General features: G+C 61.5%; 190 protein-coding genes, 4 pseudogenes and 1 riboswitch (2 of these 195 cut by a window edge). Of the genes and pseudogenes, 117 read left to right on the top strand and 77 right to left on the bottom strand.

Translation table 11 applies throughout. The features are described from left to right. Positions 1-732 carry the 5' portion of a type I glutamate--ammonia ligase gene (glnA, locus tag F8N66_RS20530; RefSeq protein WP_150771928.1) on the bottom strand. Its footprint begins 675 nt before the window's first position, so 732 of the gene's 1,407 nt are visible here — the first part of the coding sequence; the start codon lies at positions 730-732; the stop codon falls past the left edge of the window. Between the two features lie 328 nt (positions 733-1,060). Between glnA and thiI the strand changes: the two genes are divergently transcribed. Together thiI and typA are read left to right on the top strand one after the other, a co-directional pair. Further along, positions 1,061-2,515, top strand: coding sequence for a tRNA uracil 4-sulfurtransferase ThiI (gene thiI, locus F8N66_RS20520; protein ID WP_150771927.1), 1,455 nt, complete (start codon positions 1,061-1,063; stop codon positions 2,513-2,515). Between the two features lie 139 nt (positions 2,516-2,654). Beyond that, the gene (typA, locus tag F8N66_RS20515; RefSeq protein WP_150771926.1) at positions 2,655-4,475 is read left to right on the top strand and encodes a translational GTPase TypA; all 1,821 of its coding nucleotides are present in this window, start codon (positions 2,655-2,657) and stop codon (positions 4,473-4,475) included. A 101-nt stretch (positions 4,476-4,576) separates the two neighbouring features. On the opposite strand, the gene F8N66_RS20510 is transcribed toward typA, so the two are convergent. The 4 genes from F8N66_RS20510 to F8N66_RS20495 form a co-directional block, all read right to left on the bottom strand. Beyond that, on the bottom strand, positions 4,577-5,986 hold the full coding sequence (locus F8N66_RS20510) for an efflux transporter outer membrane subunit (RefSeq protein ID WP_150771925.1): 1,410 nt from the start codon (positions 5,984-5,986) through the stop codon (positions 4,577-4,579). Further along, positions 5,983-9,078, bottom strand: a complete 3,096-nt coding sequence (locus F8N66_RS20505) for an efflux RND transporter permease subunit (protein ID WP_150771924.1) — start codon at positions 9,076-9,078, stop codon at positions 5,983-5,985. The genes F8N66_RS20510 and F8N66_RS20505 overlap by 4 nt, the downstream gene beginning before the upstream one ends. Continuing rightward, positions 9,078-10,253, bottom strand: coding sequence for an efflux RND transporter periplasmic adaptor subunit (locus F8N66_RS20500; RefSeq protein WP_224790507.1), 1,176 nt, complete (start codon positions 10,251-10,253; stop codon positions 9,078-9,080). The genes F8N66_RS20505 and F8N66_RS20500 overlap by 1 nt, the downstream gene beginning before the upstream one ends. A 646-nt stretch (positions 10,254-10,899) precedes the next feature. Beyond that, entirely contained in the window at positions 10,900-11,340 is a 441-nt protein-coding gene (locus F8N66_RS20495) for a YkgJ family cysteine cluster protein (protein WP_150771923.1), read from the bottom strand. Between the two features lie 257 nt (positions 11,341-11,597). Here F8N66_RS20495 and F8N66_RS20490 point away from each other — a divergent pair, with 257 nt between their 5' ends. The 5 genes from F8N66_RS20490 to F8N66_RS20470 all read left to right on the top strand — a co-directional run bounded on the left by F8N66_RS20490 (position 11,598) and on the right by F8N66_RS20470 (position 20,688). Then, a complete protein-coding gene (locus F8N66_RS20490; protein ID WP_150771922.1) occupies positions 11,598-14,048 on the top strand; it encodes a glycogen/starch/alpha-glucan phosphorylase in 2,451 nt (816 codons plus the stop codon). Between the two features lie 159 nt (positions 14,049-14,207). Further along, positions 14,208-17,411: a DUF2339 domain-containing protein gene (locus tag F8N66_RS20485; protein ID WP_150771921.1), complete on the top strand. Its 3,204-nt coding sequence runs from the start codon at positions 14,208-14,210 to the stop codon at positions 17,409-17,411. After that, a complete protein-coding gene (locus F8N66_RS20480; RefSeq protein WP_150771920.1) occupies positions 17,408-18,778 on the top strand; it encodes a DUF3999 domain-containing protein in 1,371 nt (456 codons plus the stop codon). The genes F8N66_RS20485 and F8N66_RS20480 overlap by 4 nt, the downstream gene beginning before the upstream one ends. 293 nt (positions 18,779-19,071) lie before the next feature. Continuing rightward, entirely contained in the window at positions 19,072-20,082 is a 1,011-nt protein-coding gene (locus F8N66_RS20475) for a class 1 fructose-bisphosphatase (RefSeq protein ID WP_150771919.1), read from the top strand. Between the two features lie 3 nt (positions 20,083-20,085). Next, a complete protein-coding gene (locus F8N66_RS20470) occupies positions 20,086-20,688 on the top strand; it encodes a DUF924 family protein (protein WP_150771918.1) in 603 nt (200 codons plus the stop codon). A gap of 114 nt (positions 20,689-20,802) precedes the next feature. Here the strand turns inward: F8N66_RS20470 and F8N66_RS32210 are convergent, their stop codons facing one another. Both F8N66_RS32210 and F8N66_RS32205 read right to left on the bottom strand, forming a co-directional pair. Beyond that, complete coding sequence (locus F8N66_RS32210) at positions 20,803-21,567, bottom strand: methyl-accepting chemotaxis protein (RefSeq protein WP_412070749.1); 765 nt, start codon at positions 21,565-21,567, stop codon at positions 20,803-20,805. Positions 21,568-21,660: 93 nt separating this feature from the next. Continuing rightward, positions 21,661-22,683, bottom strand: a pseudogene (locus F8N66_RS32205) (cache domain-containing protein); the annotation flags it as partial. 294 nt (positions 22,684-22,977) lie between these two features. On the opposite strand from F8N66_RS32205, the gene F8N66_RS20460 reads away from it, so the two are divergent. Further along, positions 22,978-23,232: a hypothetical protein gene (locus F8N66_RS20460; RefSeq protein ID WP_095192283.1), complete on the top strand. Its 255-nt coding sequence runs from the start codon at positions 22,978-22,980 to the stop codon at positions 23,230-23,232. A gap of 31 nt (positions 23,233-23,263) precedes the next feature. Further along, positions 23,264-23,833 carry a lipocalin family protein gene (locus tag F8N66_RS20455; RefSeq protein ID WP_150771916.1) on the top strand — a complete coding sequence of 190 codons (570 nt, stop codon included), beginning with the start codon at positions 23,264-23,266 and terminating at the stop codon, positions 23,831-23,833. A gap of 107 nt (positions 23,834-23,940) precedes the next feature. On the opposite strand, the gene F8N66_RS20450 is transcribed toward F8N66_RS20455, so the two are convergent. Beyond that, positions 23,941-25,305 (bottom strand): formimidoylglutamate deiminase, encoded by a 1,365-nt coding sequence (locus F8N66_RS20450; protein WP_150771915.1) that lies wholly within the window; start codon positions 25,303-25,305, stop codon positions 23,941-23,943. 146 nt (positions 25,306-25,451) lie between these two features. Here F8N66_RS20450 and hutC point away from each other — a divergent pair, with 146 nt between their 5' ends. From hutC to F8N66_RS20360, 18 genes are all read left to right on the top strand, one after another. After that, entirely contained in the window at positions 25,452-26,162 is a 711-nt protein-coding gene (gene hutC / locus F8N66_RS20445) for a histidine utilization repressor (protein ID WP_170948611.1), read from the top strand. Then, positions 26,159-26,728, top strand: a complete 570-nt coding sequence (locus tag F8N66_RS20440) for a HutD family protein (protein ID WP_150771914.1) — start codon at positions 26,159-26,161, stop codon at positions 26,726-26,728. Before hutC ends, F8N66_RS20440 begins: the two co-directional genes overlap by 4 nt. 443 nt (positions 26,729-27,171) lie before the next feature. Then, positions 27,172-28,854, top strand: coding sequence for a urocanate hydratase (hutU, locus tag F8N66_RS20435; RefSeq protein ID WP_150771913.1), 1,683 nt, complete (start codon positions 27,172-27,174; stop codon positions 28,852-28,854). A gap of 142 nt (positions 28,855-28,996) precedes the next feature. Further along, the gene (locus F8N66_RS20430) at positions 28,997-30,466 is read left to right on the top strand and encodes a purine-cytosine permease family protein (protein ID WP_150771912.1); all 1,470 of its coding nucleotides are present in this window, start codon (positions 28,997-28,999) and stop codon (positions 30,464-30,466) included. Between the two features lie 69 nt (positions 30,467-30,535). Further along, a complete protein-coding gene (locus F8N66_RS20425) occupies positions 30,536-31,504 on the top strand; it encodes an ABC transporter substrate-binding protein (protein WP_150771911.1) in 969 nt (322 codons plus the stop codon). A gap of 215 nt (positions 31,505-31,719) precedes the next feature. Further along, positions 31,720-32,571, top strand: a complete 852-nt coding sequence (locus F8N66_RS20420) for an ABC transporter permease (protein ID WP_034148578.1) — start codon at positions 31,720-31,722, stop codon at positions 32,569-32,571. Then, entirely contained in the window at positions 32,568-33,398 is an 831-nt protein-coding gene (locus F8N66_RS20415; RefSeq protein WP_150771910.1) for a quaternary amine ABC transporter ATP-binding protein, read from the top strand. Before F8N66_RS20420 ends, F8N66_RS20415 begins: the two co-directional genes overlap by 4 nt. A 142-nt stretch (positions 33,399-33,540) precedes the next feature. After that, entirely contained in the window at positions 33,541-35,064 is a 1,524-nt protein-coding gene (gene hutH, locus F8N66_RS20410; RefSeq protein ID WP_150771909.1) for a histidine ammonia-lyase, read from the top strand. Between the two features lie 118 nt (positions 35,065-35,182). Continuing rightward, on the top strand, positions 35,183-36,715 hold the full coding sequence (gene hutH / locus F8N66_RS20405; protein WP_150771908.1) for a histidine ammonia-lyase: 1,533 nt from the start codon (positions 35,183-35,185) through the stop codon (positions 36,713-36,715). A 130-nt stretch (positions 36,716-36,845) separates the two neighbouring features. Further along, positions 36,846-38,051: an imidazolonepropionase gene (hutI, locus tag F8N66_RS20400; RefSeq protein ID WP_150771907.1), complete on the top strand. Its 1,206-nt coding sequence runs from the start codon at positions 36,846-36,848 to the stop codon at positions 38,049-38,051. A 10-nt stretch (positions 38,052-38,061) separates the two neighbouring features. Further along, entirely contained in the window at positions 38,062-38,865 is an 804-nt protein-coding gene (hutG, locus tag F8N66_RS20395; protein ID WP_150771906.1) for an N-formylglutamate deformylase, read from the top strand. A gap of 204 nt (positions 38,866-39,069) precedes the next feature. Then, positions 39,070-40,041 (top strand): prolyl aminopeptidase, encoded by a 972-nt coding sequence (pip, locus tag F8N66_RS20390; RefSeq protein ID WP_150771905.1) that lies wholly within the window; start codon positions 39,070-39,072, stop codon positions 40,039-40,041. Continuing rightward, positions 40,038-40,475, top strand: coding sequence for a D-aminoacyl-tRNA deacylase (dtd, locus tag F8N66_RS20385; RefSeq protein WP_150771904.1), 438 nt, complete (start codon positions 40,038-40,040; stop codon positions 40,473-40,475). The genes pip and dtd overlap by 4 nt, the downstream gene beginning before the upstream one ends. 321 nt (positions 40,476-40,796) lie before the next feature. Further along, entirely contained in the window at positions 40,797-42,614 is a 1,818-nt protein-coding gene (locus F8N66_RS20380) for a glucan biosynthesis protein G (protein WP_150771903.1), read from the top strand. Then, complete coding sequence (gene mdoH, locus F8N66_RS20375) at positions 42,607-45,177, top strand: glucans biosynthesis glucosyltransferase MdoH (protein ID WP_150771902.1); 2,571 nt, start codon at positions 42,607-42,609, stop codon at positions 45,175-45,177. The genes F8N66_RS20380 and mdoH overlap by 8 nt, the downstream gene beginning before the upstream one ends. Before the next feature lie 189 nt (positions 45,178-45,366). Then, complete coding sequence (locus F8N66_RS20370) at positions 45,367-46,164, top strand: transporter substrate-binding domain-containing protein (RefSeq protein ID WP_150771901.1); 798 nt, start codon at positions 45,367-45,369, stop codon at positions 46,162-46,164. Positions 46,165-46,297: 133 nt separating this feature from the next. Then, a complete protein-coding gene (locus tag F8N66_RS20365; protein ID WP_150771900.1) occupies positions 46,298-47,257 on the top strand; it encodes an amino acid ABC transporter permease in 960 nt (319 codons plus the stop codon). After that, on the top strand, positions 47,250-47,984 hold the full coding sequence (locus F8N66_RS20360) for an amino acid ABC transporter ATP-binding protein (RefSeq protein WP_150771899.1): 735 nt from the start codon (positions 47,250-47,252) through the stop codon (positions 47,982-47,984). The genes F8N66_RS20365 and F8N66_RS20360 overlap by 8 nt, the downstream gene beginning before the upstream one ends. A gap of 129 nt (positions 47,985-48,113) precedes the next feature. On the opposite strand, the gene F8N66_RS32200 is transcribed toward F8N66_RS20360, so the two are convergent. The 11 genes and pseudogenes from F8N66_RS32200 to ubiE all read right to left on the bottom strand — a co-directional run bounded on the left by F8N66_RS32200 (position 48,114) and on the right by ubiE (position 56,362). Continuing rightward, positions 48,114-48,827: a methyl-accepting chemotaxis protein gene (locus F8N66_RS32200; RefSeq protein ID WP_412070748.1), complete on the bottom strand. Its 714-nt coding sequence runs from the start codon at positions 48,825-48,827 to the stop codon at positions 48,114-48,116. A 141-nt stretch (positions 48,828-48,968) separates the two neighbouring features. After that, positions 48,969-50,030: pseudogene (locus F8N66_RS32195) on the bottom strand (methyl-accepting chemotaxis protein); the annotation flags it as partial. A 211-nt stretch (positions 50,031-50,241) separates the two neighbouring features. Continuing rightward, on the bottom strand, positions 50,242-50,949 hold the full coding sequence (locus F8N66_RS20350; RefSeq protein WP_150771897.1) for a 16S rRNA (uracil(1498)-N(3))-methyltransferase: 708 nt from the start codon (positions 50,947-50,949) through the stop codon (positions 50,242-50,244). After that, positions 50,946-51,740, bottom strand: coding sequence for a twin-arginine translocase subunit TatC (gene tatC, locus F8N66_RS20345; protein WP_150771896.1), 795 nt, complete (start codon positions 51,738-51,740; stop codon positions 50,946-50,948). Before tatC ends, F8N66_RS20350 begins: the two co-directional genes overlap by 4 nt. Continuing rightward, positions 51,737-52,165 carry a Sec-independent protein translocase protein TatB gene (tatB, locus tag F8N66_RS20340; protein WP_150771895.1) on the bottom strand — a complete coding sequence of 143 codons (429 nt, stop codon included), beginning with the start codon at positions 52,163-52,165 and terminating at the stop codon, positions 51,737-51,739. Before tatB ends, tatC begins: the two co-directional genes overlap by 4 nt. Positions 52,166-52,175: 10 nt before the next feature. Further along, on the bottom strand, positions 52,176-52,454 hold the full coding sequence (locus F8N66_RS20335; RefSeq protein WP_150771894.1) for a twin-arginine translocase TatA/TatE family subunit: 279 nt from the start codon (positions 52,452-52,454) through the stop codon (positions 52,176-52,178). A gap of 25 nt (positions 52,455-52,479) precedes the next feature. Next, the gene (locus F8N66_RS20330; protein ID WP_046816939.1) at positions 52,480-52,812 is read right to left on the bottom strand and encodes a phosphoribosyl-ATP diphosphatase; all 333 of its coding nucleotides are present in this window, start codon (positions 52,810-52,812) and stop codon (positions 52,480-52,482) included. Next, a complete protein-coding gene (hisI, locus tag F8N66_RS20325) occupies positions 52,805-53,206 on the bottom strand; it encodes a phosphoribosyl-AMP cyclohydrolase (protein ID WP_123470722.1) in 402 nt (133 codons plus the stop codon). Before hisI ends, F8N66_RS20330 begins: the two co-directional genes overlap by 8 nt. A gap of 161 nt (positions 53,207-53,367) precedes the next feature. Then, positions 53,368-54,972 (bottom strand): ubiquinone biosynthesis regulatory protein kinase UbiB, encoded by a 1,605-nt coding sequence (gene ubiB, locus F8N66_RS20320; RefSeq protein WP_150771893.1) that lies wholly within the window; start codon positions 54,970-54,972, stop codon positions 53,368-53,370. Beyond that, complete coding sequence (locus tag F8N66_RS20315) at positions 54,969-55,592, bottom strand: SCP2 domain-containing protein (protein ID WP_150771892.1); 624 nt, start codon at positions 55,590-55,592, stop codon at positions 54,969-54,971. The genes ubiB and F8N66_RS20315 overlap by 4 nt, the downstream gene beginning before the upstream one ends. Beyond that, the gene (gene ubiE, locus F8N66_RS20310; protein ID WP_007989286.1) at positions 55,592-56,362 is read right to left on the bottom strand and encodes a bifunctional demethylmenaquinone methyltransferase/2-methoxy-6-polyprenyl-1,4-benzoquinol methylase UbiE; all 771 of its coding nucleotides are present in this window, start codon (positions 56,360-56,362) and stop codon (positions 55,592-55,594) included. Before ubiE ends, F8N66_RS20315 begins: the two co-directional genes overlap by 1 nt. Before the next feature lie 155 nt (positions 56,363-56,517). On the opposite strand from ubiE, the gene F8N66_RS20305 reads away from it, so the two are divergent. The 3 genes from F8N66_RS20305 (at position 56,518) to F8N66_RS20290 (ending at position 58,341) form a co-directional block, all read left to right on the top strand. Further along, a complete protein-coding gene (locus F8N66_RS20305; protein ID WP_150771891.1) occupies positions 56,518-56,793 on the top strand; it encodes a polyhydroxyalkanoic acid system family protein in 276 nt (91 codons plus the stop codon). A 245-nt stretch (positions 56,794-57,038) separates the two neighbouring features. Beyond that, a complete protein-coding gene (locus tag F8N66_RS20295) occupies positions 57,039-57,461 on the top strand; it encodes a phasin family protein (protein ID WP_150771889.1) in 423 nt (140 codons plus the stop codon). A 10-nt stretch (positions 57,462-57,471) separates the two neighbouring features. Beyond that, complete coding sequence (locus F8N66_RS20290) at positions 57,472-58,341, top strand: phasin family protein (RefSeq protein ID WP_150771888.1); 870 nt, start codon at positions 57,472-57,474, stop codon at positions 58,339-58,341. Between the two features lie 181 nt (positions 58,342-58,522). Here the strand turns inward: F8N66_RS20290 and F8N66_RS20285 are convergent, their stop codons facing one another. The 10 genes from F8N66_RS20285 to F8N66_RS20240 form a co-directional block, all read right to left on the bottom strand. Beyond that, positions 58,523-59,143: a TetR/AcrR family transcriptional regulator gene (locus F8N66_RS20285; RefSeq protein WP_150771887.1), complete on the bottom strand. Its 621-nt coding sequence runs from the start codon at positions 59,141-59,143 to the stop codon at positions 58,523-58,525. 167 nt (positions 59,144-59,310) lie between these two features. Then, positions 59,311-60,993, bottom strand: coding sequence for a class II poly(R)-hydroxyalkanoic acid synthase (gene phaC / locus F8N66_RS20280; protein ID WP_150771886.1), 1,683 nt, complete (start codon positions 60,991-60,993; stop codon positions 59,311-59,313). 125 nt (positions 60,994-61,118) lie between these two features. Next, positions 61,119-61,973, bottom strand: coding sequence for a poly(3-hydroxyalkanoate) depolymerase (gene phaZ, locus F8N66_RS20275; RefSeq protein WP_077045023.1), 855 nt, complete (start codon positions 61,971-61,973; stop codon positions 61,119-61,121). 146 nt (positions 61,974-62,119) lie between these two features. Beyond that, positions 62,120-63,799, bottom strand: coding sequence for a class II poly(R)-hydroxyalkanoic acid synthase (gene phaC / locus F8N66_RS20270; RefSeq protein WP_150771885.1), 1,680 nt, complete (start codon positions 63,797-63,799; stop codon positions 62,120-62,122). Positions 63,800-64,055: 256 nt separating this feature from the next. Beyond that, positions 64,056-64,433: a gamma-butyrobetaine hydroxylase-like domain-containing protein gene (locus F8N66_RS20265; RefSeq protein WP_150771884.1), complete on the bottom strand. Its 378-nt coding sequence runs from the start codon at positions 64,431-64,433 to the stop codon at positions 64,056-64,058. A gap of 147 nt (positions 64,434-64,580) precedes the next feature. After that, positions 64,581-65,918, bottom strand: a complete 1,338-nt coding sequence (gene hslU / locus F8N66_RS20260; protein WP_150771883.1) for an HslU--HslV peptidase ATPase subunit — start codon at positions 65,916-65,918, stop codon at positions 64,581-64,583. A 53-nt stretch (positions 65,919-65,971) separates the two neighbouring features. Continuing rightward, positions 65,972-66,511 (bottom strand): ATP-dependent protease subunit HslV, encoded by a 540-nt coding sequence (gene hslV / locus F8N66_RS20255; RefSeq protein ID WP_150771882.1) that lies wholly within the window; start codon positions 66,509-66,511, stop codon positions 65,972-65,974. A 231-nt stretch (positions 66,512-66,742) separates the two neighbouring features. After that, the gene (locus F8N66_RS20250; protein ID WP_150771881.1) at positions 66,743-67,453 is read right to left on the bottom strand and encodes an SPOR domain-containing protein; all 711 of its coding nucleotides are present in this window, start codon (positions 67,451-67,453) and stop codon (positions 66,743-66,745) included. Position 67,454: 1 nt separating this feature from the next. Then, complete coding sequence (gene argS / locus F8N66_RS20245) at positions 67,455-69,191, bottom strand: arginine--tRNA ligase (protein WP_150771880.1); 1,737 nt, start codon at positions 69,189-69,191, stop codon at positions 67,455-67,457. A 210-nt stretch (positions 69,192-69,401) separates the two neighbouring features. Next, a complete protein-coding gene (locus F8N66_RS20240) occupies positions 69,402-71,621 on the bottom strand; it encodes a primosomal protein N' (protein ID WP_150771879.1) in 2,220 nt (739 codons plus the stop codon). A 289-nt stretch (positions 71,622-71,910) separates the two neighbouring features. Between F8N66_RS20240 and rpmE the strand changes: the two genes are divergently transcribed. The 3 genes from rpmE to F8N66_RS20225 all read left to right on the top strand — a co-directional run bounded on the left by rpmE (position 71,911) and on the right by F8N66_RS20225 (position 74,404). Next, positions 71,911-72,129, top strand: coding sequence for a 50S ribosomal protein L31 (rpmE, locus tag F8N66_RS20235; RefSeq protein ID WP_008047849.1), 219 nt, complete (start codon positions 71,911-71,913; stop codon positions 72,127-72,129). A 35-nt stretch (positions 72,130-72,164) separates the two neighbouring features. Next, the gene (locus F8N66_RS20230) at positions 72,165-72,953 is read left to right on the top strand and encodes a thermonuclease family protein (RefSeq protein WP_150771878.1); all 789 of its coding nucleotides are present in this window, start codon (positions 72,165-72,167) and stop codon (positions 72,951-72,953) included. A gap of 182 nt (positions 72,954-73,135) precedes the next feature. Further along, complete coding sequence (locus F8N66_RS20225; protein WP_150771877.1) at positions 73,136-74,404, top strand: malic enzyme-like NAD(P)-binding protein; 1,269 nt, start codon at positions 73,136-73,138, stop codon at positions 74,402-74,404. Between the two features lie 133 nt (positions 74,405-74,537). Here the strand turns inward: F8N66_RS20225 and F8N66_RS20220 are convergent, their stop codons facing one another. Beyond that, complete coding sequence (locus F8N66_RS20220) at positions 74,538-76,946, bottom strand: penicillin-binding protein 1A (protein WP_412070747.1); 2,409 nt, start codon at positions 76,944-76,946, stop codon at positions 74,538-74,540. Between the two features lie 247 nt (positions 76,947-77,193). Between F8N66_RS20220 and F8N66_RS20215 the strand changes: the two genes are divergently transcribed. The 23 genes from F8N66_RS20215 to gspM all read left to right on the top strand — a co-directional run bounded on the left by F8N66_RS20215 (position 77,194) and on the right by gspM (position 104,189). Continuing rightward, on the top strand, positions 77,194-78,255 hold the full coding sequence (locus tag F8N66_RS20215) for a pilus assembly protein PilM (RefSeq protein ID WP_150771875.1): 1,062 nt from the start codon (positions 77,194-77,196) through the stop codon (positions 78,253-78,255). Continuing rightward, complete coding sequence (locus F8N66_RS20210; protein WP_150771874.1) at positions 78,255-78,812, top strand: PilN domain-containing protein; 558 nt, start codon at positions 78,255-78,257, stop codon at positions 78,810-78,812. The genes F8N66_RS20215 and F8N66_RS20210 overlap by 1 nt, the downstream gene beginning before the upstream one ends. Beyond that, entirely contained in the window at positions 78,809-79,432 is a 624-nt protein-coding gene (gene pilO, locus F8N66_RS20205) for a type 4a pilus biogenesis protein PilO (protein ID WP_150771873.1), read from the top strand. The genes F8N66_RS20210 and pilO overlap by 4 nt, the downstream gene beginning before the upstream one ends. After that, on the top strand, positions 79,429-79,956 hold the full coding sequence (locus F8N66_RS20200; RefSeq protein ID WP_150771872.1) for a pilus assembly protein PilP: 528 nt from the start codon (positions 79,429-79,431) through the stop codon (positions 79,954-79,956). Before pilO ends, F8N66_RS20200 begins: the two co-directional genes overlap by 4 nt. Positions 79,957-79,969: 13 nt before the next feature. Next, on the top strand, positions 79,970-82,039 hold the full coding sequence (pilQ, locus tag F8N66_RS20195) for a type IV pilus secretin PilQ family protein (protein ID WP_150771871.1): 2,070 nt from the start codon (positions 79,970-79,972) through the stop codon (positions 82,037-82,039). Positions 82,040-82,043: 4 nt separating this feature from the next. After that, positions 82,044-82,562: a shikimate kinase AroK gene (gene aroK / locus F8N66_RS20190; RefSeq protein WP_015093141.1), complete on the top strand. Its 519-nt coding sequence runs from the start codon at positions 82,044-82,046 to the stop codon at positions 82,560-82,562. A gap of 151 nt (positions 82,563-82,713) precedes the next feature. Further along, positions 82,714-83,814, top strand: coding sequence for a 3-dehydroquinate synthase (gene aroB / locus F8N66_RS20185; protein ID WP_150771870.1), 1,101 nt, complete (start codon positions 82,714-82,716; stop codon positions 83,812-83,814). Positions 83,815-83,824: 10 nt separating this feature from the next. Then, positions 83,825-85,429: an AAA family ATPase gene (locus tag F8N66_RS20180; protein WP_150771869.1), complete on the top strand. Its 1,605-nt coding sequence runs from the start codon at positions 83,825-83,827 to the stop codon at positions 85,427-85,429. Between the two features lie 350 nt (positions 85,430-85,779). Further along, on the top strand, positions 85,780-90,225 hold the full coding sequence (gene gltB / locus F8N66_RS20170; RefSeq protein WP_150771868.1) for a glutamate synthase large subunit: 4,446 nt from the start codon (positions 85,780-85,782) through the stop codon (positions 90,223-90,225). A 33-nt stretch (positions 90,226-90,258) separates the two neighbouring features. Continuing rightward, positions 90,259-91,677, top strand: coding sequence for an FAD-dependent oxidoreductase (locus F8N66_RS20165; protein WP_150771867.1), 1,419 nt, complete (start codon positions 90,259-90,261; stop codon positions 91,675-91,677). Positions 91,678-91,917: 240 nt separating this feature from the next. After that, positions 91,918-92,985: a uroporphyrinogen decarboxylase gene (hemE, locus tag F8N66_RS20160; protein ID WP_150771866.1), complete on the top strand. Its 1,068-nt coding sequence runs from the start codon at positions 91,918-91,920 to the stop codon at positions 92,983-92,985. A gap of 292 nt (positions 92,986-93,277) precedes the next feature. After that, positions 93,278-94,744 (top strand): N-acetylglucosamine-binding protein GbpA, encoded by a 1,467-nt coding sequence (gbpA, locus tag F8N66_RS20155; protein WP_150771865.1) that lies wholly within the window; start codon positions 93,278-93,280, stop codon positions 94,742-94,744. Between the two features lie 70 nt (positions 94,745-94,814). Further along, complete coding sequence (locus F8N66_RS20150) at positions 94,815-95,354, top strand: type II secretion system protein N (protein WP_224790506.1); 540 nt, start codon at positions 94,815-94,817, stop codon at positions 95,352-95,354. A gap of 8 nt (positions 95,355-95,362) precedes the next feature. Continuing rightward, a complete protein-coding gene (gene gspD / locus F8N66_RS20145) occupies positions 95,363-97,291 on the top strand; it encodes a type II secretion system secretin GspD (RefSeq protein WP_150771864.1) in 1,929 nt (642 codons plus the stop codon). After that, complete coding sequence (gspE, locus tag F8N66_RS20140; protein ID WP_150771863.1) at positions 97,288-98,769, top strand: type II secretion system ATPase GspE; 1,482 nt, start codon at positions 97,288-97,290, stop codon at positions 98,767-98,769. The genes gspD and gspE overlap by 4 nt, the downstream gene beginning before the upstream one ends. A gap of 3 nt (positions 98,770-98,772) precedes the next feature. After that, positions 98,773-99,981 (top strand): type II secretion system inner membrane protein GspF, encoded by a 1,209-nt coding sequence (gene gspF, locus F8N66_RS20135; RefSeq protein ID WP_150771862.1) that lies wholly within the window; start codon positions 98,773-98,775, stop codon positions 99,979-99,981. Positions 99,982-99,984: 3 nt separating this feature from the next. After that, positions 99,985-100,434 carry a type II secretion system major pseudopilin GspG gene (gene gspG, locus F8N66_RS20130; RefSeq protein ID WP_150771861.1) on the top strand — a complete coding sequence of 150 codons (450 nt, stop codon included), beginning with the start codon at positions 99,985-99,987 and terminating at the stop codon, positions 100,432-100,434. 3 nt (positions 100,435-100,437) lie between these two features. Further along, entirely contained in the window at positions 100,438-100,905 is a 468-nt protein-coding gene (gene gspH / locus F8N66_RS20125; protein ID WP_150771860.1) for a type II secretion system minor pseudopilin GspH, read from the top strand. After that, positions 100,898-101,281 (top strand): type II secretion system minor pseudopilin GspI, encoded by a 384-nt coding sequence (gene gspI / locus F8N66_RS20120; protein ID WP_224790505.1) that lies wholly within the window; start codon positions 100,898-100,900, stop codon positions 101,279-101,281. The genes gspH and gspI overlap by 8 nt, the downstream gene beginning before the upstream one ends. Then, a complete protein-coding gene (locus tag F8N66_RS20115) occupies positions 101,274-101,804 on the top strand; it encodes a type II secretion system protein GspJ (protein ID WP_150771858.1) in 531 nt (176 codons plus the stop codon). The genes gspI and F8N66_RS20115 overlap by 8 nt, the downstream gene beginning before the upstream one ends. Beyond that, positions 101,801-102,631, top strand: coding sequence for a general secretion pathway protein GspK (locus F8N66_RS20110; protein WP_150771857.1), 831 nt, complete (start codon positions 101,801-101,803; stop codon positions 102,629-102,631). Before F8N66_RS20115 ends, F8N66_RS20110 begins: the two co-directional genes overlap by 4 nt. Then, positions 102,628-103,734 carry a type II secretion system protein GspL gene (gspL, locus tag F8N66_RS20105; protein WP_150771856.1) on the top strand — a complete coding sequence of 369 codons (1,107 nt, stop codon included), beginning with the start codon at positions 102,628-102,630 and terminating at the stop codon, positions 103,732-103,734. The genes F8N66_RS20110 and gspL overlap by 4 nt, the downstream gene beginning before the upstream one ends. Before the next feature lie 23 nt (positions 103,735-103,757). Beyond that, positions 103,758-104,189 carry a type II secretion system protein GspM gene (gene gspM / locus F8N66_RS20100; protein WP_150772077.1) on the top strand — a complete coding sequence of 144 codons (432 nt, stop codon included), beginning with the start codon at positions 103,758-103,760 and terminating at the stop codon, positions 104,187-104,189. 100 nt (positions 104,190-104,289) lie between these two features. Here gspM and F8N66_RS20090 read toward each other — a convergent pair whose 3' ends face one another. After that, positions 104,290-105,519, bottom strand: a complete 1,230-nt coding sequence (locus F8N66_RS20090) for an MFS transporter (protein ID WP_224790510.1) — start codon at positions 105,517-105,519, stop codon at positions 104,290-104,292. Positions 105,520-105,671: 152 nt separating this feature from the next. On the opposite strand from F8N66_RS20090, the gene F8N66_RS20085 reads away from it, so the two are divergent. Then, positions 105,672-106,574: a LysR family transcriptional regulator gene (locus tag F8N66_RS20085; protein ID WP_150771854.1), complete on the top strand. Its 903-nt coding sequence runs from the start codon at positions 105,672-105,674 to the stop codon at positions 106,572-106,574. 462 nt (positions 106,575-107,036) lie between these two features. Then, positions 107,037-107,300, top strand: coding sequence for a DUF6124 family protein (locus tag F8N66_RS20080; RefSeq protein WP_150771853.1), 264 nt, complete (start codon positions 107,037-107,039; stop codon positions 107,298-107,300). 138 nt (positions 107,301-107,438) lie between these two features. Here the strand turns inward: F8N66_RS20080 and F8N66_RS20075 are convergent, their stop codons facing one another. From F8N66_RS20075 to F8N66_RS19975, 20 genes are all read right to left on the bottom strand, one after another. Continuing rightward, positions 107,439-108,665 (bottom strand): beta-ketoacyl-ACP synthase, encoded by a 1,227-nt coding sequence (locus tag F8N66_RS20075; RefSeq protein WP_150771852.1) that lies wholly within the window; start codon positions 108,663-108,665, stop codon positions 107,439-107,441. After that, positions 108,665-109,393, bottom strand: a complete 729-nt coding sequence (gene fabG, locus F8N66_RS20070) for a 3-oxoacyl-ACP reductase FabG (protein WP_150771851.1) — start codon at positions 109,391-109,393, stop codon at positions 108,665-108,667. Before fabG ends, F8N66_RS20075 begins: the two co-directional genes overlap by 1 nt. Further along, complete coding sequence (locus tag F8N66_RS20065) at positions 109,390-109,851, bottom strand: hotdog family protein (protein ID WP_150771850.1); 462 nt, start codon at positions 109,849-109,851, stop codon at positions 109,390-109,392. Before F8N66_RS20065 ends, fabG begins: the two co-directional genes overlap by 4 nt. After that, positions 109,848-111,044 (bottom strand): beta-ketoacyl-[acyl-carrier-protein] synthase family protein, encoded by a 1,197-nt coding sequence (locus tag F8N66_RS20060; RefSeq protein WP_150771849.1) that lies wholly within the window; start codon positions 111,042-111,044, stop codon positions 109,848-109,850. Before F8N66_RS20060 ends, F8N66_RS20065 begins: the two co-directional genes overlap by 4 nt. Beyond that, the gene (locus tag F8N66_RS20055; RefSeq protein WP_150771848.1) at positions 111,041-111,523 is read right to left on the bottom strand and encodes a hypothetical protein; all 483 of its coding nucleotides are present in this window, start codon (positions 111,521-111,523) and stop codon (positions 111,041-111,043) included. The genes F8N66_RS20060 and F8N66_RS20055 overlap by 4 nt, the downstream gene beginning before the upstream one ends. A 134-nt stretch (positions 111,524-111,657) precedes the next feature. Continuing rightward, entirely contained in the window at positions 111,658-112,383 is a 726-nt protein-coding gene (locus tag F8N66_RS20045) for a class I SAM-dependent methyltransferase (RefSeq protein ID WP_150771847.1), read from the bottom strand. Beyond that, positions 112,380-113,627 (bottom strand): NAD(P)/FAD-dependent oxidoreductase, encoded by a 1,248-nt coding sequence (locus tag F8N66_RS20040; protein ID WP_150771846.1) that lies wholly within the window; start codon positions 113,625-113,627, stop codon positions 112,380-112,382. The genes F8N66_RS20045 and F8N66_RS20040 overlap by 4 nt, the downstream gene beginning before the upstream one ends. Beyond that, positions 113,614-114,774: a sodium:proton antiporter gene (locus F8N66_RS20035; protein WP_150771845.1), complete on the bottom strand. Its 1,161-nt coding sequence runs from the start codon at positions 114,772-114,774 to the stop codon at positions 113,614-113,616. The genes F8N66_RS20040 and F8N66_RS20035 overlap by 14 nt, the downstream gene beginning before the upstream one ends. Next, a complete protein-coding gene (locus F8N66_RS20030) occupies positions 114,771-117,110 on the bottom strand; it encodes an MMPL family transporter (protein ID WP_150771844.1) in 2,340 nt (779 codons plus the stop codon). Before F8N66_RS20030 ends, F8N66_RS20035 begins: the two co-directional genes overlap by 4 nt. Next, a complete protein-coding gene (locus tag F8N66_RS20025; protein WP_150771843.1) occupies positions 117,094-117,798 on the bottom strand; it encodes an outer membrane lipoprotein carrier protein LolA in 705 nt (234 codons plus the stop codon). The genes F8N66_RS20030 and F8N66_RS20025 overlap by 17 nt, the downstream gene beginning before the upstream one ends. Next, positions 117,795-118,220, bottom strand: coding sequence for an acyl-CoA thioesterase (locus F8N66_RS20020; protein ID WP_150771842.1), 426 nt, complete (start codon positions 118,218-118,220; stop codon positions 117,795-117,797). The genes F8N66_RS20025 and F8N66_RS20020 overlap by 4 nt, the downstream gene beginning before the upstream one ends. Beyond that, the gene (locus F8N66_RS20015) at positions 118,213-119,757 is read right to left on the bottom strand and encodes an HAL/PAL/TAL family ammonia-lyase (protein ID WP_150771841.1); all 1,545 of its coding nucleotides are present in this window, start codon (positions 119,755-119,757) and stop codon (positions 118,213-118,215) included. The genes F8N66_RS20020 and F8N66_RS20015 overlap by 8 nt, the downstream gene beginning before the upstream one ends. Continuing rightward, positions 119,738-120,679: a glycosyl transferase gene (locus F8N66_RS20010; RefSeq protein WP_150771840.1), complete on the bottom strand. Its 942-nt coding sequence runs from the start codon at positions 120,677-120,679 to the stop codon at positions 119,738-119,740. Before F8N66_RS20010 ends, F8N66_RS20015 begins: the two co-directional genes overlap by 20 nt. Continuing rightward, complete coding sequence (locus F8N66_RS20005; protein ID WP_150771839.1) at positions 120,676-121,410, bottom strand: glycosyltransferase family 2 protein; 735 nt, start codon at positions 121,408-121,410, stop codon at positions 120,676-120,678. Before F8N66_RS20005 ends, F8N66_RS20010 begins: the two co-directional genes overlap by 4 nt. Before the next feature lie 131 nt (positions 121,411-121,541). Then, on the bottom strand, positions 121,542-123,221 hold the full coding sequence (locus tag F8N66_RS20000) for an acyl-CoA synthetase family protein (RefSeq protein ID WP_150771838.1): 1,680 nt from the start codon (positions 123,219-123,221) through the stop codon (positions 121,542-121,544). Next, entirely contained in the window at positions 123,218-123,763 is a 546-nt protein-coding gene (locus F8N66_RS19995) for a hypothetical protein (protein ID WP_150771837.1), read from the bottom strand. The genes F8N66_RS20000 and F8N66_RS19995 overlap by 4 nt, the downstream gene beginning before the upstream one ends. Then, positions 123,760-124,014 (bottom strand): acyl carrier protein, encoded by a 255-nt coding sequence (locus tag F8N66_RS19990; RefSeq protein ID WP_007992314.1) that lies wholly within the window; start codon positions 124,012-124,014, stop codon positions 123,760-123,762. The genes F8N66_RS19995 and F8N66_RS19990 overlap by 4 nt, the downstream gene beginning before the upstream one ends. Before the next feature lie 9 nt (positions 124,015-124,023). Further along, positions 124,024-124,299 (bottom strand): phosphopantetheine-binding protein, encoded by a 276-nt coding sequence (locus F8N66_RS19985; RefSeq protein ID WP_150771836.1) that lies wholly within the window; start codon positions 124,297-124,299, stop codon positions 124,024-124,026. Further along, complete coding sequence (locus tag F8N66_RS19980) at positions 124,277-125,089, bottom strand: lysophospholipid acyltransferase family protein (protein WP_150771835.1); 813 nt, start codon at positions 125,087-125,089, stop codon at positions 124,277-124,279. The genes F8N66_RS19985 and F8N66_RS19980 overlap by 23 nt, the downstream gene beginning before the upstream one ends. Next, entirely contained in the window at positions 125,065-125,790 is a 726-nt protein-coding gene (locus tag F8N66_RS19975) for a beta-ketoacyl synthase chain length factor (RefSeq protein WP_150771834.1), read from the bottom strand. The genes F8N66_RS19980 and F8N66_RS19975 overlap by 25 nt, the downstream gene beginning before the upstream one ends. A gap of 355 nt (positions 125,791-126,145) precedes the next feature. Here F8N66_RS19975 and F8N66_RS19970 point away from each other — a divergent pair, with 355 nt between their 5' ends. Then, positions 126,146-126,916: a ParA family protein gene (locus tag F8N66_RS19970; RefSeq protein ID WP_150771833.1), complete on the top strand. Its 771-nt coding sequence runs from the start codon at positions 126,146-126,148 to the stop codon at positions 126,914-126,916. 87 nt (positions 126,917-127,003) lie between these two features. On the opposite strand, the gene trxC is transcribed toward F8N66_RS19970, so the two are convergent. Next, positions 127,004-127,438 carry a thioredoxin TrxC gene (gene trxC / locus F8N66_RS19965; RefSeq protein ID WP_150771832.1) on the bottom strand — a complete coding sequence of 145 codons (435 nt, stop codon included), beginning with the start codon at positions 127,436-127,438 and terminating at the stop codon, positions 127,004-127,006. A 189-nt stretch (positions 127,439-127,627) separates the two neighbouring features. Between trxC and F8N66_RS19960 the strand changes: the two genes are divergently transcribed. Together F8N66_RS19960 and F8N66_RS19955 are read left to right on the top strand one after the other, a co-directional pair. Further along, a complete protein-coding gene (locus F8N66_RS19960; protein ID WP_150771831.1) occupies positions 127,628-127,924 on the top strand; it encodes a type II toxin-antitoxin system HigB family toxin in 297 nt (98 codons plus the stop codon). Beyond that, positions 127,921-128,322, top strand: a complete 402-nt coding sequence (locus F8N66_RS19955) for a helix-turn-helix domain-containing protein (RefSeq protein WP_150771830.1) — start codon at positions 127,921-127,923, stop codon at positions 128,320-128,322. Before F8N66_RS19960 ends, F8N66_RS19955 begins: the two co-directional genes overlap by 4 nt. A 6-nt stretch (positions 128,323-128,328) precedes the next feature. Here the strand turns inward: F8N66_RS19955 and selO are convergent, their stop codons facing one another. From selO to F8N66_RS32185, 5 genes and pseudogenes are all read right to left on the bottom strand, one after another. Beyond that, entirely contained in the window at positions 128,329-129,792 is a 1,464-nt protein-coding gene (gene selO, locus F8N66_RS19950) for a protein adenylyltransferase SelO (protein ID WP_150771829.1), read from the bottom strand. A gap of 48 nt (positions 129,793-129,840) precedes the next feature. Then, positions 129,841-133,191, bottom strand: coding sequence for a mechanosensitive channel MscK (mscK, locus tag F8N66_RS19945; protein WP_150771828.1), 3,351 nt, complete (start codon positions 133,189-133,191; stop codon positions 129,841-129,843). 35 nt (positions 133,192-133,226) lie between these two features. After that, on the bottom strand, positions 133,227-134,969 hold the full coding sequence (locus F8N66_RS19940) for a potassium/proton antiporter (RefSeq protein ID WP_150771827.1): 1,743 nt from the start codon (positions 134,967-134,969) through the stop codon (positions 133,227-133,229). Between the two features lie 223 nt (positions 134,970-135,192). Then, complete coding sequence (locus F8N66_RS32190) at positions 135,193-136,056, bottom strand: methyl-accepting chemotaxis protein (protein ID WP_412070746.1); 864 nt, start codon at positions 136,054-136,056, stop codon at positions 135,193-135,195. Then, a pseudogene (locus F8N66_RS32185) lies at positions 136,048-136,803 on the bottom strand (MCP four helix bundle domain-containing protein); the annotation flags it as partial. The gene F8N66_RS32190 and the pseudogene F8N66_RS32185, both read right to left, overlap by 9 nt. A 290-nt stretch (positions 136,804-137,093) precedes the next feature. Between F8N66_RS32185 and F8N66_RS19930 the strand changes: the two are divergent. From F8N66_RS19930 to F8N66_RS32175, 4 genes and pseudogenes are all read left to right on the top strand, one after another. Beyond that, positions 137,094-137,324, top strand: coding sequence for a hypothetical protein (locus tag F8N66_RS19930; protein ID WP_056852308.1), 231 nt, complete (start codon positions 137,094-137,096; stop codon positions 137,322-137,324). Beyond that, complete coding sequence (locus tag F8N66_RS19925) at positions 137,321-137,620, top strand: cell division protein ZapA (protein WP_150771825.1); 300 nt, start codon at positions 137,321-137,323, stop codon at positions 137,618-137,620. Before F8N66_RS19930 ends, F8N66_RS19925 begins: the two co-directional genes overlap by 4 nt. 100 nt (positions 137,621-137,720) lie before the next feature. Further along, positions 137,721-138,794, top strand: a pseudogene (locus F8N66_RS32180) (cache domain-containing protein); the annotation flags it as partial. Positions 138,795-138,812: 18 nt separating this feature from the next. Further along, positions 138,813-139,658, top strand: coding sequence for a methyl-accepting chemotaxis protein (locus tag F8N66_RS32175; protein ID WP_412070745.1), 846 nt, complete (start codon positions 138,813-138,815; stop codon positions 139,656-139,658). A 90-nt stretch (positions 139,659-139,748) separates the two neighbouring features. Here the strand turns inward: F8N66_RS32175 and F8N66_RS19915 are convergent, their stop codons facing one another. Together F8N66_RS19915 and putA are read right to left on the bottom strand one after the other, a co-directional pair. After that, entirely contained in the window at positions 139,749-141,551 is a 1,803-nt protein-coding gene (locus tag F8N66_RS19915; protein ID WP_150771823.1) for an acyl-CoA dehydrogenase, read from the bottom strand. A gap of 216 nt (positions 141,552-141,767) precedes the next feature. Continuing rightward, positions 141,768-145,721: a trifunctional transcriptional regulator/proline dehydrogenase/L-glutamate gamma-semialdehyde dehydrogenase gene (putA, locus tag F8N66_RS19910; RefSeq protein WP_150771822.1), complete on the bottom strand. Its 3,954-nt coding sequence runs from the start codon at positions 145,719-145,721 to the stop codon at positions 141,768-141,770. 461 nt (positions 145,722-146,182) lie between these two features. Here putA and putP point away from each other — a divergent pair, with 461 nt between their 5' ends. Further along, a complete protein-coding gene (putP, locus tag F8N66_RS19905) occupies positions 146,183-147,667 on the top strand; it encodes a sodium/proline symporter PutP (RefSeq protein ID WP_150771821.1) in 1,485 nt (494 codons plus the stop codon). A gap of 190 nt (positions 147,668-147,857) precedes the next feature. After that, a complete protein-coding gene (locus F8N66_RS19900; protein ID WP_150771820.1) occupies positions 147,858-148,694 on the top strand; it encodes a 23S rRNA (adenine(2030)-N(6))-methyltransferase RlmJ in 837 nt (278 codons plus the stop codon). Positions 148,695-148,803: 109 nt separating this feature from the next. Here F8N66_RS19900 and msrA read toward each other — a convergent pair whose 3' ends face one another. The 5 genes from msrA to aceE all read right to left on the bottom strand — a co-directional run bounded on the left by msrA (position 148,804) and on the right by aceE (position 158,690). Beyond that, positions 148,804-149,454 carry a peptide-methionine (S)-S-oxide reductase MsrA gene (msrA, locus tag F8N66_RS19895; protein WP_150771819.1) on the bottom strand — a complete coding sequence of 217 codons (651 nt, stop codon included), beginning with the start codon at positions 149,452-149,454 and terminating at the stop codon, positions 148,804-148,806. 64 nt (positions 149,455-149,518) lie between these two features. Next, positions 149,519-152,212 (bottom strand): GGDEF and EAL domain-containing protein, encoded by a 2,694-nt coding sequence (locus tag F8N66_RS19890; RefSeq protein ID WP_150771818.1) that lies wholly within the window; start codon positions 152,210-152,212, stop codon positions 149,519-149,521. Between the two features lie 171 nt (positions 152,213-152,383). Then, entirely contained in the window at positions 152,384-153,802 is a 1,419-nt protein-coding gene (locus F8N66_RS19885; protein WP_150771817.1) for an alkaline phosphatase D family protein, read from the bottom strand. Between the two features lie 278 nt (positions 153,803-154,080). After that, positions 154,081-156,033 carry a dihydrolipoyllysine-residue acetyltransferase gene (gene aceF / locus F8N66_RS19880; protein ID WP_150771816.1) on the bottom strand — a complete coding sequence of 651 codons (1,953 nt, stop codon included), beginning with the start codon at positions 156,031-156,033 and terminating at the stop codon, positions 154,081-154,083. A gap of 11 nt (positions 156,034-156,044) precedes the next feature. Continuing rightward, the gene (gene aceE / locus F8N66_RS19875; protein WP_150771815.1) at positions 156,045-158,690 is read right to left on the bottom strand and encodes a pyruvate dehydrogenase (acetyl-transferring), homodimeric type; all 2,646 of its coding nucleotides are present in this window, start codon (positions 158,688-158,690) and stop codon (positions 156,045-156,047) included. A 383-nt stretch (positions 158,691-159,073) separates the two neighbouring features. Here aceE and glnE point away from each other — a divergent pair, with 383 nt between their 5' ends. From glnE to F8N66_RS19795, 16 genes are all read left to right on the top strand, one after another. Continuing rightward, positions 159,074-162,013: a bifunctional [glutamate--ammonia ligase]-adenylyl-L-tyrosine phosphorylase/[glutamate--ammonia-ligase] adenylyltransferase gene (glnE, locus tag F8N66_RS19870; protein ID WP_150771814.1), complete on the top strand. Its 2,940-nt coding sequence runs from the start codon at positions 159,074-159,076 to the stop codon at positions 162,011-162,013. A gap of 193 nt (positions 162,014-162,206) precedes the next feature. Then, positions 162,207-163,241 carry a lipopolysaccharide heptosyltransferase II gene (gene waaF / locus F8N66_RS19865; protein ID WP_150771813.1) on the top strand — a complete coding sequence of 345 codons (1,035 nt, stop codon included), beginning with the start codon at positions 162,207-162,209 and terminating at the stop codon, positions 163,239-163,241. A 1-nt stretch (position 163,242) separates the two neighbouring features. Beyond that, positions 163,243-164,304, top strand: a complete 1,062-nt coding sequence (gene waaC, locus F8N66_RS19860) for a lipopolysaccharide heptosyltransferase I (protein WP_150771812.1) — start codon at positions 163,243-163,245, stop codon at positions 164,302-164,304. Continuing rightward, entirely contained in the window at positions 164,304-165,425 is a 1,122-nt protein-coding gene (locus F8N66_RS19855; protein ID WP_150771811.1) for a glycosyltransferase family 4 protein, read from the top strand. Before waaC ends, F8N66_RS19855 begins: the two co-directional genes overlap by 1 nt. Beyond that, positions 165,426-166,232 carry a lipopolysaccharide core heptose(I) kinase RfaP gene (gene rfaP, locus F8N66_RS19850; protein WP_150771810.1) on the top strand — a complete coding sequence of 269 codons (807 nt, stop codon included), beginning with the start codon at positions 165,426-165,428 and terminating at the stop codon, positions 166,230-166,232. Next, on the top strand, positions 166,232-166,966 hold the full coding sequence (locus F8N66_RS19845) for a lipopolysaccharide kinase InaA family protein (protein ID WP_150771809.1): 735 nt from the start codon (positions 166,232-166,234) through the stop codon (positions 166,964-166,966). The genes rfaP and F8N66_RS19845 overlap by 1 nt, the downstream gene beginning before the upstream one ends. Beyond that, the gene (locus F8N66_RS19840) at positions 166,963-167,715 is read left to right on the top strand and encodes a lipopolysaccharide kinase InaA family protein (RefSeq protein WP_150771808.1); all 753 of its coding nucleotides are present in this window, start codon (positions 166,963-166,965) and stop codon (positions 167,713-167,715) included. Before F8N66_RS19845 ends, F8N66_RS19840 begins: the two co-directional genes overlap by 4 nt. Next, positions 167,715-169,166, top strand: coding sequence for a lipopolysaccharide kinase InaA family protein (locus tag F8N66_RS19835; protein WP_150771807.1), 1,452 nt, complete (start codon positions 167,715-167,717; stop codon positions 169,164-169,166). The genes F8N66_RS19840 and F8N66_RS19835 overlap by 1 nt, the downstream gene beginning before the upstream one ends. 197 nt (positions 169,167-169,363) lie before the next feature. Then, a complete protein-coding gene (locus tag F8N66_RS19830) occupies positions 169,364-169,699 on the top strand; it encodes a YceK/YidQ family lipoprotein (RefSeq protein WP_224790509.1) in 336 nt (111 codons plus the stop codon). A 166-nt stretch (positions 169,700-169,865) separates the two neighbouring features. Next, positions 169,866-171,623, top strand: a complete 1,758-nt coding sequence (locus F8N66_RS19825; RefSeq protein ID WP_150771806.1) for a carbamoyltransferase — start codon at positions 169,866-169,868, stop codon at positions 171,621-171,623. Further along, entirely contained in the window at positions 171,607-172,737 is a 1,131-nt protein-coding gene (locus F8N66_RS19820; RefSeq protein ID WP_150771805.1) for a glycosyltransferase, read from the top strand. Before F8N66_RS19825 ends, F8N66_RS19820 begins: the two co-directional genes overlap by 17 nt. Beyond that, entirely contained in the window at positions 172,737-173,633 is an 897-nt protein-coding gene (locus F8N66_RS19815) for an antimicrobial resistance protein Mig-14 (protein ID WP_150771804.1), read from the top strand. The genes F8N66_RS19820 and F8N66_RS19815 overlap by 1 nt, the downstream gene beginning before the upstream one ends. An 8-nt stretch (positions 173,634-173,641) precedes the next feature. Continuing rightward, positions 173,642-175,042 (top strand): PIG-L deacetylase family protein, encoded by a 1,401-nt coding sequence (locus F8N66_RS19810; RefSeq protein WP_150771803.1) that lies wholly within the window; start codon positions 173,642-173,644, stop codon positions 175,040-175,042. Positions 175,043-175,127: 85 nt separating this feature from the next. Continuing rightward, positions 175,128-176,084 carry a glycosyltransferase gene (locus F8N66_RS19805; RefSeq protein WP_150771802.1) on the top strand — a complete coding sequence of 319 codons (957 nt, stop codon included), beginning with the start codon at positions 175,128-175,130 and terminating at the stop codon, positions 176,082-176,084. A gap of 55 nt (positions 176,085-176,139) precedes the next feature. Next, entirely contained in the window at positions 176,140-176,901 is a 762-nt protein-coding gene (locus F8N66_RS19800; protein WP_150771801.1) for a glycosyltransferase family 2 protein, read from the top strand. 48 nt (positions 176,902-176,949) lie between these two features. Next, entirely contained in the window at positions 176,950-178,044 is a 1,095-nt protein-coding gene (locus F8N66_RS19795; RefSeq protein WP_150771800.1) for a glycosyltransferase, read from the top strand. Here the strand turns inward: F8N66_RS19795 and F8N66_RS19790 are convergent. Next, on the bottom strand, positions 178,039-178,644 hold the full coding sequence (locus F8N66_RS19790; protein ID WP_150772075.1) for a serine/threonine-protein kinase: 606 nt from the start codon (positions 178,642-178,644) through the stop codon (positions 178,039-178,041). The genes F8N66_RS19795 and F8N66_RS19790 overlap by 6 nt on opposite strands. Before the next feature lie 109 nt (positions 178,645-178,753). Between F8N66_RS19790 and F8N66_RS19785 the strand changes: the two genes are divergently transcribed. The 5 genes from F8N66_RS19785 to hldE all read left to right on the top strand — a co-directional run bounded on the left by F8N66_RS19785 (position 178,754) and on the right by hldE (position 184,764). Beyond that, a complete protein-coding gene (locus F8N66_RS19785) occupies positions 178,754-179,926 on the top strand; it encodes an O-antigen ligase family protein (protein WP_150771799.1) in 1,173 nt (390 codons plus the stop codon). A 15-nt stretch (positions 179,927-179,941) separates the two neighbouring features. Continuing rightward, positions 179,942-181,747: a lipid A export permease/ATP-binding protein MsbA gene (gene msbA, locus F8N66_RS19780; protein ID WP_150771798.1), complete on the top strand. Its 1,806-nt coding sequence runs from the start codon at positions 179,942-179,944 to the stop codon at positions 181,745-181,747. A 187-nt stretch (positions 181,748-181,934) separates the two neighbouring features. Beyond that, positions 181,935-182,639 carry a sulfotransferase family 2 domain-containing protein gene (locus F8N66_RS19775; protein WP_150771797.1) on the top strand — a complete coding sequence of 235 codons (705 nt, stop codon included), beginning with the start codon at positions 181,935-181,937 and terminating at the stop codon, positions 182,637-182,639. Further along, the gene (gene cysC, locus F8N66_RS19770) at positions 182,632-183,237 is read left to right on the top strand and encodes an adenylyl-sulfate kinase (RefSeq protein ID WP_150771796.1); all 606 of its coding nucleotides are present in this window, start codon (positions 182,632-182,634) and stop codon (positions 183,235-183,237) included. Before F8N66_RS19775 ends, cysC begins: the two co-directional genes overlap by 8 nt. Before the next feature lie 102 nt (positions 183,238-183,339). Further along, positions 183,340-184,764: a bifunctional D-glycero-beta-D-manno-heptose-7-phosphate kinase/D-glycero-beta-D-manno-heptose 1-phosphate adenylyltransferase HldE gene (gene hldE / locus F8N66_RS19765; protein WP_150771795.1), complete on the top strand. Its 1,425-nt coding sequence runs from the start codon at positions 183,340-183,342 to the stop codon at positions 184,762-184,764. Between the two features lie 79 nt (positions 184,765-184,843). Here the strand turns inward: hldE and F8N66_RS19760 are convergent, their stop codons facing one another. From F8N66_RS19760 to F8N66_RS19745, 4 genes are all read right to left on the bottom strand, one after another. Next, a complete protein-coding gene (locus tag F8N66_RS19760) occupies positions 184,844-185,809 on the bottom strand; it encodes a metal ABC transporter ATPase (RefSeq protein WP_150771794.1) in 966 nt (321 codons plus the stop codon). 32 nt (positions 185,810-185,841) lie between these two features. Next, the gene (locus tag F8N66_RS19755; protein ID WP_150771793.1) at positions 185,842-186,654 is read right to left on the bottom strand and encodes an aldo/keto reductase; all 813 of its coding nucleotides are present in this window, start codon (positions 186,652-186,654) and stop codon (positions 185,842-185,844) included. Continuing rightward, positions 186,651-187,826 (bottom strand): NAD(P)/FAD-dependent oxidoreductase, encoded by a 1,176-nt coding sequence (locus F8N66_RS19750; protein ID WP_150771792.1) that lies wholly within the window; start codon positions 187,824-187,826, stop codon positions 186,651-186,653. The genes F8N66_RS19755 and F8N66_RS19750 overlap by 4 nt, the downstream gene beginning before the upstream one ends. A 188-nt stretch (positions 187,827-188,014) precedes the next feature. Next, the gene (locus F8N66_RS19745; protein ID WP_008004867.1) at positions 188,015-188,347 is read right to left on the bottom strand and encodes a DMT family transporter; all 333 of its coding nucleotides are present in this window, start codon (positions 188,345-188,347) and stop codon (positions 188,015-188,017) included. A 103-nt stretch (positions 188,348-188,450) separates the two neighbouring features. Between F8N66_RS19745 and F8N66_RS19740 the strand changes: the two genes are divergently transcribed. Both F8N66_RS19740 and waaA read left to right on the top strand, forming a co-directional pair. Continuing rightward, entirely contained in the window at positions 188,451-189,371 is a 921-nt protein-coding gene (locus tag F8N66_RS19740; RefSeq protein WP_150771791.1) for a LysR family transcriptional regulator, read from the top strand. Next, complete coding sequence (gene waaA, locus F8N66_RS19735; RefSeq protein ID WP_150771790.1) at positions 189,364-190,641, top strand: lipid IV(A) 3-deoxy-D-manno-octulosonic acid transferase; 1,278 nt, start codon at positions 189,364-189,366, stop codon at positions 190,639-190,641. Before F8N66_RS19740 ends, waaA begins: the two co-directional genes overlap by 8 nt. Before the next feature lie 88 nt (positions 190,642-190,729). Here waaA and F8N66_RS19730 read toward each other — a convergent pair whose 3' ends face one another. Then, the gene (locus F8N66_RS19730; protein WP_150771789.1) at positions 190,730-192,163 is read right to left on the bottom strand and encodes a TolC family outer membrane protein; all 1,434 of its coding nucleotides are present in this window, start codon (positions 192,161-192,163) and stop codon (positions 190,730-190,732) included. 203 nt (positions 192,164-192,366) lie between these two features. Next, positions 192,367-192,472: riboswitch (TPP riboswitch) on the top strand. Between the two features lie 163 nt (positions 192,473-192,635). Between F8N66_RS19730 and thiC the strand changes: the two genes are divergently transcribed. Continuing rightward, positions 192,636-194,525, top strand: a complete 1,890-nt coding sequence (gene thiC, locus F8N66_RS19725; RefSeq protein WP_150771788.1) for a phosphomethylpyrimidine synthase ThiC — start codon at positions 192,636-192,638, stop codon at positions 194,523-194,525. Between the two features lie 186 nt (positions 194,526-194,711). Next, complete coding sequence (gene cytX / locus F8N66_RS19720; protein WP_150771787.1) at positions 194,712-196,004, top strand: putative hydroxymethylpyrimidine transporter CytX; 1,293 nt, start codon at positions 194,712-194,714, stop codon at positions 196,002-196,004. Here the strand turns inward: cytX and F8N66_RS19715 are convergent. Beyond that, a complete protein-coding gene (locus F8N66_RS19715; RefSeq protein ID WP_150771786.1) occupies positions 195,973-196,719 on the bottom strand; it encodes an RsiV family protein in 747 nt (248 codons plus the stop codon). The two genes, cytX and F8N66_RS19715, sit on opposite strands and share 32 nt — an antisense overlap. 206 nt (positions 196,720-196,925) lie before the next feature. Between F8N66_RS19715 and F8N66_RS19710 the strand changes: the two genes are divergently transcribed. The 9 genes from F8N66_RS19710 to F8N66_RS19670 all read left to right on the top strand — a co-directional run bounded on the left by F8N66_RS19710 (position 196,926) and on the right by F8N66_RS19670 (position 206,364). Continuing rightward, entirely contained in the window at positions 196,926-197,543 is a 618-nt protein-coding gene (locus tag F8N66_RS19710; protein WP_150771785.1) for an NUDIX domain-containing protein, read from the top strand. Then, positions 197,534-197,986, top strand: coding sequence for a DUF1249 domain-containing protein (locus tag F8N66_RS19705; protein WP_008063540.1), 453 nt, complete (start codon positions 197,534-197,536; stop codon positions 197,984-197,986). Before F8N66_RS19710 ends, F8N66_RS19705 begins: the two co-directional genes overlap by 10 nt. Positions 197,987-198,091: 105 nt before the next feature. Beyond that, positions 198,092-198,907 carry a 3',5'-cyclic-AMP phosphodiesterase gene (gene cpdA, locus F8N66_RS19700; RefSeq protein WP_150771784.1) on the top strand — a complete coding sequence of 272 codons (816 nt, stop codon included), beginning with the start codon at positions 198,092-198,094 and terminating at the stop codon, positions 198,905-198,907. Between the two features lie 187 nt (positions 198,908-199,094). Continuing rightward, positions 199,095-199,703 (top strand): YqiA/YcfP family alpha/beta fold hydrolase, encoded by a 609-nt coding sequence (locus F8N66_RS19695; RefSeq protein ID WP_150771783.1) that lies wholly within the window; start codon positions 199,095-199,097, stop codon positions 199,701-199,703. Between the two features lie 78 nt (positions 199,704-199,781). After that, on the top strand, positions 199,782-201,689 hold the full coding sequence (parE, locus tag F8N66_RS19690) for a DNA topoisomerase IV subunit B (RefSeq protein ID WP_150771782.1): 1,908 nt from the start codon (positions 199,782-199,784) through the stop codon (positions 201,687-201,689). Next, a complete protein-coding gene (locus F8N66_RS19685) occupies positions 201,689-202,678 on the top strand; it encodes an esterase-like activity of phytase family protein (RefSeq protein WP_150771781.1) in 990 nt (329 codons plus the stop codon). The genes parE and F8N66_RS19685 overlap by 1 nt, the downstream gene beginning before the upstream one ends. Then, complete coding sequence (locus F8N66_RS19680) at positions 202,675-203,199, top strand: TIGR02281 family clan AA aspartic protease (RefSeq protein ID WP_150771780.1); 525 nt, start codon at positions 202,675-202,677, stop codon at positions 203,197-203,199. Before F8N66_RS19685 ends, F8N66_RS19680 begins: the two co-directional genes overlap by 4 nt. Positions 203,200-203,206: 7 nt before the next feature. Then, a complete protein-coding gene (gene parC, locus F8N66_RS19675; RefSeq protein WP_150771779.1) occupies positions 203,207-205,474 on the top strand; it encodes a DNA topoisomerase IV subunit A in 2,268 nt (755 codons plus the stop codon). Positions 205,475-205,650: 176 nt separating this feature from the next. Then, entirely contained in the window at positions 205,651-206,364 is a 714-nt protein-coding gene (locus F8N66_RS19670) for a membrane integrity-associated transporter subunit PqiC (protein ID WP_150771778.1), read from the top strand. A 230-nt stretch (positions 206,365-206,594) separates the two neighbouring features. Here the strand turns inward: F8N66_RS19670 and F8N66_RS19665 are convergent, their stop codons facing one another. After that, complete coding sequence (locus F8N66_RS19665; protein ID WP_150771777.1) at positions 206,595-208,115, bottom strand: AhpA/YtjB family protein; 1,521 nt, start codon at positions 208,113-208,115, stop codon at positions 206,595-206,597. Positions 208,116-208,250: 135 nt separating this feature from the next. On the opposite strand from F8N66_RS19665, the gene serB reads away from it, so the two are divergent. Beyond that, positions 208,251-209,465 (top strand): phosphoserine phosphatase SerB, encoded by a 1,215-nt coding sequence (gene serB / locus F8N66_RS19660; protein ID WP_150771776.1) that lies wholly within the window; start codon positions 208,251-208,253, stop codon positions 209,463-209,465. A 122-nt stretch (positions 209,466-209,587) separates the two neighbouring features. On the opposite strand, the gene asd is transcribed toward serB, so the two are convergent. The 3 genes from asd to F8N66_RS19640 are packed head-to-tail and all read right to left on the bottom strand — an operon-like array spanning position 209,588 to position 212,863. Then, positions 209,588-210,448, bottom strand: coding sequence for an archaetidylserine decarboxylase (gene asd, locus F8N66_RS19650; protein ID WP_150771775.1), 861 nt, complete (start codon positions 210,446-210,448; stop codon positions 209,588-209,590). Between the two features lie 18 nt (positions 210,449-210,466). After that, the gene (gene rhdA, locus F8N66_RS19645; protein WP_150771774.1) at positions 210,467-211,282 is read right to left on the bottom strand and encodes a thiosulfate sulfurtransferase; all 816 of its coding nucleotides are present in this window, start codon (positions 211,280-211,282) and stop codon (positions 210,467-210,469) included. Positions 211,283-211,324: 42 nt separating this feature from the next. After that, positions 211,325-212,863, bottom strand: a complete 1,539-nt coding sequence (locus F8N66_RS19640; protein WP_150771773.1) for an HDOD domain-containing protein — start codon at positions 212,861-212,863, stop codon at positions 211,325-211,327. Between the two features lie 166 nt (positions 212,864-213,029). Here F8N66_RS19640 and motA point away from each other — a divergent pair, with 166 nt between their 5' ends. Beyond that, the gene (motA, locus tag F8N66_RS19635) at positions 213,030-213,881 is read left to right on the top strand and encodes a flagellar motor stator protein MotA (protein WP_150771772.1); all 852 of its coding nucleotides are present in this window, start codon (positions 213,030-213,032) and stop codon (positions 213,879-213,881) included. A 3-nt stretch (positions 213,882-213,884) separates the two neighbouring features. Further along, positions 213,885-214,907 (top strand): flagellar motor protein MotB, encoded by a 1,023-nt coding sequence (gene motB, locus F8N66_RS19630; protein WP_150771771.1) that lies wholly within the window; start codon positions 213,885-213,887, stop codon positions 214,905-214,907. A 185-nt stretch (positions 214,908-215,092) separates the two neighbouring features. On the opposite strand, the gene rsgA is transcribed toward motB, so the two are convergent. Further along, the gene (gene rsgA, locus F8N66_RS19625; RefSeq protein ID WP_150771770.1) at positions 215,093-216,124 is read right to left on the bottom strand and encodes a small ribosomal subunit biogenesis GTPase RsgA; all 1,032 of its coding nucleotides are present in this window, start codon (positions 216,122-216,124) and stop codon (positions 215,093-215,095) included. Between the two features lie 107 nt (positions 216,125-216,231). On the opposite strand from rsgA, the gene orn reads away from it, so the two are divergent. Both orn and F8N66_RS19615 read left to right on the top strand, forming a co-directional pair. Beyond that, the gene (gene orn, locus F8N66_RS19620; RefSeq protein ID WP_150771769.1) at positions 216,232-216,774 is read left to right on the top strand and encodes an oligoribonuclease; all 543 of its coding nucleotides are present in this window, start codon (positions 216,232-216,234) and stop codon (positions 216,772-216,774) included. A gap of 172 nt (positions 216,775-216,946) precedes the next feature. After that, positions 216,947-217,558 (top strand): trimeric intracellular cation channel family protein, encoded by a 612-nt coding sequence (locus F8N66_RS19615; RefSeq protein ID WP_150771768.1) that lies wholly within the window; start codon positions 216,947-216,949, stop codon positions 217,556-217,558. An 85-nt stretch (positions 217,559-217,643) separates the two neighbouring features. Here F8N66_RS19615 and queG read toward each other — a convergent pair whose 3' ends face one another. Next, positions 217,644-218,708, bottom strand: a complete 1,065-nt coding sequence (queG, locus tag F8N66_RS19610; protein ID WP_150771767.1) for a tRNA epoxyqueuosine(34) reductase QueG — start codon at positions 218,706-218,708, stop codon at positions 217,644-217,646. A 63-nt stretch (positions 218,709-218,771) separates the two neighbouring features. Here queG and F8N66_RS19605 point away from each other — a divergent pair, with 63 nt between their 5' ends. The 11 genes from F8N66_RS19605 to F8N66_RS19555 all read left to right on the top strand — a co-directional run. Next, complete coding sequence (locus F8N66_RS19605) at positions 218,772-220,271, top strand: NAD(P)H-hydrate dehydratase (protein WP_150771766.1); 1,500 nt, start codon at positions 218,772-218,774, stop codon at positions 220,269-220,271. Next, complete coding sequence (gene tsaE / locus F8N66_RS19600; RefSeq protein WP_150771765.1) at positions 220,259-220,729, top strand: tRNA (adenosine(37)-N6)-threonylcarbamoyltransferase complex ATPase subunit type 1 TsaE; 471 nt, start codon at positions 220,259-220,261, stop codon at positions 220,727-220,729. The genes F8N66_RS19605 and tsaE overlap by 13 nt, the downstream gene beginning before the upstream one ends. A 51-nt stretch (positions 220,730-220,780) precedes the next feature. Further along, positions 220,781-222,160 carry an N-acetylmuramoyl-L-alanine amidase gene (locus F8N66_RS19595; RefSeq protein ID WP_412070744.1) on the top strand — a complete coding sequence of 460 codons (1,380 nt, stop codon included), beginning with the start codon at positions 220,781-220,783 and terminating at the stop codon, positions 222,158-222,160. A gap of 8 nt (positions 222,161-222,168) precedes the next feature. After that, a complete protein-coding gene (gene mutL, locus F8N66_RS19590; protein WP_191623033.1) occupies positions 222,169-224,067 on the top strand; it encodes a DNA mismatch repair endonuclease MutL in 1,899 nt (632 codons plus the stop codon). Continuing rightward, entirely contained in the window at positions 224,067-225,038 is a 972-nt protein-coding gene (gene miaA, locus F8N66_RS19585) for a tRNA (adenosine(37)-N6)-dimethylallyltransferase MiaA (protein WP_150771762.1), read from the top strand. Before mutL ends, miaA begins: the two co-directional genes overlap by 1 nt. A gap of 94 nt (positions 225,039-225,132) precedes the next feature. Continuing rightward, complete coding sequence (gene hfq, locus F8N66_RS19580) at positions 225,133-225,393, top strand: RNA chaperone Hfq (RefSeq protein ID WP_007902656.1); 261 nt, start codon at positions 225,133-225,135, stop codon at positions 225,391-225,393. Positions 225,394-225,405: 12 nt separating this feature from the next. Then, on the top strand, positions 225,406-226,707 hold the full coding sequence (gene hflX, locus F8N66_RS19575; RefSeq protein ID WP_150771761.1) for a ribosome rescue GTPase HflX: 1,302 nt from the start codon (positions 225,406-225,408) through the stop codon (positions 226,705-226,707). A gap of 96 nt (positions 226,708-226,803) precedes the next feature. Further along, positions 226,804-227,979, top strand: coding sequence for an FtsH protease activity modulator HflK (hflK, locus tag F8N66_RS19570; RefSeq protein WP_150771760.1), 1,176 nt, complete (start codon positions 226,804-226,806; stop codon positions 227,977-227,979). Continuing rightward, entirely contained in the window at positions 227,979-228,848 is an 870-nt protein-coding gene (gene hflC, locus F8N66_RS19565; protein ID WP_053153692.1) for a protease modulator HflC, read from the top strand. Before hflK ends, hflC begins: the two co-directional genes overlap by 1 nt. Before the next feature lie 312 nt (positions 228,849-229,160). Then, positions 229,161-230,348 (top strand): ATP phosphoribosyltransferase regulatory subunit, encoded by a 1,188-nt coding sequence (locus F8N66_RS19560; RefSeq protein WP_150771759.1) that lies wholly within the window; start codon positions 229,161-229,163, stop codon positions 230,346-230,348. A 54-nt stretch (positions 230,349-230,402) separates the two neighbouring features. Continuing rightward, positions 230,403-230,686 carry the 5' end (the start) of an adenylosuccinate synthase gene (locus tag F8N66_RS19555; RefSeq protein WP_095192127.1) on the top strand. The gene runs 1,009 nt beyond the window's last position, so only the first 284 of its 1,293 coding nucleotides appear in the window; its start codon is at positions 230,403-230,405; the stop codon falls past the right edge of the window.

Genomic DNA, 230,686 nt, shown 5'->3' with positions numbered 1-230,686 from the left:
GTTGTGCACGACGTACTTCAGGGTTTGGGTTTCGTCGGCTTTCTTCACCAGGGTGTTGAACTTGACGCCGATTTCGTTCTGGCCGGCAGTTGCCACTTCGTGGTGGTGAACTTCGACGGTCAGGCCCATTTCTTCCAGTGCGTTGCACATGGAGGTACGGATTTCGTGGTCGTGGTCGAACGGTGGAACAGGGAAGTAACCGCCTTTGACGCCTGGACGGTGGCCCTTGTTGCCGCCTTCGATGTCCTGGTCGGACATCCACGAACCTTGTTCGGAGTAGATCTTGAACATGGAACCGGAAATGTCGGACTTGAACTTCACCTGGTCGAAGATGAAGAACTCTGGCTCTGGACCGGCGAACACGGTGTCGCCGATACCGGTGGATTTCAGGTGTTCTTCGGCGCGCTTGGCGATCGCACGTGGGTCGCGGTCGTAGCCTTGCATGCTGGAAGGCTCGATGATGTCGCAGACCAGGATCAGGGTCGGTTCTTCGGTGAACGGATCCAGAACCGCGGTGGAGTCGTCCGGCAGCAGGATCATGTCGGAGGCTTCGATGCCTTTCCAGCCGGCAATGGACGAACCGTCGAACATTTTGCCCACTTCGAAGAAGTCATCATCCAGCGCATCGCGAGCCGGCATGGTCACGTGGTGCTGGGTGCCTTTGGTGTCCGTGAAGCGCAGATCAATCCACTTGACGTCATGATCTTTAATGAGTTGAACCGACTTCGACATAGTGTCCTCCGGGTGGCTTAGGGCTAGTAGTGGATGCCCTTAAATGTTTGTGATGCCGGCGCGAATACTCTGCCAAGGCAACCTGCCTCACAAGGGAGCAAATTGCATGCCAGTGCCCCACCATGGGTTTTTTGCCCCAATTTCATGCTTATAGAGGTGCGAGGCCGATAAAAGCGGAAAAACGCGCCCCTTAATGTAGCGTTAATATGAAAAAATGAACCGCTTTGGTGCGTGCAAAACCTTCTGCACATTAACTGGTTAAACCTTGAGCAATTTCCGCTATAATCCGCGCCCCCCTTTTTCGGCAGGCCCTGCGCGCGCTGTTTCCATGAAATTAATCGTAAAAGTCTTCCCCGAGATCACCATCAAGAGCCGCCCGGTACGGATGCGTTTCATCCGCCAATTGGCCAAGAACATCCGTGCCGTGCTCCGCGATCTGGACCCGGCCGTGGTGGTGAACGGCGTATGGGACAACCTCGAGCTGGAAACCCGCATCAGCGACCCCAAGGCCCTGAAAGAGATGGGTGAGCGCCTGAGCTGCATGCCGGGCGTCGCACACTTCCTGCAAATCGACGAGTACCCGCTGGGTGATTTCGACGACATCGTGGAGAAGTGCAAGCAGCACTACGGTGATGCACTGGCCGGGAAAATCTTCTCGGTGCGTTGCAAACGCGCCGGCAAGCACCCATTCAGCTCGATAGATATTGAAAAATACGTCGGCAGCCAGTTGCGTCGCCAGTGCGGGGCCGCCGGGATCGACCTGAAAAAGCCCGAAATCGAAGTCCGCATCGAAGTTCGCGACCAACGGTTGTTCGTGATCCACAGCCAGCACACTGGCATCGGTGGTTATCCGCTGGGTGCGCTGGAGCAGACGCTGGTGCTGATGTCCGGTGGTTTTGACTCCACCGTCGCGGCCTACCAGATCATGCGACGCGGGCTGATGGCGCATTTCTGCTTCTTCAATCTGGGCGGACGAGCTCATGAACTGGGCGTCATGGAAGTCGCGCATTTCATCTGGAAGAAGTACGGCAGCTCCCAACGCGTGTTATTTGTCAGTGTGCCGTTCGAGGAAGTGCTGGGAGAAATTCTCGGTAAAGTCGATAACAGTCATATGGGCGTAGTATTGAAGCGTATGATGTTGCGCGCTTCCTCCCGAATTGCCGATCGACTGCAGATCGAGGCACTGGTGACCGGTGAGGCGATCTCCCAGGTGTCGAGCCAGACGTTGCCGAACCTGTCCGTGATCGACTGTGTGACCGACAAGCTGGTCTTGCGTCCACTGATCGCCAGTCACAAGCAGGACATCATCGACCTGGCGAACGAAATCGGTACCGCCGATTTCGCCCGGCACATGCCGGAGTACTGCGGGGTCATCTCGGTGAACCCCAAGACTGCTGCCAAGCGTCATCGCGTGGAGCACGAAGAGAAAGAATTCGACATGGCGGTGCTTGAGCGTGCGCTCGAGAACGCCAAGCTGGTGCCGATCGATCGGGTGATCGACGAGTTGGGCCAGGACGTTCAAATTGAAGAAGTCAGCGACGCGCTGGCCGGTCAGATCGTGATCGACATCCGCCACCCGGATGCGGCCGAGGATGACCCGCTGGAACTCGCTGGTATCGAGGTACAAACGATGCCGTTTTATGCACTGAACGCTCGTTTCAAGGAACTGGACCCTACTCGCCAGTACCTGCTTTATTGCGACAAAGGCGTGATGAGTCGCCTGCATGCCCACCATTTGCTCAGTGAGGGGCATGCCAATGTGCGCGTTTATCGACCGAGCTAAGTGCCCGGGGCTGTTTGCCTGTGGCTTGCGTCACCGGCCCCCCGACGCCGCCGTCAAGCTGTAACGGCAAGGCCTGACTCTACTGTAAATCGCTGCCAAGACTTGTCAGCGCACCGAATCCTCTGATCGAGATACACAAGTGATCGAAAATCTACGCAACATCGCCATCATTGCTCACGTTGACCATGGTAAAACCACCCTGGTAGACAAACTCCTGCGTCAATCCGGCACCCTGGAGCGCAACGAGCTCAACGACGAGCGCGTGATGGACTCCAACGACCAGGAAAAAGAGCGCGGTATTACCATTCTGGCGAAAAACACCGCCATCAACTGGAACGGCTACCACATCAACATCGTGGACACCCCGGGCCACGCCGACTTCGGCGGCGAAGTTGAACGCGTAATGTCGATGGTCGACTCCGTTCTGCTGCTGGTTGACGCTCAAGACGGCCCTATGCCGCAAACCCGTTTCGTGACCAAGAAGGCTTTCGAAGCCGGCCTGCGCCCAATCGTGTGCATCAACAAGGTTGACCGTCCAGGCGCGCGTCCGGACTGGGTTCTGGACCAGATCTTCGACCTGTTCGACAACCTGGGTGCCACTGAAGAACAGCTGGACTTCAAAGTCGTCTACGCCTCGGCCCTGAACGGTATTGCCGGTCTGGACCACACCGAAATGGCTGAAGACATGACCCCGCTGTACCAGTCGATCGTCGACAACGTACCGGCGCCGGCTGTTGACCGTGACGGTCCGTTCCAGATGCAAATCTCCGCACTGGACTACAACAGCTTCCTGGGTGTTATCGGCGTTGGCCGTATCGCTCGTGGTCGCATCAAGCCGAACTCCCCGGTTGTGGCTATCGGCGCCGACGGCAAGAAGCGTAACGGTCGTATCCTGAAGCTGATGGGTCACCACGGTCTGCACCGTGTAGACGTTGAAGAAGCTGCTGCAGGCGACATCGTGTGCATCAGCGGCATGGACTCGCTGTTCATCTCCGACACCCTGTGCCACCCGGACACGGTCGAAGCGATGAAGCCGCTGACCGTTGACGAGCCAACCGTTTCCATGACCTTCCAGGTAAACGACTCGCCATTCTGCGGTAAAGAAGGCAAGTTCGTGACTTCCCGTAACATCAAGGAACGTCTGGACAAAGAGCTGCTGTACAACGTTGCACTGCGCGTTGAAGAAGGCGACTCGGCTGACAAGTTCAAGGTTTCCGGCCGTGGTGAGCTGCACCTCTCGGTACTGATCGAAACCATGCGTCGCGAAGGCTTCGAAATGGCTGTAGGCCGTCCGGAAGTGATCATCCGTCTGGTTGACGGCGTGAAGCACGAACCGTACGAAAACGTCACCATCGACCTGCCGGAAGAATCCCAGGGCAAGGTGATGGAAGAGATGGGCCTGCGTAAGGGCGACCTGACCAACATGGTGCCGGATGGCAAGGGCCGTGTACGTCTGGAATACAACATCCCTGCTCGTGGTCTGATTGGTTTCCGTAACCAGTTCCTGACCCTGACCAACGGTGCTGGCATCCTGACCTCGATTTTCGACCGTTACGACGTGATGAAGTCCGGCGACATGTCCGGCCGTCAGAACGGCGTTCTGGTTTCGGTTGAAACCGGTAAGGCACTGACCTACTCTCTGGAAACCCTGCAGGCGCGTGGCAAGCTGTTCGTTGAACACGGTCAGGAAATCTACAACGGTCAGATCGTTGGTCTGAACAGCCGTGACAACGACCTGGGCGTTAACCCTACCAAGGGCAAGAAGCTCGACAACATGCGTGCTTCGGGTAAAGACGAAACCATCGCCCTGGTTCCACCTGTTCGCTTCACCCTGGAACAGGCTCTGGAATTCATCCAGGACGACGAGCTGTGCGAAGTAACGCCTAAGTCCATCCGTCTTCGCAAGAAGATCCTGGACGAAAGCGAGCGTACCCGCGCTGCCAAGAAAGCCAAGGCGTAATTAGCCCCGGCTGAATGAAAACGCCCCCGGTCGAAAGGCCGGGGGCGTTTTTGTTTGTGCGTGTTTTGCGAGGCGGGTAGCGCCTGTGTGTGATCAGAAGATCAGGTGTTCTGATCCGGATCGACCTCGCGGTTCTCATTCTCCATTTCAGGTGATGTCTGCATGGGTGCAATACCCAGCGTTCGATTGATGTCCACCCAACGCAGTGCGACGTCCACTTTTGCCTGAGCCTGGCTACGTTGCACGCTGAAAAGGCTGCGTTCGGCATCCAGGACTTCCAGCATGGAAACAGTGCCCGCCTGGTACTGCTGCCTGGCCAGGTCGACGGCGCGGGCGGCGGCAGCGGTGGCCTTGTCGAGCTCGTGTTGTCGATTGATTCCTTGACCATAAGCGTGAATTGACGTGTGCGCTTCGCGCAGCGCCTGCAGAAGGCTCTGTTGGTAGGCGAGCCTGGCCTGTTCGCGGCGGGCATCGCTCGCTTCGATCTGCGAGTCGAGCCGACCGAAGTTGAACAGCGGCTGGAACAGTTGGCTGGTCAATGCCCAGGGCGCTGCACCTCCCTGCTCGAACATTGCCAGCACCCCCAGCGTCAATTGAGGGTAGCGTGCGGCCTTTTCTGCGACGAGTGACTCACCAGCGGCGAGCAACCGTTGTTCAGCGGCCCGGACGTCCGGCCGCTCACGGAGAACCTCGGCAGGAATCGACAACAGTTGCGGTAGTGCCGACTCGGAAAATCGTATTGATGAGGGCGGTGTCTCGGCAAGCAGGCTGTCTATCCTTGGCTGCTCGCTGGCCAGCAGGTAAGCGAGGTTATAGCTGGCGGACTGTGCCTGTTGCCGCGCCGTCGGTATTTCGGCCTGGGTGATCGCGACCTGGGATTCGATGCGCTCCAGATCAAGGCGATTTGCCGATCCCTGCTCCAGTCGAGCGCGAGTGACGCGTGCGGTGTGCGCCTGGTTGATGCCGGTCTCGGTCGCGATGCCCATCAACTGCCGGGCAAGTCGATACTGAAGGTAGTTATTGGCCACCTCCGCCATCAAAGTGAGCCGCAGGCTCAGATAATCCTGCTGGGCTGCATTCAGTTCGGCGCCAGCTTCATTGCGCAGGGCTTTCAGGCGACCGAAAAGATCCAGCTCCCATGCCAGGTCCACTCCGTAGGAGTACTTGGTGCTCGCACCGTCCAGTGCCGTTCGAGATCGACCGTACCTGGCGACTGCGCCGATCTCGGGATACAGCTCGGTGGCTGCCAGATTGTGTTGGGCGCGCACTTCCCGGACCCGTTCGGCGGCAGCGGCCAGGTTGAGGTTATCGCGAAGAGCATCGGTCATGAGGCGATTCAACGCTGGGTCTTCGAAGCTTTCCCACCAGCGCTGTGCCAGGGAATCGAGGGCTGGACCGGACGCTGTTGTTGACGGGATCTCCTGCAGCGGCATCGCGGGATTCGATTGGCTGGCGCAACCTGCCAAGGCAGACAACAGCAACAGAGTGAGCAGAGGTGTTCTGTAGATCATTTCGCATGCTCCAGCTCGGGGATCTGGCGACGTTTGTCTCCATGGAACAGTCGGTCAAGTGCCAGGAACACCACAGGAGTGGTCAGCATGGTCAATACCTGGCTGAGCATCAGCCCGCCGACGATCACCACCCCAAGTGGTTCGCGCAGCTCCGCGCCCGTACCGAAAGCCAGCATCAAGGGCACGGCGCCGAACAGGGCCGCGAGGGTGGTCATCAGGATCGGGCGAAAACGCGCCAGGCAGGCTTGATGAATCGCCTCCCGTGGCGACAGGTTGTGTTCACGCTGGGCCTGCAAGGCGAAGTCGATCAGCAGGATGCCGTTTTTCTTGACCAGTCCGATCAGCAGGATCAGGCCGATCAGTGCCATTACCGAGAAATCCAGCTGCCACAACCACAGCAGAAGAATCGCGCCGATGCCCGCCGAGGGCAGGGTGGAAAGGATGGTGAGCGGGTGCACAAGGCTTTCATAGAGCACGCCAAGGATGATGTAAACGGCCACCAGTGCAGCGAGGATCAGGAAGGGTTGACTGGCCAGCGATGACTGGAACGCCTGGGCGGAACCCTGGAAGGTGCCGCTCACCGAAGCCGGCATGCCGATCTCCCGTTCGATGTTCTGGAGGGTGCTCACTGCCTGCCCAAGGGCGACGCCGGGGGCAAGATTGAACGACAGGTTGGCCGCCGGCAGCATGCCGTTGTGATTGATCACGACAGGACCGCTCGTGGGTGGTTCAACGCGAGCAAACGCAAGCAATGGGACCATCTGACCATTGAGTGGTGAGCGCAGATGGAAATAGCTCAGGCTTTCGGTATTGCCACGTTGCGCGGTGCTGAGTTCAAGCAAGACCTTGTACTGATTGGCTTCGGTTTGATACTCGCTGATTTGTCGCTGGCCGAAGGCGTCATAAAGCGCATTGTCAAGGTCGCGTGCCGTGAAGCCGTAGCGGGCCGCTTCATCCCGATCAAGTGTGATGCGGGTGATGTTGGCATCCAGTTGCAGGTCGTGAGACACGTCACGGAACAACGGACTTGCGCGCAGGCGATCGGCCAGGGCAGTGGCCCAGGTCGCGAGTTCGTCGCTGCTTTGCGCCAAAAGCACATATTGATATTGAGCTCGGGGCTGGCCGGCGCTGAGGTTGATGTCTTGAACGGCGCGCAGGGATATCTGGATACCGGTGACCTTCGCCAGCTGTGGGCGCAGCCGGTCGATGACTTCGCTGACGGTCTCGTCGCGATCCCCCGGGTCGTTCAACACCAGCCACACCCGACCGTTTCCGATCGAATCGGTCGTGCTGCCACCGACGGCATGGTTGAAACCGGTAACGGCCGGGTCCTTGCTGAATATCGCCTCCAGCTGCTTGTGCTTGGCGACCATCTCCTCATAGGAAATATCGGCGGACGCCCGGGTGAATCCCATGATGAAGGCCGTATCCTGCAAGGGGAAAAAACCTTTGGGAATCATCACGAAGCTGGCAACGCTGAGTGCCACGCTGGCAAAAAATACCCCGAGCATGAAGCGCTGATGCCCGAGCGCCCAAACCAGAACGCGGTCATAGGCGCCGATCAGTCGACTGAAGACGCCTTTGTCGGTGGGTGTGTGGTGCGTGGGCGCCTTCATGAACAGCGAGGCCAGTGTCGGCGCAAGGGTCAGGCAGACCACGACCGAAATCACCAGGGATGCGACCACTGTCAGGGCGAACTCGCTGAACAGACGTCCCACCACGCCCCCCATGAACAGCAAGGGGATCAAGGCGGCTATCAGTGACACGGTGATAGACACCACCGTGAAGCCAATTTCGCTGACACCCTTGAGTGCCGCGGTGCGTTTATCCTCGCCGAGCTCCAGATGGCGATGGATGTTTTCGATTACCACGATCGCGTCATCGACGATAAAACCCACGGCGATGACAATGGCCACGAGCGTCAGGTTGTTCAGGCTGAATCCCGCCAGGTACATCACGGCACAGGTCGATACGATGGAAACGCCGAGTACTGTGGTGACGATCAGGGTCGCCGACCATTGCCGCAGAAACAGCGCCATCACGCCAATCACCAGGATAATGGCAATGGCCAGCGTCAATTCGACTTCATGCAATGAAGAGCGGATGGTGCGCGTACGGTCATTCAGGACTTCAACCGTCAGGTCCGCGGGTAAAACCGCCTGGAGATTCGGCAGGGCTTGCTTGATGCGGTCGGCGGTTGCGACGATGTTGGCTCCTGGCTGACGCCGGATCAGCAGCGACACGCCCGAGTGGCCATCAGGCCAGCCTTGCACGTAGTCGTCCTCCGCCCCCAGGCTGACGCTGGCCAGGTCTCGAACCCGGACGGCCGAGCCATCGCGATAGGTGACGATGACGTTGCCGTACTCCATGGGTTCGAACAGCTGGTCATTCACTTCCAGGCTGGAAACCCGGTTCTCCCCATACAGTGCGCCCTTGGGCAGATTGACGCTGGCCTGCTGCACCGCCGTACGGATATCCGCCAGGGTCACGCCCGCTGCTGCGAGCACCTCCGGCCTTGCCTGGATCCGGATCGCCGGGCGGCGCTGGCCGATCACGTTGATCAGGCCGACCCCGTCAATCTGGCTCAGTCGTCTTGCCAGCACGGTTTCGGCGAGGTCGCTGACTTCAAGCAGCGACAAGGTGTCGGAATAAACGCTGAGGATCATGACCGCGCCATCCGCCGGATTCACCTTGCGCCACACCGGCAGGCTGGGCATATCGCTGGGCAGGCGGGCCGAGGCGGTATTGATCGCCACCTGTACTTCCTGAGCGGCGGTGTCGATGTTCTTATCCAGGCTGAATTGCAGCGTCAGCGTCAGCTTCCCCAAAGAGCTGGTGGAGGTCATTTCGGTGATGCCGGCAATCGAGCTGAGTTGTACCTCCAGGGGTGTGGCTACGGAGGAGGCCATGGTCTGGGCGCTGGCACCGGGCAAGTTGGCAGTGATCTGGATGGTGGGGAAATCCGCCTCGGGCAGCGGCGCGATGGACAGGCGCAGGTAGGCGATGACACCCAACAGAACCAACGCGAAACTCAGCAGGATGGTGCCGACCGGACGGTCCATGCACCAGGCGTAAACACTGCGGTTGGTCATCACGGCGTGCTCCGGCTGGCGACGGGCATGGCAGCATCTTTGGCCTGGAGAATGTTGACCGCCGTGCCGGGACGCAGCCGCGAGTAACCGTCTGTGACGATCCGGTCGCCTGCCTGGATTCCCTCTACCACGGCGATCTCGGCGTCGGTGTACGCGACGTCCACGGGCTGCGGGAAGGCTTTGCCGTCGCTGATACGCCAGACGAACGTGTCGTTCGCTCCCTGTCGTATCGCCCGCTGCGGCACGACCAGGACATCGCGCATCATGCCGGCCTGTAGGCTGACCACGATCGACTGATCCGGCCACAGGCGCCCTTGGGCATTGGCGACGGTTCCTTTGATCCGCACGGTCCCCGTAGCACCGGAGACCCGGTTGTCGATCAGGTCCAGATGACCCTCTCCCAGGAGTGATCCGCCGTCCCCGGAGTAGGCACGCAAGACCACCGATGATCTGTCGGCGCTGGCCATCAGCGCTTGCAGCTGCGGAAGGCGAGCCTGGGGCAAGGCGATGTCGATGCCTATGGGGTCCAGCTGGACGAGCGAAAACAGCGCCTGTGCGTCACTTGTCCTTACGTAATTGCCGGCGTGGAGGTTGCGGATGCCGATACGACCGTCGCTGGGCGCGTGAATCCGGGTATGGGACAGCTGCACCTGAGTGGCGGCCACCGTGGCTTGCTCGCTCTTCAGTGTCGCTTGTAGCTGGGCAACCAGGTGGGTTTGTTGATCAAGGGTTTGTGCCGAGACAGCTTGCGTACTGGCCAGCGCGCGATAGCGCCTGAGGTCGACGTGTGCCGAGGCCAGTTGAGCCTGGGCAACGGCCTGTTGGGCTTGGGCGCGCTCCAGCGCGGCCACGATGGCGCGATCGTCGATGCGCGCCAGCAGGTCGCCTTTTTTGACGAGCTGTCCCTCGCTGACCGGAAACTCCACTAACAGTCCGTCCACTTGAGGGCGGACATCCACGCTACGTTGCGAGCGCACGTTACCCATGGCATTGATAAGGATCGGCACATCCTGGCGCCCGATCTCGACTGCGGTCACCGGAACGGCGGGCGCGGTTGCCGGGGTGGCGGCTGTTGCCCCTGGCCAAAGCCAGTAGGTCATGCCGCCGACGATGGCGAGCGTGCAAAGGGACAAGGAAATACTGATCAATGTTCGACGTACTTTGTAGGGGGGCATGGTGGCAAGTTTCCTGTTGGTTAAAGTTCTCACCGAAAAAAACAGTCCTTGTGAGTAACCAGGGGTCTTTGAAGCAAGCGCATGACGAAGGAGTTGGCTGCTGACAGGTTATGCATATTCAGGTTGTGTGGCTCGATCCTGTTTGCCATGTATTAACGAAGTGTTATTGGGTCGTCATTGGTTATGTGTGATTAATTCTTATTGTTTCGGGAGCGCGAGCGTAATGGTATTCCAGCGCTGGGCTGTGACGGGTTATCAAGTTGTATCGAAAGATATGTGTTGAGCGAGGGGCGAGGCTGATGGCAAGGCCTCTACAGGCCACGCTTGGTTTGGACGGTTCCTATCAATCTTTAGGATTATTCCCACATCCAATTAAGATTTTATGCTGTAGGAAAAGTCTGTATTAGATGAGGGCGTGTATCAAACAAACAGATTGAATTGGGGGGCAGTTGTAAGTAACTGACTGTTGGTATGGCGGGAGATAATGAGGGTGATCAATATAGGAATTGGTTGTTGCGTCTCCACAACGGTCCAGACAGTATTTTTTGGGAACACTAAAAGCCCGTACAACTCATCGGGCTCTTTCAGGGTTCAATTAACGGTCTGTAGATGACAGTTCAAACGGAGGCTGGCGAAAAAGAGAAGATTAGAATTTTTCCAGCGTCCGACGACTGCTCGTCTCGCGCTCCACTTCCTTGGGCTTGTACGCGCAATACCCCGGCCGCGGGCCGATTTTCGGGTGGTTGCGGCACGTGTCGGGGCGCTTTTCATAAATAGTGCACAGACGGCTCTTACGATCCAGGTAGTAGCAATCGTTGTTGCTCATGCGCTGGAGGGTGAAGATTCCCGATTTCTGGTTGAAGCGCTCGACCAACCCTTCCTTTTGCAAACGCTTGGCGATGTTCTTCGGTGGATCGCCCAGCTCGAATTCATCGACCACGCCGATACGAACCAGATCCTTGATCTTGACCTCCACCGGCAATGTGCAGCAGCTGGAGATGCACGAGCCGCACATCGGGGCCGAATATTTGGCCCAGGTATCGAGACGGTCGATCTCGGCTGCGGCAATCAGGTTGGGCTTCATCATCGAGGGTATTACCAGGCGTATGCATCAGGGCGCGCGATCATACCGGGACTGGTGGATTTTTGAACAACCTTTCGCCAGATTTTTTCTTCGCCGTCCGATTTACCGCTAATCCGGCACGGCCCCTGCATTAATTCATGTACACGACAATGTAATGCCGACCGATTTGCACTCACAGGAAAAACTGCCGAACCAGAGCCTCTACCGCCTGTCAGACCGTCTAGGCTCAGACAACTCCAAGCTCGCTCGAGGTCTTATCGATGACTCAAGAACCACTTGTTCGCGAAGCAGAGGTGGCCGCATTCCGCGACGCCGTCTTGACCAAACTCACCTATGCGGTGGGTAAAGACCCTGATCACGCCTTCGACCATGACTGGTTCGAAGCCATTGCGCTGGCCGCGCGCGATCACATGGTCGAGCACTGGATGGACCACACGCGGCAGATCTACCGCAAAGGCCAGAAGCGGGTTTATTACCTGTCCCTCGAATTCCTCATCGGCCGCCTGCTCTACGACAGCTTGAGCAACCTGGGCCTGCTCGACGTGGCCCGCGAGGCCCTGACCGAGCTGGGCGTCGACCTCGAACGCATCCGGTTGCTGGAGCCCGACGCGGCGCTGGGTAACGGTGGCCTCGGTCGTCTGGCGGCGTGTTTCATGGAAAGCATGTCGACCCTGGGCATCGCCGGTCATGGTTATGGCATTCGCTACGAGCACGGTTTGTTCCGCCAGGCCATCGTCGATGGCTGGCAGCAGGAACAGACCGAGCACTGGCTGGATTTCGGCAACCCATGGGAGTTCGAGCGGCCGGAGGTGGTTTACACCATCGCCTTCGGCGGCGGCGTCGAGACGGTGACCGACGAAAGCGGCAAGTCCAGGCAAGTCTGGCATCCGGCGGAAACCGTTCGCGCCATTGCCTACGACACGCCGGTGGTCGGTTGGCGCGGCGCAAGCGTGAACACTTTGCGTTTGTGGCGCGCGCGGGCCATGGAGGACCTGCACCTGGAACGCTTCAACGCCGGTGACCACCTGGGCGCGGTCGCCGAAGTGGCCCGGGCCGAAAGCATCTCCCGCGTGCTCTACCCGGCGGACAGCACCGAAGCCGGCCAGGAACTGCGCCTGCGCCAGGAATACTTTTTCGTCGCCGCGTCCCTCCAGGATCTGCTGCGCCGTCATCGCAACATGCACACCTCGGTGCTGACCCTGGGCGACCACGCGGCGATCCAGCTCAACGACACCCACCCCTCCATCGCCGTCGCCGAGCTGATGCGTCAATTGGTCGACGTGTACGACGTGGCCTGGGATGCGGCGTGGCAGATCACCGTCGATACGCTGTCCTACACCAACCACACCCTGTTGCCCGAAGCCCTGGAAACCTGGCCGGTCGGTTTGATGGAGCGCATGTTGCCTCGGCACATGCAGATCATTTACCTGATCAACGCCCAGCACATCGATTCGCTGCGTGCCAAAGGCATCCATGATTTCGATGTGCTGCGTGCGGTGTCGCTGATCGAGGAAGACAACGGCCGCCGCGTGCGCATGGGCAACCTGGCGTTCCTCGGTTCCCACAGCGTCAACGGGGTGTCCGCGCTGCACACCCAGTTGATGCGCAAGACGGTGTTCTCGGAACTGCACAAACTCTACCCGGCGCGAATCAACAACAAGACCAACGGCATTACCTTCCGCCGCTGGCTGTACCAGGCCAACTCCGAGTTGACCTCGATGCTGGTCGATGCCCTGGGCCCCGAGCTGCTGGATAATCCGGAAGAAGGGTTGCTCGCCCTGGAGCCGTTCGCCGACAAGCCCGCGTTCCGCAAGGCCTTTGCCGAACAGCGCCTGCACAGCAAAAAGGCGCTGGCGTACATCATCCACGAACGCTTGGGCGTGGCGGTCAACCCGGCGGCGATGTTCGACGTGCAGGTCAAGCGGATCCACGAATACAAGCGTCAGTTGCTCAACCTGATGCACACCGTGGCGCTGTACCAGGCGATTCGCGCCGAACCGGAGATCGACTGGGTGCCGCGGGTGAAGATCTTTGCCGGCAAGGCGGCGGCCAGTTATCACCAGGCCAAATTGATCATCAAACTGACCAACGACATCGCCCGGGTGGTGAACAACGACCCGACCGTGCGCGGCCTGCTCAAGGTGGTGTTCCTGCCCAACTACAACGTCAGCCTCGCGGAAAGCATCATTCCGGCGGCGGATTTGTCCGAGCAGATATCCACTGCCGGCTTCGAGGCCTCGGGCACCAGTAACATGAAGTTCGGCCTCAACGGTGCGTTGACCATTGGTACGCTGGACGGCGCCAACGTGGAAATGTGCGAGCGCATCGGCGCCGAGCACATGTTCATCTTTGGCCTGAGCGCCCAGCAGGTCGAGGCGCGCAAGCAGAACCACGAGTTCAGCGCGGTGCCGGACATTGCCGCGTCCCATCGGCTCAATGACGTGCTGCAGGCGATTCGTGGCGGGGTGTTCTCGCCGGATGATCCATCGCGCTACACCGGACTGATCGATTCGCTGGTGGACTATGACCGCTTCCTGGTCTGCGCTGACTTTGACTCCTACTGGAACGCCCAGATGCGGGTCGAAGCTCATTGGCACGATTCGAACGAATGGTGGCGTTCGGCAGTGTTGAACACGTCACGGATGGGTTGGTTCTCGTCAGACCGGACGATTCGCGAATACGCCACGGACATCTGGAAGGCGTTGGAGTAACTCTCTGATCGGATCGATATACTAGGCGCGCAGATAAAGATCGCAGCCTTCGGCAGCTCCTACGGGTGAACGCATATCCCTGTAGGAGCTGCCGAAGGCTGCGATCCTTTTGGAGCTGGCTGCGCTAATCTTCCTGGATTGCGCTTAGGGATATCGACCATGCAATGGATCTTCATGCTGATGGGCCTGGTGCTGGGCTGGCTACTCGACGAGTCATTCAGCGATGCACTGCTGGGTGCGTTGCTCGGATTGGGTATCGGCCAGGCCATCCTGATTGGGCGTCTGGGCGCCGAGGCCCGCGAGCAGCGCCGTCTGCTGGAGCAGACGCAGGTCGCGTTGCATGGGGTCGAGCAGCGGCTGGTACTTCTGGAAAACTCTGGTGCCACAGCGTTGGACACTCCGGCACCGACCAGCGAAACCGTCCCGCTCCCCGACATCGCCATTGCGCAAGCCGCGGTCGAACCCCCTGAGCTGGTCTGGGAGCTCCCACCGGAATTCGAGCCCGCGAGCCCTGGTCCACATCACCCCGTCGATGCCTGGAAACCGCAGCCGGCCACGCAAGAACCGCGACAACCCGCTATCGCGCACGCCCCCAACGTCATCGAGCGCGCCATCAGCCGTGCCCGCGCGTGGTTGTTGGGCGGTAACACCGTATTGCGGGTCGGCGTGGTGCTGTTGTTTCTCGGCCTGGCCTTCCTGCTGCGCTACGCCACCGAAGGCATCGTGGTGCCGATCGAATTGCGTTATACCGGCGTTGCGGCGGCGGCGCTGGCGCTGCTCGGGCTGGGCTGGTGGCTGCGAGCGCGAAACCACCATTACGCTCTGATGCTGCAAGGCGCCGGGGTCGCCGTGTTGTACCTGACGGTATTTGCAGCGATGCGCCTGCATCCGTTGCTTGATCCGTCGGCGGCGTTTGGCTTTTTGGTCGCGATCACGGTGTTTTCCGCCATTCTCGCCCTGACCCAGAATGCCATGGGGCTGGCGGCCGCTGCCGCGCTGGGCGGCTTCGCCGCACCGATCCTGGCCTCCACCGGAACCGGTAGCCACGTTGCCCTGTTCAGCTATTTCGCCTTGCTCAACGCTGGCATTCTGGCCATCGCCTGGTTCAAGGCCTGGCGCATACTGAATGTCATCGGCTTCGCCGGCACCTTCGGCATCGGTTTTGCCTGGGGCTTGCGCTCTTATACCCCGGAGTTGCTGTGGAGCACCGAGCCGTTCCTGATCCTGTTCTTCCTGATGTACCTGGCCATCGGCTTGCTGTACGCCCGTCGCAAGCTGCTGGAGATGAGCGACAAGCCCGAGGATGGCAGTCGCGAGACGTTGTTGCGGTGGTCTGCACGCAAGGGTGACTACGTTGATGGCACGCTGCTGTTCGGTCCGCCGTTGGTGGGCTTCGGGTTGCAGTTCGCCCTGGTGCAGCATATGGCGTTCGCGGCGGCATTCAGCGCGCTGGCGCTGGGCATGCTCTACATGGGGCTGGCCCGGTTGCTGATGGGTGGCCGCGCAGTGTTGCTGGGGGAAACCTGCCTGGCCCTGGCTGTGATCTTTACCAGCCTGGCGATTCCGTTGGGGCTGGATGCGCGCTGGACGACCGCGGCTTGGGCGGTGGAGGGCGCGGGGATTTTCTGGCTCGGCCTGCGTCAGCAACGACCTCTGGCCCGAGCGTTTGCCTTATTGCTGCAACTGGGTTCGGCGCTGGCGTTTCTCGGCGAATTGCACAGCGGCGAGGGCAGCCTGCTCGATGGCACCCCGTTGGGTGCGCTGATGCTGGGTGTCGCGCTGTTGTTCAGCTTTTACCTGCTGCATAAAGCGTTACCGGAGCAAACAAAATCCTGGGAGCGCCAAGGCATGCCGGTGTTGGCCTGTCTTGGCCTGACGTTCCTCTATTTGCTGGCGCCCCTGTTTTTCCTGATCCACGGCACGGTGATCAGTTGGGCCTTGGCCGGGTGTGTCACCTTATGGGTGGGCGTGCGTATTGAGTCGCGGGCGGTGCTGTTCACCGCGCTGGCCGTGCAGTTGTTGGCTGGTCTGCTGTTTCTCGCATCGTGGCCGCTGTCCGGCGAAGCGTTACGGCCACTGGCCCATGGCGGGTTCTGGGCACCGCTGATGCTGGGGGTGATGGCGTTGGTCGGTGCCTGGCGCTTGCAAGCCGGTCACCCTGCCATGGCGTTTGATCGATTGAGATTGCCGCCTTTGTCCCGGATTGTGCTGGTGTGGGGCGCGGCCTGGTGGGCGCTGGCGTGGGGCAGTGAAGTGCTGCGCTTTGCACCGTCGCCGCTGCACGCGACGCTTCTGTTGGTTGTCGCGACCCTGAGCGTTGCGCTGTGGACGGCGTTGGCGCTGCGTCTGAAATGGCCAGCGCTGGGGCTGCTCTGCACCCTGTTGATACCCGCTGCCACGCTGGTGCTGCTGGGGGCCTGGTACTCGCGCTACCACCCGGCCGCTGATTTTGGCTGGCTGGTCTGGCCGGTACTGTTCGTGGTGCATTTCGTCTCGCTTCGGCGCCTGGCACCGATGTTGCCGGCGCAAGCGTCGAGTGCCGCTCATGTACTCGGCTGCTGGCTGTTGATCGGCGTGCTGGCCCTGGAACTGCGCTATGGCTTGTTGTTGCTTTCCGAGCAATACAACGCCTGGCGCTGGTTGGGCTGGGCGATTCTGCCGAGCCTGTATCTGGTGCTGATGGCTGCGCCCCGCGCCTGGCCGTGGCCGGTGTCACCCTACGCCCGCGAATACCGCGTGTACGCCGCTGCACCGCTGGCGTTGCTGATGCTCGTCTGGTTCTGGTTGGCGAATGCCTTCAGTGAGGGGGGCGCCGAGCCACTGCCCTACGTGCCGCTGATCAATCCGTTGGAGTTGGGCCTGATGCTGGCGTTGTTCGGTGTGTCTGTCTGGTCCCGCGGCGCCGTCACCCAGCTTGGGGTGAACAGGGAATTCGCAGCCAAGGCCACTCAGGTGATCACGGGGGTTTCGCTGTTCGTGTTCTTCACCGCGTCGGTCATGCGCACGGCGCACCAGTGGAGCGGCGTGCCGTTCGAGCTGGATCGGCTCCTTGAGTCCATGCGGGTGCAGGCCGGCCTGTCCATTGTCTGGACCCTGATCGCCCTGGGCCTGATGATCGGCGGTTATCTGCGTGGCCGCCGGGAAGTCTGGCTGATTGGCGCGGCGCTGATCGGTGTCGTGGTGGCCAAACTGTTCTTTGTCGAATTGAGCAACCGCGGTGGCCTCGCCCGGATCGTCTCGTTCATTGGTGTGGGTGTCTTGCTGCTGGTGGTGGGCTACTTCGCCCCGTTGCCGCCCAAGCGCGTCGAGGCGGCGTCGGACGATGAAAAGCCGGCCCCGCAAACCGAAGGAGTGTCGTCTTGAGTCTGAAGTTGAACCTGGTCTGGTGGGGTGCTGTTGCGATGGGGATGGCGCTGGCCGCCAGCGCTCAGGAAAAGCCGGCGGACTTTGCCACTCAGTTGCCCTTGTCGGTGAGCGGCGAAGGCCCGTGGTATCGCCTCGAACTGCCCTTGGCCGCGCAACTGAATGCGCGCCAGACCGATCTGGGCGATGTGCGCGTGTTCAATGCGGTCGGCGATGTGCAGGCCTACGCCCTGGCTCGGCAAGCCGCGCAGACCGACGACAATCGCACCCTGACCGACGTCAAATGGTTCCCGCTGTACACCTCGGCGGACGCCACCGAACGCGCGCCGAGCGTGCGCGTGCAATCCCGCGCCAACGGCACGCTGGTCGAAGTGCAACCCTCCAGCCAGCTGGAAGCGGGCGAAGAAGAGCTGCGGGGCTGGTTACTCGACGCCAGCGGTATCAAGGCGCCGTTGCAGCAATTGATCCTCGACTGGACCAGCGAGCGTGACGGTTTCCAGCGATTCACCATCGAGGCCAGCGACGACTTGCAGCATTGGCAGTCCTGGGGCGAAGGGCAGGTGGCGCGGCTGACGTTTGCCGACGAACGGGTCGAACAGCATGAAGTCGGCCTCCCGGGACAGTCGGCGCGCTATCTGCGGTTGTTGTGGAGTACGCCGAAGTCGGCGCCGATCCTGACGTCGGCGCAGCTGCAAAGCGCCAGTTCCCGCAGCCTGCCGCTGCCGTTGGTGTGGTCGCAAGCCTTGGCGGGCAGCAGCGTGAAGGCGGGCGAGTACATCTGGCAGTTGCCGATGGGGGTCAGCGTCGAACGCGTGCAGATCGACCTGGACCAGCCCAACAGCCTGGCGCCGGTCATGCTGGCCGGCCGCCGGGACAGCAGTCTGCCGTGGCAGCCCCTGAGCAGCGGCTTGCTGTATCGCCTGACCCAGAGCGGCCAGGATGTGGTGCAGAACGAATTGCAGGTGTCGGGGCAAACCGTGCAGCAGCTCAGGTTAACGGTGGACGAGCGCGGCGGTGGCCTGGGTGCGCAAGCGCCAGCGTTGAAGTTCGCCGTGCGCGCCACGCACCTGGTGTTTCTGGCGCGGGGGCCGGGGCCTTACACGCTGGCGTTGGGCAACGCGACGGTGAAGGCCGCGAATTTGCCCTTGTCGACACTGATACCGGATTACAGCCCGCAGAAGCTGGCGACGCTGGGCCGGGCTTCGCTTGATGGCGGGGTGGTCGTGGCGCCCGTTGCAACGCCAGTGCAGACGCCGGCGGGCACCGACTGGAAGACGTTCGGCCTGTGGGCGGTGTTGTTGCTCAGTGTGCTGTTTCTGGCGGCGATGGCGTTCAGTCTGTTGCGCAAACCAACCGCCAAATCCTGAGAATGGCTGGCGCTGTGCGCCATTCGGGAGCAAGCCCGCTCTCGCATTTGACCGAGTTCCTGCGACAGAAATGCGGCCAAATGTGGGAGCGGGCTTGCTCGCGAATACGGTCTGTCAGGCAAACAAAATCTGGAAATTGCCATCATTCCCCGACCCACATGCAGCCCAATTCGAACTACGCTAATCCCCGCGCATGAACTCTCTTCGGCCGATCACGTCTGATAGGAGGAAATGCGCCCCGACTCGCGTTAAACTGCGCGGGTTTTTAGCCCCCCATTCCTCCGGAGCCTTCCATGTCCCGCGTTACCCTGAGTCGCTATTTGATTGAGCAGACCCGTAGCAACAACACTCCTGCCGATCTGCGCTTCCTGATCGAAGTGGTGGCGCGTGCTTGCAAGGAGATCAGCCACGCCGTATCCAAAGGCGCCCTGGGCGGTGTTCTGGGCAGCATGGGCACTGAAAACGTGCAAGGCGAAGTGCAGAAGAAGCTCGACGTGATTTCCAACGAAATCCTGCTCGAAGCCAACGAATGGGGCGGTCACCTGGCCGGCATGGCGTCCGAAGAAATGGACAACGCCTACCAGATCCCGGGCAAATACCCGAAAGGCGCCTACCTGCTGGTATTCGACCCGCTGGACGGTTCGTCGAACATCGACATCAACGCACCGGTCGGCACCATCTTCTCGGTACTGCGCTGCCCGAGCGAATACCTGAGCCAGAACGAAGCCTTGAATGAAAAGGCCTTCCTGCAGCCAGGCACCCAGCAGGTCGCCGCCGGTTACGCCATCTACGGTCCTCAGACCATGCTGGTGCTGACCCTGGGCGACGGCGTCAAGGGCTTCACGCTGGACCGTGAAATGGGCAGCTTCGTCCTGACCCACGAAAACATCACCATTCCTGAATCCACCCAGGAATTCGCCATCAACATGTCCAACCAGCGTCACTGGGAAGCCCCGGTACAGCGCTACGTCGGCGAATTGCTGGCAGGTGAAGAAGGTCCGCTGAAAAAGAACTACAACATGCGTTGGGTCGCCGCGATGGTCGCGGACGTGCACCGCATCCTGACCCGTGGCGGCCTGTTCATGTACCCGCGCGACAGCCGCGAACCGTCCAAGCCAGGCAAACTGCGCCTGATGTACGAAGCCAACCCGATGTCGTTCCTCGTGGAGCAGGCGGGCGGCGCTTCCACCGACGGCCACCAGCGTATCCTCGACATCCAGCCTGATGGCCTGCACCAGCGTGTAGCCGTGTTCCTCGGCTCGAAAGAAGAAGTCGCTCGCGCCACGGCTTACCACAAGGAATAAACCATGAACGCGCCCTGGCAGCCGTTGCTCGACTGGTGGTTCGGAGAGGCCGAATCAGCGAAGGAAGTGGCGGCGCAGAAGGGCAAGTTGTGGTTCGGCAAGCGTGACAGCCAGGACCTCGAAGCGCGGACGCGTTTCGGGGACCTGGTCGAACAGGCACTGGCCGGCGGATTGACCGAGTGGGCGCAACGCCCCGAAGGTTGGCTGGCCCTGGTGCTGTTGCTCGATCAACTGCCGCGAATGATCTTTCGCGACTCTCCCAAGACCTATTCCGGCGATGCCCGGGCCCAGGCGCTCGTGGCGCAAGGGATCGCTGCGGATTTCGATCGGCAGTTACGACCCATTCAACGGGTGTTTATATATCTGGTGTTCGAGCACTGCGAAAATCTCGACGTGCAAAACGAATGCATCTCTCGCTACGTCGAGCTGTTGGCGCAACAGCCGGAAGACGACAGGGCGCTGTTTGCCGATTACCTGGACTATGCCGAGAAACATCAGAAAGTGATCGCGCAGTTTGGGCGGTTTCCGCATCGCAATGCGGTGTTGGGGCGCGAATCTACGGCTGAGGAATTGGAATTTCTCTCCAGGCCGGGTTCAAGGTTCTAGACCTTCATTGCGGTTGATGGCCCTTTCGCGGGCAAGCCCGCTCCCACAGGGGATTTGTGAACAACACAGATCACTGTGGGAGCGGGCTTGCCCGCGAAGAGGCCAGTGCAGACACTAAATCCGGAAACTGCCAACCAACTGTTTAAGCCGCGCCGCCTGCTGTTCCAGATCGGAACACGCGCGCAAGGTGGCCTGCAGGTTCTCCACGCCTTCCTGATTCAGCGTATTGATCTCGGTGATGTCGACGTTGATCGATTCCACCACGGCGGTCTGTTCTTCCGTCGCCGTCGCCACCGATTGGTTCATGCCGTCGATTTCACCGATACGCTGGGTCACGCTGCCCAGGCGTTCGCCGGCCTGGTTGGCGATGCCGACGCTGCTCTCGCTCTGGCGCTGGCTGTCAGTCATGGTGCTGACCGCTTCGCGGGCGCCGACTTGCAGCTCCTCGATCATCTTCTGCACCTGCTGCGCCGAATCCTGGGTGCGGTGGGCGAGGTTGCGCACTTCATCGGCAACCACCGCAAAACCCCGACCGGCTTCACCGGCACGCGCCGCTTCGATGGCGGCATTGAGCGCCAGCAGGTTGGTCTGCTGGGAGATGCTGGTGATCACTTCCAGAATCTGCCCGATGTTGACCGTGTTGCTGTTGAGCGTCTCGATGTTGCCGCACGAATCGCTGATCTTCGCTGACAGCTGATGCATCGCCGAGATGGTTTTATCCACAACCTGCTGGCCTTCCTCGGCCAGGGCGCGGGCATCGCTGGAATGCTGGGAGGCGAGGGCGGCGTTCTGGGCGATTTCCTGGGCGGCGGCGCCAAGCTGGTTGATCGCCGCGGCGACGCTGCTGGTGCGCGAGGCTTGCTGGTCGGAGTTGAACATCGACGAATTGGACGCCGCCACCACACGCAGCGCCACTTCGTTGACCTGGCCGGTGGCCGAGGACACTTCGCGGATCGAGGTGTGAATACGCTCCACGAAACGGTTGAACGACAACCCCAGGGCGCCGAATTCGTCGTGGCCGTGAATGCTCAGGCGTTTGGTCAGGTCGCCTTCGCCTTCGGCGATGTCATGCATGGCGCGACCCATGGTCAGCAACGGCTGCATCAGGAAATTGATCAGCATGCCCAGCAACGCAATGATGATCACCACGGCAATCACCATGGCGACGATCGCCGAGGTGCGGAACTCGCTGAGCATCGCGAAGGCGGTGTCCTGGTCGAGTACCAGCGCCACATACCAGTCCGCCGACGGCACGCCGTTGACGTGGGTGAAGGAGATGAACTGGCGCTTGCCGTCGATCTCGACTTCTTTCATGCCCGGGCTGACTTTCGGGGTGTCGCTGGGGTAGGCCTCGGCCAGGCTCTTGAGCACCAGTTTGCTGTCCGGGTGGATCAGGATTTTGCCGTCGGCGCCGACGATGAAGGCATGGCCATGACCGCCGAAGTTCAGCGAGTTGATGATCGCGCTGACGCTGGACAGGTCGATGTCGGCGCCGGATACACCGATCATTTGCCCTTGATGCTTCACCGGAGTGGCCACGGTGATCACCAGTTTTCCGGAAGACGCCGCGATGTACGGTTCTGTGACGATGGTCTGTTGAGCGCCGTTGGCCGCCTTGTACCAGCCACGGGCGCGCGGGTCGTAGTCCGCCGCGCGGTTGCCCGCCGGAACGGAGAACATCACGCCATTGGTGCCGCCGAAGTAACTCAGCTGGAAATTACCGGTGTAGGCGGGCAGGTCGATGGCACGCTTGAGGCTGGCCAGGTCGCTGCCGTCCACGGCGATTTGCTGGGACAGCGATTGCAGCAACTGGATGCGGCTTTCCAGCCAGGTCTGGATGTTGCTGGTGGTCAGGCTGCCGAGTTCCTGCATCGAGGCTTCGGTGCTGCTGCGCAGTGTCTGGCGCTGGCGATAGTCGTTGAACAGGATGAAACAGGCAAATGCAACGGCCACCACGAGGGCGGCAGCCAACAGGATTTTGTGGCTGAACTTCATGTTTCTGGTCATTAAATGAGCTACCGCGGTAAGACTTGTGGCAAAGAGGGGCAATGGCGACATCCATGAGCATTGCGCTGCCTTGTATGTCGACTGAGCGGCGCCAAAGATTAGGCGCTTTCTTGATAAAACCGACGAAATGCCCGATAGCCGCACAAAGTGGTTGATTCCTTGACGAAAGGCAGACGAGCGGCCCCATAAATAGGCGTTCGGCGAGGGAACCCAAGAGGGGTTTTCTCTTCTAAGGTTCTGCTTGGCAGCCATGCCAATCCCCTATGCCCCTGGAGTTACACCATGTCGCTGCGATCCATCGCCCTGCTTTCGTTCTGCGTGCTGTTGGCTGCGTGCAGCAAGGTCAATCAGGAAAACTACTCGAAACTCTCGTCCGGCATGGACAAGGCCGAGGTTGAGACCCTGCTGGGCAAACCCGCCGATTGTTCAGGTGCGCTCGGCATGTCCAGTTGCACCTGGGGCGACAAGAACAGCTTTATCAGCGTGCAGTACGCCGGTGACAAAGTGCTGATGTTTTCCGGCCAAGGCCTGAAGTAATCCGGGGCGACGTGCCCACGGGAGAAAAATAATGAAGCGGTTGTTGATCATGCTTTTTGCCGGCCTGGTATTGGCCGGCTGTGCCACTTCTGGCCAGGATCCGTTGGCGCCCAAGACCGCCAGCAGCGTCAACCTCAAGCGCTACCAGGGCACCTGGTACGAGTTGGCCCGTCTGCCGATGTATTTCCAGCGCGACTGCGCGCAATCCGAGGCCCACTACACGCTCAAGCCTGACGGCAACGTGGCGGTGCTGAATCGCTGCCTGACGGCCCAATGGCAATGGGAAGAGGTCAAGGGCACGGCTTATCCACAGGTGCCGGGCAAGACCGACAAATTGTGGGTCGAGTTCGATACCTGGTTTTCAAGGCTGATTCCGGGTGTGGCGAAGGGCGAGTACTGGGTGTTGTACGTCAGCGACGACTACAAGACCGCCATTGTCGGCGACCCGAGCCGGCGTTACCTGTGGCTGTTGTCGCGCACCCCGACGGTCAACGGTGTGGTGCGTGAAGAATTGCTGAGCAAGGCGCGCCAGCAGGGTTATGACACCACGCGGCTGATCTGGCGGGCGTCGGATACGCAGATGGCCAAGACCTCCAACTGATTGCATAAATCCCTGTAGGAGTGAGCCTGCTCGCGATGGAGTATCAGTGACAGCAATGTGTCTGACACACCATCGCGAGCAGGCTCGCTCCTACAGTGGTTTTTGGGTCAACCCAGGAGGTCGCGCAGGACTTGGGTGAAAGCCCGGCTACTTTCTTCCTCGCCAGCATGGCGGCCATCGCGCACAACCCACTGGCCATTGACCAGCACATCGCGCACCTGACGATCGCCACCGGCAAACAACCAACGATTCAGGATTCCGTCACCGCTGGCTGTCGCCAGGTACGGATCGTTGCCGTCCAGCACCAGCCAATCGGCACGTTTGCCCACTTCCAGGGCGCCAATCGGCTGCCCCAGCGCCTGGGCGCCGCCCTCCAGTGCCGCGTCGAACAGCGTGCGGCCGACCATTGGCTGATCCGCCCCGTACAAGCGGTTACGCCGCTGATCGCGCAGGCGTTGCCCGTATTCCAGCCAGCGCAATTCTTCCACCACGCTCAATGACACATGGCTGTCGGACCCGATGCCCATGCGCCCGCCCTGGGCGAGAAAATCCACCGCCGGGAAAATCCCGTCGCCAAGGTTGGCTTCGGTGGTCAGGCACAGGCCGGCGATGGCGCGACTCCTGGCCATCAGCGTGACTTCTTCCGGGTTGGCGTGGGTGGCGTGGACCAGGCACCAGCGCTGGTCGACTTCGGTGTTTTCGTACAGCCATTGCAGCGGACGACGGCCACTCCAGGTCAGGCAGTCGTCGACTTCCTTCTGCTGTTCGGCGATGTGGATGTGCACCGGAACCTGCTTGTCGCTCGCGGCCAGCACTTCGCTGATCTGCTGCGGGGTCACTGCACGCAACGAGTGGAAGCACAGGCCCAGCGACTGGGCCTTCTGCTGAGCCAGCAGCGGTTGCAGGCGTGATTGCAGTTTCAGATAGTTTTCAGTGCTGTTGATGAAGCGCCGCTGGCCGTCGTTCGGCGTCTGGCCACCGAAACCGGAGTGGCTGTAGAGCACCGGCAGCAGGGTCAGGCCGATGCCGGCGGAACTGGCCGCCTGGCTGATACGCAGCGCCAGTTCGGCTGGATCTGCATAGGGCTGGCCGCTGGTGTCATGGTGCACGTAGTGAAATTCCGCGACCGAGGTGTAACCGGCCTTGAGCATTTCGATGTACAGCTGGCGGGCGATGACGCCGAGTTGTTCCGGGCTGATTTTTCCGACGAGGCGGTACATCAGGTCGCGCCAGGTCCAGAAACTGTCATTCGGATTACCGGCCACTTCGGCCAGCCCGGCCATGGCCCGCTGGAACGCGTGGGAGTGCAGGTTCGGCATGCCCGGCAGCAGCGGACCGCTCAACCGTTCGGCGCCATCTGCATGGGAATCGGCCTGGATATGGGTCAGGACGCCATCGGCGCTGACCTCAAGACGTACATTGTTGGCCCATCCACTAGGCAGCAGCGCGCGTTCGGCAAAGAAGGCGGACATGGTTCAGCACCTCATCGTGTGTTATTTGTATATACATATACAGACGTTTGCCTGCCCGGTAAACTCCGGCAAGCTAGCAATCTCTCTTCAATGACCAAGGATTAACCGTGCCGACTCCGCCCCCAGTGTCACCGTTGGCCGCGAACATGGGCGACAGTCCGGCGCCCTTGTACGCCCGCGTCAAACAAATGATCACCCAGCAAATCGACAGCGGTAACTGGCCGCCGCACTACCGCGTTCCGTCGGAAAGCGAGTTGGTCAGCCAGTTGGGTTTCAGCCGCATGACCATCAACCGCGCCCTGCGCGAGATGACCGCCGACGGTCTGTTGGTGCGCATGCAAGGCGTCGGCACGTTCGTCGCCGAGCCGAAAAGCCAGTCCGCGCTGTTCGAAGTGCACAACATCGCCGACGAAATCGCCTCCCGTGGCCATCGCCACACCTGCAAGGTCATCACCCTTGAAGAAGAGGCCGCCGGTTCCGAGCGCGCCCTGGCGCTGGACATGCGTGAAGGCCAGAAAGTCTTCCATTCGTTGATCGTGCATTTCGAAAACGACATTCCGGTGCAAATCGAAGACCGCTTCGTCAACGCATTGGTGGCGCCGGAGTACCTCAAGCAGGACTTCACCCTGCAAACGCCTTACGCCTACCTGAACCAGGTCGCGCCGCTGACCGAAGGCGAACACGTGGTCGAGGCGATTCTGGCCGAGCCGTCTGAATGCAAGTTGTTGCAGATTGAAAAGGGCGAGCCGTGCCTGCTGATTCGTCGCCGCACCTGGTCGGGTCGTCAGCCAGTGACTGCTGCTCGCTTGATTCACCCGGGTTCCCGTCATCGTCTGGAAGGTCGGTTCCACAAATGAATGAGTTGAAGGTTTTACGCGCCAAAGATTACCCGCGCATGCCATGGAAAAACGGCGGCGGCAGCACCGAAGAAATCACCCGCGATGCCGGTGCCGGCCTGGATGGCTTTGGCTGGCGCCTGTCGATTGCCGACATCGGTGAGTCGGGCGGTTTTTCCACCTTCGCCGGTTACGAGCGAATCATCACTGTGTTGCAGGGCGACGGCATGACCTTGTCAGTCGATGGTCAGGTCACGCGGCCGTTGTTACCGATCGATCCGTTTGCCTTCAGCGGCGAGAGCCGGGTGTCCTGCACCCTGCTGGGTGGGGCGATCCGCGATTTCAACCTGATTTATGCGCCGCAGCGCTACAGCGCACGGCTGCAATGGCTGGATGGCGAGCAGCGGTTTTTCAGCGAGGCGGGGACTGTGCTGGTGTTCAGCGTCAGCGATGCGCTGGCGGTGAAGGTCGGTAACAGTGCTTGCCAGTTGGGTCGTCATGATTGCCTGCAACTGGTCGGTAACGGCGCACTGCTGGAAGTCTCCAGTAAGGGTGCCTGCTGTGTGATTGAGCTGACTGCGCGCTGATCCAGGATTTTTGAAAGATCGCAGCCTTCGGCAGCTCCTACAGGGTGTACACATTCCATGTAGGAGCTGCCGGAGGCTGCGATCTTTTGCTTTCAGCGTTCCCGAACGCGCACCACTTTGTTACCGAACGCCCCAGCGTGGCGCAATAAACCGCACAAGTAACAGCCCTTCTGCCTTCCAACACATCCCCTCGAAAAATTTCATCTACGCCAGAACCCTTGATTCAGGCGCTCTCCGGCTGTTTCAGAGTTTTTCTTGAATGCCCGTCCAACAAGTTGGCCGCTCGATTGCATATGCTTGTATGTACAAGTAAAGACGTATGCGTATGAGTCGATCGAGACTCCCCGCAACGTCCACTGATTCGCTTGTTGCGCTTTGACGCGCACAGGCTGGCATACCCACCGCCAGGGTTGGTTTGGATAGAACGCTGAGGAGTCTTTTTCGTGACTGACAATAAACCTACCAAGTTTCGTGACGTTGAAATCCGCGCTGCCCGCGGTAACAAGCTGACCGCCAAGAGCTGGCTGACTGAAGCGCCGCTGCGCATGCTGATGAACAACCTCGACCCGGAAGTCGCCGAGAACCCTAAGGAGCTGGTGGTTTACGGTGGTATCGGTCGTGCGGCACGTAACTGGGAATGCTACGACAAGATCGTCGAAAGCCTGACCCACCTGAACGACGACGAGACCCTGCTGGTGCAATCCGGCAAGCCGGTCGGCGTGTTCAAGACCCACGCCAACGCTCCGCGCGTACTGATCGCCAACTCCAACCTGGTGCCACACTGGGCCAGCTGGGAGCACTTCAACGAACTGGACGCCAAGGGCCTGGCCATGTACGGCCAGATGACCGCCGGCAGCTGGATCTACATCGGCAGCCAGGGCATCGTCCAGGGCACTTACGAAACCTTCGTCGAAGCCGGTCGCCAGCACTACAACGATGACCTGACCGGCAAGTGGGTCCTGACCGCTGGCCTGGGCGGCATGGGTGGCGCTCAGCCGCTGGCTGCAACCCTGGCCGGCGCTTGCTCGCTGAACATCGAATGCCAGCAGGTCAGCATCGATTTCCGTCTGAAAAGCCGTTATGTCGACGAGCAAGCCAAAGACCTCGACGACGCGCTGGCTCGCATCGCCAAATACACCCAGGAAGGCAAAGCGATTTCCATCGCGCTGTTGGGTAACGCCGCAGAAATCCTGCCGGAACTGGTCAAGCGCGGTGTGCGTCCGGACATGGTCACCGACCAGACCAGCGCCCACGACCCGCTCAACGGTTACCTGCCGGCTGGCTGGACCTGGGAAGAGTACCGCGCTCGCGCCAAGACCGAGCCGGCGGCTGTGATCAAGGCCGCCAAGCAATCGATGGCCGTGCACGTCAAAGCGATGCTCGACTTCCAGAAACAAGGCGTCCCGACCTTCGACTACGGCAACAACATCCGCCAGATGGCCCAGGAAGAAGGCGTGGAAAACGCATTCGACTTCCCGGGCTTCGTACCGGCCTACATCCGTCCGCTGTTCTGCCGTGGTATCGGCCCGTTCCGCTGGGCTGCGCTGTCGGGCAACGCTGAAGACATCTACAAGACCGACGCCAAGGTCAAGGAATTGATCCCGGACGACGCCCACCTGCATAACTGGCTGGACATGGCGCGCGAGCGCATCAGCTTCCAGGGTCTGCCGGCGCGTATCTGCTGGGTAGGCCTGGGCCTGCGCGCCAAGCTCGGCCTGGCGTTCAACGAAATGGTGCGCAGCGGCGAATTGTCCGCTCCGATCGTGATCGGCCGCGACCACCTGGACTCCGGTTCGGTATCGAGCCCGAACCGCGAAACCGAATCGATGCAGGACGGTTCCGATGCCGTATCCGACTGGCCACTGCTCAACGCCCTGCTCAACACCGCGAGCGGCGCCACCTGGGTCTCCCTGCACCACGGCGGCGGCGTCGGCATGGGCTTCTCCCAGCACTCGGGCATGGTGATTGTCTGCGACGGTACTGACGAAGCGGCCGAGCGTATCGCTCGCGTGCTGCACAACGACCCGGCGACCGGCGTCATGCGTCACGCCGATGCCGGTTACCAGATCGCCATTGACTGCGCCAAGGAACAAGGGCTGAACCTGCCGATGATTACCGGCAAGTAATGCTTGCCCCTGTAGGAGCGAGCCTGCTCGCGATAGCGATCTATCAGCCAACGCAGATGTTGAATCTGCCGGCCTCATCGCGAGCAGGCTCACTCCTACAGAAGATCACCAACCAAGAATAACAATCCACAGAGGTTGAACCATGGCTGTTAACAGCGAGCGTGCAGGCAACAAACCGTTGATCGAGAAACGCTCGATCGACTACATCCCGGAAGCGGAAAGACACGGTCGTCTGTTTAGCCAGTTCACCCTGTGGATGGGGGCCAACCTGCAAATCACCGCGATTGTCACCGGGGCCCTGGCCGTCGTGTTGGGCGGCGATGTGTTCTGGTCGTTGATCGGTCTGTTGATCGGTCAACTGCTCGGCGGTGGGGTCATGGCGCTGCATGCGGCGCAAGGGCCCAAGCTTGGCCTGCCGCAGATGATTTCCAGCCGGGTGCAGTTCGGCGTTTATGGCGCGGCGATCCCGATCGTGCTGGTCTGTCTGATGTACCTCGGTTTCACCGCCACGGGCACCGTGCTGTCAGGCCAGGCGCTGGGGCAGTTGTTCGGCGTCAGTGACACCGTTGGTATCCTGATCTTCGCCAGCGTCATTGTGCTGGTGACGGTGCTCGGTTATCGGGTGATCCACTGGATTGGCCGTGTCGCCAGCGTCATTGGTGTCATTGCCTTTGTTTACCTGTTCAGCCGCCTGATGAGCCAGACCGACGTGGGCGCACTGCTGGAAATCCGCCACTTCAGCTGGAGCAGCTTCCTGCTGGCGGTGTCGCTCGCGGCGTCCTGGCAGATCGCTTTCGGCCCATACGTGGCCGACTATTCACGCTACCTGCCGAGCAAGACGTCGTCGGTGAAAACCTTTTTCGCCGCCGGCGCAGGTTCGGTAATTGGCGCCCAGGTGGCGATGATCCTGGGCGTGTTCGCTGCGGCCTCCGCCAATGGCCAATACGCCGGTCATGAAGTGGCTTACATCGTTGGATTCGCCGGCAGTGGTGCCACCGCTGCGCTGTTGTACTTCAGCATCGCGTTCGGCAAGGTCACCATCTCCACCTTGAACTCCTACGGCAGCTTCATGTGCATCGCGACCATCATCAGCGGCTTCCGTGGTGACCTGAAGGTCACGCGCTTGCAGCGTCTGGTGTGGGTGCTGGTCATCGTCGGTGCCGCGACCCTGATGGCATTGCTCGGCCAGCACTCGTTCCTCGGTGCGTTCAAGTCGTTCATCCTGTTCCTGCTGGCGTTCTTCACGCCATGGAGCGCGATCAACCTGGTGGACTACTACTGCATCACCCGCGAGCGTTATGACGTACCGGCGCTGGCCGACCCGAACGGTCGCTACGGTCGCTGGAACCTGCTCGGTATCAGCGTCTACGTCTTCGGTGTGCTGGTACAACTGCCGTTCATCTCGACCAAGTTCTATACCGGTCCGCTGGTGGCAACCCTGGGTGACGTGGATATTTCCTGGATCATCGGCCTGGTGGTTCCCGCAGCGCTGTATTACGTGTGTGCAAAAAAATGGCACGGCACAGTGCCCGATCAACTGATCCTGCCGGTCGAGCAGGGCGTGGTCACCGAACAAAAGCTGAACGTCGGTCGCGCTGCGGCGCAGGCCTGATTGGACGTGGACAGGGCTGGATGCCTCTTGACTGCCGTAAGCCAATTCATGATTAGGAGCGTCAAAACAATGAAATCGAACAAGACCCTGCTGACCACATTGCTTTCCATGGGCCTGCTGGCCAGCGCCGGCGCCACTCAGGCGGCGGGTTGGTGCGAGTCGGGCAAACCGGTGAAATTCGCCGGCCTGAACTGGGAAAGCGCCATGCTGCTGACCGACGTGCTGCAAGTCGTGTTGGAAAAAGGCTACGACTGCAAGACTGACAGCTTGCCGGGCAACTCCATCACCATGGAAAACGCCCTGAGCAGCAACGACATCCAGGTGTTCGCCGAAGAGTGGGTCGGGCGCAGCGAGGTCTGGAACAAGGCCGAGAAAGCCGGCAAGGTGGTGGGTGTCGGTGCTCCGGTCGTGGGTGCCGTCGAAGGCTGGTACGTGCCGCGCTACGTGATCGAAGGCGACGCCAAGCGTAAGCTGGAAGCCAAGGCCCCGGACCTGAAAAACATCGCCGACCTGGCCAAGTACTCCGCGGTGTTCAAGGACGCCGAAGAGCCCTCAAAGGGCCGTTTCTACAACTGCCCGGCCGGCTGGACCTGTGAGCTGGACAACAGCGAAATGCTGAAAAGCTACGGCCTGGAAAGCTCCTACACCAACTTCCGCCCAGGCACCGGCCCGGCACTGGATGCCGCCGTGCTGTCGAGCTACAAGCGTGGCGAGCCGATCCTGTTCTACTACTGGTCGCCAACGCCGCTGATGGGCCTGGTCGACGCGGTGAAACTCGAAGAGAAGCCGGGCGTGAACAAAACCGTAACCATCAAGGTCGGCCTGTCCAAGACCTTCCACGATGAAGCGCCGGAGCTGGTGAGCGTGTTCGAAAAGGTCAACCTGCCCATCGACCTGCTGAACCAGAACCTGGGTCGCATGAGCAAGGAACGCATCGAGTCGCCGAAACTGGCGAAGATCTTCCTGAAGGAACATCCTGAAGTCTGGCACGCATGGGTGAGCGAAGACGCAGCCAAAAAGATCGACGCTGCGCTTTGAAAACTACTGCGTGCTGGGAGCCTACGGCTCTACGCGAGGCAATACTGCGTTGAAAGCAGACTCGAAATGCTCATTGACTAAAGTCAACTCCGCTTTCTCGCCTGCTTTCGCCTTGTCTTGCCTTCGCTCGCTACGTTTTCAAACAGCTTGTTTATAAGGGCAAGCTTTAGAGCACAGCTTTTCGGTGCTCTAAAGCCCTTGATTGAGAGTCTCTTATGTTTCCCGAAAGCTTTACCTTTTCCATCGCCGACTGGGTCAACGGTTGGGTCGATTCGCTGGTCACCAACTACGGCGACGTGTTCCGGCACATCTCCGACACCCTGTTGTGGGCCATCGTCAATCTTGAAGGGCTGCTGCGTGCGGCGCCCTGGTGGCTGATGCTGGCGATCGTGGCCGGCGTGGCCTGGCACGCCACCCGCAAGGTCGTGACCACCGCCGTGATCGTCGGCCTGCTGTTCCTGGTGGGCGCGGTCGGCCTCTGGGACAAGCTGATGCAGACCCTGGCGCTGATGATGGTCGCCACGATCATTTCGGTGCTGATCGGCATTCCGCTGGGCATTCTCTCGGCGCGCAGCAATCGCCTGCGCTCGGTGCTGATGCCGTTGCTGGACATCATGCAGACCATGCCGAGCTTCGTGTACCTGATCCCGGTGCTGATGCTGTTCGGCCTGGGCAAGGTCCCGGCGATTTTCGCCACCGTGATCTATGCCGCACCGCCGCTGATCCGCCTGACTGACCTGGGCATCCGCCAGGTTGACGGCGAGGTGATGGAAGCGATCAACGCCTTCGGCGCCAACCGCTGGCAGCAACTGTTCGGCGTGCAACTGCCGCTGGCCCTGCCGAGCATCATGGCCGGGATCAACCAGACCACCATGATGGCCCTGTCGATGGTTGTCATCGCCTCGATGATCGGTGCCCGTGGCCTGGGTGAAGACGTGCTGGTGGGGATTCAGACCCTCAACGTCGGACGTGGCCTGGAAGCCGGTCTGGCGATCGTGATTCTGGCAGTGGTGATCGACCGCATTACACAGGCGTACGGTCGTGCACGGCATGAGGTGAGCAAATGAACAACGCAACCGTGAGCAAGATCGAAGTCAAAAACGTCTTCAAGATTTTCGGCAACCGTTCCAAGGAAGCGCTGGCCATGGTCGGCCAGGGCAAGACCAAGGATCAGGTACTGGCCGACACTGGCTGCGTGGTCGGCGTGAACGACCTGTCGTTGAGCATCGGCAGCGGTGAGATTTTCGTGATCATGGGCCTGTCCGGTTCGGGCAAATCCACTTTGGTGCGCCACTTCAACCGCCTGATCGACCCGACCAGCGGCGCGATCCTGGTGGACGGCGTGGACATCCTGCAATACGACATGGAAGCCCTGCGCGAATTTCGCCGTCGCAAGATCAGCATGGTGTTCCAGAGCTTCGGCCTGCTGCCGCACAAGACCGTGGTGGACAACGTCGCCTACGGCCTGAAAATCCGTGGCGAGAGCAAGCAGATGTGCACCGAACGCGCGCTGCACTGGATCAACACCGTGGGCCTCAAGGGCTACGAAAACAAATACCCGCACCAGCTCTCCGGTGGCATGCGCCAGCGCGTGGGCCTGGCCCGTGCCCTGGCGGCGGACACCGACATCATCCTGATGGACGAAGCCTTCAGTGCCCTCGACCCGCTGATCCGCGCCGAGATGCAGGACCAGTTGCTGGAGCTGCAAAAGACCCTGCACAAGACCATCGTCTTCATCACCCACGACCTCGACGAGGCCGTGCGCATCGGCAACCGCATCGCGATCCTCAAGGACGGCCGCCTGATCCAGGTCGGCACGCCACGGGAGATCCTGCATTCGCCGGCGGATGAGTACGTCGACCGGTTCGTGCAGCGACGGGCGGCGGTGGTTTAAGAGGTTTGCGGCGTTTGTGCCGGCCCCTTCGCGAGCAAGCCCGCTCCCACAGGTGAACGCATTCCAATGTGGGAGCGGGCTTGCTCGCGAAGGCGGTGGTAATGCTGCACAAAATATTCAGGTCGTACGCACGAGGTTAATGATGTCCCAGGCTGAAAAAATCGTTATCGCCGATGCCCCGTTGCGTTGGCAGGATGTGGTCGCAGTCGCCCGCCATGGCGCACAGATCGAGCTGTCGGCGCAGGTCTGGGCACGCATCGATAATGCCCAGGCGATCGTCCAGCGCATTGTCATCAGCGGTGAACGCGCTTATGGCGTCAACACCGGCCTGGGCGCCTTGTCGAACGTATCGCTCAAGGGTGAACAACTCACTCAACTGTCACGCAATACCCTGCTCAGCCACGCCTGTGGCGTGGGTGCGCCACTGACCGACGAACAGACCCGGGCGATCATGTGCGCGGCGATTCGCAATTTCTCCCAGGGCAAGTCCGGCATTCACCGCCAGGTGGTCGAAGCGCTGCTGGCGCTGCTCAACCGTGGCATTACCCCGCAAGTGCCGTCCCAGGGTTCGGTCGGTTACCTGACTCACATGGCCCACATTGGCATCGCGCTGCTGGGTGTCGGCAACGTCAGCTATCGCGGGCGAATCGTCTCCGCACAGCAGGCGCTGGCGGAAGAGGGCCTGCAACCGGTTCAACTCGGCGCCAAGGACGGTTTGTGCCTGGTCAACGGCACGCCGTGCATGAGCGGCCTCAGCTGCCTGGCGATTGCCGATGCCGCGCGCCTGCTGCAATGGGCCGACGTGATCAGCGCCATGAGCTTCGAGGCCCAGCGTGGCCAGATCGCTGCGTTCGATGCCGAGATCATCGCGCTCAAGCCGCATCCGGGCATGCAACAGGTCGGGATCAACCTGCGGGCGTTGCTTGATGGCAGTGAAGTGATTGCCCAGAGCAAAGGCATTCGCACCCAGGATGCGTTGAGCATCCGTTCGATTCCGCAGGTTCACGGCGCGGCTCGCGACCAGCTTGAGCACGCGATCAAACAGATCGAAACAGAACTCAACGGCTGCACCGATAATCCGCTGTTGCTGGGGACGCCGGACAACTTCCGTGTGATGTCCCAGGCCAACCCGCACGGTCAGTCGGTGGCGCTGGCAGCGGACTTGCTGGCCATTGCCATGGCGGAAATCGGCTCCATCGCCGAGCGTCGCCTGGACCGGTTGATCAACCCGCACGTCAGCGGCCTGCCGGCGTTCCTGGTGGCCAATCCGGGGGTGAACTCCGGGATGATGATCGTGCAATACGTTGCCGCTTCGCTGTGCGCGGAAAACCGCCAATTGGCGCAACCGGCAGTGCTCGACAACTATGTCACCTCCGGGCTGCAGGAAGATCACTTGAGCATGGGCACCAATGCCGCGCTGAAGCTGCATCGCGCGCTGGAAAACTGCACGCAGATCCTCGCCATCGAGTACCTGCTGGCCGCCCAGGCGTTTGAATTCCTGAAAGAGCAACGCTTCGGCGCCGGCACCGATGCGGCGTGGCGTCTGTTGCGTGAGCGCGTTCCTGCCTACGACCAGGATCGCTGGCTGGCGCCGGATATCGCTGCGGCTGCCAGCGTTTTGAAAGATCCGAATTTGCTGCAAAAGGCGTTACCGAATCTGAACTGATTTTTCCCAACACCAGCGTGCCAAGGCGCCAGCCCGCCCAAAAGGCGGGAAGCGACGGACAACGGACATTTCCGGAGCGTCTGGTAGTTAATTAAAAAACTCTCAAAAGGAGCTAAAAATGACTGCGCTTAACCTGATTCCCGGTCAACTGAGCCTGGCCCAACTGCGTGATGTCTATCAGCAGCCGGTGAAACTGACCCTCGACAACAGCGCCTCGGCCCAGATCGAAGCCAGCGTCGCCTGCGTGGAACAGATCCTCGCCGAAAACCGCACCGCGTACGGCATCAACACCGGTTTCGGCCTGCTGGCCTCGACCCGCATCGCCAGCGAAGACCTGGAAAACCTGCAGCGCTCGCTGGTGTTGTCCCACGCTGCCGGTGTCGGCGAGCCGATCAGCGACGCCCTGGTGCGCCTGGTCATGGTGCTCAAGGTCAACAGCCTGAGCCGTGGCTTCTCCGGTATTCGCCGCGTGGTGATCGACGCACTGATCGCCCTGATTAACGCCGAGGTGTACCCGCACATTCCATTGAAAGGTTCGGTCGGTGCCTCCGGTGACCTGGCGCCTTTGGCACACATGTCGCTGGTGCTGCTGGGCGAAGGCAAGGCCCGCTATAAGGGTGAGTGGATGGAAGCCAAGGAGGCGCTGAAAGTCGCCGGCCTGACCCCGCTGACCCTGGCCGCGAAAGAAGGCCTGGCGCTGCTCAACGGCACGCAGGTGTCCACCGCGTTTGCCCTGCGTGGCCTGTTCGAAGGCGAAGACCTGTTCGCCGGTGCCCTGGCGCTGGGCGGCCTGACCGTTGAAGCCGTGCTGGGCTCGCGCTCGCCGTTCGACGCACGCATCCACGCGGCCCGTGGCCAGAAAGGCCAGATCGACGCCGCCGCGGCTTACCGCGATCTGCTGGGCGAGCGCAGTGAAGTGTCCGATTCCCACGAGAACTGCGAAAAGGTCCAGGACCCGTACTCCCTGCGCTGCCAGCCGCAAGTCATGGGCGCCTGCCTGACCCAGTTCCGCCAGGCCGCCGACGTGCTGGCGGTCGAAGCCAACGCCGTGTCCGACAACCCGCTGGTGTTTGCCGCTGAAGGTGACGTGATTTCCGGCGGCAACTTCCACGCCGAGCCGGTGGCCATGGCCGCCGACAACATGGCGCTGGCCATCGCGGAAATCGGCTCCCTGAGCGAGCGTCGCATCTCGCTGATGATGGACAAGCACATGTCGCAACTGCCGCCGTTCCTGGTGGCCAATGGCGGTGTGAACTCCGGTTTCATGATCGCCCAGGTGACGGCGGCGGCACTGGCCAGTGAAAACAAGGCGCTGTCCCATCCGCATTCGGTGGACAGCCTGCCGACGTCCGCCAACCAGGAAGACCACGTGTCCATGGCCCCGGCGGCCGGCAAGCGCCTGTGGGAAATGGCCGAAAATACCCGTGGGATTTTGGCTGTGGAGTGGCTGGCCGCCGCTCAGGGCCTGGACCTGCGCAATGGTCTGGAGACTTCGCCGAAACTGGAAAAAGTCCGGGCAATTCTGCGCAAGGAAGTGCCGTTCTATGAGAAGGACCGCTTCTTTGCGCCGGACATCAATGCGGCGAGCGAGTTGTTGGCAACCCGTTGCCTGAATGAACTGGTCACGGCGAAGTTGCTGCCTAGCCTGTAATGGCCCCCTGTAGGAGCTGCCGAGTGCAACGAGGCTGCGATCTTTTAAAAGCAAGATCAAAAGATCGCAGCCTCGTTGCACTCGGCAGCTCCTACAGCGAATCGATTTTGAATACTGTGGAGACTAAGGGATGAAAACCCTCTGGCAACACTGCCACGTCGCAACCATGGCCCAAGGCGTGTACTCGATCATCGAGGATGCCGCCATCGTGACGTCCGGTGCGCACATTGAGTGGGTCGGCCCGCGCAGTGAACTGCCGACGGGCGAATACCCGGCGGTCAATGATTTGAACGGGGCCTGGGTGACACCGGGCCTGATCGACTGCCACACCCACACGGTGTTCGGCGGTAATCGCAGCGGCGAATTCGAGCAGCGCCTGCAAGGCGTCAGCTACGCGGAAATCGCCGCCAGCGGTGGTGGTATCGCCAGCACGGTGCGCGCGACCCGTGCGGCGAGCGAAGACGAGTTGTTCGCCAGCGCCGCCAAGCGCCTGAAAAGCCTGATGCGCGACGGCGTCACCAGCATCGAAATCAAATCCGGCTACGGCCTCGACCTGGCCAACGAACGCAAAATGCTGCGGGTGGCCCGTCGCCTCGGTGCCGAACTGCCCGTCAGCGTGCGCAGCACCTGCCTGGCCGCTCACGCCTTGCCGCCGGAGTACAAGGATCGCGCCGACGATTACATCGATCACATCTGCGCTGAAATGCTCCCGGCCCTGGCCGCTGAAGGGCTGGTGGATGCGGTCGACGCCTTCTGCGAATACCTGGCGTTTTCCCCGGCGCAGGTCGAGCGGGTGTTCATCACCGCTCAAAAACTTGGCTTGCCGGTGAAGCTGCACGCCGAGCAGTTGTCGTCGTTGCACGGTTCCAGCCTGGCGGCGCGTTACCACGCGTTGTCCGCCGACCACCTGGAATTCATGACCGAAGAAGACGCCATTGCCATGGCCGCGTCCGGTACTGTCGCCGTACTGCTGCCGGGCGCGTTCTACTTCCTGCGTGAAACCCAGTTGCCGCCGATGGAAGCCCTGCGCAAGCACGGCGTGAACATCGCCATCGCCAGCGACCTCAATCCCGGCACCTCGCCGGCGCTGTCGTTGCGCCTGATGCTGAACATGGCCTGCACCTGTTTCCGCATGACCCCGGAAGAAGCCCTGGCGGGCGCGACGATCCATGCCGCCCGCGCACTGGGCATGGCCGACACCCACGGTTCGATCGAGGCGGGCAAGGTCGCGGATTTCGTCGCCTGGCAAATCGATCGTCCGGCCGACTTGTCGTACTGGCTGGGCGGTGATCTGGAAAAACGCGTCGTGCGTCACGGCGTCGAAACAAGCCTGTAGGAGAGCAGTTGTGGATAAGGTTCTGAACTTCAAACAAGGCCGCGTGCCGCTGCTGATCAGCATGCCCCACGCCGGTGTGCGCCTGACCCCTGCGGTCGAGGCCGGGCTGATCCCCGAGGCGCAAAGCCTGCCGGACACTGACTGGCACATCCCGCAGCTCTACGACTTCGCCGCCGAACTGGGCGCCAGCACCCTGGCGGCCGAGTATTCACGGTTCGTCATTGACCTGAACCGTCCGTCCGATGACAAGCCGTTGTACGTCGGCGCCACGACCGGCCTGTACCCGGCGACGTTGTTTGACGGCGTGCCGCTGTTCCGCGAAGGGCTGGAACCTTCGAAAGCCGAGCGCGCGACCTATCTGGAGCAGATCTGGACGCCGTACCACAGCACCCTGCAGCAGGAACTGGCGCGACTCAAAGCCGAGTTCGGCTATGCATTGCTGTTCGATGCGCACTCGATCCGCTCGCTGATCCCGCACCTGTTCGACGGCAAACTGCCGGACTTCAACCTCGGCACCTTCAACGGCGCCAGTTGCGATCCTCAGCTGGCGACTCAACTGGAAGCGATCTGCGCCGCGCACCCGGACTACAGCCATGTGCTGAACGGTCGTTTCAAGGGCGGTCACATCACCCGTCACTACGGCAACCCGGCGCAAAACATCCATGCCGTGCAACTGGAACTGGGCCAGTGCACTTATATGGAAGAGTTCGAACCGTTCCGCTATCGGGCGGATCTGGCGGAGCCAACGCGGGTGGTACTCAAGGAGTTGTTGCAAGGCTTGCTGGCTTGGGGGCAGCAACACTACAAAGGATAAAAATCAAAAGATCGCAGCCTGCGGCAGCTCCTACAGGTCGACACAAAACCCTGTAGGAGCTGCCGCAGGCTGCGATCTTTTCAGGGGCGAAAAACTCTGGCTCTGCAAGTGCATGCTCATTGACGTAATTCGGGTTTATGATGCCGGACGGCAGAATAATAGAAGTCCCCCCAGGGATGAACTCGACCCCTTACGGAGCGCGCAATGCAGACTTTGTACCCGCAGATCAAACCCTACGCCCGGCACGATCTGGCCGTCGATGAGACCCACACGCTGTATGTCGACGAAAGCGGTTCACCGGAAGGCTTGCCGGTGGTGTTCATTCACGGCGGCCCCGGCGCCGGGTGCGATGCCCAGAGCCGCTGCTACTTCGATCCCAATCTGTATCGCATCGTCACCTTCGACCAGCGCGGTTGCGGGCGCTCCACCCCCCACGCCAGCCTGGAAAACAACACCACCTGGGACCTGGTCGCCGACCTTGAGCGGATCCGCGAACACCTGGGCATCGACAAATGGGTGCTGTTCGGCGGCTCCTGGGGCTCGACCCTGGCGCTGGCCTACGCGCAAACCCACCCGGAGCGGGTGCACGGCCTGATCGTGCGCGGGATTTTCCTGTGCCGCCCGCAGGAAATCGAATGGTTCTATCAGGCCGGTGCCAGCCGGCTGTTCCCCGATTACTGGCAGGACTACATCGCGCCCATCCCGCAGGACGAGCGCGGCGATTTGCTCGGTGCGTTCCACAGGCGCCTGACCGGCAACGACCAGATTGCCCAGATGCACGCGGCCAAGGCGTGGTCCACCTGGGAGGGCCGGACCGCGACCCTGCGTCCGAACCCACTGGTGGTCGATCGTTTCTCCGAGCCTCAGCGCGCGCTGTCCATCGCTCGCATCGAATGCCACTACTTCACCAACAACGCCTTCCTTGAACCCAATCAGTTGATCCGCGACATGGGCAAGATCGCCCACCTGCCCGGTGTGATCATCCATGGTCGCTATGACGTGATTTGCCCGCTGGATAACGCCTGGGAATTGCACCAGGCCTGGCCCAACAGCGAACTGCAAATCATCCGGGATGCCGGCCATGCCGCCGCCGAACCGGGGATTACCGATGCCTTGGTGCGTGCTGCCGATCGGATGGCGCGGCGCCTGCTCGACCTGGCCCCCGACGAAGCATGAAGGGCCTGTTGCAGCGTGTGCGTGGCGCGCGCGTCGAGGTAGCGGGCGAGGTGGTGGGCGCGGTCGACCAGGGTTTGCTGGTACTGGTGGCCGTCGAGCCCCAGGACACTCGGGCCAGCGCCGACAAACTTCTCAATAAGCTGCTTAACTATCGGGTGTTCAGCGACGCCGAGGGCAAGATGAACCTGTCCCTGGCGGATGTGGGCGGCGGTTTGCTGCTGGTCTCGCAGTTCACCCTGGCCGCCGATACCAGGAGCGGGTTGCGCCCGGGTTTCTCGACCGCGGCCCCCCCCGCCTTGGGCGAGGAGCTGTTCGACTATCTATTAGGCAAAGCGAAACAGGTGCATGGCACTGTGGCATCAGGTAGATTCGGCGCGGATATGCAGGTGCACCTGGTCAATGATGGCCCGGTAACCTTCCTGTTACAGACCTGAAAGCGCTTGAAACATCTTTTTAAGCGCTTTTCGACTGAAAACAGGCGTTTTTCCCGATAAATACTTTGTTACCCCTGATGCGTTGTAACGCGGCCTACTAGATAATCGCGCGCTACGGGGATCAGCGTTCGTTGGTCCATTTTGACTTAGGTAGAGACTTGTCCTGAACCGTTTGGGGAACTCATTTTGTCCCATCGGAGTCGGAACAATGCTCGCCAACTTGGCAAGAGTGGTCGGCAAGGCCGGTTTTTCGTATCGGAAACCTTGCAGACCCTTCAACTGGCCGTTGGTTTTTTGATCTGTTTTCGGCGAGGGTTGCTCGTGATTGTTAGTCCCTGTAACGCACCAAAATTGTCTGCCAAACGCTTACGTAGCGCTCTGGTAGCGGGCTCGGCACTGTTCTGCCTGCTCAGCGCCGGCCAGCTTTGGGCATTCAATCTGGATGATGTATCGGTCAAGGCTAAAGAGCTGGCCGCCCAGAAGTACGAAGCGCCGCGCAGTAACCTGCCGAACGAATTCCGTGAAATGAAGTTCGCCGACTATCAGAAAATTCGTTTTCTGACGGAAAAAGCCGAATGGGCGGATCAGAAAACCCCGTTCAAGCTGTCGTTCTATCACCAGGGCATGCATTTCGACACGCCGGTGAAAATCAACGAAATCACGGCGAACACCGTCGAAGAGATCAAGTACGACCCGAGTCGTTTCGATTTCGGCGACCTCAAGTTCGATCCAAAAGCCACCGAACAACTGGGCTACGCCGGTTTCCGCGTGCTCTACCCGGTGAACAAGGCCGACAAGCAAGACGAAATCATGACCATGCTGGGCGCGAGTTATTTCCGCGTCGTCGGCAAGGGTCACGTCTACGGTCTGTCCGCTCGCGGCATGGCGATCGATACCGCGTTGCCATCCGGTGAAGAATTCCCGCGTTTTCGCGAGTTCTGGATTCAACAGCCAAAGCCGGGCGACAAGCACCTGGTGATCTTCGCGCTGCTGGATTCGCCACGGGCGACTGGTGCCTATCGCCTGACCCTGCGTCCGGGCAGCGACACCATTGTCGACGTCAAGGCGCAGATGTTCCTGCGCGACAAGGTCGGCAAACTGGGCATCGCGCCTCTGACCAGCATGTTCCTGTTCGGCGCCAACCAGCCGTCGAAAGTCCTCAACTACCGTCGTGAGCTGCACGATTCCAGCGGCCTGGCGATCCATGCCGGCAACGGCGAATGGATCTGGCGTCCGCTGAACAACCCGAAACACCTGGCGGTGAGCAACTTCTCGGTCGAGAACCCGCGTGGCTTCGGCTTGCTGCAACGTGGCCGCGACTTCAGCCACTACGAAGACCTCGACGACCGCTACGACAAGCGCCCAAGCGCCTGGATCGAACCAAAAGGCGATTGGGGCAAGGGCACCGTCGATCTGGTCGAGATTCCGACCGCCGACGAAACCAACGACAATATCGTGGCTTTCTGGAGCCCGGAAACGATGCCGGAGCCAGGCAAGCCGCTGGACTTCGCCTATCGCATGCACTGGACCATGGACGAAGCGGCACTGCACGCACCTGACAGCGCCTGGGTCAGCCAGACCCTGAAATCCACCGGTGATGTCAAACAGTCCAACCTGATCCGTCAACCGGACGGCAGCGTTGCTTATCTGGTGGACTTCGAAGGCCCGTCCCTGGCGGCATTGCCACCGGACGCGGACGTGCGCAGCCAGGTCAGCGTCGGCGACAACGCCGAACTGGTCGAGAACAGCGTGCGCTACAACCCTGAAACCAAGGGCTGGCGCCTGACCCTGCGCATGAAGATCAAGGATCCGGGCAAGTCCACCGAGATGCGTGCCGCACTGGTGCAGAACATCGTGCCTGCCGACCTGGCCAAAACTTCGATTCCAGCGTCCACTTCTTCCGTTGCCAAGGCCGACAAAGTCGCCGCCAAGCAAGCCGAGAAAGTGGAGAAGGACGCGAAGGCAGCCGAGGCCAAACAGGCCGAAGCCAAGCCGGTCGCAGATGCCAAGGACAAGGCGAACAACAATGACGCCAAGCAGCCTGCTGCTGCCGACGCGGCCCCAGCCACACCGGAATCGGCATCGACTGAAGAAGTCCTGACCGAGACCTGGAGCTATCAGTTGCCTGCCGATGAGTAATTCTCAAGTACAGCCAGAGACTCTGTCGGAGTATCTGGCCCATCTGCCGATGACCGACCAGCAGCGCGCGGAACTCGCGGGCTGCCAGTCTTTCAGCGAGCTGCACGAGCGTCTGTCGTCCCAGGCTTTCGACGCACCGACCGACGCCGCCCAGGCGTCGGTCGGCACGCGCCTGACCCTGAGCACCGCCGAAGAATTGCAGGACGCCGAAATGCTGGCGCTCGACGCCAGCGGTCGGGTTTGCCTCAAGGCCACGCCGCCGATTCGTCGGACCAAGGTCGTGCCGGAGCCGTGGCGCACCAATATCCTGGTGCGTGGCTGGCGCCGCCTGACCGGTCGCACCAACCCGCCGCAGCCGCCGAAAGACGCGAACGTGCTGCCGGCGGCGCGCTGGCGCACCGTCGGTTCGATCCGGCGTTACATTCTGCTGGTGCTGATGCTCGGTCAGACCATCGTCGCCGGTTGGTACATGAAAGGCATCATGCCGTACCAGGGCTGGTCGTTCGTCGATCTCGACGAAGTCCTGCACCAGCCGCTCCTGCAAACCGCCACGCAAGTGCTGCCGTATGCGCTGCAAACCAGCATCCTGATCCTGTTCGGGATTCTGTTCTGCTGGGTGTCGGCCGGTTTCTGGACCGCGCTGATGGGCTTCCTCGAATTGCTGACCGGTCACGATAAGTACCGCATTTCCGGTAAAAGTGCTGGCAATGAGCCGATTCCGAAGAGCGCGCGTACCGCCCTGGTGATGCCGATCTGCAACGAAGACGTGCCACGGGTATTCGCCGGTCTGCGTGCGACGTTCGAGTCGGTCGCGGCCACGGGTGACCTGGACCGTTTCGACTTCTTCGTCCTCAGCGACAGTAACGACGCCGATATCTGCGTTGCCGAGCAGCAGGCCTGGCTGGACGTCTGCCGCGAAGCCAAGGGCTTCGGCAAGATTTTCTATCGCCGCCGCCGTCGTCGCGTAAAACGTAAAAGCGGCAACCTCGACGACTTCTGCCGTCGTTGGGGCGGTGACTACAAATACATGGTCGTGCTCGACGCCGACTCCGTGATGAGCGGCGAGTGCCTGACCAGTCTGGTGCGCTTGATGGAAGCCACGCCGGACGCCGGGATCATCCAGACCGCGCCACGTGCGTCGGGCATGGACACCCTGTATGCGCGCATGCAGCAGTTTGCCACCCGTGTGTACGGTCCGCTGTTCACCGCCGGCCTGCACTTCTGGCAATTGGGCGAATCGCACTACTGGGGCCACAACGCGATCATCCGCATGAAGCCGTTCATCGAGCACTGTGCCCTGGCGCCGTTGCCGGGCAAGGGTGCCTTCGCCGGTGCGATCCTGTCCCACGACTTCGTCGAAGCCGCGCTGATGCGCCGTGCCGGTTGGGGCGTGTGGATTGCCTACGACTTGCCGGGCAGCTATGAAGAATTGCCGCCGAACCTGCTGGACGAGCTCAAGCGTGACCGTCGCTGGTGCCACGGTAACCTGATGAACTTCCGCCTGTTCCTGGTCAAGGGCATGCACCCGGTGCACCGCGCGGTGTTCCTGACCGGCGTGATGTCGTACCTGTCGGCGCCGCTGTGGTTCTTCTTCCTCGTGCTGTCGACGGCGCTGCTGGCGGTCAACACGTTGATGGAGCCGCAGTACTTCCTTGAACCGCGCCAGCTCTATCCGCTGTGGCCGCAATGGCACCCGGACAAGGCGATTGCGTTGTTCTCGACCACGATCGTGCTGCTGTTCCTGCCGAAATTGCTGAGCATCATCCTGATCTGGGCCAAGGGCGCGAAAGAGTTCGGTGGCAAGTTCAAGGTGACGTTGTCGATGCTGCTGGAGATGCTGTTCTCCATGCTGCTGGCGCCGGTACGGATGATTTTCCACACCCGTTTCGTCCTCGCCGCGTTCCTCGGCTGGGCCGCAACCTGGAATTCGCCGCAGCGTGACGACGACTCCACGCCATGGAGCGAGGCGGTCAAGCGCCACGGCCCGCAAACCCTGCTGGGCTTCTTCTGGGCCCTACTGGTGATCTGGCTGAACCCGAGCTTCCTGTGGTGGCTGGTGCCGATCGTCGGTTCGTTGATGCTGTCGATTCCGGTTTCCGTGATCTCCAGCCGTGTCGGCCTGGGTCTCAAGTCCCGTGACGAGAGCCTGTTCCTGATCCCTGAGGAATACAATCCGCCACAGGCGTTGCTGGCCACCGACCAGTACACCCACGAAAACCGTTATCACGCGCTGAACGACGGCTTTGTCCGTTCCGTGGTCGATCCACAGCAGAACGCCCTGGCGTGCTCGCTGGCGACCTCTCGTCACCGTGAGGCCGAGCCGATTGAGTGGCTGCGGGTCGAGCGGGTACGCCACGCCATGAAGGTCGGGCCTGAAGGCCTGAGCAACAACGAGCGTGTGCAACTGCTGAGCGACCCGGTGGCATTGGCTCGCTTGCATGATCAGGTCTGGAGCGAAGGCCACCCCGAGTGGCTGGGCGCATGGCGCAAGTCGGTCAAGGCCGACCCCCATGCACCGCTGTTGCCGCTCAAGCCGCTGAGCATCCAGCCTCAGTTGGCCTGATAAAAAACCCGCGAAAGCGGGTTTTTTATTGTCCTAAATCCTGCCTGAACCCTTGTGCAATCGAGCGAGTGCGTTAGCATCCGTCCCCGAATTCGTGCGCCCGGACCGTTTTGTGTCCGTATCTATCGGTTTTCGTTGGGAAACTGTCGATTTCGCGCCGCAACCACAATGGTTTTGGGGGACTTGAAGATGAAGAAGTATCTGTCGATGCTGCTGGTCGGCGTCACGGCATGGGTTGCAATCGGCACGGCGCAGGCCGGGGCCATTGATGACGCGGTCAAGCGCGGCACATTGAAAGTCGGCATGGACCCGACCTACATGCCGTTCGAGATGACCAACAAGCGTGGCGAGATCATCGGTTTCGAAGTCGACATCCTCAAAGCCATGACCAAGGCCATGGGCGTCAAGCTGGAGCTGGTGTCCACCGGTTACGACGGCATTATCCCGGCGCTGCTGACCGACAAGTTCGACATGATCGGCAGCGGCATGACCCTGACCCAGGAACGCAACCTGCGCCTTAACTTCAGCGAACCTTTCATCGTGGTCGGCCAGACGCTGCTGATCCGCAAGGAGCTGGAAGGCACCATCAAGTCCTATAAAGACCTGAACACCGCCGACTACCGCATCACCTCCAAGCTCGGCACCACCGGCGAGATGGTTGCCAAGAAGCTGATTTCCAAAGCCAAGTACCACGGCTACGACAACGAGCAGGAAGCGGTACTCGACGTGGTCAACGGCAAGGCTGACGCCTTTATCTACGACGCGCCTTACAACGTCGTGGCGCTGAGCAAGGTCGGCAACGGCAAGCTGGTGTTCCTCGACAAGCCGTTCACCTACGAGCCGCTGGCCTTCGGCCTGAAGAAGGGTGACTACGACAGCATCAACTTCATCAACAACTTCCTGCACCAGATCCACGAAGACGGCACCTACGATCGCATCCATGACAAGTGGTTCAAGAGCACCGAGTGGCTCAAGGACATGGAGTAACCCGGTCAGTTAGACCGAGTCGTCCCATTCGCGAGCAAGCCCGCTCCCACATTGGAATGCATTCGAATGTGGGAGCGGGCTTGCTCGCGAAGACGGCCTCAATGCAATAAAGATTTCGGAACCTTCAGACTCAATGAAACAAAGAAAAGCCCAATGGCCCTGGCACGTATTGACCGTGCTGGTGCTGGTCGGCCTGGCCGGCGCGCTGTATTACGCCACCTCGCTGATGTCCTACGAATGGCGCTGGAATCGCGTGCCGCAATACTTCGCCTACCACGCCGAAGAGACCCAGCGTGCCGCGGACATCTCCACCGTCAGCGAACTGGTGCGCAAGGGCGACAAGGTTGAGGTCACCCTGCGCAACGACGCAGGTGACGAGCAGCAGCTGGTCGTCGACGAAAACAGCCTGCAAGTCGCCCAGGGCGATGATGTGGCCGAAGGCGATGTCATCGGCGTAACCCGCCATTGGGCCGCAGGCCCGCTGATGTGGGGGCTTTGGACCACGTTGTGGCTGTCGGTCGTGTCGGGCGTGCTCGGGCTGCTGATCGGCCTCGCCACCGGTCTGTGCCGGCTGTCGAACAACCCGACCCTGCGTGATCTCTCGACGATCTACGTCGAACTGGTGCGCGGCACGCCGTTGTTGGTGCAGATCTTCATTTTCTACTTCTTCATCGGCACGGTGATGAACCTGTCCCGCGAATTCGCCGGTATCGCCGCGCTGTCGCTGTTCACCGGTGCCTATGTGGCGGAAATTATCCGCTCCGGCGTGCAGTCGATTGCCCGTGGCCAGAACGAAGCCGCGCGCTCCCTGGGCTTGAGCGCAGGCCAGTCGATGCGTCACGTGGTGCTGCCGCAAGCGTTCAAACGTGTGCTGCCACCCTTGGCCGGGCAATTCATCAGCCTGGTGAAGGACACCTCGCTGGTATCGGTGATCGCGATTACCGAACTGCTCAAAAGCGGTCGTGAAGTCATCACGACCTCATTTTCGCCGTTCGAAATTCTGTTCTGCGTTGCCGGTCTGTATTTGTTGATCAACCTGCCGCTGTCGAAAATCGCCGGCCGGCTTGAGCGGAGGCTCGCGCAAAGTGATTGAAGTCCGCGATCTGGTTAAAGTCTTCGACACCCGCGGCCAGGTGGTGCGCGCGGTGGATAACGTTTCCACGAGTGTGGCCAAGGGCGAAGTGCTGGTGGTGATCGGCCCGTCCGGTTCCGGCAAGTCGACCTTTCTGCGCTGCCTCAATGGCCTGGAAGAGTTCGATTCCGGTTCGGTGAGCATCGACGGCCTGCAACTGGCCGACCCGAAGACCGATGTGAACGCCTATCGCCGGGAAGTCGGCATGGTGTTCCAGCACTTCAACCTGTTCCCGCACATGACCGTGCTGGAAAACCTCTGCCTGGCCCAGAAAGTCGTGCGCAAGCGCGGCAAGAAAGAGCGTGAGGCCAAGGCTATGGCGCTGCTGGAAAAGGTCGGGATTGCGCAGAAGGCCCACGAGTTTCCATCGCGCCTGTCCGGCGGACAGCAACAGCGCGTGGCGATTGCCCGGGCGCTGGCGATGGAGCCCAAGGTCATGTTGTTCGACGAACCGACCTCGGCGCTGGACCCGGAAATGGTCGGTGAAGTGCTGGACGTGATGAAAACCCTGGCCGTGGAAGGCATGACCATGGTCTGCGTGACCCACGAAATGGGGTTTGCGCGGGAAGTGGCGGATCGGGTGCTGTTCTTCGATCACGGTAAGTTGCTGGAAGATGCTTCGCCGGCGGAGTTTTTTGATGCGCCGAAGGATCCGCGGGCTCAGGCGTTCTTGCGCCAGGTTCTCTAATTGCGGCGATCGTACGGCCGCCTTCGCGAGCAAGCCCGCTCCCACAGTTGACCGCATACTCCTGTGGGAGCGGGCTTGCTCGCGAAGGCATCAACCCGGTTTCACGCGAACCGAAGCAGGTGGATCAGCTCAAACCTTGAACCTGCCCACCAGCATCTGCAGATGCGTCCCCAACCGCGCCAGCTCAACGCTGGACGCCGCGGTCTCTTCACTCGCCGCCGACGTCTGATCCGACACATCACGCACATTCAGCACGCTGCGGTTGATCTCTTCGGCCACGGCGCTTTGCTGTTCGGCCGCGGCCGCGATCTGCTGGTTCATTGCCTGGATCGCCGACACCGTGCGGGTGATGCTTTCCAGCGAGCCCCCGGCGCGGCGGGTCAGTTCGACGCTGCTGTCGGTCAGGCTGCGGCTGTTGTCCATGATGGTCGCCACTTGCTGGGTGCCGTTTTGCAGGCCGACGATCAGCTCCTCGATCTCTTCGGTGGATTTCTGGGTGCGCTGGGCCAGGCTGCGGACTTCGTCGGCGACCACCGCAAAGCCGCGTCCGGCTTCACCGGCGCGGGCGGCTTCGATGGCGGCGTTGAGCGCCAGCAGGTTGGTTTGCTGGGCCACGGACTTGATCACGTCGAGCACGCTGCCGATCTTGTCGCTTTCACGCTTGAGTTCACCCATGGCCTCGGTGGAATGACCCACTTCCAGGGCCAGGCGCTCGATCTGGGCGATGGCTTCGCCGACCACCTTGTCACCCTCGCGGGCCTGCTGGTCGGCCGCGACGGCCGCTTCGGAGGCTTCTTCGGCGTTGCGCGCGACTTCCTGCACGGTGGCGGTCATTTCGTTCATGGCGGTGGCCACCTGATCGGTCTCGACCTTCTGGCTATTGACCCCGGCGCTGGTCTGCTCGGTGACGGCCGACAGCTCTTCGGCGGCGCTGGCGATCTGGGTCACGCCGTCGCTGATGCCACCGATCAGTTCGCGCAGGCCCTGGGTCATGCTCTGGATGGCGCGTTGCAACTGGCCCAGTTCGTCCTGGCGCTTGGAGACCAGGTTGTGGGTCAGGTCGCCGGCCGCGATGCGTTCCGCAACCTTGAGGGTCTGGTTCAGCGGAATCACGATCTGCCGGGTGATGGCCCAGGCGGCGAACAGGCCAAAGGCCAGGGCCAGGACGGTGGCCAGCAGCAGCATGTTCCTGGCGTGGGCCACATCGGTGTCGCGCACGGTGGTTTGCGAGAGGGTGAGTTTCTTGCTCACATCGAGCAGGATTTCACCTTGGGCCGCCATGCGTTTGAGCGCGTCGGCGCTGGCAACCTGGGAACCCCCGAATTGGCTGACGGCGGCCCGGTAGGCCTTGAGCGAGTCGGTCGCTTGTTGCAGGTTGGCGATGTGTTGTTCCGGCAGTTTCGAGGGCAGGCTTTCAAGGTATTTCAGGGCATTGTCGATGGCGTCCAGCGCAGGCTGCTCGGCCTCGGTCTTGCCGCTGTAGGTGTAGCCGCGAACCTGGAAGCGTGCTTGCTGGATCAGTTTGCTCAGGTCGATCACGCTGTTGAACTGGGCCACGCTGTCGCCCTGCAGCATGGATTTTTCGACTTCGGCGACCCTGGCCACGGCATTGTCGGCGGTGGCGCCGAGTTTACCCCGGGCGTCTTCGCGGTTGGCGCCGGCCTGGGTCATGGCGGCGAAGGCTTGTTTGTACTGGCTGACGGCGGCCAGTTGCTGGTCGATCATGGCCACGTCGGCGGGCTGCTCGATCATCTGGCGGGCCGCTTGCAGGCCGCTGTCGATCTTGCCCAGCATCTCGTTGACGGCCGCCGGGCCTTGTTCGCCACGGCGCATTTCGTAGTCCAGGCGGGCGATGCGCAGGTCTTTGGTCAGTCCGTTGATATCGGAAATGAAACCCAGCTTATCGCCGCGACTTGTCACGTCGCTGAGGCCGGTCCAGCCCGTGACGGTGATCAGCAATGTCAGCAGCAACACCAGGCCGAACCCGACGCCCAGTTTGCGATTGACGCTTACGTTCCCCAGCTTCTCCGCCAGCCATTGGTACATGCTGCAACTCCCTCGGACCATACATTGGTTTCATGGAGGTTATATCGGCAGGGGCATGGGGTTCTGTAGGCGGCACCCGATGGACGGGCGGTGCCTATGATGACCTGTGGGAGCGGGCTTGCTCGCGAAAGCGGAGTATCAGTCAACGATGAAGTGGCGCACGCACCGCTTTCGCGAGCAAGCCCGCTCCCACAAGGGATGGTGCGTGACGCTAGAAAAGGCGTGCCAGCAGCGCCGTCACGGCGGTTTCGACGCGCAGGATGCGTTCGCCGAGCTGAACCGGTTGCAGGCCGGATTGACCGAGCAAATCGATTTCGTAGGGAATCCAGCCGCCTTCGGGACCAATGGCCAGGGTCACCGGTTCATTCAGCGCGCGCGGGCAGGGCGGGTAGGGGCCCGGATGGCCCACCAGCCCTAGGGTGCCCTCGGTGATCGCCGGCAGGCGGTCCTCGACGAACGGCTTGAAGCGCTTCTCGATGATGACCTCGGGCAGCACGCTGTCCCGGGCCTGTTCGAGGCCGAGGATCAACTGCTCGCGAATCGCTGCCGGCTCCAGGAACGGGGTCTGCCAGAAGCTCTTCTCGACGCGATAGCTGTTCACCAGCACCACGCGTGGCACTCCCATGGCCGCAATGGTCTGAAACACCCTGCGGAGCATCTTGGGCCGTGGCAGGGCCAGCACCAGGGTCAACGGCAGCTTGGCCGGTGGCGGCTGGTCGAGGGTGACGCGCAATTCCGCTTCAGCGGCGTCCAGGCGCAATACCTCGGCCGAACCCATCAAGCCGCCGATCCGTCCGACGCGCATGCTGTCACCGACTTCACAGCGATGGACTTCCTGCATGTGCGTCAACCGGCGATCACGCAGCACTACACGGTCGGCCGCAATGAAATCGGCCTCTTCGAGGAGCAGCAGGTTCACGGTTGGGTCGCTGGCGGCTGGTCGTTGTGATCGTCAGCCGGCTGGTCATCCGGATGTTCGCCACGCTTGCTGATCAGGCCGCCAAACAGGATGCCGATCTCGAACAACAGCCACATCGGCACGGCCAGCAGCGTTTGCGAGAAGATGTCCGGCGGCGTCAGGATCATGCCGACCACGAAGCAGCCGATGATCACGTACGGGCGGATTTTCTTCAGGTACTTGACGTCGACCACGCCGATCCACACCAGCAGCACCACGGCCACCGGGATTTCGAACGCCACGCCGAAGGCGAAGAACAGGGTCATGACGAAGTCGAGGTAGCTGCTGATGTCGGTCATCATCTCCACGCCGGCCGGGGTGGCGGAGGCGAAAAATTTGAAGATCAGCGGGAATACCAGGTAGTAGGCGAACGCCATGCCGGCATAGAACAGCATGATGCTCGACACCAGCAAGGGCACGGCGATGCGTTTTTCGTGCTTGTACAGGCCCGGCGCGATGAAGCCCCAGATCTGGTGCAGGATCACCGGGATCGCCAGGAACAGCGAGACCATCATCGTCAGCTTCAGTGGCGTCAGGAACGGCGACGACACATCGGTGGCAATCATCGTCGCGCCCACTGGCAGGTACTGGCGCAGCGGCGTGGAGACGAAGGTATAGATCTGCTGGGTGAAGGCGAACAACCCGGCGAAGATGATGAAGATCGCCGCTACGCAGCGCAGCAGACGGGTACGCAGCTCGGTGAGGTGCGAAACCAGCGGCATGTGCTGGTCGTTTTCAGGAAGATCGCTCATGGGGCTCGCGGCGGCAAAGGGGTGTCGTGAGGCGCCGGCGTGATCGGCGCGGCGGCTGGAGCAACGGGTTCAACCGGAGTCGCTGCAACAACGGGAGTCGGTTCAACCGGTGCCGCTTCGGCGGCAGGCGCATGAATTGTCGGGGTCGCCTCAGGCGTGACCGGCACGGGTTCCTGCTGGGTCGGCGTGAAAATCTTCCGCGCTTCCTGTTCCAGCGACAGAATGTGTTCGTTGTGCAGTTGCCGACGAATTTCGTCGGCACCGATTTCACGTTCAACTTCCTGTTTGATCGCGTTGAAGCTGCGCTTCAGGCGACCGACCCACAGGCCGGCGGTGCGCGCAGCGCCCGGCAGGCGCTCAGGACCCAGCACCAGCAGGGCAACGAGGCCGACGAGCAGCAGTTCAGAGAAGCTGATACCAAACATTAGTCAGTGCTCACACGTCTTTGCGGATCGGCTCTTCGACTTTTTGCGCCTGCACGTCGATGGTGTGCGGCTGGTTCACGGACTGCGTGGCTTGCGGCTGGACAGGCGGAACCGGTTGGGCCGGGGTCGCGGTCGGATCGACCGGTTTTTCGTCGTCGTTCATGGCTTTGCGAAAGCCCTTGATCGACTCGCCGACGTCGGTGCCGAGGTTTTTCAGTTTCTTGGTGCCGAATACCAGCACGACAACAACCAGGATGACGATCCAGTGTTTCCAGTCAAAAATGCCCATGTTGCTGCTCCTCTCTAATAGTTGTTCAGGCGGACGGGCGCGAGGCTTTCTCGGCGTGTCCGGACAGACCGAAGCGACGGTCAAGCTCATCGAGTACAGCCTGTGGATGCTGCCCCAATTGGGCGAGCATGACCATGCTGTGGAACCACAAATCGGCGGTTTCGTAGATCACATCGCTGCAGTCGCCGCTGACGGCGGCATCCTTGGCGGCAATGATGGTCTCGACCGACTCTTCGCCGACTTTTTCCAGAATCTTGTTCAAGCCCTTGTGGTACAGGCTGGCGACGTAAGAACTGTCGGCGGCAGCGCCTTTGCGTTCTTCCAGTACCTGGGCCAGGCGGGTCAGCGTGTCACTCATGTTTGTGTCCTGCGCAATAGATGGCGTGCGGGTCTTTCAAGACCGGATCGACGGTTTTCCAGTCGCCGTTCTCGAAGACGCGGTAGAAGCAGCTCTGACGGCCGGTGTGGCAGGCGATGTCGCCGATCTGCTCGACCATCAGGATGATGACATCGGCGTCACAATCCAGGCGCATCTCATGCAGGGTCTGCACGTGGCCGGACTCTTCGCCCTTGCGCCACAGCTTGCCGCGGGAGCGTGACCAGTAGATCGCGCGGTTCTCGGCAGCGGTCAGCTCCAATGCTTCGCGGTTCATCCAGGCCATCATCAGGACGCGCCCGGTCTTGTGATCCTGGGCAATCGCCGGCACCAGGCCATCAGCATCCCACTTGATCTCGTCCAGCCAGTTTTTCATCTTCAGTTCCCGAGGTGCAGCGACAAGCTTCAAGCTTCAAGCCACCAGTAAAAGCCAGTCCACTTCGTTCTTTCGTATTGTGCAACGCCGATCGACAGGCGTGAATTAAACATGAGTGCTACGAGTGTCGCTTGCAGCTTATAACTTGCCGCTGATTCATGCTATCGACGGACGACCAGATACAAGCCGACGGCCATCATGATGCCCGCCGGCCAATAGGCCAACTGGTTCAGCGGCCCCCCGGCGGCGAGGATAGCGCCGCCGGCCAGGTGCGCGGTGCCCAGCAGGCGCAGGAACCAGTCGTCGCGGCGGCGGTGCCACGGTGGTGGCGGATCGTTGGCGTGGGGCTGGGACATGCGTTCGAGCAGGTCGCGGGTCATGTTGGCCAGGTGCGGGATCTGTTCGAACTGGCTCTGCACGTTGCTGAACAGGGCCTTCGGACTGACACGTTCGCGCATCCAGCGTTCGAGGAACGGCTGCGCGGTGTTCCACAGGTCGAGGTCCGGGTACAGCTGACGGCCCAGGCCTTCGATGTTCAACAGGGTTTTTTGCAGCAGCACGAGTTGTGGCTGCACTTCCATGTTGAAGCGGCGCGCGGTCTGGAACAGGCGCATCAGCACCTGACCGAAGGAAATATCTTTTAACGGTTTTTCGAAGATCGGCTCGCACACGGTACGGATCGCCGCTTCGAATTCGTTGAGCTTGGTTTCCGCTGGTACCCAGCCCGAATCGATGTGCAATTGCGCCACGCGCCGATAATCACGCTTGAAGAAGGCGAACAGGTTGCGCGCCAGGTAATCCTGGTCTTCGGGGGTAAGGCTGCCGACGATGCCGCAGTCGATCGCGATGTACTGCGGGCTCCACGGGCTCACGGTGCTGACGAAGATGTTGCCGGGATGCATGTCGGCATGGAAGAAGCTGTCGCGGAACACTTGGGTGAAGAAGATCTCCACGCCGCGTTCGGCGAGCATTTTCATGTCGGTGCGCTGGTCGGCCAGGGTGGCCAGGTCGGTGACCTGAATCCCGTAGATGCGCTCCATCACCAGCACTTTCGGCCGGCACCAGTCCCAATAGACCTGCGGCACGTAGAGCAGCGGCGAACCTTCGAAATTGCGCTTCAACTGGCTGGCGTTGGCCGCCTCGCGCAGCAGGTCGAGTTCGTCGTAGATGGTTTTTTCGTAGTCGCTGACCACGTCCACCGGGTGCAGCAGGCGAGCATCGGCGGAGACTTTTTCGGCGGCGCGGGCGAGGATGAACAGCCAGGCCAGGTCCTGGGCAATCACCGGCTTGAGGCCTGGGCGGATCACTTTGACGACGACTTCTTCGCCGGTTTTCAGCTGCGCGGCGTGCACCTGTGCCACCGAGGCCGAGGCCAGGGGCTCAACGTCGAAACGGCTGAATACTTCACTGATCTTCTTGCCGAGCTGCTCTTCGATCAGCTTGACCGACACTTGCGAGTCGAACGGCGGCACGCGGTCTTGCAACTTCATCAACTCATCGGCGATGTCTTCGGGCAGCAGGTCGCGACGGGTGGACAGGATCTGCCCGAACTTGATGAAGATCGGCCCCAGGTCTTGCAACGCCAGGCGCAAGCGCGCGCCACGGCTCAGGTCCAGGGTCTTGCGCGGGAACCAGCGCCAGGGCAAGGCATAGCGCAGCGCCAGGAGAAACCAGGGCAGTGGCAGGGCGAACAGCAGGTCATCGAGGCGGTAGCGGATCACGACGCGCTGGATGCGCAACAAACGGCGGACGGCAAGCAGCTTCATGCGTTATCGCTTGGGTCGAGGGATCGGGAAAGGCGCTCGAAACGCGCCTCGAGTCGTTCCAGATCGAGTTTGATCTGGTCCAGTTCACTGAATCGGGCTTCGGCTTCACGCTGGCCGACGAGGCTGCGCGATTCTTCGGCCAGGTATTCGCCCAGGTTCTGGCCCAGGCTGGCAAACCCTTGCTGATACCAGCGGGCGCGGCTGCGCAGGTGGCCACCCACCAGTTGCGTGGCGACCGGGCCGAGCCAGCGCGAAAGCTCATACTCCCAGTCCAGCTCAAGGTCCTGGAGGATGGCCGCCAGCTCCAGCAGCACGCCGCTGTCGCCATCGAGCTCGACTTCAGGGGCATGCAGGACGGCGGTCTTGTCCTTGCTCATCGCCAGTTTCAACAGGCTGGAGGCCGGTGCGCGCAGGGTGCAATCGGCGCCGGTTTCCCACTGTGAGGCGAGCATCAGGCCTTCATCGCTGGGCAGGATGAACAAGTGCAACGCCGGGCTGCGGCAATCGACGGCAATCACTTTGCCGCTCAAATGCGCGAGCCGCGGCAACGCCGTGCTGTCGAGACGCAGCACCCGGTTCAGACCGAGTTCTACGCTGGCGAGCAGGCCGGCGAGCAGCATCAGGGTTTGATGCCGCGATGCAGGGCGACGATGCCGGCGGTCATGTTGTGATAGGTCACGCGGTCGAAACCGGCCTCGACCATCATCGACTTCAGGGTTTCCTGGTTCGGGTGCATGCGGATCGATTCGGCCAGGTAGCGATAGCTTTCCGAGTCGTTGGTGATCAGCTTGCCCATCAACGGCATGAAGGCGAACGAGTAGGCGTCGTAGGCCTTGGACATCAGCGCGTTGGTCGGCTTGGAGAACTCCAGCACCAGCAGGCGACCGCCGGGCTTGAGCACGCGCAGCATCGAGCGCAGTGCGTCTTCCTTGTGAGTGACGTTGCGCAGGCCGAAGGCGATGGTCACGCAGTCGAAATGGTTGTCCGGGAACGGCAGTTTTTCCGCATCGGCCTGGACGAATTCGACGTTGCCGGCCACACCCAGGTCCAGCAGGCGGTCACGACCGACCTTGAGCATGGATTCGTTGATGTCGGCCAGTACCACCTGGCCGGTCGGACCTACCAGGTGCGAAAACTTGCGGGTCAGGTCGCCGGTGCCGCCGGCGATGTCGAGCACGCGATTGCCGGTGCGTACACCCGACAGCTCGATCGCGAAACGCTTCCACAGACGGTGCATGCCACCCGACAGGAGGTCGTTCATCAGGTCGTACTTGGCGGCTACCGAATGGAAAACCTCAGCGACTTTTTCCGCTTTCTGGCTTTCCGGAACGTTTTTGAAGCCGAAGTGAGTGGTGGGTTCGGCATCGCTGCCTTTGCGCTGATCAGTCATATCGCTGTCACCAAAAGAGAATGCGCGACATTCTAATCCCCATGACATGCTTTGTCTTGGCAAGGCTGAAGGTAAGATGGATCACCCTCGGGACGTTTTGCCGCAGTGGCGGTCAAGATTCATCGAGCAAGCATTCATAAAGCAGGAGTCAATCGATGGCCCGTATTAGTGTTGAGCGTGCCCACGGCCTGGGTAAGGAAGCGGCGCGCGAGAAGGCCGACAAACTGGCGCAGAAACTCTCCGACCAATATGGCCTGGAGCCGCAATGGTCCGGCGACACCTTGAACCTCAAGCGCTCGGGTGTGAAAGGCGCGGTGCATGTCGCCGACGATTCGATCCGGGTCGAAGTGGAATTGGGCCTGATGATGTCGGCCATGAGCGGCATGATCAAGGCGGAAATCGAGAAGGCGCTGGATAAAGCCCTCGTTTGATTGTTGGTTGAAATGCCATCCAATGTGGGAGCGGGCTTGCTCGCGAAGGCGTCGTGTCAGTCGACATAGATGTTGAATGACACGACGCCTTCGCGAGCAAGCCCGCTCCCACATTTGGTTCCTGGTAAATCCAAAGGTTTATGTCAGTTGTTAGGGTGCCGTTTCTAATTTTTCTCCCTACTTTGTGCCTGAGCCCGACACTTTTCGCGGGCAGTTCCTCAAACCTTCTGCGCGTGAGGTGCACCATGGCCAAAGTTATTTTGAAGAAAAAAATCGACGCTTCGACGACCGCCCTGAGCGACGTCAAATCCTATGCCCGCAAGATCTGGCTGGCAGGCCTGGGTGCCTACGCCAAGGTTGGCCAAGAGGGCAGCGACTACTTTCAAGAGTTGATCAAGGCTGGTCAAACTGTTGAAAAGAAAGGCAAAAAAGTGGTTGCCGAGAAGCTTGAAGCGGCCAATGCTGAGATCGATGAAGCCAAGAGTGAAGTGAGCACATTCAAAGGCAAGGTCGAGGTTCAACTCGACAAGGTCGAGAAGGCTTTTGACTCGCGTGTCGCAAGTGCCTTGAATCGTATCGGCATTCCGTCTAAACATGACGTGGAGACACTCTCTGTCAAGCTCGATGAGCTGACGGCACTGCTCGAACGCGTCGCGCGTAAATCTTAAGGAGAACGGGATGGCTGTTAAAAAGAACACCGAAAAAGAAGGCAGCTCGTGGGTCGGGAAAGTCGAAGACTACTCCCGCAAAATCTGGCTGGCTGGTTTAGGCGTGTACTCGAAGATCGACACTGACGGCAGCAAAATCTTCGATGCATTGGTTAAAGACGGCGAGAAGGCCGAGAAGGCGATTGGCAAGAAAGTCGACACTGCCAAGGGCACCGCGAAGGACTCTGCGTCTTCGGCCAAGTCGCGCATCAGCGGCGTGAAAGACAAGGCGCTGGGCAAGTGGGATGAGCTGGAAGGGGCTTTCGACAAGCGCCTGAACAGCGCCATTTCGCGCCTGGGCGTACCGAGCCGCAATGAAGTGAAGGCCCTGCACAGCAAGGTTGAAACCCTGACCAAGCAAATTGAAAAGCTGACCGGTGCCAAGGTCGCGCCCGTGGCGGCGAAAACCGCCGTGGCCAAACCTGCTGTCAAAACCGCAGCCAAACCACTGGCCAAAGCCGCGGCTAAACCCGCTGCCAAAACCGCCGCTGCAAAACCTGCTGCGGCCAAGCCGGCGGCCAAACCCGTCGCCGCCAAAGCCGCGGCCAAACCGGCAGCGAAACCGGCGGCCAAACCCGCCGCTAAACCTGCTGCCAAAACGGCTGCTGCAAAACCGGCTGCCGCCAAGCCAGCGGCCAAACACGCTGCCGCGAAGAAGCCAGCCGTGAAAAAACCGGCCGCGCCAAAAGCCGCCGCCGCAAAACCAGCAGCAGCTGCCAAGCCGGCAACCCCGGCCGCTCCAGCAGCTCCGGTCAGCGCATCGAACTCCGCTACCGCACCGACCCCTGCTGTAACCCCGACTGCCGCGCCATCTCCATCGACGCCAACCAGTCAGTCCTGATTCTTCAGGGCTCAAAAAAACGCCCGGCCTGCCAAGGTCGGGCGTTTTTGTTTGCGCATACTTTCTGGGGCGCGCCGCAAATCAAATGTGGGAGCGGGCTTGCTCGCGAACAGGCCCGTACATCCAAAACATCTTCTGTGATGGAAATGCCGTCTTCGCGAGCAAGCCCGCTCCCACATGTTTAACCGTGTTCTTCGAGGTATTGCATCGCGAGCTGCTCCGTCGCCACCTTGATCGGCGGCAACAGATGCGGTGCCACCAGCATCATGATCTGGTAGACGACCAGTCTGACCTCGCCCTCACGATCGAGAATCCGCTGATAGTCCAGCGAGAACAGCAGGGTCATGGTGATCTGTTCCACCAGTTGTCCCAGGGCCTGGGTGTCGCTGACCAATTGCCCCTGCGCCTTCAGGCGCGCCAGCAACGAGGCCAGCGTGCGTTTCAGTCCGTTGAGCAGATTGCGAATGCCCTTGGCCAATTTCGGCAAGCGGCCGGCCAGGTTCGACAGGTCCTGGAACAGAAAGCGGTAGTGGGCCAGGCGTTCGACGATCAGGTGCAGGAACAGCCAGTAATCCTCGGGGGCCAGTTCGACGTCCGCGGGTGGATCGAGCAGCGGCGCCAGTTCGGCCTGGAAGCGTTCGAAGAGCCCGAGGATCAGAGGTTCCTTGCCGTGGAAGTGGTAGTAGAGGTTGCCCGGGCTGATGCCCATTTCGTTGGCAACTTCCATGGTGGAGACGTTCGGTTCGCCCTTCTGATTGAACAATTGCAGGGCACATTCGAGGATGCGGTCGCGGGTTTTCATCCAGTCTTCTTAGTCATCAAGCCAACCCCGATCCCTGTAGGAGCGAGCCTGCTCGCGATGGTCGTTAACGATGACGCGGGCGGCCTGATTGCCCGCGGCGTCTGGATGTCCATCGCGAGCATGCTCGCTCCTACAGTGGTGGAGAGTGGCTGCGGTTTTTTTTAGATTCAACGTACGCGCACGTAAGTACCGGGCGCCGCCTCCATCGGTGGATAGTTCTGATTGCCGAGCGCCATGTGCGTTTCCTTCTGCGCACCAGAGCGTTCCTGAATCCAGCCCAGCCATTGCGTCCACCAGCTGCCATCGACCTGCTTGGCGTCGTAGTACCAGGCCCGTGGGTCGCTGCTCAGTTTCGGACCCTCGACGTAGTTGGCTTTCGGGTTGCTCGGCGGGTTGAGAATGCTCTGCACGTGGCCGCTGTTGGACAGCACGAAGCGACGATCGCCCCCCAGCAGCAGCGTCGAGCGATACACCGCGTCCCATGGCGTGATGTGGTCGTTAATCCCGGCGACGCTGAAGCTGTCGACGGTGACTTTCTGCAAATCGATCGGCGTGCCGCACACTTCGAGACCGCCCGGGTGGCTCAGCGGGTTGTGCTTGAAGAAGTCCAGCAGGTCACCATGCAGGGCGGCCGGCAGGCGCGTGTTGTCGTTGTTCCAGTAGAGGATGTCGAAGGCCGGTGGCTCCTTGCCCAGCAGGTAGTTGTTGACGAAGTAGCTCCAGATCAAGTCGTTGGGGCGCATCCAGGCGAAAACCTTGGCCATGTCGCGGCCGTCCAGAACGCCTTTCTGATAGGAGCGGCGCTTGGCGGCTTCCAGGGTCTGTTCGTCGGCGAAGAGCGTAGCGGGTGAGTCCAGTTGGCTGTCGAGCAGGCTCACCAGGTACGTCGCGCTGGACACCCGTCGCAACTGCCGCTTGGCCTGCAAATGACCTTGCAGCGCGGCGATGGTCAGCCCGCCGGCACAGGCGCCCATCAGGTTGACCTCGCGCGCGCCGGTGATCGCGCGGCAGACATTCATGGCTTCTTCCACCGCTTCCACGTAGGACGACAGCCCCCATTCACGGTGACGCACATCGGGATTTCGCCAGCTGATCATGAAGGTTTGCAGGCCATTCTTGAGCGCGAACTGGACGAAGCTGTTCTGGGGGCTCAGGTCGAAAATGTAGTACTTGTTGATCTGGGGCGGCACCACCAACAGCGGTTTGGAATACTGCTTTTCGCTCATCGGCTTGTACTGGATCAGCTCCAGCAGCTCATTGCGAAACACCACGGCGCCGGTGGTGGTGGCGACCGTTTTGCCGACCTCGAAGGCCTGTTTGGTGACCTGCCGGGGCAGGCCGTCGTTGTGCAGGAAATCGTCCACCAGATGACTGATCCCGCGCACCAGACTGTTGCCGCCGGAGTTGAAGACCTCCTTGATTGCCAGCGGATTGAGCAGACTGTTGGAGGGCGAAACGGCATCGTTGAGCAAGGCGAAAGCGAAGTGGGCGCGGGCGCGGTCGTCGGGGCTCATGTTGCTTTCGTCGATCCAGCTTTTGACCTGCTTCTGCCAGCTCAGGTAGGCCTGCAGGCTGCGACGATAAAACGGGTTGAGGCTCCACGCCGGATCGGCGAAACGACTGTCCTGTGGATTGGTCGGGTGCAGGGTTTCGCCCAGCAGCACGCGGCCCAATTGACCGCCCAGTTTCAGGGCGTGCCGGGCGCTGTGCACCGGGTTGCGCAAACCATGGGCAGCCACGCTGCGCAACGTTGAAAGCAGATCCCGGCCACGCAGGCCGGTGATCGCACTCTGTGCATTGATGAACGCGGCGGGAGAGGGCAATGAGTCCCTCGCTGGTTTGTCACGCATCAGTCAACACTCCTTCGTCTTCAGGCCAAAAACAAACACACCGAACCAGAACACCATAGACGCTGTAGCGGGTTGCTGCGCGACGGCATCCTGCCGTCCACTCTTTTCAACAGCCGACGGGCCGATTAACCGCCCAGTGGCGACGGGTGCGGGTGCATCACCGCACGCTGCCGCTCCTCTTCAAGAAACTTCATGATGATCGGCGCCACGGCTTCGGCGCGGGTAATCAGGAACAGATGCCCGTCATCGATGATGTGCAACTGGGCATTGGGGATCCGCCAGGCCAGCAGGCGCATGTTGACCAGCGGGATCAGCGGATCGTCGTCGCCGGCCAGGACCAGGGTCGGCTGGTTGATCTTGTGCAGCCAGTGAATGCTGGTCCAGCCGAGACCGGCGAACAACTGCCAGTAGTAACCCAGCTTGCCCGCCGAACGCACCTTGGCCGCGTGGCTCGCGGCCAGTGTCGGGTCACGGCGGAACGAGCCGCCATAGATCATCGGTGCAATGCGGATGACGTGCGAAGGCTGGATGTAGCGGCGTGGGCTGGCCATCATCCACAACACTTTCGGCTTGCCGGGCACCATCACCGCGCCTGCCGCCGTCGCGGCCAGCACCAGCTTCTTGCAGCGCTCCGGGTAGTCATAGGCGAACTGCTGGGCCAGGGCGCCGCCCCAGGACACACCGATTGCGTTGACCTGTCCGTAGTCGAGGTAGTCGAGCATGCGTGCCGTGAGTTTCGCCAGGCCGGGAAACCGATACGGACGATTCGGTGTCGACGAACCGCCGACCCCGGGAACGTCGAAAGCGATGACTTCCAGGTCCGGGTCCAGCGCCGCGACAAACGGAAACACCAGCTCCAGGTTGGCGCCGATGCCGTTGAAAATCAGCAAGGGCGTCAAGTGAGGCTTGCCGGGGCGTACCGCCGTGCGGAGGGTCTGGCCATCCAAGTCGACGGTACGGAAAATGAACGGTTGCGGCATGCTCTGGCCCTGTTGATGAATTCATCCCCGAGCCCCTTGTGGGAGCGGGCTTGCTCGCGAAAGCGGTTGATCATTCAACATTGACGTCGACTGACCCGGCGCCTTCGCGAGCAAGCCCGCTCCCACAGTGGGGCGGGGTGTGTCGGTTACCGCTCGTGGACGTAGGTACCCGGCGACGCTTCACCTGCCGGATAAGCCTTGTTGCCCAGTTTTGCCGGGGCCTTCTTCAGCTCGCCCGAGCGCTGGGCCTGCCAGGCCTGCCAGTGCAGCCACCAGGAATCGGTGTGCTTGGTGGAGTTCTCTTGCCAATCCTCGGCGCTGGTCGCCATTTCGGTGCTGGTCATGTAGCGCGATTTCGGATTGCCCGGCGGGTTCAGGATGCTCTGGATATGCCCGCTGCTGGACAGCACGAACTCAACGTTACCGCCGAACAGCTGTGCCGACTTGTAGCAAGACTTCCACGGGGTGATGTGGTCGTTGGTGCCGGCCAGGGAAAAGATGTCGGCCGTCACCTGCTTCAGGTCGATGGAGGTGCCGCACACTTCCAGTGCATCCGGGCGAATCAATGGGTTGTTTTTGAACATCTCGATCAGGTCGCCGTGGAACGCTGCCGGTAACCGCGTGGTGTCGTTGTTCCAGAACAGGATGTCGAACACCGGCGGTTCGTTGCCCAGCAGGTAGTTGTTGACCCAGTAGTTCCAGATCAGGTCGTTGGGGCGCATCCAGGCGAAGACTTTCGCCATGTCGCGGCCTTCCAGCACGCCGGCCTGGTAGGAGTGGCGCTTGGCGGCTTCGAGGGTCTGCTCGTCGACGAACAGGGCTACGTCGCTGTCCAGGGTGGTGTCCAGCACGCTCACCAGCAGGGTGAGGGCATTGACCTTGTTCTCGCCGATCGCGGCGTAGTGGCCCAGCAGCGCGGTGCAGGTGATGCCGCCGGAGCAGGCGCCGAGCATGTTCACGTCTTTGCTGCCGGTGATGGCGGTGACCACGTCGACCGCTTCCTTGAGCGCTTCGATGTAGGTCGACAGGCCCCACTCGCGCTGCTCCTTGGTCGGGTTGCGCCAGCTGACGATGAAGGTCTGCACATTGTTGCGCAGGCAGAACCGCGCCAGGCTCTTGTCCGGGCTCAGGTCGAATACGTAGAACTTGTTGATCTGCGGCGGCACCACCAGCAAGGGACGCTCGTGGACCTGCTCGGTGATCGGCTTGTACTGGATCAGCTCCAGCACATCATTGCGGAACACCACCGCACCCTCGGTCACGCCCAGGGTCTTGCCGACCTCGAACGCGCCCATGTTGACCTGGCTCGGCATGCCGCCGTTGTGGACCATGTCCTTGGCCAGGTGCGAGAGGCCGTCGAGCAGGCTTTTGCCGCCGGTCTCGAAGAAGCGCTTGACCGCCGCCGGGTTGGCCGCCGTGTTGGTCGGCGCCATGGCTTCGGTCATCAGGTTGATCACGAAGTGCCCACGGGCGGTGTCCTTTGGCCCCAGGTTGCTGTCGTCGATCCAGTCGTGAAGCTCCTTGCGCCACGCCAGGTAGGTTTGCAAATAACGTTTATAGAGCGGGTTCTGGCTCCAGGCCGGGTCGGCAAAGCGACGGTCATCGCTGGTCGGTTGCAGCTCGGATTTGCCGAACAGCACGTTCTTGAGTTCAAGGCCGAAATGCGCGACATGCCTAGCGCTGTGCACCGGTTGTTTAATGGCCTGCCTGAGCACCATTCGAGCAGAAGCCAGTAGATCCTTTCCACGCAGCCCAACGACAGGATTCAGTCCCAAGGTGTTTTCCGAGGCCTGATACTTCAAGTCATCGTTATTCTTGTTACTCATCTACGACGCTCCATTGTCCTGAGACGAGTACCCGGACCTGCTGTGCAGTCACACAGCCAATGCCAGGTACTACTGCTCGGGTGACCGTTAATTCTGCATCGCTGCTTTTTTCGCAGAGAGCACTGCAGGGAACTTGCCAGCTCCATTGGTTACCCGAGTTTAATTTTTTTCGCAAGCAGGCCAATCGCTTGCCTTGGAGCGGAGCATTCAAACAGATGAAATTAGAAAATGCCTTCTAATGAGCAAGAGGCTCAGGCTAGAGCATCAGCTTGACGATGGATTCGTTCGGGTCGCGGGTTTTTCCGGCGGCTTTGAGCTCGGCCAGATAATCCTCCCAGAGTGCGTCATGACGTCGCCCCAGCTCGTAGAGGTATTCCCAGGTGAACAGGCCGCTGTCGTGGCCGTCGTCGAAGGTCAATTTCAGTGCGTACTGACCGGCCGGTTCTACCTTGGTCAGCCCTACGTTGATCTTGCCAAATTGCAGGATAGGTTTGCCGTGGCCCTGGACCTCGGCGGAAGGAGAATGCACGCGCAGGAACTCGGCGGGCAGGGTGTATTCCTCACCTGACGCGTACTTGAGCGACAGGGTTTTCGAGGCTTTGTGCAGTTTGATGTCGGTGGGAAGTTGGGTCATGGCCATATGTCCGTATTTGTGCGGGACCCAATGTGGGAGCGGGCTTGCTCGCGAAAGCGGTGTGTCAGTCTACGTTGATGTCGACTGAGACTTCGCTTTCGCGAGCAAGCCCGCTCCCACAGGGTCCGCGATTACCGTAAGTATGGCTTACAGGATATAACGGGACAGGTCTTCGTTCTGCGCCAATTCGCCCAAGTGGCTGTTGACGTAGTCGGCGTCAATCTGGATCGCCTTGTCATCGTGTGCGCTGGCCAGGTCGCCGGCGCTGAACGACACTTCTTCGAGCAGGCGCTCAAGCAGGGTGTGCAGGCGACGGGCACCGATGTTCTCGGTTTTCTCGTTGACCTGCCAGGCGATCTCCGCGATGCGCTTGATGCCGTCTGGCTGGAACTCGATGGTCAGGCCTTCGGTTTTCAGCAGCGCGCAGTATTGCTCGGTGAGCGAGGCGTGCGGCTCGCTGAGAATGCGCTCGAAGTCTTGCGGCGACAGTGCCTTCAATTCAACGCGAATCGGCAGGCGACCTTGCAGCTCCGGTACCAGATCGCTGGGCTTGCTCAGGTGGAACGCGCCGGACGCAATGAACAGGATGTGGTCGGTCTTGACCATGCCCAGCTTGGTGTTAACGGTGCAGCCCTCGATCAGCGGCAGCAGGTCGCGCTGCACGCCTTCGCGGGAGACATCGGCACCGCCGACGTTGCCGCGCTTGGCGACCTTGTCGATTTCGTCGATGAACACGATGCCGTGCTGTTCGACCGCTTCCAGCGCCTTGGCCTTGAGCTCTTCATCATTGACCAGGCGGCTGGCTTCTTCGTCGCGCACAAGTTTCAGCGCTTCCTTGACCTTGAGCTTGCGGCTCTTGCGCTTGCCCTTGCCCATGTTGGCGAACAGGCTCTGCAACTGGTTGGTCATTTCTTCCATGCCCGGCGGCGCGGAGATGTCGACGCCGGCCATTTCGGCGACTTCGATTTCGATCTCCTTGTCGTCCAGCTGACCTTCACGCAGGCGCTTGCGGAACAGCTGGCGGGTGTTGGAATCGGATGTCGGGGCGTCGTCGTTGCTGAAGCCCATGCGCGCCGGTGGCAGCAATGCATCGAGGATGCGCTCTTCGGCGGCGTCTTCGGCGCGGTGGCGAACCTTGGTGATTTCCTGTTCGCGCAGCAGCTTGATCGCGGCATCGGCCAGGTCACGAATGATCGATTCGACGTCGCGGCCAACGTAGCCGACTTCGGTGAACTTGGTCGCTTCGACCTTGATGAACGGCGCGTTGGCCAGTTTGGCCAGGCGACGGGCGATCTCGGTTTTACCGACACCGGTCGGGCCGATCATCAGGATGTTTTTCGGGGTGACTTCAACGCGCAGCTCTTCAGGCAGCTGCATCCGGCGCCAGCGATTGCGCAGGGCAATGGCGACGGCGCGCTTGGCATCGTCCTGGCCGATGATATGGCGGTTGAGTTCGTGGACGATTTCACGGGGAGTCATGGACATAATATTTGACGGACCTTAATCAAGATAAGTCGTGGCGCGTGGCCGAAACAGACTTACTCGTCGCCTTTGGCGCAGTCCTGCTCCTCAATGGTCTGGGTGTGGTTGGTGAATACACAGATGTCGCCGGCGATGCCGAGGGCGGTCTCGACGATTTCCCGGGCCGACAGGTCGGTTTTTTTCAGCAGCGCGCTGGCGGCCGCCTGGGCATAGGCGCCACCGGAGCCCATGGCGATCAGGCCGTTTTCAGGCTCGACCACATCGCCATTGCCGGTGATGATCAGGGAAGCGTCTTTGTTGGCGACGGCGAGCATGGCTTCGAGGCGGCTCAGGGAGCGGTCGGTGCGCCATTCCTTGGCGAGTTCGACGGCGGCGCGCACCAAGTGGCCCTGGTGTTTCTCCAGCTGCCCCTCGAAACGCTCGAAAAGGGTAAAGGCGTCAGCCGTGGCACCGGCAAAACCGGCGAGGACTTCGCCGTGGTACAGCCGACGGACTTTCTTGGCGTTGCCTTTCATCACGGTGTTGCCGAGAGAAACCTGGCCGTCGCCGCCCATGACGACTTTGCCTTGGCGGCGAACTGAAACGATGGTGGTCAAGGGAAGAGTCTCCACGCAGCGGGGCGAAAATGCCTTATGCCGATACATATGGGGGTGGTGGAGAGGATTTCAACTGCAGGGCGGGAGAGGGGACGAGCGGTGCGAAGCGCGTAGGAGCTGCCGCAGGCGGCGATCTTTTGATTTTGTTTTTGAGATCAAGATCAAAAGATCGCAGCCTGCGGCAGCTCCTACAGGTTTTATGTTTCCTGTGAGAGCGGGTGTGGCGGGGAATCAGCGGCTCTGGCGTTGTTGTAACAACAGGTTGCTGAACCCGGCCCCGGCCAGTTGTTTCTGCGCAGTAGTCAGCTGTTCACGATTGCTGAACGGCCCCACCAACACCCGATACCAGGTTTCGTCCTTCACCGTGCCGGATTCGACCGCTACCGCCTGGCCGAGCAGGATGATCTGCGCCCGTACCTTGTCCGCGTCCGTTTCCTTGCGGAACGAACCGGCCTGCAGGAAGAACTTGGTCACCGGCGCGGCCTTGGTGACCGGCGGCGCTGGCGGTGGGGTGATCCCGGCAAGGGCTGCCTGGGCGCGGGCGGTGTCGATCTTCGCGGCTTCCGCCGGGGTCACCGGAGTGGTCGGAACGGCCGGCACTTGGGGTGTCGGCAGGGTTTTTTCCGGCACGGCATCCGGCGGCACGATGACTTCCGATTCCGGCAGCAGGGTGTAGAAGTCGTATTTCGGCTTCACCGGTTGCGTCGGGCTCGGCGGGGTCTTGTTGGCCTCCGCGATCTTGGTGGCTTTCTGTTGCTGCTCCACCTTCTCGCGCTTGACCGTGTCACTGCCCTTGCCCGGCTCCAGCTTCATCAGGAACACGATGAAGGCACCGACCGTCAGGCCGATGGCCATCCACAGCCAACCCGGGATCGGTTGCTTCGCTGGAGCTTGGTAACGGCTGGCGCCACGCTTGGGTGCAGGTTTTTTCTTGGCAGCCAACTTACATGCGCTCCAGAGTTTCCAGGCCCAAGAGCTCCAGGCCTTGCTTGAGAGTGCGTCCGGTCAGCGCGGCGAGGCGCAGGCGGCTCTGCATTTGCTCCGGGGTGTCGGCGGCGAGGATCGGGCAGTTCTCGTAGAAGCTGGAGAACAGGCCGGCGACGTCGTACAGATAGGTGCAGAGGATGTGCGGCGTGCCTTTTTCGGACACGTTGTTCAGCACTTCGCCGAACTGCGCGAGTTTCGCCGCCAGCTCGTGTTCGTGCGCGGCTTCGAGAACGATCTGGCCCTCGACTTCGCTGAAGTCCTTGCCGAGCTTGCGGAACACCCCGGCCACGCGGGTGTAGGCGTACAGCAGGTACGGCGCGGTGTTGCCTTCGAAATTCAGCATCAGGTCGAAGTTGAAGCTGTAGTCGCTGGTGCGGTGCTTGGACAGGTCGGCGTATTTCACCGCGCCGATGCCCACGACCTTGGCGATGTTGCGCAGGTCGGCTTCGGCCAGTTCCGGGTTCTTGTCCTTCACCAGGGTGTAGGCGCGTTCCTGGGCTTCGGTCAGCAGGTCGATCAGCTTCACGGTACCGCCGTCACGCGTCTTGAACGGGCGGCCATCGGCGCCGTTCATGGTGCCGAAGCCCATGTGTTCCATTTCCATCGGGTGCGTCACGAAACCAGCCTTGCGCGCCACGGCGAAGACTTGCTGGAAGTGCAGCGCCTGACGCTGGTCGACGAAGTACAGCGCGCGATCGGCCTTGAGCGTGCCACTGCGGTAGCGCACGGCGGCCAGGTCTGTGGTGGCGTAGAGGTAGCCGCCGTCCGCCTTGACGATAATCACCGGCAGCGGGTCGCCGTCGGCGTTCTTGAACTCGTCGAGGAACACGCACTGGGCGCCGTTGCTTTCGACCAGCATGCCGGCGGCCTTGAGGTCGTTGACCACATTGATCAAGTCGTCGTTGTAGGCGCTTTCGCCCATCACGTCGGCCATGGTCAGCTTGACGTTCAGCAACTCGTAGATCTTCTGGCAGTGGGACAGCGAGATGTCCTTGAACTTGGTCCACAGCGCCAGGCAATCGGCGTCGCCGGCCTGCAGCTTGACCACCAGGCCACGGGCGCGGTCGGCGAACTCTTCGGATTCGTCGAAGCGCTGCTTGGCGGCGCGGTAGAAGTTTTCCAGGTCCGACAGCTCGTCGCTGGTGATCGGGTTTTCCTGCAGGTACGCCATCAGCATGCCGAACTGGGTGCCCCAGTCGCCGACGTGGTTCTGGCGGATCACTTCGTCGCCGAGGAATTCGAGTACGCGAGCGACGCCGTCGCCGATGATGGTCGAGCGCAAATGGCCGACGTGCATCTCTTTGGCCAGGTTCGGCGCCGACAGGTCAACCACGGTGCGTTGTACCGGGCCGGCCTTGCGTACGCCGATGTTGGCGTCGGCCAGCGCGGCGTCCAGACGGGAAGCCAGGGCTTGGGTGTTCTGGAAGAAATTGAGGAAGCCAGGGCCGGCGATCTCGGCCTTGGAGACGTTCTCGTCAGCAGGCAGCGCGGCGATGATCTTTTCCGCCAAATCGCGCGGCTTCATGCCGGCCGGCTTGGCCAGCATCATGGCGATGTTGCTGGCGAAGTCGCCATTCTTCTTGTCGCGGGAGTTCTCCACCTGGATCGCCGGCGACAGGCCTTCAGGCAACACACCTTCGTTGACGAGTTGGGTGATGGCTTGTTGGATCAGCTGGCGAATGGTGTCTTTCATGGTCTTCTCTTTCAACCGCAGGCGCGGCGGCGCTTCGATGCGCTGGTGGAAAAACTGGGCATTATCCGTTGCGAAGGCGGGCTTGCCAACTATAGCGGGCAGGTTATGGATATGTGGTGACAAATCGGGCCTCTTCGCGAGCAGGCTCGCTCCCACAATGGAATACGGACTCTTGTGGGAGCGAGCCTGCTCGCGAAGACGATCTATAAATCAATACAAATCCACGGGATCAACATCCAAAGACCAACGCACCGCCCGCCCGCTAGGCATTTGCTCCAGCACCAGCAACCAGCTCGCCAGTAACCGGTGCAACGGCGCCCGGGCCGTTGCCTGCAACAACAACTGCGCCCGATAGCGCCCGGCCCGGCGTTCCATCGGCGCGGGCACCGGCCCCAGCAGTTCAATGCCGGCCAGGTTCTGTTCGGCCAGCAAGCGCTCGGCTTCGTTGCACGCCTCATCGAGAAAGCCTTCGGCCTGACCCGGCTTGTGCGCTTCGGCCCGCAGCAGCGCCAGGTGCGCGAACGGTGGCAGGCCTGCCGCGCGGCGCTCACTCAAGGCCTGTTCGGCAAAGGCGAAATAGCCCTGTTCGGTCAATTGCACCAGCAACGGATGGTCGGCCAGGTGCGTCTGGATAATCACTTTGCCCGGTTCTTCGGCCCGGCCGGCGCGCCCGGCGACCTGGACGATGAGTTGTGCCATGCGTTCGCTGGCGCGGAAGTCGCCGGAGAACAGCCCGCCATCGGCATCGAGAATTGACACCAGGGTCACCCGTGGGAAGTGGTGCCCTTTGGCGAGCATTTGCGTGCCCACCAGAATGCACGGCTGGCCTTTTTGAATGGTCGCGAACAGTTGGTTCATCGCGTCTTTACGCGATGTGCTGTCGCGATCGACCCGCAACACCGGGTAGTCCGGGAACAGTATCCCCAAACGTTCTTCGGCCCGTTCGGTGCCGGCCCCCACCGGACGCAAATCGACTTTATTGCACTTCGGGCACTGGCGCGGCACCCGCTCGACATAGCCGCAATGGTGACAGCGCAGTTCGCCATAGCGCTGGTGCACGGTCATGCGCGCATCGCAGCGCTGGCATTCGGACATCCAGCCGCAGTCGTGGCACAGCAGGGTTGGGGCGAAACCGCGGCGGTTGAGGAACACCAGCACTTGCTGGCCGGCCGCCAGGGTCTGGCCAATGGCCTGTTGCATCGGCCCGGAAATGCCGCTGTCCAGCGGACGGCTTTTAACGTCCAGGCGCAGGAAGCGCGGTTGCTTGGCGCCACCGGCACGTTCATTCAGCCTCAGAAGGCCATAACGACCGGTGTAGGCATTGTGCAGGCTTTCCAGCGACGGCGTGGCCGAACCGAGCACAATCGGGATGTTCTCCTGCCGCGCACGCACCAGCGCCAGATCCCGGGCGTGATAGCGCAGGCCTTCCTGCTGTTTATAAGAACCGTCGTGCTCTTCATCGATGATGATCAGGCCCGGGTTTTTCATCGGCGTGAACAGCGCCGAGCGGGTGCCGATGATGATGTCGGCCTCGCCGTCGCGGGCGGCGAGCCAGGCGTCGAGGCGTTCGCGATCATTGACCGCCGAGTGGATCAGCGCGATCCGCGCATTGAAGCGCTGCTCGAAGCGCGCCAGGGTTTGCGGCCCCAGGTTGATTTCCGGAATCAGCACCAGCGCTTGTTTGCCGGCTTCCAGGGTTTCGCGGATCAGCTGCAAGTACACTTCGGTCTTGCCACTGCCGGTGACGCCGGCCAGCAGGAAGGCGTGATAACTGTCGAAGCCGGCGCGAATCGCTTCATACGCGGCGCGTTGCTCCGGATTAAGCGGCAACTCCGGTTGCGCCAGCCAGTGTTCATGGCGGGCGCCGGGGGCGTGCCTGCGAATCTCGACCTGCACCAGGTCCTTGGCCAGCAACAGGTCGAGGCTGTCCTTGCTCAGCATCAGTTTGCTCAGCAATTGATGGGCCACGCCGTGGGGGTGCTGGGCCAGTGTCGCCAGGGCTTCACGCTGGCGCGGGGCGCGGGCGATACGCGGATCATCGAGGCTGGCGCCGGGCGCGGCAGACCAGAAACGTTCCTGACGTGCTTCGGCCAGTTCGCCCTGGCGCAACAACACCGGCAGCGCCCAGCTCAAGGTGTCGCCGAGGCTGTGCTGGTAATACTGGGATGTCCACAGGCACAGTTTGAACAGCGCGGGCGGCAGCGGTGGCGTGGCGTCGAGCAGGGCGATGGCCGGCTTGAGTTTTTCCGCCGGGACTTCGCTGGTGTCGGTGACTTCCACCAGAATCCCGATCATCTCCCGCCGGCCGAACGGCACCCGCAGACGCATGCCAGGGTGCAACTGGGCGCGCAGCACGCCGGCCGGCGCGCGGTAGTCGAACAGGCGGCGCAAGGGCGAAGGCAGGGCGAGGCGCAAAATGGCGTCGGGCACGCGGGGAGATCTCGGTAAGCAGACAATAGAAGAAGGGCTGGGCGCAACTTGTGGGAGCGGGCTTGCTCGCGAAAGCGGTGTGACAGTCACCTGAAGCGTTGAATGTTACGGCCTCTTCGCGAGCAAGCCCGCTCCCGCAGAGGTAGCGCATAGGGCCGGGAGCCTAGCAGACGGTCGGTAGAAGCGACAGCTTGCGTGATTGGCATTGTCTGGTAGAATCCGCGGCCTAATTACGTGCGGTATTCAACAATAGTGTTGGGTGGCGGCACGCTAGCCCGAGGAAGACACCATGAAAGCTGATATCCATCCAGAATACCCAGCAGTTGCTGTTACCTGCAGCTGCGGCAACAAGTTCGAAACCCGTTCGACCTTCGGCAAAGCCCTGGCGATCGACGTTTGCAACGAGTGCCACCCGTTCTACACCGGTAAGCAAAAGACTCTGGACACTGGCGGCCGCGTTCAGCGCTTCGCAGACCGTTTCGGTGCTTTCGGCGCGAAAAAGGCCTAAGGCCGATCAACTTGGGAAGCCGTTATGGTTTTTCCATGCTGATGAAAAAGGCGTCCCTTGCGGGCGCCTTTTTTGTGTCTGCGATTTGGCTTTCCGCTGCCCAGGCCTTCTGCCCCGCGCCGGGCGGCCTGACACCTGTCGGGGTGCAGCGGGTGGTGGACGGTGACACGCTGCGCCTGAGCGATGGTCGCAGCGTGCGCATGATCGGCCTGAATACGCCGGAATTGGGCAAGAAAGGCCGCTCCGACGAGCCTTTTGCCGTGGTCGCGCGCAAACGCCTCGAAGCCCTCGTGGCGGCGAGCAATGGGCAGGTCGCTTTGCTGCCCGGTAAAGAGCGCCAGGACCGCTACGGCAGGACTTTGGCCCATGTCTATGGCGCCGATGGTGCCAATCTCGAAGCGCAAATGCTCGCCGAAGGCCTCGGTTTTCTGGTGGCGGTGCCGCCGAATGTCGATTTGGTCGGCTGCCAGCAGGCCGCGGAGCGCAGTGCCCGCCAGGCCGGGCTTGGCGTGTGGCGTCAGTCGCCTGTACTGAAAGCGGATCAGATCAGCGCAGCCGGTTTCGCGGTGCTCAGCGGCCGTGTGAGCAAGGTTCAGCGCAATCGTGGCGGTGTTTGGATCGAGTTGCAGGATTCGGTTGTATTGCGCGTTGCACCCAATGTCCTGGCCCGTTTCGATGCGTCCGCACTTGAAAAGCTCAAAGGCAGGCAAATCGAGGCGCGTGGCTGGGTGCTGGATCGTTCGCGACGCGGCGGGCTCAAAGCCGACCAGGCGCGCTGGATGTTGCCGTTGACTGATCCGGCGATGCTTGAAGTCACGCAATGATAAAAAATTGTAGACATTTTTTAAGTCGATTGTGAACAGTCGATCCCTTATGTTCCGCGGCTCTTGGGCCAAAGTCGTAGGGCAGGGCGCTTGACAGGGGTGACTGGTCAGTCTTGTGGGGATTTTGCGAGGCGCGTATCCTCGCTGACCAGTCTGTCCAACAGTAAAAGCGGAATGCCCACATGTCTGATTTGAAAACTGCCGCTCTCGAATATCACGCCAATCCTCGTCCAGGGAAGCTGAGCGTCGAGCTCACCAAGGCCACCGCTACCGCCCGCGACCTGTCGCTGGCCTACAGCCCCGGCGTAGCCGAGCCAGTGCGCGAAATCGCCCGCGATCCTGAACTGGCCTACAAATACACCGGCAAAGGCAACCTGGTTGCAGTCATTTCCGATGGCACCGCGATTCTCGGCCTGGGTAACCTCGGCCCACTGGCTTCCAAGCCAGTGATGGAAGGCAAGGGCGTGCTGTTCAAGCGCTTCGCCGGCATCGACGTTTTCGACATCGAAGTCGACTCCGAAAGCCCGCAAGCCTTCATCGACACCGTCAAGCGCATCTCCATCACGTTCGGTGGCATCAACCTGGAAGACATCAAGGCTCCAGAGTGCTTCGAGATTGAACGCGCCCTGATCGAACAGTGCGACATTCCAGTGTTCCACGATGACCAGCACGGCACCGCCATCGTGACGGCGGCCGGTATGATCAACGCCCTGGAAATCGCTGGCAAAACCCTGCCGGAAGCCAAGATCGTCTGCCTGGGCGCCGGTGCGGCCGCCATCTCCTGCATGAAATTGCTGGTGAGCATGGGCGCCAACATCGAAAACATCTACATGATCGACCGTACCGGCGTGATCCACTCCGGCCGTGACGATCTGAACCAGTACAAGGCTGTCTTCGCTCACGCGACCGACAAGCGCACCCTGGCTGACGCCCTGCAAGGTGCAGACGTGTTCGTTGGCCTGTCCGGCCCGAACCTGCTGAGCCCTGAAGGCCTGTTGTCGATGGCGGCCAACCCGATCGTGTTCGCGTGCTCGAACCCGGATCCGGAGATCTCCCCAGAGCTGGCCCACGCCACTCGTAACGACGTGATCATGGCCACTGGCCGTTCGGACTACCCGAACCAGGTCAACAACGTACTGGGCTTCCCGTTCATCTTCCGTGGTGCCCTGGACGTTCGCGCCAAGCGCATCAACGAAGAAATGAAAGTGGCTGCAGCCAACGCCCTGCGCGAACTGGCCAAGCTGCCCGTGCCTCAGGAAGTGTGCGACGCCTACGGCGGCATCAAGCTGGAATTCGGTCGTGAGTACATCATTCCGAAACCAATGGATGCCCGTCTGATCACCTTGATCTCCGATGCCGTGGCCAAGGCTGCCATCGAGACCGGCGTGGCCACCCTGCCGTATCCGAAGAACTACCCGCTGAAAAGCGTGGATGACGTGTTCAACGGTTAAAAGCAGACACCCATAAAAAAACCCAGCCAAGCGCTGGGTTTTTTTATGGGCTAAAGCGGCAAGTTACAAGCTGCAAGTAAAGGCGAAGAGCGCTGTGCTTCTTGTGGCTTGCAGCTTGAAGCTTGCCGCTGCTCTAGAACAAATCGATCGGCGCCGCTTCGTCCGCCGGCAGCGGGCTGCCTGGTGCACTGCCATTGCCCAGTTCGTTGGCCGACGGTGGCGTGTCTTCGGCCTTGAACAGCTCGAAGTAGGCGCCAGGCGTACCTGGGGTGGCTGCGCGGCCGCTGATCGGGTCGACGCGCAGGCTCAGGATGCCTTCGGGCTCCGGCTGCGTGTGGGGCGGCAGCCCCTTCAGCGCGGCACCCATGTAGTTCATCCAGATCGGCAGTGCGACGGTACCGCCGAACTCCTTGCGGCCGAGGCTTTCAGGCTGGTCGAAGCCGGTCCAGACCGTGGTCACGTAATCGGCGTTGTAGCCGGAGAACCAGGCGTCCTTGGATTCGTTGGTGGTGCCGGTCTTGCCGGCGATGTCGCCGCGGCCCAGGGCCAGTGCGCGACGGCCGGTACCGAGCTTGATCACATCCTCGAGCATGCTGTTGAGGATGTAAGTGGTGCGGCCATCGACGATACGTTCGGCCACCGCCGGTGCCTGTGGTGCCGGCTGGGCGCCCGGTGCTTCGCCTGGCGTGGCGTTGACCGTAAAGGCCTCGGCGACCGGTGCGGCAATGCCATCACTGGCGGCGCCACCCTTTGGAACGCTCGGCGGGTTGGCGACGAACAGCGTGTCGCCGTTTCGGCTTTCGATCTTGTCGATGATGTACGGGGTGATTTTGTAGCCGCCGTTGGCGAAGGTGCTCCAGCCGGTGGCGATTTCCATCGGGGTCAGGGTCGCGGTGCCCAGGGCCAGGGACAGGTTGCGCGGCAAGTCCTGCTTGTTGAAGCCGAACTTGCTGATGTAGTCGATGGTGCGGTCGACGCCCAGCGCTTGCAGCAGGCGGATCGACACCAGGTTGCGCGACTTGTACAGCGCTTCGCGCAGGCGGATCGGGCCGAGGAAGGTGTTGGTATCGTTTTTCGGACGCCAGACCTTGTCCAGGTACTCGTCGACGAACACGATCGGCGCATCGTTCACCAGGCTGGCGGCGGTGTAGCCGTTGTCCAGGGCGGCGCTGTAGACGAATGGCTTGAAGCTCGAACCCGGCTGGCGCTTGGCCTGCAAGGCGCGGTTGTAATTGCTCTGCTCGAAGGCAAAACCGCCAACCAGCGAGCGGATCGCACCGTTCTGCGGATCCAGGGACACCAGCGCACCCTGGGCTTGCGGGATCTGGCTGAACTTCAGCGAATCGTCAGGCTGGCGCTGTACGCGGACCAGGTCGCCGACCTGGGCCACGTCCGACGGCTGCTTCGGATTGGCGCCCATGCTGTTGGTGTTCAGGAACGGGCGAGCCCATTTCATGGTGTCCCAGCTGACATGTTCGCTGCCGGTGCGGGTCAGTACCTGCAGACCGTTCTTGTCGACCTGGGTGACGATGGCCGGCTCAAGGCTGCTGATGGTGCGTTGCTTGGTCAGTTCGGCTGCCCAGGCTTCGCGGGTCTTGCCCGGCAGGCGCGACTCAGGTCCGCGATAGCCGTGGCGCTGGTCGTAGGTCATCAAGCCTTCATGGAGGGCGGTATTGGCCATTTCCTGCAGGTTGCTCGGCACCGTGGTGGTGACGCGGAAACCTTCGGTGTAGGCGTCGCTGCCATAACGACCGACCATTTCGGCGCGGGCCATTTCGGCGATGTACGGGGCATTCACTTCCGGCGTCGGCACGTGATAGCTGGCGTTCAACGGCTCGTTGATCGCGGCGGTGTAATCGGCTTCGCTGATTTTGCCCAGCTTGTGCATGCGCCCCAGGATCCAGTCGCGACGTTCCTTGCTGCGGGCCGGGTTGGCGAGCGGGTTGAAGCGTGACGGGGCTTTCGGCAGGCCGGCGATCATCGCCATCTGCGCCAGGCTGACGTCGCGAATCGACTTGCCATAGTAGACCTGCGCCGCCGCCTCGATGCCGTAGGCGCGGTTGCCCAGATAGATTTTGTTGACGTACAGCTCGAGGATTTCGTCCTTGGTCAGCTGCCGTTCGATCTGCAGGGCCAGGAGGATTTCAGTGGTTTTGCGCGAAAAGCTGCGTTCGCTGGTCAGGAAGAAGTTCTTCGCCACCTGCATGGTGATGGTGCTGCCGCCGGACTGGATGTGCCCGCTTTTGACCAATTGGGTTGCCGCGCGCATCAGGCTGCTCGGGTCGACGCCGTAGTGGTTGGCGAAATTATCGTCTTCAGCACTTAGTAACGCATTGATGAAATTGGGGGGAATGTCGGCGAAACGGATGGGTGTGCGGCGCATTTCGCCGAACTCTGCGATCAGCTTGTTGTCGCTGCTGTAGACCCGCAGCGGAATCTGCAACTGAATACTTCTCAGCGCCTCCACGGATGGCAAACCGGGGCTAAGGTAAAGAAACGCCCCGCTCAGACCCAGAAGCAGTCCGCAGAAAACCGCGACGATGGACCAACCGAAAAATTTCAGCAGACGAATCAAGGCTTTTGGATATCCAGGGCAAAGAATGAATTAGGCATCAGGGTTCAGGCTAAAGGCGAACGACCCGCGCTTGAGAAAAACCGGAAAAAAACGCTGGGCATTATAAGCATTTTTCCATCGCAGGCGTCATGAACGGCTGCTGTCAAGACGGGTGGATGGAACGCAATAGACATTACAGAGTCCGTAACTCACGGATAGTCATAGGGAATTGCTAGTGCCAGGACTCTTCAACAAAAAAGCCAATACGCTTTTGGGTATCGACATCAGCTCCACATCGGTAAAGCTGCTGGAACTGAGCCGCCAGGGTGACCGCTATAGGGTCGAGGCGTATGCGGTCGAACCGCTGCCCGCCAACGCGGTCACCGAAAAAAACATCGCCGAACTCGACGGTGTGGGCCAAGCACTCTCCCGCGTGTTGATCAAGGCCAGGACCGGCCTGAAGAACGTGGCGGTGGCGGTTGCCGGATCGGCGGTCATCACCAAGGTCATCGAAATGGATGCCGGCCTTTCCGATGAAGAGATGGAAAGCCAGCTGAAGATCGAGGCCGATCAATACATCCCATATCCCCTGGATGAAGTCGCCATCGATTTCGAAGTCCAGGGTGCCTCCGTGCGCAACCCCGAGCGGGTCAATGTGCTGCTTGCCGCCTGTCGCAAGGAAAACGTCGAGGTTCGTGAGGCGGCCCTGATCCTGGCAGGCCTGACCGCTCGTGTGGTCGACGTGGAAGCCTATGCCCTGGAGCGATCCTTCGGCCTGCTGGCCAATCAACTGGAGGTTTCCCGGGAGCGTCTGGTGGCGGTGGTCGACATCGGCGCGACCATGACGACCCTGAGCGTGTTGCTGGGCGGGCGAATCATCTACACCCGCGAGCAATTGTTCGGCGGCCGCCAATTGACCGAAGAGATTCAGCGGCGATATGGCCTGACCGTTGAGCAGGCGGGGCTGGCGAAGAAGCAGGGCGGCTTGCCGAGCGACTATGTCAGCGAAGTCTTGCAGCCCTTTCGCGAGGCTTTGGTGCAACAGGTCTCGCGTTCGTTGCAGTTTTTCTTCGCTTCCGGTCAGTACCACGCGGTCGATCACATCGTGCTGGCCGGCGGCACGGCGTCAGTGGCCGGGCTGGACCGGCTGATCGAGCAGCAGCTGGGCACGCCGACGCAAGTGGCCAACCCTTTTGCGGAGATGACCCTGGGCAGCAAGGTCAACGCCGTGGCGCTGGCCAGCGATGCACCGGCCATGATGATCGCCTGCGGGCTGGCGCTCAGGAGCTTCGACTGATGGCACGGATCAATCTCTTACCCTGGCGCGAGGAGCTGCGTGAAGAGCGCCGCAAGCGTTTCTTGCTGATTCTGGTCGCGGTCTTGGTGGGGGCGGCGGGCGCGGTGCTGATCGCCAACCAGGCGATCAGTCACGCGATAGACCGGCAGGTCGCCCGAAATGACTATATCGGCAAGCAGATCGTCGTGGTCGACGAACGGATCAAGCAGATCAGTGACCTCAAGGCCCGTCGCCAGCAATTGGTCGAACGCATGCGCATTATCCAGGACCTGCAAGGCAATCGGCCGATCAGCGGGCGAATTTTTGACCAGTTGGCCAGGACCCTGCCCGACGGGGTGTATTTCACGGAAGTGACAATGTCCGGCAAAGCCTTGTCCATCACCGGCGCGGCGGAATCCAACAACCGTGTTTCCGACCTGATGCGCAATCTGGAGGCGTCAGACTGGTTCGATGCGCCCAGCCTGACTGAAGTCAAGGCGAACACCGCCGACCAGGCCAACGTTTTTCAGTTGACCGTTCGTCAGACCCAGCCTGCCGTCGTGGAGGACGGAAAATGAGCCTGTCCGCATGGATTGAAGGGCTGCGCAGGATCGACATCAACGATCTGGACACCAACAACATCGGTTCATGGCCGCCAGCGATCAAGGTGTTGGTGGGCGCATTGGTCCTGCTGCTGGTGTTGGCGCTGGGCTACAGTTTTTCTACCAGCGAGCTTGAGAGCCAGCTCCAGCTCAAGCGCGAGGAAGAATCGACCCTCAAGGAGCAATTCGCCACCAAAGCCCATATGGCCGCGAATCTGGAGCTCTACACCCAGCAGATGAAGGAGATGGAGAACTCCTTTGGCGTGCTGCTGCGGCAACTGCCCAGTGACACCGAAGTGCCCGGCCTGCTGGAAGACATCACCCGCACCGGCCTGGGCAGTGGCCTGGAATTCGAAGAAATCAAGCTGTTGCCCGAGGTCACCCAGCCGTTCTACATCGAACTGCCGATCCAGATTACCGTCACCGGCGCCTATCACGACCTGGCCACGTTCGTCAGCGGTGTGGCCGGCCTGCCGCGAATTGTCACCCTGCATGATTTTGACCTCGCACCGGTGGATCCCGAGAGTGGGCCTAAATTGCGCATGAGCATTTTGGCCAAGACCTATCGCTACAACGACAAGGGGCTGCATCCATGAGCCCGATTCGGATTTTTTCCCTGGCCGTGGCATTGGCCGTCCTGGCGGGCTGTGGTGGCAGTGATGACTTCAGCGACCTGGATGCCTACATGAACGAAATGCGCCTGCGGGTACCGGGCAAGATTGAACCAACGCCCACGTTCCGGTCTTACCCGACATTCACCTACAGCGCCGTCAACCTGCGCAGCCCGTTTTCCCGGCAGGTCAGGGTCGACCTGGCTGGCCAGCGGCACGGCTCGCGCGACGTCAAGCCAGACCCCAATCGGGTCAAGCAGTACCTCGAAGGTTTCAACATCGAACAGTTTGAAATGGTTGGCACGATCTCCAACGCAGCCGGCTCCTTTGCGTTGCTGCGCGGGGCTGGCGGGGTGCACCGGCTGAAAGTCGGCGACTACCTGGGGCGTAACGATGGTCGGATCGTCGCGATCAACGCCTCGCAGGTCGATGTGGTCGAAATTGTCCCGGACGGCGAAGGTGCGTGGCTGGAGCGGCCGCGGACCCTCCCTTTGAAAGAACACTCATAGTGGAACTCGAACAATGAACAGGATTTTCTCCACCCTCGGACTGTCGCTATGGATAGCGTTGCTGTCGCCGATGGTACAAGCGGCCAATCTCAAGGCGCTGGATGTCGCCGCGCTGCCTGGGGACCGTGTCGAGTTGAAGCTGGCGTTCGATGGACAGCCGCCGGCGCCACACGGGTATACGACGGAATCTCCTGCACGGATCGCGCTGGATATGCCTGGTGTCGTCAGTCAACTGGCGAACAAGACGCGTGACCTGGGCAGCGGCAATGCCCGAAGTGCGACGGTCGTCGAAACCAAGGATCGCACGCGACTGATCATCAACCTGACGCAATTGACGCCTTACGACACGCGCGTCGAAGGCAACAATCTGTTTGTGGTGGTTGGCCAGGGCGCCAAAAGCAAAGCGTCCAGTGCGCCGGTTGCGGTTGTGCCGACCCCGGCGCGTGCGCCTGCACCGACGGCGAAGGCTATTCGGGCGGTGGATTTCCAGCGCGGCACCCAGGGCGAAGGCAATGTGGTGATCGATTTATCGGACCCGTCCATTGCGCCGGACATCCAGGAGCGCGAGGGCAAGATTGTGCTCGGTTTCGCCAGGACCCGATTGCCCGAGCCGCTGCGCGTGCGCCTGGACGTCAAGGATTTCGCCACGCCGGTACAGTTCGTCAATGCCAGCGCCACGGGCGACCGGGCCACGATCACCATCGAACCCAGCGGTGCCTTCGATTACTCGACCTATCAGACCGACAACAAGCTGACCGTCAGCATTCGCCCGATGACCGTCGATGACTTGCAGAAGCGTAACGCCGACCGTTACGCCTACAGCGGTGAAAAACTCTCGCTGAATTTCCAGGACATTGATGTGCGTTCGGTGCTGCAGCTGATCGCCGATTTCACCAACCTCAACCTGGTGGCCAGCGACACGGTGCAAGGTGGCATCACGCTGCGCCTGCAAAACGTACCCTGGGACCAGGCGCTGGACCTGGTGTTGAAGACCAAGGGGCTGGACAAACGCAAGATTGGCAACGTCCTGCTGGTGGCGCCGGCTGATGAAATCGCCGCCCGCGAACGCCAGGAGCTGGAGTCGCAGAAGCAGATCGCCGACCTGGCGCCACTGCGACGCGAGTTGCTTCAGGTCAATTACGCCAAGGCGGCCGACATCGCCAAGCTGTTCCAGTCGGTCACCAGTGCCGAGGCGAAAGTCGACGAACGGGGTTCGATCACCGTCGACGAGCGGACCAACAACATCATTGCCTACCAGACCCAGGATCGCCTCGACGAGTTGCGCCGAATCGTGGCGCAGCTGGACATCCCGGTGCGCCAGGTGATGATCGAGGCGCGAATCGTCGAGGCCAACGTCGACTACGACAAGAGCCTTGGCGTGCGCTGGGGCGGGTCGATCCAGAACAAGGGCAACTGGAACACGTCGGGCGTGAGCAACGGCACCAACCCGTCGTCGACCATCGGTACGCCCGGCAGCACCAGTACCAATTCGCCGTTCGTCGACTTGGGCGCGACGGGGAATACCTCGGGGATCGGCATCGCATTCATCACCGATAACGTCTTGCTCGACCTCGAACTGACCGCCATGGAGAAAACCGGCAACGGCGAAATCGTCTCGCAACCCAAGGTGGTCACGTCCGACAAGGAAACGGCAAAGATCCTCAAGGGCACCGAAATTCCCTATCAGGAGGCCAGCTCCAGCGGCGCAACCTCGGTGTCGTTCAAGGAGGCGTCGCTGTCGCTGGAAGTGACGCCGCAAATCACCCCAGACAACCGGATCATCATGGAGGTCAAGGTCACCAAGGATGAACCGGACTACCTGAACAAAGTGCAGGATGTACCGCCCATCAAGAAAAACGAGGTCAATGCCAAGGTGCTGGTCAATGACGGCGAGACCATCGTGATTGGGGGCGTTTTCTCAAATACTCAAAGCAAGGTTGTAGATAAGGTGCCATTTCTTGGCGATGTGCCGTATCTTGGCCGCCTTTTCCGGCGTGACGTGGTTTCGGAGAAAAAATCCGAGCTGTTGGTGTTTCTCACACCGCGTATCATGAATAACCAGGCGATTGCTGTGAGTCGTTGATTCTGTGCGAAATTTGATTCTTGTAGGACCGATGGGGGCTGGAAAAAGCACCATCGGCCGGTTGCTGGCCAAAGAGCTGCGCTTGCCATTCAAAGATTCCGATAAGGAAATTGAATTACGCACGGGCGCCAATATCCCATGGATCTTCGATAAGGAAGGCGAGCCCGGCTTCCGTGACCGCGAGCAGGCGATGATTGCCGAGCTGTGCGATTACGACGGCGTGGTACTGGCGACCGGTGGTGGCGCCGTCATGCGCGAAGCCAATCGTCGGGCGCTGCATGCCGGCGGACGGGTGGTCTATCTGCATGCCTCGGTCGAGCAGCAGGTTGGTCGCACAGCCCGCGATCGCAACCGGCCATTATTGCGCACCGCCGATCCAGCGAAGACCCTTCGGGATCTGCTGGCGATCCGTGATCCGCTTTATCGGGAAATCGCCGATCTGGTGGTGGAAACCGATGAGCGGCCGCCGCGAATGGTCGTGCTCGATATTCTCGAGCGCTTGCAGCAACTGCCTCCCCGTTAATGCGCGGCGCGAAATGCGCTATCCTCGGCGTCCTGCCGCGACCGCTCAAGGTTGTGGCGAGCGGCTACCGAACGGCGTCACACCAGTTGAGGCCGTGGACATTCGTTAACTCAAGGCAGGATGCCTGATTCCATCTTCACTGTGGGGACACATGCAGACACTCAAGGTCGATCTAGGCGAGCGCAGCTACCCGATTCATATTGGCGAAGGTTTGTTGGACCGGCCTGAGCTACTGGCCCCGCATATTCGCGGACGGCAAGTGGCGATTATCTCCAACGAAACCGTCGCGCCGCTCTATCTCGAACGTCTGACCCGCAGCCTCGCGCAGTTCTCGGTGATTTCCGTGGTACTGCCCGATGGTGAAGCCTTCAAGACCTGGGAAACCCTGCAACTGATTTTCGATGGTCTGCTGACCGCACGGCACGACCGTCGCACCACGGTGATCGCCCTCGGTGGCGGCGTGATCGGCGACATGGCCGGTTTTGCGGCGGCCTGCTACCAGCGCGGCGTCGATTTCATCCAGGTGCCGACCACGTTGCTGTCGCAAGTCGACTCTTCGGTCGGCGGCAAGACCGGGATCAATCACCCGCTGGGCAAGAACATGGTCGGCGCGTTCTATCAGCCGAATGTCGTGCTGATCGATACCGCTTCGCTCAACACCCTGCCGGCCCGCGAGCTGTCCGCCGGCCTGGCTGAAGTCATCAAGTACGGGCTGATCTGCGACGAGCCGTTCCTGACCTGGCTTGAAGACAACGTCGATCGCTTGCGCAACCTGGATCAGCAAGCCCTGACCTATGCCATCGAACGCTCCTGCGCGGCCAAGGCCGCTGTGGTCGGGGCCGATGAAAAAGAGACCGGGGTGCGCGCCACGCTCAACCTGGGCCATACCTTTGGTCACGCCATCGAAACCCATATGGGCTACGGTGTCTGGCTGCATGGCGAAGCGGTCGCTGCTGGCACTGTGATGGCTTTGGAGATGTCCGCACGCCTGGGCTGGATCAGCGAGCAGGAGCGTGATCGCGGCATTCGCCTGTTCCAGCGTGCCGGCTTGCCCGTAATCCCGCCCGAAGAGATGACCCAAGCCGATTTCCTCGAACACATGGCTATTGATAAAAAAGTGATCGACGGTCGTTTGCGCCTGGTGCTGCTGCGCCGCATGGGCGAAGCGGTGGTGACCGACGATTATCCGAAAGAGGTTCTACAGGCCACGCTGGGAGCGGATTACCGCGCTCTGGCTCAGCTTAAAGGTTAATAAGATCGCGATGACTAGTTTGCATGCCGACGAGGCTTTCCTCGGCCATTACCAGTTGAACCATGACCCATTCGCTCCCCGGGTGCCTGGCTTCAAGTTTTTCCCGGCCCAGCGCAAGCCGGTCCTGGGGCAATTGCATCACCTGGCGCGTTATAGCCAGTTGCTGTTGGTGGTCACCGGCCCGCAAGGCAGTGGCAAGACCCTGTTGCGCCAGGCCCTGGTGGCCAGCACCAACAAGCAGTCCGTGCAGAGTGTGGTGGTTTCCGCCCGTGGCGCGGGTGATTCGGCGGGCGTGTTGCGCCAGGTGGCCCAGGCGCTGGATATTGCCCAGGCCGAGACCGGTGCCATCCTGGACCAGGTCGTGCAACTTGCTCTCACGGGGCAGTCCGTCTACCTGCTGGTGGATGACGCCGAGCAACTGGACGAGTCCGGGCTCGAAGCGTTGATGGCGTTGGCCGCTGGTGCACCGGAAGGTCGTCCGCATGTGTTCCTGTTCGGTGAGTCGTCGCTGATTGCTCAGCTTGAGGCTTTGCAGCTTGAAGAAGAGCGCTTCCACGTCATCGAATTGCAGCCTTACACCGAAGAAGAAACCCGCGAATATCTGGACCAGCGTCTAGAGGGCGCGGGTCGGGGTATCGAACTTTTCACCGCGGATCAGATCTCTGATATTCACGAAAGCTCCGAGGGTTGGCCTGGCAACATCAATCAGGTTGCCCGCGATGCCATGATCGAAGCCATGATTGCCAGCCGCTCAGCGGTCAAGCGTCCAAGTATGGGGTTCAATATGCCGAAGAAACACGTATTGGCGATTTCCGCCGTCGTTGTGGTCGCGGTAGCCGCCGCCTGGTTGATGCCGGGTCGCAGCAAGGCACCGACCACGGGTGCACCAGCCAACGAACAGGCACAACTGCCGCTTGGTCAGGGGCAGCCACAAAGTGGCGGCGCTCCGGCCGTCGAATTCGCTGGCAACACGCAGCCGATGCCATTGCCGTTGGTCGGTAATTCGCAGCCGGTCATGCGTGGTCCGCTGGCCGAAGCCGCCGGTGGCATCACCGAGGGCGACGATGGCGTGCCGGTGGAGGGTTCCAGCGCCACACCGCCGACCGTGACCACGATCGCGCCTCCAGCGGGCGTCGCGGCCGGCCCTGCGCCGACACCGACACCGGCAGCCAAGCCGACGCCTGCGCCGACCCAGGTCGCAACCGCCAAGCCAACGCCGGCTCCGGCTCCGGCTCCAGCCGCCAAGCCTGCTCCAGCCCCAGCCAAGCCAGCCGTTGTCGCGACCGCCAAGCCTGCCGAGAAGCCCGTCGCGCCAGCCAAGACCGCCGGTGGCACCTGGTACGCCGGGCAAGCGCCGGGCAACTACGTGGTGCAGATCCTCGGCACCAGCTCCGAAGCGACCGCTCAAAACTTCGTCAAGGAGCAGGGCGGCGAGTACCGTTATTTCAAGAAAGTCCTCAATGGCAAGCCGCTTTTTGTCATCACCTACGGTAATTTCGCCAACCGCGATGCAGCCGTAACCGCCATCAAGGCCTTGCCAGCGAAGGTTCAGGCTGGTAAACCTTGGCCACGCTCTGTCGCCAGTGTCCAACAGGAACTGGCAACAGCTCGCTGAAGATTCGGCGGCCTTACCCAGGCCGCCTCTCCCGGCACCTCAAAATTTCTGCAAGTGCGCGCCGCCTCTTCAGGCCGCGTGCCTTGTGGTGTCTGCGTCACAGTAGTCTTTGAGTCGTTGCGGTCAAAATTAAAAAAGTTTTGACTAGCACAGCAGATCGCTTTAAACCTTTCACAAATGCGACATAGATTTGCGACATTTCGTCGTCAAATTTGTGAGCCTCTGTGTCGGTGTGTACAATGACCTCCCTTTTGCCCCCGCAAAGCTGGCGTACGTTCGGCGCGGATGGTAAGTGGTTGAATTGAAAAGAAATTTGCCTCGGTAAGAGGCAGCCTGGTGAGAAAGTGTCTATGAAAGCAGGTCTGTACCAACCAGATGAATTCAAGGATAACTGCGGTTTCGGCCTGATAGCCCATATGCAGGGCGAGCCCAGTCATACCCTTTTGCAAACGGCCATCGAGGCCCTGACCTGCATGACCCACCGCGGTGGGATTAATGCCGACGGCAAGACCGGTGACGGTTGCGGTCTGCTGATTCAAAAGCCGGACGTGTTCCTGCGAGCCATCGCCCAGGAAACGTTCGGCGTCGAACTGCCCAAGCAATATGCCGTGGGCATGGTCTTCTTCAACCAGGACCCGGTCAAAGCCGAAGCCGCTCGCGAGAACATGAACCGCGAGATCCTGGCCGCCGGCCTGCAGCTGGTCGGCTGGCGCAAAGTGCCGATCGACACCAGCGTCCTCGGCCGCCTGGCCCTTGAGCGCCTGCCGCAGATCGAACAAGTGTTCATTGGCGGTGAAGGCCTGAGCGACCAGGACATGGCCGTCAAGCTGTTCACTTCCCGTCGCCGCTCGTCCGTGGCCAACGCCGCCGACACCGACCACTACGTGTGCAGCTTTTCCCACAAGACCATCATTTATAAAGGCCTGATGATGCCGGCGGACCTGACCGCCTTCTATCCGGACCTGAGCGATGAGCGCCTGCAAACCTCGATTTGCGTGTTCCACCAGCGCTTCTCCACCAACACCCTGCCGAAATGGCCGTTGGCCCAACCGTTCCGCTTCCTGGCGCACAACGGCGAGATCAACACCATCACCGGCAACCGCAACTGGGCCGTGGCCCGTCGCACCAAGTTCACCAACGACTTGATGGACCTGGAAGAACTCGGCCCGCTGGTCAACCGTGTCGGCTCCGACTCTTCCAGCATGGACAACATGCTCGAACTGATGGTTACCGGTGGCATCGACCTGTTCCGTGGCGTGCGGATGATCATTCCGCCTGCGTGGCAGAACGTCGAAACCATGGACCCGGACCTGCGTGCGTTCTACGAATACAACTCGATGCACATGGAACCGTGGGACGGCCCGGCCGGCGTGGTAATGACCGACGGTCGCTACGCGGTGTGCCTGCTCGACCGTAACGGTCTGCGTCCGGCGCGCTGGGTCACCACCAAGAACGGCTTCATCACCCTGGCATCGGAAATCGGCGTCTGGAACTACCAGCCTGAGGACGTGATTGCCAAAGGTCGCGTCGGTCCGGGCCAGATCTTTGCCGTGGACACCGAAACCGGCCAGATCCTCGACACCGATGCGATCGACAACCGTCTGAAGTCCCGTCATCCGTACAAGCAATGGCTGCGCAAGAATGCCCTGCGCATCCAGGCGACCATGGAAGACAACGACCACGGTTCGGCGTTCTACGACGTCGATCAGCTCAAGCAATACATGAAGATGTACCAGGTCACGTTCGAAGAACGCGACCAGGTGCTGCGTCCGCTCGGCGAACAAGGCTACGAAGCCGTGGGTTCGATGGGCGACGATACGCCGATGGCCGTGCTGTCCCAGCGCGTGCGCACGCCGTACGACTATTTCCGCCAGCAGTTCGCGCAGGTCACCAACCCGCCGATCGACCCGCTGCGTGAAGCCATCGTCATGTCGCTGGAGATCTGCCTCGGTGCCGAGCGCAACATCTTCCAGGAGTCGCCGGAACACGCTTCGCGCGTGATCCTCAGCTCGCCGGTCATTTCGCCGGCCAAGTGGCGCTCGCTGATGAACCTCGATCGTCCGGGCTTCGAGCGCGCGATCATCGACCTCAACTACGACGAAAGCGTCGGTCTCGAAGCGGCCATCCGCAGCGTTGCCGATCAGGCTGAAGAGGCCGTGCGCGCCGGTCGCACCCAGGTCGTGCTGAGTGATCGCCACATTGCCCCGGGCAAGCTGCCGATCCACGCTTCGCTGGCCACCGGTGCGGTACATCACCGGCTGACCGAAAAAGGCCTGCGTTGCGACTCCAACATCCTGGTCGAAACCGCTACAGCGCGCGATCCACACCATTTCGCGGTGTTGATCGGTTTCGGCGCCTCTGCCGTCTATCCGTTCCTCGCTTATGAAGTGCTGGGCGACCTGATCCGGACCGGTGAAGTGCTGGGCGACCTCTATGAGGTGTTCAAGAACTACCGTAAAGGCATCACCAAGGGCCTGCTCAAGATCCTGTCGAAGATGGGTATCTCGACCATCACCTCGTACCGTGGTGCGCAACTGTTCGAGGCCATCGGCCTGTCCGAGGAAGTCTGCAACCTGAGCTTCCGTGGCGTACCGAGCCGCATCAAGGGCGCGCGTTTCGTCGACATCGAAGCCGAGCAGAAAGCCCTGGCCACCGAAGCCTGGAGCCCGCGCAAGCCGATCCAGCAGGGCGGCCTGCTGAAGTTCGTCCACGGTGGCGAATATCACGCGTACAACCCGGACGTGGTCAACACCCTGCAGGCCGCCGTGCAGCAGGGCGACTACAGCAAGTTCAAGGAATACACGTCGCTGGTGGACAACCGTCCGGTGTCGATGATCCGCGACCTGCTGAAAGTCAAAACCCTCGACACCCCATTGGATATGAGCGAGATCGAACCGCTGGAATCGGTGCTCAAGCGCTTCGATTCCGCCGGTATCTCCCTGGGCGCCCTGTCGCCGGAAGCTCACGAAGCCCTGGCCGAAGCCATGAACCGCCTCGGTGCGCGTTCCAACTCCGGCGAAGGCGGTGAAGACCCGGCGCGCTACGGCACCATCAAGAGCTCGAAAATCAAGCAGGTGGCCACCGGCCGTTTCGGTGTGACCCCGGAATACCTGGTCAACGCCGAAGTGCTGCAGATCAAGGTCGCCCAGGGCGCCAAGCCCGGCGAAGGCGGTCAACTGCCAGGCGGCAAGGTTAACGGCCTGATCGCCAAGCTGCGTTACGCCGTGCCGGGTGTAACCCTGATTTCGCCACCGCCGCACCACGACATCTACTCGATCGAAGACTTGTCGCAGCTGATTTTCGACCTGAAACAAGTCAACCCGAAGGCGCTGGTCTCGGTGAAGCTGGTAGCGGAAGCGGGCGTCGGCACCATCGCCGCCGGTGTGGCCAAGGCCTATGCGGACTTGATCACCATCTCCGGCTACGACGGCGGCACCGGTGCTTCGCCACTGACTTCGATCAAATACGCGGGCGCTCCGTGGGAACTCGGCCTGGCCGAAACCCACCAGACCCTGCGTGGCAACGACCTGCGCGGGAAAGTCCGGGTACAAACCGACGGCGGCCTGAAAACCGGCCTCGACGTGATCAAGGCTGCGATCCTCGGCGCTGAAAGCTTCGGCTTCGGCACCGCACCGATGATTGCCCTGGGTTGCAAGTACCTGCGTATCTGCCACCTGAACAACTGCGCCACCGGCGTCGCGACTCAGAACGAGAAGCTGCGCAAGGATCACTACATCGGCACCGTCGACATGGTGGTGAACTTCTTCACCTACGTCGCCGAAGAAACCCGTGAGTGGCTGGCCAAGCTGGGCGTGCGCTCCCTCGAAGAGCTGATCGGCCGTACCGACCTGCTGGAAATCCTCGAAGGGCAGACCGCCAAGCAGCATCACCTGGACCTGACCCCGTTGCTGGGCAGCGATCACGTGCCGGCGGACAAGCCGCAGTTCTGCGGCGTGGAGCGCAACCCGCCGTTCGACAAGGGCTTGCTGGCCGAGAAAATGGTCGACATGGCCACCTCGGCAATCAACGACCTGAGCGGCGCCGATTTTGCTCTGGATATCTGCAACTGCGACCGTTCGATCGGCGCACGGATTTCCGGTGAAATCGCCCGTAAACACGGCAACCAGGGCATGGCCAACGCGCCGATCACCTTCCGCTTCAAGGGCACGGCCGGGCAGAGCTTCGGCGTGTGGAACGCCGGTGGACTGCACATGTACCTGGAAGGCGACGCCAACGACTACGTCGGCAAAGGCATGACCGGCGGCAAGCTGGTCATCGTTCCGCCGAAGGGCAGCGTCTACAAGACTCAGGACAGTGCCATCATCGGCAACACCTGCCTGTACGGCGCCACCGGCGGCAAGCTGTTCGCCGCCGGCACCGCGGGTGAGCGTTTCGCCGTGCGTAACTCCGGTGCCCACACTGTGGTGGAAGGCACGGGCGATCACTGCTGCGAGTACATGACCGGCGGTTTCGTCTGTGTCCTGGGCAAGACCGGTTACAACTTCGGCTCTGGCATGACCGGCGGTTTCGCCTACGTGCTTGACCAGGACAACACCTTCGTTGACCGGGTCAACCACGAACTGGTGGAAATCCAGCGGATCAGCGGCGAGGCGATGGAAGCCTACCGCAGCCATTTGCAACGCGTGCTGAACGAGTACGTCGAGGAAACCGACAGCGAGTGGGGTCGTGAACTCGCCGAGAACCTCGATGATTACGTGCGCCGTTTCTGGCTGGTCAAGCCCAAGGCTGCCAACCTGAAATCGTTGCTTTCCAGCACCCGTGCCAACCCGCAGTGATATGCGCCTGAAGAGTTTGATGAGGTTTTAACAATGGCTGAACGTCTGAATAATGACTTCCAGTTCATCGAGGTCGGGCGCAAGGATCCGAAGAAGAAACTGTTGCGTCAACGCAAGAAAGAGTTCGTGGAAATCTACGAACCTTTCAAACCCCAGCAGTCGGCCGACCAGGCCCACCGCTGCCTGGGTTGCGGTAACCCGTATTGCGAATGGAAGTGCCCGGTGCACAACTTCATTCCCAACTGGCTGAAACTGGTGGCCGAGGGCAACATCCTCCAGGCCGCCGAGCTGTCGCACCAGACCAACACCCTGCCGGAAGTCTGCGGCCGGGTGTGCCCGCAGGATCGTCTGTGCGAGGGTGCCTGCACCCTCAACGACGGCTTCGGCGCGGTGACCATCGGTTCGGTGGAGAAGTACATCACCGACACTGCGTTCGCCATGGGCTGGCGCCCGGACATGTCCAAGGTCAAGCCGACCGGCAAGCGTGTCGCCATCATCGGTGCGGGCCCGGCGGGGCTGGGCTGTGCCGACGTGCTGGTGCGCGGCGGCGTGACCCCGGTGGTGTTCGACAAGAACCCGGAAATCGGTGGTCTGCTGACCTTCGGCATCCCCGAGTTCAAGCTGGAAAAGACCGTGCTGAGCAATCGTCGCGAAGTTTTCAGCGGCATGGGCATCGAGTTCCGCCTCAACACCGAGGTGGGCAAGGACGTGACCATGGAGCAACTGCTCGAAGAATACGATGCCGTGTTCATGGGCATGGGCACCTACACCTACATGAAGGGCGGCTTTGCCGGTGAGGACCTGCCGGGCGTGTATGACGCCCTGGACTTCCTGATCGCCAACGTCAACCGCAACCTGGGCTTTGAAAAGTCGCCGGAAGATTTCGTCGACATGAAAGGCAAGAAGGTCGTGGTCCTCGGTGGTGGCGACACGGCGATGGACTGCAACCGTACGTCGATCCGCCAGGGCGCCAAGTCGGTGACCTGCGCCTATCGTCGTGACGAGGCAAACATGCCGGGCTCGCGCAAAGAGGTGAAGAACGCCAAGGAAGAGGGCGTGAAATTCCTCTACAACCGCCAGCCGATCGCCATTGTCGGTGAAGACCGGGTCGAAGGCGTGAAGGTGGTCGAGACCCGTCTCGGCGAACCGGACGCCCGTGGCCGTCGCAGCCCCGAGCCGATCCCGGGCTCCGAAGAGATCATCCCGGCCGACGCCGTGGTCATCGCCTTCGGTTTCCGCCCGAGCCCGGCGCCGTGGTTCGAGCAGTTCGAAATCCAGACCGACAGCCAGGGCCGCGTCGTGGCGCCGGAACAAGGCCAGTACAAGCACCAGACCAGCAACCCGAAAATCTTCGCCGGTGGCGACATGGTGCGCGGTTCCGACCTGGTGGTGACGGCGATCTTCGAAGGCCGTAATGCGGCGGAAGGGATCCTGGATTACCTGGGGGTCTGACCGCGATCCCAAGCTGAAATGCAGTAAACCTGTGGGAGCGAGCCTGCTCGCGAAAGCGGACTGTCAGCCAACATCTTTGTTGGATATGCCGGCCTCTTCGCGAGCAGGCTCGCTCCCACAGTGTTTTGTGGTACTGCAAAACCGCGACAAATTGACCCGATAGACAAAAGGTGCGGCGCTTGCCGTGCCTTTTGCGCGCGGCTCTGAGAAAATGCCCGCACTTTTTTTCCGGATGCCGACATGACTGCCCTGAAGAACGACCGTTTCCTGCGCGCACTGCTCAAGCAACCCGTAGACGTCACCCCGGTGTGGATGATGCGTCAAGCCGGCCGCTACCTGCCGGAATACCGCGCCAGCCGCGCCAAGGCCGGCGATTTCATGAGCCTGTGCATGAACCCGGCGTTCGCTTGCGAAGTCACGATGCAACCGCTCGACCGTTATCCGCAGCTGGATGCGGCGATCCTCTTCTCCGATATCCTCACCATTCCCGATGCCATGGGCCAAGGCCTGTACTTCGAAACCGGTGAAGGCCCGCGCTTCAGGAAAGTCGTCAGCACCCTGGCTGACATCGAAGCGCTGCCGATTCCCGATCCGCAAAAGGATCTGGGCTACGTGATGGACGCAGTCAGCACCATTCGCCGCGAACTGAACGGTCGCGTGCCGCTGATCGGCTTCGCCGGCAGTCCATGGACGTTGGCTACCTACATGGTCGAAGGCGGCTCGTCGAAAGACTACCGCAAGACCAAAACCATGCTCTACGACAACCCGCAAGCCTTGCATCTGCTGCTGGATAAACTCGCGCAGACGGTCACCAGCTACCTCAACGGCCAGATCATGGCCGGTGCCCAAGCGGTGCAGATCTTCGACAGCTGGGGTGGCGCCCTCTCGGCGGCGGCGTACCAGGAGTTCTCCCTGGCCTACATGAAGAAAATCGTCAGCGGCCTGATCCGCGAGCACGAAGGCCGCAAGGTGCCGGTGATCCTGTTCACCAAGAACGGCGGCCTGTGGCTGGAAAGCATCGCCGATGCTGGCGCTGATGCCCTCGGCCTGGACTGGACCTGCGACATCGGCAGCGCCCGTGAGCGTGTCGGCAGCAAAGTCGCGCTGCAAGGCAACATGGACCCGACCGTGCTCTACGCCAAGCCGGAAGCGATTCGCGCCGAAGTCGGCCGCATCCTCGCCAGCTACGGCAAGGGCAGTGGCCATGTGTTCAACCTGGGGCATGGCATCACCCCGGAAGTCGATCCGGAACATGCCGGCGCGTTCCTGCGCGCCGTGCATGAGTTGTCGGCGCAGTATCACGAGTAACAGTCTTTGAAATGACGAAAACCTGTCGGGCATGACGCCAGACAGGTTTTTTTTTGCCTGGCGATTCATATTTAGTTGGGCGTCGCTACTTGTACGAATTCTCAAATCTGTTGTCGGCGAAGGAGTCGTAGAGAATCTTCCTGCCATGAGCGGAGATTTTCCCTACATAGAAAATTCATTCATCCAAGTAAGGTCTCGGACCCTTGCTCAGCCCAGCACTGAGCAACATCGCAAACATGGGGCGCCAGTCATCGGCGCCTCACTCTTCGATAAGTAGTCCGGAGTTCATTTGATGAAAAATATTTCTTACAAGGGAAGTGCGTTAGCGGCCTGCACTTCTTCAATGATCCTGTTATCGACAATGTTGGCCTCTCAAACCGTCTCTGCGCACGGCTATCTGGACGTGCCGCCTTCACGGGCGTTGCTCTGCCAGAAAGGTGTAAATACCAACTGTGGCGGCGCCCAATACGAACCACAAAGTGTCGGTGAAACCTTCAAGGGCTTCCCGAATGGAACGGGAGGCGGTCCGTTACAAGGCCCAAAGAACTTTGAGATTGCGAGTGGCGGTCACGCGTTGTTCTCCGCCCTGGACGCGCAGTCCGCTACCCGTTGGCAAATGACGGAAATCAAGGATCGCAACATCGATTTCCAATGGCACTACACCGCCGTGCACCCAGCCACCAAACACGAATACTTCATCACCCGTAACGGCTGGAACCCGAACACGTTGCTTGAGCGCGCGACCTTCGAAAGCACGCCGTTTTGCACCGTCGACGGCGGCAATCAGAAACCCTCCAACAGCGACAAACACAATTGCACTATCCCTGCAGACAAAACCGGCCAGCACGTGATTTTGGGCATCTGGACTGTTGGTGATACCGAAGCTGCGTTTTACAACGTGGCGGACGTGAACATCCTGGTCGAGCCCGATCTGCCAGGTGGCTGGTCCCCGGTGGGCAGCATTGCGCCTTCGACCTCGCTGCTGGTCGGCGACAAGGTCAAGGCGCGTGCATTCACTGCCAATGGCGAAAGCCCGAATTACAGCGTTGAAATCTCCATTGATACGGCGGAGCAAGGTTCCCCGCAGAACTGGTCGTTCAAGCTGGCAGAGGCCATCAACGCGGCGCATACGCTCATTCGCGCCGGTGTTCGTGATGAAGGCGGCAACATTGAGCCGGTCAAAGGCAACAACAGCCTGTACGCGCAAAAAGAAAGCGCTGTAACCCGTTACGAAGTTCAGTTGAACATGAAGGAAGACGCGGCGGCGCGCATGTCGGTGGCGTCCCAGCAAGCCGAATACGTGCTGGTGAAGGGGCAGGTCAAGGTCGATTTCGGCATGATCTCCAACCGCACAATGAACGTTGAAGCGACCTTGTTCGACGAGAACAACAAGCTGGTCGGATCCACCAAGGCGCAGGCACAAAGCGGTGTTACAAACCTGGTCATGGATGTTCGCAGCAATCCGGGCAAACACACCCTGACACTGGTCGGCACCACCCTGGACGGCCGCACCACACGCCAGGATACCCAGTCCACCCACGTGACCGGTGAAGGCGCGGGTGCCGACTACGACTTCGTCTTCCCCGAAGGCATCAGCGGCTATACCGCCGGTACCAAAGTGCTGCAGTCCAAGACCAACGAAGTCTTCGAATGCAAGCCAGGCCAGGAGTCGGGTTACTGCAAGCAATACAGCCCGTCCGCCAACGGCTTTGAGCCTGGCGTCGGTGCGCATTGGCACATGGCCTGGGACAAGCTCTAAGGCCTCCCGAGCCTTCGGGCGGCCCATGCCGGGGCGTCCGAAGGCTTGCTGAGCATCGAGTGAACCTGTCGTGAAATTTTCACCGAAGGCGACGAGCCTTTTCGGCCGACGCGTGATCGCCGCCGGGCTGTTGATTTTATCGTTGGGCTACGCCGTGTTGTTGGTATGGCAGGAGTGGCAGTTTCGTCAACATCTGCCACGGCCATCAACAGCTGCGCCCGCGACGGTGTCCGTGCCTGCGAGTGTGCCGCTGGACGCCACAGCGGTGGCCATGGTGTTGGGCCTGACGACTGATGCCACGCCGCTGACCAGTGCCGAACCGCTGACCTTGCAAGCGAGTTTTGTCATCAACAATGGCTTGTCCAAGGCGTTGCTGGCCGATGCTCAAGGTCCGCGCCTGTATCAAGTGGGCGAACGCTTGCCGGGGGGCAGCATTCTGCGTCGGGTCGAGGCTCGACACGTGGTGCTATGGAACAAGGGTCGGGAAGAGCGCCTGTCGCTACAGGCACCGTCCGCACCTTTCCTGCGCCAACGCCAATCGCCGACCGACGCACAAGCACCAACGATTTCCACGCGTTATCTACGCCCGCTCTCCGGGCCGTCAGAGTGATCAAACCCATGAACAGCTTCATTGGCGCGCAGACCCTGCGCTCCATATTTCTTCTTGCCGCTTTCGTGGCGGCGACCGTGCCGGTCCCGCTGCACGCCGAGGAAGAAAAATGGCAGTTGGCGATGAACAACGCCGAGCTGCGCGACATCGTCGAAGAGATCTCGTCCATTCTCGGAACCACCGTGGTGCTGGATCCGAGAGTCTCCGGGCGCATCACCGTCATGTCCCGTCAGGCCCTCGATCGCGAGGGTGTGCGCCGGTTGTTTTACTCGGTGCTGGACGCCCACAATTTCACGGTGATCGATGAGGGCGACCGAATCCTGATCACCCCGGTGACCGAAGCCAAAACCCGAGCCGGTCATAACCCCGCAAAAAACGTCACGGCCTCACAGTTTGTCACTCGAGTCATCGAGCTGGACACCAGCAGCGCCGCCGATATTGCCGGGCTCGTCCGGCCCCTGGTGTCGGTCAATGGTTATGTCGGCCCGTCGGTGTCAGCCAATGCGCTGGTGGTCACCGATACGGTCGCCAATGTGCAACGTATCGAGCGGCTGGTTCGGCAACTGGACTCGGGGCAGGGCAACATGCACGCCGTGCTGCCGCTGCGACATGCCCAAGCCAGTGATCTGGCACCGGTCATGGAAGCCTCCCTTGGCAAACGCAATGCCGATACGACGATCCAGGTGCTGGCGGACAGCAGAACCAACCGTCTGATCCTGATTGGCCCGCCCGCGGTTCGCCAGCGTTTGGCAAACCTGGCGCGCGGCCTCGACATTCCCGCCACCGCGACCCCCGACAATGCTCGTGTGATCCGCCTGCGCCACAGCGATGCCAGGCAATTGGCCGAGATCCTGGAAACCATGGGCCAGGGCAGAAAAGGCGCGCAGCCCCTCGTCGGCGGCAAGGATGTTTCGCCTGGCGCAACCTTCATGATCAAGGCTGACGAAAGCCAGAATGCGCTGGTGCTGATCGCCGAGCCGGCGCAGGTCAGGACCATCGAAAGCATCGTGCGTCAGTTGGATCAGCCTCGGGCGCAAGTGCTGATTCATGCCGCCATTGTCGAAATTTCCGGGGACATCGCCGAAGCAGTAGGTGTGCAGTGGGGCATGAACACCGGCGATGCCAAAGGTTTCATCAACTTCCCCGGCACCGATATCCCGATCGTCGGCGGACTGAAGTTCGACGAGAGCCGATCGGCACCCGAAGGCGCGATCCTGCAACTGGGCAGTGATCGTTTTGGCGCGTTGATTTCAGCCCTGGCCAGCAACACCCGCAGCAATCTGCTCTCCACGCCCAGCCTTCTGACCCTGGACAACCAGGAAGCAGAAATCATCGTCGGCCAGAACGTACCGTTCAGTACCGGCTCCTATGCCACCGGCAGCAATGGCGCGGACAATCCCTTTACCACGATCGAACGCAAGGACGTGGGCATCAGCCTGAAGATCAAGCCCTACATCAACGAAGGCTCGACCCTGCGCCTGGAAGTCGAGCAGGAAGTGTCGGACATCGCCCCCGCGGTTTCGGGCATTAATTCCACTGACCTGATCACCAACAAGCGGGCGCTCAAGAGCACCATTCTCGCCGACGACGGCGAAATCATCGTCATTGGCGGGTTGATTCGAGACAGTGTGCGCATCCAGAAAAGCGGCGTGCCGCTGCTGCGTGACATTCCTTACCTTGGCGCCTTGTTCCGCTGGACCCGGGACACCCAGACCAAAAGCAACCTGATGGTGTTTTTGCGGCCGACCATCGTGCGCAGCAAGGAAGACCTGGTCGACGTCAGCCAGCAGCGCTACAACGCGCTGCGCGACCTGAGCCAACCGGGGGCGAAGGACAACAATTCGTTATTGCTGCCCGCTGATGCGCGTCAGCTGTTCGAACCGGTGTCCGATGCGCCGCTGTTCGACCTGCGCCAACCGGCGCCGAAAACGCCATGACGGCTTCGCCGCGGATTTTCGAGGCGCTGCCTTTCGGTTTCGCCCGGCGATTTGGCGTTCTATTGGAACGCGAAGGCGATGAGTGGCGCCTGGCGATGCGTGCCGATACCCCGCTCACGGCCCTCGCCGAGGCGCGTCGCGTGTGTGGCGCGGACCTGCGTTTGCGGTTGCTGCACCCCGAGGACTTCGCGGCCCGGCTGGCGGCCGCCTATCGCGAAGGGCAGAGCGCCGCCGAGCAGGTCGCCCAGGGGCTGGACGACGAGCTTGACCTGATCAGCCTGGTGGACCAGGTGCCGCAAACCGCTGATCTGCTGGAGCAGCAGGGCGATGCGCCGATCATCCGCCTGATCAACGCGCTGCTCAGCGAGGCCGTACGCGAGCATGCCTCCGACGTGCACCTGGAAACCTTCGAGCATTACCTGTCGGTGCGCATGCGCGTCGACGGGCAATTGCGCGAAATGCTTCGGCCCAAACGCGAGCTGGCGACGCTGCTGGTGTCGCGGATCAAGGTCATGGCGCGGCTGGACATCGCGGAAAAACGCGTGCCCCAGGATGGGCGGATGGCCCTGCGGCTGGCCGGGCATGAAGTGGATGTGCGGGTCTCGACGCTGCCCTCGGCGCACGGTGAACGGGTGGTGTTGCGCTTGCTCGACAAACAGGCCGGGCGCCTGGAGTTGCAACGCCTGGGCATGCCCGACGACACCCTCGCGGCGCTGCGTCAGTTGCTGGATAAACCCCACGGCATCCTGCTGGTCACCGGCCCCACGGGCTCGGGGAAAACCACCAGCCTGTACGCGGCCTTGAGCAGCCTGAACGATCAGACCCGCAACATCCTCACGGTCGAAGACCCCATCGAATATCACCTGCCGGGTATCGGGCAAATGCCGGTCAATCCGAAAGTGGACATGACCTTTGCCCGAGGTCTGCGGGCCATCCTGCGCCAGGACCCGGACGTGGTGATGGTCGGTGAAATCCGCGATCGCGAGACCGCCCAGATTGCCGTCCAGGCGTCGCTGACCGGACACCTGGTGCTCTCGACGTTGCACACCAACAGCGCGGTCGGCGCCGTGACGCGACTGGTGGACATGGGCGTTGATGCCTACCTGCTGGCGTCGTCCCTGGTGGGCATTCTGGCCCAGCGGCTGTTGCGTTTGCTGTGTCCTCTTTGCAAGACGCCCTACATGGCGGATACGACGGCTTGCCAGCGCTTGGGGCTGGACCGGACTGCGCCACCGCAGCTGTTCAAGGCCGTGGGCTGTGAACAGTGCCAGCACGGTTACCGTGGACGGATCGGGGTCTATGAGCTGATCAGCGTGACACCTGCGTTATCGGTTCTGATTCACCAGGGCGCGAGCGAGCAGGCGTTGGTCGAAAAAGCGCGCCAGGGCGCGCGCAGCCTGTTCCAGGACGGTCGCCAGCGCGTGCTTGATGGCATGACCAGTCTGGACGAGTTGCTGCGCGTGACGCGGGAGGACTGAGGCATGCCGACATTCGATTATCGCGCTGACGATGCCGAGGGCCGTCGCTGCAAGGGCCGCCTGGAGGCCGACAGCCCTCGTCATGCACGACAACAGTTGCGTGAGCGGGGTCTGTGGCCGCGGGATCTGAAGGAAATCCGCATCGCCGATGGCGCGGATCCGCAACGCAGCACAGGCCGCCTGAGTGCAGCGGATCTGGCGCTGCTGACGTTGCAGTTGTCCACGTTGGTGCAGGCGGGGCTGCCGTTGGAGGAGGCACTCGAAGCGGTGGCGAAACAAAGTGCCAAGCGCCGGGTGGCCGGGCTGGTATCGGCGGTCAGAAGCCGCGTGATGGAAGGCCATGCGCTGGCCACGGCCCTGGGGCAGTTTCCCAAGGCCTTCCCCGACCTGTTTCGCGCCACCGTGGCGGCCGGCGAACGTTCCGGGCATCTGGGTCACGTGCTGGAGCAACTGGCGGCTTACACCCAGGCCCGCCAGGCGTCGCGGCAAAAAATCCAGATGGCGCTGGTGTACCCCTTGATCCTGATGCTGAGCAGCGTCGCAATCGTCGGTTTTCTGCTCGGTTACGTGGTGCCGGACGTGGTGAAGATTTTCGTCGACAGCGGCCAGGCGCTGCCCTGGCTGACCCGGGCGCTGATCGCTGTGAGCGATGGCTTGCGCAACCATGGCCTGTTGATGATCGGCGGGCTGGCGATGCTCATCAGCTTCTGGCGCTGGTGTCTGCGCCAGCCAGTCTGGCGGCTGCGTTGGCATCGCCTGGCGTTGAACCTGCCGGTCATTGGCCAGGTGCTGCGGGCGATGGAAGCGGCGCGGTTTGCCAGCACCCTGGCGATCCTCGGCAAAAGTGCGGTGCCCTTGGTCGACGCACTGGAAATTGCCGCCGCCGTCATCGGCAACCTGGCCATTCGTGCCCGCATGGCCGATGTCGCCCGTTCGGTCCGCGAGGGCGGCACTTTGACCCGTGGCCTGGAACTGAGCGGCGACATCCCGCCGATGATGCTGCACATGATCGCCAGCGGCGAACGGGCCGGCGAACTCGATCGCATGCTGGCCCGCGCCGCCGAACAACAGGAAAGCAGCCTGGCGGCGCGCATCGCCCTGGTGGTGAGCCTGTTCGAGCCGGCCATGCTCGTGCTGATGGGCGCCGTCGTGCTGCTGATCGTCATGGCCATCCTGCTTCCGATTCTGACCCTCAACCAATTGGTGAACTGACCCATGAACGCTCTACGTCACAGTGCTTCCCAGCGCGGCTTTACCCTGATCGAAATCAGGGTGGTGGTGGTCATCATCGGCATTCTGGGGGCCATCGTGGTGCCCCAGTTCATGAGTCGCCCCGATCAGGCCAAAGTCACCGCAGCCAGAACCGACCTCAAGGCCATCGCCACCGCCCTTGAAATGTATCGCCTCGATAACTTCCAGTACCCCTCGACGCAGCAGGGGCTGGAGGCGTTGTACAAGCGTCCTTCCGGTTTGCCGGCGGCACGTAACTGGAACGCTCAGGGTTACCTCAAAAGCCTGCCTGTGGACCCGTGGAGCACGCCCTATCAATACCTCAACCCGGGTGTGAAATCGGCAGAGGGCACCTACGACCTGTACTCCCTCGGTTCCGATGGCGTGGTGGGTGGCGAAGGGCATGCGGCCGACATCGGCAATTGGAGTGAGTGAGTCATGCGGCGTGCCTGCCAGGGTTTCACCTTGCTCGAATTGATGATCGTGATCGTGCTGATCGGCGTGCTGGTGGGCATGGTGAGTTTTGCCACCGGCATCAACCCGGCCCGCCAGGCCCGGCAAGAAGCGGACAGGCTGGCGGGGGTGATCCGGCAGTTGCGTGAACGGGCGGTACTGGACAGCCAGGAGTACGGCGTGCGGCTCAGTGCCGACGGTTACCGGGCGCTGCGGCTCGATGTGCGGGGCTGGGAGCCGGTGTCGGCGTTCTATCGATGGCCCGAAAACCTGCGTCTGCGCCTGAGCCACGATGGCTATTCCGAGACCCTCGGCGCCGATGTGGGGCCACCTCAACTGCTGATGCTCAGCAGCGATGAAACCAGCGCGTTCAGCCTGGCGTTCGAGACCAAGGGCAGGCGCTGGTTGAGCCTGTCCAGCGATGGCTTCGACGAGGTACAGATCAATGATTAGGTCATCGACCCGGCGCTGCATGGGAGGCTTCACGCTGCTGGAAATCATGGTGGCGCTGGCCATCTTCGCCACCCTGACGATGGCCGTGCTGTCGGCGAGTCAATACGCAGTGAAGCAGGCGCGTGCCGTCGAGGAGCGGCTGATTGCCGCCTGGGTGGCGGACAACTGTCTGAACGAACTGGGCCTGCAATCTGATTGGGTAGTCGGTCAGTCGCAACGGGTGGTGCACATGGATCGCCGCGACTGGTGGGTGCGCCAGCGCATTTTTACGCAAAGCGACTCGCCGCTGCTCGTGGTCGATGTCGAGGTGGGTCTTGCCGGGAGCGATGAGACCCTGCACCGCGCCACGGGCTGGCTCCCCCTTCGCGATGAATAGGCAGACCGGGTTCACCCTGCTGGAGTTGGTGATCGCCATGGCGATCTTCGCGTTGCTGGGGCTGGCCAGCTGGACGCTGCTCGACGGCGTGGTGCGCGTGCAACAAGGCACCGTCAGCCATGAACGTGAACTGCGAAAGCTGCAACGCGCCGTCACCGTGATCGAGCGCGACCTGTTGCACATCACCGAGCACCCCATCGTGCTGGAGCGCACGCGTCTGCACTTGCAGCGCAGCAACTGGCGCAACCCGCTGGATCAGCCACGCAGCGAACGCCAAGCCTTGACCTATGGGCTCGACAACGGTGTGTTGTGGCGCGAGAGCCGGGGCGACGGCACGTTGGTCGTGCAACGGCAATCACTGCTCGACGATGTTCGCCACCTGAGCTGGCGCCTGTTCGACGAGCAGACGGGATGGCGTAGCGAGCAGGGTGGCAAGGCGCCGCTGGCGCTGGAATTGCAAGTATCGGCGGGGCGGTTCGAGGCGATTCGCCGGGTGGTGTTATTGCCGGGTGCTTTGCCATGAAGGCACGTCAACGGGGTGTCGCGTTGCTCAGCGTGTTGCTGGTCATGAGCCTGGCACTCCTGATCATCGGCGGTGTGCTGCGCAGCCATCACTTGTTGCTGCAAAGCAGCGGGCAACAGCTGCAACAGATGCACCTGCGCCAACTGGCGGCGGGTGGGGAAAAACGGGCGCTCGTGCTGTTGCAGGCGCAGCCATCCAACAGCGATCCGATCCCTGATCAGGCACCCGGATTCGACATTGAAGGCGCGCAGATCCGCGTCGACATCGAAGACCTCGCCGGGCGCTTCAATCTCAATGCCCTGCTGATCCAGGGCCAGATCGATCCGTTCACGCGCAATCGCTGGGCGCGCTTGCTGGAGGTGCTCGAACTCCCGCCATTGCACCTTGAACAGGTCGGCGTCTTGCGAGAACTGAGTCAGCTGCGGCTGCTGCCGGGTGTCGACGGCCAGTTGCTGCACCGGCTGGAGCCCTGGGTCGCGTTGCTGCCCACGGACGCGGCGCTGAACATCAACACCGCGCCGGCGCTGGTGCTGCGCACGCTCGACGGGGTGGAACCGGCGACAGCCGATGCCCTCGTGCGCCAACGCTCGACAACCCCATGGCCAAGCGTCCAGGCATTTATCCAGGATCCCTTGTTGTCGGGTTCGGGCTTGAGCCGTCATGGCCTGGGCATCGACAGCCGCTGGTTTCGTATCACGGTCCAGGTCACTCAGGGGCTCAGTCGCCTGCGCCTGAGCACCGATGTCGAACGCGATCCCAAGACGCGCCAATTGAAAATCCTGCAACGACGCGTGCTGCCGTCGAAAACCCATGAGATGACCCCATGAAAACCTGGCTCTACCTGACAGCCGATAACGTGGCCACGCCGTCGATCGATTGGCCCTGCTGTGTGTGGTCGTCGACCGGTCAGCGGCGGCTCATGCCCCTGCGCCAGGTGGCGCAGATGTCGCAGGGGCAGGTGTTCGACCTGCTGTTGCCCATGGAATGGTGCAGCTGGGTGCGCAGTGAGCCGTGGCCGTCCAGGCGTCGGCCCGATGCGCAAGCCATGGCGTTTGCCGTTGAGGAGCAATTGAGCGAAGCGCTGGAAAAGTTGCACCTGAGCGTCGGCGCCCGTGATCCTCAAGGGCGCTATCCGGTGATGGTCATCGACCGGGAACGCTTTGCTGCCGTCCTCGCATTGCTGGCTGAAGCGGGGATTGAGGTGCGTTCAGTGTTCGTCGATGCCGATGTGTTGCCGCAGGACCAGGCGAGCGGCGTCTGGTGGTTCGGTCGCTGGATGCTCGGTGGCGGGCTTGCGGCTCGCCTGACGCTGGCGGATGACGGGTTGGCGCTGCTCAAGCCGGGCTTGCCAGTGGAGATTGAATGGCATGACGAGCGTCAGGGCGGTGCCGATATTGATCCATGGCTGAACGTGGAGAACGGGCAAGCTATCAATCTGCTGCACGGTGATTTCGCGCCGCCAGGCAAACGCCTGCCCTGGCGTCTCGGCGGTGTAGCAATGTTGATGCTGTTACTCATGAACTGGGGTGCCGGTGAAGCGCGAGCGCGCTTCCTCGAAAGCCAAAGTCGCCAGCTCTACCGTCAAAGCGAGCAGCAGTTCAAGGCGCTTTACCCGCAACAGACCCGCATCGTCGATCTCGCAGCGCAACTCAAAATCCTGCAAAGCCAGAGCTTGGAGCCTCAAGGCACCCGCATCGCCGGGCTGGTCAAGCTGGTCGAGCACGTCATCGGTGCCAGCAGCGTCGAGGTGCAGCGTATCGAGTTTCGCGAGGGCGATGGCTGGAAAATCCATCTGACCGCCACCAGCTTTGCCGAGCTGGAATTACTGCGTGAACGTGGGCGCCAGCAAAGCGTGCCCCTGCGATTGGAAAACGCGAGCAAGGACGGTAATCGGGTGCAGGCGACCCTGACCCTGGAGCAAGACGTATGAAGTCCACAGGGGTTGCGGCGTTGATGAGGCAGCGCTGGCAGCGTATGTCCACCCGCGAGCAGCGACTGTTGTCGAGCCTGGGTGTGTGTGTGCTGGGCATCGCGGCGTTCAGCGTGATCTGGCAACCCACACAGCAACGGCTTGCGACAGCCGAACGTCAGTATCAACAGCAACTGGCATTGGCGACGCAGTTGCAACAGGCGCGACCCCATCCCGGTGCGGCTGAGTCCACTGATCAGCCGCTATCACTGCGCATCAGCGAAAGCGCCGCCTCGGCGGGGTTGGAATTGCATCAGATGGACAGCGACGACGAGCTGCTGCGCCTGACCCTCAGCGGCGACGCCAAGGCATTGTTGTCCTGGCTCGACCGCATGGAGCGCGACGGCGTCACGCTGCAATCGCTGACGCTGGAAAAGCGTGACGCCATGCTGCAAGCGCGGATGGTGCTCAGATAACCTGTGTAGGAGCTGCCGAAGGCTGCGATCTTTTGATCTTGCCATTTAAAGACAAAAGCAAAAGATCGCAGCCTTCGGCAGCTCCTACAGGAGGGCGGATTTACGGCAATTGCGGCAACTTGGCCAGTTTCAACCCCACCAGCAACGCCACCAGCAGCAACCCGCCAATGAACAAGCCGATGCCGTTCCAGCCACCCAGATGCCAGAAAAATCCACCTGCGGTACCGGCGATGCTGCCACCGGCGTAATAGCAAAACAGATACAGCGACGACGCCTGGCCTTTGGCCGTGGTAGCGCGGCGGCCGATCCAGCTGCTGGCCACCGAATGGGCACCGAAGAAGCCAAACGTGAACACCAGCATGCCGATGATCACCAGCGGCAGCGGCGTGAACAGGGTCAGGACAAGGCCGGCGATCATCAGCGCGATGGTGCTCCAGAGCACTTTGCGGCGCCCGAGTCGGTCGGCCAGGGCGCCAATTTTCGCCGAGCTGTAGATGCCCGACAGGTACACCACGGACAGCAAGCCGACGAAAACCTGATCCATGTGGTACGGCTCGGCTAGCAGGCGGTAGCCGATGTAGTTGAACAGCGTGACGAACGCGCCCATCAGCACAAAGGCTTCGAGGAACAGCAAGGGCAGGCCGGCGTCGCGAAAATGCATGGTGAAGCCGTCGAGCAGACTGCGCGGATGCAGCGAACGGGCGCGGAAGTTGCGCGATTCGGGGAGGATTTTCCAGAACACCGCCGCCGCGATCAACGCCAGGCCACCGATCACCAGCATCGCCGTGTGCCAGCTGACGAAGTCGATCAACACGCCGGTAATCAAACGCCCGCTCATCCCGCCGATGGCGTTGCCGCCGATGTACAGGCCCATCGCCAGGCCGATGTGCTGCGGGTGGATTTCTTCACTCAGATAGGTCATGGCAACTGCCGCCAGGCCGCTCAACGACAAACCGATCAACGCGCGCATGATCAACACGCCATGCCAGCTCGGCATCATCGCGCTGGCCATGGTGCACAACGCGGCGGCGAACAGCGCCGCGACCATCACCCGCTTGCGTCCGACGCGATCAGAAATGGGGCCGGTGACCAGCAGGCCGATGGCGAGCATGCCGGTGGCCACCGAGAGGATCAGGCTGCTTTGCGCCGCGTTAATGGAATATTCGTGGGACAGCAGCGGCATCATCGGCTGCACGCAGTAGAGCAGGGCAAAGGTCGCGAAGCCGCCGCAGAACAGCGCCAGCACCGTGCGCATGAACGCCGGCGTGCCTTTTTCGATGTAGATCTCTTTGAACTCGACGACGGATTCGTCCAGGGCGGTGGGAGGTATTTCATGGGTGAGTGGAGCGACAGCAGTTTTCACGATGGACCTCGGAGCAGCGCAGCCGGTCAGGCAATGAAAAAAGCATATAGCTGGCTAATGATTCAATCCAATATATTGTTCGACCTGTTTGATAGCTTTAACGACCTAATGGGGTTTTCATGGAATTGCGTCATCTGCGCTACTTCATCGCCGTCGCCGAAGAACTGCATTTTGGCCGCGCCGCACAGGTGCTGGGCATCTCGCAGCCGCCGTTGAGCCAGCAGATCCAGGCGCTGGAACAGGAGGTCGGCGCGCGACTGTTCGAACGTACCAATCGTCGGGTCGAGCTGAGCGAGGCCGGTCGGCTGTTCCTGGAAGAGGCGCGACGGGTGCTGGCGCAGGTCGACAAAGCGGCGGATGTGGCGCGCCGGGCGCAGCTGGGCGAGTTGGGCGAACTGAAAATCGGCTTCACCTCGTCGGCGCCGTTCAACTCGACGATCCCCCAGGCGATTTTTTCGTTTCGCCAGCGTTTTCCAGCGGTGCACCTGAACCTGCGGGAAATGAGCAGTACGCAGGTGGCCGATGCGCTGGTGGACGAATCGATCGAGGTGGGGATCATGCGGCCGCTGGGATTGCCCGATTCGCTGAGTGTGGTCGAGCTGATGCGTGAACCTTTGGTGGCGGTGCTCAGCTCCAAGCATCCGTTGGTCAAGGACAGTGAAGAGGGCTTGTTCCTGTCCGCCCTGGCCCTCGAACCCTTCGTGTTTTTCCCGCGCAGCTACGGCAGCGGCCTGTATGCACAACTGCTCAGCCTGGCCCGGGACGCCGGCTTCAGCCCGCACTTTGCCCAGGAGGCCGGTGAGGCGATGACCATCATTGGGCTGGTGGCGGCGGGGTTGGGCGTGTCGGTGTTGCCGGCGTCGTATCAGCGGATGCGTATTGATGGTGTGGTTTACCGGCCATTGCTGGATCCGGCGGCGGTGTCGGCGGTGTGGCTGGTGCAGCGCAAGGATCAGAAATCGCCCATGGCGCGGGCGTTTGTCGAACTGCTCACGCGCAAGGTTGAACCCCTGAAATCTTGACGGCTGCGCCGCCATTCGCGGTGATCCGACAAGCCTCGCTCCCACAGGTAATGCGCTGACCTGTGGGAGCGGGCTTGCCCGCGAAGACGTCCGCAAACGCACCAAAAAAGCATCTGCCAATCTGCGATCTACCAGACATTTCTATCCAGCCTGTAAGACATTTCTGAAAGCCCTCGATCAGGCTACAGCGCCTTGTGGCGTTACCTACAAGTACTCCAGAATCCGCCGGCTTGTGCGCTTTGAGGGTCGTCGCTAACTTGATTCGCGTCACTGAATGTCAGTGATCGGGTTTAGTAGCCCGCTTTCCATATCTAGCGCATTGGCGCTCCTGATAGGCAGGTATCTCTATACCTGCCCTTGACGGTAGCTGTGCGCAGGGCGCCTTCGGGCGCGCCGGATTGATGTGGACCGGTCTACTAACCTGCGTACAGCTGCCACCCTTCTTTCTCAGGACGCTGACTCATGACCCATACGCCAAACCCACCGGACACCGATCCGGACGCACCCCGCCAACCCAGCCCGATCTTCCTCATTGCCCCCGGTATCGACAACCACACGCTGCTGGAATACGCCTGCGTATCGCTGGCGTCGGCGAATGTCATGGCAAGTGATTTCGCCAGGGACCTGAAAGGATCGCAGGGGCGCACGTTGTTGGGGATTCAGCAGTCGATCATGTTGGGGGAGTTGGCGGTGAATCGAGTGCTGGATAACCTTGATCCACCCTGATCGTCCGGGGAGGCAAGAGCCCTTGTGGGAGCGAGCCTGCTCGCGAAAAACGTTCAAGCAACGTGGCCATTCAGGCACTGCGCGTTATCGTTGACGTCCTTCGCGAGCAGGCTCGCTCCCACAGGGAAATGTTCTTGCTTACGCCCAGCGCTTGAAAATCAGCGACGTATTCACCCCGCCAAACGCGAAGTTATTGTTCATCACAAACCGATTGCTCATCTGCCGGAACTCCCCGCGCAGGTAGTCGAGCTTGCCGCAGTTCGGGTCGACATGGTCGAGGTTGAGGGTGTGTACGTACAGGTCGCGGTTGAGCATTTCGATGCTGAACCACGACTCCAGCGCCCCGCAGGCACCGAGGGTGTGGCCGAGGAAGCTTTTCTGCGAACTGATCGGCATGTGTTCGCCGAACAGGCTGCTGGTGGCCTGGGTTTCGGCGATGTCGCCCTGTTCGGTGGCGGTGCCGTGGCCGTTCACGTAGCCGATGTCCGACGGTTTCAGCCCGGCGTCTTCCAGCGCCAGCTCCATCGCCCGGCGCATGGTGACTTGCTCCGGACGGGTGGTGTGCTGGCCGTCGGCGTTGCTGCCAAAACCCACGATCTCGGCATGGATGTGCGCGCCGCGTGCCAGGGCGTGTTCCAGTTCTTCGAGCACCAGCATGCCGCCCCCTTCACCGATCACCAGGCCGTCGCGAGCGCTGTCGTAGGGCCGTGGCGACAAATGCGGGGTGTCGTTCTTCAGGCTGGTGGCGTAGAGCGCATCGAAGACCATGGCCTCGGTCGGGCACAGCTCTTCGGCGCCACCGGCGAGCATCAGCGGCAGGCGGCCGAACTTGATCGCCTCGTACGCATAACCAATGCCCTGACTGCCGCTGGTGCAGGCACTGGAAGTGGGAATCAGGCGGCCGGTGAGGCCGAAGAAGATGCTGATATTGGCCGCCGTGGTGTGCGGCATCATGCGCACATAGGAGTTGGCGTTGAGGCCCTCGGCCACCGAGTTGAGCAGCATGTTGCCGAACGCCTTGATCTCGTCGGTGCTGCCGGTGGAGGAACCGCAGGCGACGCCCATGCGCCCGTCCTTGATCGATTCGTCGCCCAGCAGCCCGGCATCCGCCAGCGCCTGTTCCGCCGCGCCCACCGCGAGCCGCGACACCCGGCCCATGCTGCGCAATTGCTTGCGGGTCCAGTGCCCCGGTACCTTGAAGTCATCGACAGGGCCGGCCAGGCGCGTGTTGAGTTCGGTGAAGCGGTCCCACTCGTCCATCCGGCGGATGCCGCTGCGGTTGGCCGCGAAGTGCCCGGCGATGGTCTCCCAGTCGCTGCCCAGTGAGGTGATGCCGGCCATGCCGGTGACGACGACGCGCTTCATCAGCACAGGCCTCCATTGACGGCCAGAACCTGCCGGGTGATGTACGACGCTTCCGCCGACATCAGGAAATTCACCGCGCCGGCCACCTCTTCAGGGGTGCCCATGCGCTGTGCGGGGATCATTTTCATCAGGTCTTCCACCGGCACGTTTTCATCGAGCATCGCGGTGTCGATCAGGCCGGGCGCGACACAGTTGACAGTGATCTTGCGCTTGCCCAGTTCGATCGCCAATGCCTTCGCCGCGCCGATCAGCCCGGCCTTGGAGGCGCTGTAGTTGACCTGGCCACGGTTGCCGATCAGCCCGGACACCGAGGTGATGCAGACGATTCGCCCGGCGGCGCGACGACGGATCATCGGCATCATCACCGGGTGCAAGACGTTGTAGAAACCGTCGAGGTTGGTACGCATCACCACATCCCAATCATCCTCGCTCAGCGCCGGAAAAGCACCGTCACGGGTCAGGCCGGCGTTGAGCACCACGCCGTAATAGGCGCCGTGGGCCTCTACGTCGGCCTCCAGAATGGTTTTGCACGTGGCGCGGTCGGACACGTCGAACTGCAGGATGCGCGCCTGGCGTCCCAAGGCTTCGATTTCACCCTGAACGGCTTGAGCGTCCGCCAGCCCGCTGCGGCAATGCAGCACGATGTCATGCCCGGCCTGGGCCAGGCGCAGGGCGATGGCGCGGCCGATGCCACGGCTGGAGCCGGTGACCAGTACGGATTCAGTCATGATGGGGTGCCTTGGGGTTCATGAAGGTAGTGAGCCGCCTGAGGCGGGCGGTAAACGTTCAGACGAGCGGTGGCGTGAATGCCCGGCGCGTGGATGTGGCATTCGAACACGCCCATGCCGTTATCGTCCTCCAGGGAGCGAAGGCCATGGATGGTCAGCTCGGTGCCGGCCGGAAAACCGTCGACGTTGCATTCGAACTTGCGGCTGCCCAGCAGGAAGCCCAGCGCCACCGCATCGCCGCGCTGGCGCGCATGGCAGCCGGCGAAGGCGGCGACGCTCTGGGCCATCAGCTCGATGCCGACCCAGGCCGGCAGGCTGCCATCGGGGCGATTGAACAGCCCGTCGGGCTTGACCGTGAGACGGGTGTGTATCTGCTCCTCATCGAACGAAAGGACCCGGTCGATGAGGATCATGTCGCCAGCGTGGGGCAGCAGTTCGGCGAGCGGCCAGTCAATCATGGGGCGTCTCCGATAATCAGGCTGACGTTATTGCCACCGAAGGCAAAGGAGTTGCTCATCAGGTAGCGGGTACCCGTGGACGCCAGGCGATCGGCCGGGGTCACCCAATTCAGGGCGGGCAGGTCGGGGTCCGCCTGGCCGTCCCAGACGTGGGGGGCAAGGGCGTGCTCGCGGTTGCCTGCGCTCAGGCTCAACCAGCAGAACGCCGCTTCCAGCGCGCCGGCCGCGCCGAGGGTGTGACCGGTCATGGGCTTGGTCGAGGAGCAGGGCACGCCGGCGGGGAACAGCGCGGCCACCGCCTGGCTTTCCATGGCGTCGTTGTGTTGGGTGGCGGTGCCGTGCAGGTTCAGGTAATCGATCTGCCCGGGTTGCAGGTTCGCACGGGCCAGGGCCTTGCGCATCGCTTGCAAAGCACCACGTCCCGTCGGTTCCGGTGCGGAAATGTGGTGCGCATCGGAGCTGGCGCCGCTGCCGAGCAGGGCAATCGGCTGGCCGTCGCCGGCCTGCTTGCTCATCAGGAACAGCACGGCGGCTTCGCCGATGTTGATGCCGTTGCGGTTCACCGAGAACGGATTGCAGCGCTGAGTGGAAACCGCTTCGAGCGCCGAGAAGCCGTTGAGGGTCAGTTTGCACAGGCTGTCGACCCCGCCGCACAGCACCACGTCGCACAGGCCCAGGTCCAGCAGGCGCTGGGCACTCATCAGGGCTCGGGCGCTGGAAGTGCAGGCGGTGGAGATCACATACGCCGGCCCGCTCAGTTGCAGCCAGTCGGCGAGAAAATTCGCCGGCGCGCCCAGTTCCTGCTGCTGGTAATCATATTCGGCCGGGAACTGTTGTTCGCGGATGTAGTGCGCCAGGCCCTGGCTGGCTTCGTCGATGCCCGAAGTGCTGGTGCCCAGCACGATGCCGATGCGGTCGCGGCCGTGAGTCAGGATCGCTCGGTCGATGTCCGGGCGGATTTGCAGGGCGGCGTCCATCAGCAACTGATTGTTGCGGGTGTTCTGCCGCGACAGTTCGGCTGGAATCGCCGCCAGTGCGCCATGCACGGCGCCCACCGGCAACGACCGCTCCGGCACCCAGCCGGCTTCGCTGCGCAGGCCGGAGCAATCGCCGGCAAACAGGTTGCGCGCGACTTCATCCTTGCCGCGACCCAGGGCGCAGATCACCCCGAGGGCGTTCAGATAGGCGGTCATGGGGCCTCCCCGCTCAGCGGAGTGACTTGATATTTCGGGCCTTTGGGCAGGTTCAATTCGAAGCTCATCGGTTGTGAATAGCGGACGTCCCAGCGCTCCGGCAAGGCGCGCTGCGCGCCATGTTGCCAGGCGAGCGGATAATTGCCGGAAAGCTCATCCTTGGGCGTCAGGGCAAACAGCAGCGCGGCAAACAGTTCCCGGGCTTCCGGATTGGGCGGGAGCAACCCGTCAGCCTGCCATTGACCGGCCAGCAGTTTCTGGCGTGCCTGGGGAATGCCCAGCAGGTCCATCATCGACCAGCGAATGGCCGGGCCTTCGCGCTGGATCACCAACACCCAGTCCTGGCGTTGATCGGCTTGCAATCGCTGGATGTGCAATTGCAGGGGCAACGACAAGCTCGGCGTTTGCTCGGGCAATGGGGCTTTGCTGGCGCAGGCACCCAGCAGCAAAGCAAAACCCAAAAACAGGAATCGCCACATACTCACAATCCCTGTGGGAGCGGGCTTGCTCGCGAATGAGGGCTGACCTTCAACATTGATGTCGACTGACACTGCGCTTTCGCGAGCAAGCCCGCTCCCACAGGTTGTGTGCTTTGAGCGATTGAAAGCGAGCATCACACAGCACCTTCCAGCGGTTTACGCGCAACCACATTCACCAGGGTTTCTTCCCGCTGGCCAAAGGGTTTTGGCTTGCTCAGGCCCAAGCGCTCCAACAGACCGAAATCCCTCGCGCGGCTCCACCACAAGTACGGATACGACACGTTCTGCGCGCCGAATTCGAAGCCCTGGCGACGAATCATCTCCAGGTACTGCGCGGCGCTTTTTTGCACCTGCATCGGATGCCGGAACAACCAGCGGATCACCCAGGTATCAATGTAAGCCTCGGTGGATTCGGCGAACAGCAGGTAGCCGCCCGGCTTGAGCACGCGGTAAAACTCGGCCAGCGCCTGTTCCTGCTCCACCAGATGGTGGAAGGTCTGGTGACAGAACACCAGGTCGACGCTGGCATCCGGGACCGCGAGGGTCGCGCAGTCGCTGCCGATCAGCTCCACCGCCATACCCTGATTGACCCCTTCCTCTCGGCTGCGGTTCAGGCTGTGCGGGTCGGCGTCCACACCGATCAGACGCCCGGGCGTGAAGGTCTGGTGCAAGTACCGGAATGATTTGCCCTGGCCGCAACCGGCATCCAGCAGCACCGGTTGGCTCGGCGGGGCTTCGCTGAACAGGCCGCGCAGGTCATTGATCGCCACGCGCAGTACATGGTGTTGCCAGGTGCGGCTGCGCAGGAACCAGAGACCGAAACGGGTCTCTTCGACGTAGGTGTCGCTCAAAAAGCTCATGTCGCATCCCTTGCACAGAGTTCTGAAATCACCTTCAACCGACGCCTGGCTTCGTTGACGAACGGGTTGCGTTCGTCCCAGGCATAACCGGCCAGGATCGAACTGATCATGCGGCGGATCTCCGGCGAACTGCCTTCATGGAAAATCACGTCCTGGAAGGTCCCGGCGTACCAGCCCTCGACGTAGCAACGGAAGGTATCGACGCCGCGCTTGAGCGGTTCGGCGAACTCCCGTTGCCAGTCGACGGCTTCGCCTTGCAGCTGGCGATGCAGGACATCCGCGGCCATGCTCGCCGAACGCATGGCGATGGTGACGCCGGACGAGAACACCGGGTCGAGGAATTCCGCGGCATTGCCCAGCAGCGCAAATCCCGGGCCGTGCAGGGTTTTGACGTTGGCCGAGTAGCCACCGATGGTGCGCGCTGGCGTATCCCACACGGCGTTGTCCAGCACCCCGGCCAGGCTTGGGGTTTCGGCGATGAACCCGCGCAGGCAATCGTCCAGATTGGCGGTGCGGCCCTCGAAGTGCTCCGCCGCCGCGACCACGCCCACCGAGCAGCGGCCGTTGCTGAACGGGATGGTCCAGAACCACACATCACGCTGGGTCGGGTGGGTGGTGATGAGGATCTTGGTACGGTCGAACGTCGGGCTGTCGATCTGGTCTTCGACGTGGGTGAACACGGCCTGGCGCAACGGAAAATTCGACGGCGCTTCGAGGTCGAGCAGGCGTGGCAGGACGCGACCATAGCCGCTGGCGTCGAGCATGAACTCAGCCTCGATGCGGTATTCGCTGCCATCCTCGCGCCTTACGCCAAGCCACGGTTTGGCCGACTCGATGTCGACGCTGACGATGGTTTCGCCGTAGCGGATGTCCACGCCTTGCAGCGCCGCCTGGTCGGCCAGCAGCTTGTCGAAATCGGCGCGCTGCACCTGGAAGGTCGTCGGCTTGCCAGGGGTGAAGGTGTCGCTGAAATCGAAGGTGCTGTACTGCTCGCCCCAGGCGAACGCAGCGCCGGTCTTGAGCTGGAAACCGGCGGCGTTGACGGCGTCGAGCATGCCTGCCTCCTCGACGAAATCCAGGCAGTGGGACAACAGGCTCTCGCCGATGGAAAACCGTGGGAAATGCTGTCGCTCGATCACCAGCACATCGTGCCCCTTGCGCTTGAGCAGCGCGGCGGCGATGGCGCCCGAGGGACCTGCGCCGATCACCACGATCTGGCGATGTTCCGTTTCAACGATGGGCATGGGGGCTCCTTGCCGGGGCGGCAGCTTTCAGGGGAATCCGGTGCATGCCGGCCAGTGCCGGCAGCAGGGTCGCGACGAGGCCCATCAGCATCAGCGCAAAGTACAGCGCCGGGCTGATGAGCTGTTGTTGCAGCAGCAGGTTGAGAAACACGATCTCGCTCAAGCCGCGAATATTGAGCAGCACGCTTTCGCGCCAGCGACTGGCGCCCGGGAACGAGGCGCCGGCCCAACCGAGGCCGAGCCAGTTACCGAGCAGTTTGCTGGCAATCGGCAATAGCAGCAGCGCCGCCAGTTGCAGCCAGCCCAGGCTGTCCATGGCGCTGTGCACGTTGATCTGCACGATGCCGAAGGTGAGGATCAGCGGAATCGCCAGGTAGGTCTGCAAGCGGCTCATCCAGATCGCTGGCAGCGGCAGGACCAGCGGCGCCTTCAGCGCGGCCATGATCAGCACGTAGCCGATACCGAAAATCAGCGCATTGAGCTTGTAGTGCTCGGCCACCACCAGCAGGGCGAAAAAGCCCAGGCTGTACAGCCACCGTTGGCGCAGGCCCAGCAGCCTCAACAGGATGGGCAGGCAGGCGCCTGCCAAAGGCAACAGCAGGCTGCTCAGGTGCAGGGTGCCCTGGGCGATGGCGAACAGGGTCCAGCAGGCGAGGTCGATGAGAATGGCGGTTTGCACCAGTCGCCGGGTGGCGGCGGGTGGGTAATCGATGTGTCGCAGGTACAGGTACAGCACCGGGATCGCGGTAATGGCGAACAACAGGCCCACCGCCAGGGAGCTGAGCCACGGCTGCGGCGGCAGCAACCAGATCGCCGTGGCCAGGCCGCAGGCAAACGGAATGCAGAAGCTCGGCAGGGCGATTTTCAGGCTCTGGCGGTCCAGTTGCAGGTCGATCACGTCACTGAGGATGTAGCCGAGCAACAGCGCGAAGCTGAGGCTGTAGAGGTTTTTCAGCCAGCCCGGCGACACCAGTGCCGCGCCGCCCAATTGCCAGTGCGGTTCGATCCAGAAGTACATCAGCAGTGGCAGGCCGACGGTCGCGAGCAGCAACTGGCTGACAATCGGGATCAGCCCGACGTGGCGACCGACCCGGGTCGCCACGGCAAACAGCGCCAAGGCCATCGCCCAAAACAGCGCGATCATCATGCTGACGGCTCCGCGACCGTGGCCGCATGCACCTGGCGACCGGCCCAGGGGGCGAGCATGAAGCTGAAGATCAGGCCCAGGCTGACCGACAGGCCGAAATTGCTCACCGCCGGCGTGCTCGACACCGCCAGCAGGCCAAACGACAGCCAGGTGGTCAGGGCCGCCAGCAAGGTGCCCAGCAGGCTCACGGCGGCACCGCCGACCTGTTCGCGCATGAGGATCGCGTAGTCGACGCTGATCGCCGTCACCAGCAGCAGGCCGAACAGGCTGAACAGGGTCAACGGCTGCCCCAGCCAGCCGAGACTCGCCAGGCTGCACAGGGCCGCCAGCAGCGGCAGGGAAACAATGCGCAACGCGCCACCGAAGCCGAACGGCAGGATCAGCACCAGCACGATCAATACGCAGGAGGCGAGCTTCAGTTCGGCGGCACTGACTTGTGTGTCCGCGAACACCTTGTTCAATTCGCCCAGCCGATCCACCAGTTGCACACCTGGCAAGTCTTCGGCCTGGACGCGCAGCAGGGACGGGTTGTTCAGGCCTTGCAGGCTGACCATGGCAGCCACGCCGTCGGCGGTCGGGCCCAGCCACAGCAGGCGATAGGGCTCGGCCAGCGGCCCGGCCAGCGCGGCGTCGATGTCTTCGATGGGCAGCGCCTGCAATTTGATCAATTCGGCTTGCAGCGCTTCGACCGGCACGCCGACCTCAAGCAATGGCTGCCAGAACGGCGGCAGTTTGCTCAATGCCTCGCGTACCTGGCGCTGCTCGCTGGGCTGGCTGACCAGCTGATTGAGCGACAGGTAGCCCTGGAGTTTTTCCAGGTTGACCAACTGATCCAGGCGTTCATTCAGGGCGGCCTGACGTTCGAGCAATTGCTGTTGATCGGCCGCCTGCACCAGGAAGAACTGGCTGGTGGGTTGATAGCCGGTAATCCGTGCGATGGTTTGCGCTTCGTCGGTCAGTTGCGGCGGTGCGCCGACCCATTGGCGGATGTCATTCTTTGTTTCGAGCTGCAACAACCCGCCGACGCAGAAGGCGATCAGCAGCGCCAGCAGCACGGGCGTGCTCAGGTGTTTGAGCAAGCCTTCACGAAGCCCCAGCAGCCAGGTGGAGACCGTCAATGGCCACTGCGCCGGGCGCAATTGCACGCCCTTGAGCAGTGCCGGCAACAGGCACACGGCGGACAAATAGGCACCCAGCAGGCCGGCGGCAGAGAACACGGCGATCTGGGTCAGCGCCGGGAACGGTGTCCAGGCCAGCGCCAGGTAACCGATGGCGCTGGTGATCAGGCTCAGGGTCAGGCCGGGCAGGGTCAGGCGCAGGGCCGGCCAACTGTGCCAGGGTTTCAGGCTCCAGCTCTTGGACAGGTAATGCAGCGGGTAATCGACGGCGACACCGATCAGGCTCGAACCGAGCACCAGGGTCATCACATGCAGATGGCCGAACACCGCCACGCAGGCCACCGCACCGAACAGCATGCCGGCCAGCACCGGGACGAAGGCCAGCAATACCCGCCAGCGGCGGAAAGCCAGCAGCAACAGCAGCAGAATCCCGACCGTGGCACCCCCACCGACCCAGGTCATCTCCCGGGTCGCTTGCTGCTGGCCGGCGGCGGCATACAGCAAGCCGCTGGCCGCCAGCAGTTGCACACCGGCCCCGGATGCTTGCTCACGGCTGTGCTTGAGCAGCCCGGCCACCTGCATCGGCAGGTTCATGTCGAAGGCATTGCCGGTAGTGCGCGCGCGCAGCAGCACCCAATGCTTGCCATCCGCCTCGGCAACCAAGGCGCCACTGCCGATGTCCAGTTGCACCGCGCCGTGTTGCGGCTGGCTGTTCTGGATGCGTCCGGTCAGGCCCAGCCAGTCGTCCTGGCTGGGCACCAGGCTGAAACCGGTGAACGGGTCGAACAGCGCCTGCACCCGTTGCTGGATAAACGCATCGGGATGCTCGATCAGTTGTTGGCGGTCATCGGCGGACAGCATCGCCAGGCGACCTTGCAGCAATTGGGTGCGCAGCGCCGGCAAGTCGGCTTGCAGGGTCCACTGGACCTTTTCGAACAGGCCGCTGGCTTGCCACTGATCGCCCAGGGTCTGCGCCATGGCGATGGCTTGCTCGCGATCCTGATGGCCGACCAGCACCAGCATTTCGCGGTTCAGCGGTTCTTGCATGCGTTGTTCGGCACGCAGTTCCAGGGCGTCCGGCGTGGTGCCGGGAACCAGTTCCATCAGGTTGGCCGACAGCGGTGCGCCGTCGCGCCATTGCCAGCCGGCGAGTGCCAGCACCGCCAGCAGCAGGATCAGGAACAGCCGCGGCAGCCTCCGTTCACTCGGCAAAGTCATGTTGCTCCGCGGTGCTCAACGGTTGGGCAGGGGTGCTGTCCTGCATGCGCAACAGGGTGCTGTCGCCCTGGGTTTCCAGCAGCTCGATGCTGTGCACCAATTCGCCACCGGTGATGTTGATCTGGTTGAACACTTGCTTGAGCAGCATTGAGCGCGGCACCAGCGTGAGCTTCCAGTTCTGGGCGTCGCCGCTCAGCGATAGCTCGAAATCCCGTTGCAGCCCGCTGCTGTCACCTTGCAGCACGGCGAGGAACAGGCGGTTCTGCTCGGCGCCAGCGGACTTGCCCGGCAGCATCTGCCAGCCGCTGGCGTCGCGTCGGGCAATGCCCTTGGTGGTGATGCGGTAATCCTGTTGCAGCGGTGTTTTCAACAGCCAAAGCAAACCGTGGTTTTTTGCCAGGACAAAGGTGCCCTTGCTGGTCAGCGGCTGCGGCAGGGCGCGCAGGTGTTTTTCCTGGACGAAGTTGCCGTGGATCACATCCGGCCTGGCCAGTTGATCGCTGAGCTGTTGCAGGTCGAATGCCTGAGCCAGACCCGGAATACCCAGCAACACGCAGAACACTGTAGGAGCGAGCCGGCTTGCGAAAAACCTGAGAGCGGCGCGGGGTGACAGGTGACCCGCGTCATCGTTAACGACCATCGCGAGCAGGCTCGCTCCTACAGGGGAACGGGGTTGGCAGAAAATCATGACAGGGCCCTCTCGACGGCGTCGGTGAAGACCTTCGGCGAAGCCAGTTGCATCTCGCGGCTGCGCATGTCGACGGCGACCTGCACGGAGACGGCGCGGGTCAGGCGCTCACCGGTTGCCAGATCGCTGATCAGGTAGTTGATCTTCAGACGGTTCTCCCACTCCACCAGATTGGCGCGCACGTTCAGGCGCTGGCCAAACACCGCACCCCGCACGTAGCGCAGTTGCAGGTCGATCACCGGCCAGGCGTAGCCCGATTCAGACATGGCCGTGTAGTTGTGGCCGATCCTGTCCAGCAGCGCACAGCGGGCGGTTTCCAGGTATTTGACGTAATGGCCGTGCCAGACGACGTTCATGCTGTCGACGTCAAAGAACGGCACGAGGATTTCCGTATCGGTGTGCAGCACTCCCTTGCTACGCATGCAGCCTCCAGTGTTGTTCGGCGATGCGTTGCAGGCACAGGCGCAATTCGCCTTCCAGCGCGCGGTCTTCGATGACGGGCGGGAAATCCCTGGCCAATTCTTCGTGCATGGCGGACAGGGCAGGCGGTAACGGACGCGCGTCTTCGGCCTGGCCGCGCAGCCAGACGCCCTGATTGGCGGCCAGCAATGTGGCGGCGGCGACCTGTTCGGTCAGCTCCAGTACGCGAATCGCATCCCGGGCGGCAATCGTGCCCATGCTCACTTTGTCCTGGTTGTGGCACTCGGTGGAGCGCGAGAACACGCTGGCCGGCATGGTGTTTTTCAATGCTTCGGCGGTCCAGGCGCTGGTGCCGATCTGCACCGCCTTGAAACCGTGATTGAGCATGGCGCGGTCGGCGCTGGCGCCGGACAAATTGCTCGGCAAGCCATGGTTATAGCGTTCGTCCACCAGCAGCGCGAGTTGCCGATCCAGCAGGTCGGCGACGTTGGCCACCAGGTTCTTCAGGCTGTCCATGGCAAAGGCGATATGGCCGCCGTAGAAATGCCCGCCGTGCAGCACGCGCTCGGCCTCGGCATCAATGATCGGGTTGTCGTTGGCGCTGTTGAGTTCGACCTCGATGAACGCACGCAGCCAGTTCAGGCTGTCGGCCAGCACGCCGAGCACATGGGGCGCGCAGCGCAGGGAATAGCGGTCTTGCAGGCGATGCAAAGGGGCGGTCGGTGCGTCGATCGCCAGGTCCTTGCGCAACCACGCGGCGACTTGCATCTGGCCCGGATGGGGCTTGGCGGCGAACAGGCGCTCGTCGAAGTGCTCCGGATTGCCTTGCAGGGCGACCACATTCAGCGCGGTGATGCGGGTCGCCAGTTGCAGCAGGTAATCGGCGCGGGCGTAGGCCAGGCAAGCGAGGCCGGTCATCACCGCGGTGCCGTTCATCAGCGCCAGCGCTTCTTTGGGGCGCAACACCAGCGGCTGCCAGCCGAGTTCGCGGTGTACATCGGCGGCCTGTCGGCGTTCGCCGCGATACATCACTTCGCGCTCACCCGACAGGGTCGCGGCAACATAGGACAGTGGCGTCAGGTCGCCGGAGGCGCCGACCGAGCCTTCTTCCGGAATCAGCGGCAGGATGTCGTGCTCAAGGAAGGCTTGCAGGCGCTCCAGCAGTTCCACGCGTACCCCGGAAACGCCGTGGCACAACGACTGCAACCGCGCCGCCAGCACCGCGCGGGTGGCCTGGGCGTCGAGCAGCTTGCCCAGCCCGCAGCCATGGAAGGTGTACAGATGACGGGGCAAGGCCTCGACGTGATGCAGCGGCACGGCGACCACGCAGGAATCGCCGTAACCGGTGGTCACGCCGTAGATCACGCCTTCCTTGTCCAGCAGCGAATCAAGGAATCGCGCGCCCTTGGCGATGCGCTCGCGGAACGCGGGGTCGCCCTGCAACTGCGACGGCGCCTGGCGGTTGGCCAGGGCCCGCACGTCTTCGATGCGCAAAGGGAGTTCGCCGAAGGTTACCGGCTCAAGCGTTGGCGTCGTCATCGGTCTTCCAGAAAGGGTAAAAGTTGAACCATTGTTGAGGGGCTTCGAGGCAATAGTGACTCAGGCGCTCGGCATAGCGGGAGGCCCACTGATGAATGACCTGCTCGCGGTCGCCGCGTTTCCAGGTGATTGCCTCGGCGAAGGGTTCGAGGGTCAGCCGATAACCGCCGTCGGGCTTCTTCAGGCACAGCAGCAGGTTGACCGGGCATTTCAACAGACCGGCCAGCAGCCACGGCCCTTGCGGGAATTTTGCCGGGTGGCCGAGGAAGTCCACGATGACGCTGCGCCCACCGTGCAGCGGCACGCGATCGCCGGCAATCGCCAGCCATTCGCCACGTTCCAGGCGTTCGTGCAGTTGCAGCATGATCACCGGGTCCAGTTCGCTGACCTGGATCAGGCGCAAATTGGTCGCGCCGGCTTCACCCAGCAAACGGTTGAACTGCTCGGCGTGCTTGGTGTGCACCAGCACGTTCATCGTCACCTTTTCGCCGAGTTCCGCCAGTGCACGGCAGACTTCCAGGTTGCCCAGGTGCGCGCCCACCAGCATCTGCCCGCGTGCGCCGCGCAACTGGTTGCGCAGCAGTGCCGGGTCGATGATCTCGATCTGCTCGATGCTCAGCTTGCCGTTCCACACGTCGAGCTTGTCGAGCATGGCGTCGGCGAAGGCCATGAACTGGCCGAATACGCGTCGATGGGTCGGGCGCCATTCATGGCGACCGCTCCAGTCGGCGAGTCGCTGCTGGTACTGCCAGGCGCTGTGGCGGGCGCTGCGACCGAACAGGAAGAAATACAGCACGATGCCATAGAGCAGCGGGCTCAACAGCCGGCGGCCGAGCACCCTGGCGGCGAGCGCGGTGAATTTCATCAGCCAGAAGCTGCCACGCTCCTCGCGGTCGGCCCAGTGTTGCTTGTCGGTGTTCATGCTCGCCACCGCCGCCAGAGGATCAGGGGCGAGCGCAGCAACATGCCGAAGAACAGCCGGGTGTGCATGCTCGAAATCAGCACGTTGTCGTGGAACATCCGGAAATGCGAAACGCCGTCCAGAGGGTAATGGACGCGGGTTTGCAGCCATTGCATCGGCAAGTTGCGCCAGGCCAGGCGCACCAGAATGTCCGAGTCGAAATCCATGCGCTTGCCGATCTTCGCGGTGTCGATCAACGCCAGCACCGGTGGCAACGGGTAGACGCGGAAACCGCACATGGAATCACGGATCTGCAACGACAGGGTGTTGATCCAGACCATCACGTGAGTGAGATAGCGGGCGTACAAGCGGCCTTTCGGCACGCTGGCGTCGTATTGCGGAAAACCGCAGATCACGGCTTCGGGATGGGCGCGCGAGTGCTCGATAAAGCGTTGGACGTCTTGCAGGTCGTGCTGGCCGTCGGCGTCCACTTGCAAGGCGTGGCTGAAGCCCAGGCGCGACGCTTCGCGCAGGCCGGTCATCACCGCACCGCCCTTGCCCTGATTGGCGGCGAGGCGAATCAGGTGGACCTTGTCGCGCAAGGCCAGGTGATCCAGGACGTGCGCGCAAGGTTTATCGCTGGCGTCGTCCACCAGAATGCACGGCAGCTCACTGGCGAGCAGCGCGTCGACCACGGTGGTGATCGCGGTTTCGTGGTTGTAGACCGGGATGACGGCGCAGGGGTTATGCATTTGGGGGGCCACCTGATGGACCGGGGTGCCTGCTTCGCGAGCAAGCCCGCTCCCACAGGAGGGTCGTGTTTGGCGGCAATCCAGTGTGGGAGCGGGCTTGCTCGCGAATGAGTGCGCAGCACTCAGCAAACTTATGCATGCGCCTTCTCCAGCAAAATCCGCCCGCTGGAGCAGGTGGCGGTGTCGTTGCGATAGGCGAAATACAGTTTGTTGCGGATCGGGTCGAAGCGCAGGTGCAACTGGACTTCATCCCCCGGGCGCACCAGTTGCTGGAACTTCAGCACTTCCATGCCCGCGAATGTGGCCGGCAGGTTCATCAATTGCTGACCCAGGTTCAAGGCCCACTCGACCTGCACCACGCCGGGCAGCACCGGCGCCTGAGGGAAGTGGCCGCTGAAATAGGCCAGGTCCGGTGGCACGGCCAGTTGCAGGCTCCACTCGCCTGCGGTTTCGACCTGCTCCAGCACGTGCGGGGCCTTGGGGCGTGGCGCCAGCAACAGGGCCTCGACGTCGGCCTGGGGCAGTTTGCCTTGGGCGTTCAGCGGCAGTTGTCGCAGCAGGCGCCAGCGCCGTGGCAGGGCCAGGGTTTCGCAATGCTGGCCCAGGTGTTGGCGCAAGGTCTCGGTGACGCTGCGCCGGCCTTGATTGCGCAAGGCGTGCAACCCGGCTTCGCTCAGCACCAGCAGCGCCCCCAGTGAGGCACGGTTTTCCTGAACGACGCCGAGCCGCGCTTCAGCGACCCAGTCGTGGGCCATCAACGCCTGCTCCAGCATCGGCAGCGAGATACGTTTTTCTTCCAGTTTGACGATCCGGTCCAGCCGCCCGAGCAGCTCGAAACGGCCATCCGCCGCGATTCGCGCTGCATCGGCGGTGTGTTCGACATGGCCGGCGGGCAAATAAGGAGAGGCGATGAGCAGCGCACCGTCACTGTCCTGGCTCAGCACAACATCGGCGAACGGCTGCCAGCGTGTGTTCCCCTGCCGCCAGGCAATGCCGCCGGTTTCCGAGCTGCCGAAGATTTCGGTCGGCCATTGCTGCAGGCGTTCGTGCAGGCACTGCGCTGCCTCGGCGGGCAAGGCACCGCCGGAAGAAAACACCCGACGCACCGCGCTCATGGCCGGCCAGTCGAGGTTGTCGCCCATGCGCTTGAGCAGCGCCGGGCTGGCGACCCAGGCGAAGGCCGGGTGCTCGCGGCTGGCGCGTTGCAGGTCTTCCGGAAAGGCCAGTTGCCTGCGCACGAAAGGGCGCCCGGCGCACAGCGGCCACAGCACCCGAAACAGCAAGCCGTAAATGTGCTGGGTGGCGACACTGCCAATGATGCACGCCGGGCCCAGGTCGGCGCCCCATAGCCGTTCCAGTGCCTGGACTTCATTGACCAGTTGGCGCAGCTGTTTTTCGATGCGCTTGGGTTCGCCGCTGGAGCCGGAGGTGCACAGGCTCAGGGTGCAGCGATCCAGATCCAGTGCCGCCGCGCTGAGGGGGGGATGCTGGAAGTCTTCCAGGTGGGCGTCATCGGGGTGATCGGTCAGCCACAGGTCGACGTCATTCGACCAGCGCTGGCGCGTCTGGGGTTGCAGGTCGGCGGGCAGCAATACGCTGATCCCCGCGCGCCAGGCGCCGAGCAGGGCCGTCGCCAGGTCGGCGGCGTCCTCAAGGTGCACGGCGATGCGTTGCACGCCCCTGGCTTGCAGGCCGGCGGCCAGGCGCAGGGCCTGTTCGCACAGCTGCGCGTGATTCATCGCCGGTGCGGCCGTGACGGCTCGCTCCGGCTCCGGCTTGAGCAGCAGGTGCTCAAGTTTTATCCAATTCATGGGCGGCCTCTTACCCGTTGTCGTATGAGCCATTCAATGGCAAACATCAGGCCGATCAATCCGTAGGAAATCAGGCCGGTGTACAACATCCACAGGTCCAGCGGCGCCCACAGCGTCAGGGCGGCGGCGCACAAACCGTTACAGAGAAAGAACACGCTCCAGGCGATGGTCACCTGACGGGTGTAGCGCACAGCCCTGGCCGGCAACTGCGGTTCACGCAGGCGGGCCAGGCGCTCGACCATCGGCGGGCCATATTTCAGGCTTGCGCCAAACAGCACCAGCATGAAACCGCTGATCAATACCGGGTACCAACGCAGCAACGCCGGGCTGTCGAACAGCGCCAGCAGCAGGCAGAACACCAAAGCCACCGAGGCCATCCACAGGCTGCCTGGCCGACGCCGACCGGTCAGCGCCCGAGCCAGCCACAGGCTGCCCAACAACAGGCCAAACTGCCACGGGGCGAAGTGCTCCATGCCGAAATACACCGCGAAGGGGTACAGCAGGCCCGCCAGCAGCAGGCCGAGGCCGATCAATCGGCTCATGCGGCCGGTTGAACCAGACGGTAGACCGCCTCGACCACGTCACTGACGGTGCGCACCGACTTGAATTCCTCGGCAGCGATTTTCTTGCCGGTCTGACGTTTGATGTGATCGATCAGGTCGACCGCGTCAATGCTGTCGATTTCCAGGTCCTGGTACAGGTTGGATTCGAGGCTCACGCGCTCGGGGTCCAGTTCGAACAGCTCGACCAAGGCATCGCGCAGTGTGTTGAAAATGTCGTCACGAGTTTGCATGGTCCGGTCTCAAGCTGCCTGTTTTGCAGTGACGAACGCCGCAAGGCTCGCCACGTTGCTGAAGTGGTTACGGGTGTCCTTGGCGTCGGCGTCGATTTTGATGCCGTACTTTTTCTGGATGGCCAGGCCGAGTTCCAGGGCGTCCACCGAGTCCAGGCCCAGGCCTTCGCCAAACAGTGTCTGTTGATCGTCGATGTCTTCGGCACTGATGTCTTCGAGGCCGAGGGCTTCGATGATCAACTCTTTGATGTCCCGGTTCAGGCTATCGGTGTTCATTTCGCTCATCTTCGGCGAGCTCCTTGATGAAGTAAGAATGCAAATAATCGTTGAGCTTGCGCGAGGCCTGTGGAGCAGGGCCCAGCGCGGCGAAGGCCTGCGGGTCTATATCGGCGCCGACACGGAAACTGAAGTGCACGCGGCGTTTGGGGATCCGATACCAGGGTTCGGCCTTGGTCAATGTGGTCGGACTGACCTTGATCACGACCGGGGTGAGGATTTTCGCACCCCGCACGGCAATTGCCGCCCCCCCCCGATGAAAGGCCGGCGCCTGTCCCGGCTGGGTCCGGGTGCCTTCGGGAAAGATGATCAGGGTCTGTCCGCTTTTCAGTGCGTCGGCGGCGGCATCGAGCATGTCCATGCTGCCGTCGTTGCTGATGTATTCGGTCCGGCGCAGCGGGGCGCGGGTGAACGGGTTCTCCCAGAGGCTTTGCTTGACCACGCAGTTGGCATGGCGCACCAGCCCGATCAGGAACACCACGTCGATCAATGACGGGTGGTTGGCGATGATCATCTGCCCCGGCCGGCCCAGTTTTTCCGCGCCCTGGATATCGTAGGTCAGCACGCCGGCGCGGGCCATGAACCGGACGAAAAACCAGAAGCAGCGACTGACGGTTTGCCGCGCGCGCTGCCGATGGGTCAGGGCATCGCCCGGCAGGCAGCTCAGCAACGGGAACACCACCAGGCGCAGGCACAGCCCGCCCAACCCGAACAGGGCGAAGCTTGCGGCGGTAGCCAGCAGGCGCCAGTAATAGGCGTCGCGGTTTTTTTCGGTCACGGGCTGCGTTGCCAGGTCCATACACGATTTTTCCAGGCATGTTGGCAAGTGGTTTGCTGGCCGAGCAGCGCGCGCAGCAGATTCAGCGCATGCGGCCATTGGGTTTTGGACAACGCATCCGCGGGGCTGTTCAGGGACAGCTGCCAGTCAGTGCCAGGTGTGATCAGCAGGCCGACGGCATAGGGAAACGGCACATCGTCGATCCAGGTGGAGTAGGCCTCGGGCGGTTTCTCCTCGGTCACCACCAGCAACACCGCCGGCGCACCTTCCTTCAGCAGGGCCGCAGCCTCCAGCATGCCGTGTTCAAGACCATCGCCGGCGGCGGCCAGGGCCGTCATTTCGCTGGTTTCGCCGCGCATGATCGACCACAGGCCAATGATCGCGTTGTGCACCGACAGGCTGAACTGGGTCGGCGAGAGCGGCTGTTCGGCGGCCAGGTCGCTGAGAATGTCGAACGTGCGCGGGGTTTCGCCATGGCGGGAAACAAAGACCAGCGGCAAGTCCTGGTGGCCTTCGGCCAGGGGCCAGCCCACGCTGAAGGCCATCCGCGCCAACCGGCTGAGGCGCCTGCGCTGCATGGCGGGCAGAAAGGACACGTCGGGAGCGGCTTCGCTGCTCGGCAAATCGACCGGTTGCCGGCTCCAGGCCTGCCAGTCGTCCACGCTTTCGAGCCCCGGGGCCCACGCGCGCCATTGGGCGATGTTGAAATTGATCACAGACATTCATCCCGCCCCTGCGGGCTTGCTTGACGCGGTGAGTGGCCGATAACCACGACCCACTCTACGTGGCGCCAGGCGCCGAGTGGTGCGCATTATCCCGGTGCCGGGAACGTGTAGCAAATGCTGGTTACATTTTGCACAGTCAGATGGCTCCGTCACTTCCGGAAAACCGAGCGGTTGATAATTATTCACATTTAAATCGCTCCGTCTGTCGGCTGTGCCTGAGGCTGACGGACGCGTTTGCCGGCTTTCCGGCAGGAGATTGCCGATGACCGTGTAGTCCCTGTACCACTGAGGTAGCGAAGCCATGCCGTGGACCACTACACTCGGTCATTCTTTGATACATGGAGTTTTTGACATGCGGCGCGTGGTGTTCAATCAGAAAGGTGGGGTGGGCAAATCCAGCATCGCCTGCAATCTGGCGGCGGTCAGCGCCAGCGAGGGCTATCGCACCCTGTTGGTGGATCTCGATGCCCAGGCGAACTCCACCCAATACCTGACGGGGCTCACCGGCGACGATATTCCGATGGGGATCGCCGATTTCTTCAAGCAGACCTTGTCTTCGGGGCCTTTCTCCAAGAAAAACCAGGTCGATATCTACGAAACTCCCTTCGACAACCTTCACGTCATTACCGCCACGGCGGAACTGGCGGACTTGCAGCCCAAGCTCGAAGCCAAGCACAAGATCAACAAGCTTCGTAAATTGCTTGAAGAGCTGGATGAAGATTACGACCGGATCTACCTCGATACACCGCCAGCCCTGAATTTTTATGCGGTTTCGGCGTTGATCGCCGCCGATCGCGTGTTGATTCCTTTTGATTGCGACAGCTTTTCCCGGCAGGCGCTGTACGGCGTGCTCGCGGAAATCGATGAGTTGAAGGACGACCATAACGAAGGGCTGGAAGTGGAAGGCATCGTGGTCAACCAGTTCCAGGCCAGGGCCAGCCTGCCCCAGCAAATCCTCGACGAATTGATTGCCGAAGGCTTGCCGGTGCTGCCGGTTTACCTGGGCAGCTCGGTGCGCATGCGCGAATCCCACCAGGCCAACACGCCGTTGATCCACCTTGATCCCCGGCACAAGCTGACGCAGCAGTTCGTCGAACTGCACAATCTGCTCGAAAACGCCTGAAGACCAAAAGATCGCAGCCTGCGGCAGCTTCTACATGGGACTTTTTCTGTAGGAGCTGCCGCAGGCTGCAATCTTTTAAGGCTGCAATCAGATCCCCTGGCTTCGCAACCAACTCATCAACTGTGGTAACGGGAAGGCCCCGCTCTGGCGCGCGACCTCCCGGCCGTTCCTGAACAGAATCAGGCTGGGAATCGAACGAATCCCCAATTGCGCCGACAACTGTTGATTCGCTTCACTGTCCAGCTTGGCCAGCCGGCACTTGCCCGCCAATTGCGCCGCTGCCTGCTCGAACACCGGCGCAAACGACTTGCACGGCCCGCACCAGTCCGCCCACACGTCCACCAGCAACGGCAGATCACCCTTGATCTGGCTGGCGTAATCGCCTTGCTTCAGTTCGAAAGGTTTGCTCAACAGGACTTCGGACTTGCAGCGACCACATTTGGGCTGGTCGTTCAGGCGCTCGGCGGGTATGCGGTTGAGGCCATTGCAGTGGGGGCAGGGGATGAGGAGTGGGTCGGTCATGAGTGATATCCAATTGGAAGCTGATAACACCTAATTGGAGACGTTTGCTCATATTTTCAATCGCACGGCAGCGCACTGCGTATCTAGGCTGAAAGTGCGCCTATGCACCACTGGTCGGAAATATCGCAATTTGCGATATTTTTGCGCTGTGTTTAACTCATCCATAGCAAAATGCGATAAGGAAATTGCATGCGTGTGTTCACTGAAAAGCGGATTCGGGAATCAAAGGAAAAATGGCCACATGCGGCGACTGCGATCGATCACTGGTTTCGACTAATCAAGCGTAATAGCCCATGTGATTTTGCTGCCATGAAATCGTTGTTTGCTGCGACCGACAAGGTTGGTGAGTTTCATGTATTCGACATCGGGGGAAACAAGCTGCGGTTGATCGCATTTGTCCGGTATCAAAATCAGAAACTGTACATCAAGGATGTGCTGGATCATCGCGAATATGACCGAGGAAAATGGAGGGAGGGAAAACAATGAGTGCATTGATCAAACAGGCTGCTGAGCACTGGGAGTTTGTAGCGCCATTGCTACGCAAACCGAAAAACGAAGATGACTACGACAGGTTGGCTCTTGCGCTCGATGAACTGCTGGAGATAACCGGCGATGACGAATCGCATCCGCTGATGAGCCTTGTAGACATCATTGGAGACTGGATCGAGGAATGGGACCACAAGCATCACCCTATGGCAGAAGCCAGTGGCGCCGATGTCCTCGGCTACTTGATGCGCGAGCACGGCTTGACTCAGAGTGACCTGCCCGGTGTGGGTACCCAATCGGTGGTGTCGGAGATTCTGAGTGGCAAGCGACAGCTCAACCTGCGGCAGATCCGCTGGTTGGCCGAGCGCTTCGGTACGTCGGTGGAGACGTTTATATGATCGGGTTCACGACGAACAACTGATCTCCAGATGCTTGCCCCACTCCGGCGGGCGCTCCGCGTAGCTTTCCATCCCCGGTTGTTCCTCGAACGGATTGCTCAGCACCGCGTGCAGCCGGCGAACTTCGGAGTAGTCGCCTTTTTCCGCGGCATCGATGGCCTTCTGCGCCAGGTAATTTCGCAGGATGTACAGCGGATTGACCGCATGCATTCGCTGGCGACGCTGTTCCTGATCCAGCTCGCCCTCACGGGCAACCCGGGCGACATAGAGCTCACCCCAGGCATCGAAGCCCTTGATATCAACGAAATCATCGCGCAGGCGACGCACGGCCGCTTCGGGTGATTCGTCGCCCAGGCGGCGGAAGAACAGGCTGTAGTCGACGCCGCTGTTCTGCATCAGTTGCAGCAGATGTTCCAGCAGTTTCTGATCGTCATCTTCAGCGGTGGTGAGCCCCAGGCGGCGGCGCATCAGGTCCAGGTAGTGGGCCTGGAACAGCGGCAGGTACAGGCCAAGGGTTTCGCGCAGGGCCTCGACGCTGATGAACGGCGTGAGGGCCTGGGCCAGGGCGCTGAGGTTCCACTGGCCGATCGGCACCTGATTGCTGAAGGAATAGCGGCCCTGATCATCGGAGTGGTTGCAGATGAAATTGGCGTCGAAGTCGTCGAGAAAGGCGAACGGGCCGAAATCGAAGGTGATGCCCAGGATCGACATGTTGTCAGTGTTCATCACCCCGTGGCAGAAGCCGTAGGCTTGCCACTTGGCGATCAGCCCGGCGTTACGCTCGACGATCTCGCGGAACATGGCCAGATAGGGCTCCGGCTGTTCGAGGCATTCGGGGAAATGCAGGGCGAGGACGTGCTCGCCGAGTTCCTTCTGCTTTTCGGGACGCTTGGTGTAGTAGAAATATTCGAAATGGCCGAAGCGCACATGGCTGGGTGCCATGCGCAGGACCATGGCCGCGCGCTCCTGTTTCTCGCGCCAGACCGGCGTGTCGGAGCCGATCACGCACAGCGCCCGTGTGGTGGGAATGTTCAGGGCATGCAGGGCTTCGGAGGCGAGGAACTCGCGGATCGAAGAGCGCAGCACGGCCCGTCCGTCACCCATGCGCGAGAAGGGTGTCTGCCCGGCGCCCTTGAGGTGCAGGTCCCAATGTTCGCCGGCCTCGTTATACACCTCGCCCAGCAGCAGGCCGCGACCGTCGCCCAGCTGCGGGTTATAGGAACCGAACTGGTGGCCGGAATAGACCATCGCCCTGGGGATCGCATCGGCCCAGAGCTTGTGGCCGCTGAACAGTTCGGCGAACTCCGGGGTCTCGGCCACGGCCGGTTCGAGGTCCAGCAACGCCATGGCGGCGGGGCTGGCCACGACCAGGCGCGGGTTATCGATCGGCTCGGGCAGCACGTGGGCGGAAAACGCATCGCCCAGGCGGTCGAAGCGATTATCGAAGGTCAGTTCGTCGAGGGCTTTCAAAGGCCGGCTCCAGCAGAATGTCCGAGCATTCTGCTGGGGAAAGGCCGGTTAGTCGAGCTTGGCGGCGGGCGGCTCTTGCGCCGGTTTGCCATCGACCATCGGCACGATGGTTTTGGTCTCGGGCTCTATCGGCACCATTTTGTATTCCTGGCCGTGGAGGTTTTTGAGGTAGACCTCCATCTGCCGGAACGAGATGTTGATGTGCTGCTTCTTGAACTCGCGGTTGATGAAGCGGTTGACCTCATCGAGCACCGGGTTGCGGTCGCCGAGGTCGCGCACATGCATGCGCAACTCGTGGTCGAGGGTGCTTTCGCCGAAGTTCAGGAAGTACACGTGCGGCTCCGGTTCCTTTAGCACCCGTGGGTTTTCCCGCGCGGCTTTCAGCAGCAGTTCCTTCACCAGGTCCAGGTCCGAGCCGTAATCGACCCCGAGCTTGAGCGTCACCCGGGTGATGGTGTCGGTCAGGGACCAGTTGATCAGTTGCCCGGTGATGAACGTCTTGTTCGGGACGATGATGTCCTTGCGGTCGAAGTCGGTGATGGTCGTGGCGCGGATGCGGATCTTGCTGACCGTGCCCGACAGGTTGCCGATGGTGATGGTGTCGCCGATCCGCACCGGGCGTTCGAACAGGATCATGATGCCGGAGATGAAGTTGGCGAAAATCTCCTGCATGCCAAAACCCAAGCCCACCGACAGCGCCGCCACCAGCCACTGCAACTTGTCCCAGCTGACGCCGAGTGTCGACAGGGTCGAGACGAAGCCGACGCCGGCAATCACGTAGGACAGCAGGGTGGTCGTGGCGTAAGCACTGCCCTGGGCCAGGTTCAGTTTCGACAGCACGAACACTTCCAGCAGGCCCGGCAGGTTGCGCGCCAAGGCGAAGGTGATGCCGATAATGATCAGCGCGCCGAGCATGTCGCCGATGCTGATCGGCACCATGCTCATGTTGGCGCCGGTGCCGCTGGTGTATTCGTAGAGAGTGATGTTGTCCAGGTACGAGAACACCGTGATCAGGTCGGCCCAGACCCAGTACAGCAGGGCCATGAAGCCGCCGAGCAAGGCCAGGCGAATCAGGCGCAGGGACTGTTCGTTGACCTTCTCGATGTCCAGGGTCGGTTCTTCGATCACCGCTTCGCCGTCGCCGGCCTCTTTCGCGGCCTGGCGTTTGGCCAGGGCGCGCTGGTAGGCCAGGCGGCGTGCCGCGACGCTGAGGCCGCGCACGAAGGTGGCTTCGATCACCAGCCAGAACATCAACAGGTACAGGGTATTGATCAGCCGGTCGCTGAGTTTCAGCGCGGTGTAGTAGTAGCCGAAGCACACGGCCACGAACAGGGCCACCGGCAGCGCGGTGAACATGATGGCCACGGCCTTGCGGAACAGCGAGGCGTTTTCGTGGGTCGGGCTGCTGATCAGCAGGCGACTGAGCAGCCAGGTCATCAAGGCGTAGCAGATGAGAACCACCGGCATGCCCAGCACGTCGTCGGCCAGGGCTGCCGGTTGCAGTTCGGCAACCGCCACCACGGCGACCAGCGCCATCACCACCATGCCGAGCCGGCGGACCCAGCCACGGAGGAATTCAACCTGGGGCTTTTCCCAGCGGAAATGCAGTTCCGCCACGCCGCCGGGTGCCAGGACCCGGTAGGCGGTGTAGAACACCAGCCATGCCTGGGCCATTTGCAGCAAGGCCGCGCCCATGTTGGCGTTCTGCCCGCGGGCGTCGATTTGCAGGGCCAGGCCGCACAGGGCCAGGCCGAGCGACACCGGCATGGCCAGCAGAATGTTGATCAGGATCGCTTGCGGCGTATGCCACTGGCTGTCGCGCTTGAAGTGGCCGATGTCCTGGTGAACCTTGTTCAGGCGGGCATACAGATTTTTCCGGCGCCACAGCAGCGCGCCGATCAGCAGCGCCAGTGGCAGGAACAGCAAGGGGCGCTGGGTCAGGCCGTCGGTCAGTTCGCTCAGGCTGGAAGCCAGGGGCAACGTGTCGATCTGACGCATCAGGCGATCCGGCACGCCACGCATCCATTCAGGGTCGAGCGGCTTGTTGCTGGGGATCCAGAACATCTGCTCGTCCAGCGTCGCCCGCAGGCTTTGCGCGGTGCTGAGCAGTTGCTTTTGATTAAGTTGCAGGGTGATGGATTCATTGAGCACGGCGCTCAATTCGCGGTTCAGCCGCTCCAGCAGGTCGGCGCGGGTGGTGGCCAGCTCCAGCAGGCTCTTGCGCAGTTGCGGGGTGACTTGCTCCGGCGGTTGGGTCGACAACAGGTTGTCGACGTAGGTGGCCGGGTTGCTGAGCAATTCACGTTGCTGGCTGACTTCGAACTGATAGAGGCGAATGTCGGCGATCTGGTCGGCCAGGTCGCGGTCGACCTTGAGGCGTGGCAGGGCCTGTTTCTGTTTGTAGAGGATTTTCGACAGCAGCAGGCTGCCCTTGAGCACGTTGATTTGCTCGTCCAGGGCCGAGTCGCTCTGGGTCACGCTGTCCAGTTGCTGCTTGGTCTGCAGGTTCTGCTGGGTGACTTCGTTGAGGCGGTCGGTGCTTTTGAGCAGGTAGTCCGAGAGCTTCAGGTTGGCCGCGCTTTCGGTGGCCAACAGGCTGCTGCCACCGGCTTTTTGCGCTTCGATGGACTGCTGCGTCACTGTCTCCTGGGATTGGGCCAGGCGCTTCTGGTTGATCAGGTTTTGCAGGTCCTGGATTTCCCGGTCAAGCCGGTCGGATCGCTCGGTCAGCAAGTCATGCTGGCTGTTGCCCAGGTCTTGCAGCTGGGTATTGCCGGCCAGTTCCTGGCGACGCAACGGGATCAGCGCGTTGAGGGCTGCCAGTTCGGCGTTGAGCTGGTCGCGCTGCTCGGCGCTCAGGGTCTTGCCGCCATCCTTGCCGGCCTTGAGGATATTGTTGATCTGCTGGATGCGCGTCTGGCTGGTGGAGATTTCGGCCTGGGCGCGCTCGGGGCGGGTCTGGGCGGTGATGACCAGGCTGTTGGCGTCGGCGAGGGCTTTTTGCAGGTCGCTTTGCTGGGTCGAGCGCTCCGTGAGCATCTGTTCGAGTTGCTGAATCGACTCTTTGGTATAGCGCTGCGCCACCGGTACCACGCTGCTGGCCTTGAGACGCGTCAGCTCGCGCTGGTTCTCGACGGTCTGCTTGGGGGCCGTGGCCAGTTGCTGCTTGAGGTCGTTGAGCTTCTGCTCGTAGTCACGCCGGTTGTTGAGCTGGGTCAGCGTGCCTTGCAGCACCGACTGCAGGGCCTTTTGATCGGCCTCCGGCAGTTTGCGGTCGGCGATCTTGTCCAGGCTGGCCTGCACGGTTTCGCGGGTGGGTGGTTCGGCGGCTTGCAGCGTGCCGACGGAGAGGCTCAGGCCCAACAGGACCATGACGAAAAAGGTGCGCAGGCTTGGCATAAAGACCGATCAAAATACGAGGCGAAGAATGGAGTTTAGAGGAAGAGTCCCGGACCCGGGCGACTTCCTTCGGGGAATCTGACGCCCACTTTGCCGATCTTGTTCCCCTCCATGACCGCGACGGTCCAGATGGTGTTGTTCCACTCCACCTGGTCGCCGACCACCGGTGCACCCCCTACTTTCTGGGCAATGAAGCGGCCCAGGGACATGTCCGGGTCGATGCCTTCGACCTTCAACCCGTACAGGGCAGCAACCGCGGCCAGCTGGGCGTCTCCTTCGAGTACGAAGTCGCCGAAAAAGCGCAAATCGAGGCCCCGTTGCGGTGCCTGGCTGAACAGTTTTCCGAGGGCCGGCAGGTTGTGTTCATGGCCGATTACACACAGTAAATCATCGACTTCGAGCACCGTACTACCCGACGGATGGAGCAGTTGCTCGCCCCGAAACAGGGCTGCAATCCGGGTGCCGTCGGGCATTTTCAGCTCGCGAAGGTGCGAGCCGATGCACCATTTTTCGGCACCCAGGCGATAAACGAACAGCTCCCATTCGCTGGTGACGTGCACTTCCAGGGCAGAACGGGAAATCGGCGCGGGCTCCGGTGGCACCGTCACCTTCAACAGCTTGGCGACCCACGGCAGGCTCGTGCCCTGCACCAGCAGCGACACCAGCACGATAAAGAAGGCGAGGTTGAAATAGAGCTGGGCGTTGGGCAGGCCCGCCATCAGCGGGAACACCGCCAGAATGATCGGGACCGCGCCGCGTAGACCTACCCAGGAAATGAACACCTTTTCGCGGCCGTGGAACGCTTTGAAGGGCAACAGGCCAACGATCACCGAGAGTGGCCGGGCAAACAAAATCATCCACAGCGCCAGCGCCAGGGCAGGCAGGGCAATCGGCAGCAGGTCGTGGGGCGTGACCAGCAGCCCCAGCACCAGGAACATGCCGATCTGCGCCAGCCAGGCCATGCCGTCGAGCATATGCAGGATGCCGTGGCGGCTGCGCACCGGGCGGTTGCCGATGACCAGGCCGCACAGGTACACCGCCAGGAAGCCGCTGCCATGCAGGGCGTTGGTCAGGGCAAACACTACCAGGCCGCCCGCGATGACCAGGATTGGATACAGGCCGGTGGCCAGGTTTATGCGGTTGACCAGTTGCAGCATCAGCCAGCCACCGCCCAGGCCGATGACACCGCCGATGCCGAACTCGCGCAACAGGTGGGTCAGCAGGCTCCAGTGCAAGCCGGTCTGGCCGCTGGCGAGCATGTCGATCAGGGTGACGGTGAGGAACACCGCCATCGGGTCATTGCTGCCGGATTCGATCTCCAGGCTCGCGGTCACCCGTTCGTTCAGGCCTTTGCCGCCGAGCAACGAGAACACCGCCGCGGCGTCGGTGGAGCCGACGATGGCGCCGATCAGCAGGCCTTGAATCAGGTTCAGGTCGAACAGCCAGGCGGCCGCCATGCCGGTCAGCCCGGTGGTGATCAACACCCCGACCGTGGCCAGCGACAGCGCCGGCCATAACGCCACGCGGAAGCTCGACACCCGGGTGCGCAAGCCGCCGTCCAGCAGGATCACCGCCAGTGCGAGGTTCCCGACCAGGTAGGCGGTGGGGTAGTTATCGAAGATGATGCCGCCGCCATCGACCCCGGCGGCCATGCCCACGGCCAGGATGATCACCAGGATCGGGATGCCGAGGCGCGAGGAAAGAGAACTCACCAGAATGCTCGCACCTACCAGCAACGCGCCGATCAAGAACAGGCTGTTGATGGTCGTCGCATTCAAAGGCAGTACTCCAGAAAGCTGAAAAGGCGGGCACAAACTGACCATGCAGTCTGCGTGCCAGCGATTCTAACCTGTTGAAATGTGATGCTGTCAAAAAGCTTTTTGGTCCTTCGGACCTTCGCGAGCAAGCCCGCTCCCACAATTGATCGCATTCTTGATGGAAGAACTCGGCAACTGTGGGAGCGGGCTTGCTCGCGAAGGCGTCGGCCTTGCGGGCGAGGGGTTACAGGCTGAACCGCCCGACCATCGTGTTCAGATCCACCGCCAGGCGCGACAGCTCACTGCTCGCCGCGCTGGTCTGGTTGGCGCCGGTGGCCGATTGCACCGACAGGTCACGGATGTTCACCAGATTGCGGTCCACTTCGCGGGCCACTTGCGCCTGCTCTTCGGCCGCGCTGGCGATCACCAGGTTGCGCTCGTTGATTTCGACGATGGCGCTGTTGATGGTGTCCAGCGACATCCCGGCGCCACGGGCAATGTTCAGGGTCGACTCGGCGCGCTCGGTGCTGTTGCGCATCGAATCCACGGCGTGCTCGGTGCCGCTCTGGATGCTGCCGATCATGCGTTCGATTTCGCTGGTCGACTGCTGGGTGCGGTGCGCCAGGGCCCGCACCTCGTCCGCCACCACCGCAAAGCCACGGCCGGCTTCACCGGCACGCGCCGCTTCGATGGCGGCGTTCAGGGCCAGCAGGTTGGTCTGGTCGGCCAGGCCGCGAATCACGTCCAACACTTTGCCGATGTCACGGGATTCGTTGGCCAGGTCGCCAATCAGGGTCGCGGTGCCCTGCACGTCGGCGCTCATGCGTTCGATGGCGCTGACGGTTTCCTGCACCAGGTCGCGGCCGTCGCCGGCGGAGGTGGTGGCGTGCTTCGACGCCTCGGACGTGCTGACCGCATTGCGCGCGACTTCTTCCACGGCGCTGGTCATTTCGTTGACGGCGGTGGCGGCCTGTTCGATTTCATTGTTCTGCTGCGTCAGGCCACGGGCGCTTTCGTCGGTCACGCTGTTGAGTTCTTCGGCGGCGGACGCCAACTGGGTGGCCGAACCGGAGATCCGTTGCAGGGTGTCGCGCAGTTTGTCCTGCATCTTCGACATCGCCAGCAGCAGGCGGCCGGCCTCGTCCGCGCCGTCGACCGTGATCGGGCGCGTCAGGTTGCCTTCGGCGATTTGCTCGGCGGCGTTCAGGGCGTTGGCGATCGGTTTGGTGATGCTGTTGGTCAGCAACCAGGCGAACAGCATGGTCAGGCCCGTGGCGATCACCAGCAGGGTGATAACCAGGTTGAACGCCGAGTCGTACTGGTCGGCGGCTTGCTGGTTGGTGTCCAGGGTCTGCTGGGTGTTGATATCCAGCAGTTTGGCCAGTACGGCGTTGATCGCTTCGGAATTGCTCAGCAAATCGGCGTTGAGCAGGCTGCGCAGTTCGTCGACCTGATTGTTGCGTGACAGGGTCTTCATCCGGTCTTCGATCTGGCGGTATTGCCCCAGCAGTTGCACGTACTGGTCGTAGGCCGCCCGTTCCTGAGGGCTGCTGATCAGTTTTTCGTAGGTGGCCTGGGCGGTGCGAATTTGCTGGTTGCGCAGGTCCAGCAGCTCGATGGTTTTCTGCTGCACGTCCGGCTCGCGGTTCACCAGCAAGCGATAGGACAGCACGCGCAGGCGCAGGGTCAGCTGGGTGAATTCGTCGAGGCTCTTGATGCTCGGCACGCTGCTGACGGTGATGTTCTCGGCGGCGCCACGGATCTTGCTCATCTGGTTGAGGGCAAACACGCCGAGCACCATCATCAGCCCGCCAATCAGGGCAAAACCTAAGAACGCGCGTGGCGCGATATTCATATTACGAAGGGACATGGTGATTACCGAAAAGAGCGCACCTGAAGGGTGCCGAGGCTGACGTATGAGGGACATATCGGTCATGGGGCGGAAGTCTTGAGCCCCTGCGCCTCTTTGCCGCAAAAACGTTGTGGCGACGAAGTGCAGGAACCAGATCGGCCAATCACAGTCTTTAAAGTTCGCGAGAAAGGTCTCTCGTCAGGAAAATCAAGGCCTTGCGCCTGTTTAACCCTGGCATCCACGGTGACTTTTCTTTATCGTACGCGCCCTTTGAAAATGCCTGGAAAATCACAATGTTGGAAGCATCCCTAAGCCAATTGGAACAGCTGGTCAGCGACCTGGTGCAACAGAACCAGACCCTGCTCGGCACCAACCAAGCCCTGAGCGCCGAACTGGCCCAGGCCAAGGATGAAAACGAAAGCCTGCAACTGAGCCTGATGGAACAGGAAGAGAAGCAAGGCGCCACCGCGGCCCGTATCCAGGCCCTGGTTGAACGCGTCAGCGCTGGCCCTGTCAGCGCATGAGTTACGGCGCGGGGGTAAAAGTCGTCTCGATCCTGGGGGAAGACTATTCGATCAAGGCACCGGCCGGCGAAGAGCAAACCCTGCTGGACGCTGCATTGATGTTGAAGGCTGCCCTGGCCGAGACCAAAAAGAAGTACCCGGCATTGATCGGTGACCGGCTGCTGGTGCTGGCCGCGATGAATCTGTGTTCCCAGCAGATCGAAATGCAAAAGCAGCACAAGCTCGAACTCGACCGTTACCAAGAGCAAGTCAGCGCCACGGTTGAAGTGATCTCCAAGACGATCAATCAGGCCTGATCGGCTTTGCGCACAACCAAAGAATAGATTGTCGATTGGTTTGTATACAATCGGCACGGCTGTTGCAGTGTTTCAGCCTCTTATTCTTTGGGGGTGCTCCATGCAGTTCTGGCGACGCAGTATTCAATGGCAGTTGATCCTGAGCATGGGCACCGCCCTGCTGGTCAGCATGCTGATCGTGGTTGGCATTTATACCCTGGTGGTCAACCGCCTCGCCGAGCGCTATCTGGTCGAGCAGGCATTGCCGTCGAGCATCGAAGCGATGCGCAACGACATCGAACGCATCCTCGTTCAACCCCTCACCGCCGCCAAGGACATCGCCAGCAACAGCATGGTGCGCGACTGGCTCGCCGGTGGCGAAAACAGTGCCCAAGCTGCTGCGTTCGTGGCGTATCTGGAAGGCATCCGCGCCGAACACAAAGCCTTTACCGCGCTGATGATCGGCACGGCTTCAAGCCACTACTACACCGAAAAAGGCCTGGACCGGACCCTCAGCCGTGCCAATCCCAAAGACGCCTGGTTCTACGCATTTCTCGACAGCAACCAGCCGCGCACCCTCAATATCGACCATGACACCGCGACCGGAAAATTGGCGCTGTTTATCGACCTCAAAGTCGAGCAGGCCGGCAAAATCGTGGGTGTCGCAGGCCTTGGGTTGAGCATGGAAGAACTCTCGGGGCTGATTCACAACTTCAGCTTTGGCGAGCGCGGCAAGGTCTATCTCGTGCGTTCCGATGGTTTGATCCAGGTGCATCCCGAGGCGCAATTCAGTGGCAAGCGCACCTTGGCCGAGCAGATTGGCGCTTCGGCGGCGCAAAGCGTCATGGGTCAACCATCCGCCGCCAGCAGCCGCTTTGTTCGCGATGACGAAGATTTTCTGGCGCTGAGCCTGCCATTAAGGGATCTGGGCTGGACCCTGGTGGCCGAAGTGCCGCAGTCGCAGATCTACGCCGAATCGCGCCGAGCGATGTGGATGAGCAGCGGCATCGGCCTGGCGGTGGCACTGGTGTGCCTGCTGCTGGTGGTGTTGCTGGCCCGTGGCCTGGTGCGGCCGATTCGTCAGGTAACAGCCGCGCTGGTAGCCATCGGTAGCGGTGGTGGAGATTTGACCCATCGGCTGGATGCCAGCCGAGCCGATGAGCTGGGTGATCTGGCTCGCGGCTTCAATCGGTTCCTCGACAGCCAGCGCGACATGATCGGTGACGTGCTGACCACCAGTGAGCGCCTGCGCACGGCGGTCAACCAGGTCGCAAACGTGGTGGACAACACCGCCGAGCGCTCCGGCCGCCAGCAGGAAATGACCGATATGGTCGCCACCGCCGTCCATGAAATGGGCCTGACCGTGCAGGAAATTGCGCAGAACGCCGGCAACGCGGCGCTCGCTTCGCAGAGCGCTCGGGATGAGGCGATGCAGGCGCGGGAGGTGGTGGGCGGGTCGATTCGCCATATCGAAAGCATGTCCGGCGAAATCGGTATCGCCGCCAGCGCCGTCGGCGAACTGGCCGACCAGGTGGCGTCGATCGATCAGGTGCTGGCGGTGATTCGCGGCATTTCCGAGCAGACCAACCTGTTGGCGTTGAACGCGGCCATCGAAGCGGCAAGGGCGGGGGACATGGGCCGTGGGTTCGCGGTAGTCGCCGATGAAGTCCGGACCTTGGCGCGACGTACGCAGGCTTCCACCGATGAAATCCAGCAGATGATCGGCAGCCTCAAGCAGGGGGCGGAAAATGCGGTGTCTTCGATGCACGCCGGGCAAGCGGCCACAGGCACCGGCGTCGAGTCAAGCCAGCGCACCGGGGCGTCATTGACCGCGATTACCGGACAGGTCGAGCGCATCAGCGACATGAACCATCAGGTCGCGACGGCCACGGAGGAGCAGTCGGCGGTGACCGAGGAGATCAACCGTAACGTGCAGGGGATTTCCGATCTGGCGCGGGCGACGGCGGGGGAGGTCAGGGCTTGCCGGGAGGATTGTCAGACGTTGCAGCGGTTGGCGGATGATCTGGCGCGGCAGGTGGGTGGTTTCAAGTTGGGCTGAGTAAAGATCAAAAGATCGCAGCCTTCGGCAGCTCCTACAGGGGAACGCATTTGTAGGAGCTGCCGCAGGCTGCGATCTTTTTAGTGGCTGTCAGAACCACTCATCCTGCATGTTCAGACACACATCATCCCGCGCCTCGAGTATCGCCAGTTCATGGTGACACCCCGGAATTTCCCAGGTCAGGAAATACCGCGCCGCCTGCAACTTGCCTTTATAGAAGCTCACATCCGCCGCATTGCCCTTGGCCAGCCCTTCCTCGGCACGAATCGCCTGTTCCAGCCAGCGCCAGCCGATTACCGTATGGCCGAACACTTTCAGGTACAACGCCGAGTTCGCCAGGCTGCTGTTGACCTTGCCCTGCGCCAGATCCGTCAGCAGGCCAAGGGTCACGGCTTGCAGGCGCGCCACCAGTTTTTCCAGCGGCTCACGCAAGGCGGTCAGCGATTCGTGGGCCTGGGCACGCTCGGCGGTGTCGGCAATCAGGCGAATCAGCTGCTTGAGCCCGGCGCCACCGTTCTGCGCCAGTTTGCGCCCCAGCAGGTCCAGCGACTGAATGCCGTGGGTGCCTTCATGAATCGGGTTCAGGCGGTTGTCGCGGTAGTACTGCTCCACCGGGTATTCGCGGGTGTAGCCGTGGCCGCCAAGGATCTGGATCGCCAGTTCGTTGGCCTTCAGGCAGAACTCCGACGGCCAGGATTTGACGATGGGCGTCAGCAAATCCAGCAGCTCGTGGGCCTGTTTACGCTCGGCTTCGGATTCGAGGGTGGTGGTGTCGTCGAACAGCCGTGCAGCGTACAGCCCCAGGTCGAACGAGCCTTCGACGTACGCCTTCTGGGTCAGCAGCATACGCTTGACGTCGGCATGCTGGATGATCGCCACCGGCGCGGTGTTCGGGTCCTTGCTGTCCGGGACGCGACCCTGCGGACGTAAACGGGCGTACTCCAGCGAGTACAGATAACCGGCGTAACCGAGCATCACCGCACCCATGCCGACGCCGATCCGCGCCTCGTTCATCATCTGGAACATGTAGCTCAAGCCATGGTGCGGCTTGCCCACCAGATAACCGACACACTCCCCGTTATCGCCGAAGTTCAGCGCGGTGGAGGTGGTGCCGCGCCAACCCATCTTATGGAATAGGCCGGCCAGCAGCACATCGTTACGCTGGCCCAGGCTGCCATCATCGTTGACCAGGAACTTCGGCACGATAAACAGCGAAATGCCTTTCACCCCGGCCGGCGCACCCGGGAGCTTGGCCAGGACCATGTGCACGATGTTTTCCGACAGCGGGTGATCGCCGCCGGAAATGAAGATCTTGTTGCCCTTGAGGCGATAGGTGCCGTCGGATGCAGGCTCGGCGCGGGTACGAATATCCGACAAGGATGAACCGGCGTGAGGCTCGGTGAGGGCCATGGTGCCGAAGAAGCGGCCGTCGATCATCGGTTGCAGGAAGCGGCGTTTCTGCTCCTCAGTGCCGAAGCTTTCGATCAGGTTCGCCGCGCCCATGGTCAGGAACGGGTAGGAGGTCGAGGCGGCATTGGCCGATTGAAAATGCGCGAAGCAGGCTTGGGACAACAGTGTAGGAAGCTGCATGCCACCGGCGTCGAAACTGCGCGCGGCATTGAGGAAACCGGCTTCGAGGAAGGCATCCACCGCTGGTTTCACTTCGGGAATCAGAATCGCCTGGCCGTCCTCGTAACGCGGCTCGTTCTCGTCGCCCTTGCGGTTGTGCGGGGCGAAGAACTTCTCGGCAATGCTGCGGGCGGTGCCGAGGGCGGCATCGAAGGTTTCGCGGTTGTGCTCGGCAAAACGCTCACGCTGGGTCAGGCCCTCGGCATCGAGGACTTCATACAGCTCGAAAGCCAGATTGCGGGAACTGAGCAACGTCTCGGACATGGCGGCCTACCTTTTATTGGAATGGGCCGAGTCTAGGTTGGGGAAGGGTGCGCTGAAAGGATGATTGATCTTGGTGATGGAGAAGTAAAAGATCGCAGCCTTCGGCAGCTCCTACAGGGAAATGCATTCCAAATGTAGGAGCTGCCGAAGGCTGCGATCTTTTGATTTTGTTTCTAAAGCCGGGTAACCCTTGCAGCTACCCGGTCTTACTGCGGTTTAGCCGATGGTCATCAAGCTGGCGTTACCACCCGCCGCCGCCGTGTTGACGCTCAACGCACGCTCGATCACCAGACGTTCCAGCGCAATGTTGGACTCGCCCTGGGACAGGCCCTGAACACCCACAATGGCTCCGGCACGCTTGGCCACTTGCTGGCAGACCGCACGCAACTGGTCGGAATGGCCATGATGCAGAACCGCATCAAACACCACCTCGTCCTTGTTCCAGTCGGAAACCAGCTTGATGCGCGCCTGAAGTTCCTTCGGCAGGCGTGCGAACAAGGCCTTGCCCAGGTCGGTTTCCGGCCACACCGCCGAACCGCCCACCGCCAACACGGCCGCCAGTTGGATCAGCAGGTCGCCTTCGACGTCGGCCAGGCACAGTACGTGCTCGCGCGGCAGGATCGCATAGCTGTTGCGCTCGCCGGTCGGGCCGGCCAGTTGGCGGGTGATGCCGCTTTGCGATTGCGCGGCGAACTGGACGCACAGGGTGCTCAGGTCGGCGAACTTGTGGCTGTCGGCCCAGGCTTTCAGGGCGGTCAGCGGCTGGCTCATGGCATCGCGCAGGCGAACGTCCGGCGCGACGGCAGCATCGCCGCGAGCGAAGGATTGTTCGATGGCATCGGTAGGACGGGTCGACAACAGGCGGTACAGGTACAGCGGACCACCCGCTTTCGGACCAGTGCCCGACAGGCCTTCGCCGCCGAATGGCTGTACGCCGACCACGGCGCCGACAATGTTGCGGTTGACGTAGACGTTACCGGCGTTGACGTTGTCGATCACCTTGGCGATGGTCTCGTCGATGCGGGTGTGCACGCCCAGCGTCAGGCCGTAGCCGGAAGCGTTGATCTGGCCGATCAGTTGATCGATGTCCTTGCGCTTGTAGCGCACCACGTGCAGCACCGGGCCGAAGATCTCCCGTTGCAGTTCGTCGAAGCTTTCCAGTTCGATCAGGGTCGGCATCACGAAGGTGCCGCGTTTGACCTCTTCGGCATCGGCGATGGCCACCTGGTACACGCTGCGACCTTTATCGCGCATGGCCTGGATGTGCTTCTCGATGCCGGCCTTGGCTTCGGCGTCGATCACCGGGCCGATGTCCACGGACAGCCGCTCAGGGTTGCCGAGACGGCTTTCAGCCATGGCGCCCTTGAGCATTTCGATGACACGGTCGGCGGAATCTTCCTGCAAGCACAGTACGCGCAGTGCCGAGCAACGCTGGCCGGCGCTGTCGAAGGCCGAGGAGACGACGTCGATGACCACTTGTTCGGTCAGCGCCGAAGAGTCGACGATCATCGCGTTCTGGCCGCCGGTTTCAGCGATCAGCGGAATCGGGCGGCCCTGGCTGTCCAGGCGACCGGCGATGTTGCGTTGCAGCAGGCGCGCGACTTCGGTGGAACCGGTGAACATCACGCCTTTGACGCGATCATCGCCGACCAGGCCGGCGCCGACGGTTTCGCCACGGCCCGGCAGCAGTTGCAGCACGCCTTGCGGAATCCCGGCTTCGAGCAGCAAGCGCACGGCTTGAGCAGCAACCAGTGGCGTCTGTTCGGCAGGCTTGGCCAGCACCGGGTTACCGGCGGCCAGTGCCGCGGCGACCTGGCCGCTGAAGATTGCCAGCGGGAAGTTCCACGGGCTGATGCACACCACCGGGCCCAGTGGGCGATGGGCGTCGTTGGTGAAGTCGTTGCGCGCCTGCACGGCGTAGTAACGCAGGAAGTCCACGGCTTCACGCACTTCGGCGATGGCGTTGGCGAAGGTCTTGCCGGCTTCGCGAGCCAGCAGGCCCATCAGCGGCTGGATCTCGCCTTCCATCAGGTCGGCGGCACGTTCCAGGATCGCGGCACGTTCGGCGGGCGGGGTGGCCTGCCAGATCGGTGCGGCATTCAGGGCGCATTGAATGGCGTTGTCGACGTCTTCGACGGTGGCTTCCTGCACATGGCCGACCACGTCACGCAGATCCGACGGGTTCAGCACCGGTGCCGGCGTTTCGCTGCTGGAAGCGCAACCGAGCATCGGCGCGGCTTTCCAGTGGTTGTGCGCGGTCGCCAGCAGGGCGCAGGACAAGGAGGCCAGGCGATGTTCGTTGGCCATGTCGATACCGCTGGAGTTGGCGCGTTCCGAACCGTACAGATCACGCGGCAACGGGATGCGCGGGTGCGGCAGGCCAAAGCCGCCTTCCACGGTGGCCATTTGCTCGATGCTGGCCACCGGATCGGCTACCAGCTCCTGGATCGAGATCGACTGGTCGGCAATGCGGTTGACGAACGAGGTGTTCGCGCCGTTTTCCAGCAGGCGACGCACCAGGTAGGCCAGCAGGGTTTCGTGGGTGCCGACCGGTGCGTAGACCCGGCACGGACGGTTCAGTTTGCCTTCGGAAACCTTGCCGACAACTTGCTCGTACAGCGGTTCGCCCATGCCGTGCAGGCACTGGAACTCGTATTGGCCCGGGTAATAGTTCTGACCGGCGATGTGGTAAATGGCCGACAGGGTGTGGGCGTTGTGCGTGGCAAATTGCGGGTAGATGACTTCCGGCACCGACAGCAGCTTGCGCGCGCAAGCGATGTAGGAAACGTCGGTGTACACCTTGCGGGTATAGACCGGGTAGCCTTCCAGGCCTTCGACCTGGGCGCGCTTGATTTCGCTGTCCCAGTACGCGCCTTTCACCAGGCGGATCATCAGGCGGTGACGGCTGCGGCGCGCCAGGTCGATCACGTAGTCGATCACGTACGGGCAACGCTTCTGGTACGCCTGGATCACGAAACCGATGCCGTTCCAGCCGGTCAGCTGAGGCTCGAAGCACAGGCGCTCCAGCAGATCCAGCGACAGTTCCAGGCGGTCGGCTTCTTCGGCGTCGATGTTCAGGCCGATGTCGTATTGCTTGGCCAGCAAGGTCAGCGACAGCAGGCGCGGGTACAGCTCGTCCATCACGCGCTCGTACTGGGCGCGGCTGTATCGCGGGTGCAAGGCGGACAGCTTGATCGAAATGCCCGGGCCTTCATAAATCCCACGGCCGTGGGAGGCTTTGCCGATCGAGTGAATGGCTTGTTCGTACGAGGCCAGGTACTTCTGCGCGTCGTGTTCGGTCAGCGCGGCTTCACCGAGCATGTCGTAGGAATAGCGGAAGCCCTTGGCTTCGAACTTGCTGGCGTTGGCCAGCGCTTCGGCGATGGTTTCGCCGGTAACGAACTGCTCGCCCATCAGGCGCATGGCCATGTCGACGCCCTTGCGGATCATCGGCTCGCCGCTTTTGCCGATGATGCGGCTCAGGGACGAGGTCAGGCCGGATTCGTTGTGCGTCGAGACCAGCTTGCCGGTCAGCAGCAGCCCCCAGGTCGCGGCGTTGACGAACAGCGACGGGCTGTTGCCCAGGTGCGGCTGCCAGTTACCGGTGCTGATCTTGTCGCGGATCAGTGCGTCGCGGGTGCCTTTGTCCGGGATGCGCAAAAGCGCTTCGGCCAGGCACATCAGCGCCACGCCTTCCTGGGACGACAGGGAAAATTCCTGCAGCAGGCCCTGAACGATGCCTGCACGACCACCGGCACTCTTCTGATTGCGCAGTTTTTCGGCAATCGAAGCGGCCAGCTTGTTGGTGGCTTCAGCCATTGGCGCCGGCAGGCGGGCCTGCTCGATCAGCATCGGCACCACTTCAGGTTCCGGGCGACGGTAGGCGGCTGTGATCGAGGCGCGCAATACCGATTGCGGGAGGATGCTTTCGGCGAATTCGAGGAAGCACTGGTGCGCGTGATCGGCATGGACTTCGCCGGCGTCGTCAGCGTCCCTGGTGGTCAAACCGTTCAGCTCGGTCAGGGTTGCACCACCCTCGAGTTTTTCCAGGTAATTAAAAATTGCCTGCTTGATCAGCCAGTGCGGCGTGCGATCAATCGAGGTCGCGGCAGCCTTGAGGCGTTCGCGGGTCGGGTCATCAAGTTTGACCCCAAGGGTGGTGGTAGCCATGTTTTTATCCTCATGTTTGCCACGACTGCGTGGCATCAGCTGGCGGCAAGATTAGCCGCGCGCCGGGAGAGGTGCAACCGGGTGCAACCCTTTTTTTGTCGGAATATTACGCACCTCGTCAGGAAATAAATTCTGGTACGAATGTACCGCTCCTGCTTGGTGCTTTTGCTTCTAGATAACCGTGGAGACTGCGCTAAAAGGGAGCAAAAACCGGGGTAATCGTCGTGAATCCTGTCAGGTGCAACTAATTCTCAAGAAATGGGTTGCACCTTGTTTGATTTGACGAATAGCATTCGCGCCCAAGGTGCAACCCGTCCGGAAGGCGGATGCATCGGCTGATGGCTTTCCTGGGGAAACATCAGTCCTAAATGCGCGGCATCCTGAATCGTCTGGCAAACATCATCGTTTGCGAGCGGTTCACCCGCCGCCGCTACATAAAAACAAAGCCAGGGCGTCACTTAATGAGCGTAAGCAATCCAACCCTGATCACGTTCGTGATCTACATCGCAGCAATGGTGCTGATCGGCTTCATGGCCTATCGTTCCACCAACAACCTTTCTGACTACATCCTGGGCGGTCGCAGCCTGGGCAGTGTCGTAACCGCACTGTCTGCCGGTGCTTCCGACATGAGCGGCTGGTTGTTGATGGGCCTGCCGGGCGCCATCTACATGTCCGGTCTGTCCGAAAGCTGGATCGCCATCGGCCTGATCGTCGGTGCCTACCTGAACTGGCTTTTCGTCGCCGGCCGTCTGCGCGTGCAGACCGAGCACAACGGTGATGCCCTGACACTGCCGGACTATTTCTCCAGCCGGTTCGAAGACAAGAGCGGCCTGCTGCGGATCATCTCCGCCGTGGTGATCCTGGTGTTCTTCACCATCTACTGCGCTTCCGGCATCGTGGCCGGCGCCCGTCTGTTCGAAAGCACCTTCGGCATGTCCTACGAGACTGCGTTGTGGGCCGGCGCTGCGGCGACGATTGCCTACACCTTCGTCGGCGGTTTCCTGGCCGTGAGCTGGACGGACACCGTACAAGCCACGCTGATGATCTTCGCCCTGTTGCTGACGCCGATCATCGTGCTGCTGGCCACCGGCGGCGTCGACACTACGTTCCTGGCCATCGAGGCGCAGGATGCCAGCAACTTCGACATGCTGAAAAACACCACCTTCATCGGCATCATTTCGCTGATGGGCTGGGGCCTGGGCTACTTCGGTCAGCCGCACATCCTGGCGCGTTTCATGGCGGCGGATTCGGTCAAGTCGATCGCCAATGCCCGACGCATCTCCATGACCTGGATGATCCTGTGCCTGGGCGGCACCGTTGCGGTCGGTTTCTTCGGTATCGCGTACTTCTCGGCACACCCTGACGTGGCCGGTCCCGTGACCGAAAACCATGAGCGTGTGTTCATCGAGCTGGCGAAAATCCTGTTCAATCCATGGATTGCCGGTGTGTTGCTGTCGGCCATTCTGGCGGCCGTGATGAGTACGTTGAGCTGCCAGTTGCTGGTGTGCTCCAGTGCCTTGACCGAAGACTTCTACAAAACCTTCCTGCGTAAATCGGCTTCCCAGCTGGAGCTGGTCTGGGTCGGTCGCGCCATGGTGCTGCTGGTTGCACTGATCGCCATCGCGATGGCCGCCAATCCGGAAAACCGCGTGCTGGGCCTGGTCAGCTACGCCTGGGCCGGTTTCGGTGCCGCCTTCGGTCCGGTCGTGCTGATCTCGGTGATCTGGAAGGACATGACGCGTAATGGCGCACTGGCCGGTATCCTGGTGGGCGCGATCACGGTGATTGTCTGGAAGCATTTCGAACTGCTGGGCCTGTACGAAATCATCCCTGGTTTCATCTTCGCCAGCCTGGCGATCTACATCGTCAGCAAGCTGGGCACGCCGACCGCCGGCATGCTTTCGCGCTTCGCTGCTGCCGAGGCAGATTTCCGCCTGAACAAGTGATGGGGAGGAGCTGAGGCTCCGAGCCAAGGCTTGAACAAAAACGGCCCGCTTCCTTTTGGAGGCGGGCCGTTTTTTTTGGCTGCTTGAAACCCGATGTGGGCCGATACCGCCTTGAGCTGCCCGCTCAGCCGCGAACCCCTGACTTGCCGTCCGGTAAAAGGTAAACTTCCCGGCCTTCGCAGGAGCAGCCATGAATTATCGTCACGCCTTCCATGCCGGCAATCACGCCGATGTGTTCAAACACCTGACCTTGACCCGCCTCATCGCCCTGATGTCACGCAAGGAGCAGCCGTTTGCCTATCTCGATACACACGCCGGCATTGGCCTGTATGACCTTCAGGGTGATCAGGCCAGTCGTACCGGCGAGTACCTGGAAGGTATCGCGCGGTTGTGGGATCAGCCGGACCTGCCGATCCTGACGGCCGACTACATGCAGGTACTGCACGAGATGAACCCGGATGGCCGGTTGCGCTATTACCCGGGTTCGCCGGAGTTGGCGCGGCGTTTGACCCGTGCGCAGGATCGTGTGCTGCTCAACGAAAAGCATCCCGAAGACGGCGTATTGCTCAAGGACAATATGGCGGGTGATCGCCGGGTCAAGGTGCACCTGGGCGAAGGCTGGCATGTGCCGCGTGCCCTGTTGCCGGTGCCGGAGAAGCGCGCGGTGATGCTGATCGACCCGCCGTTCGAAAAGCTCGACGAGATGCAGCGTTGCGCGGCGTCGTTGAAAGAGGCGATTGGCCGGATGCGCCAGACTGTGGCGGCGATCTGGTACCCGGTGAAGGATCAGCGTGCCTTGCGTCGTTTCTATCAGGACCTGGCCGGCACCGGCGCGCCGAAGTTGTTGCGCGTTGAGCTGCTGGTACACCCGCTGGACACGCCAAACAGCCTGAACGGTTCCGGCCTGGCGATTGCCAATCCGCCGTGGGGGCTGGAGGAGGAGTTGCGTGAGCTGCTGCCGTGGCTGGCCGAGAAGTTGGGACAGACCCAGGGCGGGTGGAAAATGGATTGGTTGATTGCTGAGTAAGGCTAATCGACAAGCAAAGATCAAAGGATCGCAGCCTTCGGCAGCTCCTGCAGGGGTTCACATAGTCCTGTAGGCGCTGCCGAAGGCTGCGATCTTTTGTTTTGAGCGCTTAGATAGGGCAGGTCACGCCTGTACCGCCAATCCCGCAATAGCCTTCCGGATTCTTGGCCAGGTATTGCTGGTGATAAGCCTCGGCAAAGTAGACGGTCGGCGCCTGGTCGACTTCGGTGGTGATCTCGCCGAAACCGGCCTTGCTCAGCTCCGCCTGGAAGGCTTGCTTGCTGGCCTGTGCCTCTTCCAGTTGCTCCGGCGTGGTGCAGTAGATCGCCGAGCGGTACTGGGTGCCAATGTCGTTACCCTGGCGCATGCCCTGAGTAGGGTTGTGCAGTTCCCAGAACATCTTCAGCAGCGCTTCGTAGCTGACTTTCTCCGGTTCGTACACCACCAGCACGACTTCCGTGTGGCCCGTCAGGCCAGAACAGACTTCTTCGTATGTCGGGTTCGGGGTAAATCCGCCGGCGTAACCGACAACGGTGCTGACGACGCCTTCGCGTTGCCAGAACCGCCGCTCGGCGCCCCAGAAACAACCCAGGCCGAAGATGGCGAACTCGACATTGTTGAAGAACGGGCCCAGCAACGGCATGTCTTCGAAGACGAAATGCTTCTCGGGCAAGACCATCGGGGTTTCGCGGCCAGGCAGAGCTTGTTCTTTGGTAGGGAGCACGTTTTTGTTCACCAGGATTTCCGAGCGCAGAACCATGATCAGTCCTCTCAGTCAGGTTGAAATAATTAGGGGTGCAGTTTGCCTGAGTGTTGTGTTGCTGTCAGGCGATCGGGCCGCGCGGGTAGCGTTTGAGTTTCTCTATCAGATCGGCGCCCGGGATCGGTTGGTCGAACAGGTAGCCCTGGCCAACGTCACAGCGGTGGCGACGCAGGAAGGCCAGCTGCGCGGCGGTTTCGATGCCCTCGGCCACGACCTTGAGCTTCAGGTTGTGGGCCATGGCGATCACCGCGGAGGTGATTTCCATGTCGTCCTGGTTATCCGGGATTTCGTGGATGAAGCTTCGATCGATCTTGATGATGTCGATGGGGAATTTTTTCAGGTAACTGAGCGACGAGTAACCGGTGCCGAAGTCGTCCATCGCCAGGGTCAGGCCCAGGCGCTTGAGCTGGTCGAGTTGCAGGTGGGTGTCTTCGGTGGCCTCCAGCAACAGGCCCTCCGTCAGCTCAAGCTCCAGCAGGTTCGCCGGCAGGGCTTCTTCCTTGAGGATGTTGGCGATAGACGCCACCAGGTCCGGGTCGGAAAACTGCTTGGGTGACAGGTTGATCGCCACCTGGAGATTGCCCAGCCCGGCGGCGGTCAGTTCCTTGCTCATGCGGCAGGCCTGGCGGGCGATCCATTTGCCAATCGGGATGATCAGGCCGGTTTCTTCCGCGACGCTGATGAACTGGTCGGGCCGGATCATCCCTTTTTCAGGGTGATCCCAGCGCAGCAACGCTTCCATGCCCAGCAAGCGTCCGCTGCGCAGGCAGAGCTTGGGCTGATAGAACACGTCCAGTTCATTCTGGGTCAGGGCGCGGCGCAAATTGTTCTCGACGAACAGTTTGTAACTGGCCTCGGCGTTCAGCGCCTCGGTGAAGACTTGCACCTGGTGTTTGCCGTTGGCCTTGGCCTTGTGCAGTGCCAGCCCGGCGTTACGCATCAGGGTTTGCGGGTCGCGGCCGTGCAGTGGCGCGCACGCGAGGCCCACGGAGCCGGTCACGCTGATCAACTGGTTGTCGACGAACATCGGCTTGTCGAGGGTGGCCAGCAACTGGCTGGCGACCTGTTGGCCGGTGTGCAGATCGGTGTTGTCCAGCAGTACCGCAAACTCGTTACTGGCAAACCGCGCCAGGCTGCCGCTCGGGCTCAGGCTGTTGCGCAGGCGCCGGGCGAGGCTGATCAGCAGCTTGTCGCCGGTCTGGTGGCCGAGGCTGTCGTTGATCCGCTTGAAGTTGTCGATGTCGACCAGCAGCAGGCTGATGGGGGCATCGCTGTCCCGGGCGAAACGTTCATCGAGGTTGCGAATGAAGGCCGGGCGATTGCCGAGGTTGGTCAGGTTGTCGGTGTAGGCCAGGCGCTCGATGCGTTGCTGGGCCAGCTTGGTCTGGGTGATGTCCTCGTAAATGCCGATGTAGTGGGTCAGTTCACGGTTGTCGCCATAGACCTTGGAGATCGACAACTGGCCCCAGTAGGGTTCGAGGTTTTTGCGGCGGCTCTTGAATTCGCCCTGCCAGCTGTTGCTCTTGGCCAGTGCGGAAGGCGCGTCGAACAACAATTCGCTGAGGTTCTCCAGCGCCGGCAGTTCGGACAGGCGCTGGCCGTGGACTTCTTCGGTGCTGTACTGGGTGATCGCCGTGAAGCTTGGGTTGACGTACTCCACCACGCCGTCGCAGTTGACCAGCAAGAAGGCGTTGGCGCTTTGCTCGACCGCACGCTGGAACAGGTGCAGGGCGCTGGTGGCGGTGCGCCGGTTATGGTTGCTGATGACCTGGGCGAACTGGTCCGCCAGCTCACCGGCAAAGGCGATTTCATCCGACTGCCAGGCGCGGGTGGCACCGGTTTGTTCAAGGCACAGCACGCCGACCACCTGGCCGTCGACGCGGATGCTGGCGTCGAGCATTGCATTGACATCGCGCGGGCGCAGGCTTTCGGCCATTTCGCGGGTACGAGGGTCGCGCATGGCGTTGTGGGCATCGATGGCGCGGCCGGTGTGCAAGGCGTCGAGGTAGTCGGGAAAACCGCTGACGTCGATCGGCTGCGGCAACAGGTAGTCCTGGCTGGCGCGGTGAAACGCCGAAATCGGCACCAGCATCGAACCTTCGAGGTTCCACAGGCTGGCACAGTCGATTTCGTAGATCTCGCAGGCGCTGCGGGTGATCAGTTCAGCGGCTTCCTGCAGGGAGTTGTTGCTGCTGTAGCGCTGGCGGGTCAGCAGCAGGATAAGGTCTTGCTGCGCGCGGACCCGGTCCAGATGCAGCAGTTGCTCCTGCTGGGCACGCTGGTTGAGCTCCAGGGCGATTTGCAGGCGCGAGTTCTGGGTTTCCAGGTCCAGCGCGGGTAGCAAGGGGTCATCTTCGAACAGGCCGTCGATGACCAGCAGGTAACCGCGCAACAGGTGTCGGTTGTGCTGTTTGTAGGCTTCGCCCAACTCCAGCAGATTCAGCGAGCCTGTGGCGGTGTGCAAGGTATAGCGGATCAGGTAATGAGGGGCTTCGCTCAGTTGCTGCTGGATGGCGTCGTGCATCTGATAACGCGCTTCCGGCTCCATCAGGCTGGCGTACGGCGAGCCGACCAGGGCACACAGCTCCATGGCCGGCAAGCCGAACTGTCGTTCGCAATTGGGATCGAGAAACAGCAGCGCCCAGCTTGGTTCATTCAGCCGTTCGAAACGCAGCATGCCGAGCCGCGAGGGCACAGGCAATTGCGTCACTACCTCGGCCACCATACGGCTGGCGGCATCGGGTTGGCTTTTCATAGGGAGAGAAACTCGCTTCGTATTTGCTGAACGCGCCGGGCTCTCGCCCTCTTTACTGTTGCCTGCGGCAAGGTTGCATCATTGCGACACCGACTGACAAGAGACATGAAGGCCAAGTGCTATAAGAATATGTCGGCAGAAGGGAAGATTTCTCCAGTCAACGACAAAAAGTCATGCTTTTGAGCAAATTTCAGCCCGATTCAATTCAATGCGCGTCGATTGCAACAGGTTGCCATCCCGATCGTGATAACGCACATGAATCTCTTCTGAATCGACTATCAAATGCGCGAAGTTGTCCTGGCTGATCACCTTGCCGTTGAGTTGATGCCGGTAATCGCCGGCGGCGGTTCGCGCCAGCGGTTGGTCAAATATGAAAGTGGAGTTTTTGGCGTAGGGCAACAGTTTGCTGTTGCACAGAGGGGACGAGACGATGGTATGCACTTCGAAGTCCGAATCCTCGCTGTGGGTCAGGCGACTGGTCAGGGAACCGTGGACATCGCCGCAGATGAAAATCACGTTCCTGATCCTGTGGGTGCGAATGGTCTCCAGCAACCGCAGTCGTTGCTCGGGAAAGGCTTCCCAGGCGTCATCAGCCGGGCGTTGGCGGTCGGGGTAAAACATGACGCTGGTGACGACGAACTTGATTCGGGCGCGGCTGTGGATCAACCAGTGGCACAGCGTCTGTTCCTGTTCGATATCCAGGATGCGTCGATCGTTGGCCGCGAGGCTGCGTCGGGTGCGGCTGTCGGTGACGAACCAGTCGATGTCGCCATGGGTGAACTGATACCAGTATTGTTTCAATGGGTGACTGATCTGCCCCTCTTCATTCAGTTGATGAGCCGGGCCGTGACTGGCTTGATACAGCTCATAGGCCGTGATGGCGTTTTTGTACAAATGTTCATCGTGCCTGCTTTTATTGGCTGGCCAGTTATCTTCGATTTCATGGTCGTCGAGGATCATGTAAGTCGCCATGCAGGACATCAACTTTGCAATGTGCGGTTGGGAAAAAGCGGTGCGGTACTTGGCGAGTATTTCCTGATATTCCCGATCGGGGGCGATGAAGTTCAAGTCATCGACATAGACCTGGTCGCCGGTCATCAACATGGCGCTGATGGGCGGTGTGGCGCGCTGCGCCAACGTTGAAATGGAGGCGAAGATCCGGTCTCCCAGGTGCGGGGCCCATGGCACGCCGGCGGTCATGCTCAAGTAGCGGCATGAACCGATAATGTAGGCCCGTGGTGTAGTGGGCTGGCTCGATGGCGTGCGCAAGCGAAAGACGTCCCCAGGCCATTGCAATGGCAGGTCCTGTACGGTTTCGAGTGTGTGCCCCGGGTTCGTGGGGCTGAACCAGCCGGCCTGGTACTCGTATTCGGTATCGGCGGCCAGATCATGAAGAACAATAACGTCGGACATGTCGCGCAGGTTCATCAATTGTCTGAACCTGGCTTTGTTCCAGCGCTCGTCACCGATCCTTCGATAACGGATGCCGGCAAATACCGAGGCACCTGATTGCCATTCTCCGCGTACGAAGATGCGCGCTTGATGGGGTGTAGTGTGGCCAATGATCGGCCCGACTGTTGGCTTGAGCATGTTGGAGTTCATTCGCTATTCCATTGATTCAACGTCACCGGTCGACTGGCTGACAGGCGCAGTCGAGAGCCAAGGCTAGTGATTGAATCCCGGAAAATATCGAGCTGAAATGGACTTGAGTTGTGGGCGATATCAGCCACAAATGTAGGACGGACCGCTTGCTGGAAAAACGCCGGGCAAAAAAAAGCCCCGCCAAATTGGCGGGGTTGAGGTACGAGCGTGGCGCTCGGAAAACATGAAGCGCGACAGGCCCTCCAGCGAAGGAGGGCCGGCCGGGATTACAGCAGGATGGTGCGGATGTCCGCCAGCAGGTCGCTCAGACGCTTGGTGAAGCGTGCAGCAGCGGCGCCGTTGATCACACGGTGATCGTAGGACAGCGACAACGGCAGCATCAGTTTCGGCTGGAAGGCTTTGCCGTCCCAGACTGGCTGGATGGTTGCCTTGGAAACACCGAGGATCGCCACTTCCGGCGCGTTGACGATCGGCGTGAAGCCGGTGCCGCCAATGTGGCCGAGGCTGGAAATGGTGAAGCAGGCGCCTTGCATCTCGTCCGACGAGAGCTTCTTGGTCCGGGCTTTTTCAGCCAGGGAAGCGGCCTCGGCGGCCAGTTGCAGCAGGCTCTTCTGGTCGACGTTCTTGATGACCGGTACCAGCAGGCCATCCGGGGTGTCGACGGCGAAGCCGATGTTCACGTACTTCTTGCGGATGATGGCTTTGCCGCTTGGCGCCAGCGAGCTGTTGAAGTCCGGCAGTTCCTTGAGCAGGTGCGCGCAGGACTTGAGCAGCAACGGCAGGATGGTCAGCTTGACGCCGGCCTTCTCTGCAACGGCTTTCTGTGCGTTACGGAACGCTTCCAGCTCGGTGATATCCGCCGAGTCGAATTGCGTCACGTGCGGCACATTCAGCCAGCTGCGGTGCAGGTTGGCGGCGCCGACCTGCATCAGGCGGGTCATCGGCACTTCTTCGATTTCACCGAAGCGGCTGAAGTCCACGACCGGGATCGGCGGAATGCCCGCGCCACCGGTTGCGCCGGCGGCAGCGGCTGGCGCTTCCTTGGCCTTCTGCATCATGGCCTTGACGTAAACCTGCACGTCTTCTTTCAGGATACGACCGTGCGGACCGCTGGCACCCACGGCGCTCAGCTCGACGCCGAATTCGCGGGCCAGTTGGCGGACTGCCGGGCCTGCGTGAACCTTGGCGCCAGGCTTGGCCGGTGCGGCAGCCGGAGCAGCCGCTGGAGCCGGTGCTGCAGCAGCGGGGGCGGCGGCCGGAGCAGGTGCGCTCGGAGCAGCAGCAGGTGCCGCAGCAGCAGCCGGAGCAGCGCCCTTGACCTTCAACTTGAGGATCAGGTCGCCGGTGCCGACTTCGTCATCCAGCTTGATGGAAACGCTTTCCACCACGCCAGCGGCAGGCGATGGAATTTCCATGCTCGCCTTGTCGGATTCCAGGGTGATCAGCGACTGGTCGGCTTCAACGCTGTCGCCGGCCTTGACCAGCACTTCGATGATCTTGGCCTTGCCTGCCGAACCGATGTCCGGGACGTGGATGTCCTGAACGCTGTCGGCGACCGGAGCAGCCGGAGCTGCCGCAGGAGCAGGCGCGGCGGCAGCGGCCGGAGCAGCAGCCTGGGCTGGAGCGGCAGCCGGTGCAGCAGCACCCGCCACTTCCAGGTCCAGGATCAGGTCGCCAGTGCCGACTTCGTCGTTGAGCTTGACGCTGATGGCCTTGACCACGCCAGCGGCAGGCGACGGGATTTCCATGCTGGCCTTGTCGGATTCCAGGGTGATCAGCGACTGATCAGCCTCGACGGTGTCGCCGACCTTGACCTGGATCTCGATGATCTGGGCCTTGCCCGACGAACCGATATCCGGCACGTGCACTTGCTGAACCGAAGCGGCGGCTGGCGCAGCAGCAGGCGCTGGAGCAGCAACTGGAGCGGGTGCAGCTTCTGCTTTCGCTGCAGGCGCAGCGGCAGCCGCAGGGGCCGCGGCTGCGGCACCTTCGACTTCCAGCTCCAGCAGTTCGTCGCCTTCTTTCAGGCGGTCGCCCAGCTTCACTTTCAGGCTCTTGATGATACCGGCCTTCGGCGCCGGCACTTCCATGCTCGCCTTGTCCGATTCCAGGGTCAGGATGCTCTGATCGGCTTCGATACGGTCGCCGACCTTCACAAACAGTTCAATTACTTCACCTTCACCGCTGCCGATGTCAGGTACGCGAATGAGTTCGCTCACAGAATCTCTCCTCAGCAGTCCAGTGGGTTGCGTTTTTCCGGGTCGATGCCGAACTTGGCGATGGCTTCAGACACCACCTTAGGTTCGATATCGCCACGGTCAGCCAGTGCTTCAAGGGCTGCCAACACCACGAAATGACGGTCGACTTCGAAGAAATGACGCAGTTTCTTGCGGCTGTCGCTGCGGCCGAAACCGTCGGTGCCCAGGACTTTGAATTCCTTGGACGGTACCCACTGACGGATCTGCTCGGCGAACAGTTTCATGTAGTCGGTAGAGGCGATGACCGGACCTTTACGGCCGTTCAGGCACTCCTCAACGTAGCTCAGCTTAGGCTTCTGGCCAGGGTGCAGACGGTTGGTGCGCTCGACGGCCAGGCCATCGCGACGCAGTTCGTTGAAGCTGGTAACGCTCCACACGTCGGCGCCGACGTTGAACTCTTCGCGCAGGATCTTCGCCGCTTCACGGACTTCACGCAGGATGGTGCCGGAGCCCATCAGCTGAACGTGGTGCGCCGCCTCGCGGTTGTCTTCCTCGAGCAGGTACATGCCCTTCTTGATGCCTTCTTCGGCACCGGCCGGCATGGCTGGCTGCTGGTAGGACTCGTTCATCACGGTGATGTAGTAGAAGACGTCCTGTTGCTCTTCGGTCATCTTCTTCATGCCGTCCTGAATGATCACCGCCAGCTCGTAGCCGTAGGTTGGATCATAGGTGCGGCAGTTCGGGATGGTGGCAGCCAGCAGGTGGCTGTGACCGTCTTCGTGTTGCAGGCCTTCACCGTTCAGGGTGGTACGGCCGGCGGTGCCGCCGATCAGGAAGCCACGGGTGCGGCTGTCGCCAGCGGCCCAGGCCAGGTCGCCGATACGCTGGAAGCCGAACATCGAGTAGAAGATGTAGAACGGCAGCATTGGCTGGTTGTGGCTGGAGTACGAAGTACCGGCAGCGATGAAGGAGCTCATGGCGCCCGCTTCGTTGATGCCTTCTTCGAGGATCTGGCCCTTCTTGTCTTCCTTGTAGAACATCACCTGGTCTTTATCGACTGGCTCGTAGAGCTGGCCGACCGAGGAGTAGATGCCCAACTGACGGAACATGCCTTCCATACCGAAGGTACGGGCTTCGTCCGGGATGATCGGAACGATGCGCGGGCCGATGTCCTTGTCCTTCACCAGCTGCGCGAGGATCCGCACGAACGCCATGGTGGTGGAAATTTCGCGGTCGCCCGAACCGTCCAGGATAGCCTTGAGGGTATCGAGTGGTGGCGTCGGTACGGCGAAGCTTTGTGCGCGGCGCTGTGGTACGAAACCGCCCAGGGCAGTGCGGCGCTCGCTCAGGTAGCGGGCTTCGGCGCTGTTTGGCTCCGGCTTGAAGAACGGCAGGTTCTCCAGCTCTTCGTCCTTGACCGGGATGTCGAAGCGGTCGCGGAACAGCTTCAGGCTGTCGACGTCGACTTTCTTGGTGTTGTGCGCGGTGTTCTTCGCTTCGCCGGCACCGGTGCCATAACCCTTGATGGTCTTGGCCAGGATGACGGTCGGTTGTTCTTTGTGGTTGACCGCTTCGTGGTACGCCGCGTAGACCTTGTACGGGTCGTGGCCGCCACGGTTGAGTTTCCAGATCTCGTCGTCGGACAGGTCTGCAACCATCGCCTTGAGTTCTGGCGTGTTGAAGAAGTGTTCACGGACGAACGCGCCGTCTTTGGCCTTGTAGTTCTGGTACTCGCCGTCGATGACTTCGTCCATGCGACGTTGCAGGATGCCGTCGACGTCCTTGGCCAGCAGTGGGTCCCAGAAACGGCCCCAGATGACTTTGGTCACGTTCCACTGAGCACCGCGGAACACGCCTTCGAGTTCCTGGATGATCTTGCCGTTGCCGCGAACCGGGCCGTCGAGGCGCTGCAGGTTGCAGTTGATGACGAAGATCAGGTTGTCGAGCTTCTCGCGGCCAGCCAGCGAGATGGCGCCCAGGGATTCCGGCTCGTCACACTCGCCGTCGCCCAGGAAGCACCAGACTTTTTGCTTGCCGGCAGGAATGAAGCCACGGGCTTCCAGGTACTTCATGAAGCGTGCCTGGTAGATCGCCTGGATCGGGCCCAGACCCATGGATACCGTCGGGAACTGCCAGAAGTCAGGCATCAGCCAAGGGTGCGGGTAGGACGACAGGCCCTGACCGTCGACTTCCTGGCGGAAGTTGTTCATCTGGTCTTCGGTGATGCGGCCTTCCATGAACGCACGGGCATAGACGCCAGGCGAGGTGTGGCCCTGGAAGTAGATCAGGTCGCCGCCGTGTTCGTCGGTCGGGGCCTGGAAGAAGTAGTTGAAGCCGATGTCGTACAGGGTCGCGCTGGATGCGAAGCTGGAGATGTGACCACCCAGGTCAGAATCTTTCAGGTTCGTACGCATTACCATGGCCATCGCGTTCCAGCGCACCAGCGAGCGAATGCGGCGTTCCATGAACAGGTCGCCAGGCATGCGTGCTTCGTGGGTTACCGGGATGGTGTTGCGGTAAGGCGTGGTGATGGCGTAAGGCAATTGCGAGCCGCTGCGGGTCGCGAGTTCGCCCATACGGGTCATCAGATAGTGAGCACGGTCTTCGCCTTCTTTGTCGAGAACCGATTCCAGGGCGTCCAGCCATTCCTGGGTTTCGACGGGATCGAGGTCTTGCATGGCTTGCTCCAGGGCGGAAAGGCTACCAGAATCGGTTGCCTGAGTTAGCGACTGGCCTTGTGGGCAGACGTTATGAATTCTTGGATTGCCGATAGGTTGTTCCGGCGGTGTGTAGTTTTACTACAAATCATCCGGCATTTCAGCCTTACTAATGTATATACGAGTAGTAAAACTACAGATGAGCGGCTTGTGGCCCCCGGCTGCGTTGTGAGAATAATCGTTAAGGTTGGTCTTTTTCCAACCCGAAAAGGTGAAAGTTTGATGTTGGCTGCCAAAAACGAAGAGATTTCAGCTATTTCTAACTTTTGTTCGACAGTCCTCCAGGTAGTGCATTCCTACAAAACACTACATGCGGCCCATTACACGCCGATCAAGGATAGACCATGAGCCTTCCTTCGCTTGCCGAACTGCCCTCCATCCTGCTGCCGTTTGTCACCCGCGCCGAGCAGTCGTTCCGTGCTGCCGCGGCCGTCCTGGATGATGATCACGGCCTGTCCACCTGGACGCCCGGGCGCTGGGCGCAATTTGCCCGCGTGACCGGCGCCAGTGATTTCGTGGCCGAACACATCGCGCGGGATCCGCTGATGCTGCTGACGCTGGTGCAATCCGGCGAGCTCGATCGCGCTTATGCGCCCGGCGAGCTGTGTGCGCAGATTGCCGAGGCGGTGAGCACTGCCGAAACCGATGACGCGCTTGGTCGCGCCTTGCGCCGCCAGCGCGCCCGTCATCAGGTGCGGATCATCTGGCGTGACCTGACCCGCCAGGCGGACCTGATCCAGACCTGTCGCGACCTCTCGGACATGGCCGATGCCAGCATCGATCAGGCCTATCAGTGGTTGTACGAGCGGCATTGCCAGCAATTCGGTGTGCCCACGGGGCGGCGCAGCGGCGAACCACAGCAAATGGTCGTGCTCGGCATGGGCAAGCTCGGCGCCGTGGAGCTTAATCTGTCGTCCGACATCGACCTGATCTTTGCCTACCCCGAAGGTGGCGAAACGGTTGGCGTGAAACGTCCGCTGGATAACCAGGAGTTTTTCATCCGTCTCGGCCAGCGCCTGATCAAGGCCCTGGACCCGATGACCGTCGACGGCTTCGTGTTTCGCGTCGACATGCGCTTGCGGCCTTATGGCTCGTCGGGTGCGCTGGTCCTGAGTTTCAACGCGCTGGAGCAGTATTACCAGGATCAGGGGCGTGACTGGGAGCGCTACGCGATGATCAAGTCGCGGGTGGTGGCCGGCGACCAGGTGGCCGGCGCGCAACTGCAAGAGATGCTGCGGCCGTTCGTTTACCGGCGCTATCTGGATTTCTCGGCGATCGAAGCGCTGCGCACCATGAAGCAACTGATCCAGCAGGAAGTGCGACGCAAGGGCATGGCCGACAACATCAAGCTCGGCTCCGGTGGCATTCGCGAGGTGGAGTTTATCGCCCAGGCCTTCCAGCTGATTCACGGCGGTCGCGACCTGAGCCTGCAGCAACGCCCCCTGTTGAAGGTGCTGAGCACGCTGGAAGGCCAGGGTTACCTGCCGCCGGCGGTGATCAGCGAGTTGCGCGAAGGCTACGAATTCCTGCGTTACACCGAGCATGCGATCCAGGCGATTGCCGACCGCCAGACCCAGATGCTGCCCGACGGCGCCCAGGATCAGGCGCGCATTGCCTTCATGCTGGGCTTTGCCGATTGGCCGGCATTTCATGAAAAGCTCATGTACTGGCGCGGTCGTGTGGCCTGGCACTTCGGTCAGGTGATCGCTGATCCCGACGAGGAGCAGGGCGCTGAAAGCGAAGTCGTCGTTGGCGGTGAGTGGCTGCCCTTATGGGAAGAGGCCCAGGACGAAGAGGCGGCCTGCCGGCAGTTGCAGGAGGGCGGCTTCGCCGACGCCACCAAAGCGTTGAAGGCACTGGCCAGCCTGCGCGGCAGCCCGCAATTGCGCGCCATGCAGCGTCTGGGGCGCGAACGCCTCGATGCTTTCATCCCGCGCTTGCTCGCCCAGGCCGTTGAACATGCCAACCCCGATTTGGTGCTGGAACGCGTGTTGCCCCTGGTGGAAGCCGTGGCGCGTCGCTCTGCGTATCTGGTGTTGCTGACCGAAAACCCCGGCGCGTTGCGGCGTTTGCTGACCTTGTGCGCGGCGAGCCCATGGATCGCCGAACAGATCACCCGCTTCCCGTTGCTGCTCGATGAGCTGCTCAACGAAGGCCGCTTGTTCAAGCCGCCCCTGGCGCCGGAACTGGCGGCCGAGTTGCGCGAGCGCCTGACGCGGATTCCCGAAGACGACCTTGAACAGCAAATGGAAGCCTTGCGGCATTTCAAGCTGGCGCACCGCTTGCGCGTGGCCGCCTCGGAAATCGCCGGCAACCTGCCGTTGATGAAGGTCAGCGATTACCTGACCTGGCTTGCCGAGGCGATTCTGGAGCAAGTGCTGGCCCTGGCCTGGCGCCAGACCGTGGCCAAGTACGGTACGCCACTGCGCACCGACGGTACGTTGTGCGATCCCGGCTTTATCATTGTCGGTTATGGGAAAGTCGGCGGCCTGGAACTGGGGCATGGTTCGGACCTGGATCTGGTGTTCATCCACGATGGCGATCCACAGGCGGAAACCGACGGACCCAAATCGATCGATGGTGCGCAATTTTTCACCCGGCTTGGGCAGCGGATCATTCATTTGCTGACGGCCCAGACCAATTCCGGGCAATTGTATGAAGTGGATATGCGCCTGCGTCCATCCGGTGCGTCGGGGTTGCTGGTGAGTTCGCTGGGGGCGTTTGCCCGCTACCAGGAGAACGAAGCCTGGACCTGGGAGCATCAGGCGCTGGTGCGGGCGCGCGTGCTGGTGGGCAGCGAGGATGTCGGCCGGGCGTTCGAGCAGGTTCGCGCGTCGATTCTCGGCAAGGCGCGCGACTTGCCGACCTTGCGCCAGGAAGTCAGCGAGATGCGGGCCAAGATGCGCGATAACCTCGGGAGCAAGGGTACTGCGGCCGGTACGGCGGCAAATGCCTTTGAGGCCACGGCGCCGTTCGATCTCAAGCAGGACGCCGGAGGTATCGTCGATATTGAATTTATGGTGCAATACGCGGCCCTGGCGTGGTCCGAGACGCACCCGCCATTGCTGCGCTGGACTGACAATATCCGCATTCTGGAAGAGCTGGAACACGAAGGGCTGATGCCCGCCGAAGATGCCAGTCTGTTGCGTGAAGCCTATAAAGCTTACCGCTCCGCCGCCCATCGGCAGGCCTTGCAGAAGGACCCCGGGGTGATACCGGGCGATCAGTTCGCGGACGAACGGCGACAGGTCATGCGGATCTGGCGTGAGCTGGGGCTAAGCTGATTCTCCATATGGGAAGCGCCGAAAGCCCATGTGGGAGCGGGCTTGCTCGCGAAGAGGCCATCACATCCAGCTTATCGGGTGACTGATACTCCGCCTTCGCGAGCAAGCCCGCTCCCACAATAGATCTGCAGTGTCTTGTAGAATTCTCGAGGCGGGGAGGCGTATGCCTCCCCGGATCGTTTTTGGAAACCACATGAAAATTCTGATCGTTGGGCCCAGCTGGGTCGGTGACATGGTGATGGCGCAGACACTGTTTCAGTGCCTGAAACAACGCCACCCGCAATGCGAAATCGACGTGCTGGCCCCCGAGTGGAGCCGGCCGATTCTTGAACGCATGCCCGAAGTACGCCAGGCCTTGAGCTTTCCGCTCGGCCACGGCGCACTGGAGCTGGCGACGCGCCGGCGTATCGGCAAATCCCTGGCCGGCCAGTACAGCCAGGCGATCCTGTTGCCCAATTCCCTGAAGTCGGCGCTGGTGCCGTTTTTTGCCGGCATTCCAAAACGCACCGGTTGGCGCGGCGAGTTCCGCTATGGCCTGCTCAACGATGTGCGCACGCTGGACAAAGCGCGTTACCCGCTGATGATCGAGCGTTTCATGGCCCTGGCCTACGAGCCTGGCCTGGAGCTGCCCAAGCCTTATCCGCGACCGAACCTGCAAATCGACCCGGTGACCCGCGAGGCTGCACTGGCCAAGTTCGGCCTGGTCCTCGATCGCCCGGTGTTGGCGCTGTGCCCCGGTGCCGAGTTCGGCGAGTCCAAGCGCTGGCCGTCCGAGCATTACGCCAAAGTGGCCGAGGCGAAGATTCGCGAGGGTTGGCAAGTCTGGTTGTTCGGTTCGAAAAACGATCATGCCGTGGGTGAAGACATCCGGTCGCGGCTGATTCCCGGTTTGCGTGAAGAGTCGGTGAACCTCAGTGGCGGTACCTCGCTGGCCGAGGCGATCGACTTGCTGTCCTGCGCCGACTCGGTGGTGTCCAACGACTCCGGCCTGATGCATGTCGCCGCCGCGCTGAATCGCCCGCTGGTGGCGGTTTACGGCTCGACGTCTCCAGGTTTCACGCCGCCGCTGGCCGAGCATGTCGAGATTGTGCGCCTGGGCATCGAATGCAGCCCGTGCTTCGACCGCACGTGCCGTTTCGGTCATTACAACTGCCTGCGCCAGCTGATGCCGCAAGCGGTGAGCGAAGCCTTGCAGCGTTTGCAGGGCACTGTGGTCGAGGTCAAATAGTTTGCGGGTACTGCTGATCAAGACCTCATCGCTGGGCGACGTGATTCACGCGTTGCCGGCGCTGACCGATGCGGCGCGGGCGATTCCCGGCATCACCTTCGACTGGGTGGTGGAAGAGGGTTTCGCCGAAATTCCCACCTGGCACCCGGCGGTGGGCAAGGTGATTCCGGTGGCGATCCGGCGCTGGCGCAAGCATATCTGGCAGACCATCAAGAGTGGCGAGTGGAAGCGCTTCAAACAAAGCCTTCGCGCCACGAAATACGATCTGGTCATCGATGCCCAGGGCCTGCTCAAAAGCGCCTTGCTGACCCGCTACGTCAAAGCCCCGATTGCCGGGCTGGACAAAGATTCCGCCCGTGAGCCGATTGCCGCGCGCTTCTATTCCCGACGCCTGGCCGTGGCCCGTGGGCAGCATGCAGTGGAGCGGGTGCGCCAGCTGTTCGCCGTGGCGCTGGGCTATGACTTGCCCAAGGGGCTGGGCGATTACGGCCTGAACGTCGAGCGCCTGGTGGAACTGCCGCGCAAGAATCCGTACGTGCTGTTCCTGCACGGCACTACCTGGGACACCAAGCATTGGCCCGAAGCCTATTGGCGCGAACTGGCCGAGCGCGTCGGCTACCTGGGTGTCGGGGTCAAGCTGCCGTGGGGCAACGCGGTCGAAAAGGCCCGCGCCGAGCGCATCGCCAAGGACATGAAACACGTCGAAGTGCTGCCCAAGTTGAATCTGGCGGGCGTCGGAAAAGTGCTGGCCGGCGCGCAAGCCTGCGTCGCGGTGGACACCGGCCTAGGGCATCTGGCCGCCGCGCTGGACGTGCCGACGCTGTCGCTGTTCGGCCCGACCAACCCCGGCCTGACGGGCGCCTACGGCAAGTCGCAGATCCACCTGGCCAGCGACTTCCCCTGCGCGCCGTGCCTGCAAAAGAAATGCACTTATCAGCCGACGGCCGAAGATGCCAGCCGGTTTGACCTCAAACGCGAGTGGCCGCTGTGCTTCACCCGCCTGAATCCCGAGCGTGTCGCCAGCCGACTGAGCACGTTGTTACTCGCCGAGGAGCTGCGCTGATGCAATTGGCCTTTGTCCTGTACAAGTATTTTCCCTTCGGTGGCTTGCAGCGCGATTTCATGCGCATCGCCCTGGAGTGCCAGAAGCGCGGGCACCGGATTCGCGTCTACACACTGATCTGGGAAGGCGAGGTGCCGCCCGGGTTTGAAGTGCTGGTGGCGCCGGTCAAGGCGTTCTTCAACCATCGGCGCAACGAAAAACTCAGCGAGTGGATGGAAGCCGACCTGGCCAAGCGTCCGGTCGACCGGCTGATCGGCTTCAACAAGATGCCCGGCCTGGACGTCTACTACGCTGCCGACGGCTGCTTCGAAGACAAGGCGCAGAACCTGCGCAATTCGCTGTACCGCCGCTGGGGTCGCTACCGCCACTTCGCCGAGTACGAGCGCGCGGTGTTCGCCAAGGACGCCAAGACCGAAGTGCTGATGATTTCCGAAGTGCAGCAGCCGCTGTTCATCAAGCATTACGACACGCCGCTCGAACGCTTTCACTTGCTGCCGCCGGGCATCGCCCAGGACCGTCGCCGGCCGGCGAATGCGGACGAGATTCGTGCCGGGTTCCGTGCCGAATTCAAGCTCAAGGACGATGAGCTGCTGATGGTGCAGATCGGCTCGGGCTTCAAGACCAAGGGTGTGGATCGCAGCCTAAAGGCGCTGGCCGCGTTACATCCGGAATTGAAGGCGCGGACCCGGCTGTTTGTAATCGGCCAGGACGACCCCAAATTGTTCCAGATGCAGAGCGCTGCATTGGGGCTTGGCGACAATGTGACGTTCCTCAAGGGCCGCAGCGATATTCCGCGCTTCCTGTTGGGCGCAGACCTGTTGATCCACCCTGCATACAACGAAAACACCGGGACCGTATTGCTTGAAGCGCTGGTGGCCGGGTTGCCGGTGCTGGTGAGTGCGGTCTGTGGTTATGCCCATTACATCGCCGAGGCCGATGCCGGCCTGGTGCTGGACGAACCTTTTGACCAGGCGCAACTGACGCAGTACCTGACCGGCATGTTGAACGACGCTCAAGCACGGGCGGCCTGGAGCCGCAATGGTCTGGCCTTCGCCGAGACGGCCGACCTCTACAGCATGCCGCAGCACGCGGCCGATGTGATTCTGGCGGAGCACGCTTAAATGAAGTTGATGTTGGCTGAACCGTTCAAGAGCCTCTGGGCCGGACGCGATCCGTTCGCCGAAGTCGAGGGGCTCAAGGGCGAGGTGTACCGCGAACTGGAAGCTCGCCGCACCCTGCGCACCGAAGTGAACGGCCAGGGCTTTTTCGTGAAGATCCACCGTGGCATCGGCTGGGGCGAGATTTTCAAGAACCTGATCACCGCCAAATTGCCGGTGCTCGGTGCGGGCCAGGAGTGGAAGGCCATCCAGCGCCTGCAGGAGGTCGGGGTACCGTCCATGACGGCCGTCGCTTATGGCGAGAAGGGCAGCAATCCGGCGGACCAGCATTCGTTCATTGTCACTGAAGAGCTGGCGCCCACCGTCAGCCTCGAAGATTTCAGCATCAACTGGCGCAAGCAGCCGCCCGAGCCAGCGCTCAAGCGTGCGCTGATCGCTGAGGTGGCACGTATGACCGGCATGATGCACCGCGCCGGGGTCAACCATCGCGACTGCTATATCTGTCACTTCCTGTTGCACACCGATAAACCCGTGACGCCCGGGGACTTCAAGCTCTCGGTCATCGACCTGCACCGCGCCCACACCCGCCCGGCCATTCCACGGCGCTGGCGCAACAAGGATCTGGCGGCGCTGTATTTCTCGGCCCTGGATATCGGCCTGACCCGTCGCGACAAACTGCGCTTCCTCAAGGGTTACTTCCAGCAGCCGCTACGGCAGATCCTCAGTGAAGAGGCCGGGTTGCTGGGCTGGCTCGAAGGCAAGGCCAACAAGCTCTACGAGCGCAAACAGCGATACGGGGACGCCCTCTGATGGCAGGCTGGACGCTGGAACCTGCTTACAGTGATCTCGCGCAAGACTTCGGCAGCCTTGACGCTGTGTTTGCGCTTCAGGGCGAGCGCCTGACCCGCGACCCGCTGTCGGAGGTCATTCGTGTTCAGCGCAATGGCGTCAACTATTACGTCAAACGCTATGTGGGTGCAGGCAAGGGCCTGCGTCGCTACCTGGGCAAGCCCCGGGTGAAAATGGAGTGGCAGAACCTCAAGCGCTTCGCCAAATGGGGCATTCCCACCGCCGAAGTGGTGGCCTGGGGCCTGGAGCGGCGGGGGGCGGCCTATGATCGTGGGGCGATGATCACCCGCGAACTGCCGCACACCGAAGACTTGTCGGCCCTGGCCGAGCGGCACGACCCGAAACTGGCGGACCGCGCCTGGGTCGATACCGTCAGTCGCCAGCTGGCCAGCCACACGCGGACCATGCACGAGCACCGCTTTACCCATAACGATTTGAAGTGGCGCAACCTGCTGATCGACGACCAGGCCCGGCTGTTCCTGATCGACTGCCCCAACGGTGATTTCTGGAGCGGTTTCTGGCTCAAGTACCGCATCACCAAGGACCTGGCGTGCCTGGACAAAGTGGCCAAGTATCAATTGTCGGCCACCCAGCGCCTGCGCTTTTACCTGCAATACCGCCAACGGACCCGGCTCAATGCCGCGGATAAAAAACGGATCCGGCACGTGGTGAGATTTTTCGAGGGACGCGAATGACTGATTTTCTGGCCGCTGAAGACCGTGCACTCCTTGAGCGTCACGGCCTCGGCACATTCGACGCGCTCTGGGCCCGGCAGCTCGATGCCGTGGACGAGCCCAACACCGTTCGCGGTGGCTGGAGCAGCGTGTTTCGACTGGATCTGGAGGGTCACGGCTTCTACCTCAAGCGTCAGAGCAACTACCAGATGCACACCTTGCACGCGCCGTTTGGCGAGCCGAGCTTCGCCCGGGAATTTCGTAACATCAGCCGCTATGAGCAACTTGGCATTCCAGCGCTGAAGGCGGCGTTCTTTGGTGAGAGGAAGGTCAACGGCGAGGTCCGGGCGATTTTGCTGACCCGTGCCCTGGACGGCTGGGATGATCTGGATTCATTGCTGCAGCGTTGGTCGGACCTGAGCGAGGCGCAACATCGCGCGATTCTTCAAGCCTGCGGCAAGCTGGCGCAGCGCCTGCACGGCAAGCGGCAGGTGCATGGCTGTTTTTATCCCAAGCATATCTTTCTGTGCGCCAGCGGCGACGGCTATCAGGCTCAACTGATCGATCTGGAAAAGACCCGGCCCTTGCTGTTCGGTCAGCGCGACCGGGTCAAGGACCTGGAACCGCTGTTGCGGCGGGCGCCCGAATGGAGTGAAGCGCAGCTGCGCATTTTGCTGGCCGCTTACCTCGATCAACCGCAGGACGGTTCACTGATCGATAGCTGGCTGAATCGCCTGACGGCGCGCCGCAGTCACAAGGAGAAGCGTTGATGCGTTTGTCCGAACTGAAAAACGCAGGCCGCAATCCGGCGCTGCCGTTGAACCTTTCGCTGGCCGATGCCGCCGGACCGGCGGATTTGCAATTGCTGAGCCTGTTGCGGGTGTTGCCCGGGCAGCGTTATGTCGGTGCGGGTGTCTGGCGGGGTCGTCCGGTGCTGGCCAAGTTGCTGGTGGGTAGCAAGGCGGCACGGCATTTTCAGCGTGAGCTCAATGGCGTGCGCCTGCTCGCCGCGCAAGGGTTGACTACGCCGTTGCTGTTGGCTGACGGTCTCAAGGACGGCGAAGGCGGTTGGCTGCTGTTCGAATTTCTGGAAAACGCTGCAAGCCTGGGCGACGCCTGGAAGCAGGTCGAGCATTTGCCGGTGCTGGCCGATGAGCAATCGGCAGTTCTGGCCGAGGCCCTGGGCGCGATCGGTCAGATGCACCGCAAGGGCCTGTGGCAGGAAGACCTGCACCTGGACAACTTGCTGCGCCAGGGCAGTCGACTGTATTTGATCGACGGTGCCGGGGTCTGCGCCGAAACGCCTGGCCAGCCACTGTCGCGGCAGAAAGTCCTGGAAAACCTCGGTGTGTTTTTTGCCCAGTTGCCCAAGGCATTGGAGCCGTTCACCGAAGAGTTGCTGGTGTATTACCTGCTGAGCAATGGCGAGCACGCCCTGCCCATGGAAGCGTTGCAGAAGCAGGTCGACAAGGTGCGCAGCTGGCGCCTCAAGGATTACCTGATCAAGGTCGGGCGCGAGTGCACGCTGTTCAGCGTCCAGCGCGGCGCGTTCGGACTGCGGGCCATTCGTCGCGAGGAAGAAGCGGCCATGCTGCCGGTGCTGGAGCGGGCCGATGCGCTGCTCGATCAGGGGCACCTGTACAAGACCGGTGGCACGGCGAGCGTCGGCAAGGTCGAGGTGGGTGGCCGCACGCTGGTGATCAAGCGTTACAACATCAAGGGTTTTGCCCACTGGCTCAAGCGCTTCTGGCGTCCGAGCCGGGCCTGGCATTCCTGGCGCGAAGGCAATCGCCTGGCGTTCCTCGGCATCGCGACACCCAAGCCGCTGGCGGTGCTGGAGAAGCGTTTTCTGTGGTTGCGCAGTCGGGCTTTCCTGGTCACTGAGCATCTGCCGGGACCGGATATCATCGAGCGCTTCGCGCCTTATGTTGAAAGCGGCGATGCTCCAGAGACCGAGTTGCTGGCGCTTGATCATCTGTTCGCAGAGCTCATTCGCGAGCGCATCAGCCACGGCGACTTCAAGGGCCACAACCTGTTCTGGCAGGAAGATCGCTGGGCGTTGATCGATCTGGATTCGATGTGCCAGCACCGTTCCTCCAACAGCTTTGCCCCGGCGTATGCGCGGGATCGGGCGCGGTTCATGCGCAACTGGCCTGAGGCAAGTGCGCTTTATCAAGCCATTGATCAGCGTTTGCCCAAAGACATTTCCAACGCTTCCTGAATCGCCTTCGCGAGCCAGCCCGCTCCCACAGTGAATGGTGTTCACACATCGAACTGTGGGAGCGCGAAGGCGCCGGATCAGTCTCCGGAGATCGGGGACAAGTTCTTATGAATCGTCCTACGCGACTTTGGGAAGTGATGAACTGTGGCCTGATTGACCACGATGCTAGCTTGCCTGACGTTCTCGGAGGGCAGACTTTGACTATAGGAAAGGCAGTCGCATCAGGTGCAATCTCACTCGCTTTGTCCGGCTGCGGAACCGTCGCGACGGTGTTGCAGGACGACGCCGCCGCGGCCCAGGGGCTTCGCAGGCAAAAAACCTATTGCCAGTCCATCCCCCGGGTCTACAGCGGGCTGGCCTATGACTTTTGCGTATTGAATGCGCCGCCCGACCCCACGGGAGTCCTCGTACCACTGGTTTTGCTGGACCTGGCCCTGTCCGGCGCACTCGATACCGTGGCCCTGCCATACACGGTTTACCGTCAGGGTCAGGATGGCAACATCAGCATTTACTGGCGCCCTGCTCGCGGCTAAACAATGCCAAGGTTCCCCCCGCCTTCTCTCGCCGCTTGCCGCTAGAGGCTTGTAGCTGCTTTTAAGCTATAATCCCGCCCTTTAGCTGCCTCGCGCTCCTGGCGAAGGCACATCATTTTTTGAGGCGCCACGGCGCCTGCATGCAGACTAAAGAGGCTAGACCCCTGTGGCATTGACGATTCTTGGCCTGTCCGGCGCCCTTAGCCATGATCCTTCCGCAGCCTTGTACATCGACGGCAAGCTGGTCGCGGCGGCTGAAGAAGAGCGCTTCGTGCGCGATAAACATGCAAAGAACCGCATGCCCTACGAATCGGCGAAGTTCTGTCTCGAACAGGCCGGTATCAAGCCTTCCGACGTGGACGTGGTCGCGATTCCATTCGCTCCGATCAGCCTGTTCGGCAAGGCACGCTGGCACTATGCCAAGCGTTACTGGTACGCCCCGGATCGTGCGCTCGACGCGATCCTGATGGGCAACCGTCGCTACAAGCGCTATCGCAACAAGATTGTCTGGTGCCTGGAACAATTGGGCTTCGATCCGAAAAAGATCAAGATCGAGCCGGTCGAGCATCACCTGGCCCACGCCTCCAGCGCCTACCACTGCTCCGGTTTCAAAGAGAAAACCGCGATCCTGGGCATCGATGGCAAGGGTGAATACGCCACGACCTTCTTCGGTTACGGCGAAAACGGCAAGATCCACAAGATCAAGGAATTCTTCGATCCTGACTCCCTGGGCGGCCTCTACGGCGCGATCACCGAGTTCCTCGGTTTCGAAATGCTCGACGGTGAGTTCAAGGTCATGGGCATGGCGCCGTATGGCGACGCCAGCAAGTACGATTTCTCGCGCCTGGCCTCGTTCGAAAACGGCGAGCTGGTGATTAATACCGACTACGCCAACGTCATCGGTTTGCGCCGCTATAAAGAAAAGGGCAAGGGTTTCTACTTCTCGCCGAAGCTGATCGAATGGCTGGGTCCGAAGCGCGAAGGCGACATCGCCGACGAGCCTTACATCCACTACGCCGCGAGCATGCAAGCGCTGTTCGAGAAACTGGCGTTGCAGATGATCGACCACTACCTGGGCGACGTGCTCAAGGAAACCGGCAAGCTGGCCTTCGCCGGCGGCTGCGCGTTGAACGTCAAGCTGAATCAGAAAATCATCGCCCGTGATGACGTCAAGGAATTGTTCGTGCAGCCTGCGTCCGGCGATGCCGGCACCGCGGTGGGCGCGGCGGCCTACGTGTCTCACGCCCGTGGCGTGCCGGTCGAGAAGATGGAGCATGTCTACCTCGGCCCGTCGTACAGCAACGAAGACGTGCTCGCGGCCTGCGCCCGTCACCCAAGCAAGCCGGTCTGGCGCAAGCTGGCGAACATGCCGGAAAACATCGCCAAGATCATGGTCGATGGCAACCCGGTGGCCTGGTTCCAGGGGCGCATGGAGTTCGGTCCGCGTGCCTTGGGTGGTCGTTCGATCATCGGGTGCCCGAGCGCGACGGGCGTGGCCGACCGCATCAACCACCAGATCAAGTTCCGCGAGCGCTGGAGGCCTTTCTGCCCGTCGATGCTCGACACCGTTGCGCCACAGATGATCAAGATCGATCACCCGGCGCCGTTCATGACCTTCACCTTCGAAGTGGCGGAAGAGTGGAAGACCCGCGTGCCGGAAGTTGTCCACGAAGATGGCACCTCCCGTGCCCAGGTGCTCAAGCGCGAATACAATCCGCGCTACTACGACATGATGAAGGCGCTGGAAGTGCTGACCGGCAACGGCGTGTCGCTGAACACCTCGCTCAACCGCCGTGGCGAACCGATGATCTGCTCGCCGACGGACGCCTTGAACATGTTCTTCGGGTCGGACCTGCAGTACCTGATCATGGAAGACATCCTGGTGGTCAAAGAGGGTGCGGACGCCTATGACACGCTCGGCTGAACGCCATGTGCTGCAGTTCTGTCACGGCTATGACGGCCCGTTTCTGGACTGCGCCCGGCAGTACGCCAGCCTGTTCGCGGGGACCGGCTATCGTGTGACCACGGTGTTTCTGACTGGGGTTGCCGATGCCGAAGTCGCCGCCCAATGCGCCAGCGATGAAGTGCTGTTCATGGAGTACAGCTCCAAGGCCATTCGTGGCCTGAAACTGGGGGCCATCGCGGATCTGCGCAAGATCGCCGCCTCGCGTAATTTCAGTTTCTGCATCGCCAATCGTTTCAAGCCCATCTACATCGCCTTGCTCGGCACCTCGCTGCCGGTGATTGGCGTGCACCACGCCTTTGGCGACTACAAGCGCGGCAGCCGCAAGCTGTTCGCCAGTATTTTCCGCAAGCGCCTGAGTCTTCTGGGCGTGTCGGACGCGGTGCGTGACGACATACGCCGCTGCTTGCCGAAGTGGCCGGCTTCGCGGATTCAGACGCTGTACAACCGTATTGACGTCGACAGCTTGCAGGCTTCGCAGGTGTCGGCTGCTGAAGCCCGTGAGACCCTCGGCCTGGCGGCGGATGCCTGGATCGTTGGCAACGTCGGGCGCCTGCATCCGGACAAGGATCAGGCCACGCTGCTGGACGGTTTTGCCGCGGCTCTGCCGGGCTTGCCGATCAACAGTCAGCTGGTGATCCTGGGTAGCGGCCGCCTGGAGCAGGACCTTAAGGCCCAGGCCCGCGAGCTGGGGATTGGCGATCGCGTGCTGTTCCTCGGCCAGGTACCCGAGGCGCGGCGTTTTTTCCGTGCCTTTGATGTGTTTGCCTTGAGTTCCGATCACGAACCGTTCGGCATGGTGCTGCTCGAAGCCATGGCCGCCGGCGTGCCCTTGCTCGCTACGGCGTGTGGCGGGGCGAAGGAGGTGGTCGAAGGCGTGGGCATTCTGTTCCCGCTGGGGGATGCCGAACACCTGGCCCAGGGGCTGCAACATTTGGCCGCGATGGACGGGCAGCAGCGTCACCAATGCGCCGAGTTGATGCTCGACCGCTTGCACGAACGATTTTCTGACCGTGCGGTACGCGATGCTTTCTGGCATTTGCCCCACGTTATCGAACTGGCACCGAGGGGCTGATGCTCAACCGATTCCAAGGCTGGCGCGAACGTGGCTGGTCGTTAGCCGATGCTTCGACCTACGCCCAGGCCTGGCAGCGTTTCGGCGGCAGCGTCGCGACGCATCCGATGGTGGTCGAACGCCTGTCGCAACTGGCTGACATCCCCGTGCGTTACCTGGCCTGGGAGCACAACGGCGAAGTCAGGGCGTCGATCCCGACTTGGGGCCGCGACCTCGCCTTGTCCAAGGACGTGCTCAAGCGCCGCGGCAAGAAGGGCCTGTTCGACCTCGGCAATGCCGAGATCATCTTGCCTGGTGCTGAAGATGCCCAGGCTCCCCTGCGCCACCGCGGTCGATATTTGTCGGCGCTGAACGATAGCCGTTTCGCTGGCATCAAGTTGCAGGCCGAACAACTGGCCATGGCCCGGGCGCCAGAAGATTTGTCGAAGAAGTTTCGCTACAACCAGCGCCGGGAACTCAGGTTGCTGGAAGAGGCGGGTGGCGTGGTGCGACCGGTCGGCGAGTTTACCAGTCGCGAACTGGCGGCCATCTATTGCGACTTGTTCCAGCGTCGCTGGGGGTTCCCGGCCACGGGCGCCCAGCGCATGGCCGAGGTCATCGAGCTGTTGCGCGAGTTGCTGATCGGTTCGGTGATTTTCCTCAACGATGCACCGATCGCCATTCAGTTGGTGTATCGCGTTGAATCCCCGAACTGGATCAGTGTCGAGTACATCAATGGCGGCGTCGATCCCGAAACCCGCGAATTCAGCCCTGGCAGCGTGCTGAGTTTCCTGAACACTCAAAGCGCGTGGGAACATGCCCGCGCGCTGGACAAGCCCTTGCGGTTCTCCTTCGGTCGCGCTGACCGTGAATACAAGGATCGCTGGTGTAATCCCGTCCCGGTCTTTACCGTATGAGGCAGCCCATGAGCCGCAAACAGCAGTTGCTCAAGCGCCATCGGCGCAACAAGAACATCGGCCTGTTCATCGCGCTGGTGGTGTTGATTGGCATCGCCGTGGTGGTGAGCTGGTGGGTGCGCCTGCTACTCCCGTTGCTGACCTGGGTCGCTCACGAAGCCTGGTTTGCCGATCATCTGTTCTATTCGTCGAAGGACGATTACCGCTACAACTTTCCGCCCTATACCCCACAACCCAAGGTTCATCTGGAGGGCGATCGCCTGCGGCTGGACGAGGGGGTCATGCTGGTGGACGATGCGACGCTGATATTGGCGCTGCGAATCAAAAGCACCTGGCTGGGGCGTTTCTTCGATCCGGTGGTCGAGTTGTCCGGGGGGGATAATCCGGACCGGCAAACCTTCGAGCGGGGTGTGAACGGCCTGCGCTACCTCAACCTCAGTGGGCAGGCACAAGTGCTGTCGCGAGGGGAGCTGCGACTGCGGGGGCGTTTTTGCCGGTTGCTCGGCGAGCCTGTGCTGTGGGCGCTCGAGCATCCTGATTACCGTCGTCAGCGGGTCATGGTCATCGCGCCGCATGCCGATGATGCCGAGCTGGCGGCGTACGGCCTGTACAGCCAGGCGGACGAAACCTGGATCGTCACGCTGACCGCCGGTGAAATCGAAGCCGAACACTATCAGCATATGGGGCTGGACAAAGTCGAGGCGGCGCGGCTCAAAGGCCGCTTGCGGTCCTGGGACAGTATTGCCGTGCCGCGCTGGGCCGGCGTGCCTGAAGCCCATTGTGTGCAACTGGGCTACTTCTGCCTGCAACTGGCAACCATGCAGGCTTCGCCCGACCAGCCGGCGGGTTCGCGAGAAGCGGATCTGAGCGATACCCGATTGTTCCGCCAGTTGAACCCGTTTGCCCTCCCGGGCGATGTCGACGGGGCGCCGACCTGGAACAACCTGCTGGCCGATCTTCGAGAGGTGCTGTTGCGGGCGCAACCTGAAGTGATTGTGTTGCCGCACCCGGTCCTTGACCCGCACCCTGATCATATTTGCGCTCAGGCCGCGGTGATCGAGGCGTTGAAAGGGCTCGAGTGGCAACCGACGTTACTCGGTTACGCCAATCACTTGCATGACAATGATCGCTGGCCAATGGGTGACTCCGAGACGGGTGTGGCGCTGCCACCGGTGTTCGAGCCGAAGGCGTTGTTGCATCCCTACTGCCTTTCGCTGACTCAGGCGCAGCAGCGCGACAAGGCCATGGCGTTGGGCATGATGCACGACCTGCAACCTCGCGCCCCGTTCAAGCGGCGTATGCGCCGCGGTCTGCAACGGTTGCTGGCTGGGCGTTCCAGTTCGCCCTACGGTGAAAACGAATTTTTTCGCAAGGCTGTTCGCCGCCATGAGCTGTTCTGGCGTTTGTAAGGTGGTACGGGCCTGAAATCTCCCGGCTTGCGAGCGGGAAGGGTTTCAGGTGGTGCTCGGTTTGCCTGTTGCGGCAAGGAAGACGATGAAAGTTTTATTTCTGGTGCAGAAAGAACAGCGGGCCATTCTGGACCGTTTGTACGACGCGGTGGCGGATCATTGCGAGTGCGACCTGCGGTGGCTGAGCAGCCATGAGCAACGCAACCTGCGTAGCTATTTCCGGCGCGAAATCGATGTGACACGGTATGACCGTATCGTATTTTTCCTGCGCTTCAAACAGGAGATCCGTCAGGTCGGCTTTATCCGCACGGTGCCGAACCTGGTGATTCTCGAACACGATGCCTACCAGAACTACATCCCTTGCAAGTACACCGGCAAGTTCAGCGCGCACTACCGCCGCCTGCCGTGGGCGCGGGTGATCAGTTCCGGTTTTGTCGTCACCGAACGCCTTCGCGAAGAGGGTTTTGATGCGGTGTTCGTTCCCAAGGGGTACGACCAGACACAGCTTGAGGATCAGGGCCGCGAACGGGATATTGAACTGGCCTTCGTCGGCAGTACCAACAGTGTGGCCTACAGCGGTCGCAAGGCGTTGCTCGACGAGTTGGGGCGGGTCGAACCCTTGGTGGTCACGCGCACCAAATCCGGTGACGAGTACCGTGACACGCTCAATCGCATTCGCTTTTTCGTCAGTGCCGATGTCGGCATGGGCGAGTTCATGATCAAGAATTTCGAGGCCATGGCCTGTGGCTGTGTATTGCTGGCCTATGACCAGGGGGCGGCGGAAAGCCAGGCGCTGGGTTTGCAGGATATGCACAACGTGGTGTTTTATCAGAGTATTGCGCAGCTTCAGGAAAAACTCGCCCTGTTGCGCAGCGATCCGGAATTGGCGCAGCGTATCGCGCGCAATGGGCGCGAACTGGCGGTGAGCCAGTTCAGTTTTGCCCGCATCGGCCAGCGCATCGTTGAAGAGCTGGAACCGGCATTGCGTGAGCGTGCACCGCTGGGCCTACTCGAAAAAATTCGCCTGAAACTGGGCATTTGACAAGTTCTGTCCAGCAATCGATATTGCTGCGACCCTAACGGTTACTGAGAATCAAGTGCGATTTTCCAAAGAAAGTGACATCACATTAGTGGTCACCAGCTGTGGCCGACTGGATCTGCTCAAGATTACGCTTGAGAGCTTCGATCAATTCAATACAGCGCCCATTCGTGAAGTCTTCATCACTGAAGATGCGGGCGACGAAGGCGTGCACGCGATCATTCCTGCCCATTGGAAGGAACACTGCACGGTGTTCGTCAACCGGCCGAAACTGGGTCAGCTGGCTTCGATTGACCTGGCGTACGAACACGTCAGCACGTCCTATATTTTCCATTGCGAAGATGACTGGGAATTCTATCGTCCGGGGTTTGTTGAAGACTCCATGACCCTTCTCGAAGCGCGCCCGGACATCCTGCAGATATGGTTGCGCAGCTTTAATCATGACCTGCGGGTTCACAGCCCTTACATTCGTCTGGGCGCCCGGGAAATCGTCGGTGGGGTGGCCTGCTACCCCTTGATCTCCGACAAACCGGAATGGCAGGGTTTCTCGCTGAACCCGGGGCTGCGCCGGATCAAGGAATACCGGTTGTGTGCTCCATTTACCAGCTACAGTGGTGAGAAGGCACTGTCACAGCGGTATGCAGAACTGAATCTGGCTGCCCTGACGCTCGAAGCGGACGCGGTCATGCACACGGGTTTCGGCCTGCACGTGCAGACGTCTGTGGAGCGTCAACGCAAGGCGCGCCGCAACCGGCGCGATCAGATCAAGTTCGTATTGTCCTTGTTGCTGGGAGTCTGCATTGGCTGGTTCATCAACTAGATATACCGCTGCTAATCTCCAGAAACCCTTCCACTGGCTTCTCGCACTATGAGTATTCTCAACGTCATGTGGGCTGGCGGCGCTCCGTTTGCCTCAACTCATAAGGTGCACCAGCAAATATTGTCCCAGGCTTCGCCGCCCGTGCCGGTTGAAACCTGGTTGCTTCAGGGAAGTGCGGGCGAATGCGGGGTGAGCGTCGGCGAGGTGCGGGAGTGGGGGTTGTCCTCCGCCCGGCTTAAAGGACGGCATTTCTGGCGGCTGACCAGGCCGTGGATGCAAGCCCGGTTCAAGAGTGCCCTCAAGTACAGCGATGCACGCCTTTTGCTGCTCGATGGCCTGGGCGTCGCACGAACCTTGCTGCCGTTGCTCGAATCCCTGCCGCACATCCGTGCCGTGGTGGTTTTCCATGGTTCAGCACGACTGCATCCATCTGATCGAGTGCTCTTCAAGCGGCTTGCGCCCTCCCAGCTCACGTTGGTTGCAGTCTCAAACACACTGGCGGCCTCGTTGAACCAGGACCTGCAAGTGCCCGTCACGACCTTGCGCAGTGCCTTTGATCCGGAGGAGTTTCGCAACGCGTTATTGACTCGAGAGCAAGCACGAAGCCGGCTCGGCCTGTCGGTGGATGGCACGCCTGTACTGGGTGCGGTGGGGCGGCTGGTCACCGGCAAAGGTTTCAGCTGTCTTCTCGATGCCTTTGCCGGGGCATTGCATGAGCAACCCGATCTGAAGCTGGTGATCATTGGCGAAGGGACGGCGCGTGCCGAGCTGGAGGCGCGAATCGATCACCTGCAGCTGCGCGACAAGGTCTTGCTGCCGGGACATCTGGACGACGCGGCGCAGCTCTATCGTGCGTTCGACTGGGTCGCAATGCCATCGCTGAGCGAGGGCCTTGGATTGATCATGCAAGAAGCGGTGATGGCCGGTGTACCGGTGCTGTCCAGTGAGCTGGATGTGTTCCGCGAGCAGTTGGCGGATAGCGGATGGTACGCCCCGGTTGGCGATGTGGAAGCCTGGCGCGATGCCATTGTCGGAGCGTTCAGCACTTCCCCTGAAGCCATCGCAGCAAAGCAATATCAGGCACTGGCCCCCGAACAGTCCTGGCTGAACTTCAGCCAGACCGCCCGCGCCTTGCTCTCATGACGGCAGCACTGCCTGTTCGAGCGCCTGCATCGGAAAGCTCTCGTTCAGGTTCTCGCGCGCAATATAGCGGGCGAAGTGCTGCAGGTTGCGCTTGATCAAGCGCGCAGGCAAAGGCCTGCGCAGGAAGCGCATGTCCGCCACATCGATCAGGCCCATTCGGTTATCGGGCGTGACCACGATGTTGCCCAAGTGCAGCGACCGAAAATAAATCCCCGATTGATGAAGGCTGCGTATCAGCCCGGCCAGGTCTGGCAGTGCCTGCGGCCAGGTGAAACCTTCCTTGCTGGCGATCTGGCGCAGGGTCTCTCCGGGTAACGGCTGGTAAAGAACGGCCGTCATGCCTGGCGCTTCCAGTCGGTAATATTGCAGGACCTGCAAGGTCGGCACGCCCAGCTTTTGCAGTTCGATGGCGTTGTCGATGAAGCGTTTGGAGTAGGGGCGGATCAGCGCCGATGAAAAAATCCGCTTGCGGCGGAACAGTTTAAGAATATTCCCATCCGGCAACAGGTAGACTTTCGGCCCGTAACTGTCGGCCTCCAATACTCTGGCACCATCAATCATTTGAGTTAGAGCGGCTTGCGGAAGCCGAGAACATTGCATCGTAGAAAGCCTTGTTGGAAGCACGGGGCGCTGTAGCGGGCAATGATGCCGAAAAGTTTCAGCTTTAACCATGCCAGTTGGGTGGGCGAACTCTCTCAGGAGCAAATTGATGCACGAAAAACGCTGGGCGCAAGCATGGATGACGATCGGTCTGTTGTGGTTTCTGTTGGCCATCGCCGTTGCGCCTACCAACAAGGTCTACCAGCAGGGTTTGATCGCCTTGCTCTGGTTGCCGGCCCTATTGTTCGCCTGGTCCGCTCGGGTCCGACTCAAGGAATTGATGTGTGAGCAGCGCTGGCTCTACCTGCCGCTGCTCGGGCTCTTGCTCTGGTCGCTGATCAGCCTTGGATGGTCGAACGCGCCGGACTTGAGTCGCGAGGCCAAGCGTTTGCTGTACATCGTCGTGTTTCTGCTGTTTTTCCCGGTGTTCACCAATGGCCGGCCCGAGCACGTGATCCGCCTCATGCAGTGGGGAGGGATCGGGCTGGCGGTCACGGCGGCGGTCTCCATCGTCACGTTCTATGTGATTGCCGGCAACGTCTGGACGGCACGCGCCGAAGGCCTGGGCGAATTGTCTCATCCGATTCTGGGGGGGTATGTCATGGGGCTGGCGGCGGTGTGGCTTGTCCTCTGGGCTCCACGTACTGGATGGTTGCAGGCAGTCTGGGCCGCTGCGTTGGTCTTGCTGGGTGTGTTCGTGCTGCTCAGCCAGAGTCGTGGCGCTGCCCTGGCGTTGTTTCTGACACTGCTGGCCATGCCGATCTGGTGCCGCGACCGACGCAGCCGTATTGTCGCGGCGGGGGCATTGCTCGTGGCATTCCTGGCGTTCTGGTTTTTCGAGTCGCTGGTCACGGCGCGCGGCGTGTCTTTTCGCCCGCAGATCCTGATGGCGAGTCTGCAAATGATTGCGCAACACCCGTGGCTCGGCCTGGGCCTGGGCAGTGACTACAAGGTATTGGCTTCCGGCCAGTATTTCGACCATGCGCATAACCTGTTCAGCCACGTGGCCATCGAGCTGGGCGTGCCGGGGCTGTTATTGTGGTGCGCGGTTTGGCTCGCGGTACTGCGTGCGGCGTGGAAAGCCCGGGAAACGTTTTATGGCCGGGGCATCATTGGCATCTGGTTGTTCTCGACCCTGGCCATGCAATTCGACGCCGCCAGCCTGAGTGGTACGCCGCGACCCGAATGGTTCATCAGTTGGCTGCCCGTGGCGCTGGCCAGTGTTTTGGTATGGGCGCGGGTCAATCCTGGCGCTTGTGATAAAATTTCGCGTTCTTCCTAACCAGTGAGCTCTACGATGACTGATGCACCGCCTATAGCGGGACAGGATTCCAGCCTGAAAATCTATTTTCGGCTGTTGGGGTATGTAAAACCCTATGTCGGCCTTTTCTTGCTGAGTATCGTGGGCTTCGTCATTTTTGCCTCCACACAGCCGATGCTGGCCGGGATCCTCAAATATTTCGTCGATGGCCTGAGCAACCCTGAAGCGGTGCTCTTTCCCACCGTACCTTATCTGAAGGACTTGCAGTTGCTGATGGCCGTGCCGTTGCTGATCATTCTGATCGCGGCGTGGCAAGGCCTGGGCTCGTTTCTGGGCAACTATTACCTGGCGAAGGTTTCGTTGGGGCTGGTCCATGACCTGCGTGTCGAGTTGTTCAACAAGCTGCTGGTGCTGCCCAACCGCTATTTCGATACCCATAATTCCGGGCACCTGATCTCGCGCATCACGTTCAACGTGACCATGGTGACCGGTGCCGCCACGGATGCCATCAAGGTGGTGATCCGTGAAGGCCTGACCGTGGTCTTCCTGTTTGCCTATCTGGTCTGGATGAACTGGAAGCTGACGATGGTGATGCTGGCGATCCTGCCGCTGATCGCGTTCATGGTGGGTAACACCAGCAAGAAATTCCGCAAGCAGAGCAAGAAGATCCAGGTGGCCATGGGCGACGTGACGCACGTGGCTTCCGAGACCATCCAGGGCTATCGCGTGGTGCGCAGCTTCGGTGGCGAGAGCTATGAAGAACAGCGTTTTGCCGCCGCCAGCCAGGGCAACACCGACAAGCAATTACGCATGACCAAGACCGGTGCGGTCTACACGCCGATGCTGCAGCTGGTGATCTATACCGCCATGGCGGTGTTGATGTTCCTGGTGCTGTTCCTGCGCGGTGATGCCACGGCCGGTGACCTGGTGGCCTACATCACCGCCGCCGGCTTGCTGCCCAAGCCGATCCGGCAGCTGTCGGAAGTCAGCTCGACCATCCAGAAAGGCGTGGCCGGTGCCGAAAGCATTTTCGAGCAACTGGACGTCGAGCCCGAAGTCGATAACGGCACCGTCGAGCGCGATCGCATCAACGGCCATCTGGAGGTGCGCAACCTCAGCTTCACCTACCCGGGCACTGAGCGTGAAGTGCTGAAGAACATCAGCTTCTCGGCGGCGCCGGGGCAGATGATCGCCCTGGTCGGTCGCTCAGGCAGTGGCAAGTCGACCCTGGCCAGCCTGATTCCGCGTTTCTATCACCACGACATTGGCGAAATCCTGCTCGATGATGTCGAGATCGAAGACTATCGCTTGCGCAACCTGCGTCGACACGTGGCGCAAGTCACGCAGCACGTGACCCTGTTCAACGACACCATTGCCAACAACATCGCCTACGGTGACCTGGCTGGCGCTCCTCGCGCCGACATTGAAAAAGCCGCCACCGATGCCTATGCGATGGATTTCATTTCGCAAATGCCTGACGGCCTGGACACCCAGGTCGGGGAAAATGGCGTGCTGCTGTCCGGCGGGCAGCGTCAGCGCCTGGCGATTGCCCGGGCACTGTTGAAGAATGCGCCGCTGCTGATCCTCGACGAGGCCACCTCCGCGCTCGATACCGAGTCCGAGCGGCATATCCAGGCGGCGCTGGACCAGGTGATGAAGGGGCGTACCACGCTGGTCATCGCTCACCGTCTGTCGACCATCGAAAAGGCCGACCTGATCCTGGTAATGGACCAGGGCCAGATCGTCGAGCGCGGCACGCATGCCCAACTGCTGGCGCAAAACGGCTACTACGCGCGTCTGCATGCGATGGGCCTGGACGCTCCGGCCGAAGACATCGCCTGACCTGTGGCAACAGGGTGAGCCTGGCTTACCCTGTTGCATGCCCGGCGTGCAATGCGTCCGGGCGTTTGTATCAAGACCGGTACGTTTCCTGACCAAACCTGAATAAATTTCGGCAGCGCGCTTGTTAAGGTTCCTCAACGAACTTTGACTTCAATCGAGAGGGCCATCCTTTCGCGCGGGTATTGCAATGTTGCAACGTTTGATCTGGAAGCTATTGCCCAAGCGGCAACGACATTTCTTGCTGGGCCGGCTATCGGTCGTGGACCGTCAGGTGGTGAACAAGTCGATGTCGGCGAGTTTGCGGTATCCCCGGCACTTCACGCAGCGTTCATGCCTGTTTATCCATGTCCCCAAATGCGCCGGCAGCAGTGTCTGTGTAGCGTTGTTCGACGGGTGGACGCCCGGACACTTGCCGCTGTATTGGTACGAACAGCAATTTCCCGAGCAGTTTGCCCACAGTTTCAAGTTTGCCTTTGTTCGCGATCCGCTGGAGAGGGCGTACTCCGCTTACGCTTATTTGCGTGGCAACACGTTGAGTCGACGCGATCAACCTGCGCAACAACTGGTCAGGCACTACCGCGACTTCGACGATTTCGTCGCCCGCTGGCTTCACCCCGAAACCATTCAGCGGCAGCTGCATTTCGCGGCGCAGACGGACTTTCTCACGGACTCCCTGGGCTGCCTGGCGCTGGATTTCATCGGTTATCAGGAGCACCTGGAGCGGGATTTCAAACGGGTCTGCGAGCAATTGGGGCATGAGGCACTGCTGCCCCACGTCAACATCTCGCAGCAGCGCCATCCTGTGCTTGCGCGAGGCTTTTGCTCAACGCGCACCCGTCGCCTGGTGCGTCGGGTGTACCAGCGCGATTACGAGATGCTCGGTTATGAATAAGGCCCTGTCGGTATCGACTCCCCGGATCAGACCCTATGCGTTATCGCTGTCGAGCGCTGAGCGAGCCTCGCTCAAGTCGCAGCGGGCGCGTTGTGTCTGGCTGACGGGGTTGTCCGGGGCGGGTAAATCGACCCTGGCGAACGCCCTGGAGCTGCAACTCAATGAACAGGGATTCCACACGTTTGTGCTCGATGGTGACAATGTGCGCGCCGGTCTTTGCCGTGACCTGGGGATGAGCGCCGACAGTCGTCGGGAAAACATCCGGCGAATGGCCGAGGTGGCGCGCCTGATGGTCGATGCCGGACTGATAGTGATCGTGGCCGCGATCTCGCCGTTCCGGGCCGAGCGTGAGGCGGCGCGTCGGCTTTTCGCCGAGGGCGATTTCATCGAGGTGTATGTGTCTACGCCGTTCCAGATTTGCGCACAGCGCGACCCCAAGGGCCTGTACCTCGCGGCCCGGCAGGGTCGGATCAAGGATTTCACTGGCGTCGACAGTCCGTACGAAGCCCCGTTGAGCGCTGAGTGCGAAATTGATACACAGGTGCTGGACATGGCGGACGCCTGCCAGCGACTGTCAGATTTATTGTTCATTAAATGAGCAGTAGACAGGGGCAAATGATCCTGTTGCAGCCGTCACACTAGCCGGTGCCTGCCCTGTGTTAATATCGCGCCCCTGTTCATTTTGTATGTGGGTTGCTCCATGAAGTTGTCCATGCCGCGATTCGATCAAGCCCCTGTCTTGGTGGTCGGCGATGTCATGCTCGACCGTTACTGGCATGGTGGTACCTCACGGATTTCCCCTGAGGCGCCAGTACCGGTCGTCAAGGTCGATCACATCGAGGACCGCCCGGGCGGTGCCGCCAACGTTGCGTTGAACATTGCCGCCCTCGGCGCCCCGGCCTCGCTGGTTGGCGTGACCGGCGACGATGAAGCCGCCGACAGCCTGGCCAACAGCCTCAAGGGTGCCGGCGTGCGGGCGCTGTTTCAGCGCGTCGCGCACCAGCCGACCATCGTCAAGCTGCGGGTCATGAGCCGTCACCAGCAACTGCTGCGTATCGACTTCGAAGAGCCTTTTGCCACCGACGCCCTGGCGTTGTCCGTTCAAGTCGACGAATTGCTCGATGGCATCAAGGTGCTGGTGTTGTCCGACTACGGCAAAGGCGCGCTGAAAAATCACCAGGTGCTGATCCAGGCCGCCCGAGCCCGTGGCATTCCGGTTCTGGCCGACCCCAAGGGCAAGGATTTCTCCATCTACCGCGGTGCAAGCCTGATCACGCCGAACCTCAGCGAATTCGAAACCATCGTCGGCGGTTGTGCCGATGAGCACGAACTGGTGAGCAAGGGCGCGAAGTTGATGCACGACCTGGAGCTCGGCGCCTTGCTGGTCACCCGTGGCGAACACGGCATGACCCTGTTGCGCCCCGATCATCCGGCGCTGCACCTGCCGGCCCGTGCCCGTGAAGTGTTCGACGTGACCGGTGCCGGCGACACGGTGATTTCCACCCTGGCGGCGGCCATTGCCGCAGGCGAGGAGCTGCCGCACGCGGTAGGCCTGGCCAATCTGGCGGCAGGCATCGTGGTCGGCAAACTGGGTACGGCGGCCATCAGCGCGCCGGAATTGCGTCGTGCGATTCAGCGTGAAGAGGGTTCGGAGCGTGGGGTGCTGGGCCTGGAACAGCTGCTGCTGGCCGTTGACGACGCCCGTGCGCACAACGAGAAGATCGTCTTCACCAACGGCTGCTTCGACATTCTGCACGCCGGCCATGTGACCTACCTGGAACAGGCGCGGGCGCAGGGCGACCGCCTGATCGTTGCGGTCAATGACGATGCGTCGGTCAGCCGCCTGAAAGGGCCGGGTCGGCCGATCAACAGTGTCGACCGGCGCATGGCCGTGCTGGCAGGCCTGGGCGCGGTGGACTGGGTGATCAGCTTCCCGGAAGGCACGCCGGAAAACCTGCTGCGCGAGGTCAAGCCTGATGTGCTGGTCAAGGGCGGTGACTACGGGATCGACCAGGTGGTCGGTGCGGACATCGTGACTGCTTATGGCGGGACGGTGAAAGTGTTGGGGCTGGTGGAAAACAGCTCCACGACCGCGATTGTCGAGAAGATCCGCAAGTCCGAGTGACGCTTGAAAAGATCGCAGCCTGCGGCAGCGCCTACAGGTGTACACCTGTAGGTGCTGCCGAAGGCTGCGATCTTGTGCTTTAAGAGCTGACTTTTTTTCGCGGTACGATTTTCTTCAGCAGTTGCTTCGCCTTCCCTCGCAGCAGCGCCAGGCCCGAATCCTTCGAAGGGGTCAAACCCTGCTGGCGCACCCAATCCTTCCAGCGAATCCGCTCATCCTTGACCACCCAGCCCTCTTGTCGGGCAAAGCTTTCGGCCAGGTACAGGCCGCGGGTACTGGCCGGGTACAGTTGATCTTTTTTCAAGGTGTAGAGTTCGGCCAGAGGATGACCGTCCTGCAAGGGCATCAGGTACAAGTCCGGGCGCTTGCGGTCGAGACGGGCCACCAGTTGATCGCCTTCCAGTCGCTCGTCGACATGAAACAGGCTCAAGGATTTGGCTTCCTTGGGCACATCCAGCCGCAGATCGTAGATCAATTGCAGCGACGCTGTCGGCAAGTGTACATAGGCCCGTGGTCGTTCGATCAAGGGCTGGTTGGCGCACCGCACCGGCCGCGCCGAGCCCGACAGCGGCGACAGGCGAAAGGGCAGGGCTTCGCGGTAATGCAGGGCCGACGCGTAGGGCGCCGGCAGCCAGGTGTCGTTGAAGCGCCCGCCCAGCCAGCCTTCCGGGGTTTCCAACAGGCATTCCTCGGCAATCTCCTGGATCGCCGTGTGCAGCGGCAGGTTGAGTTCGTGGGCCGGTACATAGCCGGAGATCAACTTGAGCACCACATCGCCACGGTCCTGCCGACGCTGGCGCACCAACACCCAGTAATCGCGATTCTGCCAATGCAGCGTCAGGCGCACCGAGACGCCGAGGTTGGCCAGCTCAAGGGAGAAGCGCTCGGTGTCGGCGACCGCCACCGGGCGGCGACGTTGCAGGATCTGGGAGAAATTGAGCGGCCTTCCGACGCTCTGGTAACTCAGGCCTTCGGGAGTCGCTTCGACGAATAACGGCAGGGTCTTGAAGTTGCTCGGGTTCTTTCTTATGAGCGTACGCGGCATGTCGGCTCCTGCTTAAGGCCGCGTGGGCGGCATCAGTTGCTACGTAGGACCTGGGCAACGGTCGCGACGTTGTGGGCGAGGTGCAGCGGATTAATGGTCCCGACAATAGCACTGGCCACACCCGGATGTTCGAACAACAGTTCGAAACTGGCGCGCACCGGATCCACCCCCGGACTGAGGCACACGTGACCGCTGGCGAGGGCTTTTTTGACCAGAATGGCTTTGCCGTGAGCAGCAGCATAGTCAATGACAGGCTTTTCGGTCTGCTCGTTCAGATTGTAGGTGACCATGGCGCAATCACCTTGCTCCAGTGCTTTCAAACCGCCTTCGACGGTTTTGCCGGAAAAACCGAACCCGCGAATCTTGCCTTCGGCCTTGAGTGCGGCGAGGGTCTCGTACACCTCGCAATCGTTGAGGATCGCCAGATCGTTGCCATCGGAGTGCACCAGCACCAGATCGATAAAATCCGTTTCCAGACGTTGCAGGCTGCGCTCCACGGACAGTCGCGTGTGTGCCGCCGTGAAGTCATGGCGGGACAGGCCGTCGGCAAACTCTTCGCCGACCTTGCTGACAATCACCCAATCCTGACGCTGCCCGCGCAGCAGCGGGCCGAGGCGTTCTTCGCTGCGACCATAGGCGGGGGCGGTGTCGATCAGGTTGATGCCCAGGTCACGGGTCAGCTTGAGCAGCATGCGCGCTTCGTCATCGTCGGGGATCTGGAAGCCATTGGGATACTTCACCCCTTGATCGCGGCCGAGTTTTACCGTGCCCAGGCCCAGGGGTGACACCCGCAGGCCGGTGCTGCCCAGGGGGCGATGCAGGTCGTGCAGGGTCGGTTGGCTCATGGCAGCAGCTCCTCCCAAGCGGGAACGGCCATTGGTGGTTTTGGCAGGGGCGGCAACTCGCTCACAGGGCCGGGTTGAATGCCGTCACGCTCAAGGCTGGCGATCACCCGGTCGGCGAAGTCCGGCGCCAGCGCCAGTTTGGTCGGCCAGCCCACCAGCAACCGGCCTTCCTCGGCGAGAAATGCATTGTCAGGGCGGGTCAGCCCCGTTTGCAGCGGCTCGGCGCGATCTACCCGCAAGGTGGCCCATTGCGCGGTGCTCAGGTCGATCCAGGGCAGCAACTGGCCGAGTTCTTTCCGGGCGGTGGCGATCTGTTCGGCGGGTTCACGGGCCACACCGTCGGTTTCGGCGATATCGCCGCCCAGGTACCAGACCCACTGGCCGTCGGCCGCCGGGTGGGTGGTCACGGTGATGCGCGGCTTGGTGCCGCCGCCCAGGCAATGGGCATACAGCGGTTTGAGCCCCGGGCCTTTGGCGATGATCATGTGCAACGGACGGCGCTGCATGGCCGGTTGACTCAGGCCCAGCGCCTCAAGCAGCGCCGCCGTCCCGCCACCGGCGCTCAAGACGATGCGCTGGGCGCGTATCTCGCGCCCGTCCACCTTCAGGCCGACCAGTACGCCGCCGTCCAGCAGCGGTTCGATCTTCTGGCCGGCGAGCAAACCATCGCCCGCCAGGTCGGCCAGGCGCTGGATCAGGCTCGGCACATCGATCACCAGTTCCGCCAGGCGATAGACCTTGCCCTTGAAGCGCTTGTCTTGCAGCGCGGGAGGTAGCTGATCGCCCTTGACCTGATCGACGCGACCGCGCACGGCCTTGCTGGCGAAAAAACTGGTGAGGTTGCCGGCAATCGTGCCGGGGGACCACAGGTAATGGGCTTCGGACAGCAGGCGGACGCCGGACAGGTCCAGTTCGCCATCACCGGCCAGGGCTTCGCGCCAGCGCCGCGGCATGTCGGCGATGGCCTCCGAAGCACCCGTCAGGGCGCCATGCAGTGCGTATTTGGCGCCACCGTGGATGATGCCCTGGGACTTCACGCTTTGCCCGCCGCCGAGGGTGGCGCTTTCCACCAGCACGGTCGAAAAACCCTGGCGGCGCAGGCGCGCATTCAGCCAGAGGCCGGCGACACCAGCGCCGACAATCAGCACGTCGGTGGAAATAACGGATGGCATGCGACGACCTCAATGTTCAAGACGAGGGCGAAGTATACAGACTCGACAGAAATGGATTTGCAGGGCGGATGCAAAACTATCGTGGGAGCGGGCTTGCTCGCGAAAGCGGTGTGTCTGTCGACATTAACGTTGCCAGATACACCGCATTCGCGAGCAAGCCCGCTCCCACAGTAGATCGCGTTTCAGGTCTAGTGCCCTGCGGTTTTGGAGAAGAGCTGGATAACGACGACGCCCAACACGATCAACGCCATCCCCAGCATCGCCGGCACATCCAGCTTCTGCCCATAGATAAACAGCGCCGCCACGCTGACCATCACGATGCCCATGCCGGCCCAGACGGCGTAAGCCACGCCCACCGGCACGCTGCGCACCACCAGGGTCAGCATCCAGAAGGCAATGCCGTAGCCGACGATCACCAACAGCAATGGCAGTGGGGTGCTGAAGCCTTTGACCGCTTTCATCGAGACAGTGGCAATCACTTCGGCGCAGATGGCGATGGCCAAGTAGTAGTAAGCGGTCATGGTTCAATCCTCGTGTGAAGTGTTGCTCTCTGAGGTCGGCATTCTAGAGGTTCTTCAGATGCGGTAAAGTCATTACCTATCTGCCATGAAGATGGGTTTGGCCATGAGCATGCAATGGAATCTGGAGCAGCTGCGCTTGTTTGTCAGCGTAGCGGAGCATCGTTCGTTTTCCGCCGTGGCGCGGGAGCAGCGCAAGGCGCAGTCGGCGGTCAGCAGTGCGATCGCGTTGCTGGAGGACGACCTGGGCGTCAGCCTGTTCGACCGTAGCAGCGGCCGTCAGCCAAAACTCACCGAAGCCGGCAATGCCTTGCTGGAAGAGGCGCGGGAAGTGCTGCGCCAATGTGAGCGCCTCAATGGCCGGGCGCTGGCGATGATGCGTGGACAGGAGGCGCGCCTGCGCCTGGCCCAGGACGAGGCGATGCCTTATCAACCGATCATCGAAAGCTTCGAGGCACTGGCCGAGCGGTTTCCCAGCCTTGAAGTGCAATTGACCAGCGCCGCCCAGGGCGAAGTCGCGCGCAAACTGGTGGAGCGCCGCGCCGATCTGGGGCTGCTGTTCTTTCACGACCAGATCCCCGAAGCGCTGGAGCGGCGCGTGCTCGGCAGCGTGGAAATGGTCACCGTGTGCGGTGTCGACCATCCGTTGGCAAAACTGGCCCAGGTCGATTACCAGCAACTGGCGCAGCATCGTCAATTGCTGATGTCGACCCAGTCGAGTATTTACCCCGGCAGTGAACCGGCCAGTCCGCAAGTCTGGCGGGCTGACAGTTTTTACGTGATGGCTGAATGGCTGGTGCGCGGCCTGGGTTGGGCGTGGCTGCCGCGCCATGTGGTGCAGTACCCCACCTACCTTGATCAGATGGTCGAATTGAACAGTGAGTGGGCCCCGCCGGCGCTGGTGGTGGAACTGGTCTGGCGCCGCGATGAACCGCTCGGACCGGCGGCGCGCTTTCTGGCGGAACGATTTGCCGTGCACCTGCAGGCGATCGGTGAAAAAACCGATAAACTCCGCCGCCATGAATAGAACTCTCTACACCGCGCTGTTTTACCTGGGGCTGCCATTGGTGGCGATTCGGTTGTGGCTGCGGGCGCGCAAGGCGCCGGCCTATGCCAAGCGTATCGGCGAGCGTTTCTCCTACGGGATGCCGACGATGAAACCCGGCGGGATCTGGGTACACGCGGTGTCCGTCGGCGAGAGCATTGCCGCCGCGCCGATGATTCGCGCATTGCTGCAACGTTATCCAACGCTACCGATCACCGTGACCTGCATGACCCCGACCGGGTCGGAGCGTATCCAGGCATTGTTCGCCAATGAACCACGCATCCAGCACTGCTATCTGCCCTATGACTTGCCGTGCGCGGCGAAGCGTTTCCTCGACCGGGTCCAGCCAAAACTGGCAGTGATCATGGAAACCGAACTGTGGCCCAACCATATTCACCAATGCGCCAAGCGCGGGATTCCCGTGGCGCTGGCCAATGCGCGGTTGTCGGAACGCTCGGCCAGAGGCTATGGCCGCTTCGGCAAGCTGACCCGGCCGATGCTCGCGCAAATGAGCCTGTTCGCGGTGCAGACCGAAGCCGAGGCCCGGCGCTTTCTCGAGTTGGGCGCGCGCACTGAAACCGTCGAAGTCACCGGTTCGATCAAGTTCGACCTGACCATCGACCCGCAGCTGTTGCAGCGTGCCGCCCAGTTGCGCGGGCAATGGCAGGCGCAGGAGCGTCCGGTGTGGATCGCCGCCAGTACCCACGATGGCGAAGACGAGGTGGTGCTGGCGGCCCATCGTCAGCTGCTGGCCAGTCATCCGGATGCGTTGCTGATTCTGGTGCCGCGCCATCCGGAGCGCTTCAATCCGGTGTTCGAGTTGTGCCGGCAGCAGGGTTTTACCACGGTCCGGCGCTCCAGCGGCGAGCTGGTCAGCGCCGACACGTCGGTGTTGCTGGGCGACACCATGGGCGAACTGCTGTTTCTCTACGCCTTGGCCGACAGCGCTTTTGTCGGCGGCAGCCTGGTGCCCAACGGCGGGCATAATCTGCTGGAGCCGGCAGCCCTGGCCAAACCGGTGCTCAGTGGTCCGCACCTGTTCAACTTCCTCGAAATCGCCGCGCAGTTGCGCAGTGCCGGGGCGTTGCAGGAAGTGGAGGATGCCGAAGGACTGGCCTTGGCGGTGCAGCGGCTGTTCGAATTGCCGCGGGATGCGCAGCGGATGGCGGAGGCGGGTTTGAAGGTGATGCGCAGCAACCAGGGCGCGTTGCAACGGTTGCTGGATGGGTTGGGACGGTTGATCGAGCGTTAGCCCGAAAAAGATCGCAGCCTTCGGCAGCTCCTACAGGGTGAACGTCAATCCCGTGTAGGAGCTGCCGAAGGCTGCGATCTTTTGCTTCTTAAGGCCGGGCTTTGAGCTGTTCAGCCGCCGCCTTGGCCAGATCCGGCGGCAGGAAGTCCTTGTCCGGGTTGTAGTCGGGCTTCAGCCAGCGCGCCAGGTCCTGCAAATCCCCCGGGTTCAACGTGCCCGCCTGCTGTTTCAAGCGCAGGTTGTCCAGGATGTAGTCGTAGCGTGTGTTGTTGTAGTCGCGCACCGAGGTGTACAGCGAGCGTTGCGCATCCAGCACGTCAACGATGTTTCGCGTCCCCACCTGATAGCCGATTTCGGTCGCTTCCACCGCGCTCTGGTTGGAGATGATCGATTGCTTGCGCGCCTGTACCTGCTCGACATCGGTGTTCACCGCACGGTGCAGGTCGCGGGTGTTTTCCACGATGGAACGACGCAGGGATTCGCGTTGTTGTTCGGTCTGGTCCAGTTGCGCGTACGACTGGCGCACCTGGGAGTTGATCAGGCCGCCGCTGTAGATCGGGATGTTCAGTTGCAGGCCAATCGACGTTTGTTCGACATCGCCCTTGTACGGCTGGCCGAAGGCGCTCGGGTTGCTGAAGCCCAGGGCATCGTTGTCGCCTTTCTCATACTTGGCCACGGCATCGACGGTCGGCGCATGGCCGGCCTTGCGCTGCTTGAGGGTTTGCTCGGCGGCGCTGACGGCGTAGTTGCTGGCCAGCAGATTGAGGTTCTGCCTGGCTGCAGTTTCGACCCAGGCCTTGGCGTCGTTTGGCGCGGGCGGCAGGATCGGCAAATTGTGGCTGATGCCCTGGATCGAGTTGTATCGCCGGTTGGTCAGGGTGACCAAAGCTTCGAATGCATCATCCACCTGGCGCTGCGCGACGATGCGGTTGGCCCGTGCGGTGTCATAGCTGGCTTGCGAGTTCAGGACGTCGGTCTTGTCCGAAAGGCCGACATCGAAGCGCTCGTTGGACTGGTCGAGCTGGCGCTTGAAGGCGGCTTCCTCGGCCTTGGTCGAGGCCAGGTTGTCCTGGCTGCGCAGCACGTTGAAGTAGCTGTCGGCGGTTTGCAGGATCAGGTTTTGCTCGGTCGCCGAGAGTTGCAGGGCGGCCTGCTCGTTCACATCCTTGGCGGCCTGGAACTGGAACCAGCGATCGGCACGAAACAATGGCTGCGCCAGGGTCGCCTGATAGGAGTGTGCATTGCGGTTGGCGGTGGCCGAAGGCTGGTCGATCGAAGTGCGCACGCTGGTGACATCGGCACCCCCCGACAGATTCGGCAGCAACCCGGCGCGGGCCTGGGGCACGACTTCTTTCTGCGCGCCATATTGGGCGACGGCGGCGGCGAGGTCGGCGTTGTTGTCCACCGCTTCCTGATAGACGCTGACCAGGTCGGTCTTGGTCGATAAGGGCGCTTCTGCTGCCCAGGCCATTCCATTGGACGCACAAGACACGGCAACGGCCAGTGAGAGTTTGCGCAGCATGAGGCGATCCCTAAAAAATTACACTGATAATTTGAGCGCCAAGGCTACGGCGCGGCACATACAGCGTCAATGTGCAGCATGGCCGTTGCGAGTGTAGTTGCCCGTTCGTCCGGCAACAATCATGACATTCCCGGTAATTGCGCCATTCATCATGGTGTTTACAGCGGTGTTGGCGTTCTTTGCCAGTTATGTCTAGACTGGCCCCGTTCTTGTCGGGGTGCCTTGCTATGAGGCTGAGATCGAATAATTTCGGATCCCGTTGAACCTGATCAGGTTAGCGCCTGCGTAGGGAACAAGATTTCTCGTCACCCGGCGAGTCCTCTTGTGCTTCGTCCGGGATGTTGTTCGACAATCGAACACCCCTCGAGCACTGAGCACAGCACAGCTGGTTTTCCCAGCTTACGTGCGTCCATTCGTTACAGGTTCGCTCCGACAAAATTCCACTGCCTGGATGCTGTCTGGAGAGCCCGTGATGACCATAAAAGCAAAAATCGCCACCAACCTGAGTGACTCGGCCAAGGTCGATCAACAGTCGGTTCAGCCGTTTACCCGCTCGCAAAAAATCTACGTTCAGGGCACCCGCCCGGACATCCTCGTGCCGATGCGCGAAATCAGCCTCGACGTGACGCCGACCGACTTCGGTGGTGAAGTCAACGCGCCGGTAGTGGTGTACGACACCTCGGGCCCGTACACCGACCCCAACGTCATCATCGACGTGCGCAAAGGCCTGGCCGACGTGCGTTCGCCGTGGATCGAAGCCCGTGGCGACACTGAACGCCTGAGCGGCCTGAGCTCCAACTTCGGCCAGGAACGCCTGGCCGACCCGGAGCTGACCAAGCTGCGTTTCGCCCACGTCAACAACCCGCGCCGCGCCAAGCCGGGTGCCAACGTTAGCCAGATGCACTACGCCCGCCAAGGCATCATTACCGCCGAGATGGAATACGTCGCCATCCGCGAAAACATGAAGCTGGAAGTGGCCCGCGCCGCCGGCCTGCTGGACCAGCAGCACGCCGGCCACAGCTTCGGCGCCAGCGTGCCGAAAGTCATCACCCCGGAATTCGTCCGTGAGGAGATCGCCCGAGGTCGCGCGATCATTCCGGCCAACATCAATCACACCGAACTGGAACCGATGATCATCGGCCGTAACTTCCTGGTGAAGATCAACGGCAACATCGGCAACAGCGCCCTGGGTTCTTCCATCGAAGAAGAAGTGGCGAAGCTGACCTGGGGCATCCGCTGGGGCTCGGACACGGTCATGGACCTGTCGACCGGCAAGCACATTCACGAAACCCGCGAGTGGATCATCCGCAACTCGCCCGTGCCGATCGGCACCGTGCCGATCTACCAGGCCCTGGAAAAAGTCGGCGGCGTGGCCGAAGACCTGACCTGGGAGCTGTTCCGCGACACGCTGATCGAGCAGGCGGAGCAGGGCGTCGACTACTTCACCATCCACGCCGGCGTATTGCTGCGCTACGTGCCGATGACCGCCAAGCGCGTGACCGGCATCGTGTCCCGTGGCGGTTCGATCATGGCCAAGTGGTGCCTGGCGCATCACAAGGAAAACTTCCTCTACACCCATTTCGAAGACATCTGCGAAATCATGAAGGCCTACGACGTCAGCTTCTCGCTGGGCGATGGCCTGCGTCCGGGTTCGATTGCCGACGCCAACGACGAAGCGCAGTTCGGCGAACTGGAAACCCTCGGCGAGCTGACCAAGATCGCCTGGAAACACGACGTGCAATGCATGATCGAAGGCCCGGGCCACGTGCCGATGCAGTTGATCAAGGAAAACATGGACAAGCAGCTGGAATGCTGCGACGAGGCGCCGTTCTACACCCTCGGCCCGCTGACCACCGACATTGCACCGGGCTACGACCACATCACTTCCGGTATCGGTGCGGCGATGATCGGCTGGTTCGGTTGCGCCATGCTCTGCTACGTGACGCCCAAGGAACACCTGGGCCTGCCGAACAAGGATGACGTGAAGACCGGGATCATCACCTATAAGATCGCCGCCCATGCCGCCGATCTGGCGAAGGGGCATCCGGGCGCGCAGATCCGCGACAATGCCCTGAGCAAGGCGCGTTTCGAATTCCGTTGGGAAGATCAGTTCAACCTGGGCCTTGATCCGGACACCGCCCGTTCGTATCACGATGAGACCCTGCCGAAGGATTCGGCCAAGGTCGCGCATTTCTGCTCCATGTGCGGGCCGAAATTCTGCTCGATGAAAATCACCCAGGAAGTCCGTGAATATGCGGCCAACCAGCGGATCGAAGCGGTCGACGTGGACGTCGCCCAAGGCATGGCCGAACAGGCCGAGCGCTTCAAGCAGGAAGGCAGTCAGCTGTACCAGAAAGTTTGATCTGACGTGAGTTCGGCGGTGCCTGCACCGCCGTCTTCGCGAGCAAGCCCGCTCCCACATTGGATCCCCTGCGAACACGAACTCTGTGTACGACCGGGGCCCAATGTGGGAGCGGGCTTGCTCGCGAAAGCGGCAGATCAGGCCGCGATATTCTCAATGACAAAATATTCCTCTGAGATAACACCCTTGAGCATTCAACCCAGCACTTACTCCCCCGATATCGCAGTGCCGATCGACAAACGCGTTTTCGGCGGTCGCGACCTGTTTTCCCTGTGGTTCTCCCTCGGCATCGGCCTGATGGTCTTGCAGACCGGCGCCTTGCTCGCGCCAGGCCTTGGGCTGTCCGGCTCGTTGCTGGCGATTTTCCTCGGCACGCTGGTGGGCGTCCTGCTGCTGGCCGCGGTCGGCGTGATCGGCAGCGATACCGGCCTGTCGTCGATGGCTGCACTCAAGCTCAGCCTCGGTGCCAAAGGCGCGAGCCTGCCGGCGGTGCTGAACCTGTTGCAACTGATCGGTTGGGGCTCGTTCGAAATCATCGTCATGCGCGATGCCGCCAGCCTGCTCGGCGCGCGTGCGTTCAGCGAGGGCAGCCTGCTGTCCAGTCCGGTTTTGTGGACCCTGTTCTTCGGCGCACTGGCGACCTTGCTGGCCGTCAGCGGCCCGTTGACGTTCGTGCGGCAGATCCTGCGCAAATGGGGCATCTGGCTGCTGCTGGCCGCGTGCATCTGGCTGACCTGGAACCTGTTCGCCAAGGCTGACCTGGCGGCCTTGTGGGCCCAGGCCGGTGACGGTTCGATGCCGTTCGCCGTGGGCTTCGACATCGCCATTGCCATGCCGCTGTCGTGGTTGCCGCTGATTGCCGACTACTCGCGTTTCGGCAAGCGGGCGAAAAATGTCTTCGGTGGCACCGCGATCGGCTTCTTTATCGGTAATTTCTGGCTGATGAGCCTGGGCGTCGCCTACACCCTGGCGTTCGCGCCGAGCGGTGAAGTCAATGCCTTGCTGTTGGCGCTGGCCGGTGCCGGCCTGGGGATTCCGCTGCTGCTGATTCTGCTGGATGAGTCGGAAAACGCCTTTGCCGATATTCACTCGGCGGCGGTGTCCAGCGGGATTCTGTTGCGCCTGAAAGTCGAGCACCTGGCGCTGGCCATCGGTGTGGTCTGCACCTTGATCGCCTTGCTGGCACCCCTGGCCCAGTACCAGAACTTCCTGCTGTTGATCGGTTCGGTGTTCGCGCCGCTGTTCGGCGTGGTGCTGGTGGATCACTTCATCCTGCGCAAGCGCAGTGGCCAGGTGGCGTCAACCGCCTTGCGCTGGCCGGCGCTGCTCGCCTGGCTGGGCGGCGTCAGCACCTATCATCTGCTGGCCAACCTGTATCCAGATGTCGGGGCAACCCTGCCGGCGTTGATCCTGGCAGGATTGCTGCAACTGGTGCTGGGCCGAGCGTTCAGTTACGGCCGGGAAACAGCTCGGGCTTGATGATGCCGTTGAGGCGAGGGTAGGGGATCTTCAGTTCGACATGGCCCAGCGCGTAAGGCGCGATGCTGCTGGTTTCGTACTTGAGGATCACCCCGCCGTAAGTCAGCGCCACGTTTTGGGTTTTCTGGAACGGCCAGCTCTTCACGAACTCCGGTTCCTGGTCGAGCTTGGTGCTGATCAGCCAGCTGTTGTGCGCCACTTGCGCGGCTTTCCAGAAGGCCTCTTCCTGGCCTGGCACCAGCATGTCCGACAACGTCAGCACTTTTTGCTGCTGGCGTGAGTAGTTGATGAAACCGCGGCCCGGCGTGCCATGGGCGCCGCCGGTGTCCAGGTAGCTGGACAATTCGATGATCACCAGACCGTCATGCTGCTCGCGTACTTTCGCTTGCAGATAACTGCTGTTGCGCGGCCCGGCGGTCCGCAAAAACTGCTCGCGATAAGCGGCCAGTGTCGGCGCCACCGGGGCGTCGGGCGACGTGCGGGTCATTTGCAGCAGGCGTTTTTCGATGATGCCGTCCAGCGCAGGTTCGGCGGGAAAGTGCAGGGTGTCGATATTCACCAGCGGGCAATCCTGGTCCTTGCAGCCTGGCTTGAGCTGCTCGGTGGCATCGCGAGTGGTTTCCAGCGGCGCGCGATAGTTGGGCTGGAACAGGCTCTGGCAGGCACCCAGGATCAGGGCGATAGCGGCCACGGAAGCAATTTTAAAAAGCGACATGGGTGTCCTTCATAAAACAGGGAAAGGCAAAAAGTTACCCGCTTCGACTCTCAACGGCGCAGTCAGTTCGCCACTAAGCTAATTAGAGTGGGTTTCGCCCTCACCGTCTATCCCGCTGATGGGAAAGGGGCTGCATCAAACGTCGCGGGCGCGTTAGGATGGCGCGAAGTCGAGGCTGGGGCCTCGCAGTAGACACGAGGATAACCATGACCGATTTTGCCAACGCCATTCCGACCGCCGTCGATATCGTTCGGCGCGAAAAGTGCTTCGAGGGCTTCTACAAGCTCGATCGCGTGCACTTGCGCCACGAATTGTTCGCGGGCGGCATGAGTCGCGAAATCCATCGTGAATTGTTTGTCCGCCACGACGCAGTGTGCGTGTTGCCTTACGACCCGCAGCGCGACGAAGTGGTGCTGATCGAGCAGTTTCGGGTGGGCGCCTTGGGCAAGACCGAGAATCCCTGGCTGATCGAACTGGTCGCTGGTCTGATCGACAAGGATGAACAACCGGAAGAAGTTGCTCACCGCGAAGCGCAGGAGGAAGCTGGGCTTGTGATCGGGGCGCTGTGGCCGATGACCCAATATTTTCCATCGCCGGGCGGCAGCAACGAATTCGTGCATTTGTACCTGGGGCGCTGCGACAGTAACGGGGTTGGCGGCCTGCATGGGCTGGAGGAAGAAGCAGAAGATATCCGCGTCTCGGTGTGGGCCTTTGAAGATGCCTTGCAAGCCGTACGCGACGGTCGTATTGCCAACGCGGCCAGCATCATTGCCTTGCAGTGGCTGGCTTTGAATCGCGTTGAAGTGAGGGGGTTATGGTCGTAAACAAGCTGCGCGATCGCTATCGGGTAGACCTGGTGGGGCTGCAAGCGTCCTGCGAGGCAAATTACGCGCGCCTGATGCGACTGCTGCCGGACATGCGCAGCGAGCCGGCGGCGCGGCGCATCGCCGTGACCCATGGCGATCAGATGCTCGGCGTGCTGGCGCTGGAAGTGCTGCAAGTCTGCCCGTATACCACGACCCTGCAAGTGCGCCAGGAGCACAGCCTGCCTTGGCTGCCGGTGCCACAACTGGAAGTCCAGGTCTATCACGACGCCTGCATGGCCGAAGTGGTCAGCGCCGAGCATGCGCGACGCTTTCGCGGCATCTACCCTTACCCGAACGCCTCGATGCACCAGCCCGACGAAAAGGCCCAGCTGAACATGTTCCTGGGCGAATGGCTGAGTCATTGCCTGGCGTTGGGGCACGAGTACGAAGTCGTTCGTTAGCGTTCTTGTGAACTGCGTCAGGTTCGCGGATTCCCCTTTTCGATCAGCCCCCAGCATAATTGCGCCATTCCTCCACTCCAGTGATCACGCCTTGGGAGACCCGCCTTGCCGAGCGTATCCACATTGACCACCGCCGATCCGGCGTTGCTGGTGCAACTCTCCGACAGCCACCTGTTTGCCGAGCCGCACGGCACGCTGCTGGGCATGAACACCCGTGACAGCCTGCAAAAAGTCATCGAGCTGGTGCGCGCGCAGCAACCCCATATCGATCTGATCCTGGCCACCGGCGATCTGTCCCAGGACGGTACGCTGGAGTCGTATCAGCAATTTCGAGACTTGACCCGGCAACTCGATGCGCCGGCGCGCTGGATTCCCGGTAATCACGACGAGCCGCAGATCATGGCCGAGGCGGCGGTGCAGAGTGCCTTGCTGGAGCCGGTGGTGGACATTGGCAACTGGCGCGTTACGTTGCTGGATTCGGCGGTGCCGGGTTCGGTGCCGGGGTATCTGCAGGACGAACAGTTGCAGTTGCTGGCCCGCTCGTTGAGCGAGGCGCCGCAGCGCCATCACCTGGTGTGCTTCCATCACCATCCGGTATCGATCGGCTGTGCCTGGATGGAGCCGATCGGGCTGCGCAATCCCGAGGCCTTGTTTGCCGTGCTGGATCGTTTTCCACAGGTGCGCGCGGTGTTGTGGGGGCATGTGCATCAGGAAATCGATCAACTTCGTAACGATGTGCGTCTGATTGCTTCGCCTTCGACCTGTATTCAGTTCGAGCCCGGCAGTGAGGATTTCAAGGTCGGCGAGCAGGCGCCGGGGTATCGCTGGCTGCGGTTGCTGCCCGATGGGCGGCTGGAAACCGGGGTGGAGCGGGTGACCGGGTTCGATTTCACCGTGGATTACGGCTCTAACGGCTACTGAGGGGCCGTGTCGCGTCTTTCGCGAGCAAGCCCGCTCCCACAGGGCGTTGCGAACGACGCAGATCCCATGTGGGAGCGGGCTTGCTCGCGAAGGCGCCTGTGCAGCCACATGAGTTGCGCGCATATCCCCGATTCCCCCGACACCCTGTAAACTCCGCCTTTCTTTACCCGACGCACAGGGAATCCAAATGTCCGGCTCGATCCTTTATATCCACGGTTTCAACAGTGCGCCTGCCTCGAAAAAGGCCACTCAGTTGAGCGAAGTGATGGAGCGGCTGGGCCTGGGCGATCATTTGCGCGTGCCCGCCCTGCATCACCATCCCCGCGAGGCCATTGGCCAGCTGGAGCAGGCGATTGCCGGGCTCGGTCGGCCATTGCTGGTCGGCAGCTCGCTCGGCGGCTACTATGCCACTCACCTGGCCGAGCGCCATGGCTTGAAAGCCTTGTTGATCAACCCTGCCGTCAGTCCGCACCGGATGTTCGACGGATTTCTGGGAACCCAGAAAAACCTGTATACCGATGAGACCTGGGAATTGACCCACGACCACGTGACGGCCCTGGCCGAGCTGGAAGTGCCGGCGCCACAGGACCCGCATCGCTATCAGGTGTGGTTGCAAACCGGCGACGAAACGCTGGACTATCGCCTCGCCCAGCAGTATTACCGGGCCTGTGCCTTGCGTATCCAGCCCGGTGGCGACCATAGTTTCCAGGGGTTCGCCGAGCGACTTCCAGCCATGCTGTGTTTTGCCGGCATCAGCGCGGATGCCTACCAGGGCATTGATTTCACAGCGCTTTGACTTCAGGGCAGATATCGCCCCTTTTTTGACTGAATTTTTTTCACTGAACAGCTTTTCACTGAAGGACGACGAGACCCCATGGCCACTCCCAGCGCTAGCTCTTATAACGCCGACGCCATCGAAGTCCTCTCGGGCCTCGACCCGGTGCGCAAGCGCCCCGGCATGTACACCGACACCAGTCGGCCGAACCACCTCGCCCAGGAAGTCATCGACAACAGTGTCGACGAAGCCTTGGCCGGGCATGCCAGGTCGGTGCAGGTCATCCTGCACGCCGATCACTCGCTGGAAGTCAGCGATGACGGCCGTGGCATGCCGGTTGACATTCACCCCGAGGAAGGCGTTTCGGGCGTCGAGCTGATCCTCACCAAGCTCCATGCGGGCGGCAAGTTTTCCAACAAAAACTACCAGTTCTCCGGCGGTCTGCACGGGGTGGGTATTTCGGTGGTCAACGCCTTGTCGACCGAAGTCCGGGTGCGCGTCAAGCGTGACGGCAACGAGTACCAGATGAGCTTCGCCGATGGATACAAGTCCAGCGAACTGGAAATCGTCGGCACCGTTGGCAAGCGCAACACCGGTACCAGCGTGTTCTTCGCGCCGGACCCGAAATACTTCGACTCCCCAAAATTCTCCATCAGCCGCCTCAAGCACGTGCTCAAGGCCAAGGCCGTGCTGTGCCCGGGGCTGCTGGTCAGCTTCGAAGACAAAGGCACCGGCGAAAAAGTCGAATGGCATTACGAAGACGGCCTGCGCTCCTACCTGGTTGACGCCGTCAGCGAGTTCGAGCGCCTGCCGGACGAGCCTTTCTGCGGCAGCCTGGCCGGTAACAAGGAAGCGGTGGACTGGGCGCTGCTGTGGCTGCCGGAGGGCGGCGACGCGGTGCAGGAAAGCTACGTCAACCTGATTCCAACCGCCCAGGGCGGTACTCACGTCAACGGTTTGCGTCAGGGTCTGCTCGACGCCATGCGCGAGTTCTGCGAATTCCGCAGCCTGTTGCCGCGCGGTGTGAAGCTGGCGCCGGAAGACGTCTGGGAGCGCGTGGCATTCGTGCTGTCGATGAAGATGCAGGAGCCGCAATTCTCCGGCCAGACCAAGGAACGCCTGTCGTCCCGCGAAGCGGCGGCGTTCGTGTCCGGCGTGGTCAAGGACGCCTTCAGCCTGTGGCTCAACGAGCACCCGGAAACCGGCCTGCTGCTGGCTGAGTTGGCGATCAACAACGCCGGTCGTCGCCTTAAAGCCAGCAAAAAGGTCGAGCGCAAGCGCATCACCCAAGGGCCGGCGCTGCCGGGCAAGCTCGCCGATTGCGCCGGGCAGGACCCGATGCGTTCCGAGCTGTTCCTGGTGGAAGGTGATTCCGCCGGTGGATCGGCCAAGCAGGCGCGGGACAAAGAGTTCCAGGCGATCCTGCCGTTGCGCGGCAAGATCCTCAACACCTGGGAAGTCGACGGCAGCGAAGTGCTGGCCAGTCAGGAAGTGCACAACATCGCCGTGGCCATCGGTGTCGATCCGGGCGCGGCGGACATGAGCCAGCTGCGCTACGGCAAGATCTGCATCCTCGCCGACGCCGACTCCGACGGCCTGCACATTGCAACGCTGCTGTGCGCGTTGTTCGTCCAGCATTTCCGCCCGTTGGTGGATGCCGGTCACGTGTATGTCGCCATGCCGCCGCTGTACCGTATCGACCTGGGCAAAGAGATCTACTACGCCCTCGATGAAGCCGAGCGCGACGGGATTCTCGATCGCCTGGTGGCCGAGAAGAAGCGCGGCAAGCCGCAGGTCACCCGATTCAAGGGCCTGGGTGAAATGAACCCGCCGCAACTGCGCGAAACCACCATGGATCCCAACACCCGGCGCCTGGTGCAGTTGACCCTGGGCGATGACTTCGCCGCGACCTCGGAAATGATGGACATGCTGCTGGCGAAAAAACGCGCCGGCGACCGCAAGACCTGGCTGGAGTCCAAGGGCAACCTGGCCGAGGTTCTGGGCTGATGCGGCTGGGCTTTGCCCTGGCGAGTGCATTGCTGCTGACCTCGATAACGGTGTCTGCCGAGCCGGCACCACAGCTGCGTCTGGTGTCCGAGCATGCCGTCGAAGGCATGCGCGGTGGCAACCTGTCCGGCCTGGCCCAGTGCGGCAAGGAGCTGTGGACGGTCTCCGACCGCGACGACGACCAGATCTATCGTCTGGAAACCGGCGAAGGCGTCTGGCACGCCGAAGCGGTGGGCATCGGCGTACCTGCGGTGCCGGACAGCGGTTTGCCCTGGGGCTTGCGTTCGCGCGCCTGGGTGGCATCGTTCGTGCGGGGCGGCGACCTGGATTTCGAAGGCATCACCTGTGACAGCGCCGGCAACCGCTACGTGGTCAGCGAAGCTCACGCGGCCGTGCTGCAAATTCCGCCGACCGGGCCGACCGCCTGGCTGAAAATTTCGCCGCTCATGGTTCGCGAAGCGCGGGCCAGCGGCATGTTGTTGCGCTTCAATGCATTGTTCGAAGGCCTGGCGATCAATCCTGAAGGTGATCAATTGTGGCTGGCGGCCGAGCGCGAGAGTCGCGGGTTGCTGCTGATAAAACGCAAGCAAACCGTCTGGGACTGCGACGGTGGCTGCGTGCTGCTGAGCGAAGCCGGCAAGGAAATGCAACCGGCACAGTTTCCCCGGGCACGGGCAATGCCGCGGGATTTTGCCGACCTGTCCCTGTTCAACGGCAAGTTGTTCACCCTTGAGCGCAATGCGTTCGAAATTTGCCGCCGTGACGCGGTGACGGCCAAGGTCGAGCGTTGCTGGTCGTATGCCGAAGAGGCGTTGCAGGAAAATCGGCGTTATCCGCAGGACTTCGGGTTGGCGGAGGCCCTGATCGTGGACGCCGAGGGCGCGTGGATCGGTATCGACAACAACACGGGCGCCCGCGCCGATGGCGAGGTGCGCCCGATCGTCTGGCGCTTTGCCGCGCCTGACGGTGGCTGGAGCGCCAGGCCATGAGCCAGCAGACGCCGGGCAAACGCGCCGGTCGGGTGCTGATGGTGCTGGCCTGGTGCGCGGCGCTGTTTCTGGCGACGCGGTTCTTTGGCCAGTGGGAAGAGCGCCAGCAAAATCCCAACGCCGTGGTCAGCTCGCAGCAGGGCGACGGCTTTGTCGAGGTGAAACTGCTTGGCAACGCCCAGGGGCATTTTGTCGCCAACGGCCAGATCAACGGCCAGCCGGTGGAGTTCATGCTCGACACCGGGGCGACCGATGTGGCGATCCCGGCGGAGTTGGCCAAACGCTTGAAGCTGGAAGAAGGTTTCGGTGTGACCCTGAACACGGCCAATGGCCTGAGCCAGGGCTATCGCACCCGTATCGAACGCCTGCAACTGGGCGACATCGTGCTGCGGGATGTCCGTGCACTGGTGGCGCCCGGCCTGCATGGCGATCAGGTGCTGCTGGGCATGAGCGCGCTGAACAAACTTGAATTTACCCAGCGCGGTGGCACCATGCTGCTGCGCCAGACAACGAACCGATGAGGCCCGCATGAGCGACATCCTTGCAGACAGCTTAGATGGCGTAGAACGCCGATCGCTGGCTGACTTCACCGAAAATGCCTACCTCAACTACTCCATGTACGTGATCATGGACCGTGCCTTGCCGCATATCGGCGACGGCTTGAAGCCCGTGCAGCGGCGCATCATCTACGCCATGAGCGAGTTGGGGCTCGACGCCGATTCCAAGCACAAGAAATCGGCGCGTACCGTCGGTGACGTGCTGGGTAAGTTCCACCCTCACGGCGATTCGGCCTGCTACGAAGCCATGGTCTTGATGGCCCAGCCGTTCAGCTACCGCTACACGCTGGTGGACGGCCAGGGTAACTGGGGTGCGCCGGACGATCCCAAGTCCTTCGCGGCCATGCGATACACCGAGGCGCGGCTGTCACGCTATTCCGAAGTGCTGCTCAGCGAGCTGGGCCAGGGCACGGCGGACTGGGGGCCGAACTTCGACGGCACGCTCGACGAACCGTTGGTGTTGCCGGCACGTTTGCCGAACATCCTCCTCAATGGCACCACCGGCATCGCCGTGGGCATGGCCACTGACGTACCGCCGCACAACCTGCGGGAAGTCGCCAGTGCCTGCGTGCGTTTGCTCGATGAGCCCAAGGCCACGGTAGAGCAGCTCTGCGAACACATTCAGGGCCCGGACTATCCGACCGAAGCGGAAATCATCACGCCGCGTGCCGACCTGCTGAAAATGTACGAAACCGGCAAGGGCTCGGTGCGTATGCGCGCCGTGTATCACATTGAAGACGGCGACATCATCGTCACCGCGTTGCCACACCAGGTGTCCGGTGCCAAGGTGCTGGAACAGATCGCCGCGATGATGCAGGCCAAGCCGTCCAAAGCCCCGCAAATTGCTGATCTGCGCGACGAATCGGACCATGAAAACCCGTGCCGGATCGTGATTATTCCCGGTACGCGCAAGAATTTTGACCACGATGCGCTGATGCAACACCTGTTCGCCAGCACCGAGCTGGAGTCGAGCTACCGGGTCAACGTCAACATCATCGGTCTCGATGGCAAGCCGCAGTTGAAGAACCTGCGTGCCTTGCTGGTGGAATGGCTGGAGTTCCGCGTGCAGACCGTGCGTCGCCGCCTGCAATTCCGCCTCGATAAAGTCGAGCGCCGCCTGCACCTGTTGGACGGTTTGTTGATCGCCTACCTCAACCTGGATGAAGTGATTCACATCATTCGTACCGAGGAGCATCCAAAGGCCGCGCTGATCGAGCGTTTCGCCCTGAGCGAAATCCAGGCCGACTACATTCTCGACACCCGGTTGCGCCAGTTGGCTCGCCTGGAAGAAATGAAGCTGCGTGCCGAGCAGGACGAACTGCTCAAGGAACAAGCCAAGCTGCAAGCCCTGCTGAGCAGCGAAGCCAAGCTGAAGAAGCTGGTGCGCACCGAGTTGATCAAGGACGCCGAAACCTATGGCGACGACCGGCGCTCGCCGATTGTCGAGCGTGCCGAAGCCAAGGCGCTGACCGAACACGACCTGCTGCCCAACGAGAAAGTCACCGTTGTGCTGTCGGAAAAAGGCTGGGTTCGCTCCGCCAAGGGCCACGAAATCGATGCCACCGGGCTTTCCTACAAGGCCGGCGACGGATTCAAGGCGCTGGCGGCGGGCCGTTCCAACCAGTTTGCGGTGTTCATCGACTCCACCGGCCGCAGCTACTCGGTGGCCGCGCATACGTTGCCATCGGCCCGTGGCCAGGGCGAGCCGCTGACCGGCCGTCTGACGCCGCCGCCCGGGGCGAGCTTTGAATGCGTGCTGATGCCGGAAGACGATGCGTTGTATGTCATTGCGTCCGACGCCGGTTACGGTTTCGTGGTCAAGGGCGAAGACCTGCAGGCCAAGAACAAGGCGGGCAAGGCGCTGTTGAGCCTGCCGAACAACGCCAAGGTGATCCTGCCGCGTCCGGTGGCCGATCGTGAACAGAACTGGCTGGCTTCGGTGACCACCGAAGGTCGCCTGCTGATCTTCAAGATCAGCGATCTGCCACAATTAGGTAAGGGCAAAGGCAACAAGATCATCGGTATTCCCGGTGAACGTGTGGCCAGTCGCGAAGAGTATGTCACGGACATCGCCGTCATACCGGAAGGCGCCACCTTGGTGCTGCAGGCCGGAAAACGTACCTTGTCACTGAAAGCGGACGACCTCGAACACTACAAGGGTGAGCGTGGTCGTCGTGGTAACAAGTTGCCACGAGGCTTCCAGAGGGTGGATGCGCTGCTCGTCGAAAACCTCAATTAAGCGTCCTAGAGCGCTCGATCTACGATTTAACGCGTAGATCGACGCTTTCGCGCTGGAGTCGGAACGCATATTCACGGATGATATGGCCTTTCAAGCGCCGGCGTGGCCGAGCGTTCTTCATATTTTTTGAGTATTTTCACTGTGATCAGCCTTGTGGCGATCACCTGGATGGGACGATGACTGCTCTGCGCCTTCCTTTTATTTTGATGCTCGCCGGCGTTCTTGGCCTGGCGGGTTGCAGCGTGCACCAACCGGTGTCGCTGTATCAGCTGGACAGCGGAAGCCCGGTTCAGCCTGCGCAAAGCGCGGGCATGGCGGTTTTGCTCGGCCCGGTTACCGTGGCTGACTACCTGCAGCGTGAAACCCTGCTGCAGCGTCAGCCCGATGGCAGCCTGCAAGCGTCGGTCGACGGTCGTTGGGCGGGGAGCCTGTCTTCGGACATCGATCAGCTGTTGCTGCGCCAGGTCGCCGGTCACCTGGACAGCCAGCGCGTGGTGCTGGCGCCGGCCACCGTTGGCTTCACGCCGGATGTCCAGGTTCTGCTGACCATCACCCGCCTGGACTCGGGTCAGAAACAACCGGCGATTCTCGATGCGCAATGGCGCCTGATTGACCGCCGTGGCCAGGTGCGCGACAACCGCATCATTCATCTTCAGGAGCAGCACGCTGGCACCACGGCCGCCCAGGTTCAGGCCCAGGGTGTGTTGTTGCAGAAACTCGCCGAACAGCTGTCGGTGGCGCTCAAGCCGCTGGCTAACCAGCCGCCGATCGCCGAAGTCCCGAAAAAAGCCGCACCCAAGCCTGTTGCGCCGGCGGCGGAGCAGGAAAAGCAGCCGAAAATCCCCATGGCTTCGCCAATTCGCACGGATATGGAAGTGTTCCGCTTCTAAGTCCGGAGCTGTACTGCACAAAGCCCGCCTTGATGCGGGCTTTGTTGTTTCTGCAGGTTGGAGATCTTCTGGTGCCTGTCCCGGCCACTTCGCGAGCAAGCCCGCTCCCACAGGGTTTTGGGTCGTACACCGGCTATTGTGGGAGCGGGCTTGCTCGCGAAGGCGATAGGGCAGGCAACAAAAAGCCCGCAGACGATCACTCGTGTGCGGGCTTCTTCATATCGAGGCTGTTACGCCCGACGCTCATGCATCCGCGCCAGTTGCCGTTCCAGCATCGACGGATAAGGCTCCATCAAGCGCTCCACGCAGCAAGCACCCTCAGGGCTGGCAATCGGCCGGATACGGGCACGCTGGCGGATCAGCGCATCGTCACTGATCTTGCGCTCCACCAGCAGCAGGTTGCGGCTGTGTTGGGACAGGGCCAGGGCGTCCTGGGCGGGGTCGGTCAGCAGCAGGTCGATCTGGCTCAGGCCGAACAGCGCGTCGCCCAGGGTCAGGCCCAACTGCAATTGCAGGGTGATGCCACTGTCGGCGACTTCGATCTGCAACTGGTGGCCCAGCGCCCGCAACAACTCGCCGCAGCAGATGGCGTTGGTCAGGTAGTCGTCGCCGCTGTCTTCGGTGTGGAACAGCATCAGCGTGCTGCCATCGTTCAGGGTGTGCAGTTCGCTCTGGTACAGCGAAGCGGCCTGGTCGAGGCAGTCGCGGTAGCGCTTGAGCAATTCTTCCAGGCGCGCGCGGGGCAGGCGCCGCAGTTGCTCCTGGGAACCCAGCTGTACGGCCAGGACGGCGCTGTGCTGCGGCACATTGGAAACCACGGGTTTGGCCAGCGGCTTCGAGGCGTTGTCTTGCGAGTCATCGAGCAGGTCGGCGAACGCCTCGTCGTCATCGTCTTCGACGGTGCTGACAGTCCGCCGCGGGGCTGCTTTCATCGCGGCCATCGGCCGGCTTTCGTCGAAGCTCGGATCCCGCAGGTTGCGTACTTCGAACCCAGGTTCCGCATCGTCGTAATCGCTGTCGTCGAACTCGGGCTCCGGTTCGGGCTCGGGTTCGGCCGGTTCCGGTGCGAAGTTGGCGTGCAGCTGGCGCGCCAGGTCGCCGATCTCGTCCTGGCGTTCGGTGGCCGGGGTGTGCTCGTCAATGTGGCGCAGCCATACCCGCAATTGCAGGAGTGGCGTAGAGATGTGCCGACCCAGGCGCAGGCTCAAGGCCAGGGACAACGCCAGCAGGATCGCGCTCAAGATGCCCATGCTCTGCAGGCTGATCGTCATCGGCTGCTGGAACTGATCCATGTCCAGGCTGATGCGCAATTGACCGGCGGTCACGTCCTGGAAGGTGATCTTGCTCTGGTAGATGCCTTCGGCCTCGCCCAGCAGGCCGTGCTTGGGACGCTGGCCCGCCTCGGCAAGGATGCGGTTATCCATGCTGTAGATGGCCGCGTGGGCCACCAGTTTGTTCTTGGTCAGGTTGTTGAGCAGCACATTGAGGCTGAGAATGTCGTTAGACACCAATAGCTCGGTCGCCGAAGTGGCTGTCTGCGTGGTCAGGCTTTCACCCAGCGCATCCGCCTGCTCGTGCATGGCCTGCTTGAACTGCAAACCCATCACGCAGGCGTAGATCACCAGGGCCAGGGCGACCAGGATCACGTTATGGCTGGCAATGCGCAATGCAATCGGTACACGGCGATGGCGCAGTGCCCGGAAGATCAGCAGAAAGAAGTTATCGGTTTTTACTGGCGTGGGCCGGTTCACTTGCGCTCGGCTCTTTAGTCCGTGAAGTTGACGCGCAGTATAGCGACAGGCCCTAGACCGGCAAAGCGCTCACGGTGCCCGATGGTCACTGAAAGTGAGTAGAATGCGGTTTTTTTCCACTTGCGGGGGTGCGCCTTGCGCGAAATCGTCCTGATAAACATCACGGGAGTCGACCGTCCCGGTCTGACTGCGGCCATTACCGGCGTTCTGGCCCAGGGTGGTGTGAACATTCTCGACATCGGTCAGGCGGTGATCCACGACACCCTGTCGTTCGGCATCCTGGTTGAGATTCCCGGCACCGAACAAGGCCAGTCGGTCCTCAAGGACATCCTGTTCAAGGGTTATGAGCTCGATCAACAGGTGCGTTTCACGCCGGTCTCTGAAGAGGATTACCAGCAGTGGGTCGGTAACCAGGGCAAAAAACGCCACATCGTGACCTTGTTGACGCGCAAGGTGACTGCCGGCCAATTGCAGGCCGTGAGTTCGATTACCGCCAAGTATGGCCTGAACATCGACCACATCGATCGTCTGTCCGGGCGCATGCCGCTGGATACGCCGGCCGACAAAGGCAAGGGCTGCATCGAGTTTTCGGTGCGCGGCGAAGCGGCCGATCCGCAGGCGCTGCGGGCTGAATTCCTCAGCGTGGCACAGGAGCTGAACGTCGATATCGCCTTCCAGGAAGATTCGCTGTTCCGTCGCAACCGTCGCCTGGCGGTGTTCGACATGGACTCGACCCTGATCGAAGCTGAAGTCATCGATGAACTGGCCAAGGCGGCCGGCGTGGGCGACAAAGTGTCGGAAATCACCGAGCGGGCGATGGCCGGCGAGCTGGATTTCCGCGCCAGCTTCAAGGAGCGCCTGGCATTGCTCAAGGGGCTGGATGTCGGCGTGCTGGATTCGATCGGTGCCTCGCTGCGCCTGACCGAGGGCGCCGAGACCCTGTTTGCCGAACTCAAGCGCCTGGGCTACAAGACGGCCATCCTGTCCGGCGGCTTCACCTACTTCGCCAAGCAACTGCAGGCCAAGCTGGGCATTGATTACGTGTTCGCCAACGAACTGGAAGTGATCGATGGCAAGGTCACCGGCGTGGCGGTCGAGCCGATTGTGGATGCGCAGCGCAAGGCTGATCTGCTGAAGGAGCTGGCGCACAAGGAAGGCTTGCGACTGGAGCAGACCATTGCGGTCGGCGACGGTGCCAACGATTTGCCGATGCTGGCGATTGCCGGGTTGGGCGTGGCGTTCCGCGCCAAGCCACTGGTCAAGCAGTCGGCGAAGCAGGCGATATCGACGCTGGGGCTGGATGGCGTGCTTTACCTGCTGGGCTTCCGCGATCGCGACGGACAACTTTGATGCACTCATGACCAATGTGGGAGCGGGCTTGCTCGCGAATGCGGTCTGTCAGGTGGCTTATCTGCTAACTGACACACCGCTTTCGCGAGCAAGCCCGCTCCCACATGAGTACTTCATGTAGCTCAGGCTTTCGGCAGGCCCATGCCCTGGCCCATCTGCACCGGCGAGCCCGCCGCCAGTTCTTCAGCCCATTTCACCTGATCCGGCCCGAACAGCACGACAGCGGTCGAACCCAACTTGAAGCGACCCAGTTCCGCACCTTTTTCCAGGTGGATCGGCGCGCGTGCGGCTTCGTCGTAGCGGAAGGTTTTCAGCTCGCGTTTCGGCGGCGTGACCAGCCCGGCCCACACGGTTTCGATCGACGCCACAATCATCGCGCCCACCAGCACCACGGCCATTGGCCCGCGCTCGGTGTCGAAAATGCAGGCCACGCGCTCATTGCGGGCGAACAGTTCCGGGACGTTTTCTGCGGTGGTCTGGTTGACCGAAAACAGGCGGCCCGGGATGTAGACCATTTCGCGCAGGGTGCCGGCCAGCGGCATGTGTACCCGGTGGTAATCCTTTGGTGACAGGTAGATGGTTGCGAAATCACCGCCCATGAACGGCGCGGCGTTGGCGGCGTCGCCCCCCAGCAGTTCCAGTACGCTGAAGCTGTGGCCCTTGGCCTGGAACACGCGACCGTGCTCGATAGGGCCAAGCTGGCTGACCGCGCCGTCGGCCGGGCTGAGGATCGCGCCCGGCGTTTCGTCCAGCGGACGCGCGCCATCTTTCAGGGCGCGGGTGAAGAAGGCATTGAAGTGCTCGTAGGCGGTCAGGTCTTCAACCAGCGCCTCGGACATGTTCACCTGGTAACGCTGGGCGAACCAGGCGGTGAAGGCATTCTTGAACCAGCGCACGCGGCATTCGGCGATGCAGCCGGCCAGTCGCGAGAGCAGGTTGTGAGGCAGCAGGTACTGGCTGAGGATAAACAGACGCTTGTTCATTAACTGTCCTTAAAAACCTTAATTCTCTACAGGGGTGTCGGGATGATTGCCCCATTCGCCCCAGGAGCCGGCGTAGCCCTTGACCCGCGGATAACCGAGGGACTTGGCCACCAGATACGTGAAGCCGGACCGGTGATGGGTCTGGCAGTGGGTAATGATTTCCTTGTCCGGCGTGATGCCGAGCTTTTCGAGGATTTGCGGCATATCAGTGCGGATACGCAGCTGGCGTGCCTGATCCATGCCGGCGGTCCATTCGAAATTGACCGCACCGGGAATGTGCCCGCCCTTGGCCGCCAGGACTTTCTCGCCGGAGTACTCCAGCGGTCCGCGTGCGTCCCAGATCGCCAGGTCGGCAGCGCCGAGCCGGCTTTGCAGGTATTCACGGGTGGCCGTGGGCTCATCGTGAAGGGTCAGTGCAACCGGGCCACCAACGGCAGGCGGGACCTGGATCGACATGGGCAAGCCCGCTGCCAGCCAGGCCGGCAGTCCACCGTCGACGTAGTGATACTTGCGGTGGCCAATGACATCCAGGAGCCAGATAAAGCGCCCGGCCCAACCGCCGCCTTCGTCGTCGTACACCACATAGACCGCGTCGGGGTTGTGTCCCAGCTCGCCGAATAACGCTTCAAGTGCCGCTTTGGGCGGCATCAGCCCCGGCGCAGGTGCCTGGCCGAGCTGCGTGCGTTTCGGATCGACAAACCGCGCACCGGGAAGATGCCCTTCGGTATAGCGGGCGCTGCTGGTCAGGTCCACCAGGATCAGTTCGCGGGCATCGAGACGAGGGAGCAAGTCGCTCGGCTCGATGACCAGCGGCAAGCCAGAGAAGTCAGACATGTGAGGTCTCCAGAGCACAAAAGGGAGGATTGTAACGCAGCCTCATTTGCCGCGTTGACTAAAGCTGTGCAGCGCTTTCTCGATGCACTGCGCGGTTTTGCCGAAGGCTTGCACGGTAATATCCGAAAACGGCCCGCCGCCCTGATCCGCCACCACGATCATGATCACCCTGCCGTTGTTGACCAGCGAGCGCAGCAGCAGGTGTTCACCACTGAACTGCGAGCGCAGGCTGTTGGGCAGCAAGGCGGAAAACTGTGCATTGTTGGCCGGAGTCAGGCGCACTTGAGCCTGTTGCGCGAGCAAGCGTTGCAGCACCGTGCTCTGACTGACGACCAAATTGAGGCCTGCGACTTCTTTTGGCAATCCGGCCGTCTGGTGCACGCGCAGGTTGGCGTGGGTGCGATCGGCCATCAGGATTATCACGCGGCGCATGCCGCAGGCCACGAGGGCGTCACGGGCCGAAGTGGTCAAGTGCATGGCGTTGGTGAAGCGACTCGGCTCGATCAGCAACTCGGCACATTGTCGACGCCATTTTGCCAGGTCTTCGGCGGTGGGCGCCGGGGCCGGCAACAGGCCGGCGTGAACGCGGTTCGTGCCCCACGGCCAGATCAGCGCAACGGCAGGGTGCCAGAGGTCGGGCATGGCGTGATTGCGCGCACTGTTGGCCGCCTGCTGGTGCAGTTGCTGCTGGACCTCGTCCATCGGCATTTGCAGATACAGACTGGTCAGGTACTGCCAGCGCTCGCTGTGCGGGCTGTCCCACGCCTGTTGCGCCGAGAGCGCCAGGCCGTTGGCCAGCAGCACCGTGTTGGCCGGTTGATTCAGCCAGCGGCGCAGGGTCGGATCGTCGTCGAGGCGGTTCTGCTGACGCAAGGGATGCGCGCTGTCGCGGGCTATGCGCAGGACTTTCACCAGTTCCCGCTGTTCGGTGAGCAGCAGTTTATATCCCTGCTGCACCCAGATCGGCAGGCGCCAGACGTCAACCAGGGCCAGGCCGATATCCAGCAGGCGTGCGCCAAACAATTGCTTTTCGACTTTGCGCGCCGACTCGCCTTTATGAATGACCCGCAGCTCCCAGTCTTCGAGCAGATGCGGGTGCGTCAATGCCAGGGGCCACAGCGGCGAAAGGAACAGCAGGCTGCCCCAGTGGATGTCCTGCCACAGGCGCGCCAGCCGGCTGGCGAAAAAGCCGTTGGCCTGCTGGCTGGCGTGCTGGCTGATCATCTGCAACTGGCGCAGGGCTTTCGGAATGTCGCCCAGGGGCACCGCAGGCAGGCGTTCGAGCAGTTCTTCGGTGCGCTTGAGGCCGAGACGATTGATCGCGACCTCAAGGTTTTCCGCAGGCTCGGTCATGCTGCCATGGGTGTGTCGGTTGGCTTCGCGGATCACGCTCAAGGCCAGGGCCGGGCTGTCCTGCATCAGGTCGGCGATGTCGCGCAGCGAACTGCGGCTATCGCGGATCGCCCGGCAGACACGGTCGTGACTGGCCTGGGGAACGGGCAGTCGCACGCCATCCAGAAGCTGGACCCAGCCTTGGAGAGTGGTCGGTTTTTGGGTCGGGACGTTCGTTTCGTTAGCCATGTCTGGAGGCGATCATCTTCTGCGTTACCTATGCCCGGAGTGGGTCAAATTAGCTTTTCGCCTGAACTGGCTATAGTCTGGCGCAGTTTTGCCGATAAGTAGAAGAAGAGATTTTTTAACTTCCGAATATGACCTTGAACCCGACTCAGTAAGTGCTCTCCTACCTATGGCTAAAATAATCGGCATCATTGTCGTATTCGCGAGCGTGCTCGGCGGATACGTGCTCTCCCACGGTAAAATCGCCGCCCTGATCCAGCCTTTCGAGGTCATGATTATCGGGGGCGCGGCCCTTGGTGCATTCCTGCAGGCCAACCCCGGCTACATGACCATGCACGTGCTCAAGAAGTCCCTGAGCATGTTCGGTTCGCGCTTCAGCCATGCCTTCTATCTTGAAGTCCTGGGCCTGATCTACGAGATCCTCAACAAGAGCCGCCGCGAAGGCATGATGGCTATTGAGGCGGATATCGAAGATGCCGCCGCGAGTCCGATCTTTGCCAAGTACCCGACGGTGCTCAAGGACGAACGCATGACCGCGTTCGTTTGCGATTACCTGCGCATCATGTCCTCCGGCAACATGGCGCCCCATGAGCTTGAAGGTCTGTTCGACATGGAGCTGTACAGCCTCAAGGAAGACCTGGAGCACCCATCCCACGCGGTGAACGGCATCGCTGACGGCATGCCCGGCTTTGGTATCGTCGCGGCGGTATTGGGTATCGTGGTGACCATGGCCTCCCTGGGTGAGGGCGATCAAGCCTCTATCGGCCTGCACGTCGGTGCGGCACTCGTCGGTACGTTCTTCGGTATTCTCGCCGCCTACGGCTTCTTCGGCCCGTTGGCCCATTCCCTGGCCCACGATGCCAAGGAAGAACTGAACGTCTACGAAGCCATCAAGGCCTCGCTGGTGGCCTCGGCTTCCGGCATGCCGCCGTCGCTGGCCGTGGAGTTCGGGCGCAAGGTGCTGTACCCGGCGCACCGTCCTAGCTTCGCCGAGCTGGAACAAGCGGTTCGTGGTCGCTAAGAAATGGAAAATAACCAGCCGATAATCATCAAGCGCGTCAAGCGCTACGCCGCTGGGCATCACGGGGGCGCCTGGAAAATCGCCTTCGCCGACTTCGCCACGGCGATGATGGCGTTCTTCCTGGTGTTGTGGCTGTTGTCCACCGCCACCCCGGAACAGAAGATCGCCATCGCCGGTTACTTCAAGGACCCGATCGGCTTCTCCGAAAGCGGCACGCCGTACATCATCGACCTGGGCGGTACGCCGACCCTGGCACCGGAAAATACCTTGAACCCCGAGGTGAAATCCCAGCCGCAGCCGGACAAGGTGACCGTCGACGCCGAACAGGTCGAAGGCATGGCCGAGATGGTGGAGAAGGAGCGCCTGGAACTGTTGCTGCAGGAACTGCAGAACAAGGTCGAAGAAAATCCGCAGCTGCAGAAATTCAAAGACCAGATCATGTTCGAGATCACCCCGGACGGCTTGCGCATCCAGATCGTGGACGCCGAGAACCGCCCGATGTTCGACTCAGGCAGTGCGCGACTGAAGCCATATTTCGAAGACATCCTGCTGGCCATGGCCGACACCATCAAGGCGGTGCCGAACAAGATCAGCATCAGCGGCCACACCGACGCCAAGCCGTACATCGGCCAGGGTGATTTCGGTAACTGGGAACTCTCGGCCAACCGTGCCAACGCCGCCCGCCGTGCGCTGGTTGCGGGCAGCTATCCGGATACGCAAGTGGCGAGGGTGGTCGGCTATGCCTCGTCGGCGTTGTTTGACCGCGAACATCCGTTCAACCCGGTCAACCGCCGTATCGACATCATTGTGCTGACCAAGAAAGCCCAGCGTGCCATCGAAGGTTCGCAAGGCGCGGAACCGGCGCCCGATGCCCCGCCAGCGGCTCCGGGCCAGGCGCCGGCCACGCCGGTCGACCCGAACGCGTTGCCGGCAGACAAGGAGCCATTGCCGGCCCATGAGCTTCGTGAACGGCTGAACCTGTTCGATGATCCGGCGCCGAAGCCGGGTGAAGCGCCGAAACAGTGATTTAGAAAGAAAGGTGTGGCTATCCGGCCGCCTTCGCGAGCAAGCCCGCTCCCAAAAAGACGATTCGGTCCAGTGTGGGAGCGGGCTTGCTCGCGAACGGGGCTGAACAGGGATTACATCTTCAGACATGCAAAACAAAAAAGCCGCGAAATGATCGCGGCTTTTTCACATCTGCGGGAAACGTCTCAGTAACCGTTTTCCGGCAAGCTGGCGATGATCGAGCGGTAGCTGTTCATCCGTTGTTGCTGCACGCGGCCGTCTTCCAGGGCCTTGAGCAGGGCGCAACCGGGTTCGCGGTCGTGCTTGCAGTCACGGAAGCGACAAGTGCCAAGCAGGTCGTTGAACTCGATGAAGCCGGCTTCGACGTCGGCACGGCTGACGTGACCCAGGCCGAACTCGCGGATACCCGGGGAGTCGATCAGTTCACCGCCACCGGGGAAGTGGAACAATCGTGCGGTGGTGGTGGTGTGAGTGCCCTGGCCGGACAGCTCGGACAACGGGCCGACGCGGGTCTCGACCTCCGGCAGCAGGCTGTTGACCAGCGATGACTTGCCGACGCCGGACTGGCCGACGAACACACTGATGCGTCCGTCCAACTGTTTTTGCAGCTGCTCCATGCCGTTGCCGTGGTGGGCCGACACTTCGAGCACCGGGTAACCCAGGGTGCGGTAGACCGCCAGCAAGGCATTCAACGCCGGGGCGTTGTGCTCGTCGATCAGGTCGAACTTGTTCAGCAACAGCAGCGGCTTGATCCCCGCGTGTTCAGCGGCTACCAGATAGCGGTCGATCAGGTTGGCATGAGGTTCAGGCAATGGCGCGAACACGATGACGATCATGTCGACGTTGGCCGCCACTGGCTTGAGCTGGCCTCGGCTATCCGGGCGGCACAGTTCGGTGTTGCGCGGCGATTGCGCCACGATCACGCCGATACCCTGGTTGCCGGCACGCCAGACCACTTGATCGCCGGTCACCAGCGCAGGCAGGTTGGCCCGCAAGTGGCAACGGAACACCTGGCCGGCATGCTCGCCATCGAGGGCTTCGACTTCGACCTGCACACCGAAGTGCGCGATCACCAGGCCGTGCTGTTCCGGGCCCAGATCGCCGCCCTCAAGTGCCTCGACGGCCGAGGACTCGCGTTTGGCGGCGCGGGCAGCGCGTTCGCCCTGAATCTTTTCGATGCGCCAGTTTTGACGACGATTGAGTTGGCGTTTGGCCATGGGTGTTCCGTATCAAGAATGCAGCGATTAGGTAAAACGGCCGCGAGTTTAGCACGCCCGGCCACCGGCCTAAGCTAAACTGCGCAGCATTGCCTAGGAGCCGACACATGCAAAACCCGCAGAACCTGATCTGGATCGACCTGGAAATGACCGGTCTGAACCCTGATACCGACGTCATCATCGAGATGGCCACCATCGTCACCGACAGTGACCTGAACACCCTGGCCGAAGGCCCGGTGATCGCCATCCACCACAGCGATGAAATCCTCGCTGGCATGGATGAGTGGAACACCCGTCAACATGGCGGTTCGGGCCTGACCCAGCGCGTTCGCGACAGCCGTATCAGCATGGCCGAGGCTGAAGCCGAAACCATCGCCTTCCTGGAGAAATGGGTGCCCAAGGGCAAGTCGCCGATCTGTGGCAACAGCATCTGCCAGGATCGTCGCTTCCTTTATACCCACATGAAATCCCTGGAAAGCTATTTCCACTACCGCAACCTCGACGTCTCGACCCTCAAGGAACTGGCCGCACGCTGGGCGCCAGACGTACGCGACAGCTTCAAGAAGGGCAGTACCCACCTGGCCCTCGATGACATCCGCGAATCGATCGCCGAGCTGCAGCATTATCGCCAGCACTTCATCAAGGCCTGACATGGTCTCCCTGTAGGAGCTGCCGCAGGCTGCGATCTTTTGATCTGTCTTTTCTAAAAATCAAAAGATCGCAGCCTGCGGCAGCTCCTACAGGGGGTTGTGGTGCTCCCGCCCTCTTTTGGTGCTGATGCTAAATGGCTAGACTGCGCGCCTTTCTGCAAGGACCGCCACCATGTTGCTGATGCTCTACCTGATCGCCATCACCGCCGAGGCCATGACCGGCGCCCTGTCTGCGGGCCGTCGCGGAATGGATTGGTTTGGCGTGGTGCTGATTGCCTGCGTCACGGCATTGGGTGGCGGTTCGGTGCGCGATGTGTTGCTTGGCCACTATCCGCTGACCTGGGTCAAACACCCGGAATACCTGGTACTGACCACCATCGCGGCGATGTTCACCGTGTTCACCGCCCGCTGGATGCGCCACCTGCGCTCGCTATTCCTGGTGCTCGACGCCGTCGGGCTGGTGGCGTTCACCCTGATCGGCTGCATGACCGCCCTGGAAATGGGCCATGGCATGCTGGTTGCCTCGGTCAGTGGTGTGATCACCGGGGTGTTCGGCGGCATCCTGCGCGACATCTTCTGCAACGACATCCCGCTGATCTTCCGTCGCGAGCTGTACGCCAGCGTCTCGTTCGCGGCGGCGTGGTGTTACATGCTATGCCTTTACCTGAACGTGCCGGGAGAACAGGCGATTCTGATCACGCTGTTCGGCGGCTTCCTGCTGCGATTGCTGGCGATCCGTTTCCATTGGGAAATGCCCAAGTTCGTCTACAACGACGAAGCCTGAACCCGGGTTTACCTGTACGAGCTGCCGACGGCTGCGATCTCGGCGTTGATGTTCAAAATCAAAAGATCGCAGCCTTCGGCAGCTCCTACAGGATTCCGTGTTGTTTTAGCGCCCACTCGACGTGTTCGCGGACCATTTCGGATGGATATTCCCGACGCGCCTTTAACGCCTCCAGCACTGGAATCGTTGAAGGCGCGTTACCCAGCCCGACGGCCAGATTGCGCAGCCAGCTTTCATAACCTGCCCGTCTTAGCGGCGAACCTTCGGTGCTGCTGAGAAACCTGTCTTCATCCCACATGAACAGGTCAGCCAGGTCGGCGTTGTCCAGGTTATGCCGTGGCTTGAAGTCGCTTTCGCCCGACGGGCGGGCAAAGCGGTTCCACGGGCAGACAATCTGGCAGTCATCGCAGCCGAACACCCGGTTGCCGATCAGCGGTCGCAGCTCCTCGGGAATGGCGCCCTTGAGTTCGATGGTCAGGTAGGAAATGCAGCGTCGGGCGTCCAGCACATAGGGGCCGACGAAGGCATTGGTCGGGCAGATGTCGAGGCAGGCGCTGCATCGGCCGCAATGTTCGGTGGCATGGGGCGGGTCCACTGGCAGCGGCAAATCGACGAACAGTTCGGCGAGGAAAAAATAACTGCCGGCCTTTCGATTCAAGACCAGGGTGTTTTTGCCGATCCAGCCAAGGCCAGCCTGTTCCGCGATGGCTTTTTCCAGCACCGGGGCGCTGTCGACGAAGGCGCGGTAGCCGAATGGGCCGATGGCCTGCTGGATTTTTTCCGCCAGTTGTTGCACGCGTTTACGGATCAATTTGTGGTAATCGCGGCCCAAGGCATAACGCGAGACGTAGGCTTTCTCCGGTTGGGCCAGCAGCTGCGCCATTTTGGTATCGCCCGACAGGTAGTCCATGCGCAGCGAAACCACGCGCAACGTGCCCGGCACCAGCTCTTCCGGATGCGAGCGTTTGCTGCCATGGGCGCCCATGTAGTCCATTTCGCCATGGTAGCCGGCGTCGAGCCAGCGTTGCAGGTGCTGCTCATGCTCGGCCAGGTCGAGGCCGCTGATGCCGACTTGCTGGAAGCCCAGCTCGCGGCCCCAATCCTTGATGGATTGGGCGAGGGTGGGCAGGTCATTGGTAATAGCGGGCATGAGGCGAGAGAAACCGGAGCTGAGGTGCGTATAATTCTGCCAGACATCGGAGCCTGAAGACGCATGCCGCACACTAAAGATGATTTACCCGACGCGCTGTACAGCGCCGTGCAGGTCCGAGGGCTCGATGCGAGCCTGATCGCGGCCGGCACACCGGGCTTCGAACTGATGCAGCGCGCGGCGCGGGCAACCTGGCGTGCGCTGGTGCGTGAGTGGCCGACGGCAAACGAGTTGACCGTTGTCGCCGGTCATGGCAACAACGCCGGCGACGGTTATCTGGTGGCGGTGCTGGCCAAGCGTGCCGGGTGGTCGGTGCGGGTACTCGCAGCGGGTGATCCGCAGCGGCTAGGCGGGGATGCGGCGCTGGCCCATGCCGAGGCACTGTTCGAAAACGTTTTCATCGAAACCTGGTGCGCGCCATCCGGGCTTCGCGGCCTGGTGCTGGACGCCTTGCTCGGCACCGGGCTGACCGGTGACGTACGCGAGCCGTACGCCAGCGTCATCGCGGCAATCAATGCCAGCGGATTGCCAGTGGCGGCGGTGGATATCCCTTCCGGGTTATGCGCCGATACGGGTCGCATCCTCGGCTGCGCGATCCGGGCCGATCTGACGGTCACCTTCATCGGCTTGAAACTGGGGTTGTTCACCGGCGATGCGGCGGACGTGGTGGGTGAGCTGGTCTTCAACGACCTGCACGCCGATCCGCCGCTGCTTGAAGCCGCGCCGACCAGTGCCCGTCGACTGACGACCAGCAATTTGCCCCGGCTGGCCCCGCGAACACCCACCTCCCATAAAGGCAAATTCGGTCATGTGCTGCTGATCGGCGGTGATCGTGGCCTGGGTGGGGCGATCCTGCTGAGTGCGCAAAGTGCGCTGCGCAGTGGGGCGGGCATGGTCTCGGTGGCGACCCGTAGCGAACACGTGCCTGCCGCGCTGGCCAGAATCCCCGAGGCGATGGTGCTGGGCACTTCGTCGGCCAATCAGTTGATGGGATTGCTGCAGAAGGTGTCCGTACTGGTCGTCGGTCCAGGCCTGGGTCAGGGCGCCTGGGGACGCGGCCTGTTGTCGGCCGCGGCCAACGCGCCACTGCCGCAAGTCTGGGACGCCGATGCGCTGAATCTGTTGGCCGAGGAACGCGTGAATCTACCCAAGGATTGCGTGATCACCCCGCATCCTGGCGAGGCGGCGCGGTTACTGGGCATGAGCACCGCGCAAGTTCAGGCCGATCGCCCTGCGGCGGCCCATGCGTTGAGCAAAAAATATACAGCCGTGGTGGTGCTCAAGGGGGCCGGCAGCCTGATCGCCAGTCCCGACGGGCGGTTGGCCGTGTGTCATCAGGGGCATCCCGCCATGGCCACCGCCGGTTTGGGGGATGTGCTGGCCGGGCTGGTCGGCGCATTGCTGGCCCAGGGCATGGACGCGTTCGATGCGACCTGCCTGGCGGTCTGGCTGCACGCCAATGCGGGCGAGCAACAAGGTAAATGTGGCCGCGGGCTGGCGGCCAGTGATCTGATTCCAGCCATTCGTCAGTTGTTGGAGGAGCATGCACCGTGTCTGAAGTAACCCTGTACCTGGCTGATGAAGAGGCGATGACCGCGTTTGGCGCACGTATCGCCCACACGACAAAAGGGCACGGTCTGATTTTTCTCGAGGGGGATCTGGGGGCGGGGAAAACCACGCTGTCCCGGGGCATCATCCGTGGCCTGGGGCACGTCGGGGCGGTAAAAAGCCCGACCTTCACCCTGGTCGAGCCTTACGAGATCGGCGACATTCGCGCCTTCCATTTCGACCTGTATCGCCTGGTTGATCCCGAAGAGCTGGAATTCCTGGGTATCCGCGACTATTTCGAAGACGACGCACTGTGCCTGATCGAATGGCCCGATAAAGGTGCAGGCTTTTTGCCAAAGCCCGACCTGACCATTACCATTAGCCCGCAAGACAGCGGGCGTTCGCTGAAAATTTTATCCCAGGGCTCGCGCGGCGAGTCGTGGTGTGCCGCTTTGGCATTGGAATCCAAATAGATGATGGGGTTAGGTATGCGCTTTCGCGCGTTGGTGGCTGCCGTAGGGGTGATGTTTCTGGCGGTGACCGTCGACGCTGTGGCCGAGACGAAGGTCAACAGCGTTCGCCTGTGGCGAGCGCCGGACAACACACGGCTGGTGTTCGACCTGACAGGTCCGGTGCAGCATAGCGTCTTTACCCTGACGGCTCCGGATCGCCTGGTCATCGACATCAATGGCGCCACCCTGGGTGCACCGTTGAACGTCAATAGCGCCAATACCCCGATCACGGCGATGCGTTCGGCCCAGCGCACGCCGACCGACCTGCGAGTGGTCATCGACCTGAAAAAGGCCGTCACCCCGAAAAGCTTCTCCCTGGCTCCCAACGCCCAGTACGGCAACCGACTGGTGGTCGACCTGTTCGATAACCCGTCCGACGCTGCGCCGCCTCCCGCGCCGACGCCATCGGTGGCCACGGTGCCGGCCGTACCGGTCACGCCGACCGAACCTGCAATCAAATTGCCGCCAGCCCCGGCGGGCAAGCGCGACATCATTGTGGTCATCGATGCCGGTCACGGCGGTGAAGACCCGGGGGCTTCCGGTTCTCGCGGTCAGCGTGAAAAAGACGTGGTGCTGCAGATTGCCCGCGAATTGCAACGCCAGGTCAACGGCATCAAGGGGTTCCGCGCCGAGCTGACCCGTACCGGCGACTACTTCATTCCGTTGCGCGGGCGTACCGAGATCGCCCGCAAGAAGGGTGCGGACCTGTTCGTATCGATCCACGCCGACGCCGCGCCTTCGGCCGCCGCTTTCGGTGCCTCGGTGTTCGCGCTGTCGGATCGCGGCGCAACGTCTGAAACCGCGCGCTGGCTGGCCGACAGTGAAAACCGTTCCGACCTGATCGGGGGGGCCGGCAACGTCAGCCTGGACGACAAGGACCGCATGCTCGCCGGCGTGCTGCTCGATCTGTCGATGACCGCGTCCCTGACCTCCAGCCTCAACGTCGGTCAGAAAGTCTTGAGCAACATCGGTCGGGTCACGCCGCTGCACAAGCAACGGGTTGAGCAAGCCGGGTTCATGGTGCTGAAGTCGCCAGACATTCCGTCGATCCTGGTAGAAACCGGGTTCATCTCCAACGCCAACGAAGCGTCCAAGCTCGCCGCGTCCAGCCACCAGCAGGCGCTGGCACGCTCCATCAGCAGCGGCGTGCGTCAGTTCTTCCAGCAAAATCCGCCACCAGGCACTTACATTGCCTGGCTGCGTGACTCCGGGAAAATCGCCCAGGGTCCGCGCGACCATCGGGTAAACCCGGGCGAGACGCTGGCGATGATCGCCGTGCGTTACCAGGTGTCGCCGGCCACGCTGCGCAGTGCCAACAACCTGGCGAGCGACGAGCTGAAGGTTGGTCAGCACTTGACCATCCCCGGCACTGAACTGGCAGCCAAAGAATGAGCCAGGAGTTGACCAACGCGGCCCGCATCGAGCTGCTCAGCCCTCGACTGGCGAACCAGATTGCCGCCGGTGAGGTGGTTGAACGCCCGGCCTCGGTGATCAAGGAGTTGCTGGAAAACAGCCTCGACTCCGGCGCCAAACGCATCGATGTCGATGTCGAGCAGGGCGGCGTCAAATTGCTGCGGGTGCGCGACGATGGCAGCGGTATTTCCGCCGACGACCTGCCGCTGGCCCTGGCGCGACATGCCACCAGCAAGATCCGCAACCTGGAAGATCTCGAGCAGGTCATGAGCCTGGGCTTTCGCGGTGAGGCCCTGGCGTCGATCAGTTCCGTGGCGCGCCTGACCCTGACGTCACGCACCCGCGATGCCGATCAGGCCTGGCAGGTCGAGACCGAAGGCCGGGACATGGCGCCTCGCGTACAGCCGGCGGCGCACCCGGTGGGGACTTCCGTCGAAGTCCGCGACCTGTTCTTCAACACGCCGGCGCGACGCAAGTTTCTCAAGACCGAAAAAACCGAATTCGATCATCTGCAAGAAGTGATCAGGCGCCTGGCCCTCGCACGCTTTGATGTGGCGTTCCATTTGCGCCACAACGGCAAGACCATCCTCAGCCTGCACGAAGCCCGCGATGATGCGGCGCGTGCCCGGCGAGTGTCGGCGATTTGTGGTCCGGGTTTCCTCGAACAGGCGCTGCCGATCGAAATCGAACGCAACGGCCTGCATCTGTGGGGCTGGGTCGGGTTGCCGACCTTTAACCGCAGCCAGGCGGATTTGCAGTACTTCTTCGTCAATGGCCGTGCGGTACGCGACAAACTGGTGGCCCATGCGGTGCGCCAGGCCTATCGCGACGTGCTGTTCAATGGCCGGCATCCGACGTTCGTGCTGTTTTTCGAAGTCGATCCGGCGGGCGTTGACGTGAACGTGCACCCAACGAAGCACGAAGTGCGCTTTCGCGACGGGCGCATGGTTCACGATTTCCTTTATGGCACCCTTCACCGCGCCTTGGGCGATGTCCGGCCGGAAGATCATCTGGCCGCACCGGTGGCGACAGCGATTGTCCGGCCTACCGGGCTCGAAGCCGGTGAGTTTGGTCCACAGGGTGAAATGCGCCTGGCGGCCAATGCACTGCTGGAGCAGCCTCAGGCGCAACCCTCATTCAATGCGCCGGCTGGCTCGGGCGCTGGCGCGGGCTATCAATATCAGTACACACCGCGGCCGCAATCCACTGTCCCAGTGGCTGAAGCGCAGGCTGCCTATCGCGAGTTCTTCGCGCCGCTGCCCGAAGCCAACGCGTCAGCGCTGCCAGACGGGCAGGGCGATATCCCGCCGCTGGGTTATGCGCTGGCGCAGCTCAAAGGCATCTATATTCTTTCGGAGAACGCCCAGGGGCTGGTGCTGGTCGACATGCACGCCGCCCACGAGCGCATCATGTATGAACGCCTGAAAGTCGCCATGGCCAACGAGGGTCTCAGTGGCCAGCCATTGCTGGTGCCCGAGTCGCTGGCGGTCAGTCAGCGCGAAGCCGATTGCGCCGAAGAACACGTCGCCTGGTTCCAGCGCCTGGGCTTCGAATTGCAGCGCCTCGGCCCGGAAACCCTGGCGATCCGGCAGATTCCGGCCTTGCTCAAGCAGGCCGAGGCCAATCGACTGGTCGGTGATGTGCTGGCCGACCTGATGGAATACGGCACCAGCGACCGCATTCAGGCACACCTGAACGAACTGCTGGGCACCATGGCCTGCCACGGCGCGGTCCGGGCGAATCGACGCCTGGCCTTGCCGGAAATGAACGGTCTGCTGCGTGATATGGAGAACACCGAGCGCAGCGGTCAATGCAACCATGGCCGACCGACCTGGACCCAATTGGGCCTGGACGATCTGGACAAACTGTTCTTGCGCGGTCGTTGATGAGCCAATTCCCACCGGCGATTTTTCTGATGGGCCCGACCGCCGCGGGCAAGACCGACCTGGCCATCGAGCTCACCAAGGTGCTGCCCTGCGAGCTGATCAGCGTTGACTCGGCGCTGGTCTACCGGGGCATGGACATCGGCACCGCCAAACCGTCGAAAGAGCTTTTGACGCAATTTCCGCACCGTTTGATCGATATTCTCGACCCGGCTGAGAGCTATTCGGCCGCGGATTTTCGTCGTGACGCCCTTGAGGCCATGGCCGATATCACCGCGCGTGGAAAAATTCCGCTGTTGGTAGGCGGCACAATGCTCTACTACAAGGCTTTGCTCGAAGGCCTGGCCGACATGCCCGCCGCCGACCCGCACGTGCGCGCGCAAATCGAAGAAGAGGCTGCACGCCTTGGCTGGCAAGCCCTGCACGAACAATTGGCGGTGATCGACCCGGTCTCTGCCGCGCGGATTCATCCGAACGATCCGCAGCGACTCAGTCGAGCATTGGAAGTTTATCGCGTCAGCGGTCAGAGCATGACTGCCCTGCGTTTGCAACAATCTGCGCAAAGTACTGAAGCAGCCGCTTCGGGACAGCAACAATTGCCCTATACTGTCGCGAACTTGGCGATTGCCCCGGCAAATCGCCAGGTACTGCACGAGCGAATTAAACAAAGATTCACTTTAATGTTGGAACAGGGATTCATCGACGAGGTCGTAGCCCTGCGTGAGCGAAGTGACCTGCATGCCGGGTTGCCGTCTATACGTGCAGTAGGCTACCGACAAGTCTGGGATTACCTGGATGGCAAGCTGACGTCAGCCGAGATGCAGGAGCGTGGAATCATTGCCACGCGACAATTGGCGAAGCGCCAGTTCACCTGGTTGCGCAGTTGGGCTGATCTGCATTGGCTGGACAGCCTGGATTGCGACAATCTGCCGCGCGCCTTGAAATACCTGGGGACCATCTCCATATTGAGCTGAGTCCTTGCAATTGCCGTCTATCCTTGGGGGTGTGACGGCCACAAGTCATCTGTTTACCTATTTTTTATATTGAATCCTTAAAGGAGTGCGGCACATGTCAAAAGGGCATTCGCTACAAGACCCTTACTTGAATACTTTACGTAAAGAGAAAGTTGGGGTGTCCATCTACCTGGTCAACGGGATCAAGCTGCAAGGCACGATCGAGTCTTTCGACCAGTTCGTTATCCTGCTGAAGAACACTGTCAGCCAGATGGTCTACAAACACGCTATCTCTACAGTAGTGCCGGTTCGTCCAATTCGTCTGCCTAGCGCAACCGAATCCGAAGCAGGTGATGCTGAGCCAGGTAACGCCTGATAGGAGTCTCCTTTGTTCTTTGAGCGCCACGGTGGTGGTGAGCGAGTCATCCTCGTTCACTTGGATGGACAGGACCCTGAGGCGCGCGAAGATCCGCAGGAGTTTCAGGAATTGGCAAATTCGGCCGGCGCCGAGACCGTTGCGTTTTTTAACGTGCCGCGTCATCGGCCAACCGCCAAATTCCTGATCGGCAGCGGCAAGGTCGAGGAACTGCGCGACCTGGTCAAAGCTGAAGAAGCTGATCTCGTGATTTTCAATCACGTCCTCACGCCCAGTCAGGAACGTAACCTCGAACGTGTCTTCGAGTGTCGCGTGATTGATCGTACCGGTCTTATTCTCGATATTTTCGCCCAGCGCGCCCGAACTCATGAAGGCAAGCTCCAGGTAGAACTGGCCCAGCTTGACCACATGAGCACCCGGCTGGTTCGTGGCTGGACCCACCTTGAGCGTCAGGGTGGCGGTATCGGCATGCGTGGCCCGGGTGAAACCCAACTGGAAACCGACCGCCGTCTGCTGCGGGTTCGCCTGCGACAGATCAAGGGCCGGCTGGAGAAGGTGCGTAGCCAGCGCGAACAGTCGCGACGTGGCCGTTCGCGTGCCGATATCCCGACCGTGTCCCTGGTGGGGTACACCAACGCCGGTAAATCCACGCTGTTCAATAACGTGACGAAATCCGACGTGTACGCGGCCGACCAGTTGTTTGCCACGCTGGACCCGACCCTGCGTCGTCTGGATCTGGACGATCTGGGGCCGATTGTGCTGGCGGACACTGTAGGTTTCATTCGCCACTTGCCCCACAAGCTGGTCGAGGCATTTCGGTCTACCCTCGAAGAGTCGAGCAACTCCGACCTGTTGTTGCACGTGATCGATGCGGCCGAGCCTGATCGCATGTTGCAGATCGAGCAGGTGATGGTGGTACTGGGCGAGATTGGTGCCCAGGACTTGCCGATCCTCGAGGTCTATAACAAACTCGATTTGCTTGAAGGCGTTGAGCCACAAATTCAGCGCGACGAACACGGCAAGCCCCAGCGGGTCTGGCTGTCGGCACGTGATGGCACTGGACTGGAGTTGCTTGAGCAAGCCATTGCCGAGTTACTCGGCAGTGATTTGTTTATCGGTACGCTGCGCTTGCCCCAACGATTCGCTCGACTGCGTGCGCAGTTTTTCGAACTCGGTGCGGTGCAAAAAGAAGAACACGACGAAGAAGGCATCAGTTTGCTGGCCGTTCGTTTGCCCCGGGTCGAGTTGAATCGACTGGTAAGCCGCGAAGGATTGCAGCCGATGGAATTCATCGAGCAACACACTTTGCAATAAAAGCCTGAGAAAGCGGTTGTGCCGCGGTGACAGGCATTCTGTAGCATTGGTCGGCGCGCCGTGGGTGCGTCTTTGCTTTATCAGATGGAGAGCGCTATGGCTTGGAATGAGCCGGGTGGCAACTCGAATAATCAGGATCCTTGGGGTGGCAAGCGCCGTAATAACGGCGATCGCAAGGGGCCGCCAGATCTCGACGAGGCCTTCCGAAAGCTGCAGGAAAGCCTGAACGGGTTGTTCGGTGGTGGTAAGAAACGGGGTGATGACGGCGGTGGCTCGGGCAAGAGTGGCGGCTTCGGCGGCCTGCTCGGCATCGGCCTGGTCGTATTGGCAGCCGTATGGCTGTACAGCGCGGTCTATGTAGTGGACGAACAGGAGCAAGCCGTGGTGCTGCGCTTCGGCAAGTACTACGAGACCGTCGGCCCGGGCCTGAACATCTATTTCCCGCCGATCGACAAGAAGTACATGGAGAACGTGACGCGTGAGCGTGCGTACACCAAGCAGGGCCAGATGCTGACTGAAGACGAAAATATCGTCGAAGTGCCGCTGACCGTGCAGTACAAGATCAGCAACCTGCAGGATTTCGTGCTGAGCGTCGATCAGCCGGAAATCAGCCTGCAGCACGCGACCGACAGCGCCCTGCGCCATGTTGTGGGCTCCACCGCGATGGACCAGGTCCTGACCGAAGGTCGTGAATTGATGGCCAGCGAAATCAAGGAGCGTCTGCAACGCTTCATGGATACCTATCGCACCGGTATCACCGTGACCCAGGTCAACGTACAGAGCGCAGCGGCACCGCGTGAAGTGCAGGAAGCCTTCGATGACGTGATCCGTGCCCGTGAAGACGAGCAGCGTTCGCGCAACCAGGCTGAAACCTATGCCAACGGCGTCGTGCCGGAAGCCCGTGGTCAGGCCCAGCGCATTCTCGAAGATGCCAATGGCTACCGTGACGAAACCGTCTCGCGCGCCAAGGGTGAGGCCGATCGCTTCACCAAGCTGGTCGCCGAGTACCGCAAGGCACCTGAAGTCACCCGCCAGCGTCTGTACCTGGACACCATGCAGGAAGTCTTCAGCAATACCAGCAAGGTTCTCGTGACCGGCAACAAGAACGGGCAGAGCAATCTGCTGTACCTGCCGCTGGACAAGATGATCGACAGCAGTGGCCGCACCACCAGCACGCCGATGACAGGTGCAGCGGCCACCAGCAATGAAGCGAATGCACGTGCGGCAGCTGATCTGCAGCAACAGCAAGCACGTACCAGGGAGAGTCGCTGATGAGCAATAAATCGCTGATCGCCCTTATTGTCGGCGTCGTCGTGGCGATCGCTGCCTGGAACTGCTTCTACATCGTGGCTCAGACCGAGCGTGCGGTGTTGCTGCAGTTCGGTCGCGTGGTCCAGGCTGATGTCCAGCCTGGCCTTCATGTGAAAGTGCCTTACGTTAACCAGGTGCGTAAATTCGACGCACGCCTGATGACGCTGGATGCACCGACGCAACGCTTCCTGACGCTGGAAAAGAAAGCCGTGATGGTCGATGCCTACGCCAAGTGGCGCGTGAAGGACGCCGAGCGTTTCTACACCGCGACATCCGGCCTCAAGCAGATTGCCGACGAGCGTCTGTCCCGTCGTCTGGAGTCGGGCCTACGTGACCAGTTCGGTAAGCGCACCCTGCATGAAGTGGTATCGGGTGAGCGTGATGCACTGATGGCGGATATCACGGCTTCGCTGAACAAGATGGCCGAGAAAGAGCTGGGCATCGAAGTCGTCGATGTTCGGGTCAAGACCATCGATCTGCCGAAGGAAGTGAACCGCAGCGTGTTCGAGCGCATGAGCACCGAGCGTGAACGTGAAGCTCGCGAGCACCGCGCCAAGGGTAACGAACTGGCAGAAGGCATCCGTGCCGACGCCGATCGTCAACGCCGCGTACTGCTGGCTGAAGCCTATCGTGAATCTGAAGAGGTTCGCGGTGACGGTGATGCCCAGGCCGCTGCGATCTACTCCAAGGCCTACGGCCAGGATCAGGAGTTCTACGCGTTCTACCGTAGCCTGCGTGCCTACCGTGAAAGCTTCGCGAACAAATCCGATGTCATGGTCCTCGACCCAAGCAGTGACTTCTTCCATTACCTGGAAAAAGCCAAGCCTTGATACGACGTTGACCTGAATCATCCCGCCGGGCGGCTAATACCTCTGGCGGGGTGATCCTTTGGGAAAACGTGTGTATGATGCGGCAGCCGGGAAATTCCCGGCTTTTTTGCGTCTGCACGTTTGATTGCTGTTTTTGTGCAGGTGCCCGAGCGCAATGGCTCGACAGGTTTTACGAGGAAAGTGCTTGGCGAAGCCCATTTCAGGCTTTTCGCTACGTCGCTCATGCGCGTTGTTTGTGCTGGGCTCATCATTTTCTGCTTCACTCAAGGCTCGCCCAAAGGCTTGCCGCCCGGATCATAGGGGAATGGCGTAATGGCAACGGTAGACCGCTGGCTGCTGCCAGATGGCATCGAAGAAGTACTGCCACCGGAGGCGGCGCGCATTGAAGTCGCGCGTCGCCAGGTGTTGGATCTGTTCCAGAGCTGGGGTTACGAGTTTGTCGTGACTCCCCATATCGAGTACCTGGAATCCCTGCTGACCGGCGCGGGCCAGGACCTGGATCTGCGTACCTTCAAGGTCATCGACCCGCAGTCGGGCCGGCAGATGGGTTTCCGGGCGGATATCACGCCGCAGGTGGCGCGCATCGATGCGCATACCCTGCGCCGCGAAGGCCCGAACCGTCTGTGCTATGCCGGCAGCGTGCTGCACGCCCAGCCCCGTGCCTTGTCGTCTTCGCGCAGTCCGATCCAGTTGGGCGCCGAGTTGTACGGCGATGCCAGCCCGAGCAGCGACGTTGAAGTCATCAGCCTGATGTTGGCCATGCTGCAGCTGGCCGATGTGCCGGACGTGCACATGGACCTGGGGCATGTCGGCATCTACCGCGGCCTGGCCCGCGCCGCCGGTTTGTCCGGCGAAGTTGAACAGCAGTTGTTCGATGCGTTGCAACGCAAGGCCATCGACGAGGTCATTACCTTGACCGAAGGCTTGCCGGCCGATCTGTCGGGCATGTTGCGGGCGTTGGTTGATCTGTGTGGCGGTCGCGAAGTGTTGGTGGCAGCCCGTGAGCGCCTGGCCAAGGCTCCGGCTCCGGTCCTGACGGCCCTGGACGATTTGCTGGCGATCGCCGAGCGTTTGTCCGTGCGTTTCCCGCAGCTGCCGTTGTATTTCGACCTGGGCGAGTTGCGCGGTTACCACTACCACACCGGTGTCGTGTTCGCGGTGTTCGTGCCGGGTGTTGGCCAATCCATTGCCCAGGGCGGTCGTTACGACGACATCGGCGCCGACTTCGGTCGCGCCCGTCCGGCAACCGGTTTCTCCACCGATTTGAAAACCCTGGTGACCCTGGGGCGTGCTGAGATCGAGCTACCGTCTGGCGGTATCTGGATGCCTGACAGTACGGATGCGGCACTCTGGCAGCAGGTTTGCCAGTTGCGCAGTGAGGGTCAGCGTGTCGTTCAGGCCTTGCCTGGGCAACCTTTGGCCGCCGCCCGTGAAGCGGACTGCGACCGGCAATTGATTCAGCAGAACGGGCTTTGGCAAGTATCGCCACTGGCTTCTTGAGTTTTCCTGCCGGCCGCCGCCGGCACCAAGTTTGCGCGAATGAGGACAAGTGTTATGGGTAAGAATGTCGTAGTCCTGGGCACCCAATGGGGTGATGAGGGCAAAGGCAAGATCGTTGATCTGCTGACCGAACATGCTGCCGCCGTAGTGCGTTACCAGGGTGGCCACAACGCTGGCCACACACTGGTGATCGACGGTGAAAAAACAGTCTTGCACCTGATCCCGTCGGGCGTACTGCGCGAAGGTGTGCAGTGCCTGATCGGCAACGGCGTGGTGGTTGCACCCGACGCCCTGTTGCGGGAAATCAACAAGCTGGAAGAGAAGGGTGTGCCGGTGCG

The organism is Pseudomonas fluorescens, assembly GCF_902498195.1.
GTDB lineage: Bacteria > Pseudomonadota > Gammaproteobacteria > Pseudomonadales > Pseudomonadaceae > Aquipseudomonas > Aquipseudomonas fluorescens_BU.
Note: the sequence above shows the minus strand (reverse complement) of the source record. Positions and strands in the feature narration are given on the sequence as shown.

What these genes read in the sequence shown, in the direction of transcription:
- F8N66_RS19985 (WP_150771836.1), bottom strand. Translation starts at nt 124,299, where the DNA reads ATGAGCGAAATGAACACCGATAGCCTGAACCGGGACATCAAAGAGTTG.
- F8N66_RS20290 (WP_150771888.1), top strand. Translation starts at nt 57,472, where the DNA reads ATGGCTGTTAAAAAGAACACCGAAAAAGAAGGCAGCTCGTGGGTCGGG.
- F8N66_RS19990 (WP_007992314.1), bottom strand. Translation starts at nt 124,014, where the DNA reads ATGCAAACTCGTGACGACATTTTCAACACACTGCGCGATGCCTTGGTC.
- msbA (WP_150771798.1), top strand. Translation starts at nt 179,942, where the DNA reads ATGACTGATGCACCGCCTATAGCGGGACAGGATTCCAGCCTGAAAATC.
- F8N66_RS19855 (WP_150771811.1), top strand. Translation starts at nt 164,304, where the DNA reads ATGCAATTGGCCTTTGTCCTGTACAAGTATTTTCCCTTCGGTGGCTTG.
- F8N66_RS20485 (WP_150771921.1), top strand. Translation starts at nt 14,208, where the DNA reads ATGCAATGGATCTTCATGCTGATGGGCCTGGTGCTGGGCTGGCTACTC.
- F8N66_RS20470 (WP_150771918.1), top strand. Translation starts at nt 20,086, where the DNA reads ATGAACGCGCCCTGGCAGCCGTTGCTCGACTGGTGGTTCGGAGAGGCC.
- gbpA (WP_150771865.1), top strand. Translation starts at nt 93,278, where the DNA reads ATGAAAAATATTTCTTACAAGGGAAGTGCGTTAGCGGCCTGCACTTCT.
- argS (WP_150771880.1), bottom strand. Translation starts at nt 69,191, where the DNA reads ATGAAAGACACCATTCGCCAGCTGATCCAACAAGCCATCACCCAACTC.
- F8N66_RS19970 (WP_150771833.1), top strand. Translation starts at nt 126,146, where the DNA reads ATGCGGCGCGTGGTGTTCAATCAGAAAGGTGGGGTGGGCAAATCCAGC.
- F8N66_RS19705 (WP_008063540.1), top strand. Translation starts at nt 197,534, where the DNA reads ATGGTCGTAAACAAGCTGCGCGATCGCTATCGGGTAGACCTGGTGGGG.
- F8N66_RS20370 (WP_150771901.1), top strand. Translation starts at nt 45,367, where the DNA reads ATGAAGAAGTATCTGTCGATGCTGCTGGTCGGCGTCACGGCATGGGTT.
- F8N66_RS20285 (WP_150771887.1), bottom strand. Translation starts at nt 59,143, where the DNA reads ATGAAAACCCGCGACCGCATCCTCGAATGTGCCCTGCAATTGTTCAAT.
- F8N66_RS19810 (WP_150771803.1), top strand. Translation starts at nt 173,642, where the DNA reads ATGAGCCGCAAACAGCAGTTGCTCAAGCGCCATCGGCGCAACAAGAAC.
- F8N66_RS19835 (WP_150771807.1), top strand. Translation starts at nt 167,715, where the DNA reads ATGCGTTTGTCCGAACTGAAAAACGCAGGCCGCAATCCGGCGCTGCCG.
- F8N66_RS20075 (WP_150771852.1), bottom strand. Translation starts at nt 108,665, where the DNA reads ATGAAGCGCGTCGTCGTCACCGGCATGGCCGGCATCACCTCACTGGGC.
- thiC (WP_150771788.1), top strand. Translation starts at nt 192,636, where the DNA reads ATGACCATAAAAGCAAAAATCGCCACCAACCTGAGTGACTCGGCCAAG.
- F8N66_RS20055 (WP_150771848.1), bottom strand. Translation starts at nt 111,523, where the DNA reads ATGTGGCGATTCCTGTTTTTGGGTTTTGCTTTGCTGCTGGGTGCCTGC.
- F8N66_RS19795 (WP_150771800.1), top strand. Translation starts at nt 176,950, where the DNA reads ATGAGTATTCTCAACGTCATGTGGGCTGGCGGCGCTCCGTTTGCCTCA.
- F8N66_RS32190 (WP_412070746.1), bottom strand. Translation starts at nt 136,056, where the DNA reads ATGCAGGACAAACTGCGCGACACCCTGCAACGGATCTCCGGTTCGGCC.
- phaC (WP_150771885.1), bottom strand. Translation starts at nt 63,799, where the DNA reads ATGAGTAACAAGAATAACGATGACTTGAAGTATCAGGCCTCGGAAAAC.
- F8N66_RS20315 (WP_150771892.1), bottom strand. Translation starts at nt 55,592, where the DNA reads ATGCTGCTCGCCGGCCTGCTCGCCAGCGTAGAACTCGGTCTGAACCGG.
- F8N66_RS19715 (WP_150771786.1), bottom strand. Translation starts at nt 196,719, where the DNA reads ATGTCGCTTTTTAAAATTGCTTCCGTGGCCGCTATCGCCCTGATCCTG.
- pip (WP_150771905.1), top strand. Translation starts at nt 39,070, where the DNA reads ATGCAGACTTTGTACCCGCAGATCAAACCCTACGCCCGGCACGATCTG.
- motB (WP_150771771.1), top strand. Translation starts at nt 213,885, where the DNA reads ATGGAAAATAACCAGCCGATAATCATCAAGCGCGTCAAGCGCTACGCC.
- F8N66_RS20030 (WP_150771844.1), bottom strand. Translation starts at nt 117,110, where the DNA reads ATGACTTTGCCGAGTGAACGGAGGCTGCCGCGGCTGTTCCTGATCCTG.
- F8N66_RS19680 (WP_150771780.1), top strand. Translation starts at nt 202,675, where the DNA reads ATGAGCCAGCAGACGCCGGGCAAACGCGCCGGTCGGGTGCTGATGGTG.
- gspD (WP_150771864.1), top strand. Translation starts at nt 95,363, where the DNA reads ATGAACAGCTTCATTGGCGCGCAGACCCTGCGCTCCATATTTCTTCTT.
- F8N66_RS20415 (WP_150771910.1), top strand. Translation starts at nt 32,568, where the DNA reads ATGAACAACGCAACCGTGAGCAAGATCGAAGTCAAAAACGTCTTCAAG.
- ubiE (WP_007989286.1), bottom strand. Translation starts at nt 56,362, where the DNA reads ATGACTGATCAGCGCAAAGGCAGCGATGCCGAACCCACCACTCACTTC.
- F8N66_RS20225 (WP_150771877.1), top strand. Translation starts at nt 73,136, where the DNA reads ATGTCTGATTTGAAAACTGCCGCTCTCGAATATCACGCCAATCCTCGT.
- gspM (WP_150772077.1), top strand. Translation starts at nt 103,758, where the DNA reads ATGAGGCAGCGCTGGCAGCGTATGTCCACCCGCGAGCAGCGACTGTTG.
- gspE (WP_150771863.1), top strand. Translation starts at nt 97,288, where the DNA reads ATGACGGCTTCGCCGCGGATTTTCGAGGCGCTGCCTTTCGGTTTCGCC.
- F8N66_RS19955 (WP_150771830.1), top strand. Translation starts at nt 127,921, where the DNA reads ATGAGTGCATTGATCAAACAGGCTGCTGAGCACTGGGAGTTTGTAGCG.
- F8N66_RS20200 (WP_150771872.1), top strand. Translation starts at nt 79,429, where the DNA reads ATGAGCCCGATTCGGATTTTTTCCCTGGCCGTGGCATTGGCCGTCCTG.
- F8N66_RS19900 (WP_150771820.1), top strand. Translation starts at nt 147,858, where the DNA reads ATGAATTATCGTCACGCCTTCCATGCCGGCAATCACGCCGATGTGTTC.
- F8N66_RS19670 (WP_150771778.1), top strand. Translation starts at nt 205,651, where the DNA reads ATGACTGCTCTGCGCCTTCCTTTTATTTTGATGCTCGCCGGCGTTCTT.
- F8N66_RS19755 (WP_150771793.1), bottom strand. Translation starts at nt 186,654, where the DNA reads ATGAGCCAACCGACCCTGCACGACCTGCATCGCCCCCTGGGCAGCACC.
- F8N66_RS20430 (WP_150771912.1), top strand. Translation starts at nt 28,997, where the DNA reads ATGGCTGTTAACAGCGAGCGTGCAGGCAACAAACCGTTGATCGAGAAA.
- F8N66_RS20335 (WP_150771894.1), bottom strand. Translation starts at nt 52,454, where the DNA reads ATGGGCATTTTTGACTGGAAACACTGGATCGTCATCCTGGTTGTTGTC.
- miaA (WP_150771762.1), top strand. Translation starts at nt 224,067, where the DNA reads ATGAGCCAATTCCCACCGGCGATTTTTCTGATGGGCCCGACCGCCGCG.
- phaC (WP_150771886.1), bottom strand. Translation starts at nt 60,993, where the DNA reads ATGCGTGACAAACCAGCGAGGGACTCATTGCCCTCTCCCGCCGCGTTC.
- hutI (WP_150771907.1), top strand. Translation starts at nt 36,846, where the DNA reads ATGAAAACCCTCTGGCAACACTGCCACGTCGCAACCATGGCCCAAGGC.
- F8N66_RS20295 (WP_150771889.1), top strand. Translation starts at nt 57,039, where the DNA reads ATGGCCAAAGTTATTTTGAAGAAAAAAATCGACGCTTCGACGACCGCC.
- F8N66_RS20500 (WP_224790507.1), bottom strand. Translation starts at nt 10,253, where the DNA reads ATGCCCCCCTACAAAGTACGTCGAACATTGATCAGTATTTCCTTGTCC.
- glnE (WP_150771814.1), top strand. Translation starts at nt 159,074, where the DNA reads ATGAGCCTTCCTTCGCTTGCCGAACTGCCCTCCATCCTGCTGCCGTTT.
- F8N66_RS19760 (WP_150771794.1), bottom strand. Translation starts at nt 185,809, where the DNA reads ATGCCGCGTACGCTCATAAGAAAGAACCCGAGCAACTTCAAGACCCTG.
- parC (WP_150771779.1), top strand. Translation starts at nt 203,207, where the DNA reads ATGAGCGACATCCTTGCAGACAGCTTAGATGGCGTAGAACGCCGATCG.
- F8N66_RS19925 (WP_150771825.1), top strand. Translation starts at nt 137,321, where the DNA reads ATGAGTTACGGCGCGGGGGTAAAAGTCGTCTCGATCCTGGGGGAAGAC.
- F8N66_RS19775 (WP_150771797.1), top strand. Translation starts at nt 181,935, where the DNA reads ATGTTGCAACGTTTGATCTGGAAGCTATTGCCCAAGCGGCAACGACAT.
- F8N66_RS20210 (WP_150771874.1), top strand. Translation starts at nt 78,255, where the DNA reads ATGGCACGGATCAATCTCTTACCCTGGCGCGAGGAGCTGCGTGAAGAG.
- F8N66_RS20005 (WP_150771839.1), bottom strand. Translation starts at nt 121,410, where the DNA reads ATGCATAACCCCTGCGCCGTCATCCCGGTCTACAACCACGAAACCGCG.
- gltB (WP_150771868.1), top strand. Translation starts at nt 85,780, where the DNA reads ATGAAAGCAGGTCTGTACCAACCAGATGAATTCAAGGATAACTGCGGT.
- F8N66_RS19975 (WP_150771834.1), bottom strand. Translation starts at nt 125,790, where the DNA reads ATGTCTGTGATCAATTTCAACATCGCCCAATGGCGCGCGTGGGCCCCG.
- F8N66_RS20015 (WP_150771841.1), bottom strand. Translation starts at nt 119,757, where the DNA reads ATGACGACGCCAACGCTTGAGCCGGTAACCTTCGGCGAACTCCCTTTG.
- parE (WP_150771782.1), top strand. Translation starts at nt 199,782, where the DNA reads ATGGCCACTCCCAGCGCTAGCTCTTATAACGCCGACGCCATCGAAGTC.
- tatC (WP_150771896.1), bottom strand. Translation starts at nt 51,740, where the DNA reads ATGAGCGATCTTCCTGAAAACGACCAGCACATGCCGCTGGTTTCGCAC.
- F8N66_RS20330 (WP_046816939.1), bottom strand. Translation starts at nt 52,812, where the DNA reads ATGAGTGACACGCTGACCCGCCTGGCCCAGGTACTGGAAGAACGCAAA.
- pilQ (WP_150771871.1), top strand. Translation starts at nt 79,970, where the DNA reads ATGAACAGGATTTTCTCCACCCTCGGACTGTCGCTATGGATAGCGTTG.
- F8N66_RS20460 (WP_095192283.1), top strand. Translation starts at nt 22,978, where the DNA reads ATGTCGCTGCGATCCATCGCCCTGCTTTCGTTCTGCGTGCTGTTGGCT.
- F8N66_RS20505 (WP_150771924.1), bottom strand. Translation starts at nt 9,078, where the DNA reads ATGACCAACCGCAGTGTTTACGCCTGGTGCATGGACCGTCCGGTCGGC.
- F8N66_RS32200 (WP_412070748.1), bottom strand. Translation starts at nt 48,827, where the DNA reads ATGAACGAAATGACCGCCACCGTGCAGGAAGTCGCGCGCAACGCCGAA.
- F8N66_RS19740 (WP_150771791.1), top strand. Translation starts at nt 188,451, where the DNA reads ATGAGCATGCAATGGAATCTGGAGCAGCTGCGCTTGTTTGTCAGCGTA.
- F8N66_RS19640 (WP_150771773.1), bottom strand. Translation starts at nt 212,863, where the DNA reads ATGGCTAACGAAACGAACGTCCCGACCCAAAAACCGACCACTCTCCAA.
- F8N66_RS20165 (WP_150771867.1), top strand. Translation starts at nt 90,259, where the DNA reads ATGGCTGAACGTCTGAATAATGACTTCCAGTTCATCGAGGTCGGGCGC.
- phaZ (WP_077045023.1), bottom strand. Translation starts at nt 61,973, where the DNA reads ATGCCGCAACCGTTCATTTTCCGTACCGTCGACTTGGATGGCCAGACC.
- asd (WP_150771775.1), bottom strand. Translation starts at nt 210,448, where the DNA reads ATGAACAAGCGTCTGTTTATCCTCAGCCAGTACCTGCTGCCTCACAAC.
- F8N66_RS19710 (WP_150771785.1), top strand. Translation starts at nt 196,926, where the DNA reads ATGACCGATTTTGCCAACGCCATTCCGACCGCCGTCGATATCGTTCGG.
- F8N66_RS20475 (WP_150771919.1), top strand. Translation starts at nt 19,072, where the DNA reads ATGTCCCGCGTTACCCTGAGTCGCTATTTGATTGAGCAGACCCGTAGC.
- F8N66_RS19685 (WP_150771781.1), top strand. Translation starts at nt 201,689, where the DNA reads ATGCGGCTGGGCTTTGCCCTGGCGAGTGCATTGCTGCTGACCTCGATA.
- hemE (WP_150771866.1), top strand. Translation starts at nt 91,918, where the DNA reads ATGACTGCCCTGAAGAACGACCGTTTCCTGCGCGCACTGCTCAAGCAA.
- fabG (WP_150771851.1), bottom strand. Translation starts at nt 109,393, where the DNA reads ATGACTGAATCCGTACTGGTCACCGGCTCCAGCCGTGGCATCGGCCGC.
- aceE (WP_150771815.1), bottom strand. Translation starts at nt 158,690, where the DNA reads ATGCAAGACCTCGATCCCGTCGAAACCCAGGAATGGCTGGACGCCCTG.
- F8N66_RS20365 (WP_150771900.1), top strand. Translation starts at nt 46,298, where the DNA reads ATGAAACAAAGAAAAGCCCAATGGCCCTGGCACGTATTGACCGTGCTG.
- F8N66_RS32175 (WP_412070745.1), top strand. Translation starts at nt 138,813, where the DNA reads ATGATCGGTGACGTGCTGACCACCAGTGAGCGCCTGCGCACGGCGGTC.
- F8N66_RS19980 (WP_150771835.1), bottom strand. Translation starts at nt 125,089, where the DNA reads ATGGACCTGGCAACGCAGCCCGTGACCGAAAAAAACCGCGACGCCTAT.
- F8N66_RS19605 (WP_150771766.1), top strand. Translation starts at nt 218,772, where the DNA reads ATGCCGCACACTAAAGATGATTTACCCGACGCGCTGTACAGCGCCGTG.
- F8N66_RS20420 (WP_034148578.1), top strand. Translation starts at nt 31,720, where the DNA reads ATGTTTCCCGAAAGCTTTACCTTTTCCATCGCCGACTGGGTCAACGGT.
- orn (WP_150771769.1), top strand. Translation starts at nt 216,232, where the DNA reads ATGCAAAACCCGCAGAACCTGATCTGGATCGACCTGGAAATGACCGGT.
- gspF (WP_150771862.1), top strand. Translation starts at nt 98,773, where the DNA reads ATGCCGACATTCGATTATCGCGCTGACGATGCCGAGGGCCGTCGCTGC.
- gspI (WP_224790505.1), top strand. Translation starts at nt 100,898, where the DNA reads ATGATTAGGTCATCGACCCGGCGCTGCATGGGAGGCTTCACGCTGCTG.
- hflK (WP_150771760.1), top strand. Translation starts at nt 226,804, where the DNA reads ATGGCTTGGAATGAGCCGGGTGGCAACTCGAATAATCAGGATCCTTGG.
- mdoH (WP_150771902.1), top strand. Translation starts at nt 42,607, where the DNA reads ATGAGTAATTCTCAAGTACAGCCAGAGACTCTGTCGGAGTATCTGGCC.
- F8N66_RS20035 (WP_150771845.1), bottom strand. Translation starts at nt 114,774, where the DNA reads ATGATGATCGCGCTGTTTTGGGCGATGGCCTTGGCGCTGTTTGCCGTG.
- F8N66_RS20510 (WP_150771925.1), bottom strand. Translation starts at nt 5,986, where the DNA reads ATGATCTACAGAACACCTCTGCTCACTCTGTTGCTGTTGTCTGCCTTG.
- F8N66_RS20180 (WP_150771869.1), top strand. Translation starts at nt 83,825, where the DNA reads ATGACTAGTTTGCATGCCGACGAGGCTTTCCTCGGCCATTACCAGTTG.
- F8N66_RS19790 (WP_150772075.1), bottom strand. Translation starts at nt 178,644, where the DNA reads ATGCAATGTTCTCGGCTTCCGCAAGCCGCTCTAACTCAAATGATTGAT.
- rhdA (WP_150771774.1), bottom strand. Translation starts at nt 211,282, where the DNA reads ATGTCTGACTTCTCTGGCTTGCCGCTGGTCATCGAGCCGAGCGACTTG.
- F8N66_RS20425 (WP_150771911.1), top strand. Translation starts at nt 30,536, where the DNA reads ATGAAATCGAACAAGACCCTGCTGACCACATTGCTTTCCATGGGCCTG.
- F8N66_RS20230 (WP_150771878.1), top strand. Translation starts at nt 72,165, where the DNA reads ATGCTGATGAAAAAGGCGTCCCTTGCGGGCGCCTTTTTTGTGTCTGCG.
- F8N66_RS19750 (WP_150771792.1), bottom strand. Translation starts at nt 187,826, where the DNA reads ATGCCATCCGTTATTTCCACCGACGTGCTGATTGTCGGCGCTGGTGTC.
- F8N66_RS19615 (WP_150771768.1), top strand. Translation starts at nt 216,947, where the DNA reads ATGTTGCTGATGCTCTACCTGATCGCCATCACCGCCGAGGCCATGACC.
- F8N66_RS19745 (WP_008004867.1), bottom strand. Translation starts at nt 188,347, where the DNA reads ATGACCGCTTACTACTACTTGGCCATCGCCATCTGCGCCGAAGTGATT.
- aroB (WP_150771870.1), top strand. Translation starts at nt 82,714, where the DNA reads ATGCAGACACTCAAGGTCGATCTAGGCGAGCGCAGCTACCCGATTCAT.
- F8N66_RS20040 (WP_150771846.1), bottom strand. Translation starts at nt 113,627, where the DNA reads ATGCCCATCGTTGAAACGGAACATCGCCAGATCGTGGTGATCGGCGCA.
- F8N66_RS20115 (WP_150771858.1), top strand. Translation starts at nt 101,274, where the DNA reads ATGAATAGGCAGACCGGGTTCACCCTGCTGGAGTTGGTGATCGCCATG.
- rfaP (WP_150771810.1), top strand. Translation starts at nt 165,426, where the DNA reads ATGAAGTTGATGTTGGCTGAACCGTTCAAGAGCCTCTGGGCCGGACGC.
- gspG (WP_150771861.1), top strand. Translation starts at nt 99,985, where the DNA reads ATGAACGCTCTACGTCACAGTGCTTCCCAGCGCGGCTTTACCCTGATC.
- putP (WP_150771821.1), top strand. Translation starts at nt 146,183, where the DNA reads ATGAGCGTAAGCAATCCAACCCTGATCACGTTCGTGATCTACATCGCA.
- trxC (WP_150771832.1), bottom strand. Translation starts at nt 127,438, where the DNA reads ATGACCGACCCACTCCTCATCCCCTGCCCCCACTGCAATGGCCTCAAC.
- F8N66_RS19805 (WP_150771802.1), top strand. Translation starts at nt 175,128, where the DNA reads ATGAAAGTTTTATTTCTGGTGCAGAAAGAACAGCGGGCCATTCTGGAC.
- F8N66_RS20020 (WP_150771842.1), bottom strand. Translation starts at nt 118,220, where the DNA reads ATGCGTAGCAAGGGAGTGCTGCACACCGATACGGAAATCCTCGTGCCG.
- gspH (WP_150771860.1), top strand. Translation starts at nt 100,438, where the DNA reads ATGCGGCGTGCCTGCCAGGGTTTCACCTTGCTCGAATTGATGATCGTG.
- hutC (WP_170948611.1), top strand. Translation starts at nt 25,452, where the DNA reads ATGGGCGACAGTCCGGCGCCCTTGTACGCCCGCGTCAAACAAATGATC.
- dtd (WP_150771904.1), top strand. Translation starts at nt 40,038, where the DNA reads ATGAAGGGCCTGTTGCAGCGTGTGCGTGGCGCGCGCGTCGAGGTAGCG.
- hfq (WP_007902656.1), top strand. Translation starts at nt 225,133, where the DNA reads ATGTCAAAAGGGCATTCGCTACAAGACCCTTACTTGAATACTTTACGT.
- F8N66_RS20495 (WP_150771923.1), bottom strand. Translation starts at nt 11,340, where the DNA reads ATGATGAAGCCCAACCTGATTGCCGCAGCCGAGATCGACCGTCTCGAT.
- F8N66_RS19885 (WP_150771817.1), bottom strand. Translation starts at nt 153,802, where the DNA reads ATGCTCAAGCCAACAGTCGGGCCGATCATTGGCCACACTACACCCCAT.
- F8N66_RS20265 (WP_150771884.1), bottom strand. Translation starts at nt 64,433, where the DNA reads ATGACCCAACTTCCCACCGACATCAAACTGCACAAAGCCTCGAAAACC.
- F8N66_RS19820 (WP_150771805.1), top strand. Translation starts at nt 171,607, where the DNA reads ATGACACGCTCGGCTGAACGCCATGTGCTGCAGTTCTGTCACGGCTAT.
- F8N66_RS20025 (WP_150771843.1), bottom strand. Translation starts at nt 117,798, where the DNA reads ATGATTTTCTGCCAACCCCGTTCCCCTGTAGGAGCGAGCCTGCTCGCG.
- F8N66_RS20305 (WP_150771891.1), top strand. Translation starts at nt 56,518, where the DNA reads ATGGCCCGTATTAGTGTTGAGCGTGCCCACGGCCTGGGTAAGGAAGCG.
- rpmE (WP_008047849.1), top strand. Translation starts at nt 71,911, where the DNA reads ATGAAAGCTGATATCCATCCAGAATACCCAGCAGTTGCTGTTACCTGC.
- F8N66_RS20455 (WP_150771916.1), top strand. Translation starts at nt 23,264, where the DNA reads ATGAAGCGGTTGTTGATCATGCTTTTTGCCGGCCTGGTATTGGCCGGC.
- F8N66_RS32210 (WP_412070749.1), bottom strand. Translation starts at nt 21,567, where the DNA reads ATGTTCAACTCCGACCAGCAAGCCTCGCGCACCAGCAGCGTCGCCGCG.
- F8N66_RS19845 (WP_150771809.1), top strand. Translation starts at nt 166,232, where the DNA reads ATGGCAGGCTGGACGCTGGAACCTGCTTACAGTGATCTCGCGCAAGAC.
- motA (WP_150771772.1), top strand. Translation starts at nt 213,030, where the DNA reads ATGGCTAAAATAATCGGCATCATTGTCGTATTCGCGAGCGTGCTCGGC.
- F8N66_RS19595 (WP_412070744.1), top strand. Translation starts at nt 220,781, where the DNA reads ATGTTTCTGGCGGTGACCGTCGACGCTGTGGCCGAGACGAAGGTCAAC.
- hisI (WP_123470722.1), bottom strand. Translation starts at nt 53,206, where the DNA reads ATGAAAAACTGGCTGGACGAGATCAAGTGGGATGCTGATGGCCTGGTG.
- gspL (WP_150771856.1), top strand. Translation starts at nt 102,628, where the DNA reads ATGAAAACCTGGCTCTACCTGACAGCCGATAACGTGGCCACGCCGTCG.
- F8N66_RS19695 (WP_150771783.1), top strand. Translation starts at nt 199,095, where the DNA reads ATGTCCGGCTCGATCCTTTATATCCACGGTTTCAACAGTGCGCCTGCC.
- F8N66_RS20045 (WP_150771847.1), bottom strand. Translation starts at nt 112,383, where the DNA reads ATGAGCTTTTTGAGCGACACCTACGTCGAAGAGACCCGTTTCGGTCTC.
- F8N66_RS19815 (WP_150771804.1), top strand. Translation starts at nt 172,737, where the DNA reads ATGCTCAACCGATTCCAAGGCTGGCGCGAACGTGGCTGGTCGTTAGCC.
- F8N66_RS20490 (WP_150771922.1), top strand. Translation starts at nt 11,598, where the DNA reads ATGACTCAAGAACCACTTGTTCGCGAAGCAGAGGTGGCCGCATTCCGC.
- msrA (WP_150771819.1), bottom strand. Translation starts at nt 149,454, where the DNA reads ATGGTTCTGCGCTCGGAAATCCTGGTGAACAAAAACGTGCTCCCTACC.
- F8N66_RS20060 (WP_150771849.1), bottom strand. Translation starts at nt 111,044, where the DNA reads ATGACCGCCTATCTGAACGCCCTCGGGGTGATCTGCGCCCTGGGTCGC.
- rsgA (WP_150771770.1), bottom strand. Translation starts at nt 216,124, where the DNA reads ATGGCCAAACGCCAACTCAATCGTCGTCAAAACTGGCGCATCGAAAAG.
- waaA (WP_150771790.1), top strand. Translation starts at nt 189,364, where the DNA reads ATGAATAGAACTCTCTACACCGCGCTGTTTTACCTGGGGCTGCCATTG.
- F8N66_RS20080 (WP_150771853.1), top strand. Translation starts at nt 107,037, where the DNA reads ATGACCCATACGCCAAACCCACCGGACACCGATCCGGACGCACCCCGC.
- pilO (WP_150771873.1), top strand. Translation starts at nt 78,809, where the DNA reads ATGAGCCTGTCCGCATGGATTGAAGGGCTGCGCAGGATCGACATCAAC.
- hldE (WP_150771795.1), top strand. Translation starts at nt 183,340, where the DNA reads ATGAAGTTGTCCATGCCGCGATTCGATCAAGCCCCTGTCTTGGTGGTC.
- hutH (WP_150771909.1), top strand. Translation starts at nt 33,541, where the DNA reads ATGTCCCAGGCTGAAAAAATCGTTATCGCCGATGCCCCGTTGCGTTGG.
- tatB (WP_150771895.1), bottom strand. Translation starts at nt 52,165, where the DNA reads ATGTTTGGTATCAGCTTCTCTGAACTGCTGCTCGTCGGCCTCGTTGCC.
- waaF (WP_150771813.1), top strand. Translation starts at nt 162,207, where the DNA reads ATGAAAATTCTGATCGTTGGGCCCAGCTGGGTCGGTGACATGGTGATG.
- F8N66_RS20440 (WP_150771914.1), top strand. Translation starts at nt 26,159, where the DNA reads ATGAATGAGTTGAAGGTTTTACGCGCCAAAGATTACCCGCGCATGCCA.
- ubiB (WP_150771893.1), bottom strand. Translation starts at nt 54,972, where the DNA reads ATGAAGCTGCTTGCCGTCCGCCGTTTGTTGCGCATCCAGCGCGTCGTG.
- F8N66_RS19915 (WP_150771823.1), bottom strand. Translation starts at nt 141,551, where the DNA reads ATGTCCGAGACGTTGCTCAGTTCCCGCAATCTGGCTTTCGAGCTGTAT.
- mscK (WP_150771828.1), bottom strand. Translation starts at nt 133,191, where the DNA reads ATGCCAAGCCTGCGCACCTTTTTCGTCATGGTCCTGTTGGGCCTGAGC.
- F8N66_RS19730 (WP_150771789.1), bottom strand. Translation starts at nt 192,163, where the DNA reads ATGCTGCGCAAACTCTCACTGGCCGTTGCCGTGTCTTGTGCGTCCAAT.
- F8N66_RS19840 (WP_150771808.1), top strand. Translation starts at nt 166,963, where the DNA reads ATGACTGATTTTCTGGCCGCTGAAGACCGTGCACTCCTTGAGCGTCAC.
- F8N66_RS20450 (WP_150771915.1), bottom strand. Translation starts at nt 25,305, where the DNA reads ATGTCCGCCTTCTTTGCCGAACGCGCGCTGCTGCCTAGTGGATGGGCC.
- F8N66_RS19560 (WP_150771759.1), top strand. Translation starts at nt 229,161, where the DNA reads ATGGCAACGGTAGACCGCTGGCTGCTGCCAGATGGCATCGAAGAAGTA.
- F8N66_RS19930 (WP_056852308.1), top strand. Translation starts at nt 137,094, where the DNA reads ATGTTGGAAGCATCCCTAAGCCAATTGGAACAGCTGGTCAGCGACCTG.
- thiI (WP_150771927.1), top strand. Translation starts at nt 1,061, where the DNA reads ATGAAATTAATCGTAAAAGTCTTCCCCGAGATCACCATCAAGAGCCGC.
- hflC (WP_053153692.1), top strand. Translation starts at nt 227,979, where the DNA reads ATGAGCAATAAATCGCTGATCGCCCTTATTGTCGGCGTCGTCGTGGCG.
- putA (WP_150771822.1), bottom strand. Translation starts at nt 145,721, where the DNA reads ATGGCTACCACCACCCTTGGGGTCAAACTTGATGACCCGACCCGCGAA.
- F8N66_RS19995 (WP_150771837.1), bottom strand. Translation starts at nt 123,763, where the DNA reads ATGAGCCGATTGATCGGCCTCGGCCTGCTGCTGGCGGGCCTGCTGTAC.
- hslU (WP_150771883.1), bottom strand. Translation starts at nt 65,918, where the DNA reads ATGTCCATGACTCCCCGTGAAATCGTCCACGAACTCAACCGCCATATC.
- F8N66_RS19960 (WP_150771831.1), top strand. Translation starts at nt 127,628, where the DNA reads ATGCGTGTGTTCACTGAAAAGCGGATTCGGGAATCAAAGGAAAAATGG.
- queG (WP_150771767.1), bottom strand. Translation starts at nt 218,708, where the DNA reads ATGCCCGCTATTACCAATGACCTGCCCACCCTCGCCCAATCCATCAAG.
- cysC (WP_150771796.1), top strand. Translation starts at nt 182,632, where the DNA reads ATGAATAAGGCCCTGTCGGTATCGACTCCCCGGATCAGACCCTATGCG.
- hutH (WP_150771908.1), top strand. Translation starts at nt 35,183, where the DNA reads ATGACTGCGCTTAACCTGATTCCCGGTCAACTGAGCCTGGCCCAACTG.
- F8N66_RS19890 (WP_150771818.1), bottom strand. Translation starts at nt 152,212, where the DNA reads ATGAAAAGCCAACCCGATGCCGCCAGCCGTATGGTGGCCGAGGTAGTG.
- F8N66_RS19785 (WP_150771799.1), top strand. Translation starts at nt 178,754, where the DNA reads ATGCACGAAAAACGCTGGGCGCAAGCATGGATGACGATCGGTCTGTTG.
- F8N66_RS20065 (WP_150771850.1), bottom strand. Translation starts at nt 109,851, where the DNA reads ATGATTGACTGGCCGCTCGCCGAACTGCTGCCCCACGCTGGCGACATG.
- F8N66_RS20110 (WP_150771857.1), top strand. Translation starts at nt 101,801, where the DNA reads ATGAAGGCACGTCAACGGGGTGTCGCGTTGCTCAGCGTGTTGCTGGTC.
- F8N66_RS20085 (WP_150771854.1), top strand. Translation starts at nt 105,672, where the DNA reads ATGGAATTGCGTCATCTGCGCTACTTCATCGCCGTCGCCGAAGAACTG.
- F8N66_RS20000 (WP_150771838.1), bottom strand. Translation starts at nt 123,221, where the DNA reads ATGAATTGGATAAAACTTGAGCACCTGCTGCTCAAGCCGGAGCCGGAG.
- F8N66_RS20010 (WP_150771840.1), bottom strand. Translation starts at nt 120,679, where the DNA reads ATGAACACCGACAAGCAACACTGGGCCGACCGCGAGGAGCGTGGCAGC.